The following is a 176,551-nucleotide window of genomic DNA, read 5'->3' as shown; positions in this document are numbered from 1 at the left end:
CAAATGACTGTCGTTTTTTGCATGCACAGCGGCTCGCCGGCGCCCTCGTCGCGGTTGCGCGACAAGGCCCGAAGCGGCGTGCGAGCGTGCGTCGGACGCCTGCGTCACGGTTCGTGGCGAGGCAGGCGAGAGCCGAAGCGGCGTGCGGGATTCTTGGAGATAAGGCGAGATTCTAACGCCAAACGCGGCCACAGCGGGACTTATCCACAGGGTGCGATTGTGGGTCGCGGGGCCGGATCGGCGCGGGCCTGCACAGGCGAACGAGTCGTAAAGTATTGACCGTCAACGGAAAAACGGTTTAAATAGCGGGTTCCGCGAAAACCAATCCTGTATTTCCGGCGATTGCGTTCGCCCGAAGGCCTCCGGTAAGGGCACGCGGTCCCCTGAATTTCGACATTCTCGAACAAGTGAGAGCATCATGAAACGTACTTACCAACCGTCCGTGACGCGCCGCAAGCGCACCCATGGCTTCCGTGTCCGCATGAAGACGGCAGGCGGCCGCAAGGTCATCAACGCTCGCCGCGCGAAGGGCCGCAAGCGCCTCGCCATCTAAGGCGGGTTGCGCGCTGTGTCCGCCGTCCGCAGTCCTGCGGAGGGTGCCGTCGAACCGGGTGAGAATCCGTTGCAGACGAAAGCCGCCTTCCCGAAAGCTGCGCGACTTCTGAAAACGGATGAATTTTCATCCGTTTTTCGTTTGCGCCCGTGGCGGCGCTCCGCGCACTTCGTGATCTACGGCAAGCCGACCGGCCAGCCCGCGCGACTGGGGCTCGTCATCGGCAAGAAGTACGCGCCGCGTGCAGTGACGCGCAACCTCGTGAAGCGGCTCGCGCGCGAAGCGTTTCGCGTGCGCCGGGCCGAGTTCGCCGGGTTCGACCTGCTGCTGCGCCTGCATACGCGCTTCGACAGGAAAGCGCTGCCGAGTGCGGCTTCGGCCCCGCTCGCGGCGTTGTGCGCGGACGAAATCCGCGAGCTGCTCGACAAGGCCGCCCGGGAAGTCGTCCGCCGCGCGTCGAAGCCCGCGTCCGAGTGACGCATCCGAGCCGTGGCGCGGCGTTCGCGCATGCCCGGCCGGTTTTGAAGCGGCGTCGTACGGCGCCGCCCAAGGTATGGAAACGGTATTGATCGCCTTGCTGCGCTTCTACAAGGTTGCCGTGAGTCCGCTGCTCGGCAACCGTTGCCGTTTTTATCCTTCCTGTTCGGATTACGCGCGCGAGGCAATCCAGTATCATGGCGCCGCGCGCGGCACGTATCTCGCCGTCAGGCGCGTGTGCCGATGCCATCCGTTTTCCGCGGGCGGCATCGACCTCGTCCCGCCGCCCAACTCCGACACTCGCGCTCGCGGCGAAGCCGACGCGCGGTCCCATCGACTCTGAGACAACGCATGGATATCAAACGCACCGTCCTATGGGTGATCTTCTTCATGTCAGCTGTCATGCTGTACGACAACTGGCAGCGGTCCCATGGACGCCCGTCGATGTTCTTCCCGAGCGCCACGCAGACGGCCCCCGCGGCCGCCGGCGGCGCGTCCGGCACGGGCGCGACGACGACGGCAGGTGAGGTGCCCGCCGCCGCAGCCGGCACGGCGCCCGCGACGACGGCCCCGGCCGCGCAGGCGCAGCTCGTGAAGTTCTCGACCGACGTGTACGACGGCGAAATCGACACGCGCGGCGGCACGCTCGCGAAGCTGACGCTGAAGAAGCAGGGCGACGGCAAGCAGCCCGACCTGTACATCACGCTGTTCGACCACACGGCCGGCCACACGTATCTCGCACGCTCGGGCCTGCTCGGCGGCGACTTCCCGAACCACAACGACGTCTACACGCAGGTGAGCGCCGGCCCGACGTCGCTGACGGGCGACCAGAACACGCTGAAGCTGTCGTTCGAATCGCCGGTGAAGGGCGGCGTGAAGGTCGTGAAGACCTACACGTTCACGCGCGGCAGCTACGTGATCGGCGTCGACACCAAGATCGACAACGTCGGCACGGCGCCCGTCACGCCGACGGTCTACATGGAACTCGTGCGCGACAACACGGCGGTCGAAACGCCGATGTTCTCGCATACCTTCCTCGGGCCGGCGGTCTACACGGACGCGAAGCACTTCCAGAAGATCAACTTCAGCGACCTCGACAAGAACAAGGCCGACTACGTGACCTCCGCCGACAACGGCTGGGTCGCGATGGTGCAGCACTACTTCGCGTCGGCATGGATTCCGCAGCAGGGCGTGAAGCGCGACATCTATGCGGAGAAGATCGATCCGTCGCTGTACCGCGTCGGCGTGAAGCAGCCGGTCGCCGCGATCGCGCCGGGCCAGTCGGCCGACGTGCAGGCGCGCCTGTTCGCCGGTCCGGAAGAAGAGCGCATGCTCGAAGGCATCGCGCCGGGCCTGGAGCTCGTGAAGGACTACGGTTGGGTGACGATCATCGCGAAGCCGCTGTTCTGGCTGCTCGAGAAGATCCACGGCCTGGTCGGCAACTGGGGCTGGGCGATCGTGCTGCTGACGGTGCTGATCAAGGCGGTGTTCTTCCCGCTGTCGGCCGCGAGCTACAAGTCGATGGCGCGCATGAAGGAAATCACGCCGCGCATGCAGGCGCTGCGCGAACGCTTCAAGAGCGATCCGCAGAAGATGAACGCCGCGCTGATGGAGCTGTACAAGACCGAGAAGGTCAATCCGTTCGGCGGTTGCCTGCCGGTCGTGATCCAGATCCCGGTGTTCATCTCGCTGTACTGGGTGCTGCTCGCATCGGTCGAAATGCGCGGCGCGCCGTGGATTCTGTGGATTCACGACCTGTCGCAGCGCGATCCGTTCTTCATCCTGCCGGTGCTGATGGCCGTGTCGATGTTCGTGCAGACGAGCCTGAACCCGACGCCGCCGGACCCGGTCCAGGCGAAGATGATGAAGTTCATGCCGATCGCGTTCTCGGTGATGTTCTTCTTCTTCCCGGCCGGCCTCGTGCTGTACTACGTCGTGAACAACGTGCTGTCGATCGCGCAGCAGTACTACATCACGCGCAAGCTCGGCGGGGTCAAGAAGAAACCCGCTTAACGGCTGCGGGCGGCTCGCCGCCCGCGACGCGCGCAAAAAAGCCGCACGGGTTCGCCCGTGCGGCTTTGTCGTTTTCGGGGCCGGCGCGGCGCTCCGCTCTGTTCCCGCTCAGCCCTTTTTCGGCTCGCCCTTCGGTTCGCCGTAGAACTGCTCGATCAGTTCCTGCACGAGGTAGCGCCGGTGCGGCGGCAATGCCTCGATCTTCGACGCGAGCTCGATCGTCTCGGGCGTGGGCGGATAGCGTTCGTCGCGCGGCAGCGGTTGCGGCGTCGCCGGAGCCGCCGCGCTCGGCGACGGGCCGTAGTGCAGCCAGTGCAGTTCGACGCGCAGCCACGACGCGAGCGTCTCGAGTTTGTCCGGCGTCGGAATCGTGCGGCCCGTCAGCCACTTGTGCGCGGTTTGCGGCGAAACCGGTTGCGCGCCGTGGTGGCGGAGATTGAAGCGGGTCGCGAGTTCCGTCGCGCCGGTGACCTTCTCCGGGCTGCGCCGCAAGGCGAATTTAAGGCGTTCCGAGAACGCCGCTTTTTCTTCGGGTGTCGGCATGGACGGGATTGTGCAATTCCAGCGCCCCGTTTCAGACAACCATATGAGATAAACATATCTCATGCGGACGAATCCCAAACCGGTGCGCGGCGTTCGGCGTATTGGAAGGAGTCGCTGCGCGGCCGCGTCGCAGGCGGACTCGTTCGAAGCCTATACCGGAACGGCGCGCCGAACTGGTACTTGGCTTATCCTTGACGGGATAAATTCGGGATAGTCTGAAAAGGGCGAGCGGCCCGGTGACGGGCGGGCCGGCACGCTACAATGCCGGCGTTCCGCCGCCCGAACTGTTGCGCGGGTGCACCATTGACTGCCTGATTCTCCGATTGCCATGCTCGCTACCGATTCCGATCCGATCGTCGCCATTGCCACCGCTGCCGGCCGGGGCGGCATCGGCGTCGTCCGCGTGTCGTTCGGGCGCGGCGGCGAGGCGGCCGCGCTGCCGCTGATCGACGCGTTGTGCGGGCAGTCGCTCGCGCCGCGCCATGCGAGCTACGTGCCGTTCCTCGACGCGCACGGCGCACCGCTCGACCGCGGGATCGCGCTGTATTTCCCGGCGCCGCATTCGTACACGGGCGAGCATGTGCTCGAGCTGCAGGGGCATGGCGGGCCGATCGTGATGCAGCTGCTGCTGCAGCGCTGCCTCGACGCGGGGCGCGGCTTCGGGCTGCGGCTGGCGGAGCCGGGCGAATTCACGCGGCGCGCGTTCCTGAACGACAAGCTCGACCTCGCGCAGGCCGAGGCGGTCGCCGACCTGATCGAGGCGAGCACCGAGGCGGCCGCGCGGTCGGCGGGCCGTTCGCTCGACGGCGCATTCTCGCGGCAGATCCACGCGCTCGTCGACGACGTGATCAACCTGCGGATGCTGGTCGAGGCGACGCTCGATTTCCCGGAAGAGGAAATCGACTTCCTCGAGGCGGCCGATGCGCGCGGCAAGCTCGCACGGATTCGCGAACAGCTCGCGCACGTGCTCGGCGATGCGCGCCAGGGCGCGCTGCTGCGCGAGGGGCTGTCGGTCGTGCTCGCGGGGCAGCCGAACGTCGGCAAGTCGTCGCTGCTGAATGCGCTGGCCGGCGCGGAACTGGCGATCGTCACGCCGATCGCGGGCACGACGCGCGACAAGGTTGCGCAGACGATCCAGGTCGAGGGCATTCCGCTGCACATCATCGATACGGCCGGGCTGCGCGAGACGGAGGACGAGGTCGAGCGGATCGGGATTGCGCGCACATGGAGCGAGATCGAGCGCGCGGATGTCGTGCTGCATCTGCTCGATTCGCGCACCGGGATGACGGCGGACGATGTCGCGATCGCCGCGCGGTTTCCGGACGGCGTGCCGGTCGTGCGCGTGCTGAACAAGACGGATCTGACGGGCGTGCCGGCATCGGTCGAGCATCCGGCGGCGGAAGGCGACCTGACCGACGTGCATCTGTCCGCGAAGCGCGGCGACGGGATCGACCTGTTGCGCGCGGAGCTGCTGCGGATCGCCGGATGGCAGGCGGGGGCGGAGGGCGTCTATCTCGCGCGCGAGCGGCATCTGATCGCGCTGCGCGCGGCGCAGGCGCATCTCGCGCACGCGGCCGATCATGCGGAGCAGCGTGCGCAGTCGCTCGATCTGTTTGCGGAGGAACTGCGGCTCGCGCAGGAACAGCTGAATGCGATTACCGGGGAGTTCACTTCGGATGATTTGCTGGGGGTGATTTTCAGCAGGTTCTGTATCGGGAAGTGACGGACTTCAAGGGTGCATGCAGGCCCGATCGGGCGGCGTGATCGGCGCTCCGGATCAACCACCGCGCGCCAGGCACCACGCCCCTCGATCTCGCTTCCCCCGATCAATCCCAATGATGATGATGGTGGTACCCATCACCGTAATATCCGCCGTCCGGCACGACGATACAGCCGCTCAGCAGCGCGGCGACACTGGCAATCAGCAAAAGGGTCTTCTTCATGGCGCTCACCTGCCTGGATTCGATATGAACCCAGCATAGCGAGCGCCCGGAACACGGGCTGTAAGCATTCGTTTCCCGCCCGCGCAATGCGTAACGGCGGATTATTCCGGTCACAATGACCGTAACAACTGCCCGAAACAGTAGACGTATTCAGGCGACCACGACCCTGTCCCGTCCGTCGGCCTTTGCGCGGTACAACGCGGCATCGGCCGCTTCGATCAACGCGTCGGACGTCGACAGCGCATCGGACGATACCGTCGCACAGCCGACGCTCACACTGACGCGCCCTTCCGGCGCCGGCATCACGAGATCGAGCCGCAGCACCGCCTGGCGCGCTTCCTCGGCGACGATCCTGGCGCCGCGCGCATCGGTATTCGGCAGCACGATCGCAAACTCCTCGCCGCCGTAGCGTGCGACGAGATCCGTCGGCCGCCGCACGACGCCGGCCAGCGCATGCGCGATCGCGACCAGGCATGCATCGCCCTTTACATGGCCGTATGCGTCGTTGTACGCCTTGAAGTGATCGACGTCGACCATCAGCAGCGACAGCGGTTCGCGCTGCCGCCGCGCCTGCAGGAACAGCGTATGGAAACGATCGTTGAAGTGGCTGCGGTTGAACGCGCCGGTCAGCCCGTCGCGCGCAGCCGAATGGACCAGCGTCGCGTGCGCGTCGGACAGCCGCTGATACAGCATCGTCACTTCCCACGCGAGCACGCAGACGAGCACGCCGGGCGTGAACATGCTGAACACGCGCGCGAGATACCAGCCGACCGTGAAGCGGGTCGTGCTCATCGCATTGAGCGTGGTATCGGCGAGGCACGCGAGCATCGCGATCGCGAGCCACAGATCGAGCGTCGTGCGCAAGCGGCCCGCGATCAGCACGGCCGTCAGCGCAAGCGCGTTGAGCAGCCACACGGCGAGCACGATGCCGCCGACCGGCAGCACGCTCGTCTCGGCGGGCGGCCGGAACGCGGACGGCAGCGGCACACGCAGCGTCAGCACGCACAGCAGCGCGGCGACGACGGCCGGGCCGCCAATCAGCACGAATGCCCAGCCGCGCGTGTGCCGCGCGTCGATCGGCGCGCGAGCCAGCCGGTCGCGCGCGAGCAGCGCGATCATCACGAAGCACGGAAAGCCCGCATGCCAGAAGATCCACATCCACATCGCGCTGCGCGGCAGTGCGCCGAGCAGGCCCTGCGGCGAGAACACGCCGGGAAACGTCAGCAGCTGCAGCGCGACCGCGAGCGCGGTGAACGCATAAGCGCCGCCGAGCGCACCGAACACGGGCTGGCGCGTCACGGTGAACTGCGCGCCGAGGAAGAATGCCGTGAGGCTCGCGGTCGTGAATACCGTGAGCGCGCACATCGGCATGAACGGCTCGACGGCAGGCAGCGCGACGTCCACATGCGGCGCGGCGACCCCGAGCGTGAGCACGATGGCGAGTGCCGTCAGGGCGCCGAACCAGCGCTGACGACGCGTCGTGTACTGGGTCAGGATCCCTTCCATGGCGTTCCCCGGACGCTGGTGCGCACACACCCGGCTATGGCGTCGGGCGGCATGTATCCGGCCGCGGCAGGGCTGGTGTGATGCGATCCTGACGCGTTATCGCGGCGCGGTCAAATGCCGATGCCGGGACCGAAGTTGCCGGCGACCCAGCGCGTGACGGCATCGACGTCCGCGTAGTCCTGCTCGGGCAGGCCATCGAGCATCGACAGCACTTCGTTGCTCGCGCCGGCGTCGCGCGCGGCGTCGACGATCGCATCCTTGTTGGCCGGATATCGGACGGCGGCAAGCACGTCGGCGATCTGCAGGTCGATCGTTTCGTGCGGAATGTCGTGCTCGGGCAGGGAAGGTTTGTCGTTCACGTCGAAGGCTCGCGTTGTGAAGCGGGAGTCGGGTCGAAACGGGGTGCGGTCGCGCGGCCGGGCGCTCCGCGATGGCAGCGCGCCGAGCGTGTGCGGAATACGAAAGCGGTCAATGTCCGCGCCGCACGCGGCGCCACGGATGCTTCCAGTCGATATGCGGCGCGTGCTCGTCGCGCGGATGCTGACGCCGGTGTTCCTGCCAGAGTTCGTCGGAAAACAGCGCCGCCACGATCACGAGCGGCAGCACGAGAAAAATACCGAGTATGACTTGCTCGATCACGATAGCCTCCTTGCGGTGGCAGGAACCCTTGCTCCCATTCTAGGCTCTGAATTTCGCCGGCGTCCAACTTCTTGCAGTGCGGAACGCGCGCGATCGCAGCCCCGTCGCGCGCCGGTTTCGCGCGCACGCCGGCCTCAAAAAGGACGCGAACATGCAAATCACGAACAAGACCCATACGCTTGCGCTGCGACCGCTGGAGCGGCAGGACCTGCGCTTCGTCCACGAGCTGAACAACGACGCGAAGATCATGCGCTACTGGTTCGAGGAGCCGTATGAAACCTTCTCGGAGCTGTCCCAGCTGTACGACCGTCACGTGCACGACCAGCGCGAGCGGCGCTTCGTCGCCGTCGATACGCAGGGCGAACTGGTCGGCCTCGTCGAGCTGATCGAGCTCGACTACATCCACCGCCGCGGCGAGTTCCAGATCATCATCGCGCCGCAGTGCCAGGGGCGCGGCTATGCGGGGCAGGCGACGCGCCTCGCGATCGAGTACGCATTCAAGGTGCTGAACATGCGCAAGCTGTACCTGATCGTCGATACGTCGAATGCGGCGGCGATTCACGTTTACGAGAAATGCGGATTCCAGCACGAGGCCGAATTGAAGGAAGAATTTTTCGGGAATGGCGCGTATCACAACGCCTATCGGATGTGCATTTTTCAGCGCGACTATTTCGAGCGGCAGTAAGCGGTCCAAAAACGGTCCGGTGAAATGCCGGCGGGCGGGCGCAGGGGCACGAGCCGTACGCGCTTTATCTCGCATCCGTGAAAGTACGGATAAATACCAATGCGCTTATTCCTGGCATTTTTCTTGAATGATGAAACCCGACTGTCGCGGCGCAATAATTCCGGATCGTTTCGGATGACTTTATGTGCGTTGCATCAAAATGGTCCGGATAGCGAAATGGATTATCCAAACCGTTCAACCGACGCATTGTAAATGGGCTGAAAGCCTTGCCGGACAACGCTTTCCGCATGGTCACCGCAGGCTGGCGCGGCAACCGTTCACCGATGGCGAGCATGCGGGAGGCAGCGAAAAACGACGGTGCGCAGGGTGCGACAATTCGCCGCTATTGCGAGCGCACAACAAATGTGCTTGCTATCGTTTGCCGGTCTCCTAAAGTGAAAAACGCGGGTTCACGATCACCTTTAAACACATAGCTAAACCCAGCCTGGTGCCCGCAAGCCTGGAGACAGAACATGATGAAGCGTACCGGTGTCTTTCTTGCCCTCGTTGGCGCATTTGCCGTGGTGTCGATTGCCCAGGCGGGCGGCGATTCGGCCGTCAAGCCGGCGCAGGAAATCCAGTTGACGAAGAACGCATGGGGCTGTCTGTCGAAAGACAATCTGGACTCCGTACTGAGTCACGAGCGCGACGGCAAGTCGCAGGCGAAGCAGCAGTACTTCGACGACTACCGCTGCCTGTCGGTGCCGGAAGGCCAGCGCTTCCGCGTGGTGTCGGTCGAGCAGGGCGACGTGCAGTTCGTCAGCGCCGACAACAGCGACCAGCAGGGTCTCTGGACCGATTCGCGCTTCATCAAGCAGTAACGCGCGCTCGCCCGACGCGACGCGCGAACGCGCACCGGCCGGTCGAGCCGGCGGCGCGCACCGAACGCGGCCCGGCTGTTGCCGGGCCGTTGTGCTGTGGCGGACGCATGACACGCGCGCGACGGCCGGCATTCGGTATCATCACGGCCCGACCGAACCGAATGCCCGCCCGGGCCGCATCCGCATGGCGCTGAAATCCACGATCTACAAAGCCGAACTGCAAATCGCCGACATGGATCGGCATTACTACGCCGATCACGCGCTGACGGTCGCGCGCCATCCGTCGGAAACCGACGAGCGGATGATGGTGCGGATCGCCGCGTTCGCGCTGCTCGCGCACGAGCGGCTGGAGTTCGGCAAGGGGCTGTCGGACACCGACGAGCCGGACCTGTGGCAGAAGGACCTGACCGGCGCGATCGATGCGTGGATCGAGGTCGGGCAGCCGGACGAACGGCGCATCTCGAAGGCGGCCGGCCGCGCCGCGCAGGTCACGGTGATCGCGTACGGCGGCAAGACCTCGGATATCTGGTGGCAGGGCGTGCGCAGCAAGGTCGAGCGGCTGCGCAACGTGCAGGTGCTGTCGCTGGCCGACGGCGTCGCGGCCGCGCTCGGACGGCTCGCCGAGCGCACGATGCGGCTGCAGTGCACGGTGCAGGACGGCGCCGCGTGGATCTCGAGCGCCGATCACGACCCGGTCGCGGTCGAATGGACGATCCTGAAGCCGCGCGCCGACGCGTGACGACGCGCGGGCCGGCCGCGCTTACCCGATGACGGCGGGCGGCCCCTTGAACTCCAGCATGTTGCCTTCCGGGTCGAACAGATAGATCGACGGCCCGTAGCCGCCGGCGCCGTAGCGTTCCGCGGGCGCGCCGGGTTGCGCGCCGTGCGCGGCGAAGTGCGCGATGAGTGCGTCGGGGTCGAACGGCTCCACGCGCAGGCACAGGTGATCGAGATTGCGGCCCGCGCCGGGCGGCCCGCTGTCGGCGCGATCGATCTTGCCGCCGACCGTCAGCAGGTCGATCAGCGCATCGCCGGCGCGCAACTGCACGAGGCCCAGGTCGGGCTGTTCCTTCTCCACGTGGCAGCCGACGGCGTCGCAGTAAAAGCGCGTCATCGCAGCCATGTCGGTCACGCGCAGCACGACGTGATCGATCGCGCGGATGGTCGGTTTCATGGACGAACGCTCCTTGGCAGGCACGATGCGTCGAGTGTAGACCAACGGCACGAAGGCATCCGCCGCAACGCGTGGCGATCGACGGGCGAAAAAAAAGCCCGCTCACTCGGAACGGGCTTAATCCATATCAGGAGGAGACATGGAGGAGACAGTTCCAACTATACATCCGGGCATGGTGCGACGCAATATCGACAGTGTAAAAAAACGTCAGGACGGCGTTTTGTCGCACCTGCAGTGCAGCAAAACGATGACGGAGCGATGACGGACGGCGCCTGCCGCGTGCCTTTGGGGCGCTTTTCTTCCGACTTTTCCCATTGATCCGGCCCCGGTTCGGTTTCTCGAATCACAGCGCAAGATTCGGGGCGCGTCGTCCCGTGCCGACGCCTAGAGTGGGCACCGTCTACACTAGAGAGCGCGAGGTTCCGATGAAAGCCGCCTATCCGACCGACGACGCCCGCTGGGGCGCAGTGACCGCCCGCGATCCGCACGCGGACGGCGCGTTTTTCTATGCGGTGCGCACGACCGGCGTGTTCTGTCGCCCGACCTGCGCGTCGCGCCTGCCGCGCCGCGAGCACGTGGCGTTCTTCGCCGATCCGGCCGCCGCGCGCGCAGCCGGGTTCCGGCCGTGCAAGCGCTGCCAGCCGGAAGGGCTGCCGCGCGAGCTGGAGATCGTCAATCGCGCCTGCGCGGTGCTCGACGCGCACCCCGACCGGCTCACGCTGCAGCAGCTGAGCGACGCCGTGCATGTGAGCCCGTTCCATCTTCAACGGCTGTTCAAGCGCGTGGTCGGCGTGTCGCCGCGCCAGTATCAGGCCGCGCAGCGCGGCGCCGCGCTGCGGCAGGCGCTGCAGAGCGGCCAGCCGGTCACGCGGGCGGCCGTCGATGCGGGCTTCAACTCGACGTCGCGCCTGTACGCGTCGGTGCCGCGCGAGCTCGGGATGGCGCCGTCCGCGTTCCGTCGCCAGGGCGAGGGCCTGCGGATCGACTATGCGACCGCTGCGACGCCGCTCGGCACCGTGCTGGTCGCCGCGACCGGGAAAGGCATCTGCCGGATCGCGTTCGGCGACGAGCCGGCGGCGCTCGTCGACGAGCTGAAGGAGACGTTCGCACGCGCCGAGCTGGTCGAGTCGTCCGCGCGGCTTGCGCCGTTCGTCGCGCAGATCGGCGCGTATCTCGACGGCACGCGACACACGTTCGACCTGCCGCTCGACATCGCGCCGACCGCGTTCCAGCAGCGCGTATGGGAAGCGCTGACGCATATCCCGTACGGCGAGACGCGCAGCTACTCGGAGATCGCCGAGGCGCTGGGCGCGCCGCGTGCGGTGCGGGCCGTCGCGTCGGCGTGCGCGTCGAACCCGGTCGCGCTCGCGATCCCGTGCCATCGCGTCGTGCAGAAGGGCGGCGCGCTCGCCGGCTATCGCTGGGGCGTGCGCCGCAAGGCGACACTGCTTGCATCCGAGGCGCGTCATGCGCACGATGACGAACCGGCCACCGTCGACGAGGGCAGCGCAGCTTGAGCATCGAAACAGCCACGATCACGTCAATTCCGGACGGCGGCCCTGTGCCGCCGTCCGCGCAGATGGAACTGCGCTTCAAGGCGCCGTACGACTGGGCGCGCGTGCTGCGCTTCTTCAGCGGGCGCGCGATTCCGGGCGTCGAGCAGGTCGCGGACGGCGTGTATCGCCGCATCGTCGACCTGCACGGCGCAGCGGGCCGGCTCACCGTGACCCGGCATCCGCGCCGGCACTGCCTGATCGCGACGGTCGAAGGCGCGGCGGCGCGCCACGTCGACGCGGCGTTTGCCGCGCGCGTCGCGTCGATGTTCGATCTCGGCGCCGACCCGGCCGCAATCGGCGGCGGGCTTGCGCGCGACCCGTGGTTCGCGCCGCTGGTCGCGGCCGCGCCGGGGCTGCGCGTGCCGGGCGCGTGGTCGGGCTTCGAGCTCGCGGTGCGCGCGATCGTCGGCCAGCAGGTCAGCGTGAAGGCCGCGACGACGATCGTCGGGCGGCTCGTCGAGCGGGCCGGCGAACGCATCGTGCCCGACGCCGGCGAGCCGGCGGGCGACGGCGTTCCCGCGTGGCGGTTTCCGACGCCCGACGCGCTGGCCGCGTGCGATCTCGCGAAGATCGGCATGCCTGGCAAGCGCGCGGCGGCGCTGACCGGGATGGCGCGCGCGGTGGCGGCCGGCGACGTGCCGGTCGATCCGGCGCACGCCGATCTCGCGACACTGCGCGCCGCGTGGCTCGATCTGCCCGGCATCGGCCCGTGGACCGTCGAGTACATCGCGATGCGCGCGTGGCGCGACCCGGACGCGTGGCCGGCGTCCGACCTCGTGCTGATGCAGTCGATCGCCGCGCGCGACCCGGCGCTCGACCGGCTCGCGAGCCAGAAGCGGCGCACCGAAGGCTGGCGGCCGTGGCGCGCGTATGCGGCGCTTCATCTGTGGAACGAGGTGGCCGATCGCGCTGGCGCGGCGCGCGGCGGGTGAGGGCGGATGGCGCAGGCTGAAAGAGGAAAAGCGGGCGATGCGGGCCGGGCTGAACGAGTGGCGCGAGCGGGTGAGGCGGGCGTCTACCGCGTGACGGGCGCGCGATATCCACGGCGTTCCAGCCTCTTCATTTCCGACCGGTTCGGCCCCGCCGCAGTGCGTGTGCGCCCGCCGTTCCGTCAGACGATTCCACGATGACCGACGCACCGGCAACGCCCGCTGCGCATCGGCAAGGCTCGCGGCGATAGCCGCCATCGGCGCGCCCGGCCGCCGATTCCGGCGCGCGCACGCGGCCCGGGCCGCCTCAAGCGCGGCTTTCGGCGAGATGTTAAAGTGCCCGCTACCAACGAAGCGACCAATAATCCAGCCGGCCGCGCGCGGCGTTCCGCACGCGGCCGTCCCGCACTTGCGCATCCATGTCGAACACCATGACTCACCGCCAGTCCGAACTGCTGCTGAATCGCCTCGATGCGCTGAGCTCGGGCCCGACGCGGCAGCATCTGCCCGACGGCCTGCGCGGCATCGAAAAGGAAAGCCTGCGCGTGACGCGCGACGGGATGATCGCGTTCACGCCGCATCCGCGTGCGCTCGGTTCGGCCCTCACGCATCCGTCGCTGACGACCGACTATTCGGAAGCGCTGCTCGAACTGATCACGCCCGCGGAAGGAGACGCCGCGGTCACGCTCGAACGCCTCGACGAACTGCATCGGTACGTGTACGCGTCGCTCGGCGACGAGATGCTGTGGAACAACTCGATGCCGGGCCTGCTGCCGGCCGACGACGAGATCCCGATCGCCGACTACGGCACGTCGAACATCGGCCGGCTCAAGACGGTGTACCGGCGCGGCCTCGCGTATCGCTACGGCCGCACGATGCAGTGCATCGCCGGCATCCACTACAACTACTCGCTGCACGAGGAAGTGTGGCGGCGTCTGCATGCGGAAGAAGGCTCGACCGCGACGCTCGTCGACTACCAGTCGGAGCGCTATCTCGCGCTGATCCGCAACTTCCGGCGCCGCAGCTGGCTGCTGATGTACCTGTTCGGCGCGTCGCCCGCGCTCGACACGAAGTTCCTGCGCGGCAAGCCGCACAAGCTCGACGTGTTCGACGCCGACACGCTGTACCTGCCGTACGCGACGAGCCTGCGGATGAGCGACCTCGGCTACTCGAACACGACCGCGCAGGCCGCGCTGCACGTCGACTACAACACGCTGCCGGACTATCTCGACGCGTTGTCGAAGGCAGTGAGCGAGCCGTATCCGCCGTACGAGGCGATCGGCACGCACCGCGACGGCGAGTGGATCCAGATCAACACGAACGTGCTGCAGATCGAGAACGAGTTCTACTCGACGATCCGGCCGAAGCGCGTCACGTACTCGGGCGAACGGCCGCTGCATGCGCTCGCGTCGCGCGGCGTGCAGTACATCGAGGTGCGCTGTCTCGACATCGATCCGTTCGAGCCGACCGGCATCGCGCTCGATACCGCGCGCTTCATCGATGCGTTCCTGCTCGCCTGCGCGCTCGATCCGAGCCCGGCGCTCGACTGCCCGGCCTACCGGGAAGCGAACGCGAACTTCGGCAGCGTGACGATGGAAGGCCGCAAGCCGGGGCTCACGCTGATGCGCGACGGCCAGCCCGTCACGCTGCAGGCGTGGGCGGACGAATTGATGGCGGACATCGAAATCGTCGGCCGGCGTCTCGACGAGATTCGCGGCGGCGACGAACATGCACGCGCGATCGCTGCGCAGCGCGACAAGCTGGCCGATCCGGAGCGCACGCCGTCCGCGCACGTGCTGCGCGCGATGCGCGACAACGGGCAGTCGTTCCTCGCCTTTGCGCGCGTGCAGAGCGAAGCGCATGCCGCGTATTTCCGCGCGCAGCCGCCGTCGGCGGATGCGATGCACGCAGCGGAGGCGCTGGCCCGGAAGTCGCTCGACGAGCAGGCCGAACTGGAAGCGAAGGAGGCCGGATCGTTCGACGCGTTCGTCGCGGCCTATCGCGCTTATACGCTGAACCGCTTCAGCGTCTGACGAGCGCATACGGCGTCGCGCGCGGCGGCGTCGTGCGTTCGCGCACGCGTGCTCAATGGTGCGCGTACGTATCGCGGTCGATCGCGGGCGGGAGTGCCGGCTTGCCCGATTCCACGGCCGCACGGCCGTTGCCGCCATAACCGCCGGGATCGCCATGGCCGCGCGCCTGCGCGGCGCGCTGCATGATCGCCTGCATGTTTTGCGGAAAGTCGGGGCTGCTCGCGAGATTTGCCCGGTAGCCGACGGCATGCAGTTCCGCGAGCTCCTGACGAACCTGCGCACGCGTCAGCGGTTGCGGTGCGGATTGCGCGTGCGCGGCGAATGCCGCGCCCATCAGCAGGGTCGCACATGCCGCTCGTTTCATCGTGTTCATGGTCTCCACTCCGTAGCGTTCCGGCGCCGCGCCATCGTCGGCGCGGCCGGGATCGAATGCAGCCAGTCTAGGCTTCGGAGCCCAAACGAAACATCCCGATAGCCGGTCAGCACCTTTGTCGCGTGTGCAACATTGCGGCGGCGTGCGCGTTTGCGCGCCGGTGCGTGCGGGCGAGCGGCAGGCCGGCTGCCTGTCATGCGCGCCAGCGCGCGGCCAGCTGCGTTTCAGCCTGGTGCGTATCGGCGCGGCGGGCATCGGGCTTGTCCCCCTTGTGCAAGCGTCATGCGCCTCCTAACCTTTTTGCAGCGACCGATCGGCAGGCGGCGCGAGGTGGTTGTGTGCGCAAGTGCCTGTTCGCGGCCGTGGATTGCAGATCGAACGCCGATTGCATGAGATTCGAGCAAGCGCTAAAGCGCCAGCTTGAGCCGACAGCCTTGCATGGGGCTCAAGTAAGCGCTAAAGCGCTAACTTGAGCCGACATTGGAGACACGATGAATCCCACCGCCGCCCTGCCGCCCGGCATCGTTTTCTCGCAGCCGCTGACACCGGTCGCCAACTCGCTGCTGCTGTCGTTCCTGGTCGCCGCGATTCCGATCGCGGTCGCGCTGGTCGCGCTCGGCGTGCTGCGCCGCCCCGCGTGGCAGGCGTCGCTCGCCGGGCTCGTCGCCGGCCTCGCAGTCGCGATCGGCGCGTGGGGCATGCCGGCCGGCCTCGCGTTCAACGCGGTCGGCGCGGGCATGGCGCTCGCCGTCGTGCCGGTGATGTGGATCGTCTTCAACGCGCTACTGCTGTACAACATCGCGGTGAAGTCGGGCCGCTTCGACCAGTTCCGGCAATGGATGCTCGACAACCTGCCCGACGATCGCCGCCTCGTGCTGCTGGTCGTTGCGTTCTCGTTCGGCTGCCTGCTCGAAGGGATCTCGGGGTTCGGCACGCCGGTCGCGATCACGAGTGCGCTGCTGATCGCGCTCGGCTTCCCCGCGCTCGAAGCGCTCACCTATACGCTGCTGTTCAACACCGCGCCGGTCGCGTTCGGCGCGCTCGGCGTGCCGATCACCGTGCTCGGCGCGGTCACGTCGCTGCCGCCCGCGACGCTCGCCGCGATGGTCGGCCGCCAGCTGCCGTTCTTCGCGCTGCTGCTGCCGTTCTACGTGGTCGGCGCGTATGGCGGGCTGCGCTCGATCGCGCGCCTGTGGCCCGCGCTGCTCGTGTCCGGCGGCAGCTTCGCGATCGCGCAGTTCGTCACGTCGAACTTCCTCGGCTACCAGCTCACCGACGTGCTGTCGTCGCTCACGTCGCTGATCGTCACGATCGGCTTCCTGCAGATGTGGAAGCCGCAGCCCGATCCGCAATTCGCGCTCGCGCGCGGCGCGGGCGCCGTGTCGGGCGGCGGCGCGCGCGCGGGCTTCGGCGGCTGGCTGCCGTGGCTCGTCGTGTCGGTGGTCGTGATCGTCTGGGTGCATGCGAACGTCGCGGCGATCGGCGACGTGAAGATCAAGTGGCCGGGCCTGCACAACGCGGTGTTCGTGTCGCTGTACCACAAGCCGTATGCGGCGATATGGGACTTCCAGCCGCTCGGCACGGGCACCGCGATCCTCGTGTCGGCGATCATCACGGCCGCGCTCACGCGCACCGGCGTCGGCGCGTTCCTCGAATGCGTGGTCAAGACCTGGCGGCAGACCTGGATCGCGATCGTCACCGTGATGATGATCGTCGGGCTCGCGTACCTGCTGAACTACTCGGGGATCAGCTATACGCTCGGCACCGGCGTCGCGTCGACCGGCGCGCTGTTCCCGCTCGTGTCGGCATCGCTCGGCTGGATCGCGGTGTTCCTGTCGGGCAGCGACACGTCGGGCAACGCGCTGTTCGGCAACCTGCAGGTGGTCGCCGCGCGGCAGCTCGGCCTCGATCCGGTGCTGATGGCCGCGACCAATTCGTCGGGCGGCGTGATGGGCAAGATGATCTCGCCGCAGAACATCGCGACGGGCGTGTCGACGACCGACCTGAAGGGGCAGGAGGGCGTCGTGTTCGCGCGCACCTTCTGGCACAGCGTGATCCTCACGCTGCTGCTCGGCGTGCTGGTGTTCCTGCAGCAGCACGTGCTGACGTGGATGATTCCGGCGCTGCCGAAGTGAGGCGAGCCGCGCCGGCATGTCGTCATGCGCACGATGCCCGGCGCGGACCGATGACGATCGCCGCCGCGCGCCGCGACAGCAGGGCGGCTGCTCGCGCCGATCCGCGTGCTCAGCGCGCGGTCGCGCGCCGCGTCGTCGGCATCGGCGCGGGCGCGGCTTCGCCGGCCGGCAGGATGCACGCGAGAAACGCATCGATCGCCGGGCTGTGGCGGCGCGCCTTCAGGTAGTACACGTATTCGTCGATCGTCGTGTCGACGTCGCGCAGCGCGACGATCCGCAGGTCGGGATGGCGTTCGGCCTCGCCGCGCGGAAACAGGCTGCCGCCCACGCCGTGCAGGATCGCCTCGCGAATCGCTTCGCGGCTGCCGATCTCGGCGAACGACGCGGCCGCGATGCCGGCCGCCGCGAGAATCGCCTCGGTGCAGCGGCGCGTGACCGACCCTTCCTCGCGGATCAGCAGGCGCACGTCGGCGAGTTGCGCGGCGTCGATCGCGTCGAAGCGCGCGAGCGGATGATCGCGATGCACGACGAGCACCAGCGGATCGGTGGAAATCACCTGGCGTTCGAGGCCGTCCGCGTCGTTGCGCTGCGATGACACCGCGAGATCGATGCGGAATTCGTGCAGCGCCTGCAGGATTTCCTCCGAATTGCCGATCCGGCACGTGAGCGCGATCGACGGATACGCGCTGGAGAAGCGCCCGACCGCGTCCATGATGTAGTACGGCCCCGTCGCGCCGATCCGCAGATGACCCTCGAACAGCCCGCCGACATTGCGCAGCATGATGTCGGCCTGCGCCTCGAGCGCGATCATCTTCTCGACCAGCGGCAGCAGCTCGATGCCCGTCTCGGTCACTTCGAGCCGGCGACCGCTGCGATGGAACAGCTCGACGCCGTACACCTGCTCGACCTGCCGGATCTGCGCGGCAATCGTCGGCTGGCTCACGCCCAGGTGGCGCGCCGCACGCGTGATGCTGCCCTGCCGGACGGTCGCGTGGAACGCCTTCAGCTGATCGAACACGGCTCGTCCTCTTCCCCCTCTCGAGCGCGTCAGCCTAACGCACGCATGTGTCGGCCGCATGAAAGGCGCATCGTGCGCCGCTTCGAAAAAAAGCTGGGGATGACCGCAAGAAACCTGCTGGAACCGGTCACGGCCGGGACATGCCGGTGCGGACTAATAACGGCAAACCGGCCGCCGGCCCCGCTCGACCGGCGCTTCATTCCTCCGACAACAGGATTTTCCCCCTATGTCCTCGACCAATCGACGCGATTTCCTGCGCCTCGCCGCCCAGTCGGCCGGCGCAATGGCCGCCTATGCCGGCTTTCCGCCCGCGATCCGCAAGGCGCTGGCGATGCCGGCCGCCTACCGCACCGGCACGATCCGCGACGTGGAGCACGTCGTGATCTTCATGCAGGAAAACCGCTCGTTCGATCACTACTTCGGCGGGCTGCGCGGCGTGCGCGGCTTCAACGACCCGCGTCCGCACCTGCTGCCGAACGGCGCGCCGGTCTGGCAGCAGCCGCCGGCGTCGACCTTCACGAAGAACTACCATTCGCGCGGCCTCGATCCGTCCGCGCCGTACGTGCTGCCGTTCTACCTCGATCCGAAGCAGACCACCGAGTTCCAGCCTGGCACCAACCACGGCTGGAGCAGCGGCCACCTCGCCTGGAACAACGGCCAGTGGGACCAGTGGGTGAACCAGAAGCAGGACGTGCTGACGATGGGCTACCTGAAGCGCCAGGATCTGACGTACCACTACGCGCTGGCCGATGCCTTCACGATCTGCGATGCGTACTTCTGCTCCGCGCACGCGGATACCGCGCCGAACCGCATCTACCTGTGGACCGGCACGATCGACTCGCGCAACGTCTACGGCAATCCGCCGAACGGCCCCGGCATCGGCGAGCGCGACGACGTGAACGGCTACACGTGGACGACCTACGCCGAGCGTCTGGAGAACGCGAAGGTGAGCTGGAAGGTGTACCAGGGCGGCACCGGCATCCCGGGCGACCCGACCGACAACTACACCGACAACTCGCTGATGTTCTTCAAGCGCTTCCAGGTGAAGGAAGGCGCGAGCGGCCCGCTCGTCGACAAGGGCGCGTCCGACCACACGCTCGCCGAGCTGAAGGCCGACGTGCAGGCCAACCGGCTGCCGCAGGTGTCGTGGATCGTCGCGCCGTACAAGTACAGCGAGCATCCGCAGGCGTCGCCGACCGACGGCGCGTTTTACATCAACATGGTGCTGGAAGCGCTGACGTCGAATCCCGAGGTGTGGGCGAAGACGGTGTTCATCCTGAACTACGACGAGAACGACGGGCTGTTCGACCACGTCGTGCCGCCGGTGCCGCCGGTGACGAGCGGCGTGGGCGGGCAGGGCATCGTGTCGGCGAACCTGCTGTCGAACCTCGGCGACGAACTGCTCGACCTGAACAAGTATCCGGGCGAGATGAGCCCGCTCGTGCCGGGCGCCGATCCGGGCGGTATCCAGCCGATCGGCCTCGGGCCGCGCGTGCCGCTCATCATCATCTCGCCGTGGACCAAGGGCGGCTGGGTCTGCTCGGAGACGTTCGACCACACGTCGGTGCTGCGCTTCCTCGAAGCGCGCTTCGGCGTGCAGGAGCCGAACATCAGCGCATGGCGCCGGTCGATCTGCGGTGACCTGACGTCGGCGTTCGACTTCTCCGCGCGGCCCGATACGCGTACGGTCAGCTTCGCGGTGCCGCAGCACATCGCGACGGCCGGCCAGGCGTACCAGGTGCCTGCGCAGCAGACGATGCCGGCGCAGGAACCCGGCACGCGCCCGGCGCGGGCGCTGCCGTACGAGCTGTTCGTGCACAGCCGCGTGAGCGGCCGCAACGATGCCGTGTCGCTCGACTTCGCGAACACCGGCGACGCGGGCGCGGCGTTCTACGTGTACGACCGCCGCAATCCGTCGACGCCGCCGCGCCGCTATGCGGTGTCCGCGCACGATCGCTTCGTCGATACGTGGAGCACGTCGGCCGCCGGCGGCGATTATCATCTCGCCGCATACGGGCCGAACGGCTATCTGTGCGAGTTCCAGGGCAATACGCGGCTCGCGGCGGACGGCCGCCATGCGAACCCCGACGCGAAGATCGGCTACGACGTGCGCAACCGCCACGTGTATCTGCAGCTGCGCAACCACGGCGGCGCGGCATGCCGCGTGGTCGTCGACAACGCATACAGCCATGCGCCGGCGCGCAGCTACACGCTCGAGCCGGGCGAGCGCGTCGAGGATCACTGGGCGCTGTCGTCGAGTCACGGCTGGTACGACCTGACGATCACCGCGACCACGCTGCGCGGCAGCGACGACAAGGTCGTGCGCCGTTTCGCGGGCCACGTCGAGACGGGGCGGCCGAGCCAGAGCGACCCGGGGCCGGCGAAGCGCCCGGCCTGACGGACGGCGTGTGTCGCGCGGCCGGCCGGGATTCGTTCCGCCGGCCGCGCGGGTTTCGGCAAGCGAAATTGGTTTTTGGAAACTGAAAACTGTTGACAATTTATCGGGAAAACGGTATACAACGATCATTCGCCGACCTGGCGCCTTCGTTTTCTACCGCAGCCTTGCTGCCTGCCCGACCATGACCGCCCCGAACGCGCTCAACGCCATCGAACTCCTGCAGAGCCAGTCGCTCGCGATGATCGTCCAGGACATGCTGGAACGGGCGATCGTGTCCGGCGAATACGCACCGGGCGAGAAGCTCAACGAAGTCGAGATCGCGACCCGGCTGAACGTGTCGCGCGGCCCGGTGCGCGAGGCGTTTCGCGCGCTCGAGCAGGCCGGCCTGCTGCGCAACGAGAAGAACCGCGGCGTGACCGTGCGGGTCGTGCCGTTGCGCGAGGCCGAGGAGATCTACGAGGTGCGCGCGATGCTCGACGAATCGGTCGTGCGCGCGCTCGCGAAGCGGATGTCGCAGGACACGCTGCAGATCCTCAAGGGCATCGTCCAGTCGATGAAGGACGCCGCGAAGACGCACGACGTCACGCGCTATACCGAGCTGAACGTGCAGTTCCACGATGCGATGGTGGTCGGCGTCGGCAACACGCACCTGACCGACACCTATCGCCGGCTCGTACGCCAGCTCGGGCTGCTGCGCCAGGCGGCGATCGAGGCCGAGGAGGATGCGCTGAAGGTGTCGGCCGCCGAACACGACAAGATCGTGCAGGCGCTCGCGAGCGGCGACGAGGAGGCCTCCGTCGCGCTGGTGCGCGAGCACATCGCGCACGGGCTCGCGCGGATGCGCCGCACGCACGAGCACGGCCTGCCGGCGACCGGCAAGGCGGCGCGCGAGAAGACGCGCGCTTGAGCGCGGCCTGCCGCTGCGCCGGCATGCCACGCATTCCACGGCCAACGCAAAAGGGACGCTTCAACGGCGTCCATTTTTGATTCCGCGACCGCGATCGTGCGCGACTCGAGCGCCGCTACGCCTTGTCCGCCTTCCCTGCCGCGCTCGCGAACTTTGCGAGCCATGTATCGACGACGGCCGGCGGCCGGTTCTCGTCTTCCGCACGCTCCTTGCGGCGGATCGCGTTGCGCACGACGTGCGCGCCGACATAGCGCAGCGGCTCCGGCGGGAAATGGCCGAGCGGGCCGTGCGTGAGCGGGCTGCGCGTCCACGCGTTGTCCACGCCGAGCACGAGCGACGACAGGATCTGCCCGCCCATGTAGCTCGGCCCGACGCCGTTGCCCGAATAGCCGAAGCCGTAGAACACGTTCGGTGCGCCGTCGAGTCGGCCGAAGAACGGGAAGCCCGTCACCGAGCGGTCGGACGGGCCGTTCCAGCTCGCGGTGATCGGCACGCCGGCAAGCGACGGAAAGAACGTGCGCAGGCTCTGCGTGAGCTGCGCCTCGTACGGCGAGCGCCGGTCGAACACGGGTGCGACGCGGCTGCGCCACGAGAACGTGTTGCCGCCCTTGCCAAGCATCAGCCGCCCGTCGGCGGTCGTGCGGTAGTAGTAGACGAAGATCCGCGAATCGAGCACCGACACGCCGTCGACGAGCCCCGTGCGCTCGATCAGCGCCGGGCATTTCTCGGTGATCACCATGTCGCTCGACACGACCGCGATGGTGCGTTCGAACTGCGGGAAGCGGCTCGCCATCCACGCATTGATCGCGAACACGAGCTGGCTCGCGGTCACGCTGCCGGACGGCGTGCGCACGACCGCCGGCTGCCCGGGTGTGAAGTCGAGCATCGGCGTGCGTTCGTAGATGCGGATGCCCATCGCGAGCGCGACGCGGCGCAGCCCGCGCACGAGCTTGCCCGGATGCACGGTCGCGGCGATCGGCGAGTAGACGCCGTCGAGATTGCGCGCGGAGCCCGAGCGGCGCGCCACTTCCGCCGGCGGCAGCGGCTCGTAGCTGTGGATGCCGCACTGCGCGAGCGCGTCGAGCACCGGCGCGAGCGTGCCGACCTGCGCGCGCGACGTCGCGGTGTACAGCGTGCCGTCGAGCCGCAGCTCGGCGTCGATCGCCTGTTCGCGGCAGAAATCGGCGATGTGCTGGACCGCTGCTTCGGACGCCTTGACGAGCCGGATCGCCTCGGCCTCGCCGAACAGCCGCCGCAGCGTCAGGAATTTCGCGGACCACGTGAGCAGGCAGCCGCCGTTGCGGCCGCTCGCGCCGGCGCCGCACAGGTCGCTCTCGACGATCGCGATGTCGAGCGCGGGGTTCTGCCGTTTCGTCTGGATGGCGGTCCAGAGCCCGGTGAAGCCGCCGCCGACGATGCACACGTCGGCCTGCGTCGCGCCCTGCAGTGCGGGGGCGAGATCGCCGTCGTTGAACAGCGCTTGTTCGATCCAGAAGGGTCGCATCGGATGTCTTGCCAGTAAGGGTCGTGGCCGTGCCGCGCACGGCCGGAAAAACCACACCGCGGCCGGCCGCGCGCGTCGCGCACGCGGCCGGGTCGTCAGGCAGTCGCGCGCGTCACGCCGCGGCTTCGGCCGATATGCGCCGCACGCCCATCGCCTTCAGCGTGTCGGCGATCGCGGCGACCGCGCCCGGAATGCCGGCTTCGCCGAAGTGGCCGATACAGCCGACGCGGAACGTGTCGACCTCGGTCAGCTTGCCCGGATACAGAATGTAGCCGCGCTTTTTGACCTCCTGATAAAACGTCTTGAAATCGTAGTTCGGATCGTCCGGCGCATGGAACGTGACGATGATCGGCGCCTGGATCGCCGGATCGAGGAACGGGCGAAAGCCGAGCGCGAGCATGCCGTCGATCAGCGCGCGGTAGTTGCGCTGGTAGCGGCCGCCGCGCGCGGCGAGGCCGCCTTCGTCGACGTACTGCGCGATGGCCGCGTCGAGCGCCGCGACGACGTGCGTCGGCGGCGTGAAGCGCCACTGCGTCGTGCGCTGCATGTAGACCCACTGGTCGTACAGGTCCATCGCGAGCGAGTGGCTGTTGCCTTCGCAGCGTTCGAGCGTGCTGCGCTTCGCGATCACGAAGCCCATTCCCGGCACGCCTTCGAGACACTTGCCCGACGCGGCGATCACCGCGTCGAACGGCGTGTGGCGCGCGTCGATCTCGATCGCGCCGAACGAACTCATCGCGTCGACGATCAACCCGCGGCCGTGCTTCGCGACGACCTGCGCGACTTCGTGCAGCGGGTTCAGCACGCCGGTGCCTGTCTCGCAGTGCACGAGCGCGACGTGCGTGATGCCCGGATCGGCGGCGAGCGCGCGCTCGATGTCGGCCGGATCGACGCGGCGGTCCTCGCGGTAGTCGAGCGTCGTCAGCCGGCGGCCGAGCACGCGGCAGATCTTCGCGATGCGCTGGCAGTACGCGCCGTTGTTCGGCACCAGCACGTGCCCGTCGCGCGGCACCAGCGTGCCGATCGCCGCTTCGACCGAGAACGTGCCGCTGCCCTGCAGCGGCACGCATTCGTGCGTGCCTTCGCCGTGCACGATCTGCAGGATGCGTTCGCGCAGCCGCGCGGTGATCGCGTTGAAGTCGCTGTCCCACGAACCCCAGTCGCGCAGCATCGCATCGCGCGTGCGGTCGGAGGTGGTGAGGGGGCCGGGCGTGAGCAGGATGGGAGCGGCGAGCGTCATGGTTTCTCCTTTGGGGAAGTCGGGGCGTCGGGTCGTGCGGTGCGAAATCAAGGACGATGCGGCGTGCGCCACGCCTGCGTGCGGCGCAGCAGCAGATGCGACACGGCAGCGAACAGCAGGCAGGTGCACGACGAGGTGGCGAGTACGAGCGTCGCCATCGCGGCGGCCGGGCCCATCTGGCCCGCGTCTTCGAGGTTCAGGATCGCGACCGATGCGGGCTGCGTGTCGGGCGAGTAGAGGAACGCGACGGCCGATACGGTCGTCATCCCGTTCACGAACAGGTAGCGTGCGATCAGCAAGATCGCGGGCAGGCACACGGGCACCGTGACGCGCAGGAAGGTCTTGTAGAACGGCACCTTCAGCGACGCGGACACAGCCTCGAACTCGCCGTCGATCTGCCTGAGCGCGGTGACCGCGGTCAGGTGGCTCGATGCGTAGTAGTGGACGACCGTGACGATCGCGAGCAGCCACAGCGAGCCGTACAGCCCGTTCAGCGGATTGCCCGGCGCGTTGAACAGGAAGATGTAGCTGATGCCGAGCACGAGCCCCGGCACGCCCATCGGCAGGATCGCGCACAGGCTGATGAAGCCGCGCAGCCAGCGTGCGCCGCGCGATTTCTCGATCAGGTAGGCGCCGCCGAACACGACGACCGTGCCGCCGATCGCGACCGTCGCGGCCATCCGCAGGCTGTTCTTGTACGCGTCGAAGATGCCGGCGCCGATCAGCCCCATCTTGTAGTGCTGCAGCCCGAGCGCCATCTGGTACGGCCAGAACTTCACGAACGACGCGAACACCGACACGCCGACCACCGCGACGAAGAACGCGCACACGATCGCGCAGTACGCGAGCATCGCGAAGTCGAAGCCGCGCGACGGCCTGGGCTGGTAAGGCGTCGAGCGCGCGCCGAGCTGCGACTGCTGGCGGCGGCGGATGAAGACGTCGACGCCGAACGCGACCAGCGCCGGGCACAGCAGCATCAGGCTCACGACCGCGCTGCGGTTGAAGTCCTGCAGGCCGATGATCAGCTTGTAGATGTCCGTCGACAGCACGTTGTACGAGCCGCCGATCACGACCGGCACGCCGAAGTCGTTGATGCACATCGTGAAGGCGACCATGGTCGCGCTGATCAGCCCGTACTTCGCGCCGGGCAGCGTGATCGTGAAGAACTTGCGCGTGCGGCTCGTGCCCATCGCGGCGGCGGCCTCGTAGAGCCGTCCGTCCGCGAGCGACAGCGCGGTGACGAGGATCATCAGCACGTGCGGGAACGACGCATACACCATGCTCAGCACGATGCCCGGCAGCCCGTAGATCGAATGGCCGTGCATCAGCGGCTTGAGCAGCCCCGCGTTGCCGAACCAGTAGATGAACGACACCGCGGACAGCAACGTCGGCGCGAGCAGCGGCAGCAGCGCGATGGTGCGCGCGGCATGCTTGAACGGCATGCACGAGCGCGTCAGCGCATAGGCGAACGTGAACGCCATCGGCACGACGATCGACGTGACCAGCGCGCCGACCGTCAGCGAATGCAGCATCGAGCGCAGCACGCCGCTGTCCTCGAGATACGCGACGAAGTTGTGCAGGCCGACGAAATGCCCGTCCGCATCGACGAAGCATTTCTGCACGACGAGCGCGAGCGGCAACAGCAGGAACATCGACAGCAGCGCGGCCATCGCGACGAGTGCGAGCTGCGCGAGACGGTCGTGCCAGTGGGTCATCTGCCGGACCTCGGCAGGGGCGGAGGCGCCGCGGCGGCGCTCGGCGAGTACGGCGCTCATTGCAGTCGCTCCTTTGCGGCGGGAAACACGCGGACATGCTCGCGATCGAGCGCGAGATCGATGCGCGCACCCGCGCATACGCCGGTGCGGTCGACGTCGCGATACGACAGGTCGGCGACGATTTCGCGGCCGTCGAGCCCGTCGATGCGAAAGCTCACGCGGCAGAACGCGCCGAGGAATTCGAGCTTCTCGACGCGGCCCGCGAGCACGTTGTCGGCCGTTTCGCCCGGCACGCGGATGCGCAGGTCTTCCGGCCGCACGTAGACCGACACCGACGCGCCCTGCGCGGGCCGCGCGCTGCCGTGCCGGCAGTCGAAGCCGACCTCGCCCGCGCGCAGCGTGCCGTCGGGCGCGACTTCGGCGGGAATCGTGTTGACGCGGCCGATGAAGTCCGCGACGAACGGCGACGCCGGCTGCCGGTAGATTTCGAGCGGCGTGCCGATCTGCTCGATCATGCCGTGGTTCATCACGACGATGCGGTCGGCCATCGACAGCGCTTCCTCCTGATCGTGCGTGACCATGATCGTCGTCACGCCGAGCCGCTGCTGCAGCGCGCGGATCTCCTGGCGCAGCCGCACGCGCACGCGCGCGTCGAGCGCGGACAGCGGCTCGTCGAGCAGCAGCAGGCCCGGCGAGGTCGCGAGCGCGCGCGCCAGCGCGATGCGCTGCTGCTGGCCGCCGGACAATTGCCCCGGATGCTTGCGATGGCTGTCGGGCAGGCCGACCAGCGCGAGCAGCGTGTGCACGCGCTCGTGGATCGCCTCGCGCTTCATCTTGCGGTTGACCAGCCCGTACGCGACGTTGTCGTACACGGTGAGGTTCGGGAACAGCGCGTACGACTGGAACACGATGCCGTAGTCGCGCAACTGCGGCGGCAGCCGCGAGATGTCGCGGCCGTCCTGCATGATGTGGCCGGCGTTCTGCGTCTCGAGCCCCGCGATGATGCGCAGCAGCGTGGTCTTCCCGCAGCCGGACGGCCCCAGGAAGCAGATCATTTCGCCCTTCATCACGCTCAGGTCGATGTCCTTCAGGACCTGCGTGTCGTTGTACCGCTTCTCGATGCGTTCTACGCTCAGATAAGGTGCCATGCGCGCCTCCGTGCTGCGGCCGGCCGCGAGGCCGGATTCGACGATGAAAAGGGGAAGCGGGGCGCGGCGGCCCCGCGGCGGGTCATGGCCTTACTGCTGCGTTTTCGCGCCGTAGCGCTTCTGCCAGGTATCGAGGATCGACAGGCGGTTCTTCGCGGACCACACGAAGTCGTTCTTCACGAGCAGGTCCGCGTAGTTGTCGGGAATGCCGGCGAGCTTGCGCGCGACGCCCGGATACGCGACGATCGCCCACCAGCGCGCGGTGATCTCGTTCGCCTCCTTGCTCGCCATGAAGTCGGCCAGCTTTTTCGCCGCTTCCGGCTGCCTGGTCGTCTTCATCACGGCGGTGCCTTCCATGTCCCAGCCGAGGCCTTCCTTCGGGAATACCAGGTCGATCGGCGCACCCTGCGCCTGCAGTTCATGGCCGCGGAACTCGAACGAGATGCCGACCGGGAATTCGCCGGTGCCGGCGAGCGTGCAGGGCTTCGAGCCCGAATGCACGTACTGCGCGACGTTCTTGTCCAGCGCATCCATGAACTTCCAGCCCTTGTCTTCGCCGAAGGTCTGCAGCCATGCGGTCACGTCGAGGTAGCCGGTGCCGGACGACACCGGGCTCGGCATCACGATCGCCCCCTTGTAGACCGGCTTGGTCAGGTCCTCCCACGACGTCGGCTTCGGAATGCCCTTCGCTTGCCCGACGACGCGGTTGTAGCAGATGGTCGCGCCCCATACGTCCATGCCGACCCAGTGCGGCGGCGTGTTCGCGTCGCTGTACTTGCGCGTGAGCTGGTCGAAGCCTTTCGGCGCGTACGGCATCAGCATGCCCTGCAGGTCGAGCAGCGTGAGGCTCGATGCGGCGAGGCCGAGCACGACGTCGGCGCGCGGGTTGTTCTTTTCCGCGAGCAGCTTCGCGGTGACCGAGCCGGTCGAGTCGCGCACCCAGCGGATCTCGATGTCGGGGTTCGCCTTCTCGAATGCGTCCTTGTAGGGCTTCATCGCCTCGTCTTCCAGCGCGGTGTAGACGAGCAGCGACGTCTTCGCGTGCGCCGCCTGCGCCGCGCCGAGTGCGACCGCGGCGGCCAGCGCAACGCGGGCCGCCCCCGCCGCCCACCCGTTGAAACGCTTGGATACCGGCATTTCGTTCATCTTCAGACCCCTTGACTGTGACGCCGCGGCACGCGGCGGATAGGTGGAGACCAGCCCTCTGCTCTACGGAACATTGCTTTCTGTTCTCTGCATGTTGTTGACAATCTACAAATCCTCGATTTTAATGTCAAGCATGGAAAACACCCCCTCGGCGCGGCGCGGGCGCCGACAGCCCAACCTCTCTACGCATCGAAAGGACTGAACGTCATGACTGAAACGCCTGTTTCCGTGGAAGTGAACGGCCGCCGCTACAACTGGATGAACCGCCCTGTCGTGGTGGTGTGCGTCGACGGCTGCGCGTACGAATATCTGGAGGAGGCCGCCGAGGCCGGTGTCGCGCCGTTCCTGCGCACGCTGCTGAAGCCCGGCACCGCGCTGAAGGGCGAGTGCGTGGTGCCGAGCTTCACCAATCCGAACAACCTGTCGATCGTGACGGGCGTGCCGCCGGCGGTGCACGGGATCAGCGGCAACTACTTTTACGATCGCGACACCGGCGCGGAAGTGCTGATGAACGATCCGAAGTACCTGGTCGCGCCGACCGTGCTCGCGACCTTCGCCGAGCAGGGCGCGCGCGTCGCGGTCGTCACCGCGAAGGACAAGCTGCGCCGCCTGCTGGGCAAGGGCCTGAAGGGCATCTGCTTCTCGTCGGAGAAGGCCGACGAGGCGAGCCTCGTCGAAAACGGCATCGACAACGTGCTCGAGCTGGTCGGCAAGCCGGTGCCGAGCGTGTACAGCGCGGACCTGTCGGAGTTCGTGTTCGCGGCCGGCGTGCGCCTGCTCGAGACGCGCCCGATCGACCTGATGTACCTGTCGACGACGGACTACGTACAGCACAAGTGCGCGCCCGGCACGCCCGGTGCGAACGCGTTCTACGAAATGATGGACGGCTACCTGAAGCGGCTCGACGAGCTCGGCGCGATCGTCGCGATCACTGCCGACCACGGGATGAACGCGAAGCACGACGGCGAGACCGGCGAGCCGAACGTGATCTACCTGCAGGAGCTGTTCGACGAGTGGCTCGGCCACGATGCGGCGCGCGTGATCCTGCCGATCACCGATCCCTACGTCGTGCACCACGGCGCGCTCGGCTCGTTCGCGACCGTGTACTTGCCGGCGTCGACCGACGTCGACGCGCTGCGCGCGCGGCTCGCCGCGGTCGACGGCATCGAGCTCGCGCTGAGCGGCGCCGAAGGCTGCGCGCGCTTCGAGCTGCCGCCCGCGCGGATGGGCGACCTGATCGTGATCTCGAAGCAGGACGTCGTGCTCGGCACGCGCCGCATCAAGCACGACCTGTCCGGCCTCGACGTGCCGCTGCGCTCGCACGGCGGCCTCTCCGAGCAGATCGTGCCGCTGATCTTCAGCAAGCCGGTCGCCGCCGACGTCGCCCGCCGCGCGCGGCTGCGCAACTTCGACATCATCGACATCGCGCTCAACCATCTGCAGTAAGCACGCATCCGGACCAGGAGACACCCATGAATGCCATTGCAGAACCGACGGCCGCTCGCGGGATCCGTCATGAAGCACTGCGAATCGACGGCGAGCGCATCCGGCGCGATGCGGTGATCGAGGTGCGTAACCCATACGACGGCGCGCTCGTCGGCACGGTGCCGAAGGCGACGCTCGACGACGTGCGGCGCGCGTTCTCGGTCGCGCGGGCGTACCGGCCGTCGCTCACGCGCCACGAGCGCGCGGCGATCCTGCGGCGCGCGGCCGAGATCGTGCGCGCGCGCACCGCCGACATCGCGGCGCTGATCACCGCCGAAGCCGGGCTGTGCGTCAAGGATTCGACGTACGAAGCGGGACGCGTCGCCGACGTGCTGACGTTCGGCGCCAGCGAAGTGCTGAAGGACGACGGACAGATCTTCTCGTGCGATCTGACGCCGCACGGCAAGAAGCGCCGCGTCTACACGCAGCGCGAGCCGCTGCTCGGCGCGATCTCCGCGATCACGCCGTTCAACCATCCGATGAACCAGGTCGCGCACAAGGTCGTGCCGTCGGTGGCGACCAACAACCGGATCGTCGTCAAGCCGTCGGAGAAGGTGCCGCTGTCGTGCTACCTGTTCGCGGACATCCTGTACGAGGCGGGCCTGCCGCCGCAGATGCTGCAGGTGCTGACCGGCGACCCGCGCGAGATCGCGGACGAACTCGTCACGAACCCGGCGATCGACCTGATCACGTTCACCGGCGGCGTGGCGATCGGCAAGTCGATCGCGTCGCGGATGGGCTATCGCCGCGCGGTGCTCGAACTCGGCGGCAACGATCCGATCATCGTGATGGACGACGCGGATCTCGACGAGGCGAGCACGCTCGCGGTGTCGGGTTCGTACAAGAACTCCGGGCAGCGCTGCACTGCGATCAAGCGGATGCTGGTGCATGAAGCGGTCGCCGATCGCTTCACCGAGCTGGTGGTCGAGAAGACGCGCGCGTGGTCGTACGGGAACCCGGCCGATCCGTCGGTCGACATGGGTACGGTGATCGACGAAGCGGCCGCGAAGTTCTGCGAGCAGCAGGTCAACGACGCAATCGCGCGCGGGGCGCGGCTGCTGGTCGGCAACGTGCGCGAAGGCGCGCTGTATTCGCCGACGGTCGTCGATCGCGTGACGCCCGACATGCCGCTGGTCAAGTACGAGACGTTCGGGCCGGTGTCGCCGATCATGCGTTTTCGCGACATCGACGAAGCGATCAGGATGTCGAACAGTACCGACTATGCGCTGTCGTCGTCGATCTGCACGAACCGCTTCGATGCGATCACGCGCTTCATCACCGAGCTGGAAGTCGGCAGCGTGAACGTGCGCGAAGTGCCGGGCTACCGGCTCGAGCTGACGCCGTTCGGCGGTGTGAAGGATTCGGGGCTCGGCTACAAGGAAGGCGTGCAGGAGGCGATGAAGAGCTTCACGAATACGAAGACGTATTCGCTGCCCTGGTGAGCGTCCGGCCATCGCGCGATGCGTGCGTGCCGACCGTCGCGGAGGGGGCCGGGCGGCGCGCATGCATGCCGGTCGATCGGGTGTGCGACTACGTGTCGAGCACCGCCGCGACGATCGCTTCCGGCGCATCCTCCTGCACGAGATGGCCCGCGCGCGGCACGCGGATCAACGCGCCGTTCGCGATGCGATCGGCGAGCGCCTGCCCCTGCGCGAGCGGAATCCATCCGTCGTCCTCGCCCCAGACGATGCGCACCGGAAAGTCCGGCGCCGCATAGCGGACTTCCATTTCCTCGATATAGCGCTGGCGCATCTGCGCGATCTGGCGATAGAACGCGGGCTGGCCGGCCGGCGTGAGCCACGGCGAGCGGTAGATCGACAGCGCCTCGTCGCTCAGCGGCCGCGCGGCCGCATTGCCGATATACGCAGACACGAGCGCATGGTGCGCATAGGCCGGCAAGCCCGCGAACGCGGCTTCGTGCTGCGCGACGTGCCGCACGAACGGCGAGCCTTGCGGCGCGATCGCGACCGGGTTCACGAGCGTCAGGTCCGCATACGCGACGCCGTCCAGAAAATGCGCGCGCAGCACGGTCGCGCCGCCGTAGTCGTGCGCGAGCACGCGCGGACGCACGAGCCCCCATTCGCGCAGCATCGCGCCGAACAACGCGTTCTGCCGGCCGAGCGAGACGTCCGCATCCGGCATGTCGGACTGGCCGTAGCCGAGCAGGTCGTAGAAGAACACGCGATGACGCCGCGCGAGCCACGGCGCGATCCGCCGCCACACCTGCGACGAAAACGGCGTGCCGTGCACGAGCACGAGCGGCGGGCCATCGCCGAGCGCGCCCCAGGCGATCCGGTGACCTTCGAAATCGAAGCGATTGGCGAGTTCGAGCATCGGCTTCTCCGTGCTAACCTGTTTAAAGGTGATAACAGGTTACTCCGGATCGGCCGGACATGAAACCGATAGGTGAAAATAAATGGTTACTCGACACGACCGCGGGCTGCCGGCGACCGAATGGGGCACGGCGGATTTCGTCGGCGGCCATCCGGCGCTCGACTTTCTCAACACGGTGGCCGATACGGGCAAGACGCGCGACGCCGACAAGTTCGTCGACTGGCCGGCCGTGCGTGCCTGGGCCGCGAAGTCGGGGCTGCTGGCGCCGGCGGATCTGGCGCGGTTTCAGCGGCATGTGCGCCAGGACGGCGCCGACGAACTGGCCGCGCTGCAGCGTTTTCGCGAGGATGCGTATGCCGCGATCCGGCATCTGACTGCCGGCGACGGCGGCAGCGCCGGCGCGCGTGCGGTGGAGCGGCTGGCCGGCGCGATCCGCGAGGCGGTCGCGCGCAGCGCATTCATCGCGGTCGACGGCCGTTTCGCGTGGCGGCCCGACGCACGGGCGGCGTCGCGCTGGATCGACGCGGCCGCGCTCGGGTTCGAGCAGTTGCTGCGCAGCGACGATTTTGCGCGCGTGCGTCAGTGCGGCCGCTGTACGTGGTTCTTCGTCGACCGCGGGCGCGGTGTCGGACGCCGCTGGTGCGACATGCGCACCTGCGGGAACCGCGCGAAGGTGGAGGCGTTTCGGGAGCGGTGAGCGTGGCGGTTTCCGCTGCTGGCGCTACTGCACGATTTCCGGCGGGCGCTGCCCCGGCCATAGCGTCGCCGCGATGATCAGTCCGGCGATCATGAACGGCGCGCCGATCACGAACAGGATCGCGGCGAAGCCCCAGCGATCCCAGAAGCGGTCGACGACGGCGCGTTCCGGCGTGACGGGGTCGTACAGCACGGTGACCGCTTCGCCTGTGTGCAGCGTCGAGTGCGCGGACGCCGGGCCTTGCGCGAACGTGACCAGTCGGCCGCTGTCGGTGGTGAACGCGACCATCGCCGAATACAGCGACGCGCGCGAGCCGGACAGGTGAGTGGTTTGCGCAAGCTCGACGACGCGGCCCGTCGCGTGCGCGTAGTGGCGCACGATCTGCCACTGGCGCAGGCCGGTCGCGCCGGCGCTCGCGAGGAAGCCGGTGCCGATCGCGATCGGGATCAGCACGAGCGCGATATCCCAGCGATGTCGTGCGCGGGCGTCTGCGGCGGCGGCCGGGTCGCGGCGGCGCTCGCCCGCATACAGCAGGCCGCCGATCGCGAACGATGCGATGGCCAGCAGCGCGGGCACCGCGGCGGGGAGCCAGCGCTGCGCGAAGTCGTCGATCAGCGCGGGGCGTTCGGGATGGGCGGGATCGAGCAGCACGTCGACGCGCTGGCCGATGTCGTAGGCGGGGACGGTCGATGCGGTGCTGCCGGCGATTTCGCGGCGCTGGCCGTCGCCGGCAAGGTAGCCGACGATCGGCCGGTACGCGCGCATCGTGTCGCTGTCCTGCACGATGCGCACGATGGTGCCGGGCACGCGAATCAGGTGCCCGGTCGCGCGGCCGGTGGTGACGGCGAGTGCGCCGGCGAGCAGCAATAGCACGACGCCGAGCATCAGCGCGGCGAGCGCGTTCCTATGCGGCACGGCCGGACCCGCTGCAGGCGCGGCAGGGCGAGTTCGGGCGGGGGCGCGGCGCGTTCCGGTGGACGGGTCGATGTCGGCGCGACCGTGCTCTCCGAATGGTCGCGTCTCGCTCACATGCTTCCATGTCTGACGTCCCATGTTCTCTCAGTGCCGGTGCGGAAGCGGCGTTTCCGTGCCGGTCGTGTGATTATTTGTCGGAGGATTCTAGCGGAAACGGCGGGGGAGAGGGGGTTGGGTGGGCTTGCTGATGTGAAGGGGACGGCTATGGGTGTGAAAGGAAATAGTTGGGCAGCGGAAGCTGGAGGGCTTTTGGAATGTCACCGGTATTGCCAGGCGGAAGAAGAATGGCGCATTTTCAAAGACTAGTAGTGCGATAAGTGCGGAGGAAGAAAAATGAACAAAGAGGACTTGGACTATATAAAAGAGTTGAAATTGAATGGATCGTGTTACGCATTCGACGACCGCTTGGTTGGGGTTGTCAGATTGCTAATAATTTATAAGGGTGAGGGGCTGTTTTTTCAGGAAAATGGCCGAGCGTTGATTTGTGAGATATCTGCGCGTAACGCGATTTTTAATAAGGGCAGCTTGAAGAAGTGGGATGATGGCACATCACTAGATGCGCAAGACAAAGAGAGGGTTGCCGCCCTTATCGCTGGAGTTGACCCTGTAATCCCGGACACGGCATCACACTAAGGTTGCTGAATCCATCGAGCGCCGGAACTCGCGAGGCGAGCGGTATTTCAGCGCGCTATGGGGATGCTTCTCGTTGTAATGCTCGAACGCGATGGCCAAGTTGCGTGCGGCAGTCGCTGCGTCCGGCTTCGGCATGAAGGCGACGTAGTCGCGTTTCATCGTCTTCACGAAGCTCTCTGCCATCCCATTACTTTGTGGGCTGCACACCGGTGTGGTCAATGGCTTCAGGCCGATGGCCACTGCGAACCGGCGCGTGTCGTCGGCCGTGTAGCCCGAACCGTTGTCGCTCAGCCACTCGATTTCGGACGGGGTATGCAGTTCGTTGCCAAACCGATTTTCCACTGCAGCCAGCATCACGTCGCGCACGATGTCGCCGCTGTGACCTGCTGTCGTGGCTGCCCAGCTCATCGCCTCTCGGTCGCAGCAATCCAGCGCAAACGTCACCCGCAGCGGCTCGCCGTTGTCGCAGCGGAACTCGAAGCCGTCCGAGCACCATCGCTGATTGCTGCGCGCGACGGCCACCTTGCCATCGTGCCGACGTTGCGGCCGAGGCGGGGCTGGACGCCGTTGCATCAGCAGACCGTGAGTGCGCATGATGCGATAGATGCGCTTCGCATTGAACGGCACCTGTCCGGCAGCAATGCGTTCATTGCGCAGCGAGCCCCACACCCGGCGATAGCCATAGCTGGGCAAATCGCCGACGACTCGGCGGATTTCCTCGACCACGCTCGCATCGTCCGTCTGCCGCGATTGACGGCCATCGCGCCACGTCGCCGGACGCGACAGTCGTGCCGATACGTTCGAGCGCGACACGCCGAGAACTTCACAAACCAGTTTCACTGGTCGTCCTCCGGCAGCGAGGGCGAGTGCGCTATCCATTTTTTTGCCCGGCCGTACTCGACTGCTTCGCGGAGAATCTCGTTCTCCATGGTCTTCTTGCCGAGCATCCGTTGCAGCTCGCGAATCTGCTTGAGCGCGTCGGCCAGCTCTGAGGCCGGAACCACTTCCTCGCCAGCCTTGACCGCTGACAGGCTCCCATCCTGGTACAGCTTGCGCCAGTGGAACAGCTGGTTCGGGTTCACGCCGTGCTGCCGCGCGACCATCGAAACCGACTTCCCTGGTTCGAAACTCTCGCGAACCATCGCCAGCTTTTGCTCCGCCGTCCAGCGCCGCCGGCGCTCCGGGCCCGTCAACACTTCCATCACTTCCTGCCTGGTGTTAGTCAAAAACACAGTCTTATGCCTACCCGTTATTGTAAGTGGGTGACTGTGTCCGGCGTTTCAGGGGGCTGCTCCAATCGCAAAATACTACACGCTTGCCTATAAGGATGAGCTAACCTTGGTCTAAGCGGGCTGAAAAGTGGAAGGCTTCCGTTTTGATGAACTCAGCAGTTGATCTGGTGAGAGAGATTCTGTTTTACTGCTGACGGAAAAGATGCGTATGCTAGTGCCGACGGCATCTTCGCCGGAAGTTTTTGCGACTATGCTTACTGAGCATAAAGAAGATTTATCAAAGGCGCTTGCTAGTCTCGAGAGGCGCTGATTGTTGCGATGCGGGAATACAGCTTTGTTCGTTAAACCGAAATTCTTGGGAATCGCTGATGGGACGCAAGTCCTCTATCTGGAAAGGGGACGATAAACAGGAGGACCTGATTCCCGGCACACGTTTGCCCACTGTCGCAAGCGATCTTGGTATGCATCAGCTGTTGGATCTCGAAGCGTTCCAGGGCGTTGTGAACTTCGACAGGAAGAGAAGCCCCTCGGCGTCAGAGTGTGAGATTGCTTGTGCGGTCAACTATTGCCGAGAGAAGGGCGACTTCTACGATCCGCGGCATTGGCGGATTTTGGGCTCGGCGCGAATAGAGGCGCTACAGCGGGTTGGCCCGCGTGGGGTGGTTCAGGTCGGACGCCATGCTGCGAAGGGCGCGCGGAGGCTGTCGTGCGGCCGTGGCGGGCATCCGGGGATGGGGGAGGGGATGCCGGCCCGCGCTGCGGCCGCCGCTGTGCGGTCCCCTCCCCGCCTGCGGGCTTTGCTTGAGTGGGTGGTTTTAGTGCACCGGGCCGTCCTGCTCGGCGGCCCTTGTGGCGCGGGGTTTCGGGCATTTTGGGGTGCCCGGAAATCGTGCGTTTTGATGCACGACGATGCGAATCGATGCGTCGACGCGCACGACCGATATCTGCGCCCGAGTATTGGGCCGCCCGGCGAGCGCGGGTGTGGGTCGGTGTCACCTGTGCCACCGACCGGTCACGCGTCATTTGATGGCGGGCAATTTCTCCGTCTTGTGAAGCTCGATCCAGTAGCCGGGTAGTTCGTCGTCCGGCACGTTGAAGCGATGTAGCCACGCTTCGCTCGCAACGGTGGTGTTGAGAAGGGGCGCGGTGCTGCTGACTGTGCCATCTTGCAGGCTGTCGATAGTGTCGGCGACGATCGGGCGGAGAGCCTTGTTCAGCAGGACGTACGCGGCCGGTGGTGCCGGTGGTTGCCCTTCACCCATCGATACGCCCGCTTGCGGCTCGGTGCCGGCCTGGATGAGTAGGCCGCCATCGCCGAGCGGCGACTTTCGATACCAGTCCGGGGGGAGCATTAGCCCGGCCGCACCGCCGGCGTTGCGAACCAGATCGGCATCGATCGCTGTCAGCCAATCGACCGTCTTCAGCTTGTCGGTGAGGTCGCGCACGCATGTGCGCCGCGGACTGCCGACATCGACCCCGGCCCCGTACTGCCGCGCCCAAAAATACTCGCTCGCTTCGTTCGGATCGCGCCCCATCGGCGGAAGGTTGACCGCGTATCCGCCGTGCCCATGCACCGGGCGCAGCCAATCGGCAAACTCGGCAAACAGGCGCTCGAACTCGCCGGGCGCGAGCTGAAGAAAGCTGCGCGGGACGGTGAACGACATGACATCGAGACTGCGTCCGAACTTCGCTTCCCAATCTTCGAGGCAGAACACGGAGAAGTCGTAGAAGCCGGCCGCGAGCTTGTGGTCCGCGCTGGTCGTGGTCGACACGAGGGCGGTGCTACTCGGTAGGCGCTTCGCCAGATCGGCGAAACCGGGCGATTTGCCGAACGCCACGGGCGCTTCACCCTCGGCGTAAAACCATCGCATCGGGCCGGCCTTCGGCGCGTCGCGCCCTTCGGCCTGCGCCAATGCCGCTTCGTACTTGGTGATGACGTCGAGATAGCGGTCGTAGCAGCGCGTCAGCGCCTTGCGCGTGGCATCCTCGTAGCCGTTCCTGAAGTACAGGACGCCACGCACGACGAATGCAGCACCTACGATGCCCTTCTGATAGGCCGGCTCGAACAGCCCATAGGGCAGAGTGTCGCGCCGCTTGGGGTCGTTGGCCCATGCGGCCAGTTCGTCTTTCGTCATGGCATTCAGGGGAGCACGAAGCCGGGAACGCCCGGCGGAAGTGGGGTCGGAGCGGGCAGCGCGCGGCCTGGCCCGGCCGGACTGACGCCGAAAATCGACTCGACGTCGGTTTGAGTTTGCGTCGATCGCACGGGCTTCTCGTCCGGTTCGTCATCGCGGCATCCGCAGTCAGCGGGGCGAAGCGTCGCGACCTTTTTGTCGCTGCCAGCGATTCGCACGTATGCCTCCTTTTGACGATCGCCGTATGAATCCTCGAACTTCATTTCGACGACCGTTTTGATATTCGATTGCTCGGGCGGCAGAGTGGGATCGCGAACAATCACGACATCGGGACGACGCGTTTGATCCAACCCCGCCTTCTTCCCGTCGCGATAGCCTTTCATGCTACCCGGCCAATTATCGCGGATCCAGTCGACAAGCGAATCGGGGCGCAGCGGACTCGCTTCGTCCATGATCGGGACCGGGGGAGCTGGTGGTGTCGGGCTCATGTCGTAGCTGACTTCCGGCAGATACTCGGTGGGTGCGCCGTATCTTTTTCGGGCATCGGCGTTCATGGCGTCCAGCCGTTGGGCGACGCACGCCTGTCTGAGCGTTCTTGACCTGCCTCGTTTGTCTTCGCGCGTCGCGACGCCAATGCGCGCGCACGGGCACATAACGCCGCAGAGCACTTCCTTGTCCTTCCCCGACAAACGACCGTCGAGCCCGACGACGGTCGTGTTGCCGTCTCCCTTGCTCGCGCCGGCTGCCGAGCTGCTCGAATAGTCGGTCATGCCTTGCTGGTGCCCGGTTGGCGGAACGATAGTGACGCGGCTTGTTGCGTGTTCAGCCAGTCCGTATGGCCGTCTGCGTCCGTTGTGCCGTGGATCGTTTGGCCGTCCGCCGATGTGACCGTATACGGATGGTTCGCAATGGGGAGGCGCGTGTTGTCGTCGACGACCTGGAAGCGGCCGCGATTCGGACCATCGTTCTGTGCGACGACGCTCCTGCCGCCGCCAACTGGCGCGCCGGCGCCCGATGTCGGGGACGCCGTTGTGGTGCTTTGGGAGGCGATCAGGGTCGCGCCGCACGCGGTCATGTCGCCGTCGGACGCGACCGGACGTCCGTTGAACGTCATGTGCAGGTCTGCCTTGATCTTGACGATCGGATAGACGCCGCCGCAGCGCGGACATGAAACCATGTCGCCGAGCAGAGCCAGCGCCTTTCCGTCGACGGTGTTGGTCATATCGCTGGCGATAACGCGCCCGCCGTGAGAGGTTGTGTCACCGTCTCGAATGAATGCGAAGCCCATCGAACCCTCGTATGGAAGAAATCCGCAGAGGAATGAGCACGCTGGGTAGCGGGGGAACGATGCTGTCTGAATTGGCAGGCTAGGGGAGGAATATGGATGCTCGATATTGGACAGCGTCTAATATCGAGGGGTGATGGAAAGAAAAAAGGGCTTAGCATCGCTGCTAAGCCCTTGAATTCTTTGGTGGGGCGTGAGTGACTCGAACACTCGACCTACGGATTAAGAGTCCGCTGCTCTACCAACTGAGCTAACGCCCCCAACAGAAGAAAGATTATGCCCGGCTTCCGAAGGCTTGGCAAGCCCTTTCTGCAAATTTCTCAAAAATATTTCGTCACCGGGGCCGGAGCTGACACGACCATGACGAGTCATCGCAGTTGACGCGCTCCCGGTATGATGACGTCCATCCTGTTGCGCGGCGGTCGCGCAACGTTTTCTGGACATCCGAAGATGGACGAGAACGCAGTCCGCGAATTGCTGAATCGCCTGCTGGCCCCGTGGGTCCGCTCGCTGAACCTGGTCCCCGTATCGATCGACGACGACAGCGTGACGTTGCGTCTGCCGTTTTCCGGCGAATTCCGTCATTCCGGCGGCGGGATCTGCGGCCAGGTCTTCACGGCCGCGGCCGACACCGCGATGGTGGTCGCGATCTCGGCGGCGCTCGGCGAGTTTCGGCCGATGACGACCGTGTCGCTGAACACGAATTTCATGCGCCCGGTCCGCAAGGGCGACGTGCTCGTCACCGCCCGTGTGCTGCGCATGGGCCGCAATCTCGTGTTCGGAGAGGTCGAACTGTTCGACGAGGACGGCAACATGGCCGTCCACGCGACGTCGACCTACGCGCTCGTCAATTGAGCGGCCCGATGTTCGACCAGATCGTCTTTGCCGGCGGCGGCAACCGCTGCTGGTGGCAGGCCGGCTTCTGGGACGTTGCCCAGCCCGCGCTCGGCCTGCGTCCGCGCGTGATCGCGGGGATCTCGGCCGGCGCCGCGACGGCCTGCATGCTGTATACGCGCGACGCCGCGTGGGTCATGCGCTATTACGAGCAGGCGCTGCGTCATAACCGGAAGAACGCGTACTGGGGCAACCTGTTCGGCCGCGAGCCGGTATTTCCGCATTACAGGATCTACCGCCAGGCGCTGCTCGACATCTACGGCGAACCGTTCGAGAAGCTCGCCGCGGCACCGGAAATCCGCATCGGCGTGTCGCACGTGCCGCGCTGGCTCGGCGCACGCAGCGCGGTCGCCGCCGGCCTCGTCGCTTACAACATCGAGAAATACGTACGCAAGACGCTGCATCCGACGCTCGGGCGCGCACTCGGCTTTCGCCCGGAGTTCATGCGCGCGCAGGCGTGCGCGAGCGTCGAAGACCTCGCCGACCTGATCCTGCAGTCGTCGTGCACGCCGCCGTTTACGCCGGTGTTGCGCCGCGGCGGCCGGCCGGTGCTCGACGGCGGGATGGTCGACAACGTGCCGGTCGGCGCGCTCGACGCGTCGCCGGGCGACGTGCTGGTGCTCGTCACGCGGCTGTATCCGCGTCCGCAGATGTTCACGGTCGCGCACGGCGACCAGCGGCGGCTGTACGTGCAGCCGTCGAGCAAGGTGCCGATTTCGAGCTGGGATTACACGAGTCCGTCGCAGATGCAGCATGCGTACGACCTCGGGCGGCGCGACGGCGAGCATTTCCTCACGCGCGTCGGCGCGATGACGGGCGGCCGCGTGGCCGCCTGAAGGCGGCCACGCGGCCGCGCGGCGTGCGCGGCCCGCGCAATCAGCGCTTGCGGATCGGCGTCAGCGCTTCCGGATTGGCGACGCTCGACATGTCGCCCTGGTCGAACGCGAGGATGTTCCTGAACGCCGCGCTGAAATACAGCTCGTAGCTTTCGCGCTCGACATAGCCGATGTGCGGCGTGCAGATCACGTTTTCCATGCGCAGCAGGCTGTAGCCCTGCAGGATCGGCTCGCTCTCGAACACGTCGATCGCGACCATCCCGGGCCGGTTGTGCGACAGCGCATTGACGAGCGCGTTTTCCTCGAGCAATTCCGCGCGGCTCGTGTTGACGAGCAGCGAGGTCGGCTTCATCCGCATCAGGTCGTCCTGCTTGACGATGCCGCGCGTGTCGTCGTGCAGCCGCAGGTGCAGCGACAGCACGTCGCTCTGCTCGAACAGCGCCTCGCGGCTGTCGGCGGCCGTGTAGCCGTCGGCGCGCGCGGCTTCGAGCGAATGCTCGCGGCCCCAGATCAGCACGTTCATTCCGAACGCCTTGCCATAGCCGGCAACCAGCCGGCCGATCTTGCCGTAGCCCCAGATGCCGAGCGTCTGGCCGCGCAGCACTTGGCCGAGGCCGAAGTTCGGCGGCAGCGCCGAGGTCTTCAGGCCCGACTGCTGCCACGCGCCCTGCTTCAGGTTCGCGACGTACTGCGGAATGCGGCGCTGGGCGGCCATCACGAGCGCCCAGGTCAGCTCGGCCGGCGCGATCGGCGAACCGGTGCCTTCGAGCACCGCGATGCCGCGGTCGGTACAGGCTTCGAGGTCGATGTGGCTCGACACGCGGCCGGTCTGGCTGATCATGCGCAGATTCGGCAGTTTTGCGAGCAGTTGCGACGAGATTTGCGTGCGTTCGCGAATCAGCACGAGCGCCTCGACTTCCGCGAGGCGGCTCGCGAGTTGTCCCAGGCCGCGCACCGTGTTGTTGAAGACCTTCACGTCGTGGTCGGCGAGCATCTCGAAGCAGTTCAGCTTGCGGACGGCGTCCTGGTAGTCGTCGAGGATGGCAATTTTCATGGTGAGCGGGGTGTCGCGCGTTGAATCCAGTGGCGGCGGCGCACGTCGCGCGCCCGTCCCGCCCGGCCGGGGCCGACATGATGCTACGGCGGCCGCGTTCGTGGTGTCTTTTTAACAGGTTGTTACGCTCCGCCGCAATCGGCGGCGGTCTCGCCGGCGGCGTTCCCGCGCGGTCAGGCCGGTGCGATGCTGTGTCGCATCAAATACGTCCTTCCTGATTCGGCCGTTTACCCGACGAGGTTCACCCAATTGTTGCTCCAATCAGAATAATTGGATCAACTATCCGCCCAGACCGAGGATTTTTGACTATTTTTATCTCGATTCACGGCCGTGTTAGGCAACTCTGCATCATTTCCGCTGTCGTAGGAGAATTACGCATTTGCTTCAACTTTTTGAAGTTGTAACAGCGGCAGGAGTCGTTTATGGATCATTTGCAGTCGATGCGCGTGTTCGTCAAGGTTGCGGATCTCGGCAGTTTCGCGCGGGCCGCGAGTGCAATGGATATCTCCAACGCGGTCGCGACGCGCCACGTTGCCGATCTGGAAGGCCGGCTCGGCACGCGTCTGCTGAACCGTACCACGCGCAGCCTTTCGCTGACGGAGTCGGGCCAGGTCTATCTGGAGCGCGCGCGCCAGATTCTCGACGAGCTCGAGGACGTCGAACAGATGGTCGTCGCGCGCAATCACGAGCCGGTCGGCACGCTGCGCATCGTCGCGCCCGTGGTGTTCGGCCTGCATAACCTGGCGCCGGTGCTGCAGTCGTACACCGAGCATTTCCCGAAAGTGGTGCCGGATCTGACGCTGGTCGACCGGCAGGTCGATCTCGTCGAGGAAGGCTTCGACGTCGGGATCGTGGTCACGCGCCAGATGCGCAGCGCGAGCATCGTCACGCGGCGGCTGACCACGGGCTGCATGACGGTGTGCGCGACGCCGAGCTATCTGGAGAAGCACGGCGTGCCGACGCATCCGGAACAGCTCGCCGAGCACCCGAGCCTGAGCCTGCCGACCGAATACTGGGGCGACGAGCGCGTGTTTACGGGGCCTGATGGCGAAGTGCGGGTGCGCCCGACCAACGTGATCGTCGCGAACAACACCGCGATGCTGCGCCAGTTCGCGCTGCTCGGGATGGGCGTCGCGATCCTGCCGAGCTACCTGATCGGCGGCGACATCGCACGCGGCGCGCTGGTGCGGCTGCTGCCGGATTTCCGGCTGCCGCAGGTCGAGATCAACATCGCCTATCCGAGCCGGCGCCATCTGCCGGCGAAGGTGCGCACCTTCATCGATCACCTCGTCGAATACTTCAGCCATTCGACCGATGCGACGATGGGCGAGCAGTGGGCTGCGCAGGGCGCGGCGCTCGCGCCGATCGGCGTCGAGACGCGCGCCGAGCAGCCCGAGTCGGCCGACCCGAACCTGTCGCCGCGCCTGCCGCGCTCGTCGCGCACGCGCGTCGCGGCGCCGTCGCCGCTGTAACGCGCGACGGCCGGGCGGCGCGCGTCGCGCCCGGGCAGCGCAAAAGAAAAAACGCGGATCGAGCGATCGATCCGCGTTTTTTTATGGCCGTTTGCCGAGGCCGGCCGTCAGGAGCCCGTCTTGCGCGTCGTCGTCTTGCGCGCGGCGGTCTTGCGAGCCAGGGCCGGTTTCTCTTCTGCGCCTTCCGTCACGGTTTCGGCATCCTTCGTCGCCGATTTCGCCGTCTTCTTCGCGGCGGCCGCCTTCGGTTCCTTCTTCTCGAACTCGAAGCCGATCTTGCCGTCCGGCTGCTTCACGAGGAACGCCTTGAAGTTGCGGCCGGTGCGCGACGACTTGAAGTTCGGCAGCAGGTCGGTGCGGCCGTCGGCGAGCAGCTTGCCCATCTGCTCGCGCGTGATTTCCTGCTGCAGGATCACCTTGCCCGAGCGGAAGTCGCAGGTCTTCGGGTTCGCGACCGAGTGTTCGCACACGTAGCTCATCCCGTGCTCGAACACGCGGCCCTTGCACTTCGGGCACGCGCCGACCGGTTCCTGCGCGGAGAAGTCGGGCGCCTCGCCTTCCTCGCCGCCCTGGTCCTGGCCGAAGTCGAACTCGAGCTTGTAGTTCTTCGTCTCGTCGTCGAACGACAGCTTGAGGATCGCGGAGAACGGCCGGCCCATCTTGCTGCGGAAACCGGACAGCGGCCCGATTTCCTTCTTCTGCAGCAGTTCCTCGACTTCCGCGATCTCGAACTGCCGGCTGCCCGGGATCTTCGAGATCGAGAAGTCGCACTTCGTGCACGCGAAACGGCGATAGTTTTCCTTCACCTGGCCGCCGCAGTTCGGGCACGGCGTCTCGAGCGTCGCGTAATCGCCGGGGATCGTGTCGGAATCGTATTCCTTCGCGCGCTTGACGATCTGCTGCGTCATGCGGGCGATTTCCTGCATGAACGCATCGCGCCCGAGGTTGCCGCGCTCCATCTGCGACAGCTTGTATTCCCATTCGCCGGTGAGTTCGGGCGCGGTCAGTTCCTTCACGCCCAGCCCGCGCAGCAGCGTCATCAGCTGGAAGGCCTTTGCGGTCGGGATCAGCTCGCGACCTTCGCGCACCAGGTATTTCTCGCCGAGCAGCCCTTCGATGATCGCCGCGCGCGTGGCCGGCGTGCCCAGGCCCTTCGCGGCCATCGCCTCGCGCAGTTCGTCGTCCTCGACCAGCTTGCCCGCGCCTTCCATCGCCGACAGCAGCGTCGCTTCCGAGTAGCGTGCGGGCGGCTTCGTCACGAGCGCGACGGCGGCGATCTCGTCCGTCTTCACCTTCTCGTCCTTCTGCACCGGCACGAGGTTCGCGTCCGCGCCTTCGGCGTCGCGGCCGTACACCTGCAGCCAGCCCGGCTCGACGAGCACCTTGCCTTCGGTCTTGAAGTGATGGCCGACGACTTCGGTGATCCGCGTCGTAACGCGGAATTCAGCCGCCGGGAAGAACACCGCGAGGAAGCGCTTCACGACCATGTCGTACAGCTTCTGCTCGGGCTCGGACAGCGACTTCGGCGCCTGCAGCGTCGGGATGATCGCGAAGTGGTCGCTGATCTTCGAGTTGTCGAAGATCCGCTTGTTCGGCTTCACCCAGCCCTTGTCGAGCACCTGCTTCGCGTGCGGCAGGTAGTTGTGGCTCTCCTTGAGCATCTCGAGCGTCGACTTCACGGTCGAGATGTAGTCCTCCGGCAGCGCGCGCGCGTCGGTACGCGGGTAGGTCAGCACCTTGTGCTTTTCGTACAGCGCCTGGGCGAGGCCGAGCGTGTTCTTCGCGGAGAAGCCGAAGCGGCTGTTCGCCTCGCGCTGCAGGCTGGTCAGGTCGAACAGCAGCGGCGACAGTTGCGTCGACGGCTTCGATTCCTCGGTGACCGTGCCGAGCTGGTCGCGGCATGCGGCGACGATCGTTTCGGCCGCCGGCAGGCTCCACAGACGCGAATCGCGCTTCTCGGGGTCGAATTCGTCGCGCTTGAATTTCGGGTCGAACCACTTGCCCTCGTAGAAGCCGCCCGCGCAGGCGAATTCGGCCTTCACTTCCCAGTAGTCGCGCGGGACGAAGCGGCGGATTTTCTCCTCACGTTCGACGACGATCGACAAGGTTGGCGTCTGAACGCGACCGACCGTGGTCAGGAAGAAGCCGCCGCCCTTGCTGTTGAACGCGGTCATTGCGCGGGTGCCGTTGATCCCGACGAGCCAGTCGGCTTCCGAGCGGCAGCGTGCGGCGTCGGCGAGCGGCTGCATGTCGCTGTCGCTGCGCAGGTGCGCGAAACCGTCGCGGATCGCCTGCGGCGTCATCGACTGCAGCCACAGGCGTTGGACCGGTTGCTTGGCCTTCGCGTGCTGCACGATCAGGCGGAAAATCAGCTCGCCCTCGCGCCCCGCGTCGCATGCGTTGATCAGGCGGTCGACGTCCTTGCGCTTCATCAGCTTGGTGAGCACCTTGAGGCGCGACTCGCTTTTTGCGATCGGGTTCAGGTCGAAATGCGGGGGGATGACGGGCAGATGCGCGAAGCTCCACTTCCCGCGCTTGACCTCGTACTCTTCCGGAGCGGCGATTTCCAGCAGATGGCCGACAGCGGACGAAAGGACGTATTCGTCGCTCTCGAAGTATTCGTCATGCTTGGTAAAGCCGCCCAAAGCGCGCGCGATGTCGTTCGCGACAGAAGGCTTTTCCGCAATGATCAGTGCTTTGGACATGACAGGTGTGTGTTGGTAGACCGGGTTCGCCGGCGTGGGTCCCTTTTACGACGGCTTTATAGCACACGCCGTCGCGACGGCGGCTCGGCGTGCAAAAAGCGGCTCATCATAGAGGGGGGCCGCAGCGGCGGCAAGCGCCCGGCGCGGCGGGCGGCGCAAATGCGCGAAAAACCGCCTGCCGGCGCGCGGGTTCAGGCCGCGACGTTCAGCACGTTGCGCAATTTCGGTGCGTGCTGCACGCCGGGCACGGCGGCCAGGTCGGTCAGCATCCGCTCGACGATCGCCGCGTGCGGCAGCACCGTGCCGAAGAAGCGCGCGGTGTTCGCGTCCTCGATCAGGATCGTCGGGAAGTTTTCGACGTCGAGGTCGTCGAGCTGGTCGGCATGGGTTTCGATGTCGATCCAGGCGAAGCAGGCGTCGGGATGTGCGTCGGCGAGCTGGTCGAAGGTGGTCCGGTAGTCGCGGCAGGTGCCGCACCACTCGGCGCACAGGCAGGCGACGAGCAGCGTGCCCGGATCGGCGAGACGCTCGGCGATCCGATCCGCATCGATGTCGAGATTCAGCGCGGGCATGGTGTTCCTTGGTATGTCGTCGGCGGCGCGGCCGCCACTATGCGGGGGACTGTAGCACGCCCGGTGCGGGCGGGGTTGGCACGGCGTCAAGCCGGGCGAAGCGTCCGCCGGGAAGCGGCGCGACGTGGCCGGCCAGTTCCAGCGCGAGCAGCGCACGGTGCAGGTCGTCGTCGGGCAGGCCGCTGTGGTCGGCCAGCCATTCGTAAGTAACGGGGCCGTATCCCAATGCGGCCAGCACGGCTTGCTCGGTAGGGTCGTCGGGCAGGGCGGGCGGCGCGGCAGTGGCGGGTAGGGGCGGGGCGCCGGCCGCGGCGTGGTAAGCCTTTTCGGCGCCGCGAGCGATGCTCGCGGTGGAGCAGGACCCGAATGAGTCGGCCGCGGCTCCATCGCCGCCGGAACCGCCGGCCTCATTCGCGCTGCAAGCCTTCGTCTCGCCCATCCGGTATTCCTCGAGCACATCCAGCGGCGTCGCGGTCAGCTTCGCGCCGTCGCGAATCAGCGCATGGCAGCCCTGCGCGAGCGGCGCGTGGATCGAGCCCGGTATCGCGAACACGTCGCGCCCCAGTTCGTTCGCGAGCCGCGCGGTGATCAGCGAGCCCGACCGCGGCGCGGCCTCGACGACGAGCACGCCGATCGCGAGCGCCGCGATCAGCCGGTTGCGCTGCGGGAAGTGCGACGCGCGGGCCGGCGTGCCGAGCGGCCATTCGGACACGATGGCGCCGCGCGCGGCGACCGCATGCGCGAGGGCGCGGTGCCGCGCCGGATAGACGAGATCGGCGCCCGTCGCGATGACCGCGATCGTGCCCGAGCGGCCATCCAGCGCCCCCTGATGCGCGGCTCCGTCGATGCCGAGCGCGAGGCCCGACACGATCGCAAGCCCCGCGTCGGACAGCGTGCGCGCGAAGCGCGTCGCGTCGGCGAGCCCCTGCGGCGTCGCATGGCGACTGCCGACGACGGCGAAACCGCGCGCATGCAGCAGATCGAGCCGCCCCTTTACATATAGCAGCGGCGGCGGGTCGTGCAGATCGCGCAGCCGCGCCGGATAGGCGGGATCGTGGAGCGTGACGAGCGCGTTGCCCGGTGCGTCGAGCCACGCGAGCGCCGCATCGGTGCAGGCGTCGAGCTCGTCGCGTTCGCTGGCGCGTACCGCCTGCGCGGCGGCCGGGCTGCTCGCGGCGGCGATCGCGCGATCGGACGCGCGCAGCAGCGCCGCCGGCGAGCCGAACGCATCGAGCAGCGCATGCAGCGCGGCGGGCGGGAGGCCGGGCGAGTGCGCGAGTTGCAGCCACGCGCGCAGCTCGCCGGTGGTCAGCGCTTGCGGCGACATGAGGCGTCCCTCGAATGCGGCGGCCAGCGCACGGCGTGTCGCCATGATAAAATTTTCATCATCCGAAATACTCGACGAGGCCGTGCGCGCAGGCGCCCGGCCGGTTGCAGGAGGCGCGATCCGCGGCATTGATTCGCCGCGCATCCGCCTCATCTTCATTGCATCGCGGCGACGGCGCCAGCCGGCCGGATGGCCGATGCGGCACGCCGCTCCACCGAATACCGAACGCCATGGCTTTGCTGAACATCCTTCATTACCCCGACAAGCGGCTGCACAAGGTCGCCAAGCCCGTCGACAAGGTCGACGACCGGATCCGCAAGCTCGTCGCCGACATGGCCGAGACCATGTACGCCGCGCCGGGCATCGGCCTCGCGGCCACCCAGGTCGACGTGCACGAGCGCGTGATCGTGATCGACGTATCCGAGGAGAAGAACGAACTGCGCGCGTTCATCAATCCCGAGATCATCTGGTCGAGCGACGCGAAGCAGGTCTACGAGGAAGGCTGCCTGTCGGTGCCCGGCATCTACGACGAAGTCGAGCGCCCCGACCATGTGCGCGTGCGCGCGCTCAACGAGCAGGGCGAGACCTTCGAGCTCGACTGCGAAGGCCTGCTCGCCGTGTGCGTGCAGCACGAAATGGATCACCTGATGGGGCGCGTGTTCGTCGAATACCTGTCGCCGCTCAAGCAGAGCCGCATCAAGACGAAGATGAAGAAACTCGAACGCGCGATGTGACGCGTTCCTCCTGCCCGACCCCGAACGCTGTCATGACCCATACGTTGCGCGTGATTTTTGCCGGCACGCCGGAATTCGCCGCGGCCGCGCTGGCCGCGATCCACGAGGCCGGCTTCCCGGTGCCGCTCGTCCTCACCCAGCCCGATCGCCCTGCCGGGCGCGGGATGAAGCTGCAGGCGAGCGCCGTGAAGCGCTATGCCGTCGAGCACGGGATGCCCGTCGCGCAGCCGCCGTCGCTGCGTCGCGCCGGCAAGTACCCGGCGGAAGCGGCCGACGCGATCGAGCTGCTGCGCTCGACGCCGCACGACGTGATGGTGGTCGCCGCCTACGGGCTGCTGCTGCCGCAGGAAGTGCTCGACATCCCGCGCCACGGCTGCATCAACATCCACGCGTCGCTGCTGCCGCGCTGGCGCGGCGCCGCGCCGATCCACCGCGCGATCGAGGCCGGCGACGCCGAGACCGGCGTCACGCTGATGCAGATGGACGCGGGCCTCGACACCGGCGCGATGATCCAGGAATCGCGCATCGCGATCGCGGGCGACGATACGACCGCGACCCTGCACGACCGGCTGGCCGCCGACGGCGCGCGGCTGATCGTCGACGCGCTCGCGCGGCTCGAGCGCGACGGCGCGCTGGCGGCGACGCCGCAGCCGGCCGACGGCGTGACCTACGCGGAAAAGATCGGCAAGCACGAAGCGGCGCTCGACTGGCGCAAGCCGGCCGACGTGCTCGCACGCCAGGTGCGCGCGTTCGATCCATTCCCGGGCGGCGTCGCGACGCTCGACGGCGCGGCGATCAAGCTGTGGGCGGCGGAGCCCGCGGCGGCGCGCGGCGACGCGGCGCCGGGCACGATCGTCGAAGCATCGGCGGACGGCGTGATCGTCGCCTGCGGCAGCGGCGCGCTGCGCGTGACGCAGCTGCAGAAACCGGGCGGCAAGCGCCTGCCCGCGCGCGAATTCCTGGCCGGCTCCGCGCTGGTCGCAGGCCAGCGTTTCGCGCTGCCCGACGCGTCCTGAGCGCCATTCGACACGCTTTGCACGCCGCGCGCCATCGGCCGTCCGGCCGAGTCGCGCGGCGCGGCGGGCGCGCGTAGAATTTCCCTGCGCTTCCCGGTTTCGAGGTCTCCATGCTTGGCATCACCCATTTCGGCTTCTTCCTGCTCGCGGTATTCCTGCTGAACATCACGCCCGGCCCCGACACGGCCTATATCGTCGGCCGCAGCGTCGCACAGGGGCGCGGCGCGGGGCTGATGTCGGCGTTCGGCATCTCGGCCGGCTGCTGCGTGCATGCGCTCGCGTGCGCGTTCGGCCTGACCGCGCTGCTCGCGGCGTCGGCGGCCGCGTTCACGGTGATCAAGCTGGTCGGCGCCGCGTACCTGATCTATCTCGGCGTGCGGATGGTTTTCGCGAAGCAGCCGGCGCCGGGCGCGGCCGCGGCGCAGGTCGCTGCCGCAAAGCCGCTGCGGCAGCTGTTCATGCAGGGATTCTGGACGAACGTGCTGAATCCGAAGGTGGTGCTGTTCTTCGTGTCGTTCTTCCCACAGTTCGTGTCGGCCGACAGCCCGCACAAGGCGCTGGCGTTCCTGACCCTCGGCGCGGTGTTCGTCGTGATGAGCACGATCTGGACGAGTCTGGTCGCGTGGGTTGCGGGCAGCGTCACGCAGCGTTTTTCCGGCAAGCCGGGCGTCAAGAAGTGGCTCGACCGCACGGTCGGCAGCGCTTTTGTCGGGCTTGGCCTCCGTCTGGCCGCGTCGCAACGCTGAGATTGAATTTTTCCGGCAAGCCCTTATCTAACAGATCGCTTACAATTTTCCGTCGCGCCCTGTGAGGCGCGACGGGTCCCCGGATAAGGAGTAGGTATGTTCAATTGGGTCAAAACGGCGATGCTGATGGCCGCGATCACGGCCCTGTTCATCGTGATCGGCGGGATGATCGGCGGTTCGCGAGGCATGACGATCGCGCTGCTGTTCGCGCTCGGCATGAATTTCTTTTCGTACTGGTTCTCCGACAAGATGGTGCTGCGCATGTACAACGCGCAGGAGGTCGACGAGAACACGGCGCCGCAGTTCTACCGGATGGTGCGCGAGCTGGCCACCCGCGCGAACCTGCCGATGCCGCGCGTCTACCTGATCAACGAAGACGCGCCGAACGCGTTCGCGACGGGCCGCAACCCCGAGCACGCGGCCGTCGCCGCGACGACCGGCATCCTGCGCGTGCTGTCCGAGCGCGAGATGCGCGGCGTGATGGCGCACGAGCTCGCGCACGTAAAGCACCGCGACATCCTGATCTCGACGATCACCGCGACGATGGCCGGCGCGATCTCGGCGCTCGCGAACTTCGCGATGTTCTTCGGCGGGCGTGACGAGAACGGCCGGCCGGCCAACCCGATCGCGGGCATCGCGGTCGCGCTGCTCGCGCCGATCGCCGGCGCGCTGATCCAGATGGCGATCTCGCGCGCGCGCGAGTTCGAGGCCGACCGCGGCGGCGCGCAGATCTCCGGCGATCCGCAGGCGCTCGCGACCGCGCTCGACAAGATTCATCGCTATGCGGCGGGCATTCCGTTCCAGGCGGCCGAGCAGCATCCGGCCACCGCGCAGATGATGATCATGAACCCGCTTCACGGCGGCGGCCTGCAGAACCTGTTCTCCACGCACCCGGCCACCGAGGAGCGCATCGCGCGGCTGATGGAGATGGCGCGCACCGGCCGCTTCGACTGAGCATCGCGCGTCGCGCGGCGCCCGCCGCGCTCGCCCCGCCACCCCGCCACCCCGCACGCTTCGCGCTGCGGGGTGTTTCATTTGTGCGCGCCACAAAGGGGCCGCATGACGCCACGCTACAATGCGCGGTTTGGGATCGTGGCGGCCGCGCGGCCGTCCGGCTCCCGCCGCTTGCCGAATTCGATCCGATGACACGAACCCGTTCCTCCGCTCCGTCTTCTTCCGGCCGTCACGCGCGCCTGTCCGTGCTGCGCGTCGCACCCGATTCGCTCGGCTTTGCGCTCGACGCGGCTGCGCAGGCGGTCGACGCGGTGCGGCACGGCACCGCGCTGCCGGCGGCGCTGTCCGCGGTGTTCGCGCAGATGCCGTCGGGTGCGCAGGCGCTCGCGCGCGGCGCGACGCAGGACGTCGCGTATCGGACGATGCGTCGCCTCGGCAGCGCGGACTGGCTGATCGGCCGGCTCGTCAGCAAGGCGCCGCCGGCGCATGTGCACGCGGTGCTGGCGGGCGCGCTCGCGCTGCTGCTCGATGCCGCCGACGAAGCCGCGTATCCGCCGTTCACCGTCGTCGACCAGGCCGTGACGGCGATCGGTGCGCGACGCGAGTGCGCGTTCGCGAAGGGGATGGTCAACGCGGTGCTGCGCCGTTTCCTGCGCGAGCGCGAGGCGCTCGTCGCGGCGCTGCAGGCCGATCCGGTCGCGCGCTGGAATTACCGCGCATGGTGGATCGACGCGGTGAAGCGCGCATGGCCGGACGCATGGCAGGCGATTCTCGCGGCCGGCGATCGCCAGGGACCGCTGACGCTGCGCGTGAACGCGCGCCGTTCGACCGTCGACGCGTATCTCGACACGTTGCGCGCGAATGGAATCGAAGCGGCCGCGATCGGCCGGCATGCGGTGCGGCTCGCATCGGCGCTGCCGGTCGAGCGCATCCCCGGCTTCGCCGACGGCGTCGTGTCGGTGCAGGATGCCGGCGCGCAGCTCGCGGCCGAATGGCTCGGTGCGCGCGACGGCATGCGTGTGCTCGATGCGTGCGCGGCGCCCGGCGGCAAGACCGGTCACCTGCTCGAACTGGCCGACGTGGAAGTTGTTGCGCTCGAAAGCGATGCGACGCGCGCGACGCGCATCGGCGAGAACCTCGCGCGGCTGTCGCTCGCGGCGGACGTGCGCGTCGGCGATGCGGGCTCGCCCGACGCGTGGCACGACGGCCGGCCGTTCGACCGGATCCTGGCCGACGTGCCGTGTTCGGCGTCCGGCATCGTGCGGCGTCACCCCGACATCCGCTGGCTGCGGCGCGAGGCCGACATTGCGGCGCTCGTCGCCGAACAGCGCCGCATCCTGTCCGCGCTGTGGCCGCTCGTGAAGCCGGGCGGCGAACTGCTTTACGTGACCTGTTCGATCTTCCCCGAAGAGGGCGAATTGCAGGCGCGCTGGTTTGAAGCGGCCTGTGAAGATGCGGTACGATTGGACGCGCCCGGCCAGCTGCTGCCGCGTGCCGTTCCGGACGGAGTGCGGGGAGGGGCGGCCGCCGGCGCACTCGACCAGAACACCGATCACGACGGATTTTTCTACGCGCGGTTTCAGAAACGGTGACGATCAAACACCTTTTTCCACTTCGGCTGGCGGCCGTCCTGATGGTCGCGTTGACGCTGTGCGTGGCCATCGTGCGGCCGGCGCACGCCGAATCGATTGCCGTGCAGCGCGCGTCGCTGCAGGCCGACGGCAACGGCTGGAGCCTTGATGCCCGTTTCGATTTCGAGCTGAACCCGAACCTCGAGGATGCCGTCAACAAGGGCATCCCGCTTTACTTCACGACCGACTTCGAGCTGAGCCGCCCGCGCTGGTACTGGTTCGACGAGCAGCCGGTGTCGGTGTCGCAGACGATCCGTCTGTCGTTTCAGCCGCTTACGCGCGAATACCGCGTGTCGACCGGCGGCCTGCAGCTCGGCTTCGGCACGCTGAAGGATGCGCTCGCGGTCGTCAAGCACGTCACGTCGTGGCACGTGATCGAACGCAACCAGGTGCGCGCCGGCGAAACCTATACGGCGTCGGTGCGAATGCAGCTCGATACGGCGCTGATGCCGAAGCCGTTCCAGGTCGACGCGGTGAACAACCGCGACTGGACGCTCGGCTCGGACTGGAAGCGCTTCAACTTCACGGTGACCGAACGTGCTAAATAAAGTGCGCCGCGCGGCCAGCGGGAAGAGCCTCCTCGTTCGCGTAATCGTCTCGACCGTCGCGTTCACCGCGCTGCTGCTGCTCGTGCTGCTCGCGGCCGCGAGCGCGAACACCGAATTCTTCGACCGCTACTACTCGTGGCTGTACGCGACCAACATCGTGGTCGCGCTCGTATTCCTGCTGGTCGTGCTCGGCCTGATCGGGATGATCGTCGTGCGCCTCAGGAAGGGCAAGTTCGGCACGCGACTGCTCGCGAAGCTCGCGGTGTTCTTCGCGCTCGTCGGCGTGGTGCCGGGCGGCATCATCTACATCGTGTCGTACCAGTTCGTGTCGCGCAGCATCGAGTCGTGGTTCGACGTGAACGTCGAGACCGCGCTGACGGCCGGCCTGAATCTCGGCCGCGGGATGCTCGACGCGTCGCTGTCGGACCTGCAGACGAAGGCGCGCATGATGTCCGACCAGCTCGCGAGCGTCGACGCGAACACGAACGGAACGACGCTGACGCTGCTGCGCCTGCGCGACCAGTTCGGCGTGCAGGATGCGACGATCGTCGAGCCGAGCCGCTCCGGCTCGGGCGCTGCGCCCGACCTGCATATCGTCGCGCAGGCATCGGGCAATTTCGCGGCGCTGATCCCGGACGATCTGCCGACCCCGCTGATGCTGAGCCAGGCGCGCGAGCATGGCGCATATGCGGCGATCGAAGGCGAAGTCGACGGCGACCCGCGCGCGCACGGCGCGAAGGGGGCGCTGCGGCTGCGCGTCGTGCGGCCGATTCCCGATGCGACGACCTCGCTGCTGCAGCCGGCCGAACGCTTCCTGCAGCTGACCCAGCCGGTGCCGCCGACGCTCGCGCACAACGCGGACGCCGTGCAGCGCGCGTACCGCGAATACCAGGAGAAGTCGCTCGGTCGCACCGGGCTGCGCAAGATGTATATCGGCACGCTGACGCTCGCGCTGTTCCTCGCGACCTTCATCGCGATGATGCTCGCGCTTGCGCTCGGCCAGCAGCTCGCGCGGCCGCTGTTCCTGCTCGCGCAGGGCACCAAGGAAGTCGCGGAAGGCGACTACACGCCGAAGCGCGAGATCAAGACGCGCGACGAGCTCGGCTTCCTCACGCAGTCGTTCAACGCGATGACGCGCCAGTTGTCCGAGGCGCGCCTCGCGGTCGAGCGCAACCGGGTCGCGCTCGAGCATTCGAAGACCTATCTCGAGAGCATTCTCGCGAACCTGACGGCCGGCGTATTCGTGCTCGACCGCCAGTTCCGGCTGACGACCGCCAATCGCGGCGCCGAGCGGATCTTCCGGCAGCCGTTCAATTCGCTGATCGGCACGACGCTCGACCAGATCGGCGTGGTCGCCGGCTTCGGCGCGATGGTGCGCAAGGCGTTCGCCGATCGTGAAGCGGCCGACAGCGGCAGCGGCAACCACGGCCACTGGCAGCAGCAGTTCGCGGTCGAGGTGCCGGGCGAGACCGAGCCGCTGACGCTGCTGGTGCGCGGCACGCGGCTGGTGTCGACGGTCGACGGGCAGGCCGACGATCCGCAGACCTCGGGCTACGTGGTCGTGTTCGACGACATCTCCGACGTGATCTCCGCGCAGCGTTCGGTCGCGTGGGGCGAGGTCGCGCGCCGGCTCGCGCACGAGATCAAGAATCCGCTGACGCCGATCCAGCTGTCGGCCGAACGCCTGCAGATGAAGCTGTCGGACAAGCTCGCGCCGGCCGATGCCGATGTGCTCAAGCGCGGCGCGACGATGATCGTGAACCAGGTCGCCGCGATGAAGCGGATGGTCGACGACTTCCGCGAATACGCGCGCACGCCGCCGGCGGTGCTGGCGAACCTGCAGTTGAACGAACTGGTGAGCGAGGTGCTCGGGCTGTATGGCGTCGGCGAAGGCAAGAGCGCGATCGTCGCGGAGCTCGCGGCATCGCTGCCGGTGATCCGCGGCGACGCGACGCAGCTGCGCCAGGTGATTCACAACCTGCTGCAGAACGCGCAGGATTCGGTCGCGGAGTCCGAGCATCCGCGTGTGTTGATCGAAACCAAGACAGTAGAATATGGCGATCCCGACGCCGACGGCAAAACGCGCGTCGCGGTACGTCTTACCGTGTCCGACAACGGGCCCGGTTTTCCGGCGCGCATCCTGACCCGCGCGTTCGAGCCTTACGTGACGACGAAGGCGAAGGGCACGGGGCTCGGATTGGCCACGGTCAAGAAAATCGTCGACGAGCACGGGGCGCGGATCGATCTGCGCAACCGCATGCACGGCGAGGCCGTCGAGGGTGCGCAGGTGTCGATCCTGTTCCTGCAGATGGCGAGCGATGCGCCGGACGCCGAGCAGGGCGGGCCGGCCTCGGGTCAGCAGGCCCCGGCAAAGACAAAAGCAAGTGTGCAGACAAAGGCAGCGTAAATGGCAACCATCCTGGTGGTAGATGATGAAATGGGCATCCGGGAATTGCTCTCGGAGATCCTCAGCGACGAAGGACATGTCGTCGAGGCGGCGGAGAACGCGCAGGCTGCGCGGGAATACCGGCTGAATCAGGCGCCCGATCTCGTGCTGCTCGATATCTGGATGCCCGATACCGACGGCGTCACGTTGCTCAAGGAATGGGCGGCGCAGGGCCTGCTGACGATGCCGGTGATCATGATGTCCGGGCATGCGACGATCGACACGGCCGTCGAGGCGACCAAGATCGGCGCGCTCGATTTCCTCGAGAAGCCGATCGCGCTGCAGAAGCTGCTGAAGGCGGTCGAGCACGGCCTCGCGCGCGGCGCGGCGCCGGTGTCCGCGAACGCGGCGGCGAAGGCCGGCGCCGGGCAGGCGGCAGGGCCGGCGTCGGTCGCTTCCGCCGCGGCGCTGCCGACGCTCGGCGACGACGTGGCCGCGGCGCTCGGCCTTGCCGGCCAGACCGCGGCGATTCCGTTCGACATTCCGCTGCGCGAAGCGCGCGATGCGTTCGAGCGCGCGTACTTCGAGTATCACCTCGCGCGCGAGAACGGCAGCATGACGCGCGTCGCGGAAAAGACCGGCCTCGAGCGCACGCACCTGTATCGCAAGCTCAAGCAGCTCGGCGTCGAGCTCGGCAAGAAGCCGTCCGAAGGCGCCGCATAAAATTTTTTGCGAAAGTACTTGTACAGTTCAAAGAGGCTCGCTATAATCGCTTTTCTTCGTTGGCCCGGTAGCTCAGTTGGTAGAGCAGCGGATTGAAAATCCGCGTGTCGATGGTTCGATTCCGTCCCAGGCCACCAGCAGTTCCAACCCCAAGAATCGTCAGGTTCTTGGGGTTTTTCGTTTGTGGCGGGCCTCGCGTGCCCGGCAGCGTTCGCGGCGGCATGATAAAATCCGTGCCCGCTCAATGACTTAGCGCATCGCTTCAGGCGCGGGCAGCGCCGCCCGCGCAGCGTCGCCGTCAAGCGCGACACCGATGGCGCGCAATGGGCGGTATAAGCGGCCTGCCGCGTTCGCGGCCGAAGGCGCTGCCTATACTGGTCGAGCCGGCGCAGGCCGGCACGCGTCGGGCCGTCCGGCGGCAGCCGGCCACCGGGCGCAGCGCGACGCGAGCCTACACATTCACGGAGTATCACGGTGATTCGGACAGACGCTAAAGACGGCGCGCTCGTGTTGTTTTCCGGCGGCCAGGACTCGGCCACGTGCGTGGCCTGGGCCCTCGAACGCTATCAGACGGTCGAGACGCTCGGCTTCGACTACGGCCAGCGCCATCGCGTCGAACTCGAATGCCGCGAAGGCGTGCGCGAAGCGCTGAAGCGGCAGTTCCCGCAGTGGTCGGACCGGCTCGGCGACGATCACATGATCGACCTGTCGGTGCTCGGCGCGATCAGCGATACCGCGATGACGCGCACGATCGAGATCGAGACGGCGGCGAACGGCCTGCCGAACACGTTCGTGCCGGGCCGCAACCTGCTGTTCATGACGATCGCCGCGGCGATCGCCTATCGCCGCGGGCTGCGCGTGCTGGTCGGCGGGATGTGCGAGACGGATTTCTCGGGCTATCCCGACTGCCGCGACGACACGATGAAGGCGCTGCAGGTCGCGCTGAACCTCGGGATGGACACGCGCATCGTGCTCGAGACGCCGCTGATGTGGCTCGACAAGGCGCAGACCTGGCAACTCGCCGAACAGCTCGGCGGCGAAGCGCTGGTCGAGCTGATCCGCGTCGAGACGCATACCTGCTACGTCGGCGAGCGTGCGGAACTGCACGACTGGGGCTTCGGCTGCGGCGAGTGCCCGGCCTGCAAGCTGCGCAAGCGCGGCTACGAGGCCTACCTGAAGGGCGAACGCGTGACCGAAGCGCCGCTGTGAAGCGGATGGCGGCGCGGTGAATGAACAACGGATTCTGATCGACAACGAGCGGCGCGAGCCGGACGAAGCACGATGACTTACGCGGTCAAGGAAATTTTCTACACGTTGCAGGGCGAGGGCGCGAATGCGGGCCGGCCGGCCGTGTTCTGCCGGTTTGCCGGCTGCAATCTGTGGTCCGGCCGCGAAGAGGATCGTGCGGAGGCCGTGTGCCGCTTCTGCGATACGGACTTCGTCGGCACCGACGGCGAGAACGGCGGCAAGTTCAAGGACGCCGACGCGCTCGTCGCGACGATCGCGGGCCTGTGGCCGGACGGCGAGGCGCATCGCTTCGTGGTCTGCACGGGCGGCGAGCCGATGCTGCAGCTCGACCAGCCGCTCGTCGACGCGCTGCACGCGGCAGGCTTCGAGATCGCGATCGAGACCAACGGCTCGCTGCCGGTGCTCGAGTCGATCGACTGGATCTGCGTGAGCCCGAAGGCCGACGCGCCGCTCGTCGTCACGAAGGGCAACGAGCTGAAGGTCGTGATCCCGCAGGACAACCAGCGGCTCGCCGATTACGCGAAGCTCGACTTCGAGTACTTCCTGGTCCAGCCGATGGACGGCCCGTCGCGCGACCTGAACACGAAGCTCGCGATCGACTGGTGCAAGCGCCATCCGCAGTGGCGCCTGTCGATGCAGACCCACAAATATCTGAACATTCCCTGAGCCACGGCTTTTGACATCGTGCTGATTACCCGAAAACTCGAATTCGACGCGGGCCACCGCATTCCCGATCACCGCAGCCAGTGCAGGAACCTGCACGGGCATCGCTACGTGCTCGAAGTCACGCTGCGCGGCGATCTCGTCGATACCGAGGGGGCGCCCGATCGCGGCATGGTGATGGATTTCGCCGACGTGAAGGCGCTCGCGATGGAGCATCTCGTCAGCAAGTGGGACCACGCGTTCCTCGTCTACGCGCGCGACGAAGTGGTGCGCTCGTTCCTCGAGCAGATGGCCGACCACAAGACCGTCGTGATCGACCGGATCCCGACCGTCGAGAACCTCGCGGCGCTCGCGTTCGACATCCTCGCGAACGTCTACGACGCGCACTACGGCGTGAACCTGCGCCTCGAGCGCGTGCGGCTGTACGAAACGCCGAACTGCTGGGCCGACGTCGAGCGCCAGCCGGGCCGCTGATCGCCGGTTGATCGGCAGTCGATCGCCGCGCGCCGGGCCGCCGCTTCGCGCGGCCGGCCGCGCGCTTGCCGCCAGGCGGCGCCCCGGCCGGGGCCGTCTGGTTTCTCCTCCCCCACATTTCATCCGACGGCGCGCTATGATCCTTGCGTGGCGTCGCGAAACGCGTCCTTCGTCGGGCGCGGCGGCCCGCCGCGTCATGCCTTCTCCTTGCCTGTTCCGTTCGATTGCCTGTCCGCCGGGAGGCCGTATCGATGAGCACGCTCACCAATTCGCTGAAACAACGTCTGCATGACGGCGACGAGCCGCTGTACGGGCTGTGGCTCACGCTCGGCAGCGACGCCGCGGCGGAAGCGCTCGCGCACGCGGGCTACGACTGGCTGTGCATCGACATGGAGCACGCGCCGAACGACAGCCGCGACGTCGCGTCGCAGCTGCGCGCGCTGGCCGCCGCGCACTTGCCGAGCGAGCCCGTCGTGCGCGTGCCGGGGCGCGAGCCGTGGCTCGTGAAGCGCGCGCTCGACGCCGGCGCGCGCACGCTGATGTTTCCGGGCATCGAGACGGCCGACGACGCCGCGCACGCGGTGCGGCTCACGCGCTTTCCGTCGCCCGAGTCGCCGGACGGGCTGCGCGGCGTCGCGGGCATGGTGCGCGCGGCCGCGTTCGGGATGCGCCGCGATTACCTGCTGACGGCCAATGCGCAGGTCGCGGTGATCGTGCAGATCGAGTCGGCGAGAGGTGTCGACGAAGTCGAGCGGATCGCCGCGACGCCCGGCGTCGACTGCCTGTTCGTCGGCCCGGCCGATCTCGCGGCGAGCCTCGGCCATCTCGGCGATGTCCGCCATCCGGACGTCGAATCGGCGATCGCGCGCGTGCTCGCGGCCGGCCGGCAGGCCGGCGTCGCGGTCGGCGTCTATGCATCGGATGCGGCCAGCGCGCGACCGTATCGCGACGCCGGCTACCGGATGATCGCGCTGTCGGCCGACGTGACGTGGCTGCTGCGCGCGACGCGGCAGGCGCTGCAGGAGGTGCGGTCATGAACGGCGGCGACGGCGCGTGTTGCGCGAGCCCGGGCGCGCGGGGAATCGGCGGGCGCTGCGCGGCGCTCGGCCTGTGGGCTGTCTGTGTCGCGGCGGCCGCGCAGAATGCGCCGCACCCGAAGCCCGATCCCGCGCACGAGACGCAGGCGGCGGTCGCCGACTACAACGCGGGCGACTACCGCGCGGCGCTGGTCCAGTTCCACGACGCGGCCGAGCGCGGCGATCGTCTCGCGCAGTTCAATTACGCGATGATGCTGCTCACTGGTGAAGGCGTGACGGCGAACGTCGAAGAGGGGCTGCGCTGGCTCCGGCGCGCGGCCGACGCGAACATGTCGCACGCGCAGTACGTGTACGGCCGGATGTTCGACGACGGCGAGTTCGTCGCGCGCAACCCGGCCGAGGCGCACCGCTGGTTCCTGCGGGCCGCGAAGCAGGGTCATGTGCAGGCCGAGCTGTCGCTCGCGAACCAGTTCCTCGACGGGCGCGGTACGCCGCGCGACAACCGGCAGGCGTTCATCTGGTACAAGCAGGCGGCCGACGCGGGCGAGCCGACCGCGCAGTACGTGACCGCGTCGTTCTACGAGCGTGGCGGCGACGGCGTCACGCAGAACCTGAACATCGCGCGCGCGTATTACGCGGCCGCGGCCGCGCAGGGCGACGAGACGGCCGGGCTGAAGTTCAAGGAACTGAGCGCGCGGCTCAAGGCCCAGGGGCCGGCATCGGGCGGCGGCGGCGCGGAGCAGGCAAGCCCGCGCGCGGCGCCGCAGTGAGCGCACGGCCGGCGCGCCGGCCGCGGCCGCGCGCTCAGCTCTTCATCAGCCTGCGCTGCCGGCCGACGCTCATGATCATCCCGATCGCGATGCCGAGCGTCGTGAGCGCGGTGCCGCCGTAGCTCATGAACGGCAGCGGCACGCCGACGACCGGCAGCACGCCGCTCACCATCCCGATGTTGACGAACGCATAGACGAAGAACGCGAGCGTCAGCGAGCCTGCGAGCAGCCGGCCGAACAGCGTCGCACCCTGCGCGGCGATATACAGCCCGCGCGCGATCAGCGCCATGTACAGCGTCAGCAGCACGAGGCCGCCGGCGAGCCCCCACTCCTCGGAGAACACCGCGAAGATGAAGTCGGTGTGCTTTTCCGGAATGAATTCGAGGTGCGCCTGCGTGCCTTTCAGGTAGCCCTTGCCGAGCACGCCGCCCGAGCCGATCGCGATCACCGCCTGGATCGTGTGGAAGCCCTTGCCGAGCGGGTCGGACGTCGGGTCGAGCAGCGTGCAGACGCGGTGCTTCTGGTAGTCGTGCATCAGCGGCCATTGCACCTCCGGCTGGCAGATGCGCTCCTCGAACACCGCGATCGAGCCGACCGCGATCACGCCCGCGACGAGCACCGGCACGATCAGCTTGAACGACAGGCCCGCGAGATAGATCACGAAGAAGCCGGCGGCGAACACCAGCAGGCCCGTGCCGAGGTCGGGCTGCTTCGCGATCAGCCCGACCGGCACCAGCAGGATCCCGAACGCGGCGACGAAGTCGTACCAGCGCAGGCCGCCTTCGCGGCGCTGGTAGTACCACGCGAGCATCAGCGGCGTCGCGATCTTGAGGATCTCCGACGGCTGGATCACGACGCCGACGTTCAGCCAGCGCTTCGCGCCCTTCTTGGTCATCCCGAACAGCGCGACCGCGACCAGCAGCGCGACCCCGAACGTGTAGAGCGGGACCGCGAAGCGCATCAGCGTCGTCGGCGGGATGTTGGCGATCACCCACATCAGCACGAACGTCAGCAGGATGTTGCGCAGCTGGTCCTCGACGCGGCCCGGCATGTCGATGCTCGCGCTGTACAGCGTGACGATGCCGACGCACAGCAGCAGGAACACGATCAGCGCGAGCGGGCGGTCGAAGCCCGCGAACATCTGCTTGATCTTGTCGAGCCAGGCGCGCTTGTCGAATTGCATGCCTTTCTCCGTTAATGAGCGGTTCCGGCGTTCGCCGCCTGCTGGGCGGGCGTCGCACGGGGGTTGTCTTCACGCGGCGCGGCGGCGAGCGGCTGCGCTTCGCTGGCGGGCCGGCGCGGCCGGTGCGGGCGCCGGATCGGCGGCAGGCTCGCGGGCCGCGGCGCGGCCGCGCTCGCGACGGCCGGCTGCGCGGCACTGGCGGCGGCCGCGCCCGATGCATCCGGTGCGGATGCGGCCGATGCCGCGTCCGCCGCGCTGGCCGCGCTCGGCACGACCGGCTGCGGCAGTGCGGTGAAGCCGGCCGCGATGGCGGCGGGCTTGTTCGCGTCGCCGATCACCGGCGCATTGACGGGCTCGGTCGCCGACGCCGCGGCGGCCACGGCCGCGGCCTCGTTGTTCGGGTTCTGGCGATCGACGAGGTAGAAGTCGAGCACGCGGCGCGCGATCGGGCCGGCGGCCTGCGCACCCCAGCCGCCGTTCTCGACGATCAGCGCGAGCGCGATCTGCGGATGGTCGACCGGCGCGTACGCAATGAACAGCGCATGGTCGCGCAGGTGCTCGGCGAGCAGATGGCCCTTGTAGTTGGAGCCCTGCAGCGAGAACACCTGCGCCGTACCGGTCTTGCCGGCCGCGAGATACGGCGCGCCGCGGAACACCTTGTACGCGGTGCCCGACGGGTTCTCGATCACGTTCTCCATGCCGCGCTTCACGACGTCGATGTCGGCCTGCTTCAGCGGAATCACGCCGCTTTCCTTCGGCACGGTCAGGTGGCGCGCGCGCGTGATCGGATCCTCGACTTCCTTCACGAGGTGGGGCTTCATCACGATGCCGTTGTTCGCGAGCGTCGCGGTCGCGTGCGCGAGCTGCAGGATCGTGAACGAGTTGTAGCCCTGGCCGATCCCGAGGCTGATCGTCTCGCCGTCGAACCACTTCTGCTGCGCGGGCTTCTTGAACGCCTTCTTCTTCCAGTCGGTCGACGGCAGGATCCCGCGCGCCTCGCCCTGCACGTCGATGCCGGTGATCTGGCCGAAGCCGAACGGCTTCATGAAGTTCGCGATCGCGTTCACGCCGAGATCGCGCGCGAGCATGTAGAAGTAGGTGTCGTTCGACACCATGATCGCCTTGTTCATGTCGACCCAGCCCTGGCCCGAGCGCACGTCGTTGCGGAACGTGTGGCCGCCGAACGTGAAGTAGCCGGGATCCTGGAAGCCCCAGCCGGGCGTGCGCTTGCCGAGCGTCAGCCCCGCCAGCGCCATGAACGGCTTGTACGTCGAGCCGGGCGGGTAGGTGCCGTGCAGCGGGCGGTTCAGCAGCGGCTTGTCGGGCGAGTTGTTGAGCTCGTCCCAGGTCTGCTGGTCGATGCCGTCGACGAACGAGTTCGGGTCGAAGCTCGGCGACGACACGAACGCGAGCACGTCGCCCGTCTTCGGCTCGATCGCGACGAGCGCGCCGCGCTTGCCGGCGAACGCCTGCTCGGCGACCTGCTGCAGCCCGATGTCGAGCGACAGCACGAGGTTGTTGCCGGGCGTCGCCTGCGTGCGCGACAGCGTGCGCACCGGCCGCCCGCCCGCCGTCACCTCGACTTCCTCGAAGCCCGTCAGCCCGTGCAGGTCGGTCTCGTAGCTCTGCTCGACACCGATCTTGCCGATGTAGTCGGTGCCCTTGTAGTTGTTCGCGTCGCGGCGCGGATCGTAGTTTTCCGGATCGCTGTCGTTGTCGTCGCTCATCGCGTCGATGCGGTCCTGGTCACGCTTCGAGATCCGGCCGATATAGCCGATCACGTGCGCGGCCGTCATGCCGAGCGGATACTGGCGGAACAGGCGCGCGCGCACGTCCACGCCGGGGAAGCGGTAGCGCTGCGCGGTGAAGCGCGCGACTTCGGCGTCGGTGAGGCGCGTGCGGATCGGCAGGCTCTCGAAGTTCTTCGAGTCTTCCTGCAGCTTCTTGAAGCGGCGGCGATCGCGCGCATCGATCGGGATGATCTCGGCGAGCTTGTCGATCGTGTTGTCGAGCGTGTCGTCGAGCTTCGACGGCGTGATCTCGAGCGTATACGCCGAATAGTTCTTCGCGAGGATCACGCCGTTGCGGTCGGTGATGATCCCGCGGTTCGGCACGATCGGCGCGACCGAGATGCGGTTTTCCTCGGCCTGCAGCGCGTATTTGCCGTGCTGCATCAGCTGCAGGTAGAAGAAGCGGCTCGCGAGCAGCCCGAAGCAGACGAACACGAACACGCCCGCCGCCGCGACGCGCAGGCGGAACTTCGAGAGCTGCTGTTGAGTGTCGTTGAATTCGGTCATGCTAGGGTCGGTTTACATGCGCAACGCCGGCGCGAATGCCGAAAATCGCGCGCAGGGCCGCAAGTGAAGGGCGCCGTCTGGCCGAGCCGGTGGTCAAGGTCGGCCCCGGCCTCAGATCGGGCGCGTATCGTCCGGGTCGACCGGGCGGCGCTGCGGCATCAGCAGCAGGTGGCTCGCGATCGGCCACAGCGCGGCCTCGACGAAGCCGTCGACGAGGTAGCGCCAGCCGGGGAATGCGGCACCCATGACGAGGCGGATCACGAACGGCACGAGCTGCGCGACGACGAGCAGCGGCGTCACGTACAGCACCTGCACGCCGATCGGCATCCACAGCACGCGGCGGTGGATCGTGATCGCGCCGTACGACAGCAGCGTGTAGGCGAGCGCATGCTCGCCGAGCAGCCCGGCGTCATGCACGTCCATCAGGATGCCGAGCGCGAACGCGACGCCCATCCCGACCTTGCGCGGCTGGTGGATGTTCCAGAACAGCAGCACGAGCGCGACGAAGTCGGGCACGCCGGGCAGGCGGCCCCACGGCATCAGGTTCAGCAGGAACGCGGCGGCGAGACTGAAGACGATGAAGTACGGATTGACCGGCTGCAGGATGTATTGCGGGCGATTCATCGCGGGGCTCCTGTTTGCCCGGCCGCGGGCTTCGCGGGTGCGGCGGCGGGCTTGCCGGGCGCGGCAGGCGTCGCGGGCGCGGGCTTCGCGCCGGCGGCCGGCTTCGCGTTCGCGTCGGCCGCCTTGTCGGCCTTGTCGCTCTTGTCGCCCTTCGCGGCGGCTTTCGCGGCCTTCTTGCCGCCCTTCGCGTTCTTGTCGGCGGCCGGGTCGGGCTCGGCCGGGCGCGGCGGGATGTCGTTCTGGTAATGCAGCACGAGCATCTGCCGCGCGCCGCGCACCGCCGCGACCGGCGCGCAGGTCACGCGCGCGAAGGCCGTATCGGCGAGCTTGTCGACGCGCACGACCTTCGCGACCGGCAGGCCCGGCGGATAGACGCCGTCGAGGCCGCTCGTGACGAGTTCGTCGCCGACGACGAGGTCGGCGCTGGTCGGCACGAAGCGCAGGTCGAGCGAGTCGCCCTTCGGCGTGCCGTAGATCACGCTGCGCAGGCCGGTGCGCAGCACCTGCACGGGAATCGCGAGATCGCGGTCGGTGATCAGCGTGACTTCGGCCTGCAGCGGGAAGGTGCGCGTGACCTGGCCGATCACGCCGTCCTCGCTGACGACCGGCGCGCCGTCCTGGATGCCTTGCTGCGTGCCCTGGCCGATCACGATCTTCTGCGTGAACGGGTCGCTGGTGTCGTACTGGATCTCGACGGGCGTCGACTGCGTCGCGATGTGCTGGCGCAGTTCGAGCACCGCGCGCAGGTGCGCGTTCTCCTGCGCGAGCACGGCGGCCTGGTTGGCCTGCGTCGACAGTTGCAGGTTGCGCTTGCGGAGCTGGTCGTTCTCGTGGCGCAGCGATGCGCCGGTGACGGCGATGTCGGCCGCGCCCATGAACAGGTCGCGCGGCACGAGCGCCGCGCGCTGCAGCGGGTACAGCACGGTGCCGAGCACGCCGCGGACGATTTCGAGCGTGCTGAAGCGCGCGTCCGACACGAGGAGCGCGATGGCGAGGGCGACGAAGAAGATGAGCCGCGCGAGCGCGGGCGGACCTTGCTTGAAGAGGGGCGGCGGACTGTATTCCATGGTCGGCGCCGGGCGCGTGTGATCGGTTAAATGATGCTCAGACGCGCAAACGGCGCGGCGGTTCGATCTGAGCGAGCGAGCCGGCCACGCCGCGAGTGCGTCATGTCAAGCGGGACTGCCTAGACGATCACTCGTACGAGAAGATGCTGCCCAGCTTGTCCATGCGTTCGAGCGCCATGCCCGAACCGCGCACGACGCAGGTGAGCGGGTCTTCCGCGACGAGCACCGGCAGGCCGGTCTCTTCCGCGAGCAGGCGGTCGAGGTCGCGCAGCAGCGCGCCGCCGCCCGTCAGCATCATCCCGCGCTCGGCGATGTCGGCGCCGAGTTCCGGCGGCGTCTGTTCGAGCGCGATCTTCACCGACGACACGATCTGGTTCAGCGGATCGGTCAGCGCTTCGAGGATTTCGTTGCTGGAGATCGTGAAGCTGCGCGGAATGCCTTCCGACAGGTTGCGGCCCTTCACTTCCATTTCCTTGACTTCCGAGCCCGGGAACGCGGAGCCGATTTCCTTCTTGATCGCTTCGGCGGTTTGCTCGCCGATCAGCATCCCGTAGTTGCGGCGGATGTAGTTGACGATCGCCTCGTCGAACTTGTCGCCGCCGACGCGCACCGAGCCTTTGTACACGATGCCGCCGAGCGAGATCACGCCGACTTCCGTGGTGCCGCCGCCGATGTCGACGACCATCGAGCCGGTCGCTTCCGAGACCGGCAGGCCCGCGCCGATCGCGGCCGCCATCGGCTCCTCGATCAGGTAGACCTGCGAGGCGCCGGCGCCGTGCGCGGCTTCCTTGATCGCGCGGCGCTCGACCTGGGTCGAGCCGCACGGCACGCAGATGATGATGCGCGGCGACGGCGAGAACATGCGCGACTCGTGGGCCGTCTTGATGAACTGCTTGATCATCTGCTCGGTGACGGTGAAGTCGGCGATCACGCCGTCCTTCATCGGGCGGATCGCCTCGATGTTGCCCGGCACCTTGCCGAGCATCTGCTTGGCTTCCTTGCCTACCGCCTGGATCGTTTTCTTGCCGTTGGGGCCGCCTTCCTGGCGAATCGACACGACGGACGGCTCATCGAGCACGATGCCTTTGCCGCGCATGTAGATCAGGGTGTTTGCGGTGCCGAGGTCGATCGCCAGATCGTTGGAGAAGTAGCTGCGCAAAAAACCGAACATTCAGAATCCTGTTTCGCTCTGGGCCGGCCCTGTATCGCGAACGCTGAGGGCGGCAGCGGAAAAAATAACAGCCTCGGATCGTGGCGGGAACGGCCGCCGCGGCGCTCGAAGCTGGGTGTGAAGTCTACCGGCGGTCGCTTGAAGCACGCACGGCTTGCCGAAGCGGGGCGAAACGGTGCGGGAAAGGCTGCCGGGTTTGGGTCGAACGCGTAATGATACCTTATAATTTCTCGGTATTTGAATCGAAACGGGCGGTATTTTTGCCGCTTCGGCCCCGATTTTTGAGGGTGGGATCGCACCCTTCAACCCCCGCCGCGGCGCCGTCTTTCGCGCGCCGCGCAGCCTTGTTTTCCGGTGATCGCATGGCCCTTACCCTGACCGATGTGAAACGCATCGCGCACCTCGCGCGACTCGAAATGGCCGACGCCGACGCCGAGCACACGCTCGGCCAGCTCAACGATTTCTTCGGCCTCGTCGAGCAGATGCAGGCGGTCGATACCGCCGGCATCGAGCCGCTCGCGCACCCGATCGAACATATCCAGGAAGTCGCGCAGCGCCTGCGCGACGACGCCGTCACGGAAGTCGTGAATCGCGACGACAACCAGCGCTCGGCGCCGGCCGTCCAGGACGGCCTCTATCTCGTGCCGAAGGTGATCGAGTAAGCGTTCGACGACCAGCGCGCCGGCCGCCCTCGCGCCGCGCGCCACCCAGAATTCCCAGGAAAACACCTCATGCACGCAAAAAGCCTGACCGAACTGCGCGCCGCGCTCGCCGCCAAGGAATGCTCGGCCGTCGAGCTCGCGCAGCACTATCTGAAACGGATCGACGCCGCGCGCGACCTGAACGCGTTCGTCCACGTCGATGCCGACCTCACCCTCGCGCAGGCGAAGGCCGCCGACGCCGAGCTCGCGCGCGGCGCGGGCGGCGCGCTGACCGGCCTGCCGATCGCGCACAAGGACGTGTTCGTCACGCGCGGCTGGCGCTCGACCGCCGGCTCGAAGATGCTCGCGAACTACGAAAGCCCGTTCGACGCGACCGTGGTTGCCCGCCTGCAGGCGGCCGGCATGGTCACGCTCGGCAAGACCAACATGGACGAGTTCGCGATGGGCTCGTCGAACGAGAATTCGGCGTTCGGCGCGGTGAAGAACCCGTGGGACACGAACGCGGTGCCGGGCGGCAGCTCGGGCGGCAGCTCGGCCGCCGTCGCCGCGCGCCTCGCGCCGGCCGCGACCGGCACCGACACCGGCGGCTCGATCCGCCAGCCGGCGTCGTTCGCGGGCGTGACCGGCATCAAGCCGACCTACGGCCGCGTGTCGCGCTACGGGATGATCGCGTTCGCGTCGTCGCTCGACCAGGGCGGCCCGATGGCGCAGAGCGCGTCCGACTGCGCGTTGCTGCTCAACGCGATGGCCGGCTTCGACGAGCGCGACTCGACGAGCCTCGAGCGCGACGACGAGGACTTCACGCGCCACCTCGGCCAGCCGTGGGCGGCCGGCAACGACGCGGGCAAGCCGCTCGCCGGCCTGCGCATCGGCCTGCCGAACGAGTATTTCGGCGACGGTCTCGCCGACGACGTGCGCGCGACGATCGACGCGGCGCTCAAGCAGTATGAAGCGCTCGGCGCGACGCTCGTGCCGGTGTCGCTGCCGAAGACCGAGCTGTCGATCCCCGTCTATTACGTGATCGCGCCGGCCGAGGCCTCGTCGAACCTGTCGCGTTTCGACGGCGTGCGCTACGGCCACCGCGCCGCGCAGTACGGCGACCTGCTCGACATGTACAAGAAGTCGCGTGCCGAAGGCTTCGGCGCCGAGGTGAAGCGCCGGATCCTGGTCGGCACCTACGTGCTGTCGCACGGCTACTACGACGCGTACTACCTGCAGGCGCAGAAGATCCGCCGCATCATTGCGCAGGATTTCCAGGAAGCGTTCAGGTCCTGCGACGTGATCATGGGGCCGGCATCGCCGACGGTCGCGTGGGATCTCGGCGCGAAGGGCGACGATCCGGTGCAGATGTACCTGGCCGATGTCTACACGCTGTCGGTGAGCCTCGCGGGCCTGCCCGGCATGAGCGTGCCGTGCGGCTTCGGCGCCGGCGCGAACGCGAAGCGCCCGGTCGGTCTGCAGATCATCGGCAACTATTTCAACGAAGCCCGGATGCTGCAGGTCGCCGACGCGTTCCAGCGTGCGACCGACTGGCACAAGCAAGTTCCGGCAGGGGTGGGGAATGAGCCCCCACGCTCACTTTGTTCGCTGCCCCCCGAGGGGGCGCATGCCTCCCTTGAGGCGGCTCGGCGGGAGGCATGAACATGGCTACTCAATGGGAAGTTGTGATCGGTCTCGAGACGCACGCGCAACTGTCGACCGTCTCGAAGATTTTCTCGGGCGCGTCGACGCAGTTCGGCGCCGAGCCGAACACGCAGGCCTGCCCGGTCGACCTCGCGCTGCCGGGCGTGCTGCCGGTGCTGAACCGCGGCGCGGTCGAGCGCGCGATCCGCTTCGGCCTCGCGATCGGCTCGACCATCGCGCCGCGCAGCATCTTCGCGCGCAAGAACTACTTCTATCCGGATCTCCCGAAGGGCTATCAGATCAGCCAGTACGAGATTCCGGTGGTGCAGGGCGGCACGATCACGATCCAGGTGCCGGCCAACGAGAAGGCCGGCAAGCCGGCCTATGAAAAGACCATCAACCTGACCCGCGCGCACCTCGAGGAGGACGCCGGCAAGTCGCTGCACGAAGACTATGCGGGGATGACGGGGATCGACCTGAACCGCGCGGGCACGCCGCTGCTCGAGATCGTCACCGAGCCGGAAATGCGCAGCGCGGCCGAGGCCGTCGCATACGCGAAGGCGCTGCACGGGCTGGTCGTATGGCTCGGCATCTGCGACGGCAACATGCAGGAAGGCTCGTTCCGCTGCGACGCGAACGTGTCGGTGCGCCCGGTCGGCCAGGAGAAGTTCGGCACGCGCGCCGAGATCAAGAACCTGAACTCGTTCCGCTTCCTCGAAGATGCGATCAACTACGAAGTGCGCCGCCAGATCGAGCTGATCGAGGACGGCGGCGAGGTCGTGCAGGAAACGCGCCTGTACGACCCCGACACGCGCGAGACGAAGTCGATGCGCAGCAAGGAAGACGCGCACGACTACCGCTACTTCCCCGATCCCGACCTGATGCCGCTCGTGATCGGCCGCGACTGGGTCGAGCGCGTGCAGGCCGGCATGCCCGAGCTGCCGGCCGCGATGCAGCAGCGCTTCGTCGCCGAGTACGGCGTGTCCGCGTACGACGCGGGCGTGCTGACGTCGAGCAAGGCGATGGCCGCGTACTTCGAGGCCGTCGTCGCGAAGGCGGGCGCCGCGAACGCGAAGATCGCCGCGAACTGGCTGATGGGCGACGTCTCGTCGCAGCTGAACCGCGACGGCATCGAGATCGACGCGATTCCGGTGTCGGCTGCGCAGCTCGCGCTGGTGCTGCAGCGCATCGCCGACGGCACGATCTCGAACAAGATCGCCAAGGAAATCTTCGCGACGATCTGGGAAGAGAAGGCGACCGACGACGGCGCGGCCGACCGCATCATCGATGCGAAGGGGCTGAAGCAGATTTCCGACACCGGCGCGCTCGAAGCGATCATCGACGAGGTGCTGGCGGCGAACGCGAAGTCGGTCGAGGAATTCCGCGCGGGCAAGGAGAAGGCGTTCAACGCGCTGATCGGCCAGGCGATGAAGGCCACGAAGGGCAAGGCGAACCCGCAGCAGGTCAACGAACTGCTGAAGAAGAAGCTCGGCTGAGCATGCCTGCGCGATTGAAGCGCGCTTGACGACGGGCCGCCGCCGAACGAAGCTGTTCGGGGCGGCCCGTCGCGTTTGGCAGGTGCGCCCGGGCGCGCCGCGCCGTCCAACGGAGGAAACAATGGCGAAGCAACCGTCTCTCGACGATTTCCGCGTGCCGTACTACACGCGCGAGAAGGCAGCCGCGGCATTCACGCTCGATGCGTTCGATCCGGGCGCGAAGCCGTTTTCGTCGGGTTCGAAGGACGCCGACCGCGAGCGGCTGGCGGTCGTGTCGAGCCAGCTCGACGTGCTGCAGGAGTGTCTGCATACGCAGCAGAAAAAGCGCGTGCTGCTGGTGCTGCAGGGCATGGACACGAGCGGCAAGGACGGCACCGTGCGCGCGGTGTTCCACGAGGTCGACCCGCTCGGGCTGCGCATCGTGCCGTTCAAGGCGCCGACGCCGATCGAGGCCGCGCACGATTTCCTGTGGCGCGTGCATGCGCAGGTGCCGGCCGCCGGCGAACTGGCGATCTTCAACCGCAGCCATTACGAGGATGTGCTGGTGCCGCGCGTGCTCGACCAGATCGACGACAAGGAATGCGAGCGCCGCTACCGGCAGATCCGCGATTTCGAGACGATGCTGGTCGAGAACGGCACGACCATCGTCAAGTGCTTCCTGCACATCTCGAAGGACGAGCAGCGCGAGCGGCTGCAGGCGCGCATCGACGATCCGACCAAGCACTGGAAGTTCGACATCTCCGATCTCGACGCGCGCAAGCACTGGGACGCGTACCAGTCCGCGTACCGCGACGCGCTCGCCGCGACCTCGGCCGAGGATGCGCCGTGGTACGTGATTCCGGCGAATTCGAAGACGCACCGCAACGTGATGATCGCCGAGCTGCTGCTGCGCACGATGACCGACATGAAGCTGGAGTTCCCGCCGCCGAAGCCGGAACTCGAAGGCGTGAAAGTCCGCTAAGCTGCTCCCCTGTCAATATCGAACTGAACGGAACTCCGACATGATGCGTGTGATTACCGCCAACCTGAACGGCATCCGCTCCGCCGCGAAGAAGGGCTTCTTCGAATGGCTCGGCGAGCAGAACGCCGATTGCGTGTGCGTGCAGGAAATCAAGGTGTCGGCCGACGACCTGCCGGCCGAATTCGTCGAGCCGCACGGCCTGCGCAGTTATTTCCACCATGCCGCGAAAAAGGGCTACAGCGGCGCGGGCCTGTACAGCCGCCACGAGCCCGACGACGTGATCATCGGCTTCGGCAGCAGCGAATTCGATCCCGAGGGGCGCTATGTCGAGGCGCGCTACGGCAAGCTGTCGGTCGTGTCGGTGTACGTGCCGTCCGGGTCGAGCGGCGAAGAGCGCCAGCAGGCGAAGTACCGCTTCATGGACGCGTTCATGCCGCACCTTGCCGAGCTGAAGAAAAAGCGCGAGGTGATCCTGTGCGGCGACGTGAACATCGTCCACAAGGAAATCGACATCAAGAACTGGAAGAGCAACCAGAAGAACTCCGGCTGCCTGCCGGAGGAGCGCGCGTGGCTGACGAAGCTGTTCGACGACGTCGGCTACGTCGACGTGTTCCGCACGCTCGATCCGCGTCCCGAGCAGTACACGTGGTGGAGCAACCGCGGCCAGGCGTACGCGAAGAACGTCGGGTGGCGGATCGATTACCAGATCGCGACGCCGGGCGTGGCCGGCACCGCAAAAAGCACGTCGATCTTCAAGGACATCAAGTTCAGCGACCATGCGCCGCTGACGGTCGATTACGACTACAAGAAGTGACGGGCGGGCGCGTGCGTGTCGCGAGGCGTCGCGGCACACGACGCGGCCGCGCCGCGCCGGTGCCGCGATATCGGCGCGACGCTCAGTGCTTGAGCGACGCCATGTCGATCACGAACCGGTACTTCACGTCGCTTTTCAGCATCCGTTCGTAAGCGGCGTTGATCTGCTGCATCGGGATCGTCTCGATATCCGACGTGATCCCGTGCTCGGCGCAGAAGTCGAGCATTTCCTGCGTTTCCGCGATCCCGCCGATCAGCGAGCCCGCGAGGCGGCGGCGCTTGAAGATCAGGTTGAACACCTGCGGCGACGGATGGTCGTGCTCGGGCGCGCCGACCAGCGTCATCGTGCCGTCGCGCTTGAGCAAATGCAGGAACGGATTCAGGTCGTGCTGCGCGGCGACCGTGTTCAGGATGAAGTCGAAGCTGTTCAGGTGCGCGTTCATCTGCGCCTCGTCCTTCGAGATCACCACTTCGTGCGCGCCGAGCCGCTTGCCGTCCTCGATCTTCGACGGCGAGGTCGTGAACAGCACGACGTGCGCGCCCATCGCGCGCGCCAGCTTCACGCCCATGTGACCGAGGCCGCCGAGGCCGACGATGCCCACCTTCTTGCCGGGGCCGACGTTCCACTGGCGCAGCGGCGAATAGGTCGTGATGCCCGCGCACAGCAGCGGCGCGGCGCCGGCCGGGTCGAGCGTGTCGGGCACGCGCAGCACGAACGCCTCGTCGACGACGAGCTGCGTCGAATAGCCGCCGTAGGTGATGTCGCCGGTCACGCGGTCCTGGCCGTTGTAGGTGCCGACAAAGCCGTTCTCGCAATACTGCTCGAGCCCTTCTGCGCAGCTCGCGCAGGTGCGGCACGAATCGACGAGGCAGCCGACGCCGACCAGCTCGCCGACCTTGAAGCGCGACACCTGCGGGCCGGTCGCGGTCACACGGCCGACGATTTCATGGCCCGGCACGACCGGGTAGATCGTGTTGCGCCATTCGTTGCGCGCCTGATGAAGGTCCGAGTGGCAGACGCCGCAGTACAGCACGTCGATCTGGACGTCGAGATCGCGCAGCGCGCGACGCTGGAATTCGAACGGGGCGAGCGGCGACTGCGAATCGGTCGCCGCGTAGGCATAGGTTGTGCTCATGCGGGGGCTCCTTGTCCGGTGACACAGACTGCCGCCGGCATCATGTGGCGATGCGGCGAGACAGGTCGTCATCGTAAGGAGCGCGCGCTCGCGGCGAAATACACGAAGGTCTCGAAGATTTGCCTATTTCTCTTGAATTGCGCGCGAACGGCCGCCAAAACGCGTTCAGGGTGCTACATTGCGAGCCAGATTCTCTTGCCGGACAGGACGACGCCGATGAGCTTCCAGCCCCTTTTCGCCGACTCGGGCGAGCGCGTGCAGCGCCGCATGATCGAACTGCACACGCGTCTCGCGCCGAACGAGGGCGACACGCTGGCGGCGCTCGACGGCGTGCGCTTCATCCGCGTGAGCCGGCCGGCGCCGCGCATGCCGGTGCTCTACGAACCGAGCATCGTCGTCGTGTGCCAGGGGCGCAAGCTCGGCTATCTCGGCGAGCGCTCGTTCGTCTACGACGCGCAGCAGTATCTGGTGCTGTCGGTGCCGCTGCCGTTCGAATGCGAGACTTTCGCGAGCGTCGACGAGCCGTTTCTCGCGATCTCGATCCGCGTCGATCTCGCGGTGATCGCCGAACTCGCGATCCTGCTCGACGAGACGCTCGGCGCGGCCGTCAGCGAGCCGCACGGCGTCTACTCGACGCCGCTCGACGCGCCGCTCGCCGATGCGGTGCTGCGGCTGCTCGAAGCGCTCGCGTCGCCGCACGACACGCGCGTGCTCGGTCCCGCGATCATGCGCGAGATCGCCTACCGCGTGCTGACGGGCGCGCAGGGCGACGCGATTCGCGCGGCGCTGGTCCAGCAGCATCACTTCGGGCGCATCGCGAAGGCGCTGCGCCGCATTCACGCGGACCTGAACGCCGACCTCGACGTCGAGACGCTGGCGCGCGAGGCCGGGATGAGTCTCGCGGTGTTCCATGCGCAGTTCAAGCACGTGACCGCGACATCGCCGATGCAGTACGTGAAGGCGGCGCGGCTGCACCAGGCGCGGCTGATGATGGTGCAGGACGGCGTCGGAGCGGGCGCGGCCGCCGCGCGCGTCGGCTATGCGAGCGCGTCGCAGTTCAGCCGCGAGTTCAAGCGGCTGTTCGGCCGCAGCCCGGGCGACGAGGTGCGCTCGATGCGCGACAGCGGCAGCCGGCCGATCGACGATCGCGACGTGCTCGACCTGAGAGGCTGAGCGAGGGCCGGCGCGCAGCGGTGCGCCCGAAATCGCGATGCGTCGCGCCGCTGCTCGCTCAGCGCCGCACGACCTTGCGCCGCTGCGCGCTGATGCCCGCGTAGTCGGGCAGCGAGTCGACGCGCTTGCCGATCGCCTTCGCGTACAGCGGCATCAGGTCCGGCAGGCGGTTCAGCAGATCCTGCCGGCGCGCGGCGCTGTACGGATGCGTGTAGATGAAGCCGGTCGCCTTGTTCGCGCGCGTCGCGGCGGCGAGCTTGTCCCACAGCGTGATCGCCGCGCGCGGATCGAAGCCCGCACGCGCGGCGATGTCGCCGCCGATCACGTCGGCCTCGGTTTCGTCGGTCGGGTCGTAGCGCAGCGACTGCAGGCGCGCGCCGAGATTCAGCGACGGCGGCAGCGGATCGCCGACGCCGAACAGCGGCGGCAGCGCGGCCGCGCGCAGCGACGTCTGCGAGGCCGTGCTGAAGTTGCTGCGCGCATGCTCGCGCAGCGCGTGCGCGATGCCGTGGGCGAGCAGCACGCCGAGTTCGTCGTCGTTCAGGCGGATGCGATCGAACAGGCCGCTGTACACGAGGATCTTGCCGCCCGGCAGGCAGGTCACGCGGATGTCGCGCGAATGGATCGCGTTGACGTCCCAGGCCCAGCCCTTCACGCGATCGTTCCATTTCACCGAATACGGCGCGAGCCTGGCGACGATCGCGCGCAGGCGCTTCACGCGCGGCTGGTTGGCGGGCAGCAGGCGATTGCTGTCCGCGGCCGCCTGCACGATCTGCGCATATTCGTTGCCGGTGAGCTGTTCGAGCAGCGGCGACGGAAGGAGTGTGCGGAACGCGATCGCGTTGCCGAAGCGGACCTGCTGCGGCGTCGGCGTATAGGCCTTCGCGGGCGCGGCGGCGCCGGTCGGCTGCGCCGCTTCGGCTACCGATGGTGGCGTGGGCGCGGCGGGCGCGGGCGTGGAAGTGGGCGGCGCAGCCGGCGTGGCGGCCGGCGCGGCGCCTGCCGCGTTCGTGCCGGCGTCGGCCGCGTGCGCGGGCGATGCGCCCAGCGCGGCCATGCAGCTCAGCGACGCGGCAAGTTGCGCGAGGCGGCGCAGCGAATCATTGCGCACGGCTGGCCTCGTTATTGCGCGCGGCGCCGTTCCATGGCGCGATCCTGAACAGCAGCAGCATCCCGGGAATCGCGAGCGCGGTGCATACGAGGAAGTAGTCGAACCAGCCGATCTTCGCGACGATGAAGCCGCTCGCGGCCGACGCGAGCGTGCGCGGCACCGACGCGAGGCTCGTGAACAGCGCGAACTGCGTGGCCGTGTAGCGCGGGTCGGTCGTGCTCGCGATATACGCGACGAATGCGGCCATCGTCAGGCCGGTCGTGAACGTCTCTGCGCCGTAGACGATCGCGAGCGCGACCGTCATCGGGCTGAAATGCGGCGCGACCTCGATGCCGAACACCGACAGCGCCGACGCGATCAGATGGCTCGTCGACACGGTGAAGTCGTACAGCACCGCGAGCACCGGCGAGCCGGGGCCGAGCTGCGCGAGCCACGCGAAGCCGAGCGTCGACACCATCTGCAGCGCGCCGAAGATCCACAGCCCGCGGCCGATGCCGATCTTGACCAGCCATACGCCGCCGATGATGCCGCCGGCGACGCTCGCGACCAGCGCGGTCGTTTTCGCGACGATGCCGATCTCGGTGCGCGTGAAGCCGATGTCGAGGAAGAACGAGGTCGACAGCGTGGTCGCCATCGTGTCGCCGATCTTGAACAGGAAGATGAACGCGATCACCAGCAGCGCGCCGGCCCAGCCGTCGCGCTGGATGAATTCGCGAAATGGCAGCACGATCGCGTCGCGCAGGTTGCGCGGCGGCGCGCCGATCACGTCGGGCTCGCGCACGACGAGCGTCATCAGGATGCCCGGCAGCATGAACGCGGCGGTGACCGCGAACACGATGTCCCACGGCAGGTGGTCGGACAGGATCAGCGCGAGCGAGCCGGGGATCAACGCGGCGAGCTTGTACGCGTTCACGTGCACCGCGTTGCCGAGGCCCTGCTCGGTGTCGCGCAGCAGTTCGCGGCGGTACGCGTCGATCACGATGTCGGCGCTCGCGCCGAAGAACGCGACCAGCGTCGTGAGCGCGGCGACCGTCCAGATCGAGTCGCGCGGCGACACGAAGCCGAGCGTCGCGATCGCGCCCGCGACCAGCACCTGCGTGAGCAGCAGCCAGCCGCGCCGGCGGCCCGGCCGCCAGCCCGGCAGATGCGGGATGTAGCGGTCCATCAGCGGCGCCCACAGGAACTTCCACGTATAGGGGAACTGGATCAGCGCGAACAGGCCGATTTCCTTCAGGTTCACGCCCTCGGAGCGCAGCCATGCCTGCACGAGGTAGACGAGCGTGAACAGCGGCAGGCCGGACGTGAAGCCGAGGAACACGCAGATCAGCATGTGCGTGTTCAGGTAGGCGCGCCAGCCCGGGTGATCCTCGTGAGCGGTGAGTGCGGGCGCCTCGTGTGGCGTTTTGGACATGGACAGAAAACCGGGTAGCGTTGACGTATTGCAGCGGCGGCACGGACGGCGCGGGGGCGCGACCGCGCGTGCGGGCCGGCCGGACAGGAGCCGGCCGGGCGTCCGTCAACGGCCCCCCGGCTCAGCTGCGCTTGACGCGGTAGACAGCAAGACTACCACGCCAGTTCGCTCCCCATCGAATCGGCTGGCCGTCGTGCAGCACGACGCGGTCGAGGATCGTCACGCCGACCTCGGGCGCGAGCGCCTCGAAATCCTCGATCGTCAGCACCCGCACGTTCGGCGTGTTGTGCCACTGGTACGGCAGCGACTTCGACACCGGCATCCGGCCGTTCAGCACCGACAGCCGATGCGGCCAGTAGCCGAAGTTCGGGAACGACACGATGCATTCGCGCCCGACCCGCGCGGTTTCGCGCAGGATCGCGGCCGTCTGGTGGATCGTCTGCAAGGTCTGCGACAGGATCGCGATGTCGAAGCTGTGATCCTCGAACAGGCGCAGGCCGTCTTCGAGGTTCTGCTGGATCACGTTGATGCCGTTCTTCGCGCTCGCGAGCACGCCGGCGTCGTTCAGCTCGATGCCGTAGCCGGTCACGTCCAGCTCTTCCATCAGCAGCGCGAGCAGCGAGCCGTCGCCGCAGCCGAGATCGAGCACCGTCGAACGCGGTTCGACCCAGCGGGCGATGGTGCGGAAGTCCGCGCGCGCGGACAGGGAATTCAGCGCTTGCTGGTTCATGCGCCCACCTCGTTGGCGATTCGTTCGTAATACGCGCGGATCAGGTTGTGATAGCGCGCGTCGTCGAGCAGGAATGCGTCGTGGCCGTGCGGCGCGTCGATTTCCGCGTAGCTGACCGTGCGCTTGTTGTCGAGCAGCGCCTTCACGATCTCGCGCGAGCGCGCCGGCGCGAAGCGCCAGTCGGTCGAGAAGCTCGCGATCAGGTATTTCGCCTGGGTGTGTGCGAGCGCGGCGCTCAGGTTGCCGTCGAACGCCTTGGCCGGATCGAAGTAGTCGAGCGCGCGCGTGATCAGCAGGTAGGTGTTCGCGTCGAAGTAGTCGGCAAACTTGTCGCCCTGGTAGCGCAGGTACGACTCGACCTCGAACTCGACGTCGAAGCTGAAGTTGTACGCGTCGAGCGCGCCGTCCGCGCGGCGCAGCGCGCGGCCGAATTTCTCGGCCATGTCGTCGTCGGAAAGATACGTGATGTGGCCGATCATCCGCGCGACGCGCAGCCCGCGCCGCGGCTTCACGCCGTGCGCGTAGTAGTCGCCGCCGTGGAAGTCGGGATCGGACAGGATCGCCGAGCGCGCGACCTCGTTGAACGCGATGTTCTGCGCGGACAGCTTCGGCGTCGACGCGATGTCGATGCAGTGCGCGACGCGCTCCGGATACATCAGGCTCCACGCGAGCGCCTGCATGCCGCCGAGGCTGCCGCCCATCACCGCGGCGAAGCGCTCGATGCCGAACGCGTCGGCGACGCGCGCCTGCGCGTGCACCCAGTCCTCGACGGTGACGACCGGAAAGCGTGCGCCGTACGGCTTGCCGGTCGACGGGTCGATGCTCATCGGGCCGGTCGAGCCGAAGCACGAGCCGAGGTTGTTCACGCCGATCACGAAGAAGCGGTTGGTGTCGAGCGGCTTGCCGGGGCCGACCATGTTGTCCCACCAGCCGGTGCTGCGCGGATCGTCCGCGTAGACGCCGGCGACGTGATGCGACGCGTTGAGTGCGTGGCAGACGAGCACCGCGTTCGAGCGCGCGGCGTTGAGCTCGCCGTACGTCTCGACGACGAGCTGATAGTTGCCGATCACGCTGCCGCTTTGCAAGCGCAGCGGTTCGGCGAAGTGCATGGTCTGTGGAGCGACGATGCCGATCGATTCCATTCGTTCCGCCTTATGCCTTATGACTGGGCGGCTAAACGGTGTCGGCGATGCGCGGAGTCGAAGATGCGCGGCTGACGACCTCTTTAGCCGCATTTGTAGTGAACCGCCGGGGCAAGGACGAACCGGGCCCCGGTCGGTTCGCGCGCCCGCAATCGAGTCAGCAAATCGGCGCGCTTCCGACCGGCCGCCAAGGTGGCGGCAGTCGGCAGAGTATAGCGGAAATTGCCGGCGCGGGACGCGAAGCCGCGGCGCGCCGGCTGCCGCCGCGGCTTCGGGCCGGCCCGGGCCTTATCGCCAGCGATATTTCGCCGCGAGCTGCCCCTTCACCGTCGCGTAGTTCGACAGGTTGGCGTCGACGCCGAAGCTGACCGATACGGCGAGATTCCGCGTGATCTGCCCGGTCGCGCCCAGCTTCAGCTCGGCGCGGTCGCGCGGCATCCGCAGCTCGAACGGGTTGCCGTCGACGCTGAGCCGGTGCGAGCCGGGCCCGTGCCACCAGTTCGCCTCGATGAACGGCCGCAGTTCCTGCGATGCGGAGATCGGCGAGACGCCGTGCACGCGCACGCCGATGCGCGTGAGCACGTCGTTCGCGCGCTGCACGCCGATATAGCCGCCCGGCGAGTCATGCCCTGCCGCCTGGTAGTTCGAGTACACGATCTGCGCGCCCGGCTCGACGAAAAAGCGCGACCGGCCGTCGTCGTACATGCCGAACGAATAGCCGGCCTCGACCGACGCGGTGAGCGTGCGCGACCGGTAGCGGTCGCCCGGCAGGCTGCCGCCGACGTGGTTGTCGTACGTGCCGTACATCAGCCACGTATCGACGTGCGGCCCGGTCAGGATGTCGCGCTTGCCGTACCACGTGCCGTACACGCCGAAGTTGTAGCCGTCGACGCTGCCGCGGGCGGTCGCCGGCGCATAGCGCTGCGCGACCGGGTTCCACAGTGAGCGCGTCGACCAGCTCGTGGCGCTCGCGTACATGCCCATCGCGCCGAGCCGGAAACTGCCGCCGCGACCGTCGTCGAAGCGGAACATGTCCGCGCCCACGTGAATCAGGCGGCCGTTGCCGCTGACGCTGCGGCCGCCGCCGAGCGACGTGGACTGTCCCTGCGCGCGCAACCATACGGCGCCGTAGCGCGTGTTTTCGTCGGTCTGTTCGCGCAGCGTCTGGTCGCTGCGATCGTGCAGCGTGTGGATCGGCATCAGGATCGCGGCGTCCGCGTTCGCGAGATAGGCGTCCGGCTCCGGGGCGACGGCGCGCACGGGCGGCGGGACGACTTCGGGCTGCGGCGGGACGGTTTCCGGTTCGACCGGCTCGGGTTCGGGCACGGGCTTGGCCGCGGAGACGAGGTACCAGTCGTCGACGTGGCCGGCCCGCCCGCCGCGCGTCAGCATGTAGTCGTAGCCGCCCGCCGAAATCGTGCCGAAATCCTTGCGGTAGCCGTCGGACGCCGCGTCGAGCGCGAAGGCTGCCGCATCGGTCGTGCCGCCGTTGCGGGTCTCGACGAGCGGGATGCCGACGGCCGTCGCGGCGCCGTCGCCGCTGGCGCGCTTCACGACCAGCGCCGTGTTGCCCGACGCGTGGCCGCCGTCGATCACGAGCTTGTCGGTCGGTGCAAGATCGTCGCCGTACACGGTGTTCAGGATGACCTTGCCGTCGCGCGCCGTGTAGTCGCCCTGCACGACGAGCGTCTTGTGCGCGCCGCCGACTGGCGCGCCGAACGCGATCGTCGATTGGTCGAGCGTGACGGCCTGCACGGTGGAGTCGCCGGTGACCGACCACTGGCTGTCGCCCTGCATCGACACCGCGCGGACCGCCTGCGTCGCGCCTTCCCACGCGGCGCCGCGCGACAGCGCGAGGTTCGTGACGACGGGCGTCGGGCTGCCGTCCTCGGCCGGCACGTTGACGATATTGCCGCGCGCGGTGGCGTTGTCGAGCATCAGATGCACCGGCTCGCCGGCCGTGGCCGCGACGGCGAGCAGCGTGCCGTTGCCGCCCTCGAGGTGCGCGCCGCCGGACGCGCGCACGAGGCCGGTGGTCGCTTCGATCGCGCTGCCTTGCGCGCTGACGATCGAGCCGCCGTCGAGATGCAGTTCGCCGCCGAATATGCCGGCGCCGGCTGCGTGCTCGCCTTCGGTGCGGACCGTCGTATTGACGAGATCGACCAGGCCGCCGTAGCTCGCCTGTACGCCGCGTGCGCGCGCGCCGTTGGTGGCGACCGTGCTGTCGAGCATGCTGACGATGGAGTCGTCGCGCACCGACAGCACGCCGATCGCCTTGTCGCCGTGCGTTTCGACGGCGGTGCCGGTGAGCGTGACTTCCGCGCCGTCGCGCGCGATCGTGCCGATTGCGCCCAGGCCGTGCGTGGTGACGCGCGAATCGGTGACGTCGAGTTGCGCGGTCTGGGCGTCGAGCGCGAGCTCGCGCGATGCATAGAGACCGTGTGAGCTTTCGCCGGTCGTGATCACGTCGGTGCGCGCCATCGTCATCGCGCCCTCGCGAAGGTCCACGGCCGGCGCGAGGAACCCGTTGGTGCGCAGCGTCGAGTCGGTGATCGACATCGTGTTCTCGCCGATCAGGCTGAGCGCCGACGACTCCTGGCCTTCCGTCGTGACGTCGAGCCGTTCGAGCTTCGCATGGTTGCCGTCCGAGCCCACCGCGATGGCGGGTGCGAACGCGCCGACGGTGCGGATGCGCGTGTCGGCGACCGCGATCGACGCGCCGGGGCCCGGGCCGACGTAGATGCCGTATGCCTCGCGGCCGAGCGTGTCGATCGAGCCGCCGACCATGTCGAGCCGGTTGCCGGAGCCGTACATGCGCACGCCGGCGGCGTTGTCGTCCAGCGTATTGAGCGTCGTGTTGTCGAGCAGCGCGCTGGCGCCGTCGGGCGCGCCGGAGCCGTGGAACAGATAGAGGCCGTAGGCGGAATTGCCGGTCGTGTGAACCTGGCTGTCCTGCAACTCGATACGCGAACCCGCGCCTTCCACGTACAGGCCGATCGCACCGATGCCCTTCGAAAACACGCGCACCGGGCCGGTCGCCGTCATCAGCCCGCCCTTGCTGACGTTCAGCACCGAATCGTAGTTGACGGTCGCGTAATCGCCGGCGGCGATTTCGACATGCTCGCCGTTCGCGTACTGCGGGTTGTTGACGACCTGCGCGGTGGCGGACAGCGGCGCCATGATCGCGACGATCAGCGCCGCGCAGATGGATAGCGGTACCGGCGGCATGTCGGGCATGCCAGGCGTCGTGTTGCCGCCGGATCCGGCACGACGCCGCGCGGCGGGCGCTTTCGGGAAAGGGTGGGTGGATGCGGTCATGAGTGTCGAAACGAAGAAATGAAAGCTAAAATTAAACCAATCGAGCTAACACGCGGCAATAGGACATGTCTGGAATTGCGCGGAGATGAGGGCGGAATGACCGCGAATGCGACGTGTGCGGACCCGCGCGAGACGCAGGCGCGGCGGCGGTCATGCGGCGCAGCGGCGCGCCGGATGGCGCATGAGGGGCCGTCGCTGCGGGCGTGGTTGCTTATCGCGAGCGGGCTTCGCCTGAAGGTCGGCATGGCCGTGCGGCGTGCCGACGTGCCGCTCGGAGCGACGAAGCGGCGTTCGATCGAGGCCACCCGACGCGGGTGGGCCGCGCGCGGCGGCGGTGTGATGCACCGTCGCGCGACGGCAAGTTACGCGATCGAGCGGCGTTTCCGACGCGCGCGCCGGACGAGACGGGAGACCCCGCGCCCGTGTTCGCCGCGGGCGCAGGGTCGGCGTGCCGACGTATTACTGGTAGACGATCGAGTACAGCGCCGACGTCTTGACCGTGCCGGCCGTTGCCGGGCCACCCATCGCGACGTATTGCGCGTAGTACGCGAGCGTCGCCGCGCCGTTCTCGAGCGCGACCGGCTTCGAGTTTTCGTTGGCCGAGCCGAGCTTGATGATGCTCGTGTCCGGGTTGTTCAGCACACCGACTTCGACGTTCGATGCGGTGCCTTCCGCGTTGAGCAGGTTGCCGCTCGCCGTGTTGATGGTGTCGCTCGGTTCGAAGTGCGTGTAGACGTTGCCCGTCGCCGGCGAGCAGTTCGTCAGGCTGATCGTGAAGGCCGTGCGGCCGGCCGTGGTGCCGCCCTGGGCGAGCGACGTGATCGACACCGGCGGCAGCGCGACGGTGAAGTTCTTGCTGCCGGTACCGTTGCCGTTGATCTGGCAGGTCTGGGCCTTGACGGTGCCCGTGAACGTGATCTGGCCGTCGGTGGCATGCGAAACCGACGGGGCGAGCGACGCGAATGCCGCGACGGCGACGAGCGTGCGAAGAGTTGCTTTCATGTGTTCTCCATATGGACATGGGTAAATCAATGATGCGAGGCGGCCGGCTCGGTATTGCAGGCGTTGTCGAACCGGTTTCCGGCCGTTCGCGTCATTGGAGGAATCCGGCTGCCTGCACCGCGCAGGCGGCCGGAAACGGTTGCCGCTCGGCATCGTTCGACACGGAGTGCAAACAATGCCGGGCAAGCATCGGGTCGGGCCGTGCGCTGCACGGCCTTCGATGAACGGTGCTCATTGGTAGCTCAGCGTGAACGACGCCAGGCCTTTCACCGATCCGGCCTTCACCGCGCCGGTCGCGATGTACTGGGCCGTCAACGGAATGCCGGTCGTGCTGCCCGACGGGCCGAGATACCACTGGTTCAGGTTGCCGGCGCTCGAGCTGTCGGGCCCGAAGCTGACCGGCACGCCGCCCGGTCGCAGCAGCCGCAGCTGGACGCCCGAAGCGGTCGAGCCGGGCGCGAGCGTCAACTGATTGGTCGTGTTGCCGGGATTGCTCAGGTCGGTCAGCGTGACGTAGACGTTCGTGCCGGGCGAGCAGGACAAGCCGACGTTGAAGGGTTTGTCGCCTGCCGTCGAGCCGGGCATCGGCAAGCGCGACGTATAGACGCTGTCCAGCTGCACGGGCGTGTCGGGCAGCGTGGCGCGGCAGCTCTGCGGGATCGTGGTGATCGTCAGCGGGCCGTTGTTCCACATGATGTTGACCGGGTTGGCGATGAACGTCGCGTTATTGATAATCCTGAATTCGCCGAATTGGAGATTGAGACCCGCCGCCATGCTGGGAGGCGGGCTGTAGATCATGTCGTTGAGCTTCACGAGTTCGATCTTGAAGTCCAGCGTGCCGGAGAACGGGGCCGTGCCGGTCCGCGGCGGCATCCATTGCGCGAACCCGTAGTTGTAGTCGTTGTTCATTTGCTGTCCGGTGTTCAGGTTGGTGACCCGAACCCCGATGCCCATGTTGGCGTTGTAGTACAGGTCGCCCGGCACGCTCGCCGAAGAACGGAAAAACGAGCGATAGCTGAAGCTCCAGCCGGAAGCGCTGGTCGTGGGCGGACAGCTGTAGCCAATCGACATGGTCGTGGTTGCAAGCACCGTACCGTTCTGCGCGCCGGACGGCACGCCGATCCACTGCGGGAAGCCGAAGCGGAACGAGTCCGCATTCGGCGGCGAGTAAGAGCAGCTTTGAGCATGGGCAGGCGCCGCCCACGCGATGGCGATCAACATCGCGTACAGCCAACGGACGACGTGTCTGCGTTGCAGCGATCGAGTCATTGTGAAATTTCCTTCATGGCGGAGGGGTTCCGGGATGCCGACACCTGCGTGTCGGCATGCTGCGTCAGCGGGGCGGCTTCGCCGGCGTCGTGCGCGGCCGGCCGCGAGGTCAGCGGGATCGCGTACGACGGGGCGTCGGCCAATGCGCCGCCGCCGCAGGTTGCGTCGACGCGCGCGTAGCCCGCGTCCTTGCGCGGTGCCGTCGGAAGCCGGTACGAAAACGAGCAGGAATCCCGCGGGCCGTTGCCCCACTTTGCGGTCAGCACGCCGTCGTCCGGAATGCCGCGGACGAACAGATGGCTGCTCTGTGCGATGACGCCGACGCTGGCGCCGGTGCTGTCGAACACGTGGGTGCCGAACGGCAGCGACTTGCCGTCCGGCAGGCGCGGCGTGATCAGCGCCGCACGGCCGGTGGTGGTCGCGAAGCGCACCGCCACGAGCGCGTTGGCGCGCGGCGCGACCTGCCGGCTCGTCGATTGCAGCTCGACGTCGAGCGGGATGCCCTTCGGGTCGATGCTGATCGTGTTGAGTATGTACGGCGACAGCGACGGCACGATCGCGTAGCCGCGACCGTCGATGCGGATGCCCGAGCCGTTCGTCACGCGTGCGCCCTTGGCATCGCGCGCTTCGACGAGCGCGGCCGTCTCGCCGAGGTCGTTCGCGAACGTGACGCCGCCGGAATGGGCGACCAGTGCGCCGGACAGGCCTGCCGAGATCTGCGATTGCCCCGAGCCGCCGGAGGCGGCAGCGGACAGGCTCGCATACGGCGCGCGATACTGGGCGGTCCCGCCGCCATACAGCGAGCCGGGCGAGCGGCTGCCCGTGACGCTGTACGAGAATTCGCCGCTTTCGCCGGCCGAGCCGTTCAGCCCGATCAATTGCGACGAGCCGCCCCGCGTGTCGCGCGACAGCGATGCCGACAGCGTCGGCGCGTTGACGTGCTTGCCGAGCGGGATCGTCAGATTGGCGTACAGCCGATTGTCGAAATCCTGCGAGAACCCGTTTCGCTGGCGCGAGAACGACAGGTTGTAGCTCAGGGTGTGGCCGGCGAGCTTCAATGTGTTGCTGTAGCCGAGCTGCACGCTGGTGGTCGAGCCCGGCTGGTTCCAGTAGTTCTGCATCGAGCCGATCGCATAGGCGCTGCCCCAGCGCGTGCCGAGGTCCTGGCTCACCGTCAGCTGCAGCTGGCTGCGTTCGCGGGCGACGTCGTCCGCGCGCTGGCCGGTCGCGACCAGGCTGCGCGCGTAGATTGCGTTGCGCGCCGTCCAGAAGCCGCGCGACGAATAGCGGTAGGCGGCGATCGCGATACTGGTGTCGGTCGCCGGCACCAGCTTGCTGTAGGTGATGCGCGCGCTCTGGCCGGTGGTCGCGGCGGCGCCCGGAATCTCGGCTTTCGCCTGCGTGAAGTCGACGGCGAACGCGCCCCAGCGCGTATTGAACGCGCTGCCGACGAGCCCGGCGACATAGCCGCGTGCCGCGATAACGCCCGCGTAGCCGGTGAACACGTTGCTGAAGCCGTGCTGGATCGTCGCCTGCGCGAAATTCGGATGCGCGTCGACCAGTTGTTCGCGGAACTGGCCGAGCGAGACGCTGAAGCGCGTGTTCCCTTCGCGCAGCGACTGCGACACGGACGCATACGGCACCGTGAAGCTGCGCGTGCTGCCGTTCGCCTCGGTGATCGTCACCAGCAGGTCGCCGCCATAGCCGGTCGGATAGAGGTCGTTGATCTCGAACGCGCCGGGCGGCACGTTGGTTTCGTACAGCGTGTTGCCGTTCTGCGAAACCTTGACGTGCGCGTTGCTGTTGGCCACGCCGCGGACCAGTGGCGCGTAGCCGCGCTGCGAGTCGGGCAGCATGCGGTCGTCGGTGGCGATCGTGACGCCGCGCAGGCCGACGCTGTCGAATATCGAGCCGTCGGTAAACACCTCGCCGAGCGTGACCTGGCTGCGCAGCGCCGGCAGGTCGCGCTGCACGTAGGTCGACACCGCGTAGTAGCGGCCGGTGCTGCCCGTGTTCCACGCATACGAGCCGGTGTGCCGCAGATGCCAGCCGGCGACGTTGATGCCGCCGTTCAGGCCCAGATAGGCCATGTTGCTCGCATGCCCGAAGGACGACGAGCGATAGGTATTGAAGTTGTACTTCAACGTGGCCGACGGAATGCCCGCGTCCCACAGCTCGGGGCTCACGTAGCCGCGCGGCTGGCGCTGCAGCGCGGCTTGCGGAATGGTCAGCTCGAGCCGGAAATCGGCCTGGTCGAAACGGTACGACGCACCGTCGGCGAGCAGCGGGAAGTCGCCGCATTCGCCCGCGCGGATCTTCGCCAGCTCGGCGCGGCCGGCGTCGGTGAGGGCGGCGTCGTCGAGCGCGATACGCGTCGCCAGCGGCGCATCGACGCACAGCGTTGCGCTGTCGCTGCCCGGCGCGCCGACGAATCGCAGCGCCGAGCGGCCGATCCATTTGCCGTTCAGTGCGATGTCGGCCGTGTATTCTCCGGGCGCGACGGGATTGCCGCGCGCGAACCGCGATACGTCGATGCGCTGGCCTCGCCCTTTCAGCAGCAGCGTGTCGCTGAAGCGGACTTCGGGCGGCTGACCGGCTTCCGCCGCGGCGGCCGCGCCGGCATGCGTTGCGGCGACGCCGCCGAGCGCCGCCAGCACACATGCATGACTCGGCTTGAGCGCGAACTGCAATCGCGCGCGCGACTTGATTGACTTGCGCATCCTGTCCAGGACCCTGATGATGAAGTGTTTCCGGGGATCGACGGCTCGGGTGCCCGCGTGGCGGGCGCGAGTTATCGGGCGGGTTGCGGGACGGCCTTGCCGGGCACGCCGCTGCCGTAATCGTCGAGATACGTGTAGTCGACCTCGGCGGGGCCGGCCGGCAATGCCGTCAGGCCGTCGATGCCGAACGTGGCGGTGGCGCCGGGATCGACCATGCCGCCGAGCGAATTGGTCCGGACGGTGTCGCCCGTCTTGAGCGCGACGCGGCTGAACGTGACGTGGTAAGGCGTCGGGTTGTGCGCCTCGACGCCATAGCGGCCGCCGTCGAGATGCGCGAGCTTCCAGGTGACCTTCGACGGTGCCTCGGCTGCGCTGTCCTGCAGGGCCGCCGGCCGGAAGAACAGCTTGATGCGCGTGCGGAACGCCAGTTGCAGCGAATTCGGCTGCGCTTCGTCGCGATCGAGTTCGGGCGGAACTTCCAGCACGTTGAGCCAGAACAGCGATTCCTTGTCCTGGGGAAGCGCGTCTTTCGTGTAGAGCACGCGCAGGCTCTGGCCCTGCGCCGGGTCGATGCGGAACAGCGGCGGCGTCAGGATGAACGGCGCCTTCGTGTCGTCGGGCAGTGCGTTCGGATTGCCCGAATCGACCCACGCCTGCACCAGCGCCGGTTTTTCTCCTTCGTTAGTCAGCCGCACCGTGACTTCACGGTCTTTTTCCGGATAGACCACGCGCGTACCGCCAATCACGACGCTCGCGTGACCGTTCCCGGCGGCGAGCGAGATCGTCGCGGCGACGGCGAGCGCCCATGCTTTCCATTTTCCGGCGTGTCGAGTCATATTGATTTTGGAGTGAACGAAACGATCGGTTCAGGTAATTCGGCGACCGGGTTATTCGAATGTGAAAAACCCGATCGCCGCGATTTACCGCCGATTATTGATAAGTGAGCGAATAAAGGACCGAGGTATTGACGCTGCCCGAGCCTGCGGGCCCGTTCGCCGCGACGTATTGCGCGATGTACTCGAGCTTCGCCGAGCCCGATGCGATGGCGACCTTCGCCGAGTTTTGCGACGCCTCGACGGCACCGAGCTTGATGACGCTGCGGTCCTTGTTGAGCAGCCCGATTTCGACGTTGGCCGCCGTGCCCGACGTATTTTTCAACTGGCCGGTTTGCGCGTTGACCGTCGTGCCCGGTTCAAAGTAGGTCGCCACGTTGCCGCTGCCCGGCTGGCAGTTCGTCAGCGCGATGTTGAACTGCGTATCGCCGGTTCGCGCGCCGTCCGAGCCGAGCGACGACGCGACGACTTCAGGCAGCGCCACCGTGAAGTTGGGACTGCCGGTGCTATTGCCGGAAATCTTGCACGTCGTGCCCTTGATCTCGCCCGTGACCGAAATGGTGCCGTCGGCGGCATGGGCGGCCGGCAGCGCGCAGAGGCCGGCGGCCAGCAGAGCGGCGCTCAGCGCCCGGGATAATCCTTTGGTCGAAAATTGATCCATTGTTCTGAATCTCGCAGGTTGGTTGTGGTCGAATTCGAAATGTTTCAAACATTTGTCATTTCGGCTTTCGCCGATATTGAAATGAATGAAAAATTTCTGCGAGATTGTTGCTGCGTCGGTATGGTTGGGTAAATTGGACGAGTACGAAAAATTATCGAAAATCAGATTTGAAAGAATGGTTTTGTTTTGAGATTTTTTATCTCGATTTATTCGTCTAATCGGACGGGGAACGCTATTCCGGTCATGCCGCGTGCGTGCGGCGCGTCGTCGCCGGAGGCGGCGCGATCAGTCTTGTGGGGGGGGGCGAGGATCGGGGAGAGGAGGCGTGGCGCGGCATGCCTGCCATGCGGGCGGCACGCCGTGAGCGGGGTCGAGGATGAGGTCGAGCGGCCGGTCGATGAAGGCCGTGCGCTTTGGCCGGCGGCGCGATCGCGCGCCGTGTGGCGTGTGCCGTGTGGCGGCCGGAACGGGCCGCGCCAATGCGCCAATGCGCCGGCGCGGCCGCGCGCAGCCGATGCGTTACTGCAGAATCAATTGCAGCTTCTGTTCGGCAAGCTCGCCGGGCGGCTTCGTGAAGCCGCTGCGCGTGTAGCGCTGCCACGCGCCGACCGCATAGCCGACCAGCAGGTTCGCGCGCACGGCCGGGTCGTAGCCGGCCGGCAGCGGCGCGGCGCCGCCGGGGCCGGCCGCACTGCGCTCGGCCAGCGCGACGCGCAGGCACTGCCGTACCGAGGCCTCGATCCGCTCGAGCATCCGGTCGATGCGCTCGGCCAGCCGCTCATGTTCGCCGACCAGCGCCTCGCCGGTCAGCACGCGCGTCATGCCGGGATTCTTCGCGGCGAAATTGAGCAGCATCAGGCCGATTGCGCGCGCCTGCAGCAGGCCGTCGGGCTCCTTCGCGGCGATCTGGTTGATCAGCCCGAAGAAGGTTTCCTCGATGAACTCGATCAGCCCGTCGAACATCTGGGCCTTGCTGGCGAAATGACGATAGAGCGCCGCTTCCGACACGTCGAGCCGTGCCGCGAGCGCGGCCGTCGTGATCTTCTCGCGCTTCGGCGCTTCGAGCATCGACGCGAGCGTCTGCAGGATCAGCATGCGGCGCTCCCCCGGCTTCAGGCGGGCGCGGGTGCGCGTGGGTGGTGCCTGGTCTTCCGTTACGCCGTGGTCCTGCGGGTAAGTCGGCTGCATTTCTGTCGCCCCGATCGAGTGCCCAGTCGGAGCGATTTTAACGAACGAATTCGCTGGTCGACATAATGCGGGCGTCCGGTGGCCGGCAGATGGCCCGGCAGGTGGCCGGTGATCCATACCGTGCCGATGCCGAGGCGCTTGTAGCGCTTCAGGTGGCCGCGCGTATCCTCGACGAGGATCGCATCGGCCAGCCGCGCATGCGCGGCGCGCAGCGTCCGGCGCAACATCGTGTGGTCGGGCTTCGCGCGCCACGTGCGGCGGTCGCGCATGTGCTCGATCGCGATCACGCGCTCGAACAGCCGCTCGATGCGCAGCTCGCGCAGCACCGCGCGCGCATAGTTCTCCGGCGCGTTGGTCAGCACGAACTTGCGGCCCGGCAGCGCGGCGACGATGCGCGCGAGGCCGCGCTCGGCGCGCAGCATCGCCGGCAGGTCGGAGAACGTATGGACCACGCGCAGGAAGTCGTGCGGATCGATCGGATGATGGCGCGTGAGGCCGAGCAGCGCGGCGCCGTAGCGCTGCGTGTAGCCGGTGCGCAGGCGGTCGGCTTCGGCGCGATCGACGCCGAGCGTGTCGATGATGTATTGCGTCATCGCGCGGTTGATCTGCGGAAAGACCGCGTGCGATGCGTGGTGCAGCGTGTTGTCGAGATCGAACAGCCACACCGGCGCGCCGGCGCGCGGCCGGCTGCGCGAGATGCGCCGGCGTCGCAGCGGGGCCGGCAGGTCCGGGACGGCCGGCGGGCGGCGCGTGCTCAATGCGAGCGGATCATCGTGCCGAACGGCTGCTCGGTCAGGATTTCCAGCAGCACCGAATGCTCGATGCGGCCGTCGACGATGTGCACCGACTTCACGCCGCTCTTCGCCGCGTCGAGCGCCGACGAGATCTTCGGCAGCATGCCGCCCGAGATCGTGCCGTCCTCGAACAGCGCGTCGATCTCGCGCGCGGACAGGTCGGTCAGCAGGTTGCCGTCCTTGTCCATCACGCCCGGGATGTTGGTCATCATCAGCAGCTTTTCGGCGTTCAGCACCGTGGCGAGCTTGCCCGCGACAAGATCCGCGTTGATGTTGTACGACAGGCCGTCCTCGCCGAAGCCGATCGGCGAGATCACCGGGATGAACGCGTCGTCCTGCAGCGCCTTCACGACCGCCGGGTTGATCGCCTCGACTTCGCCGACCTGGCCGATGTCGATGTACTGGCCCGGGTTGTCGCGGTCCGGCATCAGCAGCTTGCGCGCGTGGATCAGGCCGCCGTCCTTGCCCGTCAGGCCGACCGCGTGGCCGCCGAAGTGATTGATCAGCATCACGATGTCCTGCTGCACTTCGCCGCCGAGCACCCATTCGACGACTTCCATCGTCTCCTCGTCGGTCACGCGCATGCCCTGGATGAAGGTGCCGGCCTTGCCGATCTTCTTCAGCGCGTGATCGATCTGCGGGCCGCCGCCGTGGACGATCACCGGGTTGATGCCGACCAGTTTCAGCAGGATCACGTCGCGCGCGAAGCCCTGCTTGAGCCGTTCTTCCGTCATCGCGTTGCCGCCGTATTTGATCACCACGGTCTTGCCGTGGTAGCGGCGGATATAGGGCAGCGCCTCGGCGAGGATTTCTGCTTTCAGCGTGGGGGCGATCTGCGAGAGGTCGATGGGCTCGGACATGGCGGCGGCTCAGGCTGGGAACGGTTGAAACACGGCGAATTGTACAGGAGTGGCGCAGCGCAGCATCGGGTTTTTGGGCTGGCCGGACGGACGGCGGCGCAGGCTGCGCGCCAGGCGGGGCGGCCCGCCGGCCATGGCGCGGCGGGCTGGAAGCGAGGCGGCGGCCGGCGCGCTGGCAGGCGTTCGGCGCTCGCATCGGCCGTCCGGCCGACGTGCAAAATCCGTGCGTCGCGCTATGCTTGTCGCGTGGGGCGCTGCCGCGCCCGCTTCCGCGACTGCCGCCATGACCGATTCCGCCGCCGACGCCCGTCCCGCTCCGCGCCGCGCGCGCTGCCCGCACTGCGGGCGCGGCTTCGACTGCGGCGCGCACACGCAGCCGTTCGACTGCTGGTGCGCGGCGATGCCGCCGCTGCCCGGCGACGCGCCGCCGGAGCCGGGCACGCGCTGCCGGTGCCCCGAGTGCTATGCCGACGCGATTGCGCGGCACCTGGCCGGCGCGGCCGGCTGACATGCCGATGGCGCGTGCGCCGCGCCCGGCGGCCGCGCCGAATGCCGTCCCGATCCGGCCCTGATGGAGGTGGGGCGCGCTAAACGGGTAAACTGGCCGGATGCAACGAATTACCACCACCGGGCGCGTCAACCTCAGTCACCTGTTCTGGCTGCGCAATCTTGCGATCATCGGCCAGCTCGTGACGATCGGCGTCGTGCAGACCTATTTCGGCGTGCATCTGCCGTTGCCGGCGATGCTGATGGTGATCGCGCTCGAAATCGTTTTCAACGGGCTGACCTGGGTGCGCGTGCTGCGCGCGCGGCCCGAGACCAACTTCGAGCTGCTGGGCCAGCTGTGGGTCGACCTCGGCGCGCTGTCGGCGCTGCTGTTCCTGTCGGGCGGCACGACCAATCCGTTCGTGTCGCTGTACCTGCCGTCGCTGGCGATCGCGGCGGCCGTGCTGCCGTGGCACCTGATGATCTGGCTCGCGGCGTTCGCGGTCGCGTGCTATGCGGCGCTCGGCTTCGATTCGGTGCCGCTGAACATGGACAACCCGGCGAACCTGTTCGACTACTACCGCACCGGGATGTGGGTGAACTTCATGGTCAGCGTCGGGCTGATCGCGTGGTTCGTCGCGCGCATGTCGAATGCGCTGCGCCAGCGCGATTCGGCGCTCGGCGAAGCGCAGCAGCGGCTGCTGCGCGACGAGCGGGCGGTCGCGCTCGGCGTGCAGGCCGCGACGGTTGCGCACGAGATGGGCACGCCGCTGTCGACGATCGCGATGCTTGCCGAGGAGCTGCGCGACGCGGCGCGCGACGATCCGGGGCTCGCGCGCTACGAGGCCGACCTGAAGGTGCTCGAGGAACAGATGACGCTCTGCACGTCGGCGCTCGCGCGCCTGCGCAGCCGCGCGAGCGCGCCGGCGAGCCGCCAGCCGGTGGACGACTGGCTCGACACGTTCGTCGAGCACTGGCGCCTGCGGCATCCGCACGTGCGGTTCGAACTGCTCGGCGCGCGTCCGGCGGGCGTCGCGCTCGACGACACGGTCGCGGCCGGGCAGATCCTGACGATCCTGCTCGACAATGCGGCGCGGGCGAGCGCGCACCGCGTGACGCTTGCCGCGAAGGTCGCGCACGGCGACGCGGCCGACACGATCGAATTCGAGGTATGCGACGACGGGCCCGGCATTCCGGCCGCGCTGCGCGAATCGCTCGGCGCGATGCCGGTCGACAGCACGCAGGGCGGCCACGGCGTCGGCCTGTATCTCGCGTTCAGCGCGGCCGCGCGGCTGGGCGGCGAGATCGAACTGTCCGATGTGACGCCGCGCGCGGGCGCCAACGGGCGGGCCGGCGGCGCGCCGCACGGCCAGGCAGCGGCAGCGGCAGAGCGCACGCCGGGCACGCCGGACGGCCGCCCGCCCGCCTCCGGCCGCGGCACGCGCGCCGTGCTGCGCCTGCCGGTGGCGCGCATGGCCGCGCAGGCGGCCTCAACCAACACGTAGACGGAGAAAACCCATGAGCGACAACAATTTCCTGGTGATCGACGACAACGAGGTGTTCGCGGGCACGCTCGCGCGCGGCCTCGAGCGCCGCGGTTATGCGGTCCAGCAGGCGCACGACAAGGAGACGGCGCTCAGGCTCGCCGCGGCGGGCAAGTTCCAGTTCATCACCGTCGACCTCCACCTCGGCGAGGATTCGGGCCTGAGCCTGATCGCGCCGCTGTGCGACCTGCAGCCCGATGCGCGGATCCTCGTGCTGACCGGCTACGCGAGCATCGCGACCGCCGTGCAGGCCGTGAAGGAAGGCGCGGACAACTATCTGGCGAAGCCGGCGAACGTCGAGTCGATCCTGGCCGCGCTGCAGACCAATGCGAGCGAGGTGCAGGCCGACGAGGCGCTCGAGAACCCGGTCGTGCTGTCGGTCGACCGGCTCGAGTGGGAGCACATCCAGCGCGTGCTGGCCGAGAACAACAACAACATCTCGGCGACCGCGCGCGCGCTGAACATGCACCGCCGCACGCTGCAGCGCAAGCTCGCGAAGAAGCCGGTGCGGCAGTAACGGGGCGCGGCGGCGCGGCCGCAGGATCCGGACGCGGCAACGAAAACGGGCGGCCCGTCGGGCCGCCCGTTTCGCGTTCGATGCGTCGCGCGTTACAGCACGTAGCGCGACAGATCCTCGTCCTGCGACACTTCGCCGAGCGCACGGTCGACATACTTCGCGTCGATCGTCACGCGCTCGCCGGCGTGGTTGCCGGCCGAGAACGACACTTCCTCGAGCAGCTTCTCGATCACCGTGTACAGGCGGCGCGCGCCGATGTTCTCGGTCTTCTCGTTGACCGAATAGGCGATCTCGGCCAGGCGGCGGATGCCGTCTTCGGCGAATTCGAGCCCGACGTCCTCGGTCGCGAGCAGCGCCTGGTACTGCTTGACGAGGCTCGCGTCGGTGGCGACGAGGATCGCCTCGAAGTCCTTCACCGACAGCGAGTCGAGCTCGACGCGGATCGGAAAGCGCCCCTGCAGTTCGGGGATCAGGTCGCTCGGCTTCGCGAGGTGGAACGCGCCGCTCGCGATGAACAGGATGTGATCGGTCTTCACCATCCCGTACTTCGTGTTGACCGTCGTGCCTTCGACGAGCGGCAGCAGGTCGCGCTGCACGCCCTGGCGCGACACTTCGCCGCCGCTGCCTTCGTTGTTGCGCGACGTGATCTTGTCGATCTCGTCGAGGAACACGATGCCGTTCTGCTCGACGTTCTGCACGGCCTTCGTCTTGACTTCCTCGTCGTTGAGCATCTTCGCCGCTTCCTCGTCGGTCAGCAGCTTCAGCGCTTCCTTGATCTTCACCTTGCGGCGCTGCTTCTTGCCGCTGCCGAGGTTCGAGAACATCGAGCGGATCTGCTCGGTCATCTCTTCCATGCCCGGCGGCGCCATGATGTCCATGCCGACCGTCGGCTGCTCGAGGTCGAGCTCGATTTCCTTGTCGTCGAGCTGGCCTTCGCGCAGGCGCTTGCGGAAGGTCTGGCGCGTCGCGTTGTTGTCGTCGTTCGCGTGCTCGGCGTTGCCGCCGAAGCCGACCGCACGCGGCTGCGGCAGCAGGATGTCGAGGATGCGGTCCTCGGCCTGGTCGGTCGCCTTGCTGCGCACCTTGCGCATCTCGCTCTCGCGCGTCTGCTTGACCGAGATCTCGATCAGGTCGCGCACGATGCTGTCGACGTCGCGGCCGACGTAGCCCACTTCGGTGAACTTGGTCGCCTCGATCTTGATGAACGGCGCATCGGCGAGCTTCGCGAGGCGGCGCGCGATTTCGGTCTTGCCGACGCCCGTCGGCCCGATCATCAGGATGTTCTTCGGCGTGATTTCCTGGCGCAGCGGCTCGGCGACCTGCTGGCGGCGCCAGCGGTTGCGCAGCGCGACCGCGACGGCCTTCTTGGCCTTCGCCTGGCCGATGATGTGCTTGTCGAGTTCCGAGACGATCTCGGCAGGGGTCATGGTGCTCATGGTGCGGTCCTTACTCGATCGTTTCGATGATGCGGTTGTGGTTCGTGTAGATGCACATGTCGCCGGCGATCTCGAGCGACTTCTCGACGATGTCGCGCGGCGACAGCTCGGTGTTCTCGGCGAGCGCACGCGCCGCGGCCTGCGCATACGCGCCGCCCGAGCCGATCGCGCAGATGCCGCCTTCCGGGTCGAGCACGTCGCCGTTGCCGGTGATTACCAGCGTGGTGGTCGCATCGGCCGTGATCAGCATCGCCTCGAGGCGGCGCAGCATGCGGTCGGTGCGCCAGTCCTTCGCGAGCTCGACGGCCGCGCGGGTCAGGTTGCCCTGGTGCTTCTCGAGCTTCGCCTCGAAGCGGTCGAGCAGCGAGAACGCATCGGCGGTGCCGCCCGCGAATCCGACCAGAACCTGGTTGTTGTAGATCCGCCGCACTTTCCGCGCGCCACCCTTCATGACGATGTTGCCGAGCGTTACCTGGCCGTCGCCGCCGAGCGCGACCTTGTCGCCGCGCCGGACCGAAACGATGGTCGTGCCGTGAAATTGCTCCATCTGCGTTCCTTGAGAAAAACGGGGAAGAGGCGGCGGCGCCGGGCGCCGCCGCGTGAATCTCGCAGTGCGCCGGGGAGCGGCCCGGCGCGCGTCCGTTTCATTTTAGGGCGCACGCCGGGATATCAAGAGGTGGCTGGCAAATCGGCCGATGCCGGCGGGCGCCGGCGCCGAAAAACAAAAAGCGCGCGGCAGGCCGCGCGCTTTCGAAAAGCAGCGTGTCGGGGCGGAGCGCCGCCCGATCAGTCGCCGAACAGCTTCTGGCGCAGTTCGCGGCGCTCCTGCGCCTCGAGCGACAGCGTCGCGGTCGGACGCGCGAGCAGGCGCGGAATGCCGATCGGTTCGCCGGTTTCCTCACACCAGCCGTAGTCGCCGGACTCGATGCGGGCGAGCGACTGCTGAACCTTCTTGAGGAGCTTGCGCTCGCGATCGCGCGTGCGCAGTTCGAGCGCGTGCTCTTCCTCGATCGTCGCGCGGTCGGCGGGATCGGGCACGATCACCGTCTCGCGCAGGTTCTCGGTCGTCTGGCCGGCGTTCTTGAGGATGTCCGCCTGCAACTGTTCGAGCCGATTTTTGAAGAAGGCGAGCTGATCCTCATTCATGTAATCCTTGTCGCTCATCTTCAGGATTTCGGCTTCGGTCAAGAGTTTCTTCGTCATCTGCTTGCTTCTTCAATGTGCGGCAAATCGACAGATAGTGCCTGCACTTTGGGATTACCCGCAACTGCGCTTGCAATCATTTGCGATTTGCCGTTGCGGGGCCGAAAGCCTCTGGAAAACCGGTCCTCAAATACCAGGACGGGCCTGGCGCGGATTTGCGCGCGCGGCGAACCGGTGTGCGGCGCGGCAGATCGCATCGGCCGCTGCCGGTGGCGGATGGGCGATCCGGCGCGGTTGCGATGCCCGGACGATGGTTCAGCAAGAACCGGGCCTGTTGTTGCCGTACTCCAGCGGGCACGTATTGTAACTGAATCGCAAGCGTGCGCCGTATCGGGTCGATCCCCGTCGGCTGCGCCAATATCTTGAAAATATAACGCGCAAATCGCGAAAAAGCGATGACGCCAAAACCCTCCCCGGCCTGCGCCGCCGGCGGCGCCGCGACAGCGGCTGCCGGGGCGGCCGGGAAGGGGTGTGGCGCGCGTCAGGCCAGGCAGGCGTCGAGGCCGTCGGTGATCAGGTCCTGCGGCAGGTCGACACCGATGAACACCATCTTGTTGGTCTTCTTCTCGGCCGGCAGCCACTTCGCGGCGAGGTCGCTGCCCATCATCTGGTGCACGCCCTGGAACACGACCTTGCGATCGACGCCCTTCATGTACAGCACGCCCTTGTAGCGCAGCATCCGTTCGCCGTAGATCTGCAGGATGCCGCCGAGGAAGTCCTCCAGCTTGTTCGGGTCGAACGGGCGGTCGTTGCGGTACACGAACGACTTGATCTTGTCGTCGTGGTGCGCGTGGTGGTGATTGTGATGGCCGTGGCCGTGATCGTGCGCGCATTGACCGTGATCGTGGTCGCAGTCGGCATGGTCATGATCATGGTCGTGATCGTGGTGGTGGTGCGCGTGATCGTCCTCGGCGAGGAAGTCCGGATCGATCTCGAGCTTCGCGTTCAGGTTGAAGCCGCGCAGGTCGAAGATTTCCTTGATGTCGGCCTCGCCGAAGTTCACGAGCTTGATCGTGGCCTTCGGGTTCATGTGCATCAGGCGGTGCTTGAGGCCCGCGACGGTCTGGTCGTCGACCAGGTCCGACTTCGTGATGAACAGGCGATCGGCGAAGCCGACCTGGCGCTGCACCACTTCGTGCTCGTCGAGCTGCGCGTTCGCATGCTTCGCGTCGACGAGCGTGATGACCGCGTCGAGCAGGAAGTCGTCGGCGATTTCGCTGTCGATGAAGAACGTTTGCGCGACGGGGCCCGGGTTCGCGAGGCCGGTCGTCTCGATCACGATGCGGTCGAAGTCGAGCTTGCCTTCGCGCTTCTTCGCGGCGAGATCGCCGAGCGCACGTGCGAGGTCGCCGCGGATCGTGCAGCAGATGCAGCCGTTGCTCATCTGGATGATCTGCTCGTTCGTGTCCTGCACGAGGATCTCGTTGTCGATGTTCTCTTCGCCGAACTCGTTCTCGATCACGGCGATCTTCATGCCGTGCTGTTCGTTCAGGATGCGCTTGAGCAGCGTCGTCTTGCCGCTGCCGAGGAAGCCGGTGAGGATGGTGACGGGAGTGGCCATGTCGGTCGCCTGTGGTTCGTGAATCGGGGTCAAAACCAGGATGTGCAACGCGCCCGCGCGGGGCGCACAACCATCCATTGAAACATAACTGTCAAGCCCCCGCCGGTCGGCCAGGCGACAGGCAGGAGCGCCGATCCGCCAGCCGCGACGCAGCCGGCGGACGATCGCCCGCACAGATCGGGGCGATCAGACGATTTGCAACAGCAGGCCCTTCAGATATTCGCCTTCCGGGAACGCGGCGAGCAGCGGGTGATCGACGCCGGCGCCGAGCCGCTTCAGGATGCGCGCGTCGACTTTCGCGTCGGCCGCGGCGCCCGCGACGATCTTCTGGAACAGGTCCATGTCGATCGCGCCCGAGCACGAATAGGTGAACAGCAGGCCGCCCGGGCGCAGCAGCCGGAAGCCGCTCAGGTTGATGTCCTTGTACGCGCGCGCCGCGCGATCGACGCTGTCGCGCGTCGGCGCGAACTTCGGCGGGTCGAGCACGATCAGGTCGAAACGCTCGCCTTCGTCGACGAGACGGCGCAGCGTCTTGAACGCGTCGGCGTCGAGCCAGCTCGCGCGGGCCGCGTCGAAGCCGTTCGCCGCGACGTTCTGCTGCGCGAGCGCGAGCGCATCGCCCGACGAGTCGATCGACACGACGCGCTTCGCGCCGCCCTTGAGCGCCGCGAGCGAGAAGCCGCCCGTGTAGCAGAAGCAGTTCAGCACGTCGCGGTCGGCCGCGTACTGCGCGACGAGCGCGCGGTTGTCGCGCTGGTCGACGTAGAAGCCGGTCTTGTGGCCGTTCGGCACGTCGACGTGGTAGCGCACGCCGTTTTCGTTTGCGATCAGCGTCGCGGGCGGCGCGTCGCCGGCGAGCACGCCGGTCGTCTGTTCGAGTCCTTCCTTTTCGCGGATCGACACGTCCGAGCGCTCGTACACGTTCGGGCAGCCGGTCGCGCCGACCAGCGCGTTGACGATCGCGTCCTTCCACGCGTCGACGCCCGCGGCCATGAACTGGCAGACGAGCTGGCCGCGCGGCGTCGCGCCGGCGTCCTCGATGTAGTAGTCGACGATCAGGCCCGGCAGGCCGTCGGCCTCGCCGAACACCAGGCGCACCGCGCCGGTGTTCGACACCATCGTGTTGCGATGCGCGACCGCGCGCTGCACGCGCCGCTTGAAGAAGGCGTGGTCGATCGGCTCGTTCTCGTCGAAGCTCCAGACGCGCACGCGGATCTGCGATTGCGGGCTGTATGCGCCGCGCGCGAGGAAGCGGCCGTCGTGCGCGCGCACGATCACGGTCGCGCCGGGCGCGGGCTTGCCGTCGACGCGGTCGATCGCATTGGCGTAGATCCACGGATGGCGGCGCAGCAGCGATTTTTCCTTGGACGGCTTGAGGGTGACGGTTTGCATGGTGAGATCGAAATGGGCCGCGCGCGCGGCCGGTCGTGGCCGGTCGCCGCGCGCGGCGGGTAACACGGGAAGCGCGTCAGTCGCGCTTCTTTGCGCGCGGATGCGCGCTGTCGTAAATCTTCGCGAGATGCTGGAAGTCGAGCGACGTATACACCTGCGTCGCGGCGACGCTCGCATGGCCGAGCAGTTCCTGCACCGCACGCAGGTCGCCGCTGGACTGCAGCACGTGCGTCGCGAACGAATGGCGCAGCACGTGCGGATGGACGTGCGCGGGAATGCCGGCGGCGAGCGCCGCGCGCTTCACGCGCTCGCGCACGACGCCGGGCGCCATCCGGTTGCCGCGCACCGACAGGAACAGCGGATGCGGGTCGTGCTTCACGAACTCGCCGCGCACCGCGAGCCACGCGTTCAGCGCTTCGATCGCCTTGCGGCCGACCGGCACCTTGCGCTCCTTGTTGCCCTTGCCGCGCACGGTCACTTCGGCTTCGGCGAGATCGAGCCAGCCGGCCGAACGATAGCCGTCGGCCTGCGTGTACATCACGTCGAGCCCGATCAGCTCGGCCAGGCGCAGCCCCGACGAATAGAACAGCTCCAGGATCGCGTGATCGCGGATGCCTTCGGTCGTGCCGGCGAGCGGCGCTTCCATCAGCGTGGACGCATCGTCGACCGACAGCGCCTTCGGCAGCGTCTTCGGTCGCTTCGGCGCGCGCACCGCGGCGACCGGGTTCGCGGGCATCTCGACGTGCTGCGCGAGCCAGCGGTAGAACGCGCGCCACGCGGACAGCCGGTGCGAGATCGAGCGCGCCGACAGCCCGCCCGCATGCGCGCGCGCGACCGCGCCGCGCATGTCGGCGGCCGTCAGCGCTTCGAGCGGGCGGCCGGCCGCGAGCTTCTTCAGTTCGTCGAGTTCGTGCGTGTAGCCGCGCAGCGTGTGTTCCGACAGCTGCCTGACGTGCTTCAGGTTCGACAGGTAGGCGGCGATCGGATCGTCGGTCATCGCGGCGGCGCGCTCAGTGCGGCAGCAGGCGCGTGAGTGCGGCGCTCGCGAGCGTCGCGATCTGCGCGAGGAAGTCGGTGGCCATCGCGTCGTGGAAGCGGCGCGGGTCGGGCGAGCCGAGCACCAGCAGGCCGAACGCGGGCGCGTCCGGGCCGGCTTGCGGCGCGCGCAGTGCGAGCAGCGCGACCGATGCGGCCGAGCCGTCGCCGGCCGGCACGGCGTCGCCGCCTTCCGCCGCGTTCGCGGCCGGCGCGACAGCCGCGGGCGCGAGCCACTGGGCGGCCTCGAAGCCCGTGTTCGCGCCGCAGTACGGCGTCGCGAGCCCGTTCGCGAAGAGCCGCACTTCCTCGCCGACCTGGCGGGCGAACTCGGCCTGCGAGTAGGTTTCGGCGACGTCCCACACGCGCAGCGCGGTCTGCGGCACGTCGAACACGTCGGCGATGCCGTCGGCGATCGTGCGCGGCAGCGCATACGGATCGCGCTCGGCGATCACGCGGGAGGTCCAGCGGCTGAACTTCGCGGACAGGCTGTCGTTCTCGTGGCCGTAGCGCACGAGCTCGGCGAGGCGGCGTTCGAGATGCTTGTTCTTGTCGCGCAGCATCTCCATCTGCCGTTCCTGCAGCGAGATCGCGGCCTTGCCGTGCGGGTTCGCGAGGCGGATCGTCGCGAGCAGTTCGGCGTGCCGCGCGAAGAATTCGGGATTGGCGAGCAGGTAGTCGGCGACTTCGCGATCGTTCATGGGGCTGGCGCGTTCAGTGATTAACGAGGACGTTGAAGGGTTACACGTGCAGGTCGATCTCGCCTTCGAACACGGTCGTGGCGGGTCCGGCCATCATCAGCGCGGCGGTTTCGTCGCGCGCGCCGTCCCAGCTGATCGTCAGCGTGCCGCCGTGCGTGTGCACGGTCACCGGCGAATCGAGCAGCCCGCGGCGGATGCCGGCGGCGACCGCCGCACACGCGCCGGTGCCGCATGCGAGCGTTTCGCCCGCGCCGCGCTCGTACACGCGCAGCTTCACCTCGTGGCGCGACACGATCTGCATGAAGCCGGCGTTCACGCGCTGCGGGAAGCGCGCATGGCGCTCGATCAGCGGGCCTTCTTCGAGCACGGGATAGGCTTCGGCGTCGTCGACGACCTGCACCGCGTGCGGGTTGCCCATCGACACCGTCGTGATCCAGCGCGTGCGGCCGCCGACGTCGAGCGGCCAGAGCGTGTCGCGGCCTTCCGCGCGGCCCTCGAGGCCGGCGGCGTCGAACGGCACCTGGGCGGGCGCGAATACCGGCGCGCCCATGTCGACGACGACTTCACCGTTGTCCTGCATCGTCAGCGTGATCAGGCCCTTCATCACCTGCACGCGCACGCTGCGCCGGTCGGTCAGGCCGCGGTCGTTGACGAACTTCACGAAGCAGCGCGCGCCGTTGCCGCAGTGTTCGACTTCGCCGCCGTCGCAATTGAAGATCCGGTATTTGAAATCCGCCCCGTCGACGGTCGGCTTCTCGACGAGCAGCAGCTGGTCGGCGCCGATCCCGAAGTGTCGGTTGGCGAGCGCGCGCACCTGCGCTTCGGTGAGCGGCGGCAGCGCGCGCGAATAGCCGTCGAGCACGACGAAGTCGTTGCCCGCGCCGTGCATCTTGGTGAACGAGAGTTTCACAGGGTCCGGAATTCCATGGCGAACAAGGCGGCCGGTACGGCTGCGCCGTGCCGATCTCAGCCGTAAATGATACATGCAGCCGACAGGGGCGTCCCGCGCGGGCGCGGCTGCCGCCCGCGGCTCAGTAGAGGCTCGGCTCGCCGGGCGGGCGCGTCTTGAAGCGCTTGTGGACCCAGTAATACTGTTCGGGCATCAGCGGGATCTGTTCCTCGAGGAACGCGTTCATCCGCCGCGCGTCGAGGTCGTCGTCGCCGGTCGGGTAGTGATCCCACGGCTTGAACACCTTCAGGCGGTAGCCCTGGTAGTTTGGCAGCACCTCGCCGATGAACGGCACGACCTGCGCGCGGCCCGTCTTCGCGAGCCGGCCGACCGCCGTCAGCGTGCACGCGGGCACGCCGAAGAACGGCACGAACGTCGAGTTGCGCAGCCCGTAATCCATGTCGGCGCCGAGCATCACCGGCTTGCGGTCGCGCAGCCAGCGCAGCACGACGCGGGCGCTGTCCGCGCGGCCGACCATCTCGGCGTCGAAGCGGCCGCGCGCCTTTTTCGCTTCCTCCTCGAGCACTGCGTTCGAGAACGGCTGGTACAGCGAGCCGCAGCGGCGGTGCAGCGACCGGTTCAGCCAGATCGAGCCGGCTTCGATGCCGACGAAATGCAGGCCGAGGAACAGCGTCGGCGGCAGGTCGGGATCGTCGAGATCGACCGCGCTGTCGACCTGGATCAGCTTCGCGAGCTTCTTCTCTGAGCCGAACCACTGCACGCTGCGCTCGACGTAGCTGCGGATCGCATGGCGGAAATGCCGGCCCGCGACTTCCTCGCGGCGCGCGTCGCTCCAGTCGGGGAAGCAGAGTTTCAGATTGGTGTGTACGATGCGTTTTCGCCGGCTGGGGATCTGGTACAGCAGCCAGCCGAGACCATCGCCGAACCGTGCGGTCAGGCCGTACGGCAGCAGGGCGAGCAGTTTCAGCAAGCCGATGGCGAGGTGCGTGCCGAGACGACCTAGCATGCGAAACCTCCGTGGAACCGGCTGGCCGGCGCGTTGCGAACAAGGTGGTAAGACAGCGGAAGATGCAGCACGGGCGGCGCTCTGTGACAATTCAGGAAAGCCGCTATAATACGGGCTTCGCCGAGTTAACTGACAACTTGCGGGGCGAAGCCGGCTGGCGCGAAGCGCGCTGCCCGGTACTGGTAATCCGCTAAAGCGTCGCCGCTTCAGGCCGAAAGAAGCTGGCTACGTGAAACCGACCGTAACCATCAAGGAGCCTGAAAAAGTGGCAAACGATTATCTCTTCACGTCCGAATCCGTCTCCGAAGGCCATCCGGACAAAGTCGCGGACCAGATCTCGGACGCGATTCTCGACGCCATCCTCGAGCAGGACAAATACTCCCGCGTTGCCGCCGAAACGCTGTGCAACACGGGCCTCGTCGTGCTGGCCGGTGAAATCACCACGACGGCGAACATCGACTACATCCAGATCGCGCGCGACACGATCAAGCGCATCGGTTACGACAATACCGACTACGGCATCGACTACAAGGGTTGCGCGGTGCTCGTCGCTTACGACAAGCAGTCGCCGGACATCGCGCAGGGCGTCGACCGCGCGCATGACGACAACCTCGACCAGGGCGCGGGCGACCAGGGCCTGATGTTCGGCTATGCCTGCGACGAAACGCCGGAACTGATGCCGCTGCCGATCTACCTGTCGCACCGCCTCGTCGAGCGCCAGGCCAGCCTGCGCCGCGACGGCCGCCTGCAGTGGCTGCGCCCGGACGCGAAGTCGCAGGTGACGGTCCGCTACGTCGACGGTCGTCCCGACTCGATCGACACCGTCGTGCTGTCGACGCAGCATGCACCGGACATCGAGCTGCCGGCGCTGCGCGAAGCCGTGATCGAGGAAATCATCAAGCCGACGCTGCCGGCCGACCTGATCAAGGGCGACATCAAGTTCCTGGTGAACCCGACCGGCCGGTTCGTGATCGGCGGCCCGCAGGGCGACTGCGGCCTGACCGGCCGCAAGATCATCGTCGACACCTACGGCGGTGCCGCACCGCACGGCGGCGGCGCGTTCTCGGGCAAGGATCCGTCGAAGGTCGACCGTTCGGCCGCGTATGCGGGCCGTTACGTCGCGAAGAACATCGTCGCCGCGGGCCTCGCGTCGCGCGCGCTGATCCAGGTGTCGTACGCGATCGGCGTGGCCGAGCCGACCTCGGTGATGGTCAACACGTTCGGCACGGGCCGCGTGTCGGATGCGGTGATCACGAAGCTCGTGCGCGAGCATTTCGACCTGCGTCCGAAGGGCATCATCAAGATGCTCGACCTGCTGCGCCCGATCTACGAAAAGACCGCCGCTTACGGCCACTTCGGCCGCGAAGAGCCGGAATTCTCGTGGGAAGCGACCGACAAGGCGCTCGCGCTGGCCGAAGCGGCCGGTGTCGAGCCGACGGCACGCGTCGCGTAAGCGCCGTCCGCCCGAAACGAAAAACCCCGGCAATGCCGGGGTTTTTTATTGGGTTGCGATCCCGCGCCTGCGCGCGGGCGAGCGCAGCGCTCAGCGCGCGCCGAAGCCGAACCAGCCGTTGCTGGCGGCGAGACGCCGCGGGCGGTTCACGCGGCGCTGCGGGCCGAGCGTGCGGCGCAGCGCGAGCGCGCGCAGCGACGACGGCTTCTGCAGCAGCGAGCGCAGGCCCGCGCGGCGCGCGAACGCCTGCGTGCTCATCATCGAGAAAAAGGCGTGGAACCACGCACGGATGCCGTCGAGCCGGCCGAGCGCGTGCGTGCGCTCGGCGAGCGCCCGCGTGCGGGCGCGATGATGGCGCAGCGAGCGGGCGGGAGCCGACGGCACGACGCGCTTTGCAGCGCGGTTGAAACGGGAAGTCAGACGGAATGGCATGTGAACGATGCTTCGCTTGAATGGATGGCGCCCTTGAAGAACGCACTGGTATGAACGGCCTCGGAAAGCACAGTGCGTCCTGTCGAAACGCGCTGCGCGCCGCGCCCGCCGGAACCGACAGGCCGCGACAGGCTACAGGGGTTTCGTGACGGGCAAAAGTCGCGATAAACCCTTGTGCCACATGGTACGTGCCGCATACCGCCTGTCGATGAGGCCGGCCGCGCGCCGAACAGTTCCCTTGACCGCGATCAAATGGCCGATTGGCATGCCCCTGCGCACGACAATGGTGCTGTTCGCGGCATCCGGCGCCGATTTACAATCGTCACATTCACACAATAATCGCCTGGCATCCCATGTCGTCTCCATTGCAGTCGGAATCGATCCGCGCGCAAGTCGCGGAATTGCGCGAGCGCGGCTTCGTCGTCGCGCGCGGCCTCGTCGGCGAGCAGCAGTGCGCGGCGCTCAGGCGCATCGCCGAGCGGCAGTTGCAGGAAGCCGCGGAGCCGATCGAGTTTGAAGCGGACCTGCGCTATCCGGGCGCGCCGGATTCGAAGCATGCGCCGGGCGGCCATACGGTGCGGCGTCTGCTCGATGCGTACGGCCGCGATCCGGCCTTCGCCGAACGGGCGGTCGCGCCCGAGATCGGCGCATGGATGCGTGCGTATTTCGGCGAGGAGCCGGTGCTGTCGCGTGCGCATCACAACTGCATGATGACCAAGCATCCCGCGTACGGCAGCCTGACCGGCTGGCATCGCGACTTCCGCTACTGGGCGTTCGAGCGCGCGGATATGGTGTCGGTGTGGCTCGCGCTGGGGCCGGAGACGAACGAGAACGGCGCGCTGTGGCTCGTGCCGGGTTCGCATACGGCGGAATTCGGGCCGGAGGCGTTCGACGACGCGAAGTTCTTCCGCAGCGACCTGCCCGGGAACCGCGCGATGATCGACGCTGCGGTCTGCCCGCCGCTCGCGACCGGCGACGTGGTGTTCTTCCACTGCAACACGCTGCATTCGGCCGGCCAGAACCGTTCCGACCAGGTGAAGTTCTCGCTCGTGTACACCTACCACGGCGCGAGCAACCGGCCGGTGCCCGGCACGCGTTCGGCCGCGAAGCCCGAAGTGCCGTTCTGAGCGGCGGCGGCCGAGACGCTCAGCGCTTGCCGCCCGGCATCGCGAGACCGATCAGGCCGATCAGCGAGGCGACGGCGCCGCCGGCGATCAGCAGGATCGTCTTCGTGGCGGGCGAGCCGGTGAAGAAGCGCGACATGTTGTCGTTGAGCGAATGAAACGACTGGCCGCCGAAATACAGCAGCACGACGCCGCCGACCAGCAGCGCAACCGAGATGACCCGGGACATACCAACCTCGCTGAAACGGTGATTCGAGACGCCGCAGTGTAGGCGACGACCGCGCTCGCGTCCATTGCCGTGCGCGCTTGCGCCGGGTTCGCTACCATTACCGACGCAGCTTTCCTTCGCCGCCGGCGCGCTGCATGCAGGCGTCGGCGCGCGCCTCTGTCCGACGTCCTGACGGGAAACCTCCATGGCCTACGAAGCAGCTTCCGAACGTTATGCCGACATGCAATACCGCACCTGCGGCCGGTCCGGGCTCAAACTGCCCGCACTGTCGCTCGGCTTGTGGCACAACTTCGGCGACGCGACGCCGATTACGACGCAGCGCGAGATCCTGCGCACCGCGTTCGACCTCGGCATCACCCACTTCGATCTCGCGAACAACTACGGGCCGCCGTACGGCAGCGCGGAAACCAATTTCGGCCGGCTGCTGAAAGAGGATTTCCGGCCGTACCGCGACGAACTGCTGATCTCGACCAAAGCCGGCTGGGACATGTGGCCGGGCCCGTACGGCAGCGGCGGCGGCTCGCGCAAGTACGTGCTCGCGAGCCTCGACCAGAGCCTGCAGCGGATGGGGCTCGACTACGTCGACATCTTCTATTCGCACCGCTTCGACGCGCACACGCCGCTCGAGGAGACGGCCGGCGCGCTCGCGTCCGCGGTGCAGCAGGGCAAGGCGCTGTATATCGGCATCTCGTCGTATTCGGCCGCGAAGACGCGCGAGATGGCCGAGCTGCTCGCGCAGTACAAGGTGCCGCTGCTGATCCACCAGCCTTCGTACAACCTGCTCAATCGCTGGGTCGAGCGCGAACTGCTCGATACGCTCGACGAGATCGGCACCGGCAGCATCGCGTTCACGCCGCTCGCGCAGGGGCTGCTGACGTCGAAGTACCTGAACGGCGTGCCGGCCGACGCGCGCGTGAACAAGCCGGGCGGCGGCTCGCTGAAGCAGGATCACCTGAGCGCGGACAACCTCGAGCACGTGCGCAGGCTCGACGCGATCGCCAGCCGGCGCGGGCAGAGCCTCGCGCAGATGGCGCTCGCCTGGGTGCTGCGCAACGGCCGCGTGACGTCCGCGCTGATCGGTGCGAGCCGCGCGGAGCAGGTGCGCGAAAACGTCGGGGCGTTGAAGAACCTCGAATTCTCGGCGGAAGAACTCGCGGAAATCGATCGCTACGCGACCGAAGGCGGGATCAATCTGTGGGAAAAGCCGTCCACCGATCAGGCGATCTGACCGGCAGTCGATGCGGCGTGCGACCGTGTGCGCACCTCGCATCGCGCGACTTGTGCCGCATCGCCGCACGGCGGCGATGCATGGCATGCGCGAGCGGCGCGCAGCGTCGCTAGATCAGAGCAGGCAGGCCTTCGACCAGCAGCACGGCGACACCGACCCCGAGGATCACGCCGAGCACGCGCAGCAGGTTGTGACGGAACTGGGTCGCGCACGGCACCGCGCCGAGAAACAGCGCACCGGCCAGCGCCATCGGAATCAGGAGGATGAAGTCGCCGATCGTGAAATAGGTCGTCATGCGGTGTCTCCTACGTGTGCCGAAGCCGCGCCTGCATGCGCGCACTCCGGCCCCATGCCGGGTATTTCTCTATGAGTCCGGCCCGAGTGCGAGCGGGCGGTCCATTCGAGTATAGGCAACCCGGCGACGTTTTTCGCTATCCGAACCATTAAAAATCGGCGGAAAGCCGCGCGAAATACGCACTTTCCCGGCGATCCGGACGAATTCCTTGCGCGCGTCTTTCCGTTTGCTTTCGCTTTGCGCAAAAACGTCGTACCCGACCGAGGCGGGCCGCCGCACGTATCGACGCGGCGGCCCGCCCGCTCATGCGCGTTCGGTGCGCGCGCGACCGGCCGGTGCGCGGAACACCAGCGCGAGGCCCGCGACGATCGCGCCCATCCCGGCCAGCGCGAGCGGTTCGGGCCGATTGCCGAGCCAGACGGCGTCCATCAGCGTGGTGACGACGGGCACGAGATAGAACAGGCTCGTCACGTTGACGAGGTCGCCGCGCTGCATCAGCCGGTAGAACAGCAGTTGCGCGATCACCGAGATCACGATGCCGAGCCACAGCAGCGGCACGACGAACGACCAGCTCGGCTCGAACGCGATCGGCCGGAACGGCGCGATCGCCACGCACAGCGCGAGCCCGATCGCGTTCTGCAGCGGCAGCACGTCGGCGGGTGCTGCGCGCACGCGTTTCTGCAGCAGCGAACCGACGGTCAGCGCGGCGAGCGCGGTCAGCGCGCAGGCGATGCCCGCGAGCGGCAGGCCGGCGCCGCCGACGCCGCGGCACACGATCAGCGCGAGGCCGGCGAGTGCGAGCGCGAGCCCCGCGACACGCGCGGGCTGCCAGCGCCGCTCGACGAACGCGAGCGTGAGGATCGGCTGTACGCCGAGGATCGTCGCGAGCACGCCCGGCGCGATGCCGCGCTCGAGCGCGAGCAGATAGAAGATCGAATAGCCGCCCATCATCAGCAGGCCGGTCAGCGCGGCCATGCGCCGTTCGCCGCGCGGCGGCAGCCAGCGTCCGCGCATCGGGGCCAGCGCGAGCAGCACCAGCGAAGCGAGCGCGAAGCGCGCGGTGAGAAAGGCGAACGCGGATGCGTGACGCAGACCGAGTTCGGCGAAGATCGCGCCGCTGCTCCACAGCAGAACGAAGAGCGACGTCGCGCCATGCGCGGCAAGCGCGCGTTTGAACGAAACCATGAGAATCCACCTGTCGAACGGATCAGAACGTTCCATGCGCGCGCACGGCACGACGTCGCGCGTCGGGACGCACGAACGGGCGCAACAGCGCGCAGGGAAGACGAAACGAGAAGCCGGCGAGTCAGCCGGCGCGTGCCGCCGGCGGGGGCGGCGCGGCGCCGACGAGCGGCGGTGCGACAGGAGGCGGGAGGATCGACGGATGCGCGCACGCCCGCGGCCGCGCGTCGGGCAGCGGCCGGGATCTTGCAAGGGCGGACGTGAGCGGATGCATCGTGTCGGAATGCAATCGAATGCGGATGAGCGTCAAAGGTAACGCAATGTCCGCATGCAGCGCAACCGGCAACGCGCGGGCTTCAGCACGGTCCGTGGAACCGTCGTGCATCGCTCGCGTGCGCGAAGCCGCACAGCGTCATGCGTGGCCGCTGCGTTCGCGACCGCGCAGCCACACCGCGGCCGCGCACCCGACGACGAGCAGCCCGGCGACGAGCGCCACGACGCCCGGCCAGCCGTGCGTGCTCCAGAAGCGCCCGCCGAGCGAGCCGACGATGCTCGAGCCGAGATAGTAGGACAGCAGGTACAGCGCGGCGGCCTGTCCCTTGCCCTGCGTCGCGAGGCGGCCGACCCAGCCGCTCGCGGTCGAGTGGCCGGCGAAGAAGCCGAACGTCACGCACGCGATGCCGGACGCGATCGCGGCGACCGGCTGCAGCAGCGTCAGCGCGGCGCCGGCGAGCATCACGACGACGCTCGCGATCAGCACGCGGCCGCGCCCGAACGAGTCGGCCATGCGCCCGGACCACGGCGACGCGAACACGCCGACCAGATAGACGACGAAGATCGCGCCGATCGTCGCCTGGTTCATCGAATACGGCGGCGCGAGCAGCCGGTAGCCGACGTAGTTGTACAGCGTGACGAAGCCGCCCATCAGCATGAAGCCCATCGCGAACAGCACGGGCAGTTCGCGGCGGCCGGCGAGATGCCGCGCGAGGGCGGCGCGATGGTGCGCGAAGCCGAGCCCGCGGCGCGGCGTGAAGTGACGCGACGGCGGCAGCAGCGCGCGAAACGCGAGCGTCGACGCGAGGCCGAGCACGCCGATCGTGCCGACCGCGACGCGCCACGTGAACAGGTCGGCGAGCACGCCGGCGATCACGCGGCCGGACATCCCGCCGATCGCGTTGCCGCCGACGTAGAGCCCCATCGCGAGGCCGAGCCCGTCGGGATGTACTTCCTCGGCGAGATACGCCATGCCGACCGCGGGCACGCCGCCGAGCGCGAGCCCGGTGAGCGCGCGCAGCACCAGCATCTGGTGCCAGTGCGGCGCGAACGCGGCGATCAGCGTGAGCAGCGACGCCAGCGTCAGCGACGCCGTCATCAGGCGGTGGCGGCTCAGTCCTTCGGAGACGAAGCCGGCGACGAACACGGCGGCGGCGAGCGCGGCCGTCGAGAACGACAGCGCGAGACTGCTCTGCGCGGGGCTCGCACCGAACGCGGCCGAGAATTCGGGCAGCAGCGGCTGCACGTAGTAGAGCAGCGAGAAGGTCGCATAGCCGGCGAACAGCAGCGCGACGCTCGCGCGCCAGTAGCTGCGCGAGCCGCGTTCGAGATACGGGGGCGATGCGGGCGAGTGCGACGCGGTGGGCGTGGTGCCGGTGGGCGCAGTCACGCGATCTCTCCTGAGGGCGGGGCAAAGGACAGACGATACGCCAGCAGCGGAAATCGCGCGTTCGGCAGCGGCCCGGACGGATTCGGCGGGCAGTCACATCCGACAGGGTATGATGGGGGTATCCGCCCGTGCAAGCGCACGCGCGGCGCAGTGGTTGATTGGAGACATTCGACGAAATCGCGGCGTTTTGCCCGCTTCTTCTTCTTTTCGCGCTTCGATAAACCGTGAACAATGGGATCACGCGCAACGCTCCGGCGAGGGCGGCGCGGATCGCGCATTTGCCGGCCCGTCAGCGGGCCGGGTTTCAAGTTTCAAGAGTGGGGAACCATCATGCATGTCGGGTCGATTGTCTGCACTACCCATATCGCGGTGCCCAAGGGCGCGCGCGGCATCGTCCAGCGCATTCTGGGCGACATGGCCATGGTGACCTGGTACGCGGGCGTGCCGGGCGAGTCGAAGGAACTCAACACCGAGCCGTTCTTTCTCGAGGACCTGATCGATACCGGCGAATCCGTGCTGCCGGCCGGCGCGGCGCTTCACTGAACGTGCGCGGCGCGCCGGACGCTCGTCTTTCCGTGCGGCGCGCGGCACAATGCGGGGCATGAACGAAGTCACTTCCGCCCCCGCTTCTCCCGCCGGCCCGCCGTTCGCCGGCCTCACGCCCGAGTGCGTGCTCGACGCGCTCGACAGCGTGCTGATGCCGGCCGGCCTGCGCACCGACGGGCGCCTGCTCGCCCTCAACAGCTACGAGAACCGCGTCTACCAGGTCGGCGTCGAGGACGGCCCGCCGGTCGTCGCGAAGTTCTATCGTCCGGCGCGCTGGTCGGACGACGCGATCCTCGAGGAACATGCGTTCGTCGCCGAACTCGCCGCGCGCGAGATTCCGGCGGTGCCTGCGCGCGAATTCGACGGCCGCACGCTGCACGCGTTCGGCGGCTTCCGCTTCTCGATCTTCGAGCGGCGCGGCGGCCGCGCGCCCGATCTCGATCGCAGCGACACGCTCGAATGGCTGGGCCGCTTCATCGGCCGGATCCATGCGGTCGGCGCGACGCAGCCGTACGTCGCGCGTCCCGTGCTCGACATCCGCACGTTCGGCTACGAGCCGCGCGACTATCTGCTCGCGCACGATTTCATTCCGGACGACGTACGACCCGCGTATCAGACGGTCGTCACGCTCGCGCTCGAAGGCGTCGAGGCGGCGTTCGAGCGTGCGGGCGAGATTCGCCTGCTGCGCACGCACGGCGACTGCCATCCGAGCAACGTGCTGTGGACCGACGCAGGCCCGCATTTCGTCGATTTCGACGACAGCCGGATGGCGCCCGCGGTCCAGGATCTGTGGCTGCTGCTGCCGGGCGATCGTGCCGGCGCGTCGCGCGCGCTGGCCGACCTGCTGGCGGGCTACGAGGATTTCTGCGAATTCGATCCGCGCGAGCTGCACCTCGTCGAAGCGCTGCGCACGCTGCGGCTGATTCACTACGCGGCGTGGCTCGCGCGGCGCTGGGACGACCCGGCGTTTCCGGCCGCGTTCCCGTGGTTCAACACGCCGCGCTACTGGGAAGCGCGCGTGCTCGAACTGCGCGAGCAGATCGGCGCGATGCAGGAAGGGCCGCTCTGGCCCGTATGACGCGGATGACGCGCACGACGACGTGCGCGGTTATTCCGGACGGGCCGCGACGCGCGCGGCCCGCGCCATTCAGAACTTCAGCATCATCTTGATCACGGCCGCGAAGCGCTTGCCGTACGGCGGCGCGATCAGCCCGCGCAGGTTCATGCGCGCCTGCGTGAGCACCGGCTTCATCTTCGAGAACGTGACGAAGCCGTCGTAGCCGTGATACGCGCCCATCCCGCTCGCCCCGACGCCGCCGAACGGCAGGCTGCCGCAGGCGATGTGCATCAGCGCCTCGTTGATCGTCACGCCGCCCGAGATCGTCTCGTGCATCACGCGCTCGATCGTGCCGCCGTCCTCGTCGAACAGGTAGAGCGCGAGCGGTCGCGGGCGCGCATTCACGTACGCGATCGCCTCGTCGAGCCGTTCGTACGGCACCAGCGGCAGCAGCGGCCCGAAGATCTCCTCCTGCATCAGCGTCGATGCGGCCGGCACCTGCGTGACCGCGCACGGCACGAAGCGGCGCGACGCGGGATCGGACGCCGCATCGGACAGCGGATGCAGCTGCGCGCCGGCCGCCTGCGCTTCGTCCGCGAGATGCTGGAGCCGCGCGAAGTGGCGGTCGGACACGATCGTCGTGTAGTCGCCGTTGTTCGGCAGATCGGGATACAGCTTCGCGAATCGCGCGCGGGCGCGCTCGATGAAGGCGGCTTCCATGCCGCGCGGCAGCAGCACGTAGTCGGGTGCGATGCAGGTCTGGCCCGCATTCAGCGTCTTGCCCGCGACGATCGCATCGACGGCGGCGTCGAAGCGCGCGTTCGGGCCGATGATCGCCGGCGACTTGCCGCCGAGTTCGAGCGTGACGGGCGTCAGGTTGTCGGCCGCGGCGCGCATCACGTGACGGCCGACATGCGTCGAGCCGGTAAACAGCAGATGATCGAACGGCAGCGTGCTGAACGCGGCGCCGATCTGCGCGTCGCCGCTTACGACCGCGACGTGGTCGCGCGAGAAGGTCTTCGCGATCAGCTGTTCGAACAGCGCCGACGTGCGCGGCGTCAGCTCGGACATCTTGATCATCGCGCGGTTGCCGGCCGCGAGCGCGCAGATCAGCGGGCCCGCGGCGAGCAGCACCGGATAGTTCCATGGCGCGACGATGCCGACCACGCCGAGCGGTTGCGGCATCACCTTCGCGCGCGCGGGGCGCAGCCACTTGTTCATCGGCTTGCGGATCGGCTTCATCCAGCGCTTGCCATGCCGCAGCGCGTCGTCGATCTCTTCCTTCGCCATCCAGATTTCCGCGAGCAGCACTTCCTGTTTCGAGCGATGGCCGAAGTCCGCGCTGATCGCGGCGGCGAGCTCATCCGCATGGTCGATCAGCATCGTGCGCAGCGCGCGCAGGTGCTTGGCACGCGTGTCCCATGCCGGATACGGCGCGCGCAGGTAGGCCGCGCGCTGGTCGCGCAGCAACGCGCTCATCGCGTCGATCGACGCTTGCGCTTGCGGGGCCAGTTCGGGCAGGTCGTTCTTCATGTCGTCTCCTCCAGGATCGGGTGGCGCATCGGCGGGCAGGCGAAAGCCGGGTGCAACGGGCGGCAGGCGTCGTATCCGCGCGACGGTGCCGGCGCGCGAAAGAGGTCGCGTGCGGCGCGTGACGGCGGCCGGACGCGACGCCGTTCGGCTTCGCGAAACCGCTGCGCGTACATCGTGTGCTGCACCGAAGCGGGGCAGCGCGACGCGTGCGCGAGCGCGGCTTCGCAAGCGTTGTCGTGTGACGAAGCCGGGCGTTCCAAACGGTCGGCGGCGCCGCGCGCCGTTCGATTTGCATCGGCTGTGCGCATCGCGTCGCGCGCGTGCGGCAGTACCGTCGTTTGAAATGAAATGCCGCGCGTGCGCGACGCATCTTGGCGACCCGGTCGACACACGGCCTGCAGAACCCGACGCTGCATCATCGTCTCTCCCGTTTCGCGACGGAATGGCTTCTGGCGGCCGGTGCGTCGCGCGAAGCGAATCGGTACATCTTAAATTTAGTTCACGCGGGCGTTTAGAGGAATCGCTCTTGATTCGATGCGCCGCGTGCGCGACGGCCGTTCCTACAATGCCCGAACACTACAAGGCGGGAACCGGGCCGCGCCGGGCGCCCCGCATGACACGAAGGAGACGTGCATGCAATACGACTACATCATCGTGGGTGGCGGGTCGGGCGGGTCGAGCCTCGCCGGCCGCCTCGCCGATGCCTGCCCCGACGCGACCATCGCGCTGATCGAGGCGGGCTCGCACACCGAACGCAACCTGCTGGTCAACATGCCGGTCGGCATCGCGGCGCTCGTGCCGTTCAAGCTCGGCACCAACTACGGCTACGAGACCGTGCCGCAGCCGGGCCTCGGCGGGCGGCGCGGCTATCAGCCGCGCGGGCGCGGGATGGGCGGCTCGAGCGCGATCAACGCGATGATCTATACGCGCGGCCATCCGCGCGACTACGACGAGTGGGCGCAGCTCGGCGCGACCGGCTGGGGCTGGCAGGACGTGCTGCCGTATTTCCGCCGCGCGGAAGGCAACCAGCGCGGCGCCGATGCGTGGCACGGCGCGGACGGCCCGCTCACGGTATCGGATCTGCGCTTTCGCAATCCGTTCTCCGAACGATTCATCCAGGCCGCGCATGCGGCGGGCTACCCGCTCAACGACGACTTCAACGGCGCGACGCAGGAAGGCGTCGGCTTCTACCAGGTCACGCATCGGGACGGTTCGCGCTGCAGCGTCGCGCGGGCCTACATCTACGGGCGCAACCGGCCGAACCTGCACGTGATCACCGATGCGACGGTGCTGCGCGTCGGCTTCGACGGCAAGCGTGCGGTCGGCGTCGCGGTGTCGCGCAACGGCCGCGTCGAGACGCTCGGCGCGCGCGCGGAAGTGATTCTGTCGGCGGGCGCGTTCAATTCGCCGCAACTGCTGATGTGCTCGGGCATCGGCCCGGCCGATCAGTTGCGCCGGCACGGGATCGCGGTCGTGCAGGATGCGCCGGACGTCGGGGCGAACCTGATCGATCACATCGACTTCATCATCAACACGCGCGTGAATTCGTCGGAGCTGGTCGGCGTCTGCCTGCGCGGGATCGCGAAGATGACGCCCGCGCTGGCGCGCTATTTCTCGAGCCGCACCGGGATGATGACGAGCAACGTCGCGGAAGCGGGCGGCTTCATCAAGAGCGATCCGTCGCTCGATCGTCCCGACCTGCAGTTGCATTTCTGCACCGCACTGGTCGACGATCACAACCGCAAAATGCACTGGGGCTTCGGCTATTCGCTGCACGTGTGCGCGCTGCGTCCGTTCAGCCGCGGCACGGTCGCGCTCGCGAGCGGCGATGCGCGCGATGCGCCGCTGATCGATCCGCGCTTCTTCTCCGATCCGCGCGATCTCGATCTGCTGGTGCGCGGCGCGCAGGCGATGCGCCGGATCCTCTCGCAGCCGCCGCTCGCGTCGCAGGGTGGACGCGAGCTCTATACGCGCGCCGACCAGAGCGAGGCCGAGCTGCGCGCGACCATCGTCGCGCACGCGGACACGATCTATCACCCGGTCGGCACCTGCCGGATGGGTTCGGATGCGCGCGCGGTCGTCGATCCGCAGCTGCGCGTGCGCGGCGTCGACGGCCTGCGCGTGGTGGACGCGTCGGTGATGCCGACGCTGATCGGCGGGAACACCAATGCGCCGTCGGTGATGATCGGCGAGCGCGCGGCGGACTTCATCGTCGCGGCGCGCAAGGGCGCGGCGCCGCGCGGCGAGGCCGCCGCGGCGGCGACGCACGGCCGCTGAGCGGCCGGCGATGCTCAGGCAAACGTATCGACGAGGCCTGCGCGGCTCACGGTCGCGGCGGCCGATGCGGACGGCGCGGCGTCGACGGGTGCATCGGCGACTGACGATCCGGCGCCCGCGCGTCGCGACGACTGGCCGCCGGCGTAACCCTGCTGCGCGTTTTGCTGCTGCGACGCGAAGCCGCCGTCGCTGACGGTCGCGCTGCCGAGCCCGAGCCCGCCCGCTTCCATCGCTTCGCGCAGCTTCGGCAGCGCGGCCTCGACCGCGTCGCGCACCTGCGCGTGCTGCGACACGAACAGCGCATGCGCGTGATTGTCGGCGACGCGCAGCACCACCTGCAGCGGCCCGAGGTCGGGCGGGTTCAGCGTGAGTTCGGCGCTCTGCTGGTGCGCATTCGACAGGAACACGACCTTCTGGCTCAGCGCATCGGTCCAGTCGGTGCTGCCGACCTGCGGCGCGAGCACGTGCGTATTGGCGGCGGCGACCGCGCCGGCGGCCGGCGAGGCCGGCAGGTTCGCCTGTGCGGCTGCGGTCGCGGCGGCCGCAAGCGTCGCGGCGGTGTTCGGCTCGGCGCTGTCGCCGGCCGCCGTCAGCGCGTGCGCGCCCGATTGCGCGGCCGCGTCGGCCTGCAATGCCGGTACGGCTGCCTGCGGCTGCGCTTGCGGGGCGGCGAGCGCGCCTTTCGCGTCGGCGAGCGCGTGCGTGAAGGTCGGCAGTTTCGCGGGCAGCGCGGCGGCGGTCGATGCGGACGCGGACGGTGCGGCTGTGCCGCTCGTCGCCGGCATCGCGATCGCGCCGGTATTGCCCGTCAGCTTCTCCAGCGCTGCGTGCAGTGCGTCGCGGCTCGAACCGGGCGCGGCGTCCTGAACCGACGCCGGTGCGACCGTGGCCGTCGCGTCGGGCTGGCCGGCCTGGGCCGCCTGCTGCGCGGCCGCGTCGGCCGGCGTCGAACCCGTCTGCAACTGCGCCTGCACGGCCGCGGCCGCGGCGAGCGCGGCGGCGTCGGGGTTCGGCGCGGCGGTGGCGGCCGACGCGGCTGCGGTGGCTGCCGTGGCGTCGTCGGCCGGCTTGTCGTCGTCCGGTTTCGACGTCGCGTGCTTCGATGGCGCCGCCGTGCCGGCGTCGGTCTGGTCGTGCCGCGTGACGACGCGCTGCTGCAGCGTCTGCGCGAACGGCGCGGGGGCGGTGCTCGTCGCGGCGTCGGTGCCGGACGATGCGGCGCTTCGGCTCGCCTTGAGCGCGGAGCCGGCGGTGTCGAGCAGCGCGCCGAGCTGGGACAGGGAAGGCATGGCGATTCTCGGTTCGAAAACGGTGAGCGGTTACGACGAACGGGCCGCGTCGGCCCGCATGCGCAGGACCTTGGCGGCGTGCTCGTCGGCGTCGCGCTGTTCGCGCTTGGCGGCGCGCTGCGCTTCCTGCGCGACGCCGCGCGCCTGCAGGATCTCGTACGAGCCGACCGCGCGCTTCTTCTGCTGCCAGTTCGGCCGGGCCTCGTCGATGCGGACTTCGGCGGCGGCCAGCACGTTGCGCTGCTGCGCGATCGCCGCGTCGAGCGTGTCGAGGAATGCCTGGAAGTTGCGCCAGTTGCCGGCCGGCATCCCGTGCTGCGCGGATTGCGAGAAGCGTACGTGATACTCGTCGCGGTAGCGCAGCAGCGCATCGAGCTGCTCGGCGGCCGCCGTGCGGTCGCGCTGCGCGGCGCCGAGCTGCTTGGCCGCCGTGTCGAGGTCTTCCTGCGCGCGGTCGAGCAGGAACTGCAGGGGAAAGCCGTGAGCCATGTGCGTCAGCCTCCTTGGTCGAACAGCGCATCGAGCGCAGCCAGGCTCGACGCGAACGGCGCGCATTCGCGAAAGCCCTGCTGCAGGAACGACTCGATGCGCGGATAGAGCGCGATCGCGCGGTCGAGCTGCGCGTCGCGCCCGGGCGCGTACGCGCCGACGGCGATCAGGTCGCGGTTGCGCTGGTAGCGCGACAGCATCTGCTTGAAGTGGCGCACGCGCTCGAGATGTGCGTCGTCGATCAGCGCGGTCATCGCGCGGCTGATCGACGCCTCGATGTCGATGGCCGGATAGTGGCCGGCCTCGGCGAGCGCGCGCGACAGCACGATATGGCCGTCGAGGATCGCGCGTGCCGAGTCGGCGATCGGGTCCTGCTGGTCGTCGCCTTCGGTCAGCACCGTATAGAACGCGGTGATCGAGCCGCCACCTTCCGGCCCGTTGCCGGTGCGCTCGACGAGCGCGGGCAGCTTCGCGAACACCGACGGCGGATAGCCCTTGGTCGCGGGCGGCTCGCCGATTGCCAGCGCGATCTCGCGCTGCGCCATCGCGTAGCGCGTCAGCGAATCCATCAGCAGCAGCACGTGCTTGCCCTGGTCGCGGAAGTATTCGGCGAGCGACGTCGCGTACGCGGCGCCCTGCATCCGCAGCAGCGGCGACACGTCGGCCGGCGCGGCGACGACGACCGAGCGCGCGAGCCCGTCCTCGCCGAGGATCTGCTCGATGAATTCCTTCACTTCGCGGCCGCGCTCGCCGATCAGCCCGATCACGATCACCTCGGCGCTCGTATAGCGCGCCATCGTGCCGAGCAGCACCGACTTGCCGACGCCCGAGCCGGCGAACAGTCCCATCCGCTGTCCGCGGCCGACGGTGAGCAGCCCGTTGATCGCGCGCACGCCGACGTCGAGCACATGGTGGATCGGTTCGCGATCGAGCGGGTTGATCGACGGCGCCGACAGCGGCGCGTCGAGTTTCGATGCGAGCGGGCCGAGGCCGTCGAGCGGCCGGCCCGACGCGTCGACGACGCGGCCCAGCATTTCCCATCCGACCGGCAGGCGCTTCGCGCCCGCGAGCGGATCGGCGACGGGCGCGCGTTCGAGCGGCCATACGCGCGCGCCGGGCAGTACGCCGGCGACGTCGGTGGTCGGCATCAGGAACAGGCGGTCGCCGGAGAAGCCGACGACTTCCGCTTCCGCGTGCGGCAGCGTGCTGCCGGGCGGCAGTTCGATCGTGCATTCGGCGCCGACCGACAGGCGCAGCCCGATCGCCTCGAGCACGAGCCCGGCCGCGCGCGTGAGTCGCCCGCACGGGCGCAGCGGCAGCGCGTGCCGGCTGCGCGACGACAGCGCGTTCAGGTGCGTGCGCCAGTGGGCGAGGTGCGGATTGTCGGGCGCGCGCGGCAGGTCGCGCGCGGCGGGTGCGGCGGCCGACGACGGCGGCTGCATGTCGTGCGTGCCGTGCGCGTCATGCGCGGCGTCCGGGCCGAACGACGCGAGCGCGAGTTCGCGTTCGAGCGGCGTCATGCCGTCGTGCGCGAGCGCGTCGGACGGGCGCGGCGTCACCACGCGCCCACCTTGCCGATCGCGGCGGCCACGCGCTGCCAGCGTGTCGGCAGCGTCGCGTCGACTTCGCCGGTCCCCGCATGCGCGCGGCAGCCGCCGCGCTCGATCGACGCGTCGGTGCGCACGCTCCAGCCGAGCGCGTCGAGATCGTCCTGCAGATACGCTTCGACGACGGGCAGGTCGGCCGGATTCACCGCGAGGTGCGGGGCGCCCGACAGCGCGGGCTCGGCCGCGAGCACCTCGCGCACCGCCGCGACGAGCGCGGCCGGATCATGCTTCACGTGCTGGCGCACGACCTGCTGCGCGATGTCGAGCGCGAGCTGCGCGACGTCGGCGGCGAGATCGTGCTCGGCGTTCGCGATCGCTTCACGAAACGACGCGGCGAGCGCCGCGAGCTGCGCGGCCTGTTCGCGCGCTTCGGCGAGGCCGGTGTCGAAGCCTTGCTGGCGGCCCTGCTCGAAGCCCGCCTGGTAGCCGCGCGCCTGGCCTTCGACGTGGCCGGCCGCGTGTCCTTCGGCATGCGCGGCGTCGCGCACGCGCTGCAGTTCCTCGGCGAGCGCGGCGGCGGCCGCCGCCGCATCGTCGGGCGGCGGCGGGGGCGGCGGCGGATCGAACGACGCCATCTCCCACCGCTGGTAGGCGGTGAGGCTGCCCGCGCGGTCGCTGGCCGACTCAGACATACGCGTCTTCCGCCTTACCGCCGATCACGACCTGGCCGCTCTCGGCGAGGTTGCGCACGATCTGCAGGATGCGGCGCTGCTGCGTCTCGACTTCGGACACGCGCACCGGGCCGCGCGCGTCGAGATCCTCGGCAAGCAGTTCGGCCGCGCGCTGCGACATGTTCGCGAGGAACTTCTGGCGCAGCGCGGGCGGCGCGCCCTTCAGCGCGACGATCAGCGTCTCCGACTCGACTTCCTTGAGCACCATCTGGATCGCGCGGTCCTCGAGGTCGAGCAGGTTCTCGAACACGAACATCTGGTCGATGATCTTCTGCGCGAGATCGGGATCGTACTGGCGCACGCTTTCGAGCACGCCTTCCTCGTGGATGCTCGTCATGAAGTTCAGGATCTCGGCCGCGGTGCGGATCCCGCCCATCGGGCTGCGCTTCAGGTTGTCGCTGCCGGACAGCAGGCCCGTCAGCACGTCGTCGAGCTCGCGCAGCGCGGCCGGCTGGATGCCGTCGAGCGTCGCGATGCGCAGCATCACGTCGTTGCGCAGCCGCTCGGCGAAGCACGACGCGATCTCGGACGCCTGGTCGCGATCGAGGTGCACGAGGATCGTCGCGATGATCTGCGGATGCTCGTTCTTGATCAGCTCGGCCACCGCGCCGGAGTCCATCCACTTCAGGCCTTCGATGCCGCTCGTGTCGCTGCCCTGCAGGATGCGGTCGATCAGCACGCCGGCCTTGTCCTCGCCGAGCGCCTTGGTCAGCACCGAGCGGATGTACTCGCTCGAATCGAGCGACAGCGCGGTGTGCTGCTCGGCTTCCTTGACGAAGTCCTGCAGCACGTCCTCGACCTGCTCGCGCGTGACGTTCTTCAGCGCGGCCATCGCGGCGCCGATCTTCTGCACCTCGCGCGGCGCGAGGAACCTGAATACCTGCGCCGCCTCTTCCTCGCCGATCGACATCAGCAGCAGCGCGCTCTTGGTCAAGCCTTCAGCGTTCATCGGACACCCAGTTCTTCACGACGGTCGCGACGATCTTCGGATCCTGGCGGGCGATCGTGCGCGCGTAGTCGAGGTTGCGTTCGTAGCGGTGCTTCTCGTTCTCGAAACCGAGCAGCATCGGATCATCCGCTTCGGCCTGTTCCGGCGCGGGCAGCCCGTCGAGCGCGACCGGATCCTCGGGCGCCGCGAGCGCCGGCGCGGCCGGCTCGGGCGGCGGGAACGCGCGGCGCATCGCCGGCCGCACGAACATGAAGTAGAGCGCCGCCGCGGCCGCCGCGATGCCGAGCCATTTCGCGGCTTCCTTCGCCATCTCGACGATGTCGGGCTGGCGCCACCACGGCAGGTCGGCGTTCGGGTCGGGGACGGTCGAGAACGCGCTGTTCACGACGTTGACCGAGTCGCCGCGCTTCTCGTCGTAGCCCATCGCGTCCTTCACGAGCTGCTCGATCTGCGCGAGCTTCGCGGGCGGCAGCGGCTGCATCGTCACGTGGCCCTTCGCATCGGCGACCGGCTGGTAGTTCACGACCACCGCGACCGACAGCCGCTTCACGCTGCCCATCGGCTGTTCGAGATGGCGGATCGTCTTGTCGAGCTCGTAGTTGGTGGTCTGGTCCTTGCGGTCGCTGACCGGCGTCGTCTGCGGCGCGTTCGCGCCGTTGCCCGCGACGATCGGCGCGGACGCGGGCTGCGGCGGCGTGTTCGACAGCGCGCCCGGCACGCCCGATGCACCGCTTTGCGCGAGCTCGGTCGAGGTGCTGGTCTGCTGGCTGCGGATCGCGCTCTGCTGCGGCGAGCCGTTCGGGCCGTAGTTTTCCGAGGTCTGCTCGAGCCGCGAGAAATCGATGTCGGCGCTGACCTGCGAGCGTGCGTTGCCGGCGCCGAAGATCGGCGCGAGGATCGCGTCGATGCGCTTCTGCGTGTTCTGCTCGACCTGCTGCACGTACTTGAGCTGGCTCGCGTCGAGGCCGGACGCCGATGCGGGCTGGGTCAGGAGGTTGCCGTCCTGGTCGACGATCGTCACGTTCTTCGCGGACATGTCGGGCACGCCGGACGACACCATCCGCGTGATCGCCTGCACCTGGCCTTCGTCGAGCACGCGGCCCGGGTAAAGGTCGACGAACACCGACGCGCTCGGCGCTTCCTTGTCGCGCACGAACACCGACGGCTTCGGGATCGCCAGGTGCACGCGCGCGCCGCGCACCGCGTTGATCGACTCGATGGTGCGCTGCAGCTCGCCTTCGAGCGCGCGCTGGTAGTTGACCTGCTCGGCAAACTGGCTGATGCCGAATTTCTGGTTGTCCATCAGCTCGAAGCCGACCGAGCCGCCTTTCGGCAGGCCCATCGCGGCGAGCTTCAGGCGCGTTTCGTGGACCTGGTTCGACGGCACGAGGATCGCGCCGCCGGCATCGGCGAACTTGTAGGGAACGTTTGCCTGCTGGAGCGCGGTAATGATCGCGCCGCCGTCGCGGTCCGACAGGTTGCTGTACAGCACGCGATAGTCGGGCGCACGGCTCCACAGCACGAGCGCGGTGACGACCGCCACGACGAAGGCGACGGCGATCACCAGCGGCAGCTTCGGGTTGCCCTTCATCCGCGCGATGCCGGGAATGCGTTCGGTGAAGCCGCCGAGCCCGAAGTCCGCGGCCGCGCCGCCCGAGCCCGGGAGCGCGGCGGCCGCGGCGGCGCCGGGCGCCGGGCTGGCGAGGCCCGCGCGGGCGTCGGGGTTGATCAGCGAATTGGCCTGCGAATCCATGCGTCGAGGTTCTCCGGAGCGGGACGACTGAGCCGCTCGGGCGAGCGGGCGGACAATGACACGATGCGATTATCGGGATCCGGGGCGCGCTCCGATCGACCGAAAAGAGCGGGGTTTCCCCCGTACTTTCACGGCTTTGCCGCGTGGGGCGCTGCTATGCTTGTTCGCGATCCGGCATGGCGCGCGCGGTGCGGCGCCGGCGGATCGCCCGGCGCGGCCGGGCTTTCTTTCTATGGATGCGTGGGGACGGCATGACTGCGAACGTCAGCGGAATCGGTTCGGTGTTGCAACAGATGCAGGCGATGGCCGCGCAGGCGTCGGGCGGCGCGACGAGCCCGGCGGCGGCGCTCGCCGGCTCCGGCGCCGCGACGGCCGGCACGTTCGCGAGCGCGATGAAGGCGTCGCTCGACAAGATCAGCGGCGACCAGCAGCACGCGCTCGGCGAGGCGCAGGCGTTCGAGGTCGGCGCCGCGAACGTGTCGCTGAACGACGTGATGGTCGACATGCAGAAAGCCAACATCGGCTTCCAGTTCGGGCTCCAGGTCCGTAACAAGCTGGTGAGCGCGTACAACGACATCATGCAGATGTCGGTGTGACGGCGCACGGCCATCCGGGAGCCGCTACCGCGAGCCCCCTTGCCATTGCCCGTGCGGCGTAAGCAGCCCGCCCGGCAGCCGGCGATCCGGGGCGCGATCGTCCCGCGATCCCACCCCGTCCCGCTTGCCTAAAGCTTTTCAAATCCCTTCCGATAACTCCGGGAGAACGCCGCGTCGTGGGACGCACGGCGGCGGTATCCGCATAGCAAAGCACCGAACAAGGAGAAGCGCATGTTTTCCCCAGGACACGCTGGAGCCAATGCGTACGCGCGTGTCGGCGTCGAGACCGGGGTGATGGGCGCCTCCCCGCACCGGCTGATCGCGATGCTGTACCAGGGCGCGCGGCAGGCCGTGGCGCTCGCGCGCATGCATCTGCAGCAGGGCAACGTGGCGGCGCGCGGCGACGCGATCGGCAAGGCGATCCGCATCGTCGAGAGCGGCCTGCAGACGTCGCTGAACCGCGACGCGGGCGGCGAGATCGCGGCGCGCCTCGACGCGCTGTACGCCTATATCGGCCGGCGCCTGCTGGAAGCGAACGCGCAGGCGAGCGACGCGATGCTGGTCGAGGTCGACGGGCTGCTCGCGACGCTCGAGGAGGCGTGGACGGGCATCGGCCCGGAGGTCGCGCGCATGGCCGCGCAACAGGCCGCGGACGTCGCGCGATGAATCGCAACGCCGACTACTTCGCGCGCTACGAGGCGCTCGCGGCCGTGTCGGGCCGGATGCTGCGCGCCGCGCGCGGCGCCGACTGGAGCGCGCTGCCGGGACTGCAGGACGAGTACCTGCGGCTCGTCGACGGGCTGAAGGCGGCCGAGCCCAGCGTGGCGCTCGACGAGTCGGAGCTGGGCCGCAAGCTCGACCTGATCCGCCGGATCCTGGCCGACGACGCGGCGATCCGCGATCTCGCCAGCCCGGAAGTCGCGCGGCTGTCCGCGCTGTTCGAGGCGCGGCGTTCGACGCACGTGCTGACCGATCTCTACCGCGCGCGCGGCTAGCGCCGGTTTGTTCCGGGAGCGGGGCGCCGTGTCCGGCATTCGCAACGAGGTGGCCGAGGTGGGCAGGCTCCGATCATGACCGGTATCGACTCCGTTGCGGCCGCGCTGCTGGCGAGCCGCCTCGACAGCCTGCTGACCGGCGCCGTGTCGTCGGCCGCCGGCGGCGGGGCGACCGCGCAGGTCGGCACGCCGGGCGCCGGCGCGTCGCCGTCGCCCGCTGCGCCCGCGCCGGGCGGCGCGCCGCCGGCCTCCACGCAGACGGCGCTGTCCGAGGTCGGGCGCGTGCTCGACGCGATCTCGCGCGCGGGCGGCGACGCGACGCCGGCGGTGGTCGGACGCGCGCCGCTGCTTGCCGATCCCGCCGTGCTGCTTGCCGATCCGGCCGATCCAGCTGCTTCGGCCGATGCGTCCGCCGCGCCGGGCGCGCCGGCGTCGGCCGCCTCGGCGGCCCGCGACGCGGCGGCGCCGCCGCCCGCCACGGCGTTGCGCGCGGCGCTCGCGCAGGCCGTCAGCGAAAGCGGCCTGTTCTATGAATCCCATCTGGCGCAGTGGCTGGCCGGCCAGCGGCCGCTTGCCGCGCTGCTGCGCGAGCCGCAGGCGCGCCTCGCGGCGGCGCAGGCCGGCGACGCCGATGCGGTGCCGCCCGATGCGCTCGACGAACTGCTCGCGCAGCGTCCGTCGCTGCCGGCCGCGCGAGCGGCGGCGCAGCCGGGCGTATCCGCGTCGGGTCCGTCCACACCGGGCGGCGCCTCGTCCTACGCGCCTGCGCAGGATCCCGCGGCGGCCGCGCGGCCGCATGCAGCGTGGCCGCCGGGCGCGGCCGACCTGCCCGGCGATTCGCCCGAGCTGCGCTGGACGCCCGCCCGCGCCGAGCTGGCCGCCGCGTCGTCCGACGCGCCGGCGCAGACGCCGTCACCCGTGCATCCGGCCGCCGTGCCGCTGGTGCGGCAGCAGCTCGATGCGCTCGCGACCGACCAGTTCCGCTGGACGGGCGACGCGTGGCCCGGCGCGCGGCTCGACTGGACGATCGAGCCCGACGACCCGGGCGGCCGCGCTCCGCGCGGCGGCGACGACGCGGGCGACGGCATCGCGTGGCGCACGCGCCTGACGCTGACGCTGCCGTCGCTCGGCACGGTCGATGCGGAACTGGTGCTCAACGGCGCGCAGCTCGTCGCGCGCCTGCGCGCGAGCCACGCGGGCGCCGACCGCCTGACGCAGCACGAGGCCGCACTGCGCCGGCGCTTCGAAGGGTCGGGGCTGCAACTGGGCGGACTGTCGATCCGCGCGGTCGACCACGCGCCCGACGCGTTCGACCTGTTCGCCGCGCAGGCGGCCGCGACGGCCTATGCGCGCGGCGCAGCCGACGGGGCCGGGCCGCGCACGCCGGACGACGACGAGGCGCCGCGATGAGCATGACGTCCCGCAAGCGCGCGGCCGCGCTCGTCTACGACCCGAAAGGCGGCGACGCCGCGCCGCGCGTGGTGGCGAAGGGCTACGGTGCGCTGGCCGAGATGATCGTCGCGCGTGCGCACGATGCGGGGCTCTACGTGCATACGGCGCCCGAGATGGTGTCGCTGCTGATGCAGGTCGATCTCGACGACCGGATCCCGCCGCAGCTCTACCAGGCTGTCGCGGACCTGCTCGCATGGCTGTACGCGCTCGACCGCACCGACGCCGGGCCGGACGACGCGCCGCCGCGCTTTCCGCTGCCGCCGCTGCGCTGAGCGTCGTCGGCGCGCGGAAAACACGCCCACACTACAAAGGCCTTTCGGTCGGCATTTCCCGCCAACAGTCGGCCATCGCCACGCAATCTTCTCGCATTATTCGGCTTCTTCGGCTGCCAGGCCCGTCGCGGCGGGCCGGCTTCCGTTGAGCCTAATCTCAATTTATGTAATGATATCCATTCTCATTTTCATGCTGAACGGGCGGCGCGCTCTCGACGCGCCGCCCGTTGTTTTGAACGAATGGATACTTTCGCGTGAACGCGCCCGAAACCATCGACCCGCCGCGCGCGGGCGTCACCGTGCTGCATCCGTCGGCACGTCCGCTGACCGAGGCGGAACTGTCCGCGCGCCGCCATCGTTCGCGCCGCGCGACCTTCATCAAGTGGCTGCGCAAGGTGCACGGCTGGGTCGGGCTGTGGGGCGCGGTACTCGGGCTGCTGTTCGGCGTGACGGGCGTGCTGCTCAATCACCGCGCGCCGCCGCTGAAGATCCCGACCGGCGAGCCGCAGGTCGAGCAGATGCAGATCGCGCTGCCCGATCCGGTGCCGAAGTCGCCGGCCGCGATGACGCGGTGGCTGCAGCAGGAACTGCACTTCGACGGTCGCCCGGGCCGCGTGCGCAAGGAACCCGCGCAGGCCGTCGCGTGGGGCGACAAGCGCGTGATGCAGCCGGAGCACTGGCAGTTCGGCCTGTTCGGGCCGCACCAGAATCTGCAGGCCGAATACTGGGTCGGCAACGGCTACGTGTCGGTGAAGCGCACCAGCAACTCGTTCCTGGCGACGCTGAACAGCCTGCATCGCGGCGTCGGCATGGGGATCGGCTGGGTGCTGCTGATGGACACGATCGCGGGCTCGCTGATCCTGCTGTCGCTGACCGGCGTGCTGCTGTGGACCGAACTGAACAAGCGCCGCACGGTCGGCGTCGTGCTGGTGGCCGGCTCGGTCGCCGCCGCGCTCGTCGCGGGCCTCGCCTGACGCGTGCGCCGGCGTGCCAGCCAGGGCGCGCCCGCGCTTACAGCCCGCAGGCCGTGCCGCTGTTCGCGGCGATTTCGCGCGCGGCCTTCGCGCCTTCAACCTGCAGGATCGTCGGCAGCGACACGTTGTTCTTCGCGGCCGTGACTTCCGCGAGAATCGAGATCGCGATTTCCGGCGGCGTCCGGCTGCCGATGTAGATGCCGGCCGGCCCGTGCAGGCGCGCCAGTTCCGCTTCGTTCAAATCGAATTCGCGCAGCCGCTCGCGCCGCGCCGCGTTGTTGCGCCGCGAGCCGAGTGCCCCGACGTAGAACGCGGGCGTCTTCAGCGCCTCCATCAGCGCGAGGTCGTCGAGCTTCGGGTCGTGCGTGAGCGCGATCACGGCCGAGCGTGCGTCGAGCTTCATGTCGAGCACGGTGTCGTCGGGCATCGTATGCACGACGCGCGTGCCCGGCACGTCCCAGCCGTCCGTGTATTCGACGCGCGGATCGCACACCGTCACCTGGTAGTCGAGCCCGACCGCGATCTGGCATAGATAGCGCGACAGCTGCCCCGCGCCGATCACGAGCATCCGGAAGCGCGGGCCGTGGATCGTCACGAGCCGTTCGCCGTCGAAGGCGAGCCCGTCGGTCGCCTGCGCGGGCGACAGCGACGCGCGGCCGGTGGCGAGCGTCATCGTGCGCGTGACGAGGCGGCCGGCCTCGATTTCCGCGCAGAGCGCCGCGATCCCGCTGTCGCGCGTGAGCGGCTCCATCACGAGCTGGATCGTGCCGCCGCAGGGCAGCCCGAAGCGGTGCGCCTCCTCGGCCGTCACGCCGTATTTCACGGCTTCCGGGCGCGCGTCGGGCGCGATGCCGCTCGCATGCACGCGGGCGATCAGGTCGTCCTCGATGCAGCCGCCGGACACCGAGCCGACGACCAGCCCGTCCTCGCGCACCGCGAGCATCGCGCCTTCGGGGCGCGGCGACGAGCCCCAGGTCTTCACGACCGTCACGAGCAGCACGCGCCGCCCTTCTTCGAGCCAGCGCGCGCTGGATTTCAGTACATCGAGATCGACGCTTTCCATCATCTATTCCTGTTGCGGACGGCCTGCCGTGCCGGCCGTCGTTCGATGGCGGGATTATGAACCGCCCGGCGCGCGCGTGCAGGGCGGCTGCGGCCCGCGTGCGCAAATCCGGACGATCGGGCAAGAGAATGCGACGATCGGGCAGCGAGCGGGGGCGGGAGCCGCTGCGGCGCGCGTGCGGCCGGTTCGGCGGGAGAGGAAAGGCGCGGGGCCGTTGCAGCCCCGCGCGGCGGCGCGTGTCGTTGCGCGCGCGATGCGCGCCGGCGCGCCGGTCAGTGCGCGTCGCGGTGAGCGTGCGCGAGCTTCGAGTGATGCCGCGAGTACAGGAAGTAGATCACGAGCCCGATCACGAGCCAGATGCCGAACGCGGCCCACGTGATCGGCTGCAGGTTCAGCATCAGGAACAGGCACGACGCGACCGCGAGGATCGGCACCACCGGCACGCCCGGGCAGCGGAACGCGCGCGGCAGTTCCGGGTGCGTGCGACGCAGCACCAGCACCGCGATCGACACCATCGAGAACGCGGCGAGCGTGCCGATGTTGATCAGCTCGGCGAGCACGTTGAGCGGCACCAGCGCGGCGATCAGCCCGAAGAACAGGCCGACCAGCCAGGTCGTCAGGAACGGCGTCGCGTAGCGCGGATGCACGCGCGACAGCGTCGCCGGCAGCAGCCCGTCGCGCGACATCGCGAAGATCACGCGGGTCTGGCCGTAGCTCATCACGAGGATCACGGTCAGCATGCCGAGCACCGCGCCGAGGTCGATGAAGCCCGCGACCCACTTCTCGCCGGCCACCTGCAGCGCATACGAGATCGGGTGCGAGATGTTCGCGTATTCGGCCGACGGCACGATGCCGGTCGCGACCGCGGCGACCGTCACGTACAGCACCGCGCACACCGCAAGCGACGCGATGATGCCGATCGGCAGGTCGCGCTTCGGATTCTTCACCTCCTCGGCGGCCGACGACACCGCGTCGAAGCCGATGAACGCGAAGAACATCACGGCCGCCGCGCCGAACACGCCGTTCCAGCCGTGCGGCATGAACGGCTTCCAGTTCGCAGGCGTCACGTGGAACAGGCCGACCGCGATCACCAGCAGCACGACCGACACCTTGATGAACACCATGATGTTGTTGATGCGGGTCGACTCGCGGATGCCGATCGACAGCAGCGTCGTGATCACCAGCATCACCAGGAACGCGGGCAGGTTGAACCACGTGACGGCGCCGGGCACCGCGCCCGGTGCGGCCGTCAGCACGGTCGGCAGCGTCAGCCCGAAGCCCTGCAGCAGCGACTGCAGGTAGCCCGACCAGCCGACCGACACGGCCGACGCCGCGAGGCCGTATTCGAGCATCAGGTCCCAGCCGATGATCCATGCGACCAGTTCGCCGAGCGTCGCGTACGAATACGTGTAGATCGAGCCGGCGACCGGAATCGTCGACGCGAATTCGGCATACGACAGCGCCGCGAGCCCGCAGGCGATCGCGGCGATCACGAACGACAGCATCAGCGCGGGGCCGGCCTGCACGGCGCCGGTGCCGGTCAGCACGAAGATGCCGGTGCCGATGATCGCGCCGATGCCGAGGAAGGTGAGGTCGATCGCGCCGAGCGCTTTCTTGAGCCCGGCGGCGTGCGCGCCGGCGATCATCCGATCGACGTTTTTCTTGCGGAAGAGAGACATTGCGGGTGGAATCGCCAGTACGCGCGGGCGTGGCGACGCTGGCTGAGTGAAAACCCGTAATTTTAGCCGATTTGACGCGAATGACCCGCTGCGGCGCAACGGCACGCCGCGGAATCGTCCGATAAAACAAGCGCTTGCATGCCCGGCGACGGGATGCGGCGGTCCGTCAGGCGCCGGAGGCGGGCGACATGTCGACGAGCCGGTTGCTCATCACGTAGAAGGTGAGCTCCGCGTTGTTCGACAGGCGCATTTTTTCGAGCAGCCGCGAACGGTACACGCTGACCGTCTTCACCGACAGCGACAGCGTGTTGGCGATGTCGGTGAGCCGCTTGCCCGACGCGAGCATGCACAGCGTCTGGTATTCGCGGTCGGACAGCTTCTCGTGCGGCAGCGGCTCGTTCTCGAACGACACGTATTCGGCGAGCGCCTCGGCCATCGCGGGGCTCACGTACTTGCGCCCGGCCGCGACCTGCTGGATCGCGCCGATCATCTGCGCGGCGTTGACCGTCTTCGACAGGTAACCGGCCGCGCCGGCCTTCAGCGCGCGCACCGCGTACTGGTCCTCGCGGTACATCGAGAACATCAGCACCGGCGTGCGCGGCAGCTTGCGCTTCAGGCGCTTGAGCACCTCGATGCCGTTCGTGTCCGGCAGCGAGATGTCGAGCAGGATCACGTCGAAGGCCTGCCGGTCGACGGCGGCCAGCGCGTCGCCGCCGTTCTCGGCCTCGACGACCTCGCGCGCGACGCCGCGATCGACGAGCAGCTGGCAGATCCCTTGCCGGACGATCGCGTGGTCGTCCACGAGCAGGATGTTCAGGCTCATCGCGACCTCACGACAGCGATGCGCGACGCCGCGCGGCAGGCGCGGCGAACAGCGCGTCCCAGGCGAAGCGCGCGGTGACGCGCGTGCCGCGGCCGGCCGGTGCCGGTGCGAGGTCGAGGCTGCCGCCGAACGCTTCGCAGCGCGCGCGCATGCTGGCCAGCCCGTAACCGGCGCGGCGGCTGCGCGCGAAACCGATCCCATCGTCGGCAACGATCAGCGACAGATCGGTGGCGTCCGCATCGATCCGCACGTCGACGGACGCGGCGCGCGCGTGCTTCGCGACGTTCGACAGCGCTTCCTGCGCGACGCGGAAGATCGCGAGCGCGCCGTCGCCGGCCAGATGCGGCAGGCGTGCGTCGGCCGCGCACACGAAGCTCGTGCACAGGCCGGTGCGGGCCGCGTGCGCGTCGATCCACGACGACAGTGCGCCGACCACGCCCGCGTCGAGCGCCGGCGTGGCGCGTTCGTCGATCAGCCGGCGATTCGCGTCGGTGGCCGCGTCGAGCGCGCGCTGCGCGAGCGCCAGCGCGCGCAGGCAGCCCTCCGGCGCATCGGCCGGCAGCCACGTTTGAACGTTTGCGAGCGCGAAACGCGCAGCGGTGAGTTCGGCGCCGAGACCGTCGTGCAGCTCGCCGGCCAGATGGCGGCGGGCGGCTTCGTCGGCGGCGAGCAATTGGGCGGACAGCGCCGCGATGCGCGCGGCGCCGCTGTCGCGTTTCGGGATCGGGGCGGCCATGGGGGCAGTGGCGGCGCAGCCCTGGGCGGGCGGCCGCGACGGGAACGGGGCGTGAGCGCCCGGGGGCGCGTTAAGCGACGTATCCATGACTCTCCCTGCTGTCAGAAAGCGGTTCAGGCACCGGCCGGCCGCGCGGATCGGCAGTCGGATCGACGACGCCGACCGCCAGAGAATCGCTGCGTGCCAAGGTAACAAAAGTTACATCCTGTAACACCTTCATCCGACCCTTCGGCGTCCATCGGCGCGATGACCGCGCGCCGCGAATCATATCTCAAAAATAAGGAAAAGGTCATGCCGGACGGACATTTAAGGGTAATTGTGAATAATCGGATTGAACCGGGTGTAGGAAAAACACCGACACCGAAGGTGGGGGCGGCGGCGTGTCCAAATGTAACTATTTGAGATGGAATGGTCGCCTATTGTTACGAATTCGCCAAGGCAGGGGCGAAAAAAAACCGGAGCTTTCGCTCCGGTTCCTGATGCAGCGCAACTTCCGGGGACGGATCAGTCGACGAACGCGCGCTCGATCACGTAGTGGCCCGGCGCGCTGTTCTTGCCTTCGACGAGGCCGGCCTGCTTCAGCAGTTCGGTCGTGTCCTTCAGCATCGCGGTGCTGCCGCACAGCATCACGCGATCGTGTTCCGGCGAGAACGGCTGCACGCCGAGATCGGTGAACAGCTTGCCCGACGCGATCAGATCGGTGATCCGGCCCTCGTTCTCGAACTCCTCGCGGGTGACCGTCGGGTAGTAGACGAGCTTTTCCTTGATGATGTCGCCGAGGTACTCGTGGCCCGGCAGGTCGTGCTTGATGTAGTCCATGTACGCGAGCTCGCCCTTCAGGCGGCAGGTATGCGTCAGGATCACGCGCTCGAAGCGGTCGTAGATGTCCGGGTCGCGGATGATCGACATGAACGGCGCGAGGCCCGTGCCGGTCGACAGCATCCACAGCGTCTTGCCCGGCAGCAGGTTGTCGGCGACCAGCGTGCCGGTCGGCTTCTTGCCGATCAGCACCTTGTCGCCCACCTTCAGGTGCTGCAGGCGCGACGTCAGCGGGCCGTCCTGCACCTTGATGCTGAAGAACTCGAGGTGTTCCTCGTAGTTCGGGCTCACGATCGAGTAGGCGCGCGCGAGCGGCTTGCCGTCGACCTCGAGGCCGACCATCGTGAATTCGCCGTTGTTGAAGCGCAGGCTGGCCTCACGGGTGCAGGTGAAGCTGAAAAGCGTGTCGGTCCAGTGATGGACGGATTGGACGGTGGCGGTGTCGAATTTGCTCATGGCTTTGAAAACGGACGCGCGTGGCGATCGCGTGTAACGGGCCCAAAAACGGGCAAAAACCGAGTGCGTCGGCCCGATCGCGGATCGGCCGGCCGGCGCGCCAGACACGCGCCTTCTCGATGACAGACGATTGAGGAACTCGGTATTTTACCCTGCTTGCGCTCATCGCGGGCTTGACCCCCGCGGCGGCGCGGATTTGACGCAACGAATCCTTACAGCATCATTTCGGCGCACCCGCGCGCTACTGCGGATCGAGGCGCAGGCGCGCGATGTACGGCAGGTGATCCGACAGCCACGCGGTTTCGCCCGACGGCGCATGCCATTCGAGCGGCGTCAGCCCGCGCACGAACATCTTGTCGAGCGCGAGCGCCGGCGAGAACGCGGGAAAGGTGCGCCCCGACTGGCCGAGCAGCGTCGCGACCTCGGACAGCCCGATCTCGCCGAACAGCGCGACCGAATCGTTGCGCCAGTCGTTGAAGTCGCCGGCGAGCACGAGCGGGCCGTCGCCCGCATTGCGCACGATCCAGTGCGCGATCCAGTGCATCTGGCGCAGCCGCGCCGCGCGCGTGAGCGCGAGGTGCGCGCACAGCAGCGTGACGGGGCGCGAGCCCGCGAGCGTCGCGCGCGCGACCAGCAGCCCGCGCCGCTCGAAGCGGTGCGCCGAGATGTCCCAGCGGCCGCCGAGGTCGAGCGGATGCGGCGACAGGATCGCGTTGCCGTGCCGCCACGACGGCTTGAACACGTTCGGCCCGAGCGCGATCTGCCAGTCGAGCGCATGCGCGATCTCGGTGGCCTGGCAGTGCCAGACGTCGTCGTACGCGTCGTCCATCTGCGCGCCGAAGCCGGGCGCGAGCATCGGGCGCGGCATGCGGCGCGCCATCGCTTCCTGCAGGAAATACACGTCGGCGTGCGTCGACTGCATCCAGTTGCGCATCGCGTTCCACGCGGTGAAGCCGAGCGGCGAGCGGCCCTTGTGCAGGTTCCAGCTCACCGCGGTGAGTTCGTCGGGCGCGGCGTGCGGCTCGGCGAACGGCAGGGACAGGGCGTCGGCGGACATGGCGGTCAGTCCTTCGCGACGTGCGCGCGCACGCGGTACACGAGGTGCGGATGCTGTTCGACGAGCGTCCAGTCGGTCCACGCGTCGGCGCCGACCGACAGCCCGGGGTGGCTCGCGACGATCTGCCGCGGCGACGCCGGCACGCACGGGTCGCTCGGCTTCGCGCTGTCGTCGTCGAGCGTTTCCTGCACGTCGAGCGCGAGTGAAACGGTGTGTGCGCCGTCGTCGACGGCGAGCGGGGCGACCGTCACCGCGCGCGAACGCTCGGTCGGCACGGCGCGCGCGGCGCTGCCGCAGCCGACCGAGACGGCGGACGGATAGCGATGGGTGTCGGTGCGGGTCTGACCCACGGTGGTGCGCTGCTGGAACGTGTCGATCGTCTGACCGTCGCGGACCACCTGGATCTCCCACGCGACGACGGCCGGTGCAGGGCTCTGCGCATGGGCGGCGAGCGCGACGCTCGCGAGCAGGACGGCCAGGCCGTGTTTCAGCATGAAACTTCTCCGGAAACGCGGGATAGCGGGGAACGGACGCACATCTTACGCCCGATCGATTTCGGCGGTGATCTGACCGCATGCGACGCGGCGGGTTCGCCGCACGATGCGGTCCTGTCCGAAAGGTAGGTCCGGGTCATGCGTTTTCAAGCAAAAAAGCGCGCGAACTCGGCGACGCTCGCGCGCTCGGTGACGAGGCGGTTCTCGATCGCGTCCGGATCCGCATGGCCGAGCGACATCCCGCACACGAGCTGTTCGTTGGCCGGGATGCCGAGGTGTTCGGCGACGATCCGGTGGAACGGCACGAACGCGGCCTGCGGGCAGGTATCGAGGCCGCGGGCGCGCGCGGCCGTCATCACGCCCTGCAGGAACATCCCGCAGTCGAGCCACGCGCCGTGCGTCATGATCCGGTCGAGCGTGAAGAACAGCGCGACCGGCGCATCGAAGAAGCGGAAGTTGCGCGCATGCTGCGCATGCATGCGCGCCTTTTCGTCGCGGCGGATGTTCAACAGCCCGTACAGGTCCCAGCCGACCTTGCGGCGCCGGTCGATGTACGGCGACACCCATTCGCGCGGGTAGTAGTCGTACTCGGCCACGTATTTCTCGTCGCGGGCGGGATCGTCGTATGCGGCGGTGAGTGCGGCCGCGAGCGCGTCGCGCGTCGCGCCGGTCGCGACATAGACGCGCCACGGCTGGATGTTGGTGCCCGACGGCGCGCGGCTCGCGGCTTCGAGGATCGCTTCGAGCGTGTCGCGCGGCACGGGCGTCGGCAGGAAGGCGCGCACCGAGCGGCGCGACGTGAGCGCGGCGTCGACGGCACGAATCGCGTCGCGGTCGACGCGCGGGAAAGCGGCGGGGACGGACATCGGCAACCCTTCGGGACGAAAGCAGACGCGGCGCGCGAAGCGCCGCCGGCGAGGGCGGCGCGGCGGCCGGTGAACTGTCGATGATACGCCGCGCCGCCCGCACGTGCAGCGCGCCGCGGCTGTTAGCAGCACCCGCGCGCGGCTGCTTGCTTGCGCGCAGATTTCGTCCCGCTACACTGAAAATCGTAAGGGTCTGATGACGACGTGACAGCAAGCGGTAGCGAGGTTGGTATGACGACGGCGATGGTGAAACAGGAACTGGCGGTGGCGTCCTTCAGCACGGTGTACGACCTCGAGCAGGTCGAGACCGCGCTGAACGACCTGAACGAGAGCGCGAGCGACGCATTGCGCGCCACCTATGAACGGATGCTCAAGACCGGCAATCTGCGCTTCTGCGTGAAGCCGAACCGGATGCCGTCGTTCGACGCGCTGGGCGAGGCGTTGCCGAATTTCGCCGAGCCGCTCGACGACGTGCGCAAGCAGATCGCGCTGTGCCTCGAAACGGAGGACCGGCTCGAGCTGATGCCGATCCTGCTGCTCGGGCCGCCCGGCATCGGCAAGACGCACTTCGCGAAGGCGCTCGCGCAGATGCTCGGCACCGCCTATCACTACGTGCCGATGAGTTCGCTGACGGCCGGCTGGATCCTGTCGGGCGCGTCGTCGCAATGGAAGAACGCGAAGCCGGGCAAGGTGTTCGAGGCGCTCGTGAACGGCAGCTACGCGAACCCGGTGATCGCGGTCGACGAGATCGACAAGGCCGGCGCAGACGCGCAATACGACCCGCTCGGCGCGCTGTACGCGCTGCTCGAGCACGACACCGCACGCGCGTTCATCGACGAATTCGCCGAGGTGCCGATCGATGCGGGCAACGTGATCTGGATCGCGACCGCGAACGATGCGCAGGCGATTCCGGAACCGCTGCTCAACCGGATGAACGTGTACGAGATCGCGCCGCCCGATGCGGCCGGCGCACGCCGCATCGCGCAGACGATCTACGACGAGATCCGCGGCTCGCATGCGTGGGGCCGGCGCTTCCCCGACCTGCTCGGCGACGCCGCGCTCGACGTGCTGGCCGCGACGCCGCCGCGCACGATGCGTCGCGCGCTGCTGCACGCGTTCGGCGCCGCGCGCCTCGACGGCCGTGACGCGATCGAGCCGCGCGACATCCGCGCCGACGAGGGCGCGGCGCGGCGCAGGCCGATCGGGTTCTGAGCCCGCGCGTCGCACCCGGGTTCGGCAGGCGGGCGAACCGGGACGTACAATTCTTCTGTCTCCCCTCGATGCGCTAGCGACGCGACAAGTCATGGAGCAGATGGATTGTGTGGTGATCGGCGCCGGCGTCGTCGGTCTCGCGATTGCGCGCGAACTGGCCGCGCGCGGACGTGAAACGATCGTGCTCGAAGCGGCCGATGCGATCGGCACCGGCACGAGTTCGCGCAACAGCGAGGTGATCCATGCGGGGCTCTACTATCCGCGCGGCTCGTTGAAGGCGACCTCGTGCGTGCACGGGCGCGACCTGCTGTACGCCTTCTGCGAGACGCATCACGTGCCGCACCGGCGCGTCGGCAAGCTGCTCGTCGCGACGACGCCCGCGCAGGTGAAGCAGCTGAAGGCGATCGCCGCGCGCGCCGAGGAAAACGGCGTGCTCGACCTGCTGCCGCTCACGCGCATCGAGGCGCAGGCGCTCGAGCCCGCGCTCGAATGCGTGGAGGCGCTGTTCTCGCCGTCCACCGGTATCGTCGACAGCCATCAGCTGATGCTCGCGCTGCTCGGCGACGCGGAGCGCGACGGCGCCGTCTGCGCGCTGCAATCGCCGGTCGAGTCGATCGACGTGCTGCGCGGCGGGCGCTTCATCGTGCGCACCGGCGGCGCCGCGCCCGCCGAGATCGAGGCCGCGTGCGTGATCAACAGCGCGGGCCTCGGCGCGCAGGCGCTGGCGCGCCGCACGCGCGGTCTCGATCCGCGCTGGGTGCCGCCGCTCTACCTCGCGCGCGGTAATTATTTCAGCCTGTCCGGCCGCGCGCCGTTCTCGCATCTCGTCTATCCGATGCCCGACCGCGCGGGGCTCGGCGTGCACCTCACGCTCGATCTCGCGGGGCAGGCGCGTTTCGGGCCGGACGTCGAATGGTGCGACTCGCTGCGCTACGCAGTCGATCCGGCGCGCGCCGCCGCGTTCTATGCGTCGATCCGCGCGTACTGGCCGGCGCTGCCCGACGGTGCGCTGCAACCCGCGTACTCGGGGATCCGGCCGAAGCTCGCGGGGCCCGGCGAGCCGCCGGCCGACTTCGTCGTGCAGGGCGTCGCGCAGCACGGCGTGCGCGGGCTCGTGAACCTGTTCGGCATCGAGTCGCCGGGGCTGACCGCGTCGCTCGCGCTCGCGCAGCGCGTCGGCGACATGACCGCGTACGGCTGAACGCGCCGCAGCGGGCGGCTTCGGGGCCGGCCGTGTCGAATTCATTATTTCCGGCATTTCGGCGCGCACGTTTTATCGCCGGGCGGTTATGCTGTAGCAGCTGTCGCCAGAACAGCTTTCAAACCGATAACGTTGGAGCGAGTCCCCATGAAAACATCCCGTCGGAGTTTCCTGATTTCGAGCGTCGGCGTCGTGTCCGCGCTGGCGCTGTCGCGCGAAGCGCTGGCCGATGCGCCGATGCTGTCGGAAAGCGATCCGACCGCGACGGCGCTCGGCTACAAGGCCGACGCCACCAAGGTCGACAAGGCGAAGTATCCGAAATACGCGGCAGGCCAGGATTGCGCGGCCTGCATGCTGTACCAGGGCAAGAAGGGTTCGGCATCGGGTCCGTGCGGCGCCTTCCCCGGCAAGCAGGTGTCGGCGAAGGGCTGGTGCAGCGCCTTCTCGAAGATGGGCTGACGCCCGTGCGGCATCGTGCGGTGCCGCAATGTCGCGAAAACCGCAAAACGCCTGCCGTCGAAAGACGGCGGGCGTTTTTATTGCTTGAAAACGGTTCCGCAGCTTTCTACACTCGCTGCAAACCGATGCGCCGCGGCAACGCGTGCGCCGAGCCGTCCGACACGGCGAATTCACGAGGACGAGGCACGCATGGCGACGATTGCGAACTCAACGAAGACGGCCCGGCCCGAGCGTGCACTGAACCGGCGCGTGGTGGCGGCCGCGGTGATCGGCAACGCGCTCGAATGGTACGACTTCACCGTGTTCAGCTTCATGGTGGTCGTGATCGCCGAGCTGTTCTTCCCGACCTCCAGCGAATACTCGTCGCTGCTGCTGACGACCGCGACGTTCGGCGTCGCGTTCTTCATGCGCCCGATCGGCGGCATCGTGCTCGGGCTGTACGCGGACCGCGCGGGCCGCAAGGCCGCGCTGTCGCTCGTGATCCTGCTGATGACGGCCGGCATCTTCCTGCTCGCGGTCGCGCCGCCGTATGCGGCGATCGGCATCGGCGGCCCGCTGCTGATCGTGTTCGGCCGCCTGCTGCAGGGCTTCTCGGCGGGCGGCGAGTTCGGCAGCGCGACCGCGCTGCTGATCGAGGCCGCGCCGTTCTCGAAGCGCGGCTTCTACGGCAGCTGGCAGATGGCGAGCCAGGCAGCCGCGCTGCTGGCCGGCGCGCTGGTCGGCGCGGCCGTCACGCGCGGGCTGTCGCACGACGCGCTGCGCGCCTGGGGCTGGCGCGTGCCGTTCATCATCGGGCTCGTGATCGGGCCGATCGGCTTCTATATCCGCCGCCATCTCGCGGATTCCGAAGCATTCCTGCATGCACGGCAGAACGCGCGCCGCGCGACGCTCGGCGAAGTGTTCGCGCGTCACTCGCGCGAAGTGATGTGCGGGCTCGGCTCGGTGATCGCGCTGACGGTGACCGTCTACGTGCTGATCAGCTACCTGCCGACCTTCGCGGTGAAGCAGCTGAAGCTGCCGTATGCGGACTCGTTCTCCGCGGTGATCATCGGCAACCTGCTGCTCACCGTGCTGTCGCCGGTCGCGGGCGCATGGTCGGACCGCATCGGCCGCAAGGGATTGTCGCTGTGGTCGCTGGTGCTGACGCTCGCGCTGATCTATCCGCTGTTCGCGTGGCTCGACGCCGCACCGAGCATCGGCCGGCTGATCGCGGTGCAGGCCGTGCTGTCGGTGACGCTCGCGGGCTACTACGGCCCGTTCGGCGCGATGATCGCCGAGCTGTTTCCGGCCAACGTGCGCTCGACCGGGCTGTCGATCGCGTACAACGTCGCGGTGATGCTGTTCGGCGGCTTCGGCCAGTTCATCGTCACCTGGCTGATCAAGGTCACGGGCACGCCGCTCGCGCCGACCTATTACGTGATGGCGGGACTCGCGCTGTCGATCGTTGCGGTGGCATTCGTGCCGGCGCGCAGCGCCGATCTCGACGCGCCCGCGTGACGCTGCCGCGCATCGTGTCGCGACATGCAAGGTTTCGCGGCGTGCAATGACGTAGCGCAAAAACCGCAAGAAAACGCGTGAGGCTGCGGCAAAACGCGGTGGCGCGCGTCCGTGTTCGCATCCGGAATGTTTAGTTGATGAAGGAAACATGCGCGCGATGAACGGAACCGTCGCTCGCGCGCGTTTTCGCACTTTTCGCGGGGGCGAGACATCCGCAAAAACCCGTGCCGGCGCGTCTGGAAGAGTTTTTTCTCCAGCTTGTTGCAAAATCGTTTGCTCAAGTAATATCCGCGTACGCCGGCCCCCCTGGGGACCGGTTCCGAACTGGAGACCTGGAGGAAACATGGAATACAACCGTCTGTTGCACACCCTGCGTGTTACCGCCATTGCAGGCGTGGCAGCGGCATCGCTCGGCATCGCGGGCTCTGCATTCGCACAGATCCCGAACAAGACGCTCGTCTACTGCTCAGAAGGCAGCCCGGCGGGTTTCGATTCCGCGCAATTCACGACCGGCGTCGATTTCACCGCCGCCACGTTCACCGTCTACAACCGTCTCGTCGAGTTCGAGCGCGGCGGCACCAAGGTCGAGCCGGGCCTCGCCGAAAAGTGGGACGTGTCGCCGGACGGCAAGGTCTACACCTTCCATCTGCGTCACGGCGTGAAGTTCCACACGACCGACTTCTTCAAGCCGACCCGCGAATTCAACGCGGACGACGTCGTGTTCACGTTCCAGCGCATGCTCGACCCGAACAACGCGTTCCGCAAGGCGTACCCGGTGTCGTTCCCGTACTTCACCGACATGGGCCTCGACAAGCTGATCACGAAGGTCGAGAAGGTCGATCCGTACACCGTGAAGTTCACGCTCGCGGAGCCGAACGCACCGTTCATCCAGAACATGGCGATGGAATTCGCGTCGATCCTGTCGGCCGAATATGCCGACCAGCTGATGAAGGCCGGCAAGGCCGCCGACATCAACCAGAAGCCGGTCGGCACGGGCCCGTTCATCTTCCGCAGCTACACGAAGGATGCGACGATCCGTTTCGACGGCAATCCTGACTATTGGAAGAAGGGCGAAGTGAAGCTCTCGAAGCTGATCTTCTCGATCACGCCCGACCCGGGCGTGCGCGTGCAGAAGATCAAGCGCAACGAGTGCCAGGTGATGAGCTATCCGCGTCCGGCCGACATCGCGACGCTGAAGGCCGACTCGAACATCGACATGCCGTCGCAGCCGGGCTTCAACCTCGGCTACCTCGCGTACAACGTCGAGCACAAGCCGGTCGACAAGCTCGAGGTGCGTCAGGCGCTCGACATGGCGATCAACAAGAAGGCGATCCTCGAATCCGTCTACCAGGGTGCGGGCCAGGCCGCGACCGCGCCGATGCCGCCGACCCAATGGTCGTACGACAAGAACCTGAAGATGGCCGCGTACGACACCGCGAAGGCGAAGGCGCTGCTCGCGAAGGCCGGCTATCCGAACGGTTTCGAGATCACGCTGTGGGCGATGCCCGTGCAGCGCGCATACAACCCGAACGCGCGTTTGATGGCCGAAATGATCCAGGCCGACTGGGCGAAGATCGGCGTGAAGGCGAAGATCGTCACGTACGAGTGGGGCGAGTACATCAAGCGCGCGCACACCGGCGAGCAGGACACGATGCTGATCGGCTGGACCGGCGACAACGGCGACCCCGACAACTGGCTCGGCACGCTGCTCGGCTGCGAGGCGATCAAGGGCAACAACTTCTCGCACTGGTGCTACAAGCCGTTCGACGAGCTGATCCAGAAGGGTCGCACGACGACGGGCCAGGACGCGCGCACCAAGCTCTACATGCAGGCGCAGCAGATCTTCGCGCAGCAGCTGCCGTTCTCGCCGATCGCGAACTCGACGGTCTACCAGCCGGTGCGCAAGAACATCGTCGACATGCGCATCGAGCCGCTCGGCTATGCGCGCTTCGACGGTGTCAGCGTGAAGTAACCGGGCTGGCGTAAGCTGTCGTCGTTGAGAAGACCGGCTTGACATCATCCGGCGGCGGGAGGCCAAAAGCTTCCCGTCGCCGGTCGCACATTTCCCACAAGAAAAGACGAGACGCATCATGCTCCGATTCGTGTTGCGCCGCGTGGGCATGGTGATTCCGACCTTCATCGGCATCACCATTCTTGCGTTCGCGCTGATTCACCTGATACCGGGCGACCCCATCGAAGTGATGATGGGCGAGCGCGGCGTCGATCCTGCGATGCACGCGGAGGCGATGAAACGCCTCGGGCTCGACCAGCCCCTGCCCGTGCAGTATCTCCACTACATCGGCCGTGCACTGCACGGCGACCTCGGCACGTCGATCATCACCAATACGAGCGTCGCGGGCGAATTCTTCGCGCGCTTCCCGGCGACCGTCGAACTGTCGCTGTGCGCGCTCGTGTTCGCGCTCGTGGTCGGACTGCCGGCCGGCGTGATCGCCGCGCTGCGGCGCGGCTCGATCATCGACCACGGCGTGATGGGCACCGCGCTGACCGGCTATTCGATGCCGATCTTCTGGTGGGGGCTGATCCTCATCATGGTGTTTTCGTCCTACCTCGGCTGGACGCCCGTGTCGGGGCGCATCGCGGTCGAATACGACTTCCCGCATCCGACCGGCTTCATGCTGATCGACGCGCTGCTCGCGCCGGACGAAGGCTCGTTCAAGTCGGCGGTCAGCCATCTGATCCTGCCCGCGATCGTGCTCGGCACGATCCCGCTCGCGGTGATCGCGCGGATGACGCGCTCGTCGATGCTCGAAGTGCTGCGCGAGGACTACATCCGCACCGCGCGCGCGAAGGGCCTGTCGCCGGCGCGCGTGGTCGTCGTGCATGCGCTGCGCAACGCGCTGATTCCGGTCGTCACCGTGATCGGCCTGCAGATCGGCACGCTGCTTGCTGGCGCGGTGCTGACCGAGACGCTGTTTTCATGGCCCGGCGTCGGCAAGTGGCTGATCGATGCGATCGGCCGCCGCGACTATCCGGTCGTCCAGGGCGGCATCCTGCTGATCGCGACGCTCGTCATCGTCGTGAACCTGGTCGTCGACCTGCTGTACGGCGTGCTGAATCCGCGCATCCGCCACACGAGGTAATGCCATGAGCAATCTGCAAAACACCCTGCCGAGCGAATCCGCGCCGGCCGGCGGCCGCGCGCTCGCGCTGCGCGAATTCTGGGCCAATTTCTCGCGCAACCGCGGCGCGGTCGGTGCGGGCATCGTCGTGCTCGCGCTGATCTTCGTCGCGCTGCTCGCGCCGGTGCTCGCGCCGCACAGCCCGGTCGAGCAATACCGCGACTTCGTGAAGATTCCGCCCGCGTGGCTCGAAGGCGGCAACTGGAAGTTCATCCTCGGCACCGACGAAGCGGGCCGCGACATCCTTTCGCGGCTGATGTTCGGCGCGCGCATGTCGTTCTGGATCGGCTTCGTGTCGGTCGTGCTCGCGCTGATCCCCGGCATCGTGCTCGGGCTGGTCGCCGCGTTCTTCCAGAAGTGGGCCGACACGCCGGTGATGCGCATCATGGACGTGCTGCTCGCGCTGCCGTCGCTGCTGCTCGCGGTCGCGGTCGTCGCGATCATCGGCCCGGGCCTGACCAACACGATGTTCGCGATCGCGATCGTCGCGCTGCCGGCCTATGTGCGCCTGACGCGCGCCTCGGCGCTCGGCGAGCTTCAGAAGGAGTACGTGACGGCGTCGCGCGTGGCGGGCGCCGGTACGCTGCGACTGATGTTCTCGCAGGTGCTGCCGAACTGCACGGCGCCGCTGATCGTGCAGGCGACGCTCGGCTTCTCGTCGGCGATCCTCGACGCGGCCGCGCTCGGCTTCCTCGGCCTCGGCGTGCAGCCGCCGACCGCCGAGTGGGGCGCGATGCTGGCGTCCGCGCGCGACTACATCGACAACGCATGGTGGATCGTGACGATGCCGGGCCTGTCGATCCTGATTTCGGTGCTCGCGATCAACCTGCTCGGCGACGGGCTGCGCGACGCGCTCGATCCCAAACTGAAACGGATGGCCTGAGATGAAACAAGACCTTCTGACCATCCGCAATCTCGCGGTGAACTTCAATGGCCTGCCCGCTGTCGACCGGATCGACCTGTCGATCGCGCCGGGCGAGGTGGTGGGCGTCGTCGGCGAATCGGGCTCGGGCAAGAGCGTGACGATGATGGCGCTGATGGGCCTGATCGATGCGCCGGGCAGGGTGACGGCCGACGAGGTCAGGTTCGACGGCGTCGACCTGCTGAAGGCGTCGCCGAAGGCGCGCCGCAAGATCGTCGGCAAGGACATCGCGATGGTGTTCCAGGACGCGCTGACGAGCCTGAACCCGAGCTACACGGTCGGCTACCAGATCAAGGAGGTGCTGAAGCTGCACGAAGGCCTGCGCGGCGACGCGCTGCACCGGCGCGCGCTCGAACTGCTCGACCAGGTCGGCATTCCCGATGCGAAGAATCGCATCGCGTCGTTTCCGCACCAGATGTCGGGCGGGATGAACCAGCGCGTGATGATCGCGATGGCCGTCGCCTGCAACCCGAAGCTGCTGATCGCCGACGAGCCGACCACCGCGCTCGACGTGACGATCCAGGCGCAGATCATGGATCTGCTGGTGAAGCTGCAGAAGGAGCGCGGGATGGCGCTCGTGCTGATCTCGCACGATCTCGCCGTGGTGTCCGAGGTCGCGCAGCGCGTCGCGGTGATGTACGCGGGCGAGATCATCGAGACCAACCGCGTGCCCGACATCTTCCGCGCGCCGCATCATCCGTACACGGAAGCGCTGCTCGCGGCGATTCCCGAGCACAATAAGGGGGCGCGTCGCCTTGCCGCATTGCCGGGCATGGTGCCGGGCCGCGATGATCGCCCGTCCGGCTGCCTGTTCGCGCCGCGCTGCAAGTACGTCGTCGACGACTGCCGCAAGGCGCGCCCGGCGCTCGACGCGCTGGCGGCCGGCAACGACGCGATGCGCGCGCGCTGCATCAAGCCGCTCAACCTGACTAACCTCGACCTGACGGGAGGCGCACGATGAATGCTGTCCACGAAACGCGTGCCACGCCGCACGACGAGGACGTCCTGGTGGCCGACGGGCTCGCGAAGCACTACACGGTGAAGCGCGGGATGTTCGGGCAGGGCACGGTGAAGGCGCTGAACGGCGTGTCGTTCTCGCTGAAGCGCGGCAGGACGCTGGCCGTCGTCGGCGAGTCGGGCTGCGGGAAGTCGACGCTTGCGCGCCAGCTGACGATGATCGAGACGCCGACCGCGGGCAGCCTGACGATCGACGGCAAGAACGTGGCCGGCGCGAGCCGCGACACGGTCGCGCAGTTGCGCCGCCAGGTGCAGATGGTGTTTCAGAACCCGTTCGCGTCGCTGAACCCGCGCAAGACCGTCGAGCAGACGCTCGGCGAGCCGCTCGAGATCAACACGAACCTGACCGTCGCCGAGCGCGCGCAGCGCATCGCGCAGATCATGCGCACGGTCGGGCTGCGGCCCGAGCACGCGAAGCGCTATCCGCACATGTTCTCGGGCGGCCAGCGGCAGCGCGTCGCGATCGCGCGCGCGATGATCCTCGACCCGCGCATCGTCGTCGCCGACGAGCCGGTGTCCGCGCTCGACGTGTCGATCCAGGCGCAGATCCTGAACCTGTTCATGGATCTGCAGGAGCAGTTCAAGACGAGCTACGTGTTCATCTCGCACAACCTGGCGGTGGTCGAGCACGTCGCGGACGACGTAATGGTGATGTACTTCGGCAGCGTCGCCGAGCTCGGCGACAAGGCGACCATCTATGCGCGTCCGCGCCATCCGTACACGCGCGCGCTGATGTCGGCGACGCCGGCGATCTTCGAGGAAGACCGCCGCGTGCAGATCAAGCTGCAGGGCGAACTGCCGTCGCCGCTCAATCCGCCGTCGGGCTGCGCGTTCCACCAGCGCTGCCCGTACGCGGTCGAGCGCTGCCGTGTCGAGGAACCGCAGCTGCGCGACGTCGACGGACGCCGCGTGGCCTGCCATCGCGCCGAGGAGGTGGGGGAGGCGAATGCCTGAACGGTTGGCGGCGCGCGCGTCGGCGGTGCGCCGTTCCGGAGCCGGCAGCGCGCGGATGATGCGCGCCTGCCGCTGCGCGCGGCGCTGGAGCGTGCGCACCGTGACGGGCGCGGCGCTGGCCGGCGCTTGCCTGGCGGCCGGCATCAGCGTGCCGGTCGAGGCCGCGCGCGCCGAGGGGCGCGCGCCGGCCACCTCGCCGATCCATCCGTCGCAGGTGCCGCCGCCCGGCATGAGCCTGCCGGGCTTCCACGTGCCGCCGTCCGGGTCGAACGGCACGGTCGCGCGCGGCGCGGTGCGCGTGCAGCCGGCGCGCATGCCGTTCTACGTCGCGACGCGCGGCAGGGTCACGCTGTACGTGCTCGGCACGCTGCATACGGGCGACCCGTCCGATTACCCGAGCGCGCAGCCGTTCCGGCCGCGCATCCTCGCGGCGCTCGCCGCGTCGCCGACGCTTGCGCTCGAGCTGTCGCCCGACGATCTGCTCGAATCGCAGGACGACGTGTCGAAGTACGGCGTGTGCCGTTACGCGTGCCTGCCGCGCCTGCTGCCCGAACCGCTGTGGCAGCGGCTCGCGGCGCGCCTGCGCGGCAACCCGGCTGCGCTCGCCGAGATCCGCAAGATGCGGCCTTGGCTCGCGTCGCTCGTCGTCGAGACCTACGACTCGCTGTCGGCCGGCCTGCAGACCGAGTACGGCACCGAGGCGCAGCTGCAGAACGTGTTCCTGAAGAAGAAGGGCGGCCGCGTGATCGGGCTCGAGACGCTGGCCGAGCAGATGCGCGCGTTCACGGGGCTGACGCTCGCCGAGCAGCGCGAGATGCTCGCGCAGGACATGGTGCAGACGCCGGCGCAGAACGCCGACGACATCAAGTCGCTGCACCGACTGTGGCGAATTGGCGACGCCGATGCGATCGCCGCGTGGGCGGTCGCGAAGAGCGAACGGCTCGCGCGTTCGAAGGCGCTGTCGGCGTCGATCGACAACAAGATCCTGTACGACCGCAACCGGCGCTTTGTTGCACGAATGACGGCAATCGCGGCGCCGAACCGGCCGCTGTTCGTCGCGATCGGCGCGCTGCATCTGGGCGGCCCGCGCGGCGTGCTCGAATTGTTGCGTCAACAAGGTTACAGCGTCGACGCGAACTGACCGCGAGCGGCGTGTTCGCGCCGATCCTTCCCTGTTTGATTGACGCCTTGCGCACCGTGTGAGGCGCCTGCGCGGCCATGCAGGCCGATAAGGAAAACCCTCGAATCGTCAGAAAATAGCGTTTAAAACGATTGACATCCCGATCTGCGAATCTCTATTCTTCACCCCACAAGTTGAAAAAATGAAAAGAATAGAAAAAGTTCTACGGGGTAGCAGAACAAAGCGCGGGGTTAGCGTTGCCGGCACGTGGTTCGCGTGCCGGCTGCGGAGAGTCTGCATGCACGGCGGGGCCAGCCATCGTCGGATAACAACAAGCATGCAGGCCGACTTGCAGATAAGCAGCGTTCCGTCGTCCGACCGGGGGATGCAGTGATCGGGCGGCGGCGGACGTTTTTTAATCCGGATATTTTTCCGGTCACCGTCGACAGACGGTTTCGGGGGACGAATCGACAGACGGCGAAGTCCGCAGCGATTGCGTCAACGGAAAAGCGCTACGAGGGCGCTTTTTTCTTTTGTGCGGCCGATTCGCGATGCGCGCGATTTACACGCCTTCGTCGGTCTGCAACGCCCCCGGCGCCGCCACCTCCACCCCCGCCTTTTCCAGCGCCTCCCGAATCCTTCGCGCGAACGCGAGCGCATGCGGTCCGTCGCCGTGCAGGCAAACCGTCTGCGCATTGAGCGGCACCCATTCGCCGCTCACCGCGCGCACCTGCCGGTCGCGCACCATGTCGAGCGTGCGCGCGAGCACCGCGTCCTCGTCGTCGATCAGCGCGCCGGGCTGGCTGCGCGGCACGAGCGAGCCGTCCGCGCGATAGCCGCGATCGGCGAACACTTCCTCCACCGCGGCGAGCCCCGCGTTGCGCGCGGCCGCGACGAACACGCTGTTCGCGAGCCCGAACACCGCGAGCGACGGATCGAAATCGTGGATCGCCGACACGACCGCGTCGGCGATCATCGGGTCGCGCGCGGCCTGGTTGTACAGCGCGCCGTGCGGCTTCACGTGCGCGATGCGGCCGCCCTCGGCCTGCGCGATCGCCGACAGCGCGCCGAGCTGGTACAGCACGCCCGCGTAGATGTCGCCGGCCGGCAGCTGCATTTCCTTGCGGCCGAAATTCTCCGGATCGTGGAAGCTCGGGTGCGCGCCGATCGACACGCCTTTCTGCACGGCCCAGCGTACGCAGTCGCGCATTGCGTTGGCGCCGCCTGCATGCCATCCGCATGCGATGTTCGCCGACGTGACGAGGTCGAGCAGCGCCTCGTCCGATCCGCATCCTTCGCCGAGATCGGCGTTCAGATCGATTTCCATGGTGTTCCTCATCCACTGATTGCGTGGCGCGCCGCCTGGATGCGGCGCAGGTCCTGCACAGTCCATTGTCACGCCGCTTGCGATTGCGTGCGGCGACGCGCCTCCTCGCGCATGTCGATCGCGACGTCGATCTGCCGCAGATAGGCGCGTTCCGCGGCGAGCGCGGCGCGCGCGGCGTCGGGCGTCGTGCGCACGAAGCGGATCGGCAGGTTGAGCCGCGCCTGGGCGAGCTTCCACAGATCCGCGCGGATCACCGAGCCGATCTTCGGATAACCGCCGGTCGTCTGCGCGTCATGCATCAGCACGATCGGCTGGCCGTTCGGCGGCACCTGGATCGTGCCGGGCAGCACCGCGTGCGACAGCAGCTCGGCCGGCCGCTCGCGCACGAGCTCGACGCCCGCGAGACGATAGCCCATCCGGTTGCTGTTCGCGGTGACGAGCCATTCCTCATCCCAGAACGCCTGCTGCGAATCGGCCGAGAACGACGCGTAGTCGGGGCCCGGCAGCACGCGCACGGGCATCGCCCACGGCGCATGCGCGGGACGGTGGCGGCGCGGCGGTTCGTCGACGCGCACGAAGGCGCACCACGCCGGCGCCTTCACGCCGAACTCGGGTGCGTCGGGCGCGAGGCACCCGATGCCGGCCGGCGGCACACCGACCGGAAGACGATCGCCGTCGCGCAGCGCGCGGCCGCCGAGGCCGCCGAAGCGCGACGCGAGATCGGTGCTGCGCGAGCCGAGCATCGGCAGCACGTCGATGCCGCCCGCGATGCACAGATAGCCGCGCATGCCGCGCTTCGCGGCCGGCAGCACGAGCGTCTGGCCGGCATCGACCGGCAGGCTCCACCACGAATAGACGGGCTTGCCGTCGAGCGTCGCGCCGAACTCGGTGCCGGTGATCGCGATGCGCGTCGCGCGCGTGAAGCGGAACGTGGCGGGGCCGAACGTGATCTCGACGGCCGCCGCGTCCGGGCGGTTGCCGACGAGCCGGTTGCCGACCTCGAGCGCGAGGCCGTCGAGCGCGCCGCCCTGCGCGACGCCGAGATGGCGCGCGCCGCGGCGCCCGAGATCCTGCACCGTCGACAGCGGGCCGGCCCGCACCACCTCGATGGTGCCCGGCGCTTTGCTCTGGCTCATGTCGCGTCGACTCCCGCAATGGTGAAGCGCACCCGGTCGCCGGGCAGCAGCAGCGTCGGCGGCTGCCGCGTCGGGTCGAACAGCACCTGCGACGTGCGGCCGATCAGCTGCCAGCCGCCGGGCGAGGTGGTCGGATAGAGGCCCGTCTGCGCGCCGCCGATGCCGACCGAGCCGGCCGGCACTTCGAGGCGCGGCGCCGCGCGGCGCGGCGTATGCAGCGACGCGTCGAGCCCGCCGAGATACGCGAAGCCCGGCTGGAAGCCGACGAAGAACACCACGTATTCGCCGGCCGCATGCCGCGCGACGACCTCGTCGGCCGACAGCCCCGTGTGCGCGGCGACGGCGGCCAGGTCCGGGCCGTTCGCCCCGCCGTATACGACCGGAATCTCGACGTCGCGGCCGTCCGCGTGCTCGACGTCGGCCGTCTGCCACGCGTCGTGCAGCAGCGGCGTCAGCGACTCGGCGGTGGTGGCGAGCGCATCGAACACGATCGTCAGATTGTTCATGCCCGGCACGACGTCGACGACGTCGGGCCACGCGCGCGCGGCCTCGGCGACGGCCCAGACGCGGCGCTGGCAGTCGAGCGTGGCGGGCGGCGGCACTTCGCACACGAGGGCGGTGTCGCCGAGCGGATAGATGCGGGGTTGCGTCATCGGACTGGCACGGTTCGGACGGCAATGTTAGCGTACATTGTCAACAAAATATCGATAACTTCCCAATAAGCGTTTTTGCCTAGCTCGCGCGCCGCTGCTGTGGCGTACACTCGGCACACCCTGACATCCCGCTTGCGCCGCCTGTCCATGAAGCGTCATCCGACCAGGATCGTGTCGTCCGAACACCTCGTTTCCGATTCGAGCGCGGAGCTGTCGGAGCTCGAATACGGGCTCATCATGGCCGGCAATGCGTTCAACCGCTGGATGGTGCGCTGCATGTCGGCGGCGGGCGCGAAGGACATGACGGCGGTCGAGGTGTCGCTGCTGCATCACGTCAGCCATCGCGAACGCAAGAAGAAGCTCGCCGACATCTGCTTCGTGCTCAATATCGAGGATACGCACGTCGCGACCTATGCGCTGAAAAAACTGATTGCCCGCGGCTATGTGAAAAGCGAAAAGAGCGGCAAGGAAGTGTTCTTCTTCGCGACCGAGGCGGGGCGCGACCTCTGCCTGAAATATCGCGAGGTGCGCGAGCACTGCCTGATCGAGACGCTGAAGGACAGCGGGCTCACCAACGAGCAGATCGGCGACGCGGCGCAGCTGCTGCGCCATGCGTCGGGACTCTACGACACGGCCGCACGCGCGGCGGCTTCGCTGTAAACGATTGCGCGCGTGCCGAGGCCGGTCGATGCACGACGGTCGCGGCACGCCGCGCCGCTTCATTCGATGGACGGATAGAGCGCGCCGTCCGTGACGACCCAGCGCATCGCGAGATCGTGCGCTTCGGCCGGCAGCGCATCGACGCGGCACGCTTCGTACGCGATGCCGACCGTCACCGGCAGCGCGTCGCCGGGCCACGCGGCGAGCGTGCGGTCGTAATAGCCGCCGCCGTAGCCGAGCCGGTAGCGCTGCGCATCGAATCCCACGCACGGAATCAGCAATAGATCGGGCACGACGACGATTCCCGACGCGGGCTCCGGAATCCGGTGATGGCCTTCGCGCATCGGCGTATCGGCATCCCACGCATGGAACGCGAGCGGCGTATGACGCTCGCCGATCACGGGCAGCGCCGCGCACCGGCCGGCGTCGGCCGCGCGCCACGCGAGCACCGCGTCGCGCGCGTCGAATTCGCCCGGCAGCGGCCAGTAGAAGCCGACCGTGCGCGGCGCGAGCCGCTCGAGCAGCGCGCGCAGCCGGGCGTCGAGCGCGGCGTTCGCGGCGGGTTGCGACGCAGCGTCGCGACGCGCGCCGGACAGCGTTTTGCGCAGCGCAACCTTCGGGTTCGGCACAGGGTTGCGTGCTATGCTTTCGCTCAATTCGTGCTCCATTCAAAACGATGTCGAACAGCCTTTTCCGAGTATATCGCGCGGTCGCGCTGGCACTGTCGGCCGCCACGCTCGTCGCGGGCACGGCCGCGTGCGCCGCACCGAACGACGACACGCTCCCCGGGGATGACCAGATCTTCGTGCAGCTTCGCGAAGCCGCGCGCCGCAACGACGCCGCGAAGGCCGCACAGCTCGCCGCGATGATTCCGAACTATCCGGTGCCGTCCTACGTCGAGTATTTCCAGATCAAGCCGCAGTTGTTCGATTCGACGGGGCGCGCGCGCGTGGACGCGCCGGACGCGCCCGTGCAGTCGTTCCTGCAGCGCTACGACGGCCAGGCAATCGCCGACCGCATGCGCAACGACTATCTGCTCGTGCTGGGCGCGCGCCACGACTGGCGCAGCTTCGACGATCAATACAAGCGCTTCGTGCTCGACGACGACACGCAGGTCAAGTGCTACGCGCTCGAATCGCGCGCGGCGCGCGGCGAGAACGTCGCCGATGCGGCGCGTGCGCTGCTCGTCGAGCCGAAGAACTACGGCGACGCGTGCGTCGACCTGATCACCGCGCTGACGGTCAACCAGCAGTTCACGAGCGACGACGTGTGGCAGCAGGCGCGTCTCGCGTACGAACAGAACTACACGACGCTCGGCGGCAAGATCGTCGACGCGCTCGGTCCGCGCCCGGTCGCGTTCGACCAGGCGACGAGCGCGCCGCCGCTGTATCTCGCGCGCGGCATCGGCCCCGACCCTGTGTCGCACCAGCTCGCGCTGATCGCAATCAGCCGCATGGCGCGCAACGATCCCGACGCAGCAGCAGGGATGCTCACGTCGATCGCCGGCTCGCTGACGAAGCAGGAGCAGGCGATCGCGTGGGGCGCGATCGGCTACCAGGGCGCGATCAGGCGCTCGCCGCTGGCGTCGGTCTGGTACGCGAAATCCGCGAATGCGCCGCTGTCGAACCCGGGCTACGAATGGCGCACGCGCGCGGCACTGCTCGCCGGCAACTGGCCGATGGTGCGCTGGTCGATCGAGCAGATGCCGCCGTCGCTGCGCGACGATCCGGCCTGGATCTACTGGCATGCGCGCGCGCTCAAGCAGAGCGGCGACACGCTGCAGGCGAACCAGGAATTCGAGCAGGTCGCGGGCCAGTTCAACTTCTACGGGCAGCTCGCCGGTGAAGAGCTCGGCCAGCGCACGACGATCCCGCCGCGCACGAAGGTGAGCGACGCCGAGGTCGACGCGATGAGCAAGATCCCGGGCTTCGCGCTCGCGCAGCGCTTCTACGCGCTGAACCTGCGCCTCGAAGGCAACCGCGAATGGAACTGGCCGCTGCGCGGGATGACCGATCGCCAGCTGCTCGCGGCCGCCGAATACGGCAAGCGCATCGACCTGCTCGACCGCACCGTCAACACGGCCGACCGCACCAAGGCCGAGCACGACTTCACGCTGCGCTATCCGGCGCCGTACCGCAATATCGTCGAGCGTTACGCGCAGTCGACGGGCCTCGACACCGAATGGGCCTACGGGCTGATCCGCCAGGAATCGCGCTTCATCATCAGCGCGCGTTCGTCGGTGGGTGCGGGCGGCCTGATGCAGCTGATGCCGGCGACGGCCCAGATGGTCGCGAAGAAGCTCGGCATGGGCACCATCACGCGCGCGCAGATGCACGACATCGATACCAACATCCAGCTGGGCACCTGGTATCTGGCGGACATCTACAACAACTTCGACAGCTCGCCGGTGCTGGCCACCGCGGGCTACAACGCGGGCCCCGGCCGGCCGCGCCAGTGGCGCCAGGTGTTGACGCAGCCCGTCGAAGGCGCGATCTTCGCGGAGACGATTCCGTTCAACGAGACGCGCGACTACGTGAAGAACGTACTGTCGAACACCGTCTACTACGCGGCGCTCTTCGAGGGCAAACCGCAGTCGTTGAAGAAACGTCTAGGCATGATCTCGCCCTGATCCACAACCTTCACACTGCCGCGCGAGACGCGGCAGTGTGCTTTGAGGGACTGTTCACGCCAGTCACGGACCGGCGAACATGCGTTGCCGGCCAGCCGGCAACGCGCGCTTTCGCGGGCCGCGGCAAGCGCGTCAATGGCGGCAGGCGCAGCGCCGTGCCTCGCGTGAACAGCCCCGGGAGTCCTGAACCATGGATCGCCAGACCGTCGCGCTGCTGGGCGGCACCGGCTTCGTCGGCAGCCGGCTCGTCAATGCGCTGATCGAGGCCGGCAAGCAGGTGCGGATCGGCACGCGCCGCCGCGAGCACGCGCGCCACCTGTCGATGCTGCCGGTCGAGATCGTCGAACTCGACGCGCTCGATGCGCGCACGCTCGCGCGCTTCGTCGCCGGCGCGCACGCGGCCGTCAATCTCGTCGGCGTGCTGCATGGCGGCCGCGGCACGCCGTACGGGCCCGGTTTCGAGCGTGCGCATGTCGCGCTGCCGGCCGCGCTCGCGAGCGCCTGCATCGAGGTCGGCGTGCGGCGCGTGCTGCACATGAGCGCGCTCGGCGCGGACTCGCACGGCCCCAGCATGTACCAGCGCTCGAAAGGCGACGGCGAGGCCGCGCTGCATGCGGTCGCGGCGACCGATTCGCTCGCGCTGACGATCTTCCGTCCGTCGGTGCTGTTCGGCCCCGGCGATGCGTTTCTCAATACCTTCGCGCGCCTGCAGCGCACGCTGCCCGTGCTGCCGCTCGCGATGCCCGACGCACGCTTCCAGCCGGTGTTCGTCGGCGACGTGGTGCGCGCGTTCGTCAACACGCTCGATCTCGCGGCTTCGTACGGCAAGACCTACGAGCTTGGCGGCCCGACCGTCTACACGCTCGAGCAGCTGGTGCGCTACTGCGGCACGCTGGCCGGCCGGCAGGCACGCATCGTGCGGCTGCCCGACGCGCTCGCGCGGCTGCAGGCGCGCGTGTTCGAATGCCTGCCCGGCGAGCCGGTGCTCACGCGCGACAATCTCGCGTCGATGTCGGTGCCGAACGTGATGTCCGGGCCGCTCGCGCCGGAACTCGGGATCTCGCCCGCGAGTCTCGAAAGCATCGCGCCCGCGTATCTCGGCGACGCCGCGCAGCGGTCCCGGTTCGACTGGTTCCGCTCGCGCCGCTAGGCGCCGGCGCGGCGCGCCGTTTATTTCCCCCGCGTTTTTCGGAAGACCGTCATGAAACTCGTCATTGGAGACAAGAACTACTCGTCGTGGTCGATGCGGCCGTGGCTGCTGCTCGTGCATTTCGGGATCCCGTTCGACGAGATCGCGATCGAGCTGCGCCGCGACGACACGAGCGCGCGCATCCGCGAATACTCGCCGTCCGGCAAGGTGCCGTGCCTGATCGACGATCACGGCGCGGCGATCTGGGATTCGCTCGCGATCGCCGAGACGCTCGCCGAGCGTTATCCGCACCTGCCGATGTGGCCGGCCGACCCGCAGGCGCGCGCCCAGGCGCGCAGCATCGCGGCCGAGATGCACGCGGGCTTCGCGGCGCTGCGCACGGAGATGGGGATGAACGTGCGCGCGTCGATGCCGGGGCGCGGCGCGACGCCCGAGGCGCTCGCCGACGTCGCGCGCATCGACGCGCTGTGGAGCGCGTGCATCGAGGCGTCGGGCGGTCCGTTCCTGTTCGGCGAATTCGGGATCGTCGACGCGATGTATGCGCCCGTCGTGATGCGCTTCAACACGTATGCGCCGGCGCTGTCGCCGGAAGCGGCCGGCTATGCGGCGCGCGTGACCGCGCTGTCGGCCGTGCAGCAGTGGATCGACGCCGCGCGGCGCGAGACCAACGTGATTGCCGAATACGAGCCGACACGATGAACATTTACGCAGTAGGCGGCGCGATCCGCGACGAATTGCTCGGCGTGCCGGTGCAGGACCGCGACTACGTGGTGGTCGGCGCGACGCCCGAGCAGATGATTGCGCAGGGCTTCCGGCCGGTCGGCAAGGATTTCCCGGTGTTCCTGCACCCGGACACGCATGAGGAGTACGCGCTCGCGCGCACCGAACGCAAGACGGCGGCCGGCTATCACGGCTTCCAGTTTCACTATGCGCCCGACGTGACGCTCGACGAGGATCTCGCGCGGCGCGACCTGACGATCAACGCGATGGCCCGCGAGCTGAGCCCGGACGGCGCGCTGGTCGGCCCCGTGATCGATCCGTACGGCGGGCAGGCCGACCTGCATGCGCGCGTGTTCCGGCACGTGAGCGACGCGTTCGTCGAGGATCCGGTGCGGATCCTGCGGATCGCGCGCTTTGCCGCGCGCTTCGCGGAGTTCACGGTCGCCGACGAGACGCTCGCGCTGATGCGCCGGATGGTCGAGGCGGGCGAGGTCGACGCGCTCGTGCCGGAGCGCGTGTGGCAGGAGCTTGCGCGCGGGCTGATGGAGGCGAAGCCGTCGCGGATGTTCGCGGTGCTGCGCGACTGCGGCGCGCTCGCGCGCATCCTGCCCGAGGTCGACGGCCTGTGGGGCGTGCCGCAGCGCGCCGACTACCATCCGGAAGTCGACACGGGCGTGCACGTGATGATGGTCGTCGACTATGCGGCGAAGCAGGGCTATTCGCTGCCGGTGCGCTTCGCAGCGCTCACGCACGATCTCGGCAAGGCGACCACGCCGGCCGACGTGCTGCCGCGCCACGTCGGCCACGAAGGCCGCAGCGTCGACCTGCTGAAGCCGCTGTGCGAGCGGCTGCGCGTGCCGAACGAGTGCCGCGACCTGGCGATCGTCGTCGCGCGCGAGCACGGCAACCTGCATCGCGTGATGGAGATGGGCGCGGCCGCACTGGTGCGGTTCTTCGAGCGCACCGACGCGCTGCGCAAGCCCGCGCGCTTCGCGGAAATGCTGCAGGCGTGCGAGGCCGACGCGCGCGGGCGGCTCGGGCTCGAGACGCAGCCGTATCCGCAGGCCGAGCGGCTGCGCGTCGCGCTCGCGGCCGCGCGCAGCGTCGACGCGGGCGCGATCGCGCGCGGGGTCGGCAGCGATGCGGTGAAGATCAAGGATGCCGTGCATCGCGCGCGGATCCAGGCTGTCGCGCAGGCGCTCGAGATCGGCGAGTAGTGCGGGCGGCGCGGCGGTCGGGCGCTTGTGTGGGTGAGCGAGTCGGGCGGCGTAGCGCTCGCATGCCTGCCTGCGTGCGTGGGCGATCGGCGGCCGGAATCCGGCATCGCGTCACGTCGACACACGAATCATGCCGTCGTCGGGCGGGAGAGCCCGCCCGCCGTCATGGCTTCTTGCGCGCGGCTGGCTTGCGGCTCGTCGCGGCAGCCGCAAGGCGCTTGCCCGCGGATGCCGCGGCAGCGCTCCTTTCCGATGCAGCATCTGCCGCGCGCCCGCCGCGTTTCGGCTCGGGCTGGCGGCGGCTCACCCGCGGTTCGCCCGGGATCGCCCGCGCTTCGCGCCCGGGCTGGCGGATTGCCATCGTCGCGGACACGAATTCGGCCTGGCCGTCGTCGTCGAACAGCGGCAGCGTGCCGACCACGATCAGCTCGGCAGGCCCGTCGCCGACGTTGGCGACGCGGTGCCGCTTGCGCGCGTCGAAGTGGAGCGAGTCGCCGGCCGACAGCGGGTAGTCCTTCTTGCCGACCGTGTAGCAGATCCGGCCGTCCAGCACGTAGACGAATTCATCGCCGCCGTGCGCGACCCATTCCGAACGATAGCCTTCCATCATCTGCACTTTCACCGCATTGATCTGGCTGCCGTCGAAGGTGGTCGACAGCCGCTCGTACCATTGCGACGTGCGATCGACCGCGTACGATTCGCGGCGGCCCCGGTGCGAATCGGGCTGCGCCTGGCGCGGCTGGTCGATCAGCGCGCCGAGCGGCACGTTCAGCGCCTTCGCGACGTTGACGAGCGACGAGATGGAGATGCCGGTGAGGTGGCGTTCGACCTGGGACAGGAACCCGACCGACAGCCTGGCCTCGGTCGCGACTTCCAGCAGCGTTTTCTTCGCTTCCCGGCGCAGGCGGCGAATGCGCTGGCCGATCCGCATGATGTCTGAATCCATGAATCTCTTTCGTGGCAGCGAGCCGGAAGGCGGGAAGGCGGTGCAGTCGCCCGGGCGTCGGTTTTGCGCGCATCGCACGAGGCACGACCGTCTGAACGACGATGCCGGCGCATTGTACCGCGCAGCGTCGTGACGACGTATCCACGCCGCAGCCGGGGCGCCGCGGTCCGGAATTTTAGTGGCACAAAAATTTTAGCTTGACCTCAATTCCGCGGTCCTCTAGATTGCTGTCGCACCGTGCCGGAATTTTAGTGAGACAAAAATCCGGGGCCGCGTCCGCGATGCGGTTCGCCGGGCGGCGGCCCGGATTCGCGCTGGCCGCGTCGGCCGTGCGCCGACACGCGAACGCGCAGATCGCCCCCGCGCGCGCCGACAAAACAACGACCCCACAGGCATCCGATGATCGATCGACTGCAATACAGTTTCTCCGGCCTTCCCCCGTACGATGCCTGCGTCGCCGACACGCAGGCCGGGCTGTCGCGGCTGCTCGACACGCTGCGGCTCGATGCGGTGATCGTCACGTCGCAGGACGAGTTCGTCACCGAATACCTGCCACGCCGCAACAACCCGCGCTATGCGGTGTCGGGCTTCGACGGCTCGGCCGGCTGCGGGATCTTTCTCGCCGAAGCTGTGGCGCGCGCGCTCGGCGTGCCGCCGTTCGTGCTGTTCGTCGATGGCCGCTATCACCTGCAGGCGGAACGGCAGTGCGATCCGGCGCGCGTGCGTGTCGAGAAGCTCGACCTGAACGTTTCGATCTGGCCGGCGCTGGCCGACTGGCTCGTCGCGCGGGCCGACCGGATCAAGCGCGTCGGCTACGACGGCTGGCGGCTCAGCGTCGCGCAGTGCGACCGGCTGCTCGACGGCACGCGGGCGGCGCACCTGGAATGGACGAGTCTCGCCGGCCGCGAAATCGATCGCGCGGTCGCGCTGCCGGGCTGGGTCGTCGAGCGGCCGATCTTCGAGTTGCCGGAAGCGATGACCGGCACGAGCGTCGCGCACAACATCGCGACGCTGAACCGGCAACTGGCCGCGCAGGGGCACGCGACGGGCACGGCGACCGACGGCGCGACCGCGTTCGTCAGCTGCGCGGCGGACGATCTCGGCCATCTGCTGAACAGCCGCGGCTATCACATCCCGAACGCGTCGTCGCACCTGGGCTACCTGTTCGTGGTCGGCGAGCAGGTCGCGCTGTTCCTGCCGGAAGGCTGCGACCGCTGTCCGGTCGAACTCGCGTCGTATCCGGCGCTGCAGGTGATCCGGCGCGACTTCGACGCGCTCGCGCGCTTTCTCGCGCAGTTCGCGGTCGGGCGCGTCTGCTACGGCTTCGAGTCGGTCAACTGCGCGCTTGTCGATACGGTGCGCCGCGTGTGGCCGCACGCGCCGCACGTCGATTGCAACCCGGTCGAGGCGATGCGCGCGGCCAAGACGCCGGCCGCGCTCGACCGGTTTCGCGAGGCGTTCGCGCGCAGCTCCGCGGCGATCGCCGAGACGATGCGCTGGGCGAAGGCGGGCGAGCCCGGGCGGCGGCATTCCGAATACGATCTGGCGCGCGCGATCAGCGATGCTTACGGCGCGCGCGGCGCGGTGGCGCTGACGTTTCCGTCGGTCGCGGCGAACGGCGCGAACAGCGCGTCCGCGCATTACACGGCGGCCAGCGCCGACGTCGCGCTGAGCGAAGGCGAACTCGTGCTGCTCGACAGCGGCGCGTACTACGAGGCCGGCTTCGCGACGGACTGCACGCGGGTCGTATTGCGTCGCACGCGCGCGGAAACGGTCGCCCGGCCGTGGCAGCGCGAGATCTACACGGTCGCGCTGAAGGCCTGCATCAAGGGGCTCGTCGCGCAGTTCCCGAAGGACGCGACCGGCGCGGACGTCGACGCGGCGGTGCGGCAGGTGTGCCGCGACCACGGCCACGATTACGGACACGGCACCGGACACGGCGTCGGCATCCACGTGCACGATGGCGGCGTGCGGTTCGCGCCGGGCGCGCGGTACGGGCTGGTGCCCAATGCGGTGGTCTCGGTCGAGCCGGGCATCTACCTGCCGGGCAAGGGCGGCGTGCGGATCGAGAACATCGTGATCATCCGCCCGAGCGAGCAGGATCCCGACAAGGTCCGTTTCGAGAACATCGTCACGGTCGGCTACGACTGGGATCTGATCGACCTCGATCTGCTGACCGACGACGAGCGCGACTACCTGCGCGATTACGAGCGGCTGTGCGTCGCGCGCGGCACGCAGGTGACGGCGTGTCCGCTGCTGTAGGTGTGTTCGCCGGCGAAGGCGGGCGGGGGGCCGGCCGCGCGTCTGCGCAGGCCGCATGGGTGAAACAGTCGGGTAAAGGGAAGGAGAAAACGGACGCGCACGGCGGCGCGCCTTGCGGGCGTCAGCGCATCAGCGCCGACACGCGGCCGTCGGGCCCGTAGACGCCGGCCGGCGCGGGCGTCGAGCGCAGCACCGCGAGCGCGCGCTCGTTGTAGTCCATCCGGATCCGGATCAGCATCCCGTTGTTCGCATTGGCGCGGCGCGCCCGTTCGGCGGCCTGCTGCAGCAGCTGCCAGCGGCCGGCGAGACGCGCGTCGCGCTCGGCGGCCTGGTCCATCCCTTTCTTGCCGGCCGAAAAGCCGAGCGCCGACAACTGCGCATCGCGCGTGCGTTCGAGCTGCGCGAGCCGGTCGAGCAGCGCGCTTTTCTTCTCGACGATGCCGGGCAGCATCGCGAGCGGTTCGGCCGTCGTCAGCGCCTTTTCCTCATACGCAAGCAGCGACGCGAACGCTTCGACCGTCGCGTGTTCGTCGTTGACCGTGGCCAGCAGCTCTTCTCTCATTGCGTGATGCTCGTCGCGCCGGCGCGCGTCCGAGGCACGCGCACCGGCAAACCGGGGGACCGGCGCGAGCCGGCTCAGTTGCCCTGCGGGCGCTGCTGCTGCAGCAGCTCGCGGGCGGTATTCAGCACGCCGTCGGCGATCCGGTTCGGATCGATCGTCAGCGTGCCGTTGTTCAGTGCGTCCTTGATCGACTGGACGAGCGCCGTGTCGATGTCCGCGTCGCCGGATGCCGACTGCGCGCGCAGCTGGCCGGACAGACCGGACAGGTTCACGGTCGCGTCGCCGCCGGTCGATCCTGCGTCGGCCGTCTGCGCAGCCGTCGACGAGGCCGCGCCGGCTTGCGGGCGGGCCGCGCCGTTGCCGCTGCTGGCCGGTGCGACGGGGCTCGGGTTCGGAGTGGAATCGATTTTCACGATGAGGTTCCTGTACGGTTTGACCCAGATAACGGCAGGTCCGGGCCGAACTTTAGCACCGTGTCTTCAAAATTCTCCGAATAAACAATCTTTTACACTCTTACAGCGGGATCTCCACCGTCCCCGCGTCCTTGACGATCGCGGTCACGATCTGGCCCGCCGCCATCCTGACCCGCACCGACTGGCCGGGCGCCGCGTTCGCGAGCGCGCTGCCCTCGGCCGAGATCGTGAAACCGGGGCCGGCCGCGACGACGCGCACCGTCTGTCCGGCCGACACCGACGCCGCGCTCTTCAGCATGTCCTGGCGCAGCGGCAGCCCGGCCGCGATGCGCGCGAGCGCGGTCGCGCCGACCGCCTGCGCGGGATCGGTGATCACGGCCAGCGGCAGCACCGTCAGGTCGCCGTCGCGCGCGACGAGGTCGGCCGCGCTCAGCGGCTCGCCGGGCGCAATCTGCCGCGCGGCGACATAGTAGGTGGCCTGCACCGCGACTTTTGCCTGCAGATAGACGGTCCACGGCCGCTCGCCCGCGCAGCGCACGCCGACCGTCGTGCGGCCCCACAGGCGCGCACCGGTCGGCAGGAACGGCTCGAGCGTCGTGCAGGCGGCGAGCCCGCGCGGAAACGCGGGCGCGACCGTCGCGGTGGTCTTGCCGGGCAGGCCGGCGATCTGCTGCTGCAGGAACGCGAGCGCCACGCGGCGAATCGAGTCGGGATCCTGCCGGGCGGGGGCGGTGTCGGGTTGCGCGGCGGCGGACGTCGGCGCGGCAGCGGCTGACACGGCAGCGGCGGCGGCCGCCGGGCGCGGGGCCGGCGCGGCGGCGCGCGGCGGCACCGGGCGTGCCGCGATCGCCGGCGGCTGCGGCGTCCGCGCGGCGTTCGACGCGGCATCGGCCGCGCCGGCGACGACCGTGACGATGCCGCCCGGGTCGGCGGCGCGCGCCGCGCCATAGCCGGTGCCGGCGGTGTTCGTGCGTGCGCCTGCGTAGGCATTCGCTGCCGGGCGTGCGGCGGGAACGGGCGCACCGGGCGCTGCGCCGCCCGGATCGGCGGCCGGCAGCCCGCTTCGCATCGCGGCGGGATAAGTCGCGGGCGGATTCGACGTGCTTTCCGGCGGAACCGACGCCGCGTTCATCGGCGGCATCGCGGCGCCCGCCGGCGCGGCATTCATCGCGGCCGCCGCACTCGCCCGGCCCGCATTGCCGCCCGCCAGGCCGCCGCTTGCCGCGGCCGCAGTCGCGAGCGCGTGCTCGGCCGTCTCGCCGCGTCCGGGGATCACGATCATCCCGTCGTCCGCGCGCGCCGCCGGCGCCGCGATCCACAGCGCCGCCGCGAGCGCCAACGCACGCCGGACGTGCGTCCGCCGTCCGTTTCTGTCGCCCCGTGCGCAGCCTGTCATCGCCGTGTCCTCGATCCGTTGATCCCGAATTGCATTCTAGGGAGCGGGGCGGTCGCGCAAACGATGAATAGAGGGGGGCTTTGCCGCGTTATTCGCCCGATTGCCGGTTGCGCGCGACGCCTACCATCGCTGTCATGGAAAAAAGCCTCCCGGGCCGCCGTGCGGCGCGGGGGGCGTGCAGCGCTTCATCCGGAGGGACGCACACATGCTGGACAAACTCGATGCCGAATTCGCGTTCGGCCGACAGGCGCTCGACGTGCGCGCGTATCGGCAGGAACTGCTGTCGTCGAACATCGCGAACGCCGACACGCCCGGCTATCAGGCCCGCGACGTCGATTTCGCGTCGGCGCTCGCGCGTTCGCTGAAGCAGGTGAACGGCGGCCTCGCGCCGAGCAACGCCGCGCAGCTGCCGATGACGCAGCCGGCCGGCGTGACGAGCGGCATGACGATGGCGTCGACCGCGGCGGGCCACATGACCGGCACCGCGAAGCTGATCCCGACCGGCGGCCCGGCCGACGACTACGGCCGCGCGCAGTACCGGATGCCGCTGCAGCCGTCGCTCGACGGCAACACGGTCGATCTCGACGTCGAGCGCGTGCAGTTCGCCAACAACGCGCTGCACTACGAGACCGGGATGACCGTGATGACCCAGCAGATCAAGGCGATGATCGCCGCGATCACGACGAACTCGTAAGCGCGCGCCGCTTCCGAACCCGAGCACAAGGAGCCTCCATGCCCTCGTTGATGAACATCTTCGGCGTCGCCGGCTCGGCGCTGTCCGCGCAGTCGCAGCGCCTGAACGTCACCGCGTCGAACCTCGCGAACGCCGACAGCGCGACCGGCCCCGACGGCAAGCCGTACAAGGCCAAGCAGGTCGTGTTCGCGACCGATCCGATCGGCGGCGCGCGCACCGCGTCCGGCCAGGGCGTCGGCGGCGTGCGCGTGACGAAGGTGGTCGACGATCCGTCGCCGATGAAGTCGACCTACGACCCGGCGAACCCGGCCGCCGACGCGAACGGCTACGTGCAGATGCCGAACGTCGATCCGGTGCAGGAAATGGTGAACATGATCTCGGCGTCGCGCTCTTACCAGGCCAACGTCGAGACGCTGAACACCGCGAAGCAATTGATGCTGAAGACGCTGACGATCGGCTCGTGAGCCGCGCGCACGCGGACCGCCAGCCAGCGCCGACAGACCCGGCAGTTACGACAGATCCGATACAGGGCCAGACAGCATGACCTCCTCCAGCACGACGATCGGCAGCAGCGGCACGAACGTGTCGACCCTGCCGACCGACACGATGAACACCAACAACGTGTCGACGACCGGCACGTCGGCGAGCGACCTGCAGGCGACGTTCCTGAAGCTGCTCGTCACGCAACTGCAGAACCAGGATCCGACCAGCCCGGTCGACAGCTCGCAGATGACCTCGCAGCTCGCGCAGATCAATACGGTGAGCGGCATCGCGCAGCTCAACACGTCGCTGACCTCGCTGTCGACGCAGCTCGCCGCCGGGCAGCAGACGCAGGCCGCGCTGCTGATCGGCTCGAACGTGCTGGCGCCGGGCAACACCGTCGCGGTGAAGAGCGGCGCGGCGTCGCCGTTCGGCGTGTCGCTGACGAGCAGCGTGTCGAACCTGACGATCACCGTGAAGAACAGCGCGGGCGCCGTCGTCAACACGATCAACGCGGGCCAGCAGTCGGCCGGCACCGTGCCGTTCAACTGGACGCCGACCGATGCGGCCGGCAATGCGCTGCCGGACGGCCAGTACACGATCAGCGCGCAGTACACCGGCAGCGACGGCAAGACCTATGCGCCGACCGTGCTCGCGGCCGCGCAGGTGCAAAGCGTCATCAAGCAGTCGGACGGCACGCCGGGGCTCGTGCTGTCGAACGGCTCGACCGTCGGGCTCACGCAGGTCGCGTCGATCTTCCCGAACACCGCGTCGTCGTCGTCTTCGTCCTCGTCCGGCAACACCACCACCAACTGATCCAGCTTCCTCGAAACGGAGACCGAAATGGGTTATGAACAGGGTCTGAGCGGCCTCGCCGGCGCATCGAACGCGCTCGACGTGATCGGCAACAACATCGCGAACGCGAACACGGTCGGCTTCAAGTCGAGCACCGCGCAGTTCTCGGACATGTACGCGAACTCGATCGCGACGTCCGTCAACACGCAGATCGGCATCGGCACGACGCTCGCGTCGGTGCAGCAGCAGTTCGGGCAGGGCGCGATCAACGCGACCAGCTCGTCGCTCGACGTCGCGATCAACGGCAACGGCTTCTTCCAGATGTCGAACAACGGCGCGATGACGTATACGCGCGACGGCACGTTCCAGCGCGACAAGAACGGCTATATCGTCAACGCGCAGGGCCTGAACCTGATGGGCTACGCGGCCGACAAGAACGGCGTGATCAACACCGCGCAGACCGTGCCGCTGCAGGCGCCGACGACCAATATCGCGCCGACGGCGACCACCAAGATCACCGGCCAGTTCAACCTGAACTCGCAGGACGCGCTGCCGACCAAGACGCAGTTCGACCCGACCGACAACACGACGTACAACTACTCGACGTCGATCCAGGTCTACGACTCGCTCGGCGGTTCGCAGCCGGTCAACATGTATTTCGTGAAGTCCGCCACCAGCGGCCAGTGGGAAGCGTACGCGGGCGTGCAGGGCGGCAGCACGACCGACCTCGGCACGGTCACCTTCGATTCGACCGGCGCGATCCAGAGCACCGTCGCGCCGGACGGCACGGCGACCAAGTCGCTCGGCCAGTTCACGTTCACGATCGACAACAACGACGGCTCCGGCACGCCGCAGTCGCTGACGCTCGACCTGACCGGCACCACGCAGTACGGCGGCAAGGACGGCGTGAACAACCTCGCGCAGGACGGTTTCGCGAGCGGCACGCTGACCACCTTCACGATCGGCAACGACGGCAAGGTCACCGGCAACTACTCGAACGGCCAGACGGCGACGCTCGGCCAGATCGCGCTCGCGAACTTCAACAACCCGAACGGGCTCGTCAATATCGGCGGCAACCAGTACGTCGAGACGGCCGCCTCGGGCGTGCCGCAGATCTCCGCGCCGGGCAGCACGAACCACGGCACGCTGCAGGGCAGCGCGCTCGAGAACTCGAACGTCGACCTGACCTCGCAGCTCGTGAACCTGATCACCGCGCAGCGCAACTACCAGGCGAACGCGCAGACGATCAAGACGCAGCAGACCGTCGACCAGACGCTCATCAACCTGTGACGCGCGGATAACGGGCAGCCATGGACCGACTGATCTACACGGCGATGACGGGCGCGTCGCAGTCGCTCGACCAGCAGGCGATCGTCGCGAACAACCTCGCGAACGCATCGACGACGGGCTTTCGCGCGCAGCTCGCGACCTATCGCGCGGTGCCGATGAATTTCGGCGACGGCAGCACGGTCGACCCGACGACGACGCGCACCTACGTGCTCGCTTCGACGCCGGGCGCGGACTTCGCGCCGGGGCCGATCACGCGCACCGGCAATCCGCTCGACGTCGCCGTGCAGGGCGCCGGCTGGCTGTCCGTGCAGCTGGCCGACGGCAGCGAGGCGTATACGCGCGCCGGCAACCTGCACGTCGACCAGAACGGCCAGCTCGTCAACGCGAGCAACCTGCCGGTGGTCGGCAACGGCGGCCCGATCTCGGTGCCGCCGAACGCGGAAGTGACGATCGGCAAGGACGGCACGGTGTCGGCGCTGATGCCGGGCGACCCGCCGACGGCGGTCGCGATCGTCGACCAGATGAAGCTCGTCAATCCCGATCCGGCCACGCTCACGCGCGGCAACGACGGGCTGTTCCGCACCGCCGACGGCAATCCGGCCGATGCCGACCCGAACGTCGTCGTCACGCCGAACTCGCTCGAAGGCAGCAACGTGAACCCGGTGACCGCGATGGTCGCGATGATCGACAACGCGCGTGCGTTCCAGCTTCAGTCGAAGCTGATCCAGACGGCCGACCAGAACGAGCAGTCGGCGAACCAGCTGCTCAACTTCAGCTGAGCGACTCGCGCCAGCCCTAGCAGGAGAACCTAACAAGTGAATCGTTCGCTCTATATCGCCGCCACCGGCATGAATGCGCAGCAGGCGCAGATGGACGTGATCTCGAACAACCTCGCGAACGTCAGCACCAACGGCTTCAAGGGCTCGCGCGCGGTGTTCGAGGACCTGCTGTACCAGACCATCCGCCAGCCCGGCGCGAACTCGACGCAGCAGACCGAGCTGCCGTCGGGCCTGCAGCTCGGCACCGGCGTGCAGCAGGTCGCGACCGAGCGCCTGTACACGCAGGGCAGCCTCACGCAGACCGGCAACTCGAAGGACGTCGCGATCAACGGCGCGGGCTTCTTCCAGGTGCTGATGCCGGACGGCACCAACGCGTACACGCGCGACGGCTCGTTCCAGACCAACGCGCAGGGCCAGCTCGTCACGTCGAGCGGCTACCAGATCCTGCCGGCGATCACGGTGCCGCAGAACGCGACGTCGCTGACGATCGGCAAGGACGGCGTCGTGTCGGTCACGCAGCCGGGCTCGAGCAACGCGGTGCAGATCGGCTCGCTGCAGATCGCGACCTTCATCAACCCGGCCGGCCTCGAGGCGCGCGGCGAGAACCTGTTCTCCGAGACCACCTCGTCGGGCGCGCCGAACGTGTCGCAGCCGGGCCTGAACGGCGCGGGCACGCTCAACCAGGGCTATGTCGAGGCGTCGAACGTGAACGTGGTGCAGGAGCTGGTCAACATGATCCAGACGCAGCGCGCGTACGAGATCAACAGCAAGGCCGTGACGACGTCCGACCAGATGCTGCAGACCGTCACGCAGATGAAGAGTTAACCGGACATCCCGTCGTTGCCATGAAGCAGGTTCGCCTCCTCCCGTCCGTCACCGTCCGCGCCGCCTGCGCGGTCGCGGTGGCGGCGTTCGCCGGCTGCGCGCAGATTCCGCACGAGCCGATCATCCAGCAGCCGATGACGGCGCAGCCGCCGATGCCGGTGTCGATGCAGGCGCCCGGCTCGATCTTCAATCCCGGCTACGCGGGCCGGCCGCTGTTCGAGGATCAGCGGCCGCGCAACGTCGGCGACATCCTGACGATCGTGATCGCGGAAAACATCAACGCGACCAAGTCGTCGGGCGCGAACACCAACCGGCAGGGCAACACCGACTTCAACGTGCCGACGGCCGGCTTCCTCGGCGGGCTGTTCAGCAAGGCGAACCTGTCGGCGTCGGGCGACAACAAGTTCGCCGCGACCGGCGGCGCGAGCGCGGCGAACACGTTCAACGGCACGATCACGGTGACCGTCACCAACGTGCTGCCGAACGGCAACCTGGTGGTCAGCGGCGAAAAGCAGATGCTGATCAACCAGGGCAACGAATTCGTGCGCTTCTCGGGCGTCGTCAATCCGAACACGATCTCCGGCTCGAATTCGGTGTACTCGACGCAGGTCGCCGACGCGCGGATCGAATACTCGGCGAAGGGCTACATCAACGAAGCCGAGACGATGGGCTGGCTGCAGCGCTTCTTCCTCAATATCGCGCCGTGGTGACGCCGATGCACAAGACCGTACTTCGTCGCCTGTCGTTTCGCGCGCATGCCGCCGCCGCGCTGCTGCTGGTCGCCGCCGTGTGCGGGCTCGGCGCAGGCCCCGCGCGCGCCGAGCGCCTGAAGGACCTCGCGCAGATCCAGGGCGTGCGCGACAACCCGCTGATCGGCTATGGCCTCGTCGTCGGCCTCGACGGCACCGGCGACCAGACGATGCAGACGCCGTTTACGACCCAGACGCTCGCGAACATGCTCGCGAACCTCGGCATCTCGATCAACAACGGCTCGGCCAACGGCGGTGCGTCGCAGCTCAACAACATGCAGCTGAAGAACGTCGCGGCCGTGATGGTGACCGCGACGCTGCCGCCGTTCGCACGGCCGGGCGAGGCGCTCGACGTGACGGTGTCGTCGCTCGGCAACGCGAAGAGCCTGCGCGGCGGCACGCTGCTGCTCACGCCGCTGAAGGGCGCGGACGGGCAGGTGTATGCGCTCGCGCAGGGCAACATGGCGGTCGGCGGCGCGGGCGCCAGCGCGAACGGCAGCCGCGTGCAGGTGAACCAGCTCGCGGCCGGGCGCATCGTCGGCGGCGCGATCGTCGAGCGCTCGGTGCCGAACGCGCTCGCGCAGATGAACGGCATGCTGCAGCTGCAGCTGAACGACATGGACTACGGCACCGCGCAGCGCATCGTGTCGGCGGTCAATTCGAACTTCGGCCCGGGCGTCGCGACGGCGCTCGACGGCCGCACGATCCAGCTCGCCGCGCCGGCCGACCCGGCGCAGCAGGTCGCGTTCATGGCGCGCCTGCAGAACCTCGACGTGAGCCCGGACAAGGCGGCCGCGAAGGTGATCCTGAACGCGCGCACCGGCTCGATCGTGATGAACCAGATGGTCACGCTGCAAAGTTGCGCGGTCGCGCACGGCAACCTGTCGGTCGTCGTCAACACGCAGCCGGTCGTGTCGCAGCCGGGGCCGTTCTCGAACGGGCAGACGGTGGTCGCGCAGCAGTCGCAGATCCAGCTGAAGCAGGACAACGGCGCGCTGAAGATGGTGACGGCCGGCGCGAACCTCGCCGACGTCGTGAAGGCGCTCAACACGCTCGGCGCGACGCCGGCCGACCTGATGTCGATCCTGCAGGCGATGAAGGCGGCCGGTGCGCTGCGCGCGGACCTGGAGATCATCTAAATGGCGAATTCGGCGAATCTTCCGGGCGCGGGCGACCTCACGCAGCGCTTCGCGCTCGACGTACAGGGCTTCGACGCGCTGCGCGCGCAGGTGAAGCAGTCGCCGCAGGGCGGCGCGAAGCTCGTCGCGGGCCAGTTCGACGCGATGTTCACGCAGATGATGCTGAAGAGCATGCGCGACGCGACGCCCGACGGCGGGCTGTTCGACTCGCATACGTCGAAGATGTACACGTCGATGCTCGACCAGCAGCTCGCGCAGCAGATGTCGTCGCGCGGAATCGGCGTCGCCGACGCGCTGATGAAGCAGCTGATGCGCAATGCGGGGCAGGGCGCGGGCGGCGGCACGGCGGCCGATCTCGGCGCGGCCGGGCTCGGCGCTGCCGGCTTCGGCGAGTCCGGCAACGAGGGCAGCCTCGCCGCGATGAACGCGATGGCGAAGGCCTATGCGAATGCCGCGTCGAACAACGGCGGCCTCGCGGGCGCGCGCGGCTATACGGCCGGCAGCGCGCTGACGCCGCCGCTGAAGGGCGCGAGCGGCTCGCCGGACGCGGACGCGTTCGTCGACCGGCTGGCGGCCCCCGCGCAGGCGGCGAGCGCGGCGACCGGCATCCCGGCGCGCTTCATCGTCGGGCAGGCGGCGCTCGAATCGGGCTGGGGCAAGCGCGAGATCCGCGCGGCCGACGGCTCGACCAGCCACAACGTATTCGGCATCAAGGCGACCAAGGGCTGGACCGGCCGCACGGTGTCGGCGCTGACGACCGAATACGTGAACGGCACGCCGCGCCGCGTCGTCGCGAAGTTCCGCGCGTACGATTCGTACGAGCACGCGATGACCGATTACGCGAACCTGCTGAAGAACAATCCGCGCTATGCTGGCGTGCTGAGCGCGAGCCGCAGCGTCGAGGGTTTCGCGCACGGGCTGCAGAAGGCAGGCTATGCGACCGACCCGAACTACGCGAAGAAGCTGATCTCGATCATGCAGCAGATCGGCTGACGGGCCGGCCGCCGGCGGCCGGCTGCCGGCTGCCCGTCGCCCGACCCTCCGGACCGCGCCCGGCCGCCCGCCGCGCGCGGTTTCAACGTTTGCGCGAAAAAAATCGGCAAATCGTTCTAAACTTTCGGTCAGCACTGCCGCTAAGTGTGAGAGACCTGTGACCGGGCCCGCTTTCTGGCCCGGTTTTACCGCGCACCGGTTGCCCGTGCGCCCACGACAAGAAAGACCGGCTAGCCATGAATATCGAAACGTCGACGGATCCGAGCCTGGATGCAGGCCATTCCGGCCCCGACTTTGCCCGCCGCAATCCGCTGGAGATCGGCGTGCAGTTGCGCAACCTCGTGAACCGCGGCGATTTCCTGACCGTCCAGTATCCGGGCGGCCAGCTCGTCACGCGGCTGCTCGAGGTCGATGTCGGCGCGCGCACGTTCACGTTCGACTGGGGCGCGCTGGCCGAGCAGAACGCCGGCATCCTCGCCGCGTCGCACTGCACGTTCTCGGCCGCGCCGGAAGGCGTGCGCGTCGAATTCTCGACCGGCACGCCGCGCGAGACGCGCTACGAGGGGCTGCCCGCGTTCGTCGCCGATTTCCCCGACGTGCTGGTCTGCATCCAGCGCCGCGAATATTTCCGCGTCGACGCGCCGGTCGTCGATCCGTATCTGTGCCGCGGCACGCTGCCGAGCGGCGAAAGCTTCGTGTTCGAGGTGCACAACCTGTCGCTCGGCGGCGTCGGGCTGCGCACGGCCGACGAGCGCGTCGAGACGCTGGAGGTCGGCACGCAGCTGCCCGGTGCCGAGCTCGAGCTGAACGGCCATGGCAAGCTGTCGCTCGATCTGCAGCTCGTGTCGCAGCGCTCGACGCAGATGCCCAACGGCTCGCGGCGCTACCAGCTCGGCTTTCGCTTCCTGTCGCTGCCGGGCAGCGCGGAGAACACGCTGCAGCGGCTGATCACGCAACTCGAGATGAAGCGCCGCTCGCTCGCGCGGGCCTGACGCCGCCGTGGGCGCGCCGTCGCGCGCGCCCGCCGCCCGCAGTTTCGACGCACGATGCGCATCGACGCGCGTCGGTGCGTCGTATGCGCATTTTTCCCTCAATTTTTCCGATCCGCGGCCGTTATACCGGGAGTCACGCAACCCGGCGGCCGCAGCGCGGCCGGCTCATCAGGATCGCGCATGTCCAACACACTCATGAACCTCGGCGTCAGCGGCCTGAATGCCGCACTCTGGGGCCTCACGACGACCGGCCAGAACATCAGCAACGCCGCGACGCCGGGCTATTCGGTCGAGCGGCCCGTCTATGCCGAGGCGAGCGGCCAGTACACGAGCAGCGGCTACATGCCGCAAGGCGTCAACACCGTCACCGTGCAGCGGCAGTACAGCCAGTACCTGAGCGACCAGCTGAACACCGCGCAGACGCAGGGCGGCGCGCTGTCGACCTGGTATTCGCTCGTCGCGCAGCTGAACAACTACGTCGGCAGCCCGACGGCCGGGATCTCGACCGCGATCACGAACTATTTCACCGGGCTGCAGAACGTCGCGAACAACGCCGCCGACACCTCGGTGCGGCAGACCGCGATGAGCAATGCGCAGACGCTGGCCGACCAGATCACGGCGGCCGGCCAGCAGTACGACGCGCTGCGCCAGAGCGTGAATACGCAGCTGACGAGCACCGTGTCGCAGATCAACGCGTACACCGCGCAGATCGCGCAGCTGAACCAGCAGATCGCCGCGGCGAGCAGCCAGGGCCAGCCGCCGAACCAGCTGATGGACCAGCGCGACCTCGCGGTGTCGAACCTGTCGGGCCTCGCGGGCGTGCAGGTGGTGCGCAACAGCGACGGCTACAGCGTGTTCCTCGCGGGCGGCCAGCCGCTCGTCGTCGCCGACAAGAGCTACCAACTCGCGGCCGTCACGTCGCCGTCCGATCCGAGCGAGCTGACCGTCGTGTCGCAGGGGATCGCCGGCGCGAACCCGCCGGGCCAGAACCAGTACCTGTCCGACGCGTCGCTGTCGGGCGGCACGCTCGGCGGCCTGCTCGCGTTCCGCAGCCAGACGCTCGACCCCGCGCAGGCGCAGCTCGGCGCGATCGCGACGAGCTTCGCCGCGCAGGTCAACGCGCAGAACGCGCTCGGCATCGACCTGTCGGGCAACGTCGGCGGCAAGCTGTTCGCGGTCGGCGCGCCGACGGTCTACGCGAACCAGCAGAACAAGGGCGACGCGGCGCTGTCCGTGTCGTTCACCGACGCGTCGCAGCCGACCACGGGCGACTACACGCTGTCGTACGACGGCACCCAGTACACGCTGACCGATCGCGCGAGCGGCTCGGTGGTCGGCACCTCGAAGTCGATGCCGGCTTCGATCGGCGGCCTCGACTTCTCGTTCTCGTCGGGCGCGATGAGCGCCGGCGACCAGTTCACGGTGCTGCCCACGCGCGGTGCGCTCGACGGCTTCGGCCTCGCGACCTCGAACGGCTCGGCGATCGCGGCCGCGTCGCCGGTCGTGTCGTCGGCCGTATCGACGAATGCCGGCACCGCCACCATCACGCAGGGCGCGGTGAGCGCCGGCTACCAGGCGCCGTCGACCACGCTGACCTACGACGCGGCGTCGAAGTCGCTGTCGGGCTTCCCGGCCGGCACGACCGTGACGATCGCCGGCACGCCGCCGCAGCAGGTGACGATCACCGACCCGTCGACGCCGGTGCCGTACGACCCGTCGGTCGGCGCGACGCTGACGATGTCGGGCACCGCGCCGGGCGCGATCAACGGCGTGACGGTGTCGCTGTCGGGCGCGCCGGCCGACGGCGACCAGTTCAAGATCGGCCCGTACGCCGGCGGCACCAACGACGGCACCAACGCACTCGCATTGTCGAAGCTCGTCAGCGCGAAGTCGTTCGGCAACGGCACGGTCACGCTGACGGGCGCCTACGCGAGCTACGTGAACAACATCGGCAACGCGGCGAGCCAGCTGAAGTCGTCGAGCGCCGCGCAGACCGCGCTGGTCGGCCAGATCACCGCGTCGCAGCAGTCGGTGTCGGGCGTGAACCAGAACGAGGAAGCGGCCAACCTGATGCAGTACCAGCAGCTCTACCAGGCGAACGCGAAGGTGATCCAGACGGCGGCGACGCTGTTCCAGACCGTGCTCGGCCTGTTCAACTGATTCCGGGGATCGAAGCGATGCGGATTTCCACTGCCCAGTTCTACCAGCTCAACGTCGCGCAGATGAGCGACCAGCAGGCGCAGCTCGCGCAGCTCTACCAGCAGATCTCGAGCGGCGTGAGCCTGTCGACGCCGGCCGACAACCCGCTCGGCGCTGCGCAGGCCGTGCAGTTGTCGATGACCTCGGCGACGCTGTCGCAGTACGCGACGAACCAGAACGTCGCGCTGTCGTCGCTGCAGAAGGAGGACCAGACGCTGACGACCGTCAACAACCTGCTGAACACGATCCACTCGAGCGTGATGCAGGCCGGCGACGGCTCGCTGTCCGACAGCGACCGCTCGGCGATCGCGACGCAGCTGCAGGGCTATCGCGACCAGCTGATGACGCTCGCGAACACGACCGACGGCGCGGGCAACTACCTGTTTGCCGGTTACCAGTCGACCACGGCGCCGTTCTCGAACAGCACGGGCGGCGGCGCGATCTACAGCGGCGACCGCGGCGCGCGCCAGGTGCAGATCGCCGACACGCGCACGATCGCGCAGGGCGACGACGGCGCGAGCGTGTTCATGTCGGTGCCGATGCTCGGCAGCCAGCCGGTGCCGGCCGCCGGCGCGCGCAACCTGGGCACGGGCACGATCGGCGCGGTGTCGATCACGGACCCGTCGGCCGCGACCAACACGCACCAGTTCACGATCACGTTCGGCGGCACGTCGGACGCGCCGACCTACACGGTGACCGACAACACCGCCACGCCGGCGACCACGACGGATCCGCAGCCGTACGAGGCGGGCACGGCGATCGCGCTCGGCAACGGGCTGACGGTGCCGGTGTCGGGCACGCCGGCGTCGGGCGACACGTTCTCGGTCACGCCCGCGCCGCAGGCCGGCACCGACGTGTTCGCGACGCTCGACACGATGATCGCCGCGCTGAAGGTGCCGGTCGGCAACGACACGGCCGCGGCCGCCGCGCTCGCGAACACGATGACGACCGGCACGACCAAGCTCGACAACACGATGACGAACATCCTCACCGTGCAGGCGTCGGTCGGCGGCCGCGAGCAGGAAATCCAGGCGATGCAGGCCGTGAACCAGACCAATACGCTGCAGGTCACGAGCAACCTCGCGGACGTGACGAGCACCAATATGGTGACGACGATCAGCCAGTTCCTGCAGATGCAGAACGCGCTCACCGGCGCGCAGAAGGCCTACGCGCAGCTGCAGAACCTGTCGTTGTTCCAGTACATCAACCCGTGATGCAGCGTGTGCCGCTTTCGATGTGAGCGCCCGCTTACATCGACAGCGCGACAAAAAAAACCGCCCGGGCGCAACGCCCGGACGGTGGAGGGAGCAACTGGACAACGCCGCCGCGCCCTGGCGCGCTGCGGTTCACGTACTGTAGGCGGCGCGGCGTGCGCTGTGAATCAGACGAATTCGAAAATGCAGGGCCGGTGCGTCGAACCGCCGGCGGTCCGCGCCGCGCTTGCCAGCCCCATTGCCGCTCCGTAAACTCGCGCCAGATTCCAGACCGGCGCACCGTTCGCAGCCGGCGACCGACAGGAGCCCTTTTCCCCATGTCCGATTCCTATTTCCCGCGCTGGCGGGTGCAATCGACCGGCGCGGCCGCGCGCGTGGTCGGCCCCGACGAGCGCCTGGCGTGGCCGCAGATGGTCGCGATGGGCGTGCAGCACGTCGTCGCGATGTTCGGCTCGACGGTGCTCGCGCCGCTGCTGATGGGCTTCGACCCGAACCTGTGCATCTTCATGTCGGGCATCGGCACGCTGCTGTTCTTCGTGCTGGTGGGCGGCCGCGTGCCGAGCTACCTCGGCTCGAGCTTCGCGTTCATCGGCCTGGTGATCGCGGTGACGGGCTACGGCGGCAGCGGCCCGAACCCGAACATTCCGGTCGCGCTCGGCGGGATCGTCGCGTGCGGCGTCGTGTACGTGGCGCTCGGCGCGCTGGTGTCGGCGATCGGCACGCGCTGGATCGAGGCGCTGATGCCGCCCGTCGTCACCGGCGCGGTGGTCGCGGTGATCGGGCTGAACCTCGCGCCGATCGCGGTCAAGGGCGTCTCTGCGTCGACCTTCGACTCGGTGATGGCGCTCGTCACGGTGCTGTGCGTCGGCGGCGTCGCGGTGTTCGCGCGCGGCATGGTGCAGCGCCTGCTGATCCTGGTCGGGCTCGCGATCGCCTACGCGATCTACGCGATCGCGACCAACGGCATGGGGCTCGGCAAGCCGGTCGACTTCTCGATCGTCGCGCATGCGGCGTGGTTCGGGATGCCGGCCTTCACCGCGCCGGTGTTCGATCCGCACGCCATGCTGATGCTGGCGCCGGTCGCGGTGATCCTCGTCGCCGAGAACCTCGGCCACATCAAGGCCGTCAGCGCGATGACGGGCACCAACCTCGACCGCTACGTCGGCCGCGCGTTCATCGGCGACGGGCTCGCGACGATCGTGTCGGGCAGCGTCGGCGGCACGGGCGTCACCACCTATTCGGAGAACATCGGCGTGATGGCCGTCACGCGGATCTATTCGACGCTGGTGTTCGCGGTGGCCGCGCTGATCGCGATCGTGCTCGGCTTCTCGCCGAAGTTCGGCGCGGTGATCCAGACGATTCCGGGCCCGGTGCTCGGCGGCGTGTCGATCGTCGTGTTCGGGCTGATCGCGGTGACCGGCGCGCGGATCTGGGTCGTCAACAAGGTCGACTTCTCCGACAACCGCAACCTGATCGTCGCGGCCGTCACGCTGGTGCTCGGCGCCGGCGACTTCTCGCTGAAGATCGGCGGCTTCGGGCTCGGCGGGATCGGCACTGCGACGTTCGGCGCGATCATCCTGTACGCGATCCTGCGCAAGGAAAAGGAACCGGGCCCGGTGGTCTGAGCGTCCAGCGGGCGGCGTCCTGCTGCCC

The 176,551-nt window shown here is 68.2% G+C and carries 164 protein-coding genes and 2 tRNA genes; 86 read left to right on the top strand and 80 right to left on the bottom strand.

Features of this window, described 5'->3' with window-relative positions; genetic code table 11:
* The first annotated feature begins 418 nt into the window (after positions 1-418).
* From rpmH to yidC, 4 genes are all read left to right on the top strand, one after another.
* Positions 419-553, top strand: a complete 135-nt coding sequence (gene rpmH / locus WS57_RS34735; protein WP_004198824.1) for a 50S ribosomal protein L34 — start codon at positions 419-421, stop codon at positions 551-553.
* 15 nt (positions 554-568) lie between these two features.
* On the top strand, positions 569-1,030 hold the full coding sequence (gene rnpA / locus WS57_RS34730) for a ribonuclease P protein component (protein WP_040128589.1): 462 nt from the start codon (positions 569-571) through the stop codon (positions 1,028-1,030).
* Positions 1,031-1,106: 76 nt separating this feature from the next.
* Positions 1,107-1,373 (top strand): membrane protein insertion efficiency factor YidD, encoded by a 267-nt coding sequence (yidD, locus tag WS57_RS34725; RefSeq protein WP_009694594.1) that lies wholly within the window; start codon positions 1,107-1,109, stop codon positions 1,371-1,373.
* A gap of 8 nt (positions 1,374-1,381) precedes the next feature.
* Entirely contained in the window at positions 1,382-3,043 is a 1,662-nt protein-coding gene (gene yidC, locus WS57_RS34720; RefSeq protein WP_069245415.1) for a membrane protein insertase YidC, read from the top strand.
* Positions 3,044-3,151: 108 nt separating this feature from the next.
* Here yidC and WS57_RS34715 read toward each other — a convergent pair whose 3' ends face one another.
* The gene (locus WS57_RS34715; protein ID WP_009694596.1) at positions 3,152-3,586 is read right to left on the bottom strand and encodes a transcriptional regulator; all 435 of its coding nucleotides are present in this window, start codon (positions 3,584-3,586) and stop codon (positions 3,152-3,154) included.
* A gap of 328 nt (positions 3,587-3,914) precedes the next feature.
* Here WS57_RS34715 and mnmE point away from each other — a divergent pair, with 328 nt between their 5' ends.
* Positions 3,915-5,309: a tRNA uridine-5-carboxymethylaminomethyl(34) synthesis GTPase MnmE gene (mnmE, locus tag WS57_RS34710; protein ID WP_060254652.1), complete on the top strand. Its 1,395-nt coding sequence runs from the start codon at positions 3,915-3,917 to the stop codon at positions 5,307-5,309.
* Between the two features lie 370 nt (positions 5,310-5,679).
* Here mnmE and WS57_RS34705 read toward each other — a convergent pair whose 3' ends face one another.
* From WS57_RS34705 to WS57_RS37785, 3 genes are all read right to left on the bottom strand, one after another.
* Entirely contained in the window at positions 5,680-7,035 is a 1,356-nt protein-coding gene (locus WS57_RS34705; protein ID WP_069245414.1) for a GGDEF domain-containing protein, read from the bottom strand.
* A gap of 110 nt (positions 7,036-7,145) precedes the next feature.
* A complete protein-coding gene (locus WS57_RS34700; protein WP_009694600.1) occupies positions 7,146-7,394 on the bottom strand; it encodes a DUF2795 domain-containing protein in 249 nt (82 codons plus the stop codon).
* A 109-nt stretch (positions 7,395-7,503) separates the two neighbouring features.
* Positions 7,504-7,674 carry a hypothetical protein gene (locus tag WS57_RS37785; protein ID WP_009694601.1) on the bottom strand — a complete coding sequence of 57 codons (171 nt, stop codon included), beginning with the start codon at positions 7,672-7,674 and terminating at the stop codon, positions 7,504-7,506.
* 151 nt (positions 7,675-7,825) lie between these two features.
* On the opposite strand from WS57_RS37785, the gene speG reads away from it, so the two are divergent.
* The 3 genes from speG to WS57_RS34685 all read left to right on the top strand — a co-directional run bounded on the left by speG (position 7,826) and on the right by WS57_RS34685 (position 9,958).
* Positions 7,826-8,359, top strand: a complete 534-nt coding sequence (gene speG, locus WS57_RS34695) for a spermidine N1-acetyltransferase (protein ID WP_009694602.1) — start codon at positions 7,826-7,828, stop codon at positions 8,357-8,359.
* Between the two features lie 512 nt (positions 8,360-8,871).
* Positions 8,872-9,219, top strand: coding sequence for a surface attachment protein Sap1 (gene sap1, locus WS57_RS34690; RefSeq protein WP_009694603.1), 348 nt, complete (start codon positions 8,872-8,874; stop codon positions 9,217-9,219).
* A 184-nt stretch (positions 9,220-9,403) separates the two neighbouring features.
* Positions 9,404-9,958 carry a YaeQ family protein gene (locus WS57_RS34685; RefSeq protein WP_009694604.1) on the top strand — a complete coding sequence of 185 codons (555 nt, stop codon included), beginning with the start codon at positions 9,404-9,406 and terminating at the stop codon, positions 9,956-9,958.
* A 21-nt stretch (positions 9,959-9,979) separates the two neighbouring features.
* On the opposite strand, the gene WS57_RS34680 is transcribed toward WS57_RS34685, so the two are convergent.
* Positions 9,980-10,393 (bottom strand): VOC family protein, encoded by a 414-nt coding sequence (locus tag WS57_RS34680; protein WP_069245413.1) that lies wholly within the window; start codon positions 10,391-10,393, stop codon positions 9,980-9,982.
* 425 nt (positions 10,394-10,818) lie between these two features.
* On the opposite strand from WS57_RS34680, the gene ada reads away from it, so the two are divergent.
* The 3 genes from ada to gshA all read left to right on the top strand — a co-directional run bounded on the left by ada (position 10,819) and on the right by gshA (position 14,911).
* Positions 10,819-11,910 (top strand): bifunctional DNA-binding transcriptional regulator/O6-methylguanine-DNA methyltransferase Ada, encoded by a 1,092-nt coding sequence (gene ada / locus WS57_RS34675; RefSeq protein ID WP_069245412.1) that lies wholly within the window; start codon positions 10,819-10,821, stop codon positions 11,908-11,910.
* Complete coding sequence (locus tag WS57_RS34670) at positions 11,907-12,881, top strand: DNA-3-methyladenine glycosylase family protein (RefSeq protein WP_059514966.1); 975 nt, start codon at positions 11,907-11,909, stop codon at positions 12,879-12,881. The genes ada and WS57_RS34670 overlap by 4 nt, the downstream gene beginning before the upstream one ends.
* A gap of 416 nt (positions 12,882-13,297) precedes the next feature.
* Positions 13,298-14,911: a glutamate--cysteine ligase gene (gene gshA, locus WS57_RS34665; RefSeq protein WP_009694156.1), complete on the top strand. Its 1,614-nt coding sequence runs from the start codon at positions 13,298-13,300 to the stop codon at positions 14,909-14,911.
* A 52-nt stretch (positions 14,912-14,963) separates the two neighbouring features.
* Here the strand turns inward: gshA and WS57_RS34660 are convergent, their stop codons facing one another.
* Positions 14,964-15,284, bottom strand: a complete 321-nt coding sequence (locus tag WS57_RS34660) for a DUF4148 domain-containing protein (RefSeq protein ID WP_069245411.1) — start codon at positions 15,282-15,284, stop codon at positions 14,964-14,966.
* A gap of 491 nt (positions 15,285-15,775) precedes the next feature.
* Between WS57_RS34660 and WS57_RS34655 the strand changes: the two genes are divergently transcribed.
* Complete coding sequence (locus WS57_RS34655) at positions 15,776-17,419, top strand: L-lactate permease (RefSeq protein WP_040128578.1); 1,644 nt, start codon at positions 15,776-15,778, stop codon at positions 17,417-17,419.
* Between the two features lie 109 nt (positions 17,420-17,528).
* On the opposite strand, the gene WS57_RS34650 is transcribed toward WS57_RS34655, so the two are convergent.
* The gene (locus tag WS57_RS34650) at positions 17,529-18,437 is read right to left on the bottom strand and encodes a LysR family transcriptional regulator (RefSeq protein ID WP_009692113.1); all 909 of its coding nucleotides are present in this window, start codon (positions 18,435-18,437) and stop codon (positions 17,529-17,531) included.
* Between the two features lie 226 nt (positions 18,438-18,663).
* Between WS57_RS34650 and WS57_RS34645 the strand changes: the two genes are divergently transcribed.
* Positions 18,664-20,835, top strand: coding sequence for a phosphocholine-specific phospholipase C (locus WS57_RS34645; RefSeq protein ID WP_059514968.1), 2,172 nt, complete (start codon positions 18,664-18,666; stop codon positions 20,833-20,835).
* 181 nt (positions 20,836-21,016) lie between these two features.
* Positions 21,017-21,742 (top strand): phosphonate utilization associated transcriptional regulator, encoded by a 726-nt coding sequence (locus tag WS57_RS34640; protein ID WP_059514970.1) that lies wholly within the window; start codon positions 21,017-21,019, stop codon positions 21,740-21,742.
* 115 nt (positions 21,743-21,857) lie between these two features.
* Here WS57_RS34640 and WS57_RS34635 read toward each other — a convergent pair whose 3' ends face one another.
* The 5 genes from WS57_RS34635 to WS57_RS34615 form a co-directional block, all read right to left on the bottom strand.
* A complete protein-coding gene (locus tag WS57_RS34635; protein ID WP_069245410.1) occupies positions 21,858-23,246 on the bottom strand; it encodes an FAD-dependent oxidoreductase in 1,389 nt (462 codons plus the stop codon).
* Between the two features lie 112 nt (positions 23,247-23,358).
* Positions 23,359-24,486 carry a 2-aminoethylphosphonate--pyruvate transaminase gene (locus tag WS57_RS34630; protein ID WP_069245409.1) on the bottom strand — a complete coding sequence of 376 codons (1,128 nt, stop codon included), beginning with the start codon at positions 24,484-24,486 and terminating at the stop codon, positions 23,359-23,361.
* Positions 24,487-24,533: 47 nt separating this feature from the next.
* Positions 24,534-26,261: a putative 2-aminoethylphosphonate ABC transporter permease subunit gene (locus tag WS57_RS34625; RefSeq protein ID WP_040128568.1), complete on the bottom strand. Its 1,728-nt coding sequence runs from the start codon at positions 26,259-26,261 to the stop codon at positions 24,534-24,536.
* Positions 26,258-27,349, bottom strand: a complete 1,092-nt coding sequence (locus WS57_RS34620) for a putative 2-aminoethylphosphonate ABC transporter ATP-binding protein (RefSeq protein ID WP_059514977.1) — start codon at positions 27,347-27,349, stop codon at positions 26,258-26,260. The genes WS57_RS34625 and WS57_RS34620 overlap by 4 nt, the downstream gene beginning before the upstream one ends.
* Positions 27,350-27,439: 90 nt before the next feature.
* Positions 27,440-28,495, bottom strand: coding sequence for a putative 2-aminoethylphosphonate ABC transporter substrate-binding protein (locus tag WS57_RS34615; RefSeq protein WP_009687354.1), 1,056 nt, complete (start codon positions 28,493-28,495; stop codon positions 27,440-27,442).
* A gap of 207 nt (positions 28,496-28,702) precedes the next feature.
* On the opposite strand from WS57_RS34615, the gene phnA reads away from it, so the two are divergent.
* A complete protein-coding gene (gene phnA, locus WS57_RS34610; RefSeq protein WP_059603315.1) occupies positions 28,703-29,941 on the top strand; it encodes a phosphonoacetate hydrolase in 1,239 nt (412 codons plus the stop codon).
* A 26-nt stretch (positions 29,942-29,967) separates the two neighbouring features.
* Positions 29,968-31,422 (top strand): phosphonoacetaldehyde dehydrogenase, encoded by a 1,455-nt coding sequence (gene phnY / locus WS57_RS34605; protein ID WP_069245408.1) that lies wholly within the window; start codon positions 29,968-29,970, stop codon positions 31,420-31,422.
* Between the two features lie 88 nt (positions 31,423-31,510).
* On the opposite strand, the gene WS57_RS34600 is transcribed toward phnY, so the two are convergent.
* Complete coding sequence (locus WS57_RS34600) at positions 31,511-32,314, bottom strand: alpha/beta fold hydrolase (protein ID WP_059516943.1); 804 nt, start codon at positions 32,312-32,314, stop codon at positions 31,511-31,513.
* 82 nt (positions 32,315-32,396) lie between these two features.
* On the opposite strand from WS57_RS34600, the gene WS57_RS34595 reads away from it, so the two are divergent.
* On the top strand, positions 32,397-33,011 hold the full coding sequence (locus tag WS57_RS34595; protein WP_059516940.1) for a CGNR zinc finger domain-containing protein: 615 nt from the start codon (positions 32,397-32,399) through the stop codon (positions 33,009-33,011).
* A gap of 24 nt (positions 33,012-33,035) precedes the next feature.
* Here the strand turns inward: WS57_RS34595 and WS57_RS34590 are convergent, their stop codons facing one another.
* Positions 33,036-34,064, bottom strand: coding sequence for a DUF3592 domain-containing protein (locus tag WS57_RS34590; protein ID WP_069245407.1), 1,029 nt, complete (start codon positions 34,062-34,064; stop codon positions 33,036-33,038).
* Between the two features lie 255 nt (positions 34,065-34,319).
* Between WS57_RS34590 and WS57_RS37455 the strand changes: the two genes are divergently transcribed.
* Positions 34,320-34,619, top strand: a complete 300-nt coding sequence (locus tag WS57_RS37455; protein WP_155774386.1) for a hypothetical protein — start codon at positions 34,320-34,322, stop codon at positions 34,617-34,619.
* Here the strand turns inward: WS57_RS37455 and WS57_RS34585 are convergent.
* The 5 genes from WS57_RS34585 to WS57_RS34560 form a co-directional block, all read right to left on the bottom strand.
* Positions 34,611-35,821 (bottom strand): IS3 family transposase gene (locus tag WS57_RS34585; protein ID WP_155774291.1). Its coding sequence is split into 2 segments (ribosomal slippage): positions 34,611-35,506 and positions 35,506-35,821, totalling 1,212 coding nucleotides; the frame shifts between segments, so codons are not numbered across the junction. The genes WS57_RS37455 and WS57_RS34585 overlap by 9 nt on opposite strands.
* A 1,049-nt stretch (positions 35,822-36,870) precedes the next feature.
* Positions 36,871-37,986: a DUF3396 domain-containing protein gene (locus tag WS57_RS34575; RefSeq protein ID WP_009693139.1), complete on the bottom strand. Its 1,116-nt coding sequence runs from the start codon at positions 37,984-37,986 to the stop codon at positions 36,871-36,873.
* 5 nt (positions 37,987-37,991) lie between these two features.
* Entirely contained in the window at positions 37,992-38,756 is a 765-nt protein-coding gene (locus tag WS57_RS34570) for a VRR-NUC domain-containing protein (RefSeq protein ID WP_059605214.1), read from the bottom strand.
* Positions 38,753-39,274 carry a PAAR domain-containing protein gene (locus tag WS57_RS34565; RefSeq protein WP_059516933.1) on the bottom strand — a complete coding sequence of 174 codons (522 nt, stop codon included), beginning with the start codon at positions 39,272-39,274 and terminating at the stop codon, positions 38,753-38,755. Before WS57_RS34565 ends, WS57_RS34570 begins: the two co-directional genes overlap by 4 nt.
* 181 nt (positions 39,275-39,455) lie before the next feature.
* Positions 39,456-39,531: transfer RNA gene (locus WS57_RS34560), tRNA-Lys, on the bottom strand.
* A gap of 190 nt (positions 39,532-39,721) precedes the next feature.
* Here WS57_RS34560 and WS57_RS34555 point away from each other — a divergent pair.
* Together WS57_RS34555 and WS57_RS34550 are read left to right on the top strand one after the other, a co-directional pair.
* Positions 39,722-40,126 (top strand): PaaI family thioesterase, encoded by a 405-nt coding sequence (locus WS57_RS34555; RefSeq protein WP_009693142.1) that lies wholly within the window; start codon positions 39,722-39,724, stop codon positions 40,124-40,126.
* 8 nt (positions 40,127-40,134) lie between these two features.
* Complete coding sequence (locus WS57_RS34550) at positions 40,135-41,001, top strand: patatin-like phospholipase family protein (RefSeq protein WP_009693143.1); 867 nt, start codon at positions 40,135-40,137, stop codon at positions 40,999-41,001.
* A 40-nt stretch (positions 41,002-41,041) separates the two neighbouring features.
* On the opposite strand, the gene WS57_RS34545 is transcribed toward WS57_RS34550, so the two are convergent.
* Positions 41,042-42,055 (bottom strand): D-2-hydroxyacid dehydrogenase family protein, encoded by a 1,014-nt coding sequence (locus WS57_RS34545; RefSeq protein ID WP_040128549.1) that lies wholly within the window; start codon positions 42,053-42,055, stop codon positions 41,042-41,044.
* Between the two features lie 422 nt (positions 42,056-42,477).
* Here WS57_RS34545 and WS57_RS34540 point away from each other — a divergent pair, with 422 nt between their 5' ends.
* A complete protein-coding gene (locus WS57_RS34540; RefSeq protein ID WP_040128548.1) occupies positions 42,478-43,527 on the top strand; it encodes a LysR family transcriptional regulator in 1,050 nt (349 codons plus the stop codon).
* 107 nt (positions 43,528-43,634) lie between these two features.
* On the opposite strand, the gene WS57_RS34535 is transcribed toward WS57_RS34540, so the two are convergent.
* From WS57_RS34535 to dprA, 3 genes are all read right to left on the bottom strand, one after another.
* Entirely contained in the window at positions 43,635-46,232 is a 2,598-nt protein-coding gene (locus tag WS57_RS34535) for a DNA topoisomerase III (protein ID WP_059516931.1), read from the bottom strand.
* Positions 46,233-46,423: 191 nt separating this feature from the next.
* On the bottom strand, positions 46,424-46,804 hold the full coding sequence (locus WS57_RS34530; RefSeq protein WP_009695740.1) for a thioredoxin family protein: 381 nt from the start codon (positions 46,802-46,804) through the stop codon (positions 46,424-46,426).
* A gap of 37 nt (positions 46,805-46,841) precedes the next feature.
* Positions 46,842-48,176: a DNA-processing protein DprA gene (dprA, locus tag WS57_RS34525; RefSeq protein ID WP_069245406.1), complete on the bottom strand. Its 1,335-nt coding sequence runs from the start codon at positions 48,174-48,176 to the stop codon at positions 46,842-46,844.
* Between the two features lie 185 nt (positions 48,177-48,361).
* Between dprA and def the strand changes: the two genes are divergently transcribed.
* From def to WS57_RS34455, 14 genes are all read left to right on the top strand, one after another.
* Positions 48,362-48,865 (top strand): peptide deformylase, encoded by a 504-nt coding sequence (gene def / locus WS57_RS34520; protein WP_009689477.1) that lies wholly within the window; start codon positions 48,362-48,364, stop codon positions 48,863-48,865.
* A gap of 32 nt (positions 48,866-48,897) precedes the next feature.
* Positions 48,898-49,881 (top strand): methionyl-tRNA formyltransferase, encoded by a 984-nt coding sequence (gene fmt, locus WS57_RS34515; RefSeq protein ID WP_059481606.1) that lies wholly within the window; start codon positions 48,898-48,900, stop codon positions 49,879-49,881.
* 110 nt (positions 49,882-49,991) lie between these two features.
* Positions 49,992-50,627: a LysE family translocator gene (locus WS57_RS34510; protein WP_009695735.1), complete on the top strand. Its 636-nt coding sequence runs from the start codon at positions 49,992-49,994 to the stop codon at positions 50,625-50,627.
* Between the two features lie 96 nt (positions 50,628-50,723).
* Positions 50,724-51,581: a zinc metalloprotease HtpX gene (gene htpX / locus WS57_RS34505; RefSeq protein ID WP_009695734.1), complete on the top strand. Its 858-nt coding sequence runs from the start codon at positions 50,724-50,726 to the stop codon at positions 51,579-51,581.
* Between the two features lie 188 nt (positions 51,582-51,769).
* Positions 51,770-53,173 carry a 16S rRNA (cytosine(967)-C(5))-methyltransferase RsmB gene (gene rsmB, locus WS57_RS34500; RefSeq protein ID WP_069245405.1) on the top strand — a complete coding sequence of 468 codons (1,404 nt, stop codon included), beginning with the start codon at positions 51,770-51,772 and terminating at the stop codon, positions 53,171-53,173.
* Positions 53,170-53,760: a DUF4390 domain-containing protein gene (locus WS57_RS34495; RefSeq protein WP_059516925.1), complete on the top strand. Its 591-nt coding sequence runs from the start codon at positions 53,170-53,172 to the stop codon at positions 53,758-53,760. The genes rsmB and WS57_RS34495 overlap by 4 nt, the downstream gene beginning before the upstream one ends.
* Positions 53,750-56,167, top strand: a complete 2,418-nt coding sequence (gene esaS, locus WS57_RS34490; RefSeq protein ID WP_040128540.1) for a sensor histidine kinase EsaS — start codon at positions 53,750-53,752, stop codon at positions 56,165-56,167. Before WS57_RS34495 ends, esaS begins: the two co-directional genes overlap by 11 nt.
* Positions 56,168-56,869: a response regulator transcription factor EsaR gene (gene esaR / locus WS57_RS34485; protein WP_009695728.1), complete on the top strand. Its 702-nt coding sequence runs from the start codon at positions 56,168-56,170 to the stop codon at positions 56,867-56,869.
* A 61-nt stretch (positions 56,870-56,930) separates the two neighbouring features.
* Positions 56,931-57,006, top strand: a tRNA-Phe gene (locus tag WS57_RS34480).
* A 337-nt stretch (positions 57,007-57,343) separates the two neighbouring features.
* On the top strand, positions 57,344-58,078 hold the full coding sequence (queC, locus tag WS57_RS34475; protein ID WP_009695727.1) for a 7-cyano-7-deazaguanine synthase QueC: 735 nt from the start codon (positions 57,344-57,346) through the stop codon (positions 58,076-58,078).
* A gap of 72 nt (positions 58,079-58,150) precedes the next feature.
* The gene (queE, locus tag WS57_RS34470) at positions 58,151-58,783 is read left to right on the top strand and encodes a 7-carboxy-7-deazaguanine synthase (protein ID WP_009695726.1); all 633 of its coding nucleotides are present in this window, start codon (positions 58,151-58,153) and stop codon (positions 58,781-58,783) included.
* Between the two features lie 18 nt (positions 58,784-58,801).
* The gene (gene queD, locus WS57_RS34465) at positions 58,802-59,254 is read left to right on the top strand and encodes a 6-carboxytetrahydropterin synthase QueD (protein ID WP_009695725.1); all 453 of its coding nucleotides are present in this window, start codon (positions 58,802-58,804) and stop codon (positions 59,252-59,254) included.
* 251 nt (positions 59,255-59,505) lie between these two features.
* Positions 59,506-60,291: an HpcH/HpaI aldolase family protein gene (locus tag WS57_RS34460; protein WP_040128539.1), complete on the top strand. Its 786-nt coding sequence runs from the start codon at positions 59,506-59,508 to the stop codon at positions 60,289-60,291.
* Positions 60,288-61,061, top strand: a complete 774-nt coding sequence (locus WS57_RS34455; protein WP_059516919.1) for a tetratricopeptide repeat protein — start codon at positions 60,288-60,290, stop codon at positions 61,059-61,061. The genes WS57_RS34460 and WS57_RS34455 overlap by 4 nt, the downstream gene beginning before the upstream one ends.
* Positions 61,062-61,095: 34 nt before the next feature.
* Here WS57_RS34455 and rodA read toward each other — a convergent pair whose 3' ends face one another.
* The 5 genes from rodA to WS57_RS34430 form a co-directional block, all read right to left on the bottom strand.
* The gene (rodA, locus tag WS57_RS34450) at positions 61,096-62,244 is read right to left on the bottom strand and encodes a rod shape-determining protein RodA (RefSeq protein ID WP_009688366.1); all 1,149 of its coding nucleotides are present in this window, start codon (positions 62,242-62,244) and stop codon (positions 61,096-61,098) included.
* Positions 62,245-62,255: 11 nt separating this feature from the next.
* The gene (gene mrdA / locus WS57_RS34445) at positions 62,256-64,541 is read right to left on the bottom strand and encodes a penicillin-binding protein 2 (protein ID WP_059516918.1); all 2,286 of its coding nucleotides are present in this window, start codon (positions 64,539-64,541) and stop codon (positions 62,256-62,258) included.
* A 111-nt stretch (positions 64,542-64,652) separates the two neighbouring features.
* A complete protein-coding gene (mreD, locus tag WS57_RS34440) occupies positions 64,653-65,165 on the bottom strand; it encodes a rod shape-determining protein MreD (RefSeq protein WP_009687274.1) in 513 nt (170 codons plus the stop codon).
* Positions 65,162-66,232, bottom strand: a complete 1,071-nt coding sequence (gene mreC / locus WS57_RS34435) for a rod shape-determining protein MreC (RefSeq protein WP_040128533.1) — start codon at positions 66,230-66,232, stop codon at positions 65,162-65,164. Before mreC ends, mreD begins: the two co-directional genes overlap by 4 nt.
* A 127-nt stretch (positions 66,233-66,359) precedes the next feature.
* Positions 66,360-67,403, bottom strand: coding sequence for a rod shape-determining protein (locus WS57_RS34430; protein ID WP_004189550.1), 1,044 nt, complete (start codon positions 67,401-67,403; stop codon positions 66,360-66,362).
* Positions 67,404-67,765: 362 nt separating this feature from the next.
* On the opposite strand from WS57_RS34430, the gene gatC reads away from it, so the two are divergent.
* The 5 genes from gatC (at position 67,766) to WS57_RS34405 (ending at position 72,959) form a co-directional block, all read left to right on the top strand.
* Entirely contained in the window at positions 67,766-68,065 is a 300-nt protein-coding gene (gene gatC / locus WS57_RS34425) for an Asp-tRNA(Asn)/Glu-tRNA(Gln) amidotransferase subunit GatC (RefSeq protein WP_009693867.1), read from the top strand.
* Positions 68,066-68,134: 69 nt separating this feature from the next.
* Positions 68,135-69,706, top strand: coding sequence for an Asp-tRNA(Asn)/Glu-tRNA(Gln) amidotransferase subunit GatA (gatA, locus tag WS57_RS34420; RefSeq protein WP_069245404.1), 1,572 nt, complete (start codon positions 68,135-68,137; stop codon positions 69,704-69,706).
* A gap of 2 nt (positions 69,707-69,708) precedes the next feature.
* A complete protein-coding gene (gene gatB, locus WS57_RS34415; RefSeq protein ID WP_040128529.1) occupies positions 69,709-71,184 on the top strand; it encodes an Asp-tRNA(Asn)/Glu-tRNA(Gln) amidotransferase subunit GatB in 1,476 nt (491 codons plus the stop codon).
* A 121-nt stretch (positions 71,185-71,305) separates the two neighbouring features.
* Complete coding sequence (locus tag WS57_RS34410) at positions 71,306-72,145, top strand: polyphosphate kinase 2 family protein (RefSeq protein WP_069245403.1); 840 nt, start codon at positions 71,306-71,308, stop codon at positions 72,143-72,145.
* A 40-nt stretch (positions 72,146-72,185) separates the two neighbouring features.
* Positions 72,186-72,959 (top strand): exodeoxyribonuclease III, encoded by a 774-nt coding sequence (locus WS57_RS34405; RefSeq protein ID WP_040128525.1) that lies wholly within the window; start codon positions 72,186-72,188, stop codon positions 72,957-72,959.
* An 82-nt stretch (positions 72,960-73,041) separates the two neighbouring features.
* Here the strand turns inward: WS57_RS34405 and WS57_RS34400 are convergent, their stop codons facing one another.
* A complete protein-coding gene (locus WS57_RS34400; RefSeq protein ID WP_009694482.1) occupies positions 73,042-74,094 on the bottom strand; it encodes an NAD(P)-dependent alcohol dehydrogenase in 1,053 nt (350 codons plus the stop codon).
* A gap of 216 nt (positions 74,095-74,310) precedes the next feature.
* On the opposite strand from WS57_RS34400, the gene WS57_RS34395 reads away from it, so the two are divergent.
* Positions 74,311-75,267 (top strand): AraC family transcriptional regulator, encoded by a 957-nt coding sequence (locus tag WS57_RS34395; RefSeq protein ID WP_059516907.1) that lies wholly within the window; start codon positions 74,311-74,313, stop codon positions 75,265-75,267.
* A 58-nt stretch (positions 75,268-75,325) separates the two neighbouring features.
* Here the strand turns inward: WS57_RS34395 and WS57_RS34390 are convergent, their stop codons facing one another.
* From WS57_RS34390 to WS57_RS34370, 5 genes are all read right to left on the bottom strand, one after another.
* A complete protein-coding gene (locus WS57_RS34390) occupies positions 75,326-76,378 on the bottom strand; it encodes a M48 family metallopeptidase (RefSeq protein ID WP_059605201.1) in 1,053 nt (350 codons plus the stop codon).
* The gene (locus tag WS57_RS34385) at positions 76,368-77,789 is read right to left on the bottom strand and encodes an AmpG family muropeptide MFS transporter (RefSeq protein ID WP_059605198.1); all 1,422 of its coding nucleotides are present in this window, start codon (positions 77,787-77,789) and stop codon (positions 76,368-76,370) included. The genes WS57_RS34390 and WS57_RS34385 overlap by 11 nt, the downstream gene beginning before the upstream one ends.
* A 121-nt stretch (positions 77,790-77,910) precedes the next feature.
* Complete coding sequence (gene metW / locus WS57_RS34380) at positions 77,911-78,519, bottom strand: methionine biosynthesis protein MetW (protein WP_009689331.1); 609 nt, start codon at positions 78,517-78,519, stop codon at positions 77,911-77,913.
* Complete coding sequence (gene metX / locus WS57_RS34375; RefSeq protein WP_009689330.1) at positions 78,516-79,661, bottom strand: homoserine O-succinyltransferase MetX; 1,146 nt, start codon at positions 79,659-79,661, stop codon at positions 78,516-78,518. Before metX ends, metW begins: the two co-directional genes overlap by 4 nt.
* A 288-nt stretch (positions 79,662-79,949) precedes the next feature.
* Positions 79,950-82,898: an autotransporter outer membrane beta-barrel domain-containing protein gene (locus WS57_RS34370; RefSeq protein WP_069245402.1), complete on the bottom strand. Its 2,949-nt coding sequence runs from the start codon at positions 82,896-82,898 to the stop codon at positions 79,950-79,952.
* Between WS57_RS34370 and WS57_RS37780 the strand changes: the two genes are divergently transcribed.
* Positions 82,840-83,001 carry a hypothetical protein gene (locus WS57_RS37780; protein WP_167361727.1) on the top strand — a complete coding sequence of 54 codons (162 nt, stop codon included), beginning with the start codon at positions 82,840-82,842 and terminating at the stop codon, positions 82,999-83,001. The two genes, WS57_RS34370 and WS57_RS37780, sit on opposite strands and share 59 nt — an antisense overlap.
* Positions 83,002-83,438: 437 nt before the next feature.
* On the opposite strand, the gene WS57_RS34365 is transcribed toward WS57_RS37780, so the two are convergent.
* The 8 genes from WS57_RS34365 to argB form a co-directional block, all read right to left on the bottom strand.
* Positions 83,439-83,981, bottom strand: a complete 543-nt coding sequence (locus WS57_RS34365) for a fimbrial protein (protein WP_059605192.1) — start codon at positions 83,979-83,981, stop codon at positions 83,439-83,441.
* A 231-nt stretch (positions 83,982-84,212) separates the two neighbouring features.
* A complete protein-coding gene (locus tag WS57_RS34360) occupies positions 84,213-85,202 on the bottom strand; it encodes a fimbrial protein (protein ID WP_230949678.1) in 990 nt (329 codons plus the stop codon).
* Between the two features lie 44 nt (positions 85,203-85,246).
* Complete coding sequence (locus tag WS57_RS34355) at positions 85,247-87,970, bottom strand: fimbria/pilus outer membrane usher protein (protein WP_059516899.1); 2,724 nt, start codon at positions 87,968-87,970, stop codon at positions 85,247-85,249.
* 71 nt (positions 87,971-88,041) lie between these two features.
* Complete coding sequence (locus tag WS57_RS34350; protein ID WP_059605189.1) at positions 88,042-88,806, bottom strand: molecular chaperone; 765 nt, start codon at positions 88,804-88,806, stop codon at positions 88,042-88,044.
* A 94-nt stretch (positions 88,807-88,900) separates the two neighbouring features.
* The gene (locus WS57_RS34345; RefSeq protein ID WP_009689322.1) at positions 88,901-89,464 is read right to left on the bottom strand and encodes a fimbrial protein; all 564 of its coding nucleotides are present in this window, start codon (positions 89,462-89,464) and stop codon (positions 88,901-88,903) included.
* A 519-nt stretch (positions 89,465-89,983) separates the two neighbouring features.
* On the bottom strand, positions 89,984-90,652 hold the full coding sequence (gene slmA / locus WS57_RS34340; RefSeq protein WP_059516895.1) for a nucleoid occlusion factor SlmA: 669 nt from the start codon (positions 90,650-90,652) through the stop codon (positions 89,984-89,986).
* Complete coding sequence (locus WS57_RS34335; RefSeq protein ID WP_009689320.1) at positions 90,619-91,410, bottom strand: pyrimidine 5'-nucleotidase; 792 nt, start codon at positions 91,408-91,410, stop codon at positions 90,619-90,621. The genes slmA and WS57_RS34335 overlap by 34 nt, the downstream gene beginning before the upstream one ends.
* On the bottom strand, positions 91,407-92,306 hold the full coding sequence (argB, locus tag WS57_RS34330; protein ID WP_006490510.1) for an acetylglutamate kinase: 900 nt from the start codon (positions 92,304-92,306) through the stop codon (positions 91,407-91,409). Before argB ends, WS57_RS34335 begins: the two co-directional genes overlap by 4 nt.
* 283 nt (positions 92,307-92,589) lie before the next feature.
* Between argB and WS57_RS34325 the strand changes: the two genes are divergently transcribed.
* The 3 genes from WS57_RS34325 (at position 92,590) to WS57_RS34315 (ending at position 94,853) form a co-directional block, all read left to right on the top strand.
* Entirely contained in the window at positions 92,590-92,814 is a 225-nt protein-coding gene (locus WS57_RS34325) for a cysteine-rich CWC family protein (protein ID WP_040128511.1), read from the top strand.
* A gap of 100 nt (positions 92,815-92,914) precedes the next feature.
* Positions 92,915-94,297, top strand: a complete 1,383-nt coding sequence (locus tag WS57_RS34320) for an ATP-binding protein (protein WP_040128509.1) — start codon at positions 92,915-92,917, stop codon at positions 94,295-94,297.
* Between the two features lie 13 nt (positions 94,298-94,310).
* The gene (locus tag WS57_RS34315; protein WP_009690250.1) at positions 94,311-94,853 is read left to right on the top strand and encodes a response regulator transcription factor; all 543 of its coding nucleotides are present in this window, start codon (positions 94,311-94,313) and stop codon (positions 94,851-94,853) included.
* Positions 94,854-94,945: 92 nt separating this feature from the next.
* Here the strand turns inward: WS57_RS34315 and hslU are convergent, their stop codons facing one another.
* From hslU to lpxL, 9 genes are all read right to left on the bottom strand, one after another.
* Entirely contained in the window at positions 94,946-96,289 is a 1,344-nt protein-coding gene (hslU, locus tag WS57_RS34310; RefSeq protein ID WP_009690249.1) for an ATP-dependent protease ATPase subunit HslU, read from the bottom strand.
* A gap of 10 nt (positions 96,290-96,299) precedes the next feature.
* On the bottom strand, positions 96,300-96,836 hold the full coding sequence (gene hslV / locus WS57_RS34305; protein WP_009690248.1) for an ATP-dependent protease subunit HslV: 537 nt from the start codon (positions 96,834-96,836) through the stop codon (positions 96,300-96,302).
* Between the two features lie 239 nt (positions 96,837-97,075).
* Positions 97,076-97,492, bottom strand: coding sequence for an RNA polymerase-binding protein DksA (gene dksA, locus WS57_RS34300; RefSeq protein WP_009690247.1), 417 nt, complete (start codon positions 97,490-97,492; stop codon positions 97,076-97,078).
* Between the two features lie 481 nt (positions 97,493-97,973).
* Positions 97,974-99,053, bottom strand: coding sequence for a CobW family GTP-binding protein (locus tag WS57_RS34295; protein ID WP_040128507.1), 1,080 nt, complete (start codon positions 99,051-99,053; stop codon positions 97,974-97,976).
* Positions 99,054-99,239: 186 nt separating this feature from the next.
* Entirely contained in the window at positions 99,240-100,445 is a 1,206-nt protein-coding gene (locus WS57_RS34290; protein ID WP_009690245.1) for a class I SAM-dependent rRNA methyltransferase, read from the bottom strand.
* Positions 100,446-100,521: 76 nt separating this feature from the next.
* Positions 100,522-101,442: a tyrosine recombinase XerC gene (gene xerC, locus WS57_RS34285; protein ID WP_040128505.1), complete on the bottom strand. Its 921-nt coding sequence runs from the start codon at positions 101,440-101,442 to the stop codon at positions 100,522-100,524.
* A gap of 13 nt (positions 101,443-101,455) precedes the next feature.
* The gene (locus WS57_RS34280) at positions 101,456-102,181 is read right to left on the bottom strand and encodes a DUF484 family protein (protein ID WP_040128503.1); all 726 of its coding nucleotides are present in this window, start codon (positions 102,179-102,181) and stop codon (positions 101,456-101,458) included.
* Positions 102,182-102,221: 40 nt separating this feature from the next.
* Positions 102,222-103,091, bottom strand: coding sequence for a diaminopimelate epimerase (dapF, locus tag WS57_RS34275; protein WP_009695247.1), 870 nt, complete (start codon positions 103,089-103,091; stop codon positions 102,222-102,224).
* A 121-nt stretch (positions 103,092-103,212) separates the two neighbouring features.
* Positions 103,213-104,097: a lauroyl acyltransferase LpxL gene (gene lpxL, locus WS57_RS34270; RefSeq protein ID WP_040128501.1), complete on the bottom strand. Its 885-nt coding sequence runs from the start codon at positions 104,095-104,097 to the stop codon at positions 103,213-103,215.
* A 265-nt stretch (positions 104,098-104,362) separates the two neighbouring features.
* Here lpxL and metK point away from each other — a divergent pair, with 265 nt between their 5' ends.
* Entirely contained in the window at positions 104,363-105,550 is a 1,188-nt protein-coding gene (metK, locus tag WS57_RS34265; protein WP_040128500.1) for a methionine adenosyltransferase, read from the top strand.
* Positions 105,551-105,640: 90 nt separating this feature from the next.
* On the opposite strand, the gene WS57_RS34260 is transcribed toward metK, so the two are convergent.
* Positions 105,641-105,982 (bottom strand): hypothetical protein, encoded by a 342-nt coding sequence (locus WS57_RS34260; protein ID WP_040128499.1) that lies wholly within the window; start codon positions 105,980-105,982, stop codon positions 105,641-105,643.
* 353 nt (positions 105,983-106,335) lie between these two features.
* Between WS57_RS34260 and WS57_RS34255 the strand changes: the two genes are divergently transcribed.
* Positions 106,336-107,109, top strand: coding sequence for a phytanoyl-CoA dioxygenase family protein (locus WS57_RS34255; RefSeq protein WP_009695498.1), 774 nt, complete (start codon positions 106,336-106,338; stop codon positions 107,107-107,109).
* A gap of 19 nt (positions 107,110-107,128) precedes the next feature.
* Here the strand turns inward: WS57_RS34255 and WS57_RS34250 are convergent, their stop codons facing one another.
* The gene (locus WS57_RS34250; RefSeq protein ID WP_040128495.1) at positions 107,129-107,335 is read right to left on the bottom strand and encodes a DUF3185 family protein; all 207 of its coding nucleotides are present in this window, start codon (positions 107,333-107,335) and stop codon (positions 107,129-107,131) included.
* Between the two features lie 184 nt (positions 107,336-107,519).
* Here WS57_RS34250 and mgrA point away from each other — a divergent pair, with 184 nt between their 5' ends.
* Complete coding sequence (mgrA, locus tag WS57_RS34245; protein WP_009695496.1) at positions 107,520-108,563, top strand: L-glyceraldehyde 3-phosphate reductase; 1,044 nt, start codon at positions 107,520-107,522, stop codon at positions 108,561-108,563.
* A 109-nt stretch (positions 108,564-108,672) separates the two neighbouring features.
* Here the strand turns inward: mgrA and WS57_RS34240 are convergent, their stop codons facing one another.
* The 3 genes from WS57_RS34240 to WS57_RS34230 form a co-directional block, all read right to left on the bottom strand.
* Positions 108,673-108,858, bottom strand: a complete 186-nt coding sequence (locus WS57_RS34240) for a hypothetical protein (RefSeq protein ID WP_006482800.1) — start codon at positions 108,856-108,858, stop codon at positions 108,673-108,675.
* 303 nt (positions 108,859-109,161) lie between these two features.
* Positions 109,162-110,043, bottom strand: a complete 882-nt coding sequence (locus tag WS57_RS34235; RefSeq protein ID WP_059516880.1) for a DMT family transporter — start codon at positions 110,041-110,043, stop codon at positions 109,162-109,164.
* A 409-nt stretch (positions 110,044-110,452) separates the two neighbouring features.
* Positions 110,453-111,703: an MFS transporter gene (locus tag WS57_RS34230; RefSeq protein ID WP_069245401.1), complete on the bottom strand. Its 1,251-nt coding sequence runs from the start codon at positions 111,701-111,703 to the stop codon at positions 110,453-110,455.
* A 330-nt stretch (positions 111,704-112,033) separates the two neighbouring features.
* Here WS57_RS34230 and WS57_RS34225 point away from each other — a divergent pair, with 330 nt between their 5' ends.
* Both WS57_RS34225 and WS57_RS34220 read left to right on the top strand, forming a co-directional pair.
* A complete protein-coding gene (locus WS57_RS34225) occupies positions 112,034-112,246 on the top strand; it encodes a hypothetical protein (RefSeq protein WP_004198969.1) in 213 nt (70 codons plus the stop codon).
* Between the two features lie 49 nt (positions 112,247-112,295).
* The gene (locus tag WS57_RS34220; protein WP_059516876.1) at positions 112,296-113,327 is read left to right on the top strand and encodes a serine/threonine protein kinase; all 1,032 of its coding nucleotides are present in this window, start codon (positions 112,296-112,298) and stop codon (positions 113,325-113,327) included.
* A 69-nt stretch (positions 113,328-113,396) separates the two neighbouring features.
* Here WS57_RS34220 and WS57_RS34215 read toward each other — a convergent pair whose 3' ends face one another.
* Together WS57_RS34215 and WS57_RS34210 are read right to left on the bottom strand one after the other, a co-directional pair.
* Positions 113,397-114,839, bottom strand: coding sequence for a coniferyl aldehyde dehydrogenase (locus tag WS57_RS34215; RefSeq protein WP_069245400.1), 1,443 nt, complete (start codon positions 114,837-114,839; stop codon positions 113,397-113,399).
* Entirely contained in the window at positions 114,836-115,258 is a 423-nt protein-coding gene (locus WS57_RS34210; protein ID WP_069245399.1) for a hypothetical protein, read from the bottom strand. Before WS57_RS34210 ends, WS57_RS34215 begins: the two co-directional genes overlap by 4 nt.
* Before the next feature lie 214 nt (positions 115,259-115,472).
* Between WS57_RS34210 and WS57_RS34205 the strand changes: the two genes are divergently transcribed.
* Positions 115,473-117,116 (top strand): GMC family oxidoreductase, encoded by a 1,644-nt coding sequence (locus WS57_RS34205; protein ID WP_059516870.1) that lies wholly within the window; start codon positions 115,473-115,475, stop codon positions 117,114-117,116.
* 14 nt (positions 117,117-117,130) lie between these two features.
* Here WS57_RS34205 and WS57_RS34200 read toward each other — a convergent pair whose 3' ends face one another.
* From WS57_RS34200 to fliF, 6 genes are read right to left on the bottom strand one after another with little or no spacing between them, the layout of a single operon-like run.
* Complete coding sequence (locus WS57_RS34200) at positions 117,131-118,405, bottom strand: flagellar hook-length control protein FliK (protein WP_069245398.1); 1,275 nt, start codon at positions 118,403-118,405, stop codon at positions 117,131-117,133.
* A gap of 30 nt (positions 118,406-118,435) precedes the next feature.
* Positions 118,436-118,894: a flagellar export protein FliJ gene (gene fliJ, locus WS57_RS34195; protein WP_009693656.1), complete on the bottom strand. Its 459-nt coding sequence runs from the start codon at positions 118,892-118,894 to the stop codon at positions 118,436-118,438.
* A gap of 5 nt (positions 118,895-118,899) precedes the next feature.
* Positions 118,900-120,414 (bottom strand): flagellar protein export ATPase FliI, encoded by a 1,515-nt coding sequence (gene fliI, locus WS57_RS34190; RefSeq protein WP_409070504.1) that lies wholly within the window; start codon positions 120,412-120,414, stop codon positions 118,900-118,902.
* Between the two features lie 35 nt (positions 120,415-120,449).
* Positions 120,450-121,133, bottom strand: a complete 684-nt coding sequence (fliH, locus tag WS57_RS34185; RefSeq protein ID WP_069245397.1) for a flagellar assembly protein FliH — start codon at positions 121,131-121,133, stop codon at positions 120,450-120,452.
* A complete protein-coding gene (fliG, locus tag WS57_RS34180; protein ID WP_040128474.1) occupies positions 121,126-122,121 on the bottom strand; it encodes a flagellar motor switch protein FliG in 996 nt (331 codons plus the stop codon). Before fliG ends, fliH begins: the two co-directional genes overlap by 8 nt.
* Positions 122,111-123,874: a flagellar basal-body MS-ring/collar protein FliF gene (gene fliF / locus WS57_RS34175; RefSeq protein WP_069245396.1), complete on the bottom strand. Its 1,764-nt coding sequence runs from the start codon at positions 123,872-123,874 to the stop codon at positions 122,111-122,113. Before fliF ends, fliG begins: the two co-directional genes overlap by 11 nt.
* A gap of 251 nt (positions 123,875-124,125) precedes the next feature.
* On the opposite strand from fliF, the gene fliE reads away from it, so the two are divergent.
* The 6 genes from fliE (at position 124,126) to WS57_RS34145 (ending at position 128,163) form a co-directional block, all read left to right on the top strand.
* Positions 124,126-124,470 carry a flagellar hook-basal body complex protein FliE gene (gene fliE / locus WS57_RS34170; protein ID WP_040128472.1) on the top strand — a complete coding sequence of 115 codons (345 nt, stop codon included), beginning with the start codon at positions 124,126-124,128 and terminating at the stop codon, positions 124,468-124,470.
* 231 nt (positions 124,471-124,701) lie between these two features.
* Positions 124,702-125,136: a flagellar export chaperone FliS gene (fliS, locus tag WS57_RS34165; protein WP_040128471.1), complete on the top strand. Its 435-nt coding sequence runs from the start codon at positions 124,702-124,704 to the stop codon at positions 125,134-125,136.
* Entirely contained in the window at positions 125,133-125,465 is a 333-nt protein-coding gene (locus WS57_RS34160; protein ID WP_009689772.1) for a flagellar protein FliT, read from the top strand. The genes fliS and WS57_RS34160 overlap by 4 nt, the downstream gene beginning before the upstream one ends.
* Before the next feature lie 75 nt (positions 125,466-125,540).
* Positions 125,541-126,875 (top strand): flagellar hook-length control protein FliK, encoded by a 1,335-nt coding sequence (locus WS57_RS34155; RefSeq protein ID WP_059516866.1) that lies wholly within the window; start codon positions 125,541-125,543, stop codon positions 126,873-126,875.
* Positions 126,872-127,189: an EscU/YscU/HrcU family type III secretion system export apparatus switch protein gene (locus tag WS57_RS34150; protein WP_009689662.1), complete on the top strand. Its 318-nt coding sequence runs from the start codon at positions 126,872-126,874 to the stop codon at positions 127,187-127,189. Before WS57_RS34155 ends, WS57_RS34150 begins: the two co-directional genes overlap by 4 nt.
* A gap of 254 nt (positions 127,190-127,443) precedes the next feature.
* Positions 127,444-128,163 (top strand): PepSY-associated TM helix domain-containing protein, encoded by a 720-nt coding sequence (locus tag WS57_RS34145; protein ID WP_009689661.1) that lies wholly within the window; start codon positions 127,444-127,446, stop codon positions 128,161-128,163.
* A 37-nt stretch (positions 128,164-128,200) separates the two neighbouring features.
* On the opposite strand, the gene WS57_RS34140 is transcribed toward WS57_RS34145, so the two are convergent.
* The 8 genes from WS57_RS34140 to WS57_RS34105 form a co-directional block, all read right to left on the bottom strand.
* Entirely contained in the window at positions 128,201-129,226 is a 1,026-nt protein-coding gene (locus WS57_RS34140; RefSeq protein WP_009689660.1) for an XdhC family protein, read from the bottom strand.
* A gap of 272 nt (positions 129,227-129,498) precedes the next feature.
* A complete protein-coding gene (locus WS57_RS34135) occupies positions 129,499-130,905 on the bottom strand; it encodes an amino acid permease (RefSeq protein ID WP_009691260.1) in 1,407 nt (468 codons plus the stop codon).
* A 166-nt stretch (positions 130,906-131,071) separates the two neighbouring features.
* The gene (rqpR, locus tag WS57_RS34130; RefSeq protein ID WP_040128465.1) at positions 131,072-131,728 is read right to left on the bottom strand and encodes a response regulator transcription factor RqpR; all 657 of its coding nucleotides are present in this window, start codon (positions 131,726-131,728) and stop codon (positions 131,072-131,074) included.
* Between the two features lie 7 nt (positions 131,729-131,735).
* Positions 131,736-132,551, bottom strand: coding sequence for a quorum system sensor histidine kinase RqpS (gene rqpS / locus WS57_RS34125; RefSeq protein ID WP_069245395.1), 816 nt, complete (start codon positions 132,549-132,551; stop codon positions 131,736-131,738).
* Between the two features lie 417 nt (positions 132,552-132,968).
* Positions 132,969-133,739 carry a ferredoxin--NADP reductase gene (locus tag WS57_RS34120; protein WP_009688092.1) on the bottom strand — a complete coding sequence of 257 codons (771 nt, stop codon included), beginning with the start codon at positions 133,737-133,739 and terminating at the stop codon, positions 132,969-132,971.
* A gap of 241 nt (positions 133,740-133,980) precedes the next feature.
* Positions 133,981-134,796, bottom strand: coding sequence for an endonuclease/exonuclease/phosphatase family protein (locus tag WS57_RS34115; protein WP_040128463.1), 816 nt, complete (start codon positions 134,794-134,796; stop codon positions 133,981-133,983).
* Positions 134,797-134,801: 5 nt separating this feature from the next.
* Positions 134,802-135,290, bottom strand: a complete 489-nt coding sequence (locus WS57_RS34110; RefSeq protein ID WP_009688095.1) for a hypothetical protein — start codon at positions 135,288-135,290, stop codon at positions 134,802-134,804.
* 146 nt (positions 135,291-135,436) lie between these two features.
* Entirely contained in the window at positions 135,437-136,156 is a 720-nt protein-coding gene (locus WS57_RS34105; RefSeq protein WP_059516862.1) for a nitroreductase, read from the bottom strand.
* Between the two features lie 231 nt (positions 136,157-136,387).
* Between WS57_RS34105 and WS57_RS34100 the strand changes: the two genes are divergently transcribed.
* From WS57_RS34100 to WS57_RS34055, 10 genes are all read left to right on the top strand, one after another.
* A complete protein-coding gene (locus WS57_RS34100; RefSeq protein ID WP_040128461.1) occupies positions 136,388-137,368 on the top strand; it encodes an AAA family ATPase in 981 nt (326 codons plus the stop codon).
* A gap of 91 nt (positions 137,369-137,459) precedes the next feature.
* Positions 137,460-138,569: an NAD(P)/FAD-dependent oxidoreductase gene (locus WS57_RS34095; RefSeq protein ID WP_009692638.1), complete on the top strand. Its 1,110-nt coding sequence runs from the start codon at positions 137,460-137,462 to the stop codon at positions 138,567-138,569.
* Between the two features lie 147 nt (positions 138,570-138,716).
* The gene (locus tag WS57_RS34090) at positions 138,717-139,028 is read left to right on the top strand and encodes a high-potential iron-sulfur protein (protein ID WP_009692637.1); all 312 of its coding nucleotides are present in this window, start codon (positions 138,717-138,719) and stop codon (positions 139,026-139,028) included.
* A gap of 189 nt (positions 139,029-139,217) precedes the next feature.
* On the top strand, positions 139,218-140,525 hold the full coding sequence (locus WS57_RS34085; protein WP_040128458.1) for an MFS transporter: 1,308 nt from the start codon (positions 139,218-139,220) through the stop codon (positions 140,523-140,525).
* Between the two features lie 343 nt (positions 140,526-140,868).
* A complete protein-coding gene (locus WS57_RS34080) occupies positions 140,869-142,497 on the top strand; it encodes an ABC transporter substrate-binding protein (protein ID WP_040128457.1) in 1,629 nt (542 codons plus the stop codon).
* Positions 142,498-142,615: 118 nt separating this feature from the next.
* Complete coding sequence (locus WS57_RS34075; protein ID WP_009692633.1) at positions 142,616-143,626, top strand: ABC transporter permease subunit; 1,011 nt, start codon at positions 142,616-142,618, stop codon at positions 143,624-143,626.
* A 4-nt stretch (positions 143,627-143,630) separates the two neighbouring features.
* Positions 143,631-144,548, top strand: a complete 918-nt coding sequence (locus tag WS57_RS34070) for an ABC transporter permease subunit (RefSeq protein ID WP_009692632.1) — start codon at positions 143,631-143,633, stop codon at positions 144,546-144,548.
* A gap of 1 nt (position 144,549) precedes the next feature.
* The gene (locus tag WS57_RS34065; protein ID WP_009692631.1) at positions 144,550-145,548 is read left to right on the top strand and encodes an ABC transporter ATP-binding protein; all 999 of its coding nucleotides are present in this window, start codon (positions 144,550-144,552) and stop codon (positions 145,546-145,548) included.
* Positions 145,545-146,558 carry a peptide ABC transporter ATP-binding protein gene (locus tag WS57_RS34060; RefSeq protein ID WP_059516861.1) on the top strand — a complete coding sequence of 338 codons (1,014 nt, stop codon included), beginning with the start codon at positions 145,545-145,547 and terminating at the stop codon, positions 146,556-146,558. Before WS57_RS34065 ends, WS57_RS34060 begins: the two co-directional genes overlap by 4 nt.
* Entirely contained in the window at positions 146,551-147,699 is a 1,149-nt protein-coding gene (locus tag WS57_RS34055; RefSeq protein ID WP_040128453.1) for a TraB/GumN family protein, read from the top strand. The genes WS57_RS34060 and WS57_RS34055 overlap by 8 nt, the downstream gene beginning before the upstream one ends.
* Positions 147,700-148,240: 541 nt before the next feature.
* On the opposite strand, the gene pxpA is transcribed toward WS57_RS34055, so the two are convergent.
* From pxpA to pxpB, 3 genes are all read right to left on the bottom strand, one after another.
* Positions 148,241-149,005 carry a 5-oxoprolinase subunit PxpA gene (pxpA, locus tag WS57_RS34050; RefSeq protein ID WP_040128452.1) on the bottom strand — a complete coding sequence of 255 codons (765 nt, stop codon included), beginning with the start codon at positions 149,003-149,005 and terminating at the stop codon, positions 148,241-148,243.
* A gap of 68 nt (positions 149,006-149,073) precedes the next feature.
* Positions 149,074-150,141 (bottom strand): biotin-dependent carboxyltransferase family protein, encoded by a 1,068-nt coding sequence (locus WS57_RS34045; protein ID WP_059481661.1) that lies wholly within the window; start codon positions 150,139-150,141, stop codon positions 149,074-149,076.
* Positions 150,138-150,794 carry a 5-oxoprolinase subunit PxpB gene (pxpB, locus tag WS57_RS34040; RefSeq protein WP_009691161.1) on the bottom strand — a complete coding sequence of 219 codons (657 nt, stop codon included), beginning with the start codon at positions 150,792-150,794 and terminating at the stop codon, positions 150,138-150,140. The genes WS57_RS34045 and pxpB overlap by 4 nt, the downstream gene beginning before the upstream one ends.
* 147 nt (positions 150,795-150,941) lie before the next feature.
* Here pxpB and WS57_RS34035 point away from each other — a divergent pair, with 147 nt between their 5' ends.
* Positions 150,942-151,454: a winged helix DNA-binding protein gene (locus WS57_RS34035; RefSeq protein ID WP_069245394.1), complete on the top strand. Its 513-nt coding sequence runs from the start codon at positions 150,942-150,944 to the stop codon at positions 151,452-151,454.
* Positions 151,455-151,513: 59 nt separating this feature from the next.
* Here the strand turns inward: WS57_RS34035 and WS57_RS34030 are convergent, their stop codons facing one another.
* Complete coding sequence (locus tag WS57_RS34030; RefSeq protein WP_059481662.1) at positions 151,514-152,122, bottom strand: 5-formyltetrahydrofolate cyclo-ligase; 609 nt, start codon at positions 152,120-152,122, stop codon at positions 151,514-151,516.
* A gap of 8 nt (positions 152,123-152,130) precedes the next feature.
* On the opposite strand from WS57_RS34030, the gene WS57_RS34025 reads away from it, so the two are divergent.
* The 4 genes from WS57_RS34025 (at position 152,131) to WS57_RS34010 (ending at position 157,170) form a co-directional block, all read left to right on the top strand.
* The gene (locus tag WS57_RS34025; RefSeq protein WP_009689630.1) at positions 152,131-154,083 is read left to right on the top strand and encodes a lytic transglycosylase domain-containing protein; all 1,953 of its coding nucleotides are present in this window, start codon (positions 152,131-152,133) and stop codon (positions 154,081-154,083) included.
* A 190-nt stretch (positions 154,084-154,273) separates the two neighbouring features.
* Positions 154,274-155,233 carry a complex I NDUFA9 subunit family protein gene (locus tag WS57_RS34020; protein WP_059481664.1) on the top strand — a complete coding sequence of 320 codons (960 nt, stop codon included), beginning with the start codon at positions 154,274-154,276 and terminating at the stop codon, positions 155,231-155,233.
* Positions 155,234-155,284: 51 nt separating this feature from the next.
* Complete coding sequence (locus WS57_RS34015; protein ID WP_009689627.1) at positions 155,285-155,932, top strand: glutathione S-transferase family protein; 648 nt, start codon at positions 155,285-155,287, stop codon at positions 155,930-155,932.
* The gene (locus WS57_RS34010) at positions 155,929-157,170 is read left to right on the top strand and encodes a multifunctional CCA addition/repair protein (RefSeq protein WP_059603524.1); all 1,242 of its coding nucleotides are present in this window, start codon (positions 155,929-155,931) and stop codon (positions 157,168-157,170) included. The genes WS57_RS34015 and WS57_RS34010 overlap by 4 nt, the downstream gene beginning before the upstream one ends.
* Before the next feature lie 163 nt (positions 157,171-157,333).
* On the opposite strand, the gene WS57_RS34005 is transcribed toward WS57_RS34010, so the two are convergent.
* Complete coding sequence (locus WS57_RS34005) at positions 157,334-158,116, bottom strand: helix-turn-helix domain-containing protein (RefSeq protein ID WP_069245393.1); 783 nt, start codon at positions 158,114-158,116, stop codon at positions 157,334-157,336.
* Between the two features lie 399 nt (positions 158,117-158,515).
* Between WS57_RS34005 and WS57_RS34000 the strand changes: the two genes are divergently transcribed.
* Positions 158,516-160,378 carry a M24 family metallopeptidase gene (locus WS57_RS34000; protein ID WP_069245392.1) on the top strand — a complete coding sequence of 621 codons (1,863 nt, stop codon included), beginning with the start codon at positions 158,516-158,518 and terminating at the stop codon, positions 160,376-160,378.
* A 121-nt stretch (positions 160,379-160,499) separates the two neighbouring features.
* On the opposite strand, the gene WS57_RS33995 is transcribed toward WS57_RS34000, so the two are convergent.
* The 3 genes from WS57_RS33995 to flgA form a co-directional block, all read right to left on the bottom strand.
* Positions 160,500-160,940: a flagella synthesis protein FlgN gene (locus WS57_RS33995; RefSeq protein WP_040128441.1), complete on the bottom strand. Its 441-nt coding sequence runs from the start codon at positions 160,938-160,940 to the stop codon at positions 160,500-160,502.
* Between the two features lie 74 nt (positions 160,941-161,014).
* The gene (gene flgM / locus WS57_RS33990) at positions 161,015-161,353 is read right to left on the bottom strand and encodes a flagellar biosynthesis anti-sigma factor FlgM (protein WP_059481672.1); all 339 of its coding nucleotides are present in this window, start codon (positions 161,351-161,353) and stop codon (positions 161,015-161,017) included.
* 100 nt (positions 161,354-161,453) lie between these two features.
* Complete coding sequence (gene flgA, locus WS57_RS33985) at positions 161,454-162,749, bottom strand: flagellar basal body P-ring formation chaperone FlgA (protein WP_069245391.1); 1,296 nt, start codon at positions 162,747-162,749, stop codon at positions 161,454-161,456.
* A gap of 205 nt (positions 162,750-162,954) precedes the next feature.
* On the opposite strand from flgA, the gene flgB reads away from it, so the two are divergent.
* The 13 genes from flgB to WS57_RS33920 all read left to right on the top strand — a co-directional run bounded on the left by flgB (position 162,955) and on the right by WS57_RS33920 (position 176,523).
* On the top strand, positions 162,955-163,443 hold the full coding sequence (gene flgB / locus WS57_RS33980) for a flagellar basal body rod protein FlgB (RefSeq protein WP_059516847.1): 489 nt from the start codon (positions 162,955-162,957) through the stop codon (positions 163,441-163,443).
* Between the two features lie 38 nt (positions 163,444-163,481).
* Entirely contained in the window at positions 163,482-163,907 is a 426-nt protein-coding gene (gene flgC / locus WS57_RS33975; RefSeq protein WP_009687707.1) for a flagellar basal body rod protein FlgC, read from the top strand.
* A gap of 76 nt (positions 163,908-163,983) precedes the next feature.
* Entirely contained in the window at positions 163,984-164,739 is a 756-nt protein-coding gene (gene flgD, locus WS57_RS33970) for a flagellar hook assembly protein FlgD (protein ID WP_040128436.1), read from the top strand.
* Between the two features lie 27 nt (positions 164,740-164,766).
* Positions 164,767-166,008 (top strand): flagellar hook protein FlgE, encoded by a 1,242-nt coding sequence (gene flgE, locus WS57_RS33965; protein WP_009687710.1) that lies wholly within the window; start codon positions 164,767-164,769, stop codon positions 166,006-166,008.
* A 20-nt stretch (positions 166,009-166,028) separates the two neighbouring features.
* Positions 166,029-166,787 (top strand): flagellar basal-body rod protein FlgF, encoded by a 759-nt coding sequence (gene flgF, locus WS57_RS33960; RefSeq protein WP_009687711.1) that lies wholly within the window; start codon positions 166,029-166,031, stop codon positions 166,785-166,787.
* A 36-nt stretch (positions 166,788-166,823) separates the two neighbouring features.
* Positions 166,824-167,612, top strand: coding sequence for a flagellar basal-body rod protein FlgG (gene flgG / locus WS57_RS33955; RefSeq protein ID WP_040128434.1), 789 nt, complete (start codon positions 166,824-166,826; stop codon positions 167,610-167,612).
* Positions 167,613-167,632: 20 nt separating this feature from the next.
* Positions 167,633-168,322 (top strand): flagellar basal body L-ring protein FlgH, encoded by a 690-nt coding sequence (flgH, locus tag WS57_RS33950; RefSeq protein WP_009687713.1) that lies wholly within the window; start codon positions 167,633-167,635, stop codon positions 168,320-168,322.
* Between the two features lie 5 nt (positions 168,323-168,327).
* Positions 168,328-169,500: a flagellar basal body P-ring protein FlgI gene (locus tag WS57_RS33945; RefSeq protein ID WP_059481701.1), complete on the top strand. Its 1,173-nt coding sequence runs from the start codon at positions 168,328-168,330 to the stop codon at positions 169,498-169,500.
* Positions 169,501-170,493: a flagellar assembly peptidoglycan hydrolase FlgJ gene (flgJ, locus tag WS57_RS33940; protein ID WP_040128433.1), complete on the top strand. Its 993-nt coding sequence runs from the start codon at positions 169,501-169,503 to the stop codon at positions 170,491-170,493.
* 236 nt (positions 170,494-170,729) lie between these two features.
* Positions 170,730-171,485, top strand: a complete 756-nt coding sequence (locus tag WS57_RS33935; RefSeq protein ID WP_009691244.1) for a flagellar brake protein — start codon at positions 170,730-170,732, stop codon at positions 171,483-171,485.
* A gap of 180 nt (positions 171,486-171,665) precedes the next feature.
* On the top strand, positions 171,666-173,645 hold the full coding sequence (flgK, locus tag WS57_RS33930; RefSeq protein WP_059516843.1) for a flagellar hook-associated protein FlgK: 1,980 nt from the start codon (positions 171,666-171,668) through the stop codon (positions 173,643-173,645).
* 17 nt (positions 173,646-173,662) lie between these two features.
* Entirely contained in the window at positions 173,663-174,898 is a 1,236-nt protein-coding gene (gene flgL, locus WS57_RS33925) for a flagellar hook-associated protein FlgL (protein WP_009691247.1), read from the top strand.
* Positions 174,899-175,215: 317 nt separating this feature from the next.
* Complete coding sequence (locus tag WS57_RS33920; RefSeq protein WP_040128431.1) at positions 175,216-176,523, top strand: solute carrier family 23 protein; 1,308 nt, start codon at positions 175,216-175,218, stop codon at positions 176,521-176,523.
* Positions 176,524-176,551: the final 28 nt, after the last annotated feature.

The organism is Burkholderia pseudomultivorans, assembly GCF_001718415.1.
Lineage (GTDB): Bacteria > Pseudomonadota > Gammaproteobacteria > Burkholderiales > Burkholderiaceae > Burkholderia > Burkholderia pseudomultivorans_A.
Note: the sequence above shows the minus strand (reverse complement) of the source record. Positions and strands in the feature narration are given on the sequence as shown.

What these genes read in the sequence shown, in the direction of transcription:
- rpmH (WP_004198824.1), top strand. Translation starts at nt 419, where the DNA reads ATGAAACGTACTTACCAACCGTCCGTGACGCGCCGCAAGCGCACCCAT.
- yidD (WP_009694594.1), top strand. Translation starts at nt 1,107, where the DNA reads ATGGAAACGGTATTGATCGCCTTGCTGCGCTTCTACAAGGTTGCCGTG.
- yidC (WP_069245415.1), top strand. Translation starts at nt 1,382, where the DNA reads ATGGATATCAAACGCACCGTCCTATGGGTGATCTTCTTCATGTCAGCT.
- WS57_RS34715 (WP_009694596.1), bottom strand. Translation starts at nt 3,586, where the DNA reads ATGCCGACACCCGAAGAAAAAGCGGCGTTCTCGGAACGCCTTAAATTC.
- mnmE (WP_060254652.1), top strand. Translation starts at nt 3,915, where the DNA reads ATGCTCGCTACCGATTCCGATCCGATCGTCGCCATTGCCACCGCTGCC.
- WS57_RS34705 (WP_069245414.1), bottom strand. Translation starts at nt 7,035, where the DNA reads ATGGAAGGGATCCTGACCCAGTACACGACGCGTCGTCAGCGCTGGTTC.
- speG (WP_009694602.1), top strand. Translation starts at nt 7,826, where the DNA reads ATGCAAATCACGAACAAGACCCATACGCTTGCGCTGCGACCGCTGGAG.
- sap1 (WP_009694603.1), top strand. Translation starts at nt 8,872, where the DNA reads ATGATGAAGCGTACCGGTGTCTTTCTTGCCCTCGTTGGCGCATTTGCC.
- WS57_RS34685 (WP_009694604.1), top strand. Translation starts at nt 9,404, where the DNA reads ATGGCGCTGAAATCCACGATCTACAAAGCCGAACTGCAAATCGCCGAC.
- WS57_RS34680 (WP_069245413.1), bottom strand. Translation starts at nt 10,393, where the DNA reads ATGAAACCGACCATCCGCGCGATCGATCACGTCGTGCTGCGCGTGACC.
- ada (WP_069245412.1), top strand. Translation starts at nt 10,819, where the DNA reads ATGAAAGCCGCCTATCCGACCGACGACGCCCGCTGGGGCGCAGTGACC.
- gshA (WP_009694156.1), top strand. Translation starts at nt 13,298, where the DNA reads ATGTCGAACACCATGACTCACCGCCAGTCCGAACTGCTGCTGAATCGC.
- WS57_RS34660 (WP_069245411.1), bottom strand. Translation starts at nt 15,284, where the DNA reads ATGAACACGATGAAACGAGCGGCATGTGCGACCCTGCTGATGGGCGCG.
- WS57_RS34655 (WP_040128578.1), top strand. Translation starts at nt 15,776, where the DNA reads ATGAATCCCACCGCCGCCCTGCCGCCCGGCATCGTTTTCTCGCAGCCG.
- WS57_RS34645 (WP_059514968.1), top strand. Translation starts at nt 18,664, where the DNA reads ATGTCCTCGACCAATCGACGCGATTTCCTGCGCCTCGCCGCCCAGTCG.
- WS57_RS34640 (WP_059514970.1), top strand. Translation starts at nt 21,017, where the DNA reads ATGACCGCCCCGAACGCGCTCAACGCCATCGAACTCCTGCAGAGCCAG.
- WS57_RS34635 (WP_069245410.1), bottom strand. Translation starts at nt 23,246, where the DNA reads ATGCGACCCTTCTGGATCGAACAAGCGCTGTTCAACGACGGCGATCTC.
- WS57_RS34630 (WP_069245409.1), bottom strand. Translation starts at nt 24,486, where the DNA reads ATGACGCTCGCCGCTCCCATCCTGCTCACGCCCGGCCCCCTCACCACC.
- WS57_RS34625 (WP_040128568.1), bottom strand. Translation starts at nt 26,261, where the DNA reads ATGAGCGCCGTACTCGCCGAGCGCCGCCGCGGCGCCTCCGCCCCTGCC.
- WS57_RS34620 (WP_059514977.1), bottom strand. Translation starts at nt 27,349, where the DNA reads ATGGCACCTTATCTGAGCGTAGAACGCATCGAGAAGCGGTACAACGAC.
- WS57_RS34615 (WP_009687354.1), bottom strand. Translation starts at nt 28,495, where the DNA reads ATGAACGAAATGCCGGTATCCAAGCGTTTCAACGGGTGGGCGGCGGGG.
- phnA (WP_059603315.1), top strand. Translation starts at nt 28,703, where the DNA reads ATGACTGAAACGCCTGTTTCCGTGGAAGTGAACGGCCGCCGCTACAAC.
- phnY (WP_069245408.1), top strand. Translation starts at nt 29,968, where the DNA reads ATGAATGCCATTGCAGAACCGACGGCCGCTCGCGGGATCCGTCATGAA.
- WS57_RS34600 (WP_059516943.1), bottom strand. Translation starts at nt 32,314, where the DNA reads ATGCTCGAACTCGCCAATCGCTTCGATTTCGAAGGTCACCGGATCGCC.
- WS57_RS34595 (WP_059516940.1), top strand. Translation starts at nt 32,397, where the DNA reads ATGGTTACTCGACACGACCGCGGGCTGCCGGCGACCGAATGGGGCACG.
- WS57_RS34590 (WP_069245407.1), bottom strand. Translation starts at nt 34,064, where the DNA reads ATGGGACGTCAGACATGGAAGCATGTGAGCGAGACGCGACCATTCGGA.
- WS57_RS37455 (WP_155774386.1), top strand. Translation starts at nt 34,320, where the DNA reads ATGAACAAAGAGGACTTGGACTATATAAAAGAGTTGAAATTGAATGGA.
- WS57_RS34575 (WP_009693139.1), bottom strand. Translation starts at nt 37,986, where the DNA reads ATGACGAAAGACGAACTGGCCGCATGGGCCAACGACCCCAAGCGGCGC.
- WS57_RS34570 (WP_059605214.1), bottom strand. Translation starts at nt 38,756, where the DNA reads ATGACCGACTATTCGAGCAGCTCGGCAGCCGGCGCGAGCAAGGGAGAC.
- WS57_RS34565 (WP_059516933.1), bottom strand. Translation starts at nt 39,274, where the DNA reads ATGGGCTTCGCATTCATTCGAGACGGTGACACAACCTCTCACGGCGGG.
- WS57_RS34555 (WP_009693142.1), top strand. Translation starts at nt 39,722, where the DNA reads ATGGACGAGAACGCAGTCCGCGAATTGCTGAATCGCCTGCTGGCCCCG.
- WS57_RS34550 (WP_009693143.1), top strand. Translation starts at nt 40,135, where the DNA reads ATGTTCGACCAGATCGTCTTTGCCGGCGGCGGCAACCGCTGCTGGTGG.
- WS57_RS34545 (WP_040128549.1), bottom strand. Translation starts at nt 42,055, where the DNA reads ATGAAAATTGCCATCCTCGACGACTACCAGGACGCCGTCCGCAAGCTG.
- WS57_RS34540 (WP_040128548.1), top strand. Translation starts at nt 42,478, where the DNA reads ATGGATCATTTGCAGTCGATGCGCGTGTTCGTCAAGGTTGCGGATCTC.
- WS57_RS34535 (WP_059516931.1), bottom strand. Translation starts at nt 46,232, where the DNA reads ATGTCCAAAGCACTGATCATTGCGGAAAAGCCTTCTGTCGCGAACGAC.
- WS57_RS34530 (WP_009695740.1), bottom strand. Translation starts at nt 46,804, where the DNA reads ATGCCCGCGCTGAATCTCGACATCGATGCGGATCGGATCGCCGAGCGT.
- dprA (WP_069245406.1), bottom strand. Translation starts at nt 48,176, where the DNA reads ATGGCGACACGCCGTGCGCTGGCCGCCGCATTCGAGGGACGCCTCATG.
- def (WP_009689477.1), top strand. Translation starts at nt 48,362, where the DNA reads ATGGCTTTGCTGAACATCCTTCATTACCCCGACAAGCGGCTGCACAAG.
- fmt (WP_059481606.1), top strand. Translation starts at nt 48,898, where the DNA reads ATGACCCATACGTTGCGCGTGATTTTTGCCGGCACGCCGGAATTCGCC.
- WS57_RS34510 (WP_009695735.1), top strand. Translation starts at nt 49,992, where the DNA reads ATGCTTGGCATCACCCATTTCGGCTTCTTCCTGCTCGCGGTATTCCTG.
- htpX (WP_009695734.1), top strand. Translation starts at nt 50,724, where the DNA reads ATGTTCAATTGGGTCAAAACGGCGATGCTGATGGCCGCGATCACGGCC.
- rsmB (WP_069245405.1), top strand. Translation starts at nt 51,770, where the DNA reads ATGACACGAACCCGTTCCTCCGCTCCGTCTTCTTCCGGCCGTCACGCG.
- esaR (WP_009695728.1), top strand. Translation starts at nt 56,168, where the DNA reads ATGGCAACCATCCTGGTGGTAGATGATGAAATGGGCATCCGGGAATTG.
- queE (WP_009695726.1), top strand. Translation starts at nt 58,151, where the DNA reads ATGACTTACGCGGTCAAGGAAATTTTCTACACGTTGCAGGGCGAGGGC.
- WS57_RS34460 (WP_040128539.1), top strand. Translation starts at nt 59,506, where the DNA reads ATGAGCACGCTCACCAATTCGCTGAAACAACGTCTGCATGACGGCGAC.
- WS57_RS34455 (WP_059516919.1), top strand. Translation starts at nt 60,288, where the DNA reads ATGAACGGCGGCGACGGCGCGTGTTGCGCGAGCCCGGGCGCGCGGGGA.
- rodA (WP_009688366.1), bottom strand. Translation starts at nt 62,244, where the DNA reads ATGCAATTCGACAAGCGCGCCTGGCTCGACAAGATCAAGCAGATGTTC.
- mrdA (WP_059516918.1), bottom strand. Translation starts at nt 64,541, where the DNA reads ATGACCGAATTCAACGACACTCAACAGCAGCTCTCGAAGTTCCGCCTG.
- mreD (WP_009687274.1), bottom strand. Translation starts at nt 65,165, where the DNA reads ATGAATCGCCCGCAATACATCCTGCAGCCGGTCAATCCGTACTTCATC.
- mreC (WP_040128533.1), bottom strand. Translation starts at nt 66,232, where the DNA reads ATGGAATACAGTCCGCCGCCCCTCTTCAAGCAAGGTCCGCCCGCGCTC.
- WS57_RS34430 (WP_004189550.1), bottom strand. Translation starts at nt 67,403, where the DNA reads ATGTTCGGTTTTTTGCGCAGCTACTTCTCCAACGATCTGGCGATCGAC.
- gatC (WP_009693867.1), top strand. Translation starts at nt 67,766, where the DNA reads ATGGCCCTTACCCTGACCGATGTGAAACGCATCGCGCACCTCGCGCGA.
- gatA (WP_069245404.1), top strand. Translation starts at nt 68,135, where the DNA reads ATGCACGCAAAAAGCCTGACCGAACTGCGCGCCGCGCTCGCCGCCAAG.
- gatB (WP_040128529.1), top strand. Translation starts at nt 69,709, where the DNA reads ATGGCTACTCAATGGGAAGTTGTGATCGGTCTCGAGACGCACGCGCAA.
- WS57_RS34410 (WP_069245403.1), top strand. Translation starts at nt 71,306, where the DNA reads ATGGCGAAGCAACCGTCTCTCGACGATTTCCGCGTGCCGTACTACACG.
- WS57_RS34405 (WP_040128525.1), top strand. Translation starts at nt 72,186, where the DNA reads ATGATGCGTGTGATTACCGCCAACCTGAACGGCATCCGCTCCGCCGCG.
- WS57_RS34400 (WP_009694482.1), bottom strand. Translation starts at nt 74,094, where the DNA reads ATGAGCACAACCTATGCCTACGCGGCGACCGATTCGCAGTCGCCGCTC.
- WS57_RS34395 (WP_059516907.1), top strand. Translation starts at nt 74,311, where the DNA reads ATGAGCTTCCAGCCCCTTTTCGCCGACTCGGGCGAGCGCGTGCAGCGC.
- WS57_RS34385 (WP_059605198.1), bottom strand. Translation starts at nt 77,789, where the DNA reads ATGTCCAAAACGCCACACGAGGCGCCCGCACTCACCGCTCACGAGGAT.
- metW (WP_009689331.1), bottom strand. Translation starts at nt 78,519, where the DNA reads ATGAACCAGCAAGCGCTGAATTCCCTGTCCGCGCGCGCGGACTTCCGC.
- metX (WP_009689330.1), bottom strand. Translation starts at nt 79,661, where the DNA reads ATGGAATCGATCGGCATCGTCGCTCCACAGACCATGCACTTCGCCGAA.
- WS57_RS37780 (WP_167361727.1), top strand. Translation starts at nt 82,840, where the DNA reads ATGATCGCGACGATCAGCGCCGCGCAGATGGATAGCGGTACCGGCGGC.
- WS57_RS34370 (WP_069245402.1), bottom strand. Translation starts at nt 82,898, where the DNA reads ATGCCCGACATGCCGCCGGTACCGCTATCCATCTGCGCGGCGCTGATC.
- WS57_RS34365 (WP_059605192.1), bottom strand. Translation starts at nt 83,981, where the DNA reads ATGAAAGCAACTCTTCGCACGCTCGTCGCCGTCGCGGCATTCGCGTCG.
- WS57_RS34360 (WP_230949678.1), bottom strand. Translation starts at nt 85,202, where the DNA reads ATGTTGATCGCCATCGCGTGGGCGGCGCCTGCCCATGCTCAAAGCTGC.
- WS57_RS34355 (WP_059516899.1), bottom strand. Translation starts at nt 87,970, where the DNA reads ATGCGCAAGTCAATCAAGTCGCGCGCGCGATTGCAGTTCGCGCTCAAG.
- WS57_RS34350 (WP_059605189.1), bottom strand. Translation starts at nt 88,806, where the DNA reads ATGACTCGACACGCCGGAAAATGGAAAGCATGGGCGCTCGCCGTCGCC.
- WS57_RS34345 (WP_009689322.1), bottom strand. Translation starts at nt 89,464, where the DNA reads ATGGATCAATTTTCGACCAAAGGATTATCCCGGGCGCTGAGCGCCGCT.
- slmA (WP_059516895.1), bottom strand. Translation starts at nt 90,652, where the DNA reads ATGCAGCCGACTTACCCGCAGGACCACGGCGTAACGGAAGACCAGGCA.
- argB (WP_006490510.1), bottom strand. Translation starts at nt 92,306, where the DNA reads ATGTCCGAGCCCATCGACCTCTCGCAGATCGCCCCCACGCTGAAAGCA.
- WS57_RS34325 (WP_040128511.1), top strand. Translation starts at nt 92,590, where the DNA reads ATGACCGATTCCGCCGCCGACGCCCGTCCCGCTCCGCGCCGCGCGCGC.
- WS57_RS34320 (WP_040128509.1), top strand. Translation starts at nt 92,915, where the DNA reads ATGCAACGAATTACCACCACCGGGCGCGTCAACCTCAGTCACCTGTTC.
- WS57_RS34315 (WP_009690250.1), top strand. Translation starts at nt 94,311, where the DNA reads ATGAGCGACAACAATTTCCTGGTGATCGACGACAACGAGGTGTTCGCG.
- hslU (WP_009690249.1), bottom strand. Translation starts at nt 96,289, where the DNA reads ATGAGCACCATGACCCCTGCCGAGATCGTCTCGGAACTCGACAAGCAC.
- hslV (WP_009690248.1), bottom strand. Translation starts at nt 96,836, where the DNA reads ATGGAGCAATTTCACGGCACGACCATCGTTTCGGTCCGGCGCGGCGAC.
- dksA (WP_009690247.1), bottom strand. Translation starts at nt 97,492, where the DNA reads ATGACGAAGAAACTCTTGACCGAAGCCGAAATCCTGAAGATGAGCGAC.
- WS57_RS34295 (WP_040128507.1), bottom strand. Translation starts at nt 99,053, where the DNA reads ATGGCCACTCCCGTCACCATCCTCACCGGCTTCCTCGGCAGCGGCAAG.
- WS57_RS34290 (WP_009690245.1), bottom strand. Translation starts at nt 100,445, where the DNA reads ATGCAAACCGTCACCCTCAAGCCGTCCAAGGAAAAATCGCTGCTGCGC.
- xerC (WP_040128505.1), bottom strand. Translation starts at nt 101,442, where the DNA reads ATGACCGACGATCCGATCGCCGCCTACCTGTCGAACCTGAAGCACGTC.
- WS57_RS34280 (WP_040128503.1), bottom strand. Translation starts at nt 102,181, where the DNA reads ATGAACGATCGCGAAGTCGCCGACTACCTGCTCGCCAATCCCGAATTC.
- lpxL (WP_040128501.1), bottom strand. Translation starts at nt 104,097, where the DNA reads ATGCTAGGTCGTCTCGGCACGCACCTCGCCATCGGCTTGCTGAAACTG.
- WS57_RS34260 (WP_040128499.1), bottom strand. Translation starts at nt 105,982, where the DNA reads ATGCCATTCCGTCTGACTTCCCGTTTCAACCGCGCTGCAAAGCGCGTC.
- WS57_RS34255 (WP_009695498.1), top strand. Translation starts at nt 106,336, where the DNA reads ATGTCGTCTCCATTGCAGTCGGAATCGATCCGCGCGCAAGTCGCGGAA.
- WS57_RS34250 (WP_040128495.1), bottom strand. Translation starts at nt 107,335, where the DNA reads ATGTCCCGGGTCATCTCGGTTGCGCTGCTGGTCGGCGGCGTCGTGCTG.
- mgrA (WP_009695496.1), top strand. Translation starts at nt 107,520, where the DNA reads ATGGCCTACGAAGCAGCTTCCGAACGTTATGCCGACATGCAATACCGC.
- WS57_RS34240 (WP_006482800.1), bottom strand. Translation starts at nt 108,858, where the DNA reads ATGACGACCTATTTCACGATCGGCGACTTCATCCTCCTGATTCCGATG.
- WS57_RS34235 (WP_059516880.1), bottom strand. Translation starts at nt 110,043, where the DNA reads ATGGTTTCGTTCAAACGCGCGCTTGCCGCGCATGGCGCGACGTCGCTC.
- WS57_RS34225 (WP_004198969.1), top strand. Translation starts at nt 112,034, where the DNA reads ATGCATGTCGGGTCGATTGTCTGCACTACCCATATCGCGGTGCCCAAG.
- WS57_RS34220 (WP_059516876.1), top strand. Translation starts at nt 112,296, where the DNA reads ATGCGGGGCATGAACGAAGTCACTTCCGCCCCCGCTTCTCCCGCCGGC.
- WS57_RS34215 (WP_069245400.1), bottom strand. Translation starts at nt 114,839, where the DNA reads ATGAAGAACGACCTGCCCGAACTGGCCCCGCAAGCGCAAGCGTCGATC.
- WS57_RS34210 (WP_069245399.1), bottom strand. Translation starts at nt 115,258, where the DNA reads ATGATGCAGCGTCGGGTTCTGCAGGCCGTGTGTCGACCGGGTCGCCAA.
- WS57_RS34205 (WP_059516870.1), top strand. Translation starts at nt 115,473, where the DNA reads ATGCAATACGACTACATCATCGTGGGTGGCGGGTCGGGCGGGTCGAGC.
- WS57_RS34200 (WP_069245398.1), bottom strand. Translation starts at nt 118,405, where the DNA reads ATGCCTTCCCTGTCCCAGCTCGGCGCGCTGCTCGACACCGCCGGCTCC.
- fliJ (WP_009693656.1), bottom strand. Translation starts at nt 118,894, where the DNA reads ATGGCTCACGGCTTTCCCCTGCAGTTCCTGCTCGACCGCGCGCAGGAA.
- fliI (WP_409070504.1), bottom strand. Translation starts at nt 120,414, where the DNA reads ATGACGCCGCTCGAACGCGAACTCGCGCTCGCGTCGTTCGGCCCGGAC.
- fliH (WP_069245397.1), bottom strand. Translation starts at nt 121,133, where the DNA reads ATGTCTGAGTCGGCCAGCGACCGCGCGGGCAGCCTCACCGCCTACCAG.
- fliG (WP_040128474.1), bottom strand. Translation starts at nt 122,121, where the DNA reads ATGAACGCTGAAGGCTTGACCAAGAGCGCGCTGCTGCTGATGTCGATC.
- fliF (WP_069245396.1), bottom strand. Translation starts at nt 123,874, where the DNA reads ATGGATTCGCAGGCCAATTCGCTGATCAACCCCGACGCCCGCGCGGGC.
- fliE (WP_040128472.1), top strand. Translation starts at nt 124,126, where the DNA reads ATGACTGCGAACGTCAGCGGAATCGGTTCGGTGTTGCAACAGATGCAG.
- fliS (WP_040128471.1), top strand. Translation starts at nt 124,702, where the DNA reads ATGTTTTCCCCAGGACACGCTGGAGCCAATGCGTACGCGCGTGTCGGC.
- WS57_RS34160 (WP_009689772.1), top strand. Translation starts at nt 125,133, where the DNA reads ATGAATCGCAACGCCGACTACTTCGCGCGCTACGAGGCGCTCGCGGCC.
- WS57_RS34155 (WP_059516866.1), top strand. Translation starts at nt 125,541, where the DNA reads ATGACCGGTATCGACTCCGTTGCGGCCGCGCTGCTGGCGAGCCGCCTC.
- WS57_RS34150 (WP_009689662.1), top strand. Translation starts at nt 126,872, where the DNA reads ATGAGCATGACGTCCCGCAAGCGCGCGGCCGCGCTCGTCTACGACCCG.
- WS57_RS34140 (WP_009689660.1), bottom strand. Translation starts at nt 129,226, where the DNA reads ATGGAAAGCGTCGATCTCGATGTACTGAAATCCAGCGCGCGCTGGCTC.
- WS57_RS34135 (WP_009691260.1), bottom strand. Translation starts at nt 130,905, where the DNA reads ATGTCTCTCTTCCGCAAGAAAAACGTCGATCGGATGATCGCCGGCGCG.
- rqpR (WP_040128465.1), bottom strand. Translation starts at nt 131,728, where the DNA reads ATGAGCCTGAACATCCTGCTCGTGGACGACCACGCGATCGTCCGGCAA.
- rqpS (WP_069245395.1), bottom strand. Translation starts at nt 132,551, where the DNA reads ATGGATACGTCGCTTAACGCGCCCCCGGGCGCTCACGCCCCGTTCCCG.
- WS57_RS34120 (WP_009688092.1), bottom strand. Translation starts at nt 133,739, where the DNA reads ATGAGCAAATTCGACACCGCCACCGTCCAATCCGTCCATCACTGGACC.
- WS57_RS34115 (WP_040128463.1), bottom strand. Translation starts at nt 134,796, where the DNA reads ATGTCCGCCGACGCCCTGTCCCTGCCGTTCGCCGAGCCGCACGCCGCG.
- WS57_RS34110 (WP_009688095.1), bottom strand. Translation starts at nt 135,290, where the DNA reads ATGCTGAAACACGGCCTGGCCGTCCTGCTCGCGAGCGTCGCGCTCGCC.
- WS57_RS34105 (WP_059516862.1), bottom strand. Translation starts at nt 136,156, where the DNA reads ATGTCCGTCCCCGCCGCTTTCCCGCGCGTCGACCGCGACGCGATTCGT.
- WS57_RS34100 (WP_040128461.1), top strand. Translation starts at nt 136,388, where the DNA reads ATGACGACGGCGATGGTGAAACAGGAACTGGCGGTGGCGTCCTTCAGC.
- WS57_RS34095 (WP_009692638.1), top strand. Translation starts at nt 137,460, where the DNA reads ATGGAGCAGATGGATTGTGTGGTGATCGGCGCCGGCGTCGTCGGTCTC.
- WS57_RS34090 (WP_009692637.1), top strand. Translation starts at nt 138,717, where the DNA reads ATGAAAACATCCCGTCGGAGTTTCCTGATTTCGAGCGTCGGCGTCGTG.
- WS57_RS34085 (WP_040128458.1), top strand. Translation starts at nt 139,218, where the DNA reads ATGGCGACGATTGCGAACTCAACGAAGACGGCCCGGCCCGAGCGTGCA.
- WS57_RS34080 (WP_040128457.1), top strand. Translation starts at nt 140,869, where the DNA reads ATGGAATACAACCGTCTGTTGCACACCCTGCGTGTTACCGCCATTGCA.
- WS57_RS34075 (WP_009692633.1), top strand. Translation starts at nt 142,616, where the DNA reads ATGCTCCGATTCGTGTTGCGCCGCGTGGGCATGGTGATTCCGACCTTC.
- WS57_RS34070 (WP_009692632.1), top strand. Translation starts at nt 143,631, where the DNA reads ATGAGCAATCTGCAAAACACCCTGCCGAGCGAATCCGCGCCGGCCGGC.
- WS57_RS34065 (WP_009692631.1), top strand. Translation starts at nt 144,550, where the DNA reads ATGAAACAAGACCTTCTGACCATCCGCAATCTCGCGGTGAACTTCAAT.
- WS57_RS34060 (WP_059516861.1), top strand. Translation starts at nt 145,545, where the DNA reads ATGAATGCTGTCCACGAAACGCGTGCCACGCCGCACGACGAGGACGTC.
- WS57_RS34055 (WP_040128453.1), top strand. Translation starts at nt 146,551, where the DNA reads ATGCCTGAACGGTTGGCGGCGCGCGCGTCGGCGGTGCGCCGTTCCGGA.
- pxpA (WP_040128452.1), bottom strand. Translation starts at nt 149,005, where the DNA reads ATGGAAATCGATCTGAACGCCGATCTCGGCGAAGGATGCGGATCGGAC.
- WS57_RS34045 (WP_059481661.1), bottom strand. Translation starts at nt 150,141, where the DNA reads ATGAGCCAGAGCAAAGCGCCGGGCACCATCGAGGTGGTGCGGGCCGGC.
- pxpB (WP_009691161.1), bottom strand. Translation starts at nt 150,794, where the DNA reads ATGACGCAACCCCGCATCTATCCGCTCGGCGACACCGCCCTCGTGTGC.
- WS57_RS34035 (WP_069245394.1), top strand. Translation starts at nt 150,942, where the DNA reads ATGAAGCGTCATCCGACCAGGATCGTGTCGTCCGAACACCTCGTTTCC.
- WS57_RS34030 (WP_059481662.1), bottom strand. Translation starts at nt 152,122, where the DNA reads ATGGAGCACGAATTGAGCGAAAGCATAGCACGCAACCCTGTGCCGAAC.
- WS57_RS34025 (WP_009689630.1), top strand. Translation starts at nt 152,131, where the DNA reads ATGTCGAACAGCCTTTTCCGAGTATATCGCGCGGTCGCGCTGGCACTG.
- WS57_RS34020 (WP_059481664.1), top strand. Translation starts at nt 154,274, where the DNA reads ATGGATCGCCAGACCGTCGCGCTGCTGGGCGGCACCGGCTTCGTCGGC.
- WS57_RS34015 (WP_009689627.1), top strand. Translation starts at nt 155,285, where the DNA reads ATGAAACTCGTCATTGGAGACAAGAACTACTCGTCGTGGTCGATGCGG.
- WS57_RS34010 (WP_059603524.1), top strand. Translation starts at nt 155,929, where the DNA reads ATGAACATTTACGCAGTAGGCGGCGCGATCCGCGACGAATTGCTCGGC.
- WS57_RS34005 (WP_069245393.1), bottom strand. Translation starts at nt 158,116, where the DNA reads ATGGATTCAGACATCATGCGGATCGGCCAGCGCATTCGCCGCCTGCGC.
- WS57_RS34000 (WP_069245392.1), top strand. Translation starts at nt 158,516, where the DNA reads ATGATCGATCGACTGCAATACAGTTTCTCCGGCCTTCCCCCGTACGAT.
- WS57_RS33995 (WP_040128441.1), bottom strand. Translation starts at nt 160,940, where the DNA reads ATGAGAGAAGAGCTGCTGGCCACGGTCAACGACGAACACGCGACGGTC.
- flgA (WP_069245391.1), bottom strand. Translation starts at nt 162,749, where the DNA reads ATGACAGGCTGCGCACGGGGCGACAGAAACGGACGGCGGACGCACGTC.
- flgB (WP_059516847.1), top strand. Translation starts at nt 162,955, where the DNA reads ATGCTGGACAAACTCGATGCCGAATTCGCGTTCGGCCGACAGGCGCTC.
- flgC (WP_009687707.1), top strand. Translation starts at nt 163,482, where the DNA reads ATGCCCTCGTTGATGAACATCTTCGGCGTCGCCGGCTCGGCGCTGTCC.
- flgD (WP_040128436.1), top strand. Translation starts at nt 163,984, where the DNA reads ATGACCTCCTCCAGCACGACGATCGGCAGCAGCGGCACGAACGTGTCG.
- flgE (WP_009687710.1), top strand. Translation starts at nt 164,767, where the DNA reads ATGGGTTATGAACAGGGTCTGAGCGGCCTCGCCGGCGCATCGAACGCG.
- flgF (WP_009687711.1), top strand. Translation starts at nt 166,029, where the DNA reads ATGGACCGACTGATCTACACGGCGATGACGGGCGCGTCGCAGTCGCTC.
- flgH (WP_009687713.1), top strand. Translation starts at nt 167,633, where the DNA reads ATGAAGCAGGTTCGCCTCCTCCCGTCCGTCACCGTCCGCGCCGCCTGC.
- WS57_RS33945 (WP_059481701.1), top strand. Translation starts at nt 168,328, where the DNA reads ATGCACAAGACCGTACTTCGTCGCCTGTCGTTTCGCGCGCATGCCGCC.
- flgJ (WP_040128433.1), top strand. Translation starts at nt 169,501, where the DNA reads ATGGCGAATTCGGCGAATCTTCCGGGCGCGGGCGACCTCACGCAGCGC.
- WS57_RS33935 (WP_009691244.1), top strand. Translation starts at nt 170,730, where the DNA reads ATGAATATCGAAACGTCGACGGATCCGAGCCTGGATGCAGGCCATTCC.
- flgK (WP_059516843.1), top strand. Translation starts at nt 171,666, where the DNA reads ATGTCCAACACACTCATGAACCTCGGCGTCAGCGGCCTGAATGCCGCA.
- flgL (WP_009691247.1), top strand. Translation starts at nt 173,663, where the DNA reads ATGCGGATTTCCACTGCCCAGTTCTACCAGCTCAACGTCGCGCAGATG.
- WS57_RS33920 (WP_040128431.1), top strand. Translation starts at nt 175,216, where the DNA reads ATGTCCGATTCCTATTTCCCGCGCTGGCGGGTGCAATCGACCGGCGCG.